225 protein-coding genes and 1 pseudogene (2 of these 226 running past the window's edge) are annotated in these 225,323 nt (G+C 65.5%); 123 read left to right on the plus strand and 103 right to left on the minus strand.

What is annotated here, in order from left to right:
- The 7 genes from A9973_RS01200 to flhF all read left to right on the plus strand — a co-directional run.
- A protein-coding gene (locus tag A9973_RS01200; protein ID WP_183011953.1) for a chemotaxis response regulator protein-glutamate methylesterase crosses the window boundary here: on the plus strand, positions 1-685 show its 3' portion. Its footprint begins 374 nt before the window's first position; only the last 685 of its 1,059 coding nucleotides appear in the window; its start codon lies off the left edge, out of view; its stop codon occupies positions 683-685.
- 49 nt (positions 686-734) lie between these two features.
- Positions 735-1,124: a chemotaxis response regulator CheY gene (gene cheY / locus A9973_RS01205; RefSeq protein ID WP_006224583.1), complete on the plus strand. Its 390-nt coding sequence runs from the start codon at positions 735-737 to the stop codon at positions 1,122-1,124.
- A gap of 8 nt (positions 1,125-1,132) precedes the next feature.
- A complete protein-coding gene (gene cheZ / locus A9973_RS01210; RefSeq protein ID WP_183011954.1) occupies positions 1,133-1,768 on the plus strand; it encodes a protein phosphatase CheZ in 636 nt (211 codons plus the stop codon).
- 227 nt (positions 1,769-1,995) lie between these two features.
- Positions 1,996-3,543 (plus strand): methyl-accepting chemotaxis protein, encoded by a 1,548-nt coding sequence (locus A9973_RS01215; RefSeq protein ID WP_370539422.1) that lies wholly within the window; start codon positions 1,996-1,998, stop codon positions 3,541-3,543.
- A gap of 185 nt (positions 3,544-3,728) precedes the next feature.
- A complete protein-coding gene (gene flhB, locus A9973_RS01220; protein WP_183011955.1) occupies positions 3,729-4,883 on the plus strand; it encodes a flagellar biosynthesis protein FlhB in 1,155 nt (384 codons plus the stop codon).
- Positions 4,884-4,886: 3 nt separating this feature from the next.
- Positions 4,887-7,007 carry a flagellar biosynthesis protein FlhA gene (gene flhA, locus A9973_RS01225; RefSeq protein WP_183011956.1) on the plus strand — a complete coding sequence of 707 codons (2,121 nt, stop codon included), beginning with the start codon at positions 4,887-4,889 and terminating at the stop codon, positions 7,005-7,007.
- The gene (flhF, locus tag A9973_RS01230; protein ID WP_183011957.1) at positions 7,004-9,814 is read left to right on the plus strand and encodes a flagellar biosynthesis protein FlhF; all 2,811 of its coding nucleotides are present in this window, start codon (positions 7,004-7,006) and stop codon (positions 9,812-9,814) included. Before flhA ends, flhF begins: the two co-directional genes overlap by 4 nt.
- Before the next feature lie 75 nt (positions 9,815-9,889).
- On the opposite strand, the gene A9973_RS01235 is transcribed toward flhF, so the two are convergent.
- The 3 genes from A9973_RS01235 to flgA all read right to left on the minus strand — a co-directional run bounded on the left by A9973_RS01235 (position 9,890) and on the right by flgA (position 11,542).
- Positions 9,890-10,366: a flagella synthesis protein FlgN gene (locus A9973_RS01235; protein WP_183011958.1), complete on the minus strand. Its 477-nt coding sequence runs from the start codon at positions 10,364-10,366 to the stop codon at positions 9,890-9,892.
- 38 nt (positions 10,367-10,404) lie between these two features.
- The gene (gene flgM, locus A9973_RS01240; RefSeq protein ID WP_006224590.1) at positions 10,405-10,698 is read right to left on the minus strand and encodes a flagellar biosynthesis anti-sigma factor FlgM; all 294 of its coding nucleotides are present in this window, start codon (positions 10,696-10,698) and stop codon (positions 10,405-10,407) included.
- Between the two features lie 127 nt (positions 10,699-10,825).
- A complete protein-coding gene (flgA, locus tag A9973_RS01245) occupies positions 10,826-11,542 on the minus strand; it encodes a flagellar basal body P-ring formation chaperone FlgA (protein WP_183011959.1) in 717 nt (238 codons plus the stop codon).
- A 177-nt stretch (positions 11,543-11,719) separates the two neighbouring features.
- Between flgA and flgB the strand changes: the two genes are divergently transcribed.
- The 16 genes from flgB to A9973_RS01325 all read left to right on the plus strand — a co-directional run bounded on the left by flgB (position 11,720) and on the right by A9973_RS01325 (position 30,728).
- The gene (gene flgB, locus A9973_RS01250; protein WP_183011960.1) at positions 11,720-12,127 is read left to right on the plus strand and encodes a flagellar basal body rod protein FlgB; all 408 of its coding nucleotides are present in this window, start codon (positions 11,720-11,722) and stop codon (positions 12,125-12,127) included.
- A gap of 22 nt (positions 12,128-12,149) precedes the next feature.
- Positions 12,150-12,569, plus strand: a complete 420-nt coding sequence (gene flgC / locus A9973_RS01255) for a flagellar basal body rod protein FlgC (protein ID WP_169274355.1) — start codon at positions 12,150-12,152, stop codon at positions 12,567-12,569.
- A 20-nt stretch (positions 12,570-12,589) separates the two neighbouring features.
- Complete coding sequence (locus A9973_RS01260; protein ID WP_183011961.1) at positions 12,590-13,288, plus strand: flagellar hook capping FlgD N-terminal domain-containing protein; 699 nt, start codon at positions 12,590-12,592, stop codon at positions 13,286-13,288.
- A 71-nt stretch (positions 13,289-13,359) separates the two neighbouring features.
- Positions 13,360-14,847, plus strand: coding sequence for a flagellar hook-basal body complex protein (locus tag A9973_RS01265; protein ID WP_183011962.1), 1,488 nt, complete (start codon positions 13,360-13,362; stop codon positions 14,845-14,847).
- Positions 14,848-14,885: 38 nt separating this feature from the next.
- The gene (locus tag A9973_RS01270) at positions 14,886-15,647 is read left to right on the plus strand and encodes a flagellar basal body rod protein FlgF (RefSeq protein WP_183011963.1); all 762 of its coding nucleotides are present in this window, start codon (positions 14,886-14,888) and stop codon (positions 15,645-15,647) included.
- A gap of 64 nt (positions 15,648-15,711) precedes the next feature.
- Positions 15,712-16,497 carry a flagellar basal-body rod protein FlgG gene (gene flgG, locus A9973_RS01275; RefSeq protein WP_183011964.1) on the plus strand — a complete coding sequence of 262 codons (786 nt, stop codon included), beginning with the start codon at positions 15,712-15,714 and terminating at the stop codon, positions 16,495-16,497.
- Positions 16,497-17,186: a flagellar basal body L-ring protein FlgH gene (locus A9973_RS01280; protein WP_183011965.1), complete on the plus strand. Its 690-nt coding sequence runs from the start codon at positions 16,497-16,499 to the stop codon at positions 17,184-17,186. Before flgG ends, A9973_RS01280 begins: the two co-directional genes overlap by 1 nt.
- A 2-nt stretch (positions 17,187-17,188) precedes the next feature.
- Positions 17,189-18,325, plus strand: a complete 1,137-nt coding sequence (locus A9973_RS01285) for a flagellar basal body P-ring protein FlgI (protein ID WP_183011966.1) — start codon at positions 17,189-17,191, stop codon at positions 18,323-18,325.
- A gap of 2 nt (positions 18,326-18,327) precedes the next feature.
- A complete protein-coding gene (flgJ, locus tag A9973_RS01290) occupies positions 18,328-19,305 on the plus strand; it encodes a flagellar assembly peptidoglycan hydrolase FlgJ (RefSeq protein WP_183011967.1) in 978 nt (325 codons plus the stop codon).
- Positions 19,306-19,378: 73 nt separating this feature from the next.
- The gene (gene flgK / locus A9973_RS01295; protein WP_183011968.1) at positions 19,379-21,052 is read left to right on the plus strand and encodes a flagellar hook-associated protein FlgK; all 1,674 of its coding nucleotides are present in this window, start codon (positions 19,379-19,381) and stop codon (positions 21,050-21,052) included.
- Between the two features lie 47 nt (positions 21,053-21,099).
- Positions 21,100-22,359: a flagellar hook-associated protein FlgL gene (gene flgL, locus A9973_RS01300; protein WP_183011969.1), complete on the plus strand. Its 1,260-nt coding sequence runs from the start codon at positions 21,100-21,102 to the stop codon at positions 22,357-22,359.
- A gap of 141 nt (positions 22,360-22,500) precedes the next feature.
- Entirely contained in the window at positions 22,501-24,453 is a 1,953-nt protein-coding gene (locus tag A9973_RS01305; protein ID WP_183011970.1) for a methyl-accepting chemotaxis protein, read from the plus strand.
- 110 nt (positions 24,454-24,563) lie between these two features.
- Entirely contained in the window at positions 24,564-26,438 is a 1,875-nt protein-coding gene (locus A9973_RS01310) for a methyl-accepting chemotaxis protein (RefSeq protein ID WP_183011971.1), read from the plus strand.
- Positions 26,439-26,467: 29 nt separating this feature from the next.
- Positions 26,468-26,938, plus strand: a complete 471-nt coding sequence (locus A9973_RS01315; protein WP_183011972.1) for a hypothetical protein — start codon at positions 26,468-26,470, stop codon at positions 26,936-26,938.
- A gap of 141 nt (positions 26,939-27,079) precedes the next feature.
- Entirely contained in the window at positions 27,080-28,810 is a 1,731-nt protein-coding gene (locus A9973_RS01320; protein WP_183011973.1) for a methyl-accepting chemotaxis protein, read from the plus strand.
- Between the two features lie 322 nt (positions 28,811-29,132).
- The gene (locus A9973_RS01325) at positions 29,133-30,728 is read left to right on the plus strand and encodes a PAS domain-containing methyl-accepting chemotaxis protein (RefSeq protein WP_183011974.1); all 1,596 of its coding nucleotides are present in this window, start codon (positions 29,133-29,135) and stop codon (positions 30,726-30,728) included.
- Between the two features lie 84 nt (positions 30,729-30,812).
- Here A9973_RS01325 and fliR read toward each other — a convergent pair whose 3' ends face one another.
- The 13 genes from fliR to fliF all read right to left on the minus strand — a co-directional run bounded on the left by fliR (position 30,813) and on the right by fliF (position 42,183).
- A complete protein-coding gene (fliR, locus tag A9973_RS01330; RefSeq protein WP_183011975.1) occupies positions 30,813-31,601 on the minus strand; it encodes a flagellar biosynthetic protein FliR in 789 nt (262 codons plus the stop codon).
- A 36-nt stretch (positions 31,602-31,637) separates the two neighbouring features.
- A complete protein-coding gene (gene fliQ, locus A9973_RS01335) occupies positions 31,638-31,907 on the minus strand; it encodes a flagellar biosynthesis protein FliQ (RefSeq protein ID WP_050450302.1) in 270 nt (89 codons plus the stop codon).
- Between the two features lie 19 nt (positions 31,908-31,926).
- The gene (gene fliP / locus A9973_RS01340; protein ID WP_183011976.1) at positions 31,927-32,718 is read right to left on the minus strand and encodes a flagellar type III secretion system pore protein FliP; all 792 of its coding nucleotides are present in this window, start codon (positions 32,716-32,718) and stop codon (positions 31,927-31,929) included.
- A 28-nt stretch (positions 32,719-32,746) separates the two neighbouring features.
- The gene (gene fliO, locus A9973_RS01345) at positions 32,747-33,070 is read right to left on the minus strand and encodes a flagellar biosynthetic protein FliO (RefSeq protein ID WP_169274532.1); all 324 of its coding nucleotides are present in this window, start codon (positions 33,068-33,070) and stop codon (positions 32,747-32,749) included.
- 13 nt (positions 33,071-33,083) lie between these two features.
- Entirely contained in the window at positions 33,084-33,635 is a 552-nt protein-coding gene (fliN, locus tag A9973_RS01350) for a flagellar motor switch protein FliN (RefSeq protein WP_183011977.1), read from the minus strand.
- Positions 33,628-34,635, minus strand: coding sequence for a flagellar motor switch protein FliM (fliM, locus tag A9973_RS01355; protein ID WP_183011978.1), 1,008 nt, complete (start codon positions 34,633-34,635; stop codon positions 33,628-33,630). The genes fliN and fliM overlap by 8 nt, the downstream gene beginning before the upstream one ends.
- A 2-nt stretch (positions 34,636-34,637) precedes the next feature.
- A complete protein-coding gene (gene fliL, locus A9973_RS01360; RefSeq protein ID WP_183011979.1) occupies positions 34,638-35,249 on the minus strand; it encodes a flagellar basal body-associated protein FliL in 612 nt (203 codons plus the stop codon).
- Between the two features lie 170 nt (positions 35,250-35,419).
- Positions 35,420-36,787, minus strand: coding sequence for a flagellar hook-length control protein FliK (locus A9973_RS01365; protein ID WP_183011980.1), 1,368 nt, complete (start codon positions 36,785-36,787; stop codon positions 35,420-35,422).
- A 24-nt stretch (positions 36,788-36,811) separates the two neighbouring features.
- The gene (fliJ, locus tag A9973_RS01370) at positions 36,812-37,261 is read right to left on the minus strand and encodes a flagellar export protein FliJ (RefSeq protein ID WP_183011981.1); all 450 of its coding nucleotides are present in this window, start codon (positions 37,259-37,261) and stop codon (positions 36,812-36,814) included.
- Entirely contained in the window at positions 37,254-38,687 is a 1,434-nt protein-coding gene (gene fliI, locus A9973_RS01375) for a flagellar protein export ATPase FliI (protein WP_183012277.1), read from the minus strand. The genes fliJ and fliI overlap by 8 nt, the downstream gene beginning before the upstream one ends.
- A 92-nt stretch (positions 38,688-38,779) precedes the next feature.
- Positions 38,780-39,523: a flagellar assembly protein FliH gene (fliH, locus tag A9973_RS01380; protein ID WP_183011982.1), complete on the minus strand. Its 744-nt coding sequence runs from the start codon at positions 39,521-39,523 to the stop codon at positions 38,780-38,782.
- On the minus strand, positions 39,516-40,526 hold the full coding sequence (gene fliG, locus A9973_RS01385; protein ID WP_088588349.1) for a flagellar motor switch protein FliG: 1,011 nt from the start codon (positions 40,524-40,526) through the stop codon (positions 39,516-39,518). The genes fliH and fliG overlap by 8 nt, the downstream gene beginning before the upstream one ends.
- Positions 40,516-42,183: a flagellar basal-body MS-ring/collar protein FliF gene (fliF, locus tag A9973_RS01390; RefSeq protein ID WP_183011983.1), complete on the minus strand. Its 1,668-nt coding sequence runs from the start codon at positions 42,181-42,183 to the stop codon at positions 40,516-40,518. The genes fliG and fliF overlap by 11 nt, the downstream gene beginning before the upstream one ends.
- A gap of 331 nt (positions 42,184-42,514) precedes the next feature.
- On the opposite strand from fliF, the gene fliE reads away from it, so the two are divergent.
- The gene (gene fliE, locus A9973_RS01395; protein ID WP_105560508.1) at positions 42,515-42,847 is read left to right on the plus strand and encodes a flagellar hook-basal body complex protein FliE; all 333 of its coding nucleotides are present in this window, start codon (positions 42,515-42,517) and stop codon (positions 42,845-42,847) included.
- An 86-nt stretch (positions 42,848-42,933) separates the two neighbouring features.
- Here the strand turns inward: fliE and A9973_RS01400 are convergent, their stop codons facing one another.
- The 7 genes from A9973_RS01400 to A9973_RS01430 form a co-directional block, all read right to left on the minus strand.
- On the minus strand, positions 42,934-43,734 hold the full coding sequence (locus A9973_RS01400) for a flagellar brake protein (RefSeq protein ID WP_183012278.1): 801 nt from the start codon (positions 43,732-43,734) through the stop codon (positions 42,934-42,936).
- Between the two features lie 27 nt (positions 43,735-43,761).
- Positions 43,762-44,079, minus strand: a complete 318-nt coding sequence (locus tag A9973_RS01405) for an EscU/YscU/HrcU family type III secretion system export apparatus switch protein (RefSeq protein ID WP_183011984.1) — start codon at positions 44,077-44,079, stop codon at positions 43,762-43,764.
- On the minus strand, positions 44,079-45,419 hold the full coding sequence (locus A9973_RS01410; protein WP_183011985.1) for a flagellar hook-length control protein FliK: 1,341 nt from the start codon (positions 45,417-45,419) through the stop codon (positions 44,079-44,081). Before A9973_RS01410 ends, A9973_RS01405 begins: the two co-directional genes overlap by 1 nt.
- The gene (locus A9973_RS01415; RefSeq protein WP_183011986.1) at positions 45,416-45,769 is read right to left on the minus strand and encodes a flagellar protein FliT; all 354 of its coding nucleotides are present in this window, start codon (positions 45,767-45,769) and stop codon (positions 45,416-45,418) included. Before A9973_RS01415 ends, A9973_RS01410 begins: the two co-directional genes overlap by 4 nt.
- Before the next feature lie 47 nt (positions 45,770-45,816).
- Positions 45,817-46,245 carry a flagellar export chaperone FliS gene (fliS, locus tag A9973_RS01420; protein WP_183011987.1) on the minus strand — a complete coding sequence of 143 codons (429 nt, stop codon included), beginning with the start codon at positions 46,243-46,245 and terminating at the stop codon, positions 45,817-45,819.
- Between the two features lie 19 nt (positions 46,246-46,264).
- Positions 46,265-47,653: a flagellar filament capping protein FliD gene (gene fliD, locus A9973_RS01425; protein ID WP_183011988.1), complete on the minus strand. Its 1,389-nt coding sequence runs from the start codon at positions 47,651-47,653 to the stop codon at positions 46,265-46,267.
- Positions 47,654-47,797: 144 nt separating this feature from the next.
- Entirely contained in the window at positions 47,798-48,175 is a 378-nt protein-coding gene (locus tag A9973_RS01430) for a flagellar protein FlaG (RefSeq protein ID WP_183011989.1), read from the minus strand.
- 142 nt (positions 48,176-48,317) lie between these two features.
- Here A9973_RS01430 and A9973_RS01435 point away from each other — a divergent pair, with 142 nt between their 5' ends.
- Positions 48,318-49,055 (plus strand): IclR family transcriptional regulator, encoded by a 738-nt coding sequence (locus tag A9973_RS01435; RefSeq protein WP_183011990.1) that lies wholly within the window; start codon positions 48,318-48,320, stop codon positions 49,053-49,055.
- 42 nt (positions 49,056-49,097) lie between these two features.
- Here the strand turns inward: A9973_RS01435 and A9973_RS01440 are convergent, their stop codons facing one another.
- The 4 genes from A9973_RS01440 to A9973_RS01455 form a co-directional block, all read right to left on the minus strand.
- A complete protein-coding gene (locus tag A9973_RS01440) occupies positions 49,098-50,264 on the minus strand; it encodes an acyl-CoA dehydrogenase family protein (RefSeq protein WP_183012279.1) in 1,167 nt (388 codons plus the stop codon).
- The gene (locus A9973_RS01445; protein ID WP_183011991.1) at positions 50,264-51,499 is read right to left on the minus strand and encodes a CaiB/BaiF CoA-transferase family protein; all 1,236 of its coding nucleotides are present in this window, start codon (positions 51,497-51,499) and stop codon (positions 50,264-50,266) included. Before A9973_RS01445 ends, A9973_RS01440 begins: the two co-directional genes overlap by 1 nt.
- Complete coding sequence (locus A9973_RS01450; protein ID WP_183011992.1) at positions 51,496-52,467, minus strand: tripartite tricarboxylate transporter substrate binding protein; 972 nt, start codon at positions 52,465-52,467, stop codon at positions 51,496-51,498. Before A9973_RS01450 ends, A9973_RS01445 begins: the two co-directional genes overlap by 4 nt.
- Before the next feature lie 64 nt (positions 52,468-52,531).
- Positions 52,532-52,948 carry a cupin domain-containing protein gene (locus tag A9973_RS01455; RefSeq protein ID WP_183011993.1) on the minus strand — a complete coding sequence of 139 codons (417 nt, stop codon included), beginning with the start codon at positions 52,946-52,948 and terminating at the stop codon, positions 52,532-52,534.
- Positions 52,949-53,112: 164 nt separating this feature from the next.
- Here A9973_RS01455 and folC point away from each other — a divergent pair, with 164 nt between their 5' ends.
- From folC to purF, 4 genes are all read left to right on the plus strand, one after another.
- Complete coding sequence (gene folC / locus A9973_RS01460) at positions 53,113-54,423, plus strand: bifunctional tetrahydrofolate synthase/dihydrofolate synthase (protein WP_183011994.1); 1,311 nt, start codon at positions 53,113-53,115, stop codon at positions 54,421-54,423.
- A 63-nt stretch (positions 54,424-54,486) separates the two neighbouring features.
- Positions 54,487-55,296, plus strand: a complete 810-nt coding sequence (locus A9973_RS01465; protein WP_183011995.1) for an SPOR domain-containing protein — start codon at positions 54,487-54,489, stop codon at positions 55,294-55,296.
- 3 nt (positions 55,297-55,299) lie between these two features.
- The gene (locus A9973_RS01470) at positions 55,300-55,788 is read left to right on the plus strand and encodes a CvpA family protein (RefSeq protein ID WP_088588337.1); all 489 of its coding nucleotides are present in this window, start codon (positions 55,300-55,302) and stop codon (positions 55,786-55,788) included.
- Positions 55,789-55,818: 30 nt separating this feature from the next.
- On the plus strand, positions 55,819-57,339 hold the full coding sequence (purF, locus tag A9973_RS01475; RefSeq protein WP_183011996.1) for an amidophosphoribosyltransferase: 1,521 nt from the start codon (positions 55,819-55,821) through the stop codon (positions 57,337-57,339).
- An 85-nt stretch (positions 57,340-57,424) separates the two neighbouring features.
- On the opposite strand, the gene A9973_RS01480 is transcribed toward purF, so the two are convergent.
- The 7 genes from A9973_RS01480 to map form a co-directional block, all read right to left on the minus strand.
- A complete protein-coding gene (locus A9973_RS01480) occupies positions 57,425-58,927 on the minus strand; it encodes a tripartite tricarboxylate transporter permease (RefSeq protein ID WP_183011997.1) in 1,503 nt (500 codons plus the stop codon).
- Positions 58,928-58,939: 12 nt separating this feature from the next.
- Positions 58,940-59,362, minus strand: coding sequence for a tripartite tricarboxylate transporter TctB family protein (locus tag A9973_RS01485; RefSeq protein WP_183012280.1), 423 nt, complete (start codon positions 59,360-59,362; stop codon positions 58,940-58,942).
- A 489-nt stretch (positions 59,363-59,851) separates the two neighbouring features.
- Entirely contained in the window at positions 59,852-60,385 is a 534-nt protein-coding gene (locus tag A9973_RS01490; RefSeq protein ID WP_183011998.1) for a YgjP-like metallopeptidase domain-containing protein, read from the minus strand.
- Between the two features lie 238 nt (positions 60,386-60,623).
- Positions 60,624-61,109, minus strand: a complete 486-nt coding sequence (locus A9973_RS01495) for a disulfide bond formation protein B (RefSeq protein WP_183011999.1) — start codon at positions 61,107-61,109, stop codon at positions 60,624-60,626.
- A gap of 53 nt (positions 61,110-61,162) precedes the next feature.
- Positions 61,163-61,876, minus strand: a complete 714-nt coding sequence (locus tag A9973_RS01500) for a MarC family protein (protein WP_183012000.1) — start codon at positions 61,874-61,876, stop codon at positions 61,163-61,165.
- A 78-nt stretch (positions 61,877-61,954) separates the two neighbouring features.
- Positions 61,955-64,561 carry a [protein-PII] uridylyltransferase gene (locus A9973_RS01505; RefSeq protein WP_183012001.1) on the minus strand — a complete coding sequence of 869 codons (2,607 nt, stop codon included), beginning with the start codon at positions 64,559-64,561 and terminating at the stop codon, positions 61,955-61,957.
- A 19-nt stretch (positions 64,562-64,580) separates the two neighbouring features.
- Complete coding sequence (gene map / locus A9973_RS01510) at positions 64,581-65,402, minus strand: type I methionyl aminopeptidase (RefSeq protein WP_183012002.1); 822 nt, start codon at positions 65,400-65,402, stop codon at positions 64,581-64,583.
- A gap of 786 nt (positions 65,403-66,188) precedes the next feature.
- On the opposite strand from map, the gene rpsB reads away from it, so the two are divergent.
- The 19 genes from rpsB to A9973_RS01605 all read left to right on the plus strand — a co-directional run bounded on the left by rpsB (position 66,189) and on the right by A9973_RS01605 (position 83,481).
- Positions 66,189-66,938, plus strand: coding sequence for a 30S ribosomal protein S2 (gene rpsB / locus A9973_RS01515; protein ID WP_105559721.1), 750 nt, complete (start codon positions 66,189-66,191; stop codon positions 66,936-66,938).
- Between the two features lie 180 nt (positions 66,939-67,118).
- Positions 67,119-67,997, plus strand: coding sequence for a translation elongation factor Ts (gene tsf, locus A9973_RS01520; RefSeq protein ID WP_183012003.1), 879 nt, complete (start codon positions 67,119-67,121; stop codon positions 67,995-67,997).
- A 117-nt stretch (positions 67,998-68,114) separates the two neighbouring features.
- The gene (gene pyrH / locus A9973_RS01525; RefSeq protein ID WP_006223440.1) at positions 68,115-68,831 is read left to right on the plus strand and encodes a UMP kinase; all 717 of its coding nucleotides are present in this window, start codon (positions 68,115-68,117) and stop codon (positions 68,829-68,831) included.
- Positions 68,832-68,846: 15 nt separating this feature from the next.
- Entirely contained in the window at positions 68,847-69,407 is a 561-nt protein-coding gene (frr, locus tag A9973_RS01530; protein ID WP_183012004.1) for a ribosome recycling factor, read from the plus strand.
- A gap of 177 nt (positions 69,408-69,584) precedes the next feature.
- Positions 69,585-70,349 carry a polyprenyl diphosphate synthase gene (gene uppS / locus A9973_RS01535; RefSeq protein WP_183012005.1) on the plus strand — a complete coding sequence of 255 codons (765 nt, stop codon included), beginning with the start codon at positions 69,585-69,587 and terminating at the stop codon, positions 70,347-70,349.
- 52 nt (positions 70,350-70,401) lie between these two features.
- Positions 70,402-71,259, plus strand: a complete 858-nt coding sequence (locus A9973_RS01540) for a phosphatidate cytidylyltransferase (RefSeq protein WP_183012006.1) — start codon at positions 70,402-70,404, stop codon at positions 71,257-71,259.
- Positions 71,256-72,455, plus strand: a complete 1,200-nt coding sequence (locus tag A9973_RS01545; protein ID WP_183012007.1) for a 1-deoxy-D-xylulose-5-phosphate reductoisomerase — start codon at positions 71,256-71,258, stop codon at positions 72,453-72,455. Before A9973_RS01540 ends, A9973_RS01545 begins: the two co-directional genes overlap by 4 nt.
- Before the next feature lie 44 nt (positions 72,456-72,499).
- The gene (gene rseP, locus A9973_RS01550) at positions 72,500-73,831 is read left to right on the plus strand and encodes an RIP metalloprotease RseP (RefSeq protein ID WP_183012008.1); all 1,332 of its coding nucleotides are present in this window, start codon (positions 72,500-72,502) and stop codon (positions 73,829-73,831) included.
- A 50-nt stretch (positions 73,832-73,881) separates the two neighbouring features.
- Positions 73,882-76,215 (plus strand): outer membrane protein assembly factor BamA, encoded by a 2,334-nt coding sequence (gene bamA / locus A9973_RS01555; protein WP_183012009.1) that lies wholly within the window; start codon positions 73,882-73,884, stop codon positions 76,213-76,215.
- Positions 76,216-76,324: 109 nt separating this feature from the next.
- Positions 76,325-76,885, plus strand: coding sequence for an OmpH family outer membrane protein (locus A9973_RS01560; RefSeq protein WP_088588327.1), 561 nt, complete (start codon positions 76,325-76,327; stop codon positions 76,883-76,885).
- 17 nt (positions 76,886-76,902) lie between these two features.
- Complete coding sequence (gene lpxD, locus A9973_RS01565) at positions 76,903-78,000, plus strand: UDP-3-O-(3-hydroxymyristoyl)glucosamine N-acyltransferase (RefSeq protein WP_183012010.1); 1,098 nt, start codon at positions 76,903-76,905, stop codon at positions 77,998-78,000.
- A gap of 67 nt (positions 78,001-78,067) precedes the next feature.
- On the plus strand, positions 78,068-78,523 hold the full coding sequence (fabZ, locus tag A9973_RS01570; protein WP_183012011.1) for a 3-hydroxyacyl-ACP dehydratase FabZ: 456 nt from the start codon (positions 78,068-78,070) through the stop codon (positions 78,521-78,523).
- Positions 78,524-79,318: an acyl-ACP--UDP-N-acetylglucosamine O-acyltransferase gene (gene lpxA / locus A9973_RS01575; RefSeq protein WP_183012012.1), complete on the plus strand. Its 795-nt coding sequence runs from the start codon at positions 78,524-78,526 to the stop codon at positions 79,316-79,318.
- Positions 79,315-80,511: a lipid-A-disaccharide synthase gene (gene lpxB / locus A9973_RS01580; RefSeq protein ID WP_183012013.1), complete on the plus strand. Its 1,197-nt coding sequence runs from the start codon at positions 79,315-79,317 to the stop codon at positions 80,509-80,511. Before lpxA ends, lpxB begins: the two co-directional genes overlap by 4 nt.
- Positions 80,498-81,106, plus strand: coding sequence for a ribonuclease HII (rnhB, locus tag A9973_RS01585; RefSeq protein WP_183012014.1), 609 nt, complete (start codon positions 80,498-80,500; stop codon positions 81,104-81,106). The genes lpxB and rnhB overlap by 14 nt, the downstream gene beginning before the upstream one ends.
- A complete protein-coding gene (locus A9973_RS01590) occupies positions 81,103-81,891 on the plus strand; it encodes an RNA methyltransferase (protein ID WP_183012015.1) in 789 nt (262 codons plus the stop codon). Before rnhB ends, A9973_RS01590 begins: the two co-directional genes overlap by 4 nt.
- A gap of 110 nt (positions 81,892-82,001) precedes the next feature.
- On the plus strand, positions 82,002-82,514 hold the full coding sequence (locus tag A9973_RS01595; RefSeq protein ID WP_183012016.1) for a DUF2846 domain-containing protein: 513 nt from the start codon (positions 82,002-82,004) through the stop codon (positions 82,512-82,514).
- A 131-nt stretch (positions 82,515-82,645) separates the two neighbouring features.
- Positions 82,646-83,014, plus strand: a complete 369-nt coding sequence (locus A9973_RS01600) for a hypothetical protein (protein ID WP_255468974.1) — start codon at positions 82,646-82,648, stop codon at positions 83,012-83,014.
- Positions 83,011-83,481, plus strand: coding sequence for a DUF2846 domain-containing protein (locus A9973_RS01605; RefSeq protein WP_183012018.1), 471 nt, complete (start codon positions 83,011-83,013; stop codon positions 83,479-83,481). The genes A9973_RS01600 and A9973_RS01605 overlap by 4 nt, the downstream gene beginning before the upstream one ends.
- A gap of 91 nt (positions 83,482-83,572) precedes the next feature.
- On the opposite strand, the gene A9973_RS01610 is transcribed toward A9973_RS01605, so the two are convergent.
- Complete coding sequence (locus A9973_RS01610) at positions 83,573-84,400, minus strand: pyruvate, water dikinase regulatory protein (protein ID WP_054425834.1); 828 nt, start codon at positions 84,398-84,400, stop codon at positions 83,573-83,575.
- Between the two features lie 181 nt (positions 84,401-84,581).
- Between A9973_RS01610 and ppsA the strand changes: the two genes are divergently transcribed.
- A complete protein-coding gene (gene ppsA, locus A9973_RS01615; protein WP_183012019.1) occupies positions 84,582-86,945 on the plus strand; it encodes a phosphoenolpyruvate synthase in 2,364 nt (787 codons plus the stop codon).
- 88 nt (positions 86,946-87,033) lie between these two features.
- On the opposite strand, the pseudogene A9973_RS31005 reads toward ppsA, so the two are convergent.
- The 3 genes and pseudogenes from A9973_RS31005 to A9973_RS01630 form a co-directional block, all read right to left on the minus strand.
- Positions 87,034-87,165, minus strand: a pseudogene (locus tag A9973_RS31005) (helix-turn-helix domain-containing protein); the annotation flags it as partial.
- 186 nt (positions 87,166-87,351) lie between these two features.
- A complete protein-coding gene (locus A9973_RS01625) occupies positions 87,352-88,197 on the minus strand; it encodes a bifunctional transcriptional activator/DNA repair enzyme AdaA (protein WP_183012021.1) in 846 nt (281 codons plus the stop codon).
- Positions 88,198-88,297: 100 nt separating this feature from the next.
- Positions 88,298-89,035 (minus strand): glutamine amidotransferase, encoded by a 738-nt coding sequence (locus A9973_RS01630; RefSeq protein ID WP_183012022.1) that lies wholly within the window; start codon positions 89,033-89,035, stop codon positions 88,298-88,300.
- Between the two features lie 168 nt (positions 89,036-89,203).
- Between A9973_RS01630 and A9973_RS01635 the strand changes: the two genes are divergently transcribed.
- The 3 genes from A9973_RS01635 (at position 89,204) to A9973_RS01645 (ending at position 91,871) form a co-directional block, all read left to right on the plus strand.
- Positions 89,204-89,641 carry an NfeD family protein gene (locus A9973_RS01635; RefSeq protein ID WP_183012023.1) on the plus strand — a complete coding sequence of 146 codons (438 nt, stop codon included), beginning with the start codon at positions 89,204-89,206 and terminating at the stop codon, positions 89,639-89,641.
- Between the two features lie 90 nt (positions 89,642-89,731).
- A complete protein-coding gene (locus tag A9973_RS01640; RefSeq protein WP_183012024.1) occupies positions 89,732-90,658 on the plus strand; it encodes an SPFH domain-containing protein in 927 nt (308 codons plus the stop codon).
- A gap of 25 nt (positions 90,659-90,683) precedes the next feature.
- Complete coding sequence (locus A9973_RS01645; protein WP_183012025.1) at positions 90,684-91,871, plus strand: GGDEF domain-containing protein; 1,188 nt, start codon at positions 90,684-90,686, stop codon at positions 91,869-91,871.
- 2 nt (positions 91,872-91,873) lie between these two features.
- On the opposite strand, the gene smpB is transcribed toward A9973_RS01645, so the two are convergent.
- Positions 91,874-92,347, minus strand: coding sequence for an SsrA-binding protein SmpB (gene smpB / locus A9973_RS01650; RefSeq protein ID WP_105559690.1), 474 nt, complete (start codon positions 92,345-92,347; stop codon positions 91,874-91,876).
- Positions 92,348-92,520: 173 nt separating this feature from the next.
- On the opposite strand from smpB, the gene A9973_RS01655 reads away from it, so the two are divergent.
- The 7 genes from A9973_RS01655 (at position 92,521) to A9973_RS01685 (ending at position 98,062) form a co-directional block, all read left to right on the plus strand.
- The gene (locus tag A9973_RS01655) at positions 92,521-92,955 is read left to right on the plus strand and encodes a type II toxin-antitoxin system RatA family toxin (protein ID WP_105559689.1); all 435 of its coding nucleotides are present in this window, start codon (positions 92,521-92,523) and stop codon (positions 92,953-92,955) included.
- Positions 92,945-93,292: an RnfH family protein gene (locus A9973_RS01660; RefSeq protein ID WP_183012026.1), complete on the plus strand. Its 348-nt coding sequence runs from the start codon at positions 92,945-92,947 to the stop codon at positions 93,290-93,292. Before A9973_RS01655 ends, A9973_RS01660 begins: the two co-directional genes overlap by 11 nt.
- Positions 93,293-93,536: 244 nt before the next feature.
- Complete coding sequence (locus A9973_RS01665) at positions 93,537-94,691, plus strand: acyl-CoA dehydrogenase family protein (RefSeq protein ID WP_183012027.1); 1,155 nt, start codon at positions 93,537-93,539, stop codon at positions 94,689-94,691.
- Positions 94,688-95,863, plus strand: a complete 1,176-nt coding sequence (locus A9973_RS01670; RefSeq protein ID WP_183012028.1) for an enoyl-CoA hydratase/isomerase family protein — start codon at positions 94,688-94,690, stop codon at positions 95,861-95,863. Before A9973_RS01665 ends, A9973_RS01670 begins: the two co-directional genes overlap by 4 nt.
- 103 nt (positions 95,864-95,966) lie before the next feature.
- Positions 95,967-96,857: a 3-hydroxyisobutyrate dehydrogenase gene (mmsB, locus tag A9973_RS01675; RefSeq protein WP_183012029.1), complete on the plus strand. Its 891-nt coding sequence runs from the start codon at positions 95,967-95,969 to the stop codon at positions 96,855-96,857.
- Between the two features lies 1 nt (position 96,858).
- The gene (locus A9973_RS01680) at positions 96,859-97,296 is read left to right on the plus strand and encodes a PaaI family thioesterase (RefSeq protein ID WP_183012030.1); all 438 of its coding nucleotides are present in this window, start codon (positions 96,859-96,861) and stop codon (positions 97,294-97,296) included.
- A gap of 76 nt (positions 97,297-97,372) precedes the next feature.
- Complete coding sequence (locus A9973_RS01685) at positions 97,373-98,062, plus strand: VIT1/CCC1 transporter family protein (protein ID WP_183012031.1); 690 nt, start codon at positions 97,373-97,375, stop codon at positions 98,060-98,062.
- Positions 98,063-98,085: 23 nt separating this feature from the next.
- On the opposite strand, the gene A9973_RS01690 is transcribed toward A9973_RS01685, so the two are convergent.
- Positions 98,086-99,084 (minus strand): folate-binding protein YgfZ, encoded by a 999-nt coding sequence (locus tag A9973_RS01690; protein ID WP_183012032.1) that lies wholly within the window; start codon positions 99,082-99,084, stop codon positions 98,086-98,088.
- A gap of 153 nt (positions 99,085-99,237) precedes the next feature.
- On the opposite strand from A9973_RS01690, the gene mltG reads away from it, so the two are divergent.
- The 5 genes from mltG (at position 99,238) to A9973_RS01715 (ending at position 103,848) form a co-directional block, all read left to right on the plus strand.
- Positions 99,238-100,416 (plus strand): endolytic transglycosylase MltG, encoded by a 1,179-nt coding sequence (gene mltG / locus A9973_RS01695; RefSeq protein ID WP_183012033.1) that lies wholly within the window; start codon positions 99,238-99,240, stop codon positions 100,414-100,416.
- Positions 100,413-101,036 (plus strand): dTMP kinase, encoded by a 624-nt coding sequence (gene tmk, locus A9973_RS01700; protein WP_183012034.1) that lies wholly within the window; start codon positions 100,413-100,415, stop codon positions 101,034-101,036. Before mltG ends, tmk begins: the two co-directional genes overlap by 4 nt.
- Positions 101,033-102,082, plus strand: a complete 1,050-nt coding sequence (gene holB, locus A9973_RS01705) for a DNA polymerase III subunit delta' (protein ID WP_183012035.1) — start codon at positions 101,033-101,035, stop codon at positions 102,080-102,082. The genes tmk and holB overlap by 4 nt, the downstream gene beginning before the upstream one ends.
- Positions 102,083-102,151: 69 nt before the next feature.
- Positions 102,152-102,922 (plus strand): TatD family hydrolase, encoded by a 771-nt coding sequence (locus A9973_RS01710; protein ID WP_183012036.1) that lies wholly within the window; start codon positions 102,152-102,154, stop codon positions 102,920-102,922.
- A 38-nt stretch (positions 102,923-102,960) separates the two neighbouring features.
- The gene (locus tag A9973_RS01715) at positions 102,961-103,848 is read left to right on the plus strand and encodes an ankyrin repeat domain-containing protein (protein WP_183012037.1); all 888 of its coding nucleotides are present in this window, start codon (positions 102,961-102,963) and stop codon (positions 103,846-103,848) included.
- A gap of 71 nt (positions 103,849-103,919) precedes the next feature.
- Here the strand turns inward: A9973_RS01715 and A9973_RS01720 are convergent, their stop codons facing one another.
- On the minus strand, positions 103,920-104,618 hold the full coding sequence (locus tag A9973_RS01720) for a GntR family transcriptional regulator (RefSeq protein ID WP_183012038.1): 699 nt from the start codon (positions 104,616-104,618) through the stop codon (positions 103,920-103,922).
- A gap of 165 nt (positions 104,619-104,783) precedes the next feature.
- On the opposite strand from A9973_RS01720, the gene gabT reads away from it, so the two are divergent.
- The 18 genes from gabT to A9973_RS01810 all read left to right on the plus strand — a co-directional run bounded on the left by gabT (position 104,784) and on the right by A9973_RS01810 (position 122,940).
- The gene (gabT, locus tag A9973_RS01725; RefSeq protein WP_183012039.1) at positions 104,784-106,142 is read left to right on the plus strand and encodes a 4-aminobutyrate--2-oxoglutarate transaminase; all 1,359 of its coding nucleotides are present in this window, start codon (positions 104,784-104,786) and stop codon (positions 106,140-106,142) included.
- 10 nt (positions 106,143-106,152) lie between these two features.
- On the plus strand, positions 106,153-107,133 hold the full coding sequence (locus A9973_RS01730) for an aminopeptidase (protein WP_183012040.1): 981 nt from the start codon (positions 106,153-106,155) through the stop codon (positions 107,131-107,133).
- Positions 107,130-107,903, plus strand: a complete 774-nt coding sequence (locus A9973_RS01735; RefSeq protein ID WP_183012041.1) for an enoyl-CoA hydratase/isomerase family protein — start codon at positions 107,130-107,132, stop codon at positions 107,901-107,903. Before A9973_RS01730 ends, A9973_RS01735 begins: the two co-directional genes overlap by 4 nt.
- A 28-nt stretch (positions 107,904-107,931) precedes the next feature.
- Positions 107,932-109,131 carry a CaiB/BaiF CoA-transferase family protein gene (locus tag A9973_RS01740; RefSeq protein ID WP_183012042.1) on the plus strand — a complete coding sequence of 400 codons (1,200 nt, stop codon included), beginning with the start codon at positions 107,932-107,934 and terminating at the stop codon, positions 109,129-109,131.
- Between the two features lie 134 nt (positions 109,132-109,265).
- On the plus strand, positions 109,266-110,507 hold the full coding sequence (locus A9973_RS01745; RefSeq protein WP_255468975.1) for an ABC transporter substrate-binding protein: 1,242 nt from the start codon (positions 109,266-109,268) through the stop codon (positions 110,505-110,507).
- Between the two features lie 24 nt (positions 110,508-110,531).
- Complete coding sequence (locus tag A9973_RS01750; protein WP_183012044.1) at positions 110,532-111,407, plus strand: branched-chain amino acid ABC transporter permease; 876 nt, start codon at positions 110,532-110,534, stop codon at positions 111,405-111,407.
- Between the two features lie 4 nt (positions 111,408-111,411).
- Positions 111,412-112,311: a branched-chain amino acid ABC transporter permease gene (locus A9973_RS01755; protein ID WP_183012045.1), complete on the plus strand. Its 900-nt coding sequence runs from the start codon at positions 111,412-111,414 to the stop codon at positions 112,309-112,311.
- Positions 112,308-113,069, plus strand: a complete 762-nt coding sequence (locus A9973_RS01760; protein WP_183012046.1) for an ABC transporter ATP-binding protein — start codon at positions 112,308-112,310, stop codon at positions 113,067-113,069. The genes A9973_RS01755 and A9973_RS01760 overlap by 4 nt, the downstream gene beginning before the upstream one ends.
- On the plus strand, positions 113,066-113,806 hold the full coding sequence (locus tag A9973_RS01765) for an ABC transporter ATP-binding protein (RefSeq protein WP_183012047.1): 741 nt from the start codon (positions 113,066-113,068) through the stop codon (positions 113,804-113,806). Before A9973_RS01760 ends, A9973_RS01765 begins: the two co-directional genes overlap by 4 nt.
- A gap of 51 nt (positions 113,807-113,857) precedes the next feature.
- Positions 113,858-115,210: an amidase gene (locus A9973_RS01770; protein WP_183012048.1), complete on the plus strand. Its 1,353-nt coding sequence runs from the start codon at positions 113,858-113,860 to the stop codon at positions 115,208-115,210.
- A 190-nt stretch (positions 115,211-115,400) separates the two neighbouring features.
- A complete protein-coding gene (locus tag A9973_RS01775) occupies positions 115,401-116,141 on the plus strand; it encodes an IclR family transcriptional regulator (protein WP_183012049.1) in 741 nt (246 codons plus the stop codon).
- A 111-nt stretch (positions 116,142-116,252) separates the two neighbouring features.
- Positions 116,253-116,996 (plus strand): transporter substrate-binding domain-containing protein, encoded by a 744-nt coding sequence (locus tag A9973_RS01780; RefSeq protein ID WP_183012050.1) that lies wholly within the window; start codon positions 116,253-116,255, stop codon positions 116,994-116,996.
- Complete coding sequence (locus tag A9973_RS01785; protein WP_169273640.1) at positions 116,993-117,661, plus strand: amino acid ABC transporter permease; 669 nt, start codon at positions 116,993-116,995, stop codon at positions 117,659-117,661. The genes A9973_RS01780 and A9973_RS01785 overlap by 4 nt, the downstream gene beginning before the upstream one ends.
- Positions 117,658-118,446 (plus strand): amino acid ABC transporter ATP-binding protein, encoded by a 789-nt coding sequence (locus A9973_RS01790; RefSeq protein WP_304503341.1) that lies wholly within the window; start codon positions 117,658-117,660, stop codon positions 118,444-118,446. Before A9973_RS01785 ends, A9973_RS01790 begins: the two co-directional genes overlap by 4 nt.
- Positions 118,443-119,390 (plus strand): formimidoylglutamase, encoded by a 948-nt coding sequence (gene hutG / locus A9973_RS01795; protein ID WP_183012051.1) that lies wholly within the window; start codon positions 118,443-118,445, stop codon positions 119,388-119,390. Before A9973_RS01790 ends, hutG begins: the two co-directional genes overlap by 4 nt.
- 277 nt (positions 119,391-119,667) lie before the next feature.
- Complete coding sequence (locus tag A9973_RS01800; RefSeq protein WP_183012052.1) at positions 119,668-120,957, plus strand: Glu/Leu/Phe/Val dehydrogenase; 1,290 nt, start codon at positions 119,668-119,670, stop codon at positions 120,955-120,957.
- 104 nt (positions 120,958-121,061) lie between these two features.
- On the plus strand, positions 121,062-121,541 hold the full coding sequence (locus A9973_RS01805) for a thioesterase family protein (protein ID WP_183012053.1): 480 nt from the start codon (positions 121,062-121,064) through the stop codon (positions 121,539-121,541).
- Between the two features lie 286 nt (positions 121,542-121,827).
- Complete coding sequence (locus A9973_RS01810; protein WP_183012054.1) at positions 121,828-122,940, plus strand: porin; 1,113 nt, start codon at positions 121,828-121,830, stop codon at positions 122,938-122,940.
- Between the two features lie 255 nt (positions 122,941-123,195).
- Here A9973_RS01810 and A9973_RS01815 read toward each other — a convergent pair whose 3' ends face one another.
- The 6 genes from A9973_RS01815 to A9973_RS01840 all read right to left on the minus strand — a co-directional run bounded on the left by A9973_RS01815 (position 123,196) and on the right by A9973_RS01840 (position 127,387).
- The gene (locus A9973_RS01815) at positions 123,196-124,005 is read right to left on the minus strand and encodes an RsiV family protein (RefSeq protein ID WP_183012055.1); all 810 of its coding nucleotides are present in this window, start codon (positions 124,003-124,005) and stop codon (positions 123,196-123,198) included.
- A gap of 48 nt (positions 124,006-124,053) precedes the next feature.
- Positions 124,054-124,830: a biotin/lipoate A/B protein ligase family protein gene (locus A9973_RS01820; RefSeq protein ID WP_183012056.1), complete on the minus strand. Its 777-nt coding sequence runs from the start codon at positions 124,828-124,830 to the stop codon at positions 124,054-124,056.
- Positions 124,827-125,102 carry a lipoate protein ligase C-terminal domain-containing protein gene (locus A9973_RS01825; protein ID WP_183012057.1) on the minus strand — a complete coding sequence of 92 codons (276 nt, stop codon included), beginning with the start codon at positions 125,100-125,102 and terminating at the stop codon, positions 124,827-124,829. Before A9973_RS01825 ends, A9973_RS01820 begins: the two co-directional genes overlap by 4 nt.
- Positions 125,103-125,132: 30 nt before the next feature.
- Positions 125,133-125,597: a GNAT family N-acetyltransferase gene (locus A9973_RS01830; RefSeq protein ID WP_183012058.1), complete on the minus strand. Its 465-nt coding sequence runs from the start codon at positions 125,595-125,597 to the stop codon at positions 125,133-125,135.
- 16 nt (positions 125,598-125,613) lie between these two features.
- A complete protein-coding gene (locus A9973_RS01835) occupies positions 125,614-126,315 on the minus strand; it encodes a glutathione S-transferase N-terminal domain-containing protein (protein WP_183012059.1) in 702 nt (233 codons plus the stop codon).
- A 163-nt stretch (positions 126,316-126,478) separates the two neighbouring features.
- Positions 126,479-127,387: a DMT family transporter gene (locus A9973_RS01840; RefSeq protein WP_183012060.1), complete on the minus strand. Its 909-nt coding sequence runs from the start codon at positions 127,385-127,387 to the stop codon at positions 126,479-126,481.
- Between the two features lie 121 nt (positions 127,388-127,508).
- Here A9973_RS01840 and A9973_RS01845 point away from each other — a divergent pair, with 121 nt between their 5' ends.
- Positions 127,509-127,976: an Lrp/AsnC family transcriptional regulator gene (locus tag A9973_RS01845; RefSeq protein WP_054425764.1), complete on the plus strand. Its 468-nt coding sequence runs from the start codon at positions 127,509-127,511 to the stop codon at positions 127,974-127,976.
- A gap of 14 nt (positions 127,977-127,990) precedes the next feature.
- On the opposite strand, the gene A9973_RS01850 is transcribed toward A9973_RS01845, so the two are convergent.
- The 3 genes from A9973_RS01850 to A9973_RS01860 form a co-directional block, all read right to left on the minus strand.
- Positions 127,991-128,482: a glutathione peroxidase gene (locus A9973_RS01850; protein WP_183012061.1), complete on the minus strand. Its 492-nt coding sequence runs from the start codon at positions 128,480-128,482 to the stop codon at positions 127,991-127,993.
- Between the two features lie 90 nt (positions 128,483-128,572).
- Positions 128,573-129,769, minus strand: a complete 1,197-nt coding sequence (locus A9973_RS01855) for a DUF1501 domain-containing protein (protein WP_183012062.1) — start codon at positions 129,767-129,769, stop codon at positions 128,573-128,575.
- A 9-nt stretch (positions 129,770-129,778) separates the two neighbouring features.
- Positions 129,779-131,317, minus strand: coding sequence for a DUF1800 domain-containing protein (locus tag A9973_RS01860; RefSeq protein WP_183012063.1), 1,539 nt, complete (start codon positions 131,315-131,317; stop codon positions 129,779-129,781).
- A 207-nt stretch (positions 131,318-131,524) separates the two neighbouring features.
- Between A9973_RS01860 and A9973_RS01865 the strand changes: the two genes are divergently transcribed.
- Positions 131,525-131,857, plus strand: a complete 333-nt coding sequence (locus A9973_RS01865) for a tetratricopeptide repeat protein (protein ID WP_183012064.1) — start codon at positions 131,525-131,527, stop codon at positions 131,855-131,857.
- Positions 131,858-131,892: 35 nt separating this feature from the next.
- Here A9973_RS01865 and A9973_RS01870 read toward each other — a convergent pair whose 3' ends face one another.
- Both A9973_RS01870 and phrB read right to left on the minus strand, forming a co-directional pair.
- A complete protein-coding gene (locus A9973_RS01870; RefSeq protein WP_183012065.1) occupies positions 131,893-133,578 on the minus strand; it encodes a PAS domain-containing methyl-accepting chemotaxis protein in 1,686 nt (561 codons plus the stop codon).
- Between the two features lie 128 nt (positions 133,579-133,706).
- On the minus strand, positions 133,707-135,125 hold the full coding sequence (gene phrB, locus A9973_RS01875; protein ID WP_183012066.1) for a deoxyribodipyrimidine photo-lyase: 1,419 nt from the start codon (positions 135,123-135,125) through the stop codon (positions 133,707-133,709).
- A 276-nt stretch (positions 135,126-135,401) separates the two neighbouring features.
- Here phrB and A9973_RS01880 point away from each other — a divergent pair, with 276 nt between their 5' ends.
- Complete coding sequence (locus tag A9973_RS01880; protein WP_183012067.1) at positions 135,402-136,850, plus strand: CoA transferase; 1,449 nt, start codon at positions 135,402-135,404, stop codon at positions 136,848-136,850.
- Between the two features lie 48 nt (positions 136,851-136,898).
- Here A9973_RS01880 and A9973_RS01885 read toward each other — a convergent pair whose 3' ends face one another.
- From A9973_RS01885 to A9973_RS01910, 6 genes are all read right to left on the minus strand, one after another.
- Positions 136,899-137,435 (minus strand): peroxiredoxin, encoded by a 537-nt coding sequence (locus tag A9973_RS01885; RefSeq protein WP_183012068.1) that lies wholly within the window; start codon positions 137,433-137,435, stop codon positions 136,899-136,901.
- 82 nt (positions 137,436-137,517) lie between these two features.
- Positions 137,518-138,840, minus strand: a complete 1,323-nt coding sequence (locus tag A9973_RS01890; protein WP_183012069.1) for an adenylate cyclase — start codon at positions 138,838-138,840, stop codon at positions 137,518-137,520.
- A 30-nt stretch (positions 138,841-138,870) separates the two neighbouring features.
- The gene (locus tag A9973_RS01895) at positions 138,871-139,035 is read right to left on the minus strand and encodes a hypothetical protein (RefSeq protein WP_183012070.1); all 165 of its coding nucleotides are present in this window, start codon (positions 139,033-139,035) and stop codon (positions 138,871-138,873) included.
- A 251-nt stretch (positions 139,036-139,286) separates the two neighbouring features.
- A complete protein-coding gene (locus A9973_RS01900) occupies positions 139,287-139,694 on the minus strand; it encodes a DoxX family protein (RefSeq protein WP_183012071.1) in 408 nt (135 codons plus the stop codon).
- Between the two features lie 204 nt (positions 139,695-139,898).
- Positions 139,899-141,287, minus strand: a complete 1,389-nt coding sequence (dbpA, locus tag A9973_RS01905) for an ATP-dependent RNA helicase DbpA (RefSeq protein ID WP_183012072.1) — start codon at positions 141,285-141,287, stop codon at positions 139,899-139,901.
- A gap of 72 nt (positions 141,288-141,359) precedes the next feature.
- Entirely contained in the window at positions 141,360-142,118 is a 759-nt protein-coding gene (locus A9973_RS01910; RefSeq protein WP_183012073.1) for an IclR family transcriptional regulator, read from the minus strand.
- 161 nt (positions 142,119-142,279) lie between these two features.
- Here A9973_RS01910 and xsc point away from each other — a divergent pair, with 161 nt between their 5' ends.
- From xsc to A9973_RS01965, 11 genes are all read left to right on the plus strand, one after another.
- Positions 142,280-144,091 carry a sulfoacetaldehyde acetyltransferase gene (gene xsc, locus A9973_RS01915; RefSeq protein ID WP_183012074.1) on the plus strand — a complete coding sequence of 604 codons (1,812 nt, stop codon included), beginning with the start codon at positions 142,280-142,282 and terminating at the stop codon, positions 144,089-144,091.
- An 81-nt stretch (positions 144,092-144,172) separates the two neighbouring features.
- Entirely contained in the window at positions 144,173-145,111 is a 939-nt protein-coding gene (locus A9973_RS01920) for a bifunctional enoyl-CoA hydratase/phosphate acetyltransferase (RefSeq protein ID WP_183012075.1), read from the plus strand.
- Positions 145,112-145,243: 132 nt separating this feature from the next.
- The gene (locus A9973_RS01925; RefSeq protein WP_183012076.1) at positions 145,244-146,821 is read left to right on the plus strand and encodes an ABC transporter substrate-binding protein; all 1,578 of its coding nucleotides are present in this window, start codon (positions 145,244-145,246) and stop codon (positions 146,819-146,821) included.
- A 12-nt stretch (positions 146,822-146,833) separates the two neighbouring features.
- Positions 146,834-147,802 (plus strand): ABC transporter permease, encoded by a 969-nt coding sequence (locus tag A9973_RS01930; RefSeq protein WP_183012077.1) that lies wholly within the window; start codon positions 146,834-146,836, stop codon positions 147,800-147,802.
- Positions 147,799-148,701, plus strand: a complete 903-nt coding sequence (locus A9973_RS01935; protein ID WP_183012078.1) for an ABC transporter permease — start codon at positions 147,799-147,801, stop codon at positions 148,699-148,701. Before A9973_RS01930 ends, A9973_RS01935 begins: the two co-directional genes overlap by 4 nt.
- On the plus strand, positions 148,698-149,696 hold the full coding sequence (locus tag A9973_RS01940) for an ABC transporter ATP-binding protein (protein ID WP_183012079.1): 999 nt from the start codon (positions 148,698-148,700) through the stop codon (positions 149,694-149,696). Before A9973_RS01935 ends, A9973_RS01940 begins: the two co-directional genes overlap by 4 nt.
- Positions 149,693-150,718 (plus strand): ABC transporter ATP-binding protein, encoded by a 1,026-nt coding sequence (locus A9973_RS01945; protein WP_183012080.1) that lies wholly within the window; start codon positions 149,693-149,695, stop codon positions 150,716-150,718. The genes A9973_RS01940 and A9973_RS01945 overlap by 4 nt, the downstream gene beginning before the upstream one ends.
- A 25-nt stretch (positions 150,719-150,743) precedes the next feature.
- Entirely contained in the window at positions 150,744-152,399 is a 1,656-nt protein-coding gene (locus tag A9973_RS01950; protein ID WP_183012081.1) for an amidohydrolase, read from the plus strand.
- A 1-nt stretch (position 152,400) separates the two neighbouring features.
- A complete protein-coding gene (locus tag A9973_RS01955) occupies positions 152,401-153,375 on the plus strand; it encodes a GTP-binding protein (protein WP_183012082.1) in 975 nt (324 codons plus the stop codon).
- A gap of 110 nt (positions 153,376-153,485) precedes the next feature.
- The gene (locus A9973_RS01960) at positions 153,486-153,878 is read left to right on the plus strand and encodes a nuclear transport factor 2 family protein (protein WP_183012083.1); all 393 of its coding nucleotides are present in this window, start codon (positions 153,486-153,488) and stop codon (positions 153,876-153,878) included.
- A 67-nt stretch (positions 153,879-153,945) separates the two neighbouring features.
- Positions 153,946-155,361, plus strand: coding sequence for an FAD-binding oxidoreductase (locus A9973_RS01965; protein WP_183012084.1), 1,416 nt, complete (start codon positions 153,946-153,948; stop codon positions 155,359-155,361).
- Positions 155,362-155,392: 31 nt separating this feature from the next.
- Here the strand turns inward: A9973_RS01965 and A9973_RS01970 are convergent, their stop codons facing one another.
- The 4 genes from A9973_RS01970 to tauA all read right to left on the minus strand — a co-directional run bounded on the left by A9973_RS01970 (position 155,393) and on the right by tauA (position 159,777).
- Entirely contained in the window at positions 155,393-156,931 is a 1,539-nt protein-coding gene (locus A9973_RS01970; RefSeq protein ID WP_183012085.1) for a PLP-dependent aminotransferase family protein, read from the minus strand.
- Between the two features lie 130 nt (positions 156,932-157,061).
- Positions 157,062-157,889 (minus strand): ABC transporter permease subunit, encoded by an 828-nt coding sequence (locus A9973_RS01975; protein ID WP_183012086.1) that lies wholly within the window; start codon positions 157,887-157,889, stop codon positions 157,062-157,064.
- Entirely contained in the window at positions 157,882-158,718 is an 837-nt protein-coding gene (locus tag A9973_RS01980) for a taurine ABC transporter ATP-binding protein (protein ID WP_183012087.1), read from the minus strand. The genes A9973_RS01975 and A9973_RS01980 overlap by 8 nt, the downstream gene beginning before the upstream one ends.
- Before the next feature lie 30 nt (positions 158,719-158,748).
- Positions 158,749-159,777 (minus strand): taurine ABC transporter substrate-binding protein, encoded by a 1,029-nt coding sequence (tauA, locus tag A9973_RS01985; protein WP_183012088.1) that lies wholly within the window; start codon positions 159,775-159,777, stop codon positions 158,749-158,751.
- A gap of 245 nt (positions 159,778-160,022) precedes the next feature.
- On the opposite strand from tauA, the gene A9973_RS31305 reads away from it, so the two are divergent.
- Together A9973_RS31305 and A9973_RS01995 are read left to right on the plus strand one after the other, a co-directional pair.
- Complete coding sequence (locus A9973_RS31305) at positions 160,023-161,663, plus strand: methyl-accepting chemotaxis protein (RefSeq protein ID WP_183012089.1); 1,641 nt, start codon at positions 160,023-160,025, stop codon at positions 161,661-161,663.
- Positions 161,656-162,972, plus strand: coding sequence for an amidohydrolase family protein (locus A9973_RS01995; protein ID WP_183012090.1), 1,317 nt, complete (start codon positions 161,656-161,658; stop codon positions 162,970-162,972). The genes A9973_RS31305 and A9973_RS01995 overlap by 8 nt, the downstream gene beginning before the upstream one ends.
- A gap of 78 nt (positions 162,973-163,050) precedes the next feature.
- Here A9973_RS01995 and folE read toward each other — a convergent pair whose 3' ends face one another.
- The 3 genes from folE to A9973_RS02010 form a co-directional block, all read right to left on the minus strand.
- Entirely contained in the window at positions 163,051-163,596 is a 546-nt protein-coding gene (gene folE / locus A9973_RS02000; RefSeq protein ID WP_183012091.1) for a GTP cyclohydrolase I FolE, read from the minus strand.
- Between the two features lie 131 nt (positions 163,597-163,727).
- On the minus strand, positions 163,728-164,384 hold the full coding sequence (locus tag A9973_RS02005) for a response regulator transcription factor (RefSeq protein ID WP_183012092.1): 657 nt from the start codon (positions 164,382-164,384) through the stop codon (positions 163,728-163,730).
- Positions 164,381-165,802 carry a cache domain-containing protein gene (locus tag A9973_RS02010; protein ID WP_183012093.1) on the minus strand — a complete coding sequence of 474 codons (1,422 nt, stop codon included), beginning with the start codon at positions 165,800-165,802 and terminating at the stop codon, positions 164,381-164,383. The genes A9973_RS02005 and A9973_RS02010 overlap by 4 nt, the downstream gene beginning before the upstream one ends.
- 314 nt (positions 165,803-166,116) lie before the next feature.
- Here A9973_RS02010 and A9973_RS02015 point away from each other — a divergent pair, with 314 nt between their 5' ends.
- Complete coding sequence (locus A9973_RS02015; protein ID WP_183012094.1) at positions 166,117-168,198, plus strand: carbon starvation CstA family protein; 2,082 nt, start codon at positions 166,117-166,119, stop codon at positions 168,196-168,198.
- An 18-nt stretch (positions 168,199-168,216) separates the two neighbouring features.
- Positions 168,217-168,429: a YbdD/YjiX family protein gene (locus A9973_RS02020; protein WP_085946884.1), complete on the plus strand. Its 213-nt coding sequence runs from the start codon at positions 168,217-168,219 to the stop codon at positions 168,427-168,429.
- 75 nt (positions 168,430-168,504) lie between these two features.
- On the opposite strand, the gene A9973_RS02025 is transcribed toward A9973_RS02020, so the two are convergent.
- The gene (locus A9973_RS02025; RefSeq protein WP_183012095.1) at positions 168,505-169,683 is read right to left on the minus strand and encodes an MFS transporter; all 1,179 of its coding nucleotides are present in this window, start codon (positions 169,681-169,683) and stop codon (positions 168,505-168,507) included.
- A gap of 171 nt (positions 169,684-169,854) precedes the next feature.
- On the opposite strand from A9973_RS02025, the gene A9973_RS02030 reads away from it, so the two are divergent.
- The 6 genes from A9973_RS02030 to A9973_RS02055 all read left to right on the plus strand — a co-directional run bounded on the left by A9973_RS02030 (position 169,855) and on the right by A9973_RS02055 (position 173,427).
- Positions 169,855-170,406 carry a Dps family protein gene (locus A9973_RS02030; protein WP_183012096.1) on the plus strand — a complete coding sequence of 184 codons (552 nt, stop codon included), beginning with the start codon at positions 169,855-169,857 and terminating at the stop codon, positions 170,404-170,406.
- Between the two features lie 154 nt (positions 170,407-170,560).
- A complete protein-coding gene (locus A9973_RS02035; RefSeq protein ID WP_183012097.1) occupies positions 170,561-170,998 on the plus strand; it encodes a GNAT family N-acetyltransferase in 438 nt (145 codons plus the stop codon).
- Between the two features lie 184 nt (positions 170,999-171,182).
- A complete protein-coding gene (locus A9973_RS02040) occupies positions 171,183-171,563 on the plus strand; it encodes a hypothetical protein (RefSeq protein WP_255468976.1) in 381 nt (126 codons plus the stop codon).
- 116 nt (positions 171,564-171,679) lie between these two features.
- Positions 171,680-172,417 carry a 3-oxoacyl-ACP reductase family protein gene (locus tag A9973_RS02045; protein WP_183012098.1) on the plus strand — a complete coding sequence of 246 codons (738 nt, stop codon included), beginning with the start codon at positions 171,680-171,682 and terminating at the stop codon, positions 172,415-172,417.
- A 66-nt stretch (positions 172,418-172,483) separates the two neighbouring features.
- Complete coding sequence (locus A9973_RS02050; RefSeq protein ID WP_183012099.1) at positions 172,484-172,801, plus strand: multidrug efflux SMR transporter; 318 nt, start codon at positions 172,484-172,486, stop codon at positions 172,799-172,801.
- A gap of 86 nt (positions 172,802-172,887) precedes the next feature.
- The gene (locus tag A9973_RS02055; protein ID WP_255468990.1) at positions 172,888-173,427 is read left to right on the plus strand and encodes a TetR/AcrR family transcriptional regulator; all 540 of its coding nucleotides are present in this window, start codon (positions 172,888-172,890) and stop codon (positions 173,425-173,427) included.
- Positions 173,428-173,445: 18 nt separating this feature from the next.
- On the opposite strand, the gene A9973_RS02060 is transcribed toward A9973_RS02055, so the two are convergent.
- Both A9973_RS02060 and A9973_RS02065 read right to left on the minus strand, forming a co-directional pair.
- On the minus strand, positions 173,446-173,706 hold the full coding sequence (locus tag A9973_RS02060) for a DUF2798 domain-containing protein (RefSeq protein WP_183012101.1): 261 nt from the start codon (positions 173,704-173,706) through the stop codon (positions 173,446-173,448).
- Between the two features lies 1 nt (position 173,707).
- Positions 173,708-174,604 (minus strand): NmrA/HSCARG family protein, encoded by an 897-nt coding sequence (locus A9973_RS02065; RefSeq protein ID WP_183012102.1) that lies wholly within the window; start codon positions 174,602-174,604, stop codon positions 173,708-173,710.
- A 114-nt stretch (positions 174,605-174,718) separates the two neighbouring features.
- Between A9973_RS02065 and A9973_RS02070 the strand changes: the two genes are divergently transcribed.
- A complete protein-coding gene (locus A9973_RS02070; protein ID WP_183012103.1) occupies positions 174,719-175,612 on the plus strand; it encodes a LysR family transcriptional regulator in 894 nt (297 codons plus the stop codon).
- 38 nt (positions 175,613-175,650) lie between these two features.
- On the opposite strand, the gene A9973_RS02075 is transcribed toward A9973_RS02070, so the two are convergent.
- Together A9973_RS02075 and A9973_RS02080 are read right to left on the minus strand one after the other, a co-directional pair.
- Positions 175,651-176,802 (minus strand): NADH:flavin oxidoreductase, encoded by a 1,152-nt coding sequence (locus tag A9973_RS02075; protein WP_183012104.1) that lies wholly within the window; start codon positions 176,800-176,802, stop codon positions 175,651-175,653.
- A gap of 1 nt (position 176,803) precedes the next feature.
- Positions 176,804-177,199, minus strand: a complete 396-nt coding sequence (locus tag A9973_RS02080) for a RidA family protein (protein ID WP_183012105.1) — start codon at positions 177,197-177,199, stop codon at positions 176,804-176,806.
- 150 nt (positions 177,200-177,349) lie between these two features.
- Here A9973_RS02080 and A9973_RS02085 point away from each other — a divergent pair, with 150 nt between their 5' ends.
- On the plus strand, positions 177,350-178,237 hold the full coding sequence (locus A9973_RS02085; RefSeq protein WP_183012106.1) for a LysR substrate-binding domain-containing protein: 888 nt from the start codon (positions 177,350-177,352) through the stop codon (positions 178,235-178,237).
- Positions 178,238-178,241: 4 nt separating this feature from the next.
- Here the strand turns inward: A9973_RS02085 and A9973_RS02090 are convergent, their stop codons facing one another.
- The 5 genes from A9973_RS02090 to A9973_RS02110 form a co-directional block, all read right to left on the minus strand.
- Entirely contained in the window at positions 178,242-178,571 is a 330-nt protein-coding gene (locus A9973_RS02090; RefSeq protein WP_183012107.1) for a YciI family protein, read from the minus strand.
- Positions 178,572-178,634: 63 nt separating this feature from the next.
- Positions 178,635-179,135 (minus strand): hypothetical protein, encoded by a 501-nt coding sequence (locus tag A9973_RS02095; protein ID WP_183012108.1) that lies wholly within the window; start codon positions 179,133-179,135, stop codon positions 178,635-178,637.
- Positions 179,136-179,286: 151 nt separating this feature from the next.
- Positions 179,287-179,817, minus strand: coding sequence for a hypothetical protein (locus A9973_RS02100; protein WP_183012109.1), 531 nt, complete (start codon positions 179,815-179,817; stop codon positions 179,287-179,289).
- A 320-nt stretch (positions 179,818-180,137) separates the two neighbouring features.
- Positions 180,138-181,067, minus strand: a complete 930-nt coding sequence (locus tag A9973_RS02105; RefSeq protein WP_220805323.1) for an alpha/beta hydrolase — start codon at positions 181,065-181,067, stop codon at positions 180,138-180,140.
- A gap of 44 nt (positions 181,068-181,111) precedes the next feature.
- Positions 181,112-182,005 (minus strand): AraC family transcriptional regulator, encoded by an 894-nt coding sequence (locus A9973_RS02110; RefSeq protein ID WP_183012284.1) that lies wholly within the window; start codon positions 182,003-182,005, stop codon positions 181,112-181,114.
- Between the two features lie 285 nt (positions 182,006-182,290).
- Between A9973_RS02110 and A9973_RS02115 the strand changes: the two genes are divergently transcribed.
- From A9973_RS02115 to A9973_RS31025, 3 genes are all read left to right on the plus strand, one after another.
- A complete protein-coding gene (locus tag A9973_RS02115; protein WP_183012110.1) occupies positions 182,291-183,031 on the plus strand; it encodes an SDR family oxidoreductase in 741 nt (246 codons plus the stop codon).
- A 76-nt stretch (positions 183,032-183,107) separates the two neighbouring features.
- Positions 183,108-183,956, plus strand: a complete 849-nt coding sequence (locus tag A9973_RS02120) for an SDR family NAD(P)-dependent oxidoreductase (protein WP_183012111.1) — start codon at positions 183,108-183,110, stop codon at positions 183,954-183,956.
- 106 nt (positions 183,957-184,062) lie between these two features.
- Positions 184,063-184,311 (plus strand): hypothetical protein, encoded by a 249-nt coding sequence (locus tag A9973_RS31025; RefSeq protein WP_255468977.1) that lies wholly within the window; start codon positions 184,063-184,065, stop codon positions 184,309-184,311.
- A gap of 40 nt (positions 184,312-184,351) precedes the next feature.
- Here A9973_RS31025 and A9973_RS02125 read toward each other — a convergent pair whose 3' ends face one another.
- The 4 genes from A9973_RS02125 to A9973_RS02140 all read right to left on the minus strand — a co-directional run bounded on the left by A9973_RS02125 (position 184,352) and on the right by A9973_RS02140 (position 187,795).
- The gene (locus tag A9973_RS02125; protein ID WP_183012112.1) at positions 184,352-184,903 is read right to left on the minus strand and encodes a DUF2501 domain-containing protein; all 552 of its coding nucleotides are present in this window, start codon (positions 184,901-184,903) and stop codon (positions 184,352-184,354) included.
- A 178-nt stretch (positions 184,904-185,081) separates the two neighbouring features.
- Positions 185,082-186,029, minus strand: a complete 948-nt coding sequence (locus A9973_RS02130; RefSeq protein WP_370539423.1) for an NAD(P)-dependent oxidoreductase — start codon at positions 186,027-186,029, stop codon at positions 185,082-185,084.
- Positions 186,026-186,709, minus strand: a complete 684-nt coding sequence (locus tag A9973_RS02135) for an RraA family protein (protein ID WP_183012114.1) — start codon at positions 186,707-186,709, stop codon at positions 186,026-186,028. The genes A9973_RS02130 and A9973_RS02135 overlap by 4 nt, the downstream gene beginning before the upstream one ends.
- A 117-nt stretch (positions 186,710-186,826) precedes the next feature.
- Positions 186,827-187,795, minus strand: a complete 969-nt coding sequence (locus A9973_RS02140) for a tripartite tricarboxylate transporter substrate binding protein (RefSeq protein WP_183012115.1) — start codon at positions 187,793-187,795, stop codon at positions 186,827-186,829.
- A gap of 95 nt (positions 187,796-187,890) precedes the next feature.
- On the opposite strand from A9973_RS02140, the gene A9973_RS02145 reads away from it, so the two are divergent.
- Positions 187,891-188,619: an IclR family transcriptional regulator gene (locus tag A9973_RS02145; RefSeq protein WP_255468978.1), complete on the plus strand. Its 729-nt coding sequence runs from the start codon at positions 187,891-187,893 to the stop codon at positions 188,617-188,619.
- 148 nt (positions 188,620-188,767) lie between these two features.
- On the opposite strand, the gene cysS is transcribed toward A9973_RS02145, so the two are convergent.
- The 13 genes from cysS to A9973_RS02210 all read right to left on the minus strand — a co-directional run bounded on the left by cysS (position 188,768) and on the right by A9973_RS02210 (position 199,351).
- Positions 188,768-190,171 (minus strand): cysteine--tRNA ligase, encoded by a 1,404-nt coding sequence (gene cysS, locus A9973_RS02150; RefSeq protein ID WP_183012117.1) that lies wholly within the window; start codon positions 190,169-190,171, stop codon positions 188,768-188,770.
- A gap of 418 nt (positions 190,172-190,589) precedes the next feature.
- Positions 190,590-190,829 (minus strand): hypothetical protein, encoded by a 240-nt coding sequence (locus A9973_RS02155; RefSeq protein ID WP_255468979.1) that lies wholly within the window; start codon positions 190,827-190,829, stop codon positions 190,590-190,592.
- 72 nt (positions 190,830-190,901) lie between these two features.
- Entirely contained in the window at positions 190,902-191,111 is a 210-nt protein-coding gene (locus A9973_RS02160; protein ID WP_183012118.1) for a DUF4287 domain-containing protein, read from the minus strand.
- A gap of 112 nt (positions 191,112-191,223) precedes the next feature.
- On the minus strand, positions 191,224-191,937 hold the full coding sequence (locus A9973_RS02165) for a phytanoyl-CoA dioxygenase family protein (protein WP_183012119.1): 714 nt from the start codon (positions 191,935-191,937) through the stop codon (positions 191,224-191,226).
- A gap of 199 nt (positions 191,938-192,136) precedes the next feature.
- Positions 192,137-193,768 (minus strand): EAL domain-containing protein, encoded by a 1,632-nt coding sequence (locus A9973_RS02170; RefSeq protein WP_183012120.1) that lies wholly within the window; start codon positions 193,766-193,768, stop codon positions 192,137-192,139.
- Positions 193,769-194,141: 373 nt separating this feature from the next.
- The gene (locus A9973_RS02175) at positions 194,142-194,459 is read right to left on the minus strand and encodes a DUF1634 domain-containing protein (protein WP_183012121.1); all 318 of its coding nucleotides are present in this window, start codon (positions 194,457-194,459) and stop codon (positions 194,142-194,144) included.
- Entirely contained in the window at positions 194,459-195,316 is an 858-nt protein-coding gene (locus A9973_RS02180; RefSeq protein ID WP_370539424.1) for a sulfite exporter TauE/SafE family protein, read from the minus strand. The genes A9973_RS02175 and A9973_RS02180 overlap by 1 nt, the downstream gene beginning before the upstream one ends.
- A 14-nt stretch (positions 195,317-195,330) precedes the next feature.
- Positions 195,331-196,083 carry a GntR family transcriptional regulator gene (locus A9973_RS02185; protein ID WP_370539425.1) on the minus strand — a complete coding sequence of 251 codons (753 nt, stop codon included), beginning with the start codon at positions 196,081-196,083 and terminating at the stop codon, positions 195,331-195,333.
- A 142-nt stretch (positions 196,084-196,225) separates the two neighbouring features.
- Positions 196,226-196,915 (minus strand): peptide-methionine (S)-S-oxide reductase MsrA, encoded by a 690-nt coding sequence (msrA, locus tag A9973_RS02190; protein ID WP_183012124.1) that lies wholly within the window; start codon positions 196,913-196,915, stop codon positions 196,226-196,228.
- Positions 196,916-196,946: 31 nt separating this feature from the next.
- Entirely contained in the window at positions 196,947-197,441 is a 495-nt protein-coding gene (gene msrB, locus A9973_RS02195) for a peptide-methionine (R)-S-oxide reductase MsrB (RefSeq protein ID WP_183012125.1), read from the minus strand.
- 79 nt (positions 197,442-197,520) lie between these two features.
- The gene (locus A9973_RS02200) at positions 197,521-197,862 is read right to left on the minus strand and encodes a pentapeptide MXKDX repeat protein (protein WP_183012126.1); all 342 of its coding nucleotides are present in this window, start codon (positions 197,860-197,862) and stop codon (positions 197,521-197,523) included.
- Between the two features lie 54 nt (positions 197,863-197,916).
- Positions 197,917-198,708, minus strand: a complete 792-nt coding sequence (locus A9973_RS02205) for a molybdopterin-dependent oxidoreductase (RefSeq protein ID WP_183012127.1) — start codon at positions 198,706-198,708, stop codon at positions 197,917-197,919.
- Positions 198,709-198,718: 10 nt separating this feature from the next.
- Positions 198,719-199,351 carry a cytochrome b/b6 domain-containing protein gene (locus A9973_RS02210; protein WP_183012128.1) on the minus strand — a complete coding sequence of 211 codons (633 nt, stop codon included), beginning with the start codon at positions 199,349-199,351 and terminating at the stop codon, positions 198,719-198,721.
- 144 nt (positions 199,352-199,495) lie between these two features.
- Here A9973_RS02210 and A9973_RS02215 point away from each other — a divergent pair, with 144 nt between their 5' ends.
- Positions 199,496-200,227: a response regulator transcription factor gene (locus A9973_RS02215; protein WP_183012129.1), complete on the plus strand. Its 732-nt coding sequence runs from the start codon at positions 199,496-199,498 to the stop codon at positions 200,225-200,227.
- A complete protein-coding gene (locus A9973_RS02220; RefSeq protein WP_183012130.1) occupies positions 200,224-201,696 on the plus strand; it encodes a HAMP domain-containing sensor histidine kinase in 1,473 nt (490 codons plus the stop codon). The genes A9973_RS02215 and A9973_RS02220 overlap by 4 nt, the downstream gene beginning before the upstream one ends.
- A 28-nt stretch (positions 201,697-201,724) precedes the next feature.
- Here A9973_RS02220 and A9973_RS02225 read toward each other — a convergent pair whose 3' ends face one another.
- Together A9973_RS02225 and A9973_RS02230 are read right to left on the minus strand one after the other, a co-directional pair.
- The gene (locus A9973_RS02225; protein WP_183012131.1) at positions 201,725-202,882 is read right to left on the minus strand and encodes a nitronate monooxygenase family protein; all 1,158 of its coding nucleotides are present in this window, start codon (positions 202,880-202,882) and stop codon (positions 201,725-201,727) included.
- Between the two features lie 116 nt (positions 202,883-202,998).
- Positions 202,999-203,727: an IclR family transcriptional regulator gene (locus A9973_RS02230; RefSeq protein ID WP_183012132.1), complete on the minus strand. Its 729-nt coding sequence runs from the start codon at positions 203,725-203,727 to the stop codon at positions 202,999-203,001.
- 187 nt (positions 203,728-203,914) lie between these two features.
- On the opposite strand from A9973_RS02230, the gene A9973_RS02235 reads away from it, so the two are divergent.
- The 3 genes from A9973_RS02235 to A9973_RS02245 are packed head-to-tail and all read left to right on the plus strand — an operon-like array spanning position 203,915 to position 207,065.
- Positions 203,915-204,865, plus strand: a complete 951-nt coding sequence (locus tag A9973_RS02235) for a hydroxymethylglutaryl-CoA lyase (RefSeq protein WP_183012133.1) — start codon at positions 203,915-203,917, stop codon at positions 204,863-204,865.
- A gap of 11 nt (positions 204,866-204,876) precedes the next feature.
- A complete protein-coding gene (locus A9973_RS02240; RefSeq protein ID WP_183012134.1) occupies positions 204,877-206,082 on the plus strand; it encodes a CaiB/BaiF CoA-transferase family protein in 1,206 nt (401 codons plus the stop codon).
- Positions 206,079-207,065 carry a tripartite tricarboxylate transporter substrate binding protein gene (locus A9973_RS02245; protein WP_183012135.1) on the plus strand — a complete coding sequence of 329 codons (987 nt, stop codon included), beginning with the start codon at positions 206,079-206,081 and terminating at the stop codon, positions 207,063-207,065. Before A9973_RS02240 ends, A9973_RS02245 begins: the two co-directional genes overlap by 4 nt.
- Positions 207,066-207,125: 60 nt before the next feature.
- On the opposite strand, the gene A9973_RS02250 is transcribed toward A9973_RS02245, so the two are convergent.
- From A9973_RS02250 to A9973_RS02260, 3 genes are all read right to left on the minus strand, one after another.
- Positions 207,126-208,514 (minus strand): tripartite tricarboxylate transporter permease, encoded by a 1,389-nt coding sequence (locus A9973_RS02250; RefSeq protein WP_183012136.1) that lies wholly within the window; start codon positions 208,512-208,514, stop codon positions 207,126-207,128.
- Entirely contained in the window at positions 208,511-208,999 is a 489-nt protein-coding gene (locus A9973_RS02255) for a hypothetical protein (RefSeq protein WP_183012137.1), read from the minus strand. Before A9973_RS02255 ends, A9973_RS02250 begins: the two co-directional genes overlap by 4 nt.
- 79 nt (positions 209,000-209,078) lie before the next feature.
- Positions 209,079-210,368: a hydroxymethylglutaryl-CoA reductase, degradative gene (locus tag A9973_RS02260; protein WP_183012285.1), complete on the minus strand. Its 1,290-nt coding sequence runs from the start codon at positions 210,366-210,368 to the stop codon at positions 209,079-209,081.
- Between the two features lie 131 nt (positions 210,369-210,499).
- On the opposite strand from A9973_RS02260, the gene A9973_RS02265 reads away from it, so the two are divergent.
- Positions 210,500-211,918 (plus strand): PLP-dependent aminotransferase family protein, encoded by a 1,419-nt coding sequence (locus A9973_RS02265; RefSeq protein WP_183012138.1) that lies wholly within the window; start codon positions 210,500-210,502, stop codon positions 211,916-211,918.
- Here the strand turns inward: A9973_RS02265 and A9973_RS02270 are convergent.
- The 5 genes from A9973_RS02270 to A9973_RS02290 form a co-directional block, all read right to left on the minus strand.
- Positions 211,909-212,703 (minus strand): anaerobic ribonucleoside-triphosphate reductase activating protein, encoded by a 795-nt coding sequence (locus tag A9973_RS02270; protein WP_183012139.1) that lies wholly within the window; start codon positions 212,701-212,703, stop codon positions 211,909-211,911. The two genes, A9973_RS02265 and A9973_RS02270, sit on opposite strands and share 10 nt — an antisense overlap.
- Positions 212,669-212,857 (minus strand): anaerobic ribonucleoside-triphosphate reductase, encoded by a 189-nt coding sequence (gene nrdD, locus A9973_RS02275; RefSeq protein WP_183012140.1) that lies wholly within the window; start codon positions 212,855-212,857, stop codon positions 212,669-212,671. Before nrdD ends, A9973_RS02270 begins: the two co-directional genes overlap by 35 nt.
- 51 nt (positions 212,858-212,908) lie before the next feature.
- Positions 212,909-214,903 (minus strand): ribonucleoside triphosphate reductase, encoded by a 1,995-nt coding sequence (locus tag A9973_RS02280; RefSeq protein ID WP_183012141.1) that lies wholly within the window; start codon positions 214,901-214,903, stop codon positions 212,909-212,911.
- Between the two features lie 138 nt (positions 214,904-215,041).
- A complete protein-coding gene (locus tag A9973_RS02285) occupies positions 215,042-215,392 on the minus strand; it encodes a DUF3325 domain-containing protein (protein ID WP_006223268.1) in 351 nt (116 codons plus the stop codon).
- Positions 215,389-216,999, minus strand: a complete 1,611-nt coding sequence (locus tag A9973_RS02290; protein WP_183012142.1) for a PepSY domain-containing protein — start codon at positions 216,997-216,999, stop codon at positions 215,389-215,391. The genes A9973_RS02285 and A9973_RS02290 overlap by 4 nt, the downstream gene beginning before the upstream one ends.
- Positions 217,000-217,262: 263 nt before the next feature.
- On the opposite strand from A9973_RS02290, the gene A9973_RS02295 reads away from it, so the two are divergent.
- The 5 genes from A9973_RS02295 to A9973_RS02315 all read left to right on the plus strand — a co-directional run bounded on the left by A9973_RS02295 (position 217,263) and on the right by A9973_RS02315 (position 224,448).
- Entirely contained in the window at positions 217,263-217,877 is a 615-nt protein-coding gene (locus A9973_RS02295) for a hypothetical protein (protein ID WP_183012143.1), read from the plus strand.
- Positions 217,878-217,887: 10 nt separating this feature from the next.
- On the plus strand, positions 217,888-220,314 hold the full coding sequence (locus A9973_RS02300) for a catalase (protein WP_183012144.1): 2,427 nt from the start codon (positions 217,888-217,890) through the stop codon (positions 220,312-220,314).
- Positions 220,315-220,415: 101 nt separating this feature from the next.
- A complete protein-coding gene (locus A9973_RS02305; protein ID WP_183012145.1) occupies positions 220,416-220,943 on the plus strand; it encodes a sigma-70 family RNA polymerase sigma factor in 528 nt (175 codons plus the stop codon).
- Positions 220,944-220,949: 6 nt separating this feature from the next.
- Positions 220,950-221,912, plus strand: coding sequence for a FecR domain-containing protein (locus A9973_RS02310; RefSeq protein ID WP_183012146.1), 963 nt, complete (start codon positions 220,950-220,952; stop codon positions 221,910-221,912).
- 88 nt (positions 221,913-222,000) lie between these two features.
- The gene (locus tag A9973_RS02315; RefSeq protein ID WP_183012147.1) at positions 222,001-224,448 is read left to right on the plus strand and encodes a TonB-dependent receptor; all 2,448 of its coding nucleotides are present in this window, start codon (positions 222,001-222,003) and stop codon (positions 224,446-224,448) included.
- Positions 224,449-224,503: 55 nt separating this feature from the next.
- Here the strand turns inward: A9973_RS02315 and A9973_RS02320 are convergent, their stop codons facing one another.
- Positions 224,504-225,323: the 3' portion of a tripartite tricarboxylate transporter substrate binding protein gene (locus A9973_RS02320; RefSeq protein WP_183012148.1), read on the minus strand. 161 nt of this gene lie beyond the right edge of the window; only the last 820 of its 981 coding nucleotides appear in the window; the start codon falls outside the window, past its right edge; the stop codon is at positions 224,504-224,506.

Raw genomic sequence — 225,323 nt, forward strand, 5'->3', positions numbered from 1 at the left:
CAAGATCCGCGCGGCCTCGCGGGCCAAGCTGCGCACGCCGGCGCCGCACGCGCCGCAAGCCGCGCCCGCGCCGATGCTGCGCCGGCCGCTGGCCAGCTCGGAAAAGCTGGTCATCGTGGGCGCGTCCACGGGCGGCACCGAAGCCATCCGCGAAGTCCTGCAGCCGTTGCCGCCGGACAGCCCGGCGATCCTGATCACGCAGCACATGCCTGCCGGCTTCACGCGGTCGTTCGCACAGCGCCTGGACGCGCTGTGCGCGGTGACGGTGCGCGAGGCGGTCCACGGGGACCGGGTGCTGCCCGGCCACGTATACCTGGCGCCGGGTGGCGACACGCACATGCGGCTGGGCCGCAGCGGCGCCAACTATGTGATCGAGCTTGACGCCAGCGAACCCGTCAACCGCCACCGCCCGTCGGTGGACGTGTTGTTCAATTCCGCCGCCGTTGCCGCCGGCAAGAACGCCATCGGTGTCATCTTGACCGGCATGGGCAAGGACGGCGCCGCCGGCATGCTGGCGATGCACCGGGCCGGCGCGCACACGATCGCGCAAGATGAAGCCAGCTGCGTGGTGTTCGGCATGCCCCGGGAGGCCATCGCCATTGGCGCCGCGGATGAAGTGGTAGCGCTGTCGGCGATTAGCGAACGCATTCTGACTCGCCTGGGCGACCGTGGGCACCGCGTTTGACGCGGATGCATCCACGATCGGTCTCAAGCAAATTTTTCTGGAGTGAAAGATGGTAGACAAGGGCCTGAAGATTCTGGTGGTGGATGACTTCCCCACGATGCGGCGGATCATCCGCAACCTGCTCAAAGAGCTGGGTTTCGAGAACGTGGATGAGGCCGAGGACGGCGCGATCGGGCTGGAGAAGCTGCGCAACGGCGGTTTCCAGTTCGTCGTGTCCGACTGGAATATGCCCAACCTCGATGGCCTGGAAATGCTCAAGCAGATCCGTGCCGATGCGGCCCTGGCATCGTTGCCGGTGCTGATGGTGACGGCCGAAGCCAAGAAGGAAAACATCGTGGCGGCGGCCCAGGCCGGCGCCAACGGGTACGTGGTCAAGCCTTTCACCGCGGCGACGCTGGAAGAAAAGCTTACCAAGATCTTCGAGAAAATTGCCGGTTGAGGTGTGCAATGAGCACAACGCAAAACGTTGAACCCGCCGCCGAGAATCCTGACCTGATCCACCGGATCGCCTCGCTGACCCGCATGTTGCGCGACAGCATGCGCGAGCTGGGCCTGGACCAGGCGATCAAGGACGCCGCCAATGCCATCCCGGATGCCCGCGATCGCCTGCGCTATGTGGCGCAGATGACCGAACAGGCCGCCAACCGCGTATTGAACGCGACCGAGCAGGCCGGCCCCATCCAGGACAGCATGTCGCGTTCGGCGCAGTCGCTGGATACGCGCTGGCAGCAATGGTATGACCAGCCGCTTGAAATGCCGGAGGCGCGCGAACTGGTCAAGGACACGCGCGCGTTCCTGGCCGACGTGCCCAAGCAGACGCAGCAGACCCAGTCCAAGCTGATGGAAATCATCATGGCGCAGGATTTCCAGGACCTGACGGGCCAGGTCATTATGCGCATGATGGATGTGGTGGGCGCGATCGAACGCGAGCTGCTGCAAGTGCTGCTGGACAACGTGCCGCAAGAGCGCCGCGACGAGGCCAACAGCCTGCTCAACGGCCCGCAGATCAGCCCGCAGGGCAAGACGGATGTCGTCACCAGCCAGGATCAGGTCGACGACCTGTTGGCCAGCCTGGGCTTCTGACCGTTTCCCCGTGCCGCCGGGCCTTGCCGCGGGCGGCACGCGGGGACCTTGCATCGCGGTTGCGCGCGCATGAACGTATTCCCTAAGGGCGCGAATACCGCCTGATCGATAGACTTTCCGCCATAAGAAAAAGCGGGGCCTTGCAGCGAAAGACACGGCGCGCGCCCTGCGCGCCAGGCAACGGATGCCCATAGAAGGCGATCCGGGCCAGCACAAGGAGGTCCATCTTGGCCAGATCCGTATTCCGCCTGGGCGGCATGTGGGGGTTGTTGCGTCGCCTCAACCGTGGCGACGCCATGCTGTCGGAGCGCACGCTTCCGATCAGCCCCGCCGTTTTTCCGCTGCACCGCTTTCTGGGGAAGATCCGCCGGCGGATCATGACCGTGCGGCAATCCAGCATTGAAATCGCGCTGAACGCGGCGCGCACGCAGTTCCAGGCGGGCCGCTGTTCGCTGTTGGCGCAGGAGCAGGCGCGCGCGGCGGGCGCGTTGGCAGACAGCGGGGCGCAGATCGCCGCGCTGTCCACGTCCACCTCCAGCCATGCCCGCGAGATCGCCCAGGTGTCGGGCCAGAACCTGCATGCGGCCGAGCAGGCGCTGGCCGAGCTGTCCGACGTGCGCGCGCGCGTGGACCGCATGACCCGTGAAATGGCCGCATTCACCGACGTGGTGGGGCAACTGACGGGGCGCGCGCGCTCGGTGGGCGACATCAGCAAAGTGATCAAGGACATTGCGTTGCAGACCCAGTTGCTGGCGCTGAACGCGGGGGTGGAGGCGGCCAGGGCCGGGGATGCCGGCCGGGGTTTCGCGGTGGTCGCCAGCGAGGTCGGCCGCCTGGCCGAGCGCGTGAATACCGCCACCGGCGATATCGGCCGGCATACGGCCGAGATGCTGGAACTGGTGGACACCACCCAGCGGCGGACCGGCACGCTGCGCGACGACGTGGATGCCTCCGGCGCGGTGCTGGACCGGACCTGCGCCGATTTCCAGCGGTTCGTCCGCGACTTCGAGAACATGAACCGCCAGGTGGGCGAAGTGGTGCTGGCGATCGGCGAGGTCGACGCCACCAACCACGGCATGAGCCAGGAAGTGGGGCGTATCGCGGCGCTGAGCGCCGACGTGCTGGAGCGCGTCGGCCACATGTCCGGCGAGATCGACCGCATCCGGCGCCAGACCGAAAGCGTGCAAGAGGTCCTGGCCGACATGCGCACCGGCAATACGGCGTTCGATGAACTGTCCGGCGCGGTCGACGACTTCCGGGCCGCCGCCGTCCATTTGCTGGAAGACGCCCGCCGCCGCGGGGTGGACGTGTTCGACCGGCATTACCAGCGCATTCCCGGCAGCGAGCCGGCGCGCTACCACACGCGTTATGACCGCGCGATCGACGAGCCGCTGACCCGGCTGCTGGACAGCGTGCTGGAGGCGGTGCCCGGCGGCATTTATACGATCCTGGTGGACGGCCGGGGCTATGCGCCGGCGCACAACAGCCGGTTTTCGCACGCGCCGACGGGAGACGCGGCGACCGATATCGTCCGGGTGCGGCACAAGCGGATCTTCGACGATCCGGTCGGCGCCCGGCTGGCCGCGAATACGGGGTCGATGCTGTTCCAGACCTACTCGCGGGATACCGGCGAAATCGTCAACGACATTTCCCTACCCCTGTATTTGGGGTCGGAACACTGGGGCGCCGTCCGGATCGGCCTGGACTACGTGCGCTTCCAGGCGGCGTTGGAAGGCGGGGCGCCATTGCAAACGGCCGTTCCCGCCGGGCGTTGACCGCGCTGGCGGGCGCCCGTGGCGGTGCGTCCGGCCGAGGGCGGGCGGCCGGGCCTGGCGCGCATCCGGGAATAGCGCCGCTTTCCCCCCGTTTCTTGGCTTATCGCCGAAGGCCGGGGCCTCCTAGAATCTCGGCGGGCAGCTCGTAATCCGAAAATCCGCGAGCCGCAACGACACCGCAGAGCATGGCCGAAGAAAGCGACCTCGAAAAATCCGAAGCCGCCTCTCCCAGGCGCCTGGAAAAGGCGCGCGAGGAGGGGCAGATTGCGCGTTCCCGGGAATTGGGCACGTTCATGATGCTGGCCGCCGGTGTCGCGGTGATCTGGATGGGCGGCGGCGCGCTTTATCAAGGCTTGAGCGGGGTGCTGCGCAATGGTTTGGCGTTCGATCAGCGCGTCGTGACGGACCCCGGCGTGATGGTGGAGCTGGCGGTCAGCGGCTTTGGCCACGCCTTGCTGGCGACCTTGCCGGTCTTCGGCGTGCTGGTGGTGGTGGCGGTCCTGTCCAGCGTGCTGCTGGGCGGCATCGTCATTTCGGGCAAGCCGCTGCAGGCGAACTTTTCGAAGCTCAGCTTCTTTGCCGGCCTGAAGCGGATGTTCTCGTCGCAGACCGTGGTGGAGCTGATCAAGGCGCTGGCCAAGGCCCTGCTGGTGGGCGGCGTGGCCGTCTGGGTCATCTGGCGCTACCACGACGACATGCTGAGCCTGATGCACGTGGCGCCGTCCGCGGCGCTGATCAAGGCGCTGTCGCTGGTGGCCATGTGTTGCGCGTTCATCGTGGCGTCGCTGCTGATCATCGTGATGCTGGACGTGCCGTGGCAGATCTGGAGCCATTTGAAGAAGTTGCGCATGTCCAAAGAGGATGTGCGCCAGGAACACAAGGAAAGCGAAGGCGACCCGCATGTGAAGGCACGCATCCGCCAGCAGCAGCGCCAGGCGGCGCGGCGCCGGATGATGTCGGAAGTGCCGAAGGCGGACGTCGTGGTGACCAACCCGACGCATTACGCCGTGGCGCTGAAGTATGACGAGGAAAAGAGCGGCGCGCCGCGCGTGGTGGCCAAAGGCACGGGGCTGATCGCGGCCAAGATCCGCGAACTGGCTGCCGAGAACCGCGTCCCGACATTGGAAGCGCCGCCGCTGGCGCGCGCATTGCATCAACACGTCGATCTGGGGAAAGAAATCCCAGGCGAGCTATATACCGCGGTGGCCGAAGTGCTGGCGTGGGTCTTCCAGCTGCGTTCATGGCGTTCGGGATGGGGAGTCGAACCGACGGCTCCGACCCGTTTGGCCGTGCCCGCCGAGCTGGACCCGCAGGCAAACACCGCAGCACAAGGAGTTTAAGGAATGAGCGCTTTGCTCACCATGTTGAAGAATAGCGGGGCCGGCCATGCGCGGCTCCTGGCGGGTCCGATCCTGATCGTGATGGTGCTGGGCATGATGGTGCTGCCCCTGCCCACGTTCCTGCTGGACCTGCTGTTCACCTTCAACATCGCGCTGTCCGTGATGATCCTGCTGGTGGCGATGTTCACGAAGAAGCCGCTGGATTTCGCCGCCTTCCCGGCCGTGCTGCTGTTCGCCACCTTGCTGCGGCTGTCGCTGAACGTGGCGTCTACCCGCGTCGTGCTGCTGAACGGGCACACGGGCCCGGACGCGGCGGGCAAGGTGATCGAGGCGTTCGGCCACTTCCTGGTGGGCGGCAATTTCGCCGTCGGGATCATCGTGTTCGTGATCCTGACCATCATCAACTTCATCGTCATCACCAAGGGTGCCGGCCGTATTGCGGAAGTGGGCGCGCGTTTCACGCTCGACGCCATGCCCGGCAAGCAGATGGCGATCGACGCCGACCTGAACGCGGGCCTGATCGGCGAAGACGAGGCACGCCGCCGCCGCGCGGAAGTCTCGCAGGAATCGGACTTCTTCGGTTCCATGGACGGCGCCAGCAAGTTCGTGCGGGGCGACGCCATCGCCGGTCTGCTGATCATGGCGATCAACATCATCGGCGGCCTGATCGTCGGCGTGGCGCAGCACGACATGTCGATGAGCGATTCGGCGCGCGTCTACACGCTGCTGACCATCGGCGACGGCCTGGTCGCGCAGATTCCGGCGCTGGTCATCTCGACGGCGGCCGGCGTGGTGGTGTCGCGCGTGTCGACCGACCAGGACATCGGCCAGCAGATCATCAGCCAGCTGTTCTCGAACCCGGCCGTGCTGTTCCTGACGGCCGGCATCATCGGTATCATGGGCCTGATCCCCAACATGCCGCACGTCGCCTTCCTGACGCTGGCCGGCGCGCTGGGCTGGGGTGGATGGACGCTGCACAAGCGGCGGCAGGCAGCGGCCCAGGCCGCCGAGCAGATTCCGCCACAGGCGGTCACGCAGGCGCAGGCCGCCGCCGCCGAGGCGAGTTGGGACGACGTGTCCATGGTGGACCAGCTGGGCCTGGAGGTGGGCTACCGGCTGATTCCGCTGGTGGACCATGCCCAGAACGGCGAACTGCTGCACCGCATTCGCAGCCTGCGCAAGAAGTTCGCGCAGGACGTCGGCTTCCTGCCGCCGGTCGTGCACATCCGCGACAACCTGGAGCTCAAGCCCAACGACTACCGCATCTTGCTGTCGGGCGTGGAAGTGGGGCATGGCGTGGCGATGCCGGGCCAGTGGCTGGCCATCGATCCGGGCGGCGTCACCATCCAGATCAAGGGCACGCCCACGACCGATCCCGCGTTCGGCCTGCCGGCCCTGTGGATCGATGGCGGCCTGCGCGACCAGGCGCAAGTGGCGGGCTACACCGTGGTGGATGCCGGGACGGTGGTGGCCACGCACTTGAACCACCTCATGCACCGCCACGGCTCGAACCTGCTGGGGCGCCAGGAAGTGCAGCAGCTGCTGGACCGCATCGGCCGCGACGCGCCCAAGCTGGTCGAGGACCTGGTGCCCAAGACGTTGTCGCTGACCGCGCTGCAGAAGGTGCTGCAAGGCCTGCTGTCCGAAGAGGTGCCGATCCGCGACATGCGGACCATCATCGATACGCTGTCCGAACACGGCCCGCGCCTGGCGGCGCAAGCGGCCGGCGCGGGCGGCCAGCCCGATATCAACGAATTGATCATGCTGACCCGCCGTTCGCTGGGCCGCGCGATCACCCAGCAGTGGTTCCCGGGCGAGGGCGAGCTGCGGGTCATCGGGCTGGACGTGAAGCTGGAGCGCGTGCTGTCGCAGGCGATGACCACCAGCGGCGGGCTGGAGCCCGGCCTGGCGGACACCTTGCTGCGCGAAACGCAGGCGGCGGTCGAGCGTCAGGAGTCGCAGGGCAATGCGCCAGTGCTGCTGGTGTCGCCTGTGTTGCGCGCGCCGCTGTCGCGGTTCTTGCGCCATCACCTGCCGCAGCTGGGCGTATTGTCGAATACTGAAATACCCGATGAGCGCATGGTCCGCGTGACCGCGCTGATCGGCGGGAGCAATGGGCAATGAAGATAAGCCGGTTTTTTGGCGTCAACAGCCGTGAAGTGATGCGCCAGGTGCGCCAGGTGTTGGGGCCGGATGCGCTGATCGTGTCGAACCGCAGCGTGGACGGCGGGGTGGAAGTGTTGGCTACGGTCGAGGGCGCGTTCGACGACGCGGCCGCAGAGACGCCGCAACGGGAAGCCGTTTCGTACGCGCCTCCGGCCGCTGAGTCCCGCCCGCAGCCACCGGCAAGCTCGCCCTTTGGCGCGCCGGCGCCGGCCGAACGGCCCCATGCCGCGCCGGCGCCCATGCCGCAGCCGAACTATGCCGCACCGTCGCGTTCGATCGCGGCCTATCAATCCGCCTACGCCTCGTCGGCGTCGCCGGAAGAGGATGCTGCGCCCGAAGATTCCGCCGGCGCCCTCGCCAAGCCGGCTGTGCCGTATCCGGCGGCGCTGCAACCCGCGTCGCCTCTGGCGGCCGCGTCGGCGACACGGGTCGAACTGCCCGCGTTACCGCCGGCCAGGCCGGCCAATGCAGCGGCCCCGGCGCCCGTCGGCATGCCGACGCTTCCGCCCGCGGCAGCGCCCGCAGCCCAGCCCGCCGCGGCATCCATGTCTGCGCCCGCCGCTGTTGCTGCGCCGTCCATGGCCCGGATGCCCGATGCGCCGTTGCGCCAAGGACCGGCCACGCCGGCCCCCGCGTTGCCGACCGATGCCGCTGCGGGGTTGCAGGATGCGATCAGCGCCTTGCGCGGCGCACTGGAAACCCGCATGGACGGCTTGCTGTGGGGCGGCCGCCCGGGCTCGGGCCGAGAGCCCGCCGCCGCTGCGCTGTTCCGCAGCCTGCTGGATGCGGGTTTCAGCACGAAGCTGGTTCGCGCGTTGGTCGAGCGTCTACCGTCAGGCATGACGGCGGACGCCGCCCAGGCATGGGCCCGCAACGAACTGATGACGCACTTGCCCGTCGTCGCGTCCGAAGACGAATTCCTGGCCGGTGGCGTGTACGCGCTGGTGGGCCCGACCGGCGTGGGCAAGACCACGACGCTGGCGAAATTGGCCGCCCGTTGCGTGGCCCGCGAAGGCCGAGACCAGGTCGCGATGCTGACGACCGACTTGTTCCGGATCGGCGCGCTGGAGCAATTGCAGATCTACGGCCGCCTGATGGGCGTGCCCGCGCACTCGGTGCGGGATGCCGCCGAGTTGCGCCGCATCCTGGCCGAGCTGGGCAACCGCAAGATCGTGCTGATCGACACCACCGGCATCAGCCAGCGCGACCGCCTGGTGGCCGAACAAGCCGCCATGCTGTGCAACGCCGGCAAGCCGGTCCGCCGCTTGCTGGTGTTGAACGCCGCCAGCCAGGGCGACACGCTGGATGAAGTCGCCCATGCCTACCGCAACGGCGTGGGCGAGGACGTGGCCGGCTGCATCATCACCAAACTTGACGAGGCCACGCGCTTGGGCGCGGCCCTGGACACGGCGATCCGTCACCGGCTGCCGATTCACTATATGTCGGTCGGGCAGAAGGTGCCTGAACATATGGAGCTGGCGCGCGCCGATGTGCTGATCGACCGCGCGTTCGCGATGGTCGAGCGCGCCCGCGCGCTGTACACGCCCAGCGAGGCGGACCTGGCGTCACTGGCGCCCGCCGCCCGCGACGCCGAGGCCGTGGACCCGGCGCGCCGCCGGCAGTTGCTGGCCTCCGCGATCCTGCGTCCACAGGGTGGTTCGGCCTCCATCACGGCTGCGCAGAACCTGGACGACACGATCGCCATGCTGGACAGCGATCCCGCCTGCGCGCAGGCGCGTGCGTCCTGGCGCGACTATGTGGGCGATGGCGCGGGCGCAAGCCTGGCCGCGCTGGGCGAAGAGCCGTTGGCGATGGTGCGCCGTGAATTCTCCGCCACCTGCCATCGCCACCTGCTGGCCATGCACGGCAAGGCCGCGATGAAGGGCGAGGGCCTGCCCGGCGGCACGCTGTTGGGATCTTTGCTGATGAGCGACCGCGGCGCCGCCTTGGCTGCGCCGGCGCAGCAACTGGCGTTGGCCCACGGCATGCTGACGTCGTTCGCGCCCTCGGCGTCTGGCCAGCCGGACGCCGGCCTGGCGCTGGAAGCGCGCGTGCGCTGGCTGGGCGAGCAGTTGCCGCGCCTGCCGCTGGTGCACATGCTGGAGTCCGGCACGTCCGGCCTGTGGCAGTCGTTGAGCGGGCAGGGCGCATCCTGGGTGGCGCGCTGCCCCGGCGGCATGCGGGTGATCCAGGACGAATGCCCGACCCATCTGAATGCGGTCGGCAAGAGCGTCGGCTATCTGCCGGTGGGCCAGCCGGGCGATATGCCGGGTCTGCTTGTCGACAAATCCGGCAAGCGGGTGCCGCTGGCGCTGTGGGCGTCGGGCACCGAAATCGCGTTGCCGGGCAAGAGCGGCGGCGGCGCCTTCATCCGCTTGGTGTGCGCCCGGCTGATCGATACGGACAGCGGCGAGATCGCCGCGCAACTGTTCGGCCTGACGAATCTGCCCGCGGCGCAAGCCGATGCCGCAACCGTGGCGCGCTGGCTGGTGCTGCAGGACGAGGCGCGCGCGGGCTTTCGCTACATGGTCAACGCCTGGCAGGCGCTGCCCGCCGTCGACGGCGCGCACACCCTGGCGCGCCAGTCGCTGATGGCGGGCCAGTTGGGCGCCGCCTGCTGGCAGATGGCGCATTCGCCGTCCGCGGACGTGGTGCGCGGGCCGCTGTCAGGCATTGTGGGTTCGGAGCGCAAGCTGTCGGGACGCATGCTGCCCGTGGCGATCCTGAAGATGTTCGCGATGCTGGAAATGACGGGCGGCGCGTAACGTCTGCCTGCGGGGCGGGGCAAACAAAAGGCGGCGCATTGCGCCGCCTTTTTCCATGCCCGGAGCGGGAAGGGCTCAGCCCGCCACGATCGGCCGGCGTCCCGGGGTGCCGCGCGCGCCGCGGCCTTGCGCGTCATACGTGGTGGCGACGCCCACGCCGTTGATGTTGCGCAGCGCATCCAGCGATTGCTGGGTATAGCGCAGATGCACGTCGATCAGGGCGCCGTTGCGCATATTGATTTCGTTGGCCGACGCGGACTTGGTCAGCAGCGCCTGCCAGATGCCGGACAGCTGCGGGTGCAGCACGGCGGCCTGTTCAGTACCGGCGTGCCCGTTGGACAGGCCGATTTCAGATAGCAGGCCGTCGCGGGTTTCGCTCAGGTCGACCAGCTGCTGGGCGATGCGCCCCTTGCGTTCGGTGATGGCCTGCAGCGCGCCGACGTTCCCGGGGCCCACCAGCACTTCGGTCTCTTCTTCCAGGACGGCGGAGAACTCGGTGATCAGGGCATCTTCCTGCCGCATGCAGGACTGGAGGGAATCGACGGGGTTCATGGTCATGCTTCGAAGGCGGTAGGGCGGTGAACGGAGAGTTACTTCAGCAGATCGCGGGCGCTGGCGATCAGGCTGTCGGCAATCTTGCCGGTATCGATCTTCAATTGGCCCGAGGCAATCGCGGCGCGAATGGCGGCCACGCGCTCGACGTTGATGTCGTTCGAGCCGTCTTGCAGGGCCAGCATCTTGCGCGACGCCGAGCTCAGCGCTACTTGCGAGCTGCTGGAGCCGCTGCCATTGCTGGCGCCATACGCCTGCGCCACCGCGGAATCCGGGCGTTGGGCAACGGCGTCGGCAGAAATGGGCCGGTTGGTGGTCGAATTGATTTTCAAGGTTTTCTCCGCAGGGCGTCCTGGGTCGGTTTGCGACGGATCCGCCTACTTATGTCTCTGTAACGGCAGGGCCGGAACGAACTTTAGGGCAGCCCGTCAGCGAGCGCAGCGCGATTTGTAACATTACCTACAGTTGTATTTCAACCAGCCCCGCGTTCCGGACCACGCCGCTGACCACCTGGCCGCTGGCCGTGCGCACCTGGACCATGGCGCCGGGCGCGCCGTTGTCCAGCGCCTGGCCTTCGCTGCTGACCACGAAGCCATTGCCGCGCGCATTGATCCGGACGTTGGTGCCGCGCATGACCGATTGCGCGTTGCGCAGCGACGAGCCCCGGACCGGTTGCCCGGCGTTGATGCGGTAGGCGGCCGTCATGCCGACGACGGTCTGCGGATCGGTGATGGCGCCGGGCGGCAGTGAAACCAGATCGCCGTCCCGGGGGGAAAGGTCGTCCGGCGTCAGCGCCTGGCCGGCCGAGATCATCCTTGAAGCGACGTAATAGTAGCCGGGGACGCTGACGGTGGCCTGCACGTACGTCGTCCAGGGCTTGGGCGCGTTGCAGCGCACGCCGACCGTCATGCGCGAACGCAGCTTCATGCCCGACGGCATAAATGGGGACATGGCGTCGCAGGGGGCCAGGCGTTCGGTGCGCGGCGGGTCGATGGCGACGGCGGGTTGTCCGGGCAGTCCGGCCAACTGGTCCAGCAGATAGCTTTGCGCCGCGACGGCGATTGCCTCGGGCGCCTGGCTGGCGGCGTCCTGCGCCTGGACGGTCCCGAGGGAGGCCAGGGCCAGGGCGGTCAGGCAGCCGGCGCGCGCGAGGAGATGTCGTGCGGAGATTTTCATGGTGGATGAATTGTAGGAGTCCGCGGCGTTCGGCAATACGTGAATTGGATGAGAAATGGCGGGTTATTTGGCTGATTGTGTTCTGCCGCCGACCCCTATGATGCCGTCATCCAATGGGATAACGGTGTGTCCGAAGTCCCTTGCTCTATCCGTATTGCAACGCACGAAGGCGCCACGATGCTAGACAGGCTCAACGAAGATTTCCGGTTCTACCAGCAGGCCTTGGGGCTGCGCGCGCAGCGGCAGGAAGTGCTGTCGTCGAACATCGCCAACGCCGACACGCCCAACTACAAGGCTCGCGACTTTGACTTCAAGGCCGCGATGCAGACCGCCATGGAAGGTTCCAAGCGTTTGCCGGACACGTCGCTTGCGCTGACGTCGGCGCGCCATATCCCGGCCAAGGCCGTGTCTCAGGGACCGACCGAGCTGCTGTACCGCCTGCCGTATCAGCCCAGCATGGACGGCAACACGGTGGACATGGATAGCGAGCGCGTGCAGTTCGCCGACAACACCTTGCACTACCAGAGCACGATGCAGATGATCTCCGGCCGAATCCGGACCATGCAGACGGCCATTCAGGATTGATCCATAAAGGGAGCGACAGGCAATGTCCTTGTTGAGCATTTTCGATATCGCCGGTTCGGCGCTCAGCGCGCAATCGCAGCGCATGAACGTGTCGGCCAGCAACATGGCCAACGCCGACAGCGTCGTGGGTCCCGACGGCCAGCCGTACCGCGCCCGCCAGGTCGTGTTCCAGGTCAATCCGGCTGCCGGCCAGGCGATGGGGCAGGAAATCGGCGGCGTCCGGGTGGCCGGCGTCATCCAGGATCCGTCGCCCTTGAAGCAGGTCTACGACCCCAAGCATCCGTTGGCCGACGCCCAGGGCTATATCAGCATGCCCAACGTCGATCCGGTGGCCGAGACGGTCAACATGATCGCGGCGTCGCGGTCGTACCAGGCGAACGTCGAGGTGCTCAACACCGCCAAGGCGTTGATGCAAAAGACGCTGACCATCGGTCAATCCTAATTTCTTGACAGAGTGAATCCATGACCACCGTCGACCAAAACACGAGCACCACCGGCCTGGGCCTGGCGCAAAGCGGCGCCAACGGCTCCAGCACGGCGCAAGGCTTGCAGGACCAGTTCCTGAAGCTGCTGGTGACGCAGCTGCAGAACCAGGATCCGCTGAACCCGATGCAGAACGCCGAGTTGACCTCGCAGCTGGCGCAGATCTCCACGGTGGAAGGCATCACCAATCTGAAGAACACCATGCTGGCCATCAGCGGCCAGATCGACGTGTCCCAGTCGATGAACGCCGTGGCGATGATCGGCAAGGGCGTGCTGATCCCGGGCGCCAAGGTCAAGGTCGGCGTGGACGGCGAGAACGCCGCCGAACGCGTGGTCACGCCTTATGGCCTGGACCTGCAAGGCGACGCGCAGAAGGTGCAGGTCCGCATTTCGGATTCGAACGGCGCGGTCGTGCGCACCATTGAAATGGGTGAGCAGAAGACTGGCGTCTACACCTTGAACTGGGATGGCAAGAACGACAGCGGCGTGGCGATGGAAGCCGGCGCGTACACCGTGTCCGTGCTGGCGACCGACGGCGATGGCAAGAAAGTGAATGCGGAAGTGCTGAGCTACGGCCAGGTCAAGAGCGTGGCGTATTCCACTAACGGCTTGCGTCTGGATCTGGGCCTGGACGGCCAGACCAGCATGCTGGACGTGCGTAAGGTTATCGGCGCCTGAACCGGGCGGATTTGAATCGGCGCCGGCGCATGCGCGGCGGCTTCACTAGATAAAGATTAGCGAGAGAAAACATGGGCTTCGGACAAGGATTGAGCGGCTTGAACGCCGCATCGCAGAACCTGGACGTAATCGGCAACAACATCGCCAACTCGGGCACCGTCGGCTTCAAGTCGTCGACCGCGTCGTTCGCTGACGTCTACGCCAGTTCGCGCGTGGGCCTGGGCGTCAAGGTCGCGGCGATCACTCAGCGCTTCACGGTCGGTGCCGTGAACGGCGGCGGCGGCGAATATGACATCGCCATCGACGGCGCGAAAGGCATGTTCCGCGTCACGGACCAGAGCGGCGCGGTGATGTACACCCGCAACGGCGAATTCCTGGTCGACAAGAACAACTTCATCGTGAATGCCCAGGGCTACCGCATGACGGGCTACCCGGCTGGCGCGATCGGCGCAAACCCGGTCGAGTTGCAGTTGCCTACCGCCAACGTCGCGCCCAAGGCGACCGGCACTGGCACGACGGTGGCCAACCTGGATGCGAACGCCAAGGTGGTGTACCTGACGGATACCGTGACGTCGCCCGCAGTGAACGGTTCGGTGACCATGACCGGCACGACGCCGCCTTCGCCGGCCACGCCTTATGAATTCACGCGCAATGCCACGGGCGGGATCGTCTGGGTGAACCAGCCGCCGGCGGGCACGTACGGCGCAGCGCCCAATCTGATCACCGTGGACGCCGCGGGCGTCGTCACCACGGGTGACATCACCCAGGTCGCGGGCTACAAGAACTACACGGCCGCCGTCACCGAGATTGGCCGCCCGTTCGACCCCACCATTTCCAGCAGCTACACGAACGCCTCGCCCATGACGGTGTTCGACTCCCTGGGCAATTCGCACCAGGTGATGCAGTACTTCGTCAAGCGCCCGGCGGATGCCGCCGGCAACAGCGTCTATGACGTGTATTACACGATGGACGGCCAGGCCATGGCGCCGACGACCCAGGGTGGCGGCACGTGGGGCAATCCCCAGCAGTTCACGTTCAACAAGGCCGGCGCGATGACCAGCGCACCGGTCGTGACGCTGAGCTTCGCGACGCCCGGCGGCACCACGACGCCCGCCGACCCGCTGAGCATCTCGATGAACTACACCGGCACCACGCAGTACGGCAGCGACTACAAGCTGGTCGCCAAGCCCGACGGCTACACGTCCGGTGAATTCAGCGGCATCAACATTGGCGGCGACGGCAGTCTGGTCGCCAGCTACACCAACGGCGAAACGCAAGTCGTCGGCACGATCGTGCTGGCCGATTTCTCCAATTTGCAAGGCCTGCAGCCGGTGGGCAACAACGCCTGGACCGAAACGGCCGCCTCCGGCCAGCCGATCCTGGGCCAGCCCGGCACCAACGGCCTGTCCAAGGTGGTGGGCCAGGCGACGGAAGCGTCCAACGTCGACATGAGCAAGGAGCTGGTGAACATGATCATCGCCCAGCGCACCTACCAGGCCAATTCGCAAACCATCAAGACCCAGGACGAAATCATGCAAGTCCTGATGAACCTGAAGTAAAGCCGGACTGGCTCGCGACGACACCGACGGAATAGGCAATGGACAGAATCATCTACACCGCCATGAATGGCGCAGCGCGTATCACTGAGCACCAGGCCGCGCTGGCCAACAACATGGCCAACGTGAACACGACGGGTTTCCGCGAGCAGATCGCGCTGTACCGTTCGGTTCCGATGACGGACGGGGTGAGTCTGCCTACGCGTGTTTCGACGGTGGCGTCCACGCCCGGCAACAGCTTCCAGATGGGCGTCATGCAGACCACGGGCCGGGACTTGGACGTGGCGCTGGCCAGCGAAAACGGCTGGATCGCGGTGCAGACTCCGCAGGGCGAGGCCTATACCCGCGGCGGCAGCCTGCAGGTCGGCATCAACGGCCTGCTGCAGACCTCGCTGGGCCAGCCCGTGCTGTCCGACCAGGGCGGCCCCATCGATGTGCCGGACCAGGCCGCGTTGACGATCACGTCGGACGGCACGATCACGGCGATCGGCGCGGGCGACGGTCCGAACAACATCCTGAACCTGGGCCGCATCAAACTGGCGAATCCCAATAATGCGCAACTGGTGCATGGCGACGACGGCGTGTTCCGCCTGGCGCCGGTGAACGGCCGGCCTGCGCCGCCCGCGCCCGCCGATCCCGGTCTGCGCGTGTTGTCCGGCGTGCTGGAAGGCAGCAACACCAATCCCATGAAGGTGATGGTGGGCATGATCGAGAACGCGCGCCGGTTCGAGCAACAGATGCAGGTGATCCAGCAGTCGGACCGCAATGCCGAGCGCGCCAACGGAATTCTGTCCGTTAGCTGATTCAACGGGCTGATTTAAACAATTTTCGCGTGCGGCCAGTCCGCCGCACCAGGAGTACTTCATCATGATGCGTTCGTTGTGGATTGCCAAGACGGGCCTGGAAGGTCAACAGACTTCCATGGACGTGATTTCCAACAACTTGGCCAACGTCTCCACCAACGGGTTCAAGCGCGGCCGCGCCGTGTTCCAGGACCTGATGTACCAGACGCTGCGCCAGCCCGGCGCCCAGGTGGGCGACGCCACGCAATTGCCGTCCGGCCTGCAACTGGGCACGGGCGCCCGCGTGGCCGCCACCGAGCGCATCCACACGGCAGGCAACCTGAACAACACGGGCGGCGAAATGGACATCGCCATCAACGGCCGCGGTTTCCTGCAGATCGAGCTGCCCGACGGCACCCAGGGGTATACGCGTGACGGCGCGCTGCAGCGCGACCAGAACGGCCAGCTGACGACTGTCAGCGGCTATGTGATCCAGCCGCCGATGAACGTGCCGGACAACGCGCTGTCGATCTCGATCGGCAAAGACGGCATCGTGTCGGTGACGCAGCCCGGCGCCGCCGGCGTGAACGTGCAGATCGGCCAATTGCAGATCGCCACCTTCATCAACCCGACCGGCCTGCAGAGCATCGGTGAAAACCTGTACCTGGAAACCGACGCGTCGGGTCCGGCCAACCTGCTGCAGCCCGGCGTGGACGGCGCGGGTTCGATCATGCAGAACTACGTGGAAACCTCCAACGTCAACGTTGCCGAAGAACTGGTCAACATGATCACCACGCAACGCGCCTATGAAATGAACAGCAAGGCCGTCAAGACCTCCGACGAGATGCTGGCCCGCCTGTCCCAACTGTGATGCCCATGTCTGTCCTGCGTCTGGTATTTGTTGCGGCACTGGCGTTGCTGGCGGCCGGTTGCGCCATGATCCCGCCCGAGCCCATCGTCACCGGGCCGACGACGGCGGCGCCGCCGCCGCCGCCGATGCCCATGGCGCAGCCTACGGGTTCGATTTATCAGCCGACCACCTACGGCAACTACCCCTTGTTCGAGGACCGCCGTCCGCGCAACGTGGGCGACATCGTCACCATCGTGCTGAACGAACGGACAAACGCCTCCAAGAACGTGGCGACGAACACCAACCGCACGGGATCGGCCTCGCTTGGCATCGCCGCGGCGCCGTCGTTCATGGACAGCTGGGCGAACGCGAACCTGAATACCGACGCCAAGGGCGGCAACGTGTCGCAGGGCAAGGGCGACAGCACGGCCAACAACGCGTTTACCGGCACCATCACCACGACGGTCGTCGGCGTGATGTCCAACGGCAATCTGCAAGTGGCCGGCGAAAAGCAGATCGCCATCAACCGCGGCAGCGAGTACGTGCGCTTCGCCGGGGTGGTGGATCCGCGTTCCATCACCGGAACGAACACCGTGTCGTCCACCCAGGTGGCCGACGCCCGCATCGAGTACCGCAGCAAGGGCGTCATGGACGAAGTCCAGACCATGGGCTGGCTGCAACGCTTCTTCCTGATCGCTTCGCCGTTCTGACTATGACACTACCGACTCCGATATCCGCCTTGCTGTCCCTGTTCGCCCGAGTCTGCGTGGCGGTCGGACTGGTGGCCGGCGCCGGCGCGGCCCAGGCCGAACGGCTCAAGGACCTGGCGACGATCCAGGGCGTGCGGGGCAACCAGCTGATCGGCTACGGGCTGGTCGTGGGGCTGGACGGCAGTGGCGACCAGGTGCGCCAGACGCCGTTCACGCAGCAAAGCCTGACCAACATGCTGTCGCAGCTGGGCATCACGGTGCCTGCCGGCAGCAACATGCAGTTGAAGAACGTGGCCGCCGTCATGGTCACGACCACGCTGCCGGCGTTCGCCCGGCCCGGCCAGACGCTGGACGTGGTGGTGTCGTCCATGGGCAACGCCAAGAGCCTGCGGGGCGGCACCTTGCTGATGACGCCCATGAAGGGCGCGGACAGCCAGGTCTACGCCATCGCCCAGGGCAACATCCTGGTGGGTGGCGCCGGCGCCTCCGCCGGCGGCTCCAGCGTGCAGATCAACCAGCTGAACGGCGGCCGCATCAGCGCGGGCGCGATCGTCGAACGCGGCGTGCCGACCACATTCTCGCGCGACGGCTACATCCATGTGGAACTGAACAACACGGACTTCGGCACGGCGCAGAATGTGGCCACGGCGCTGAACAAGAAGTTCGGCCAAGGTACGGCGACGGCGCTGGACGGCCGGGTGGTGCAGGTGCGCACGCCGATGGAGCAGGCGTCGCAAGCGCGCTTCCTGTCGCTGGTCGAAGACCTGCAAGTGGCGCGCGCCCCGACGGTGGCCAAGGTCATCATCAATGCGCGCACCGGCTCGGTCGTCATGAACCGCACGGTCATGATCGAAGAGGCGGCCGTGGCGCACGGCAACCTGTCGGTCATCATCAACCGCCAGAACCAGGTGTCGCAGCCGGATACGCCTTTCACGGAAGGCCAGACGGTGGTGGTGCCCAATACCCAGATCGAAGTGCGCCAGGACAATGGCTCGCTGCAGCGCGTGAGTACCAGCGCCAATCTGGCTGACGTCGTCAAGGGCCTGAACGCCCTGGGAGCGACACCGCAGGACCTGCTGGCCATCCTTCAGGCCATGAAGACGGCGGGCGCCTTGCGCGCCGAACTGGAAATCATCTGACGATGGCTGTCTCAAACGACGCGTCGCGCGGCGCCGCCCGGCAAGATTCGGTGTTCGACATGGGTCGCCTGTCGGACCTGAAGCGGGACGTCAAGAAAGACCCTGAGGGCACGGATCAGCAGAAGCAGGTCGCCAAGCAGTTCGAGGCCCTGTTCCTGCAGATGATGGTCAAGCGCATGCGCGAGGCGACGCCCAAGGAAGGGCTGTTCGACTCGCAGCAGACGCAGATGCTGCAATCCATGGCCGACGAGCAATTGGCCCTGCATCTGGCGACGCCGGGGATCGGGCTGTCGCAGTCCATCCTGGCGCAGATGCAGCAAGGCAAGCCGGCCGACGTGTCCGACGACGCCGTCCGGGCGATCGGGCAGGGCGGCGACCTGGATTTCCGCACGGGCGGATCGCGCGAAGTGTCGGCGCTGCTGAACGTGATGCGCAACAACCGCGCCAGCGACCGTGCGTTGGCCGCCGCCGAAGGCGCGCCGGAGCATGTCGTGGACTTCGTGTCGAAGATGTCGCGCGCGGCCAACCTGGCCTCGCAGCAAAGCGGGGTGCCCGCCCGCCTGATCATGGGCCAGGCGGCCCTGGAGTCCGGTTGGGGCCAGCGCGAAATCAAGCACGCCGACGGCACTACCAGCTACAACCTGTTCGGCATCAAGGCAGGCGCAAGCTGGAAGGGCAAGGTCGTCAACGTGCTGACCACGGAATACGAGGACGGTATCGCGAAAAAGGTGACGCAACCCTTCCGCGCCTATGCCTCCTACGAGGAATCGTTCGCGGACTACGCACGCCTGATCGGCAACAGCCCGCGCTACGAGGCGGTCACGCAGGCGCGCAACGAGGTCGACGCGGCGCGCAAGATCCAGGACGCCGGCTATGCGACCGACCCGCGCTATGCGCAGAAATTGATCGGCATCATGGGCCAGCTGCGCGGGGCGGCGTCCCGTGTGGAAAATTCTCGCCAGATGTTGGAAGGACTCTAAATTTGGACGACCTCCTGCCGTTAATGGAGTATCCAGAGATAACAGCTGCGGTTACATACGGGGCATTGTCAGCATGAATTTGTATAAAACGGCATTGGGCGGGCTGAACGCCGCACAGGCGGGTTTGGCCACCACCAGCCACAACATCAACAATGCCACCACGGTCGGCTATAACCGTCAGCGCGTCATGACGTCCACCGCGGGCGCGCAAGCCACCAGCAACGGTTACATCGGCCGCGGCGTCCAGGTCGACACCGTCGAGCGCAGCTACGACAGCTTCTTGTATAAGCAGCTGGTCGGCGCGCAAGGCAGCGGCGCCCAATTGCAGGCGCAGTTGGACCAGGTGTCTCAGGTCAACAACCTGTTTTCCGACCGCACGGTGGGTATCGCCCCGGGCCTGACCAACTTCTTCACCAGCATGAATACGGTGGCCAGCAAGCCCGCCGATCCCGCCGCACGTGCGGATTTGCTGGGCAAAGCCAATAGCCTGACCACGCAGATCCGTTCGGCCTATACCGAAATGCAGAATCTGCGCGAAGGCCTCAACTCGCAGATCACGACGACGGTTGAACAGGTCAATAGCTACCTGAGCCGGATCGACGATCTGAATTCGCAGATTTCGCTTGCTTCTGGCAAAGCGGGCGGCAGTCCCCCCAACGATCTGCTCGATCAACGCGATCAAGCCGTCATGGAGCTGAACCAGCTCGTCGGCATCACGACATACGAGCAGGGCGGCAAGATCAATGTCTCGCTTGCCAAGGGCGGTCAGGCGCTGCTGTCCGGCACGACGATTTATCCGCTGCAGGCCGTGCCTTCCACCAAGGACGCCGGCCGTACGGTGTTGGCCTACACGTTGCCGGCAGGTGCGGGCAAGACGGTAGCGGTGGAGATGCCTGACAACGACGTGACCGGCGGCAAGCTGGGCGGTCTGCTTCAGTTCCGCGCATCGTCGTTGGACGTCATGCAGAACCAGCTGGGCCAATTGGCTGTTGGCTTGGCGTTGTCCTTCAACGAGCAGCACAAGCAGGGCGTTGACCAAAGCGGCAACCCCGGGACTGATTTCTTCAGCATCGGTTCGCCTGAAGCCGTGCCCAATACGCAGAACAAGAGTAATGCGCAGATTTCGGGCCAGTTCTCAAATCTGGCGAATATCAACGCCAAAGACTACGAGATCTCGTTCGACGGCGCGAACTATCAAGTGACGCGCATGCCGGAGGGCACGCAAGTCTATAACGGCCCCGCAACGGGCACGCCGCCCAACGCCGTTTTGAACATGGATGCGGAAATGGGCGTGACGTTGACGATCGACGCCCCGCCGCAAGCGGGCGACAAGTGGTCCTTGTCGCCGACGCGCAATGCCGCCCGCGATATCAATGTCGTGATCACGGATCCGGACAAGATCGCCGCGGCCGACGCCGCAGGCGGTGACGCCAACGGCAAGAACGCGCTGAAGCTTGCCGCGCTCCAGAACGCCAAGCTGTTGGGCCACGGCACGATGAGCACTACCGACATGTTCGCCCAGGTCGTGAATACGGTCGGTGTGCAGACGGCGCAGATCAAGTCGGCCGCGACGGCGCAGGTCAATCTGATCAAACAGACGACCGCCGCCCAGCAAGCGGTGTCGGGCGTCAATCTGAATGAAGAATATGTGAGCCTGTCGCTTTATCAAGAGCAGTATCAAGCCAGTGCCCGCATCATCGATGTGGCGAGTACCGTCTTTGACACGCTGCTGGGACTGCGCGGCTGATCAGGCCGTTGAACTGTGATGATTAAAAAAATATCCGGAGTTGCACCATGCGCCTGAGCACCACCATGATGTACACGAACGGCCTGAGCGGCGTTCTCGCGCAGGAATCCGACATGAACCGCCTGGTCGAGCAGGTCGGGAGCGGTCGCAAGTTCTTGAGCCCGGCGGATGATCCGCTGGCTGCCTCCTTGTCGATCGGCGTGGCGCAGACGCAAAGCATGAATGCGACCTACGGGCTGAATCGCAATACGGCAAAGACCAATCTGGGGCAAGAAAGCAACGTGCTCGACGCGGTTACGACGGCATTGCAGGATGTTCGTACACGCGTCATTCAGGCGGGTAACGGCACCTTCGCCGACAGCGACCGCCAAGCGCTTTCGACGGCGTTGAAGAGCGCCCGCGACGCCCTGTTGGGCTTGGCGAACAGCACGGACGGCAACGGCCAATACCTGTTTTCGGGTTACCAGGGCGGCGTGATTCCTTATTCGCAGGACGCCAACGGCAAGATCGTCTACAGCGGCGCCACTGGCGAGCGTACGGTTCAGGTGGATCAGTCGCGTCAGCTTTCGACTGCTGATCTGGGCAATGACATTTTCGACCGCGCCAATCCGGGGTCTCAGGCTTATGTCGCCACCGCCGCATCGGCCAATCAGGGCACGGCCCAGTTCGGCACGGTGTCGGTCACGCCGGGCAGCCCCAATATCGGCAAGAACTTCAGCCTGCAGTTCGAAACCGACACGGCGACGGGCAATATGGGATACCGCGTGATCACGACGGATCCGAATGCGAATCCGCCCGTTCCTCCCGTTACCACGCCGGCGCCGCCGGCTAGCCCCACTGCCTATACGGCCGATTCTTCGATCGATTTCGGCGGCGTTGCAGTCGTGGTCAAGGGCACGCCCAAGAACGGCGACGTGATCGACGTGCAGAACATCCAGTCGGCCGACGTCGATATGTTCAATACCTTGGACGGCCTGATCAAGGTGCTTGACTCCCCCATCGCAGGCGATGAGGTGGCGCTGGCCAAGTTGAATAACGAGCTGGCGACTGCCAACAAGAAGCTGGCAAGCAACTATGACAACGTGTTGACCGTCGCGGCATCGGTTGGCGCACGCATGAACGAGCTGGAAGCGTTGGACGCTACCGGTACGCAAAAGGGGCTTTCTTACGCCAAGTCCTTGTCCGATCTGGAAGATCTGGACTATTACGCCGGCGCCAGCCAGCTTGCGCTGCGCCAAGTGGCGCTGCAAGCCGCATCGGCGGCATTCATGACCATTCAGGGGTCCAGCCTGTTCAGCCGCAAATAAAGCGGCGGGACTCCACAAGCCGCACCGGTCGCGTGCGCAGAGTTGCGCCCTTGCGGACGCTACTGGCCAGAGGCCAGGGCGTCCGTGGTTGCGTGCAGGGTAGGTAGTGTCGTTTCACGTTGCTTAACGCTCGGATATTTCATGCTTGTCAATTTGAAAGTTCGCACCTGTATCGTCCTGGTGTTGTTGCTCTTCACGGGCGCCATGTTCATATCCAATGGCGTGGCCTGGATGGGGTTGAACTCCAGCAACGATAAGCTGGAGCAGGTCAATGACGCCTATTCCAATCAAGGCACCCAGCTCAATCGCGCCAACGCGGCGCTGTTGCGCGGCCGGCTGTTGCTGGCGACGTCCCTGATGGACATGCAGCAAGGCAAGACCGAGCAGGCCAATGCCCAGACCCAGCGCGCCGATGTCCTCATGAAGGAAGGCGCCAAGTGGCTGGACGAGTTCCGCAAGGTGCCGAGCATGGCCGGTTCCGAGGCGCTGGTGGCCAAGCTGGAGACGGCCTACAAGCAGTTCGACGACGTCTACAAGCGCCAGGCCGCCGCACTGTCCAAGATGGCGGTGCAGGACTACCTGGATCTGAACGACGCGGGCAGCGCCGCCAACACGGCATTCCGGGAATCCGTGAATGCCGTGCTGGAATTCCTGGATAAGCGCACCGACGAACTGGTGGTTCAGGCGGAAGTCGACCACAACATTTCGCGTACTGTCACCATCGCGATGCTGGCGATCGCGCTGGCGCTGGCGCTGGGCTGCTGGATTTTCATCAACCGCACCGTGCTGCGCCCGTTGCACCAGGCGGGTGACCACTTCGACAAGATCGCCGGCGGGGACTTCACCGGCCGTATCGAGGTGCGCAGCACCAACGAGATCGGGCAACTGTTCGGCGCCATCAAGCGCATGCAGGAAAGCCTGACGCGCACGGTGGCGATGGTGCGCCGCGGCGTGGATGAAATCAACGTGGGCTCTCGCGAGATTTCCGCGGGCAACACGGACCTGTCCAGCCGTACCGAACAGCAGGCGGCCTCGCTTGAGGAAACCGCTGCGTCCATGGAGCAATTGGCGTCCACGGTGAAGCAGAACGCGGACAACGCGCGCCAGGCCAACCAGTTGGCGGCCAGCGCGTCGGACGTGGCCGAGCGCGGCGGTTCGGCGGTGTCTGAAGTGGTCAGCACGATGCAGGGCATTTCGGCCAGCTCGCGCAAGATCTCTGAAATCGTGTCGGTGATCGACGGCATCGCGTTCCAGACCAACATCCTGGCGTTGAACGCCGCCGTGGAAGCGGCGCGCGCGGGCGAGCAGGGCAAGGGCTTTGCGGTGGTGGCAGGCGAAGTGCGTTCGCTGGCGCAGCGCAGCGCGCAGGCGGCCAAGGAAATCAAGGGCCTGATCGAAGACTCGGTCACGAAGGTGGGCGCAGGTTCGCAGCAGGTCGAGCGTGCGGGCGCGACGATGCAAGAAATCGTGTCGTCGGTCAAGCGCGTGACGGACATCATGGGTGAGATCTCGGCGGCGTCCGAAGAGCAGTCCAGCGGCATCGACCAGGTGAACCGCGCGGTGTCGCAGATGGATGAAGTGACGCAGCAGAACGCGGCGTTGGTGGAAGAAGCGGCGGCTGCCGCCGGTTCCCTGCAAGAGCAGGCCCAGCGTCTGGCCGAAGCGGTCGCGGTGTTCAAGATCAATGCCGGCGAAGTGATCGAAGTGCCGGCGCATCAACTGGCGCAGCAGGCTGCCGCTCCGCGTATGCCGGCACCGCGCTCGGCCGCGCCGGCCTCCCGGCCGGCTGCGCCCGCCGCGCGTCTGGCCAAACCGGCCTCGGCGCAGCAAGGCGCGCAGCATGGCAGCCCGCAGGCCACCCCGGAATCTGCTCAGCCTTCCCAGGCGCCCGCGGATGACGGCGATGCGCCGGCCGCCAAGCCCGCGCCTCGCAAGACCCAGGTGGCCCGCCCCAAACCCGCGGCTACCCCGGCCACGGTGGCTCGTCCCCTGCGCCGTCCGGCCACCCGCGCCGACAGCGCCAGGGATACTGCGCCAGCCGCCTCCGCCAGCCGTCGGCCCCCGCCTGCGGATGATGATTGGGAGTCTTTCTGACCGGACGACCCGGTCGGCGCATTGAACAGGCAGTAGCCCACGCAGTACCCCCCTTTTACGGTCCGGCGGCCACAGCGCGCCACCGGGACGACTACCGGAACTATCCGAAAATGTTCAGCAATCTGAAGGTGCGCACGGGCTTGATGCTCGCTCAGTTGGCAGTCGCCCTGGCCGCACAGGTTGCCATTGCCTTGGGCTGGAACAGCATGCGTTCCAGCGCTGACACGATCAACGCCCTGGACTCCCTGAGCGTCCAGCAAAGCAATCTGATCAAGGACGCCTACACGCAGATGCTGCGCGCGACCATCCGCGCCGACATCACTGCCGCGCAGCGCGCTGCGGGCGATGCCAACGGCGCCGCCGAGAATTCGCGTACGGTGCAGCAACTGATCGCCGACGCCAAGAAAAAGATGGACAGCTTCAAGGCGATCCCCAAGGTGACCACCCTTGGCAGTTCCGCCGAAGGTGATCTGCTGACGTCGTTCAACACGTTCTCCGAGGCGCTGCAAGCCATGATGGGCGCGTTGGACAAGGGCGATGCGGCGGCTTATCTGTCGTTGAAGAACACGAAGGCGGGCGCGGCCAGTGGCGCGTTCTCCAAGCAGCTGACCGAATTCGCCAACGATATCAACACCTTCAGTGAGCAGCAGGTCCAGTCCGCTCGCGGCCAGGCTTCGACGATGGCCTATGTGTACCTTGCGCTGGCCGTGCTGATCCTGGTGGTGTCGATGGGCGCCTTCCTGTTCATGAACCGGGTGATCCTGCGCCCGTTGCGCGTTGTTGGCGACAGTTTCGACAAGATCGCGGGCGGCGACCTGACGGTGCGCGTGGACGTCAACTCGTCCAACGAGATCGGCCAACTGATGGCGGCCGTCAAGCGCATGCAGGAAAGCCTGGCCCGCACGGTGTCGACGGTGCGCCGCGGCGTGGATGAAATCAACGTGGGCTCGCGCGAGATTTCCGCGGGCAACACGGACCTGTCCAGCCGGACCGAACAGCAGGCGGCCTCGCTTGAGGAAACCGCTGCATCGATGGAGCAATTGGCGTCCACGGTGAAGCAGAACGCCGACAACGCGCGCCAGGCCAACCAGTTGGCGGCCAGCGCGTCGGACGTGGCGGAGCGCGGCGGTTCGGCGGTGTCTGAAGTGGTCAGCACGATGCAGGGCATTTCCGCCAGCTCACGCAAGATCTCGGAAATCGTGTCGGTGATCGACGGCATCGCGTTCCAGACGAACATCCTGGCGCTGAACGCCGCGGTGGAAGCGGCGCGCGCGGGCGAGCAGGGCAAGGGTTTCGCGGTGGTGGCGGGCGAAGTGCGTTCGCTGGCGCAACGCAGCGCGCAAGCGGCCAAGGAAATCAAGGGCCTGATCGAAGACTCGGTCACGAAGGTGGGCGCGGGTTCGCAGCAGGTGGAACGCGCAGGCGCGACGATGCAAGAGATCGTGGCGTCGGTCAAGCGCGTGACGGACATCATGGGTGAGATCTCGGCGGCATCCGACGAGCAGTCCAGCGGCATCGACCAGGTGAACCGCGCGGTGTCGCAGATGGACGAAGTGACGCAGCAGAACGCGGCGCTGGTGGAAGAAGCGGCCGCTGCCGCCGGTTCGTTGCAGGAACAGGCCGAACGCCTGGCGCAGGCCGTGGCGGTGTTCAAGGTCACGGCCGGTGAAGTGATTGAAGTGCCCGCCCGTCAACTGGCGCAGCAGCGCCCGGCGGCGCGTGTCGGCACCCGCGTGCCGGCGCCCGCTGCGTCGGCGCAAGCAGCGCCCGCCGTGGAGGGTGCGACAGCCAGATCCGCGCCGGCCGCACGCCTGACGCATGCGGCGCGCGCCAAGCCGCCGGCATCCGCTGTCGAGGGCGCCACGGCGGCGCGTCCGCTGCGCCGTCCGGCGCCCCGTGCAGCAACCGCCGCGAACGACGCCAAACCGGCACCGGCCGCAAGCCGTCGCCAGGCGCCGTCGGACGACGATTGGGAATCATTCTGATACCGGCGTTGCCGGTGAATGGGTAGGGTATGCGAGGCTATATACATCTTCTGGCGGCGGCCGCCATTGCGGTACTGCTGGCCGGCTGCGCGGCAACGGGTCATAACTTCGACCCGGGCAAGCTGTCGAGCCTGACACCGGGTCAAACGACGCTGGAAGACGCTTCGCGGGCGCTGACCGCGCCGCCCGACAAGCTTTACAAGCAGACCGACGGCACGCTCCTGGCCCTTTGGTCCTTCAAGATCACGTTTGTCGCCGACGGCTTGTACAGCCGCAAGGAAGCCCTGCTGCAATTTGGCCCGGACGGCCGTCTGATGCGGCTGGTCGATAGCACCAATATTCTGCTGGAACCCTGGGAACGCCAAAAGCTGTTGGGGCCTGCACCCGCGCCTGATCTGAATCAGGCCTGGACGCCGGCGCCCTCGGCCGAACCCGAGGTGCAAACCATCTACATACCCGGCCCGGGCGAACCGGCCGCGTTGGCGCCTGCGAACAAATAAGTCTTGTTGTAGTCCAGGCAGAGAGCATTGCGGCAGAAGCCGCAATGACCGTCGCCCTGAATGTACACCCCATGTAACAGGGCGTGTCGACAGGGTGGTTTTTCATTTGGTCAGAGCAGTTCCTGAGGGATGGGGGAAAATATGGAAGCGAGTCTCGAATCCGGCGCCAAGGCCGGCAAAGGCGGCAAGAAAAAGGCCGCGCGCGCGCCCAAGGTGAAGCGCAAGCTCCGGTTGCGCGATGCCCGCGTCGGTACGATGTTGCTGTGGGTCATGGCGTTCTTCGCGATCTTGATCGCGGCGGTAGGCGGCCTGGCGGCGTTTTTCCTGCAGCACAATTACGAATCCATCCGCGAAGTCAACGCGCTGACCGAGCGCGCCAAGCAAGTCGAAGTGATCAATAGCGACATGCTGCGCGCCCGCGTGAGCCTGATGGTGGCCGCACGCCACCTGCAGGAATCCGGTTGGGGCAGCGGCGAGAACTCGGCCCGCGACGCGGCCGCGGCCCTGAAGGGCGCGACCGACCTGTTGACCGGCGTGCGCGCCCGTTTCGCGGACTTCCAGAAGAACATGCTGCAGGACGATACGGGCCGCCAGCTGTCGATGAATCTCGTCCGCCGCTACCGTTCGTACATCGATGACGGCGTGGACACCATGGTGGAAGCCCTGCGCAGCGAAGACTATTCGACGTTCTACATGGTGAACAACGAATACGGCACGCCGCGCAGCGCGGCTTTCATCGAAGCCTTGAGCGACTTCGGCAAGTACATCGGCGCAGAGCAGCAAGCCACGATCGATCAGGCCGAGGCGAACTTCAACCGCGCCATGGTGGCCGTGGCCGTCGCGGTGGGCCTGGCGCTTCTGTTGATGGTGTTCTGCCGCATCCTGTTCGGCCGCCTGGTCGTGCGTCCGCTGGTGGAAGCCGGCCAGCACTTCGACAAGATCGCTGCTGGCGATCTGACCAGCCGCGTCGAAGTCCGTTCGCATAATGAAATCGGCCAACTAATGGCCGCTGTCAAGCGCATGCAGGAAAGCCTGACGCGCACGGTGGCGACGGTGCGCCGTGGCGTGGATGAGATCACGGTGGGCTCGCGGGAAATCGCCGCAGGCAACACGGACTTGTCCAGCCGCACCGAAGAGCAGGCCGCTTCCCTTGAGGAAACGGCGGCATCGATGGAAGAGCTGGCGTCCACGGTGAAGCAGAACGCGGACAACGCGCGCCAGGCCAACCAGCTGGCGGCCAGCGCGTCGGACGTGGCCGAGCGTGGCGGTTCGGCGGTGTCTGAAGTGGTCAGCACGATGCAGGGCATTTCTGCCAGCTCGCGCAAGATCTCGGAAATCGTGTCGGTGATCGACGGCATCGCGTTCCAGACGAACATCCTGGCGCTGAACGCCGCCGTGGAAGCGGCGCGCGCGGGCGAACAGGGCAAGGGCTTCGCGGTGGTGGCGGGCGAAGTGCGCTCGCTGGCGCAGCGCAGCGCGCAGGCGGCCAAGGAAATCAAAGGCCTGATCGAAGACTCGGTCACGAAGGTGGGCGCGGGTTCGCAGCAGGTGGAACGTGCGGGCGCGACGATGCAAGAGATCGTGGCGTCGGTCAAGCGCGTGACGGACATCATGGGCGAGATTTCGGCGGCGTCCGAAGAGCAGTCCAGCGGCATCGACCAGGTGAACCGCGCGGTGTCTCAGATGGACGAAGTGACGCAGCAGAACGCGGCCTTGGTGGAAGAAGCGGCCGCCGCCGCGGGTTCCCTGCAGGATCAGGCGCACCGTCTGGCCGAAGCCGTCGCGGTGTTCAAGATCAACGCCGGCGAAGTGATCGAAGTGCCAGCGCATCAACTCGGCGGCTATGCCGCGCCGACGTTGACGCAAGGCTGACCTTCCGCGCCTGCTCGGGCTGGCCGCGAACCGCGCGCCCGGCCTGACTGGTGGCGCAAGGCAAGGAATACGGCCGCGCCTGTGCGCGGCCGTATTCCTTGAGGCAGGCGTTCAAGGATGCCGCGTGCGATTCCTACGCACGTTAAGTTTTCGAAAATTCAGCCGTAAATAAAAATAGCGCCCGAAATGGGCGGTGAACAGCGTTTGACTGCGGCGTGCCCGCCAGACAAGCCACGGCGGGTACCGGTCGATGCGGGGCGTCGGGTCCGGTTTGCCCGCTGCGGTGCATTCGCTGCGCAATCGAGGTAATTGGAGACTAGCTGTGCGCGTAAACCTACCCGTCCATGATGTGGAAACCAAACTGCGTGAAGATCAATACCTGATCTCGCGCACCGATACCAAGGGCCGCATCGTCTACGCGAACCCGGCATTCGTCGAAGTCAGCGGATTCACTCGCGAAGAACTGATCGGCAAGCCGCACAACATCGTGCGCCATCCCGACATGCCGCCCGAAGCCTATGCGGATCTTTGGGATACGCTGGAAATGGGCGAATCGTGGTTGGGCCTGGTCAAGAACCGGCGCAAGGACGGCGGCTACTACTGGGTGCTGGCCAACGCCACGCCCATCGTGGAGAACGGCGAAGTCGTCGCGTATTCGTCGGTGCGCGTGCGTCCGTCGGACGAACAGATCGAGATGGCCGAGGACCTGTACGCGCGGATCCGCGAAGGCACGGCGCGTGGCGTGCGCATCCATCGCGGGCGGCCGGTGCGCGCCGGCTGGCGGCGGGGCCTGGATGTGGCGGCGTTTCCGTTCAAGCGCAGCGTGCGCAGCCGGATGTTGCGCCACGCCTTGCTGTCGGCCGGCATCGTGGCGGCCGCGGGCGCCTACGGCCTGCACGCCAATTGGGCCAATTTGGACACCCTGGGCGTCAGCCTCGGGTGCGGCGCGATCGCGCTGGGCGTGATCGCGATTTTCGGCATGGGATGGAGCCTCTCCCGGTCGCTGCTGGATCCGATGGTGGATGCCGCCAACATGGCGCGCCAGGTCGCCGCCGGCAACTTGACTACGCAGATCGTGGCGGACTCCGACGACGAAGTGGGCAGCCTGAAGTTCTCCCTGGAGGTCATGCGCAAGAGCCTGATCGGCATTGCGCAAGACGTCTATCGCGGCATCGAGGGCACGACCCATGCCGCCGTGCATATCGCGCGCGGCAACCAGGAACTGGCCGGCCGCACGGAAGGTCAGGCGGCCTCGTTGCAGCAGACGGCCGCCAGCATGGAGCAGCTGACGTCGACGGTACGGCAAAATGCCGACAACGCGCGCCAGGCCAATCAACTGGCCGCCAGCAGCATGGACGTGGCGCGCCGCGGCGGCGTGGCGGTGGGCCAGGTGGTAAGCACCATGCACGGCATTTCCGACAGCTCGCGCAAGATCGCGGATATCGTCAGCATCATCGAAGGCATCGCGTTCCAGACCAACATTCTGGCCCTGAACGCCGCCGTGGAAGCCGCGCGGGCGGGCGAGTCGGGCAAGGGCTTTGCCGTGGTCGCCGGCGAGGTGCGCAGCCTGGCGCAAAAGAGCGCCCAGGCGGCCAAGGAAATCAAGGGCCTGATCGAAGACTCCGTGGACCGCGTGTCGGAAGGCTCGGCACAGGCTGAACAGGCCGGCGCCACAATGGAAGAGATCGTCGCTGCCGTGCATCGCGTCACCGACATCATCGGCGAGATTTCGCAGGCTTCGCAAGAGCAGTCCAGCGGCATCGAGCAGGTGGATTCCGCGGTGTCGCAGATGGATGTGATGACGGTGCAGAACACGGCGCTGGTGCAGGAGCTGGGTGGTGCAGTGCTGCAGTTGGGCAACCAGTCCGGCGCGCTGCGGGAAACGATCCGCGTGTTCCGGCTGACCGGACAGCCCTGATTTTCCGGGCGGTTCCATGCAATGCGAAACGGCCACTGGAAAGTGGCCGTTTTTACGCGTGTGGCGGTTCCTGGGGTAGAGGAGCTATCGGCCCGCCAGGGCATCGACCACGCGGCTCATGGCGCCCAGGCCGGACTCGAACAGCGACTCCAGGAAGGGACCTGAATGCGGCAGCACCACGGTCAGCACCGTGACGCCAACGATCAGCGTGACCGGGAAGCCCACCGAAAAAACCGACAACTGCTGTGCCGCGCGGTTCAGGATGCCCATGGCGAGGTTGATGGTCAGCAGCGCGCAGATCAGCGGCAAAGCCAGCAGCAGGCCGGAAACGAACACCGTCTTGCCCCATTCCACGACCACGCCCCAGCCGTTCTGATGCAGTTGGACCATGGCGACGGGCAGGGTGTCGAAAGAGCGCACCAAGGCCGCCAGGACCAGCAGGTGTCCGTCCAACGCCAGGAAGGTCAGCATCGCGACGATGTTGAACAAGCGGGAAAGCACCGCCGTGTTGGCGCCGGAACTGGGATCGAAGAACGATGCGAACGACAAGCCCATCTGCAGGCCGACGAATTCGCCGGCTGTCTGTACGGCGGCGAACACGATTCGCATGGTGAAGCCCATGGCGATGCCGATCAGCACCTGCTGCATCACCATCCACAGGCCGGCGAACGACCCAGGCGCGATCGGCGGCATCGGGTCCAGCGCCGGGCTGATGGCCACCGACAGCACGAACGCCAGGCCGACCTTGACCTTGACCGGGATGATGGATTCCGAGAAGAGGGGCGCCGTGCCCACCAGCGCCAGGATGCGCACGAACGGCCAGAGGAACTGGCCGATCCAGCCGTTGAGCTGTTCGAGCGTGAAGGCGATCATGGGGGAGGCGTCCAGCGTCCAGCGGCGCGGGCGCGCTCAGGACACCAGCATGGGAATCTGGCCGATCAATAGCCGGATGTAGTCGACCATGACGCCGATCAGCCACGGGCCCAGCAGCACCAGTACGCCGCACATCGCCAGCAGCTTCGGAATGAACGACAGCGTCATTTCGTTGATCTGCGTGGCGGCCTGGAAAATGCTGATGACCAGGCCGACCACCAGCACCACCAGCAGCAGCGGGCCGGCCATCGCCAGGACGATTTTCATCGCCTGGTAGGCCATGGTCATGACGGTTTCGGCTGTCATGGCGACTCTGCTCCCGGCGTTATTGGTAGAAGCTCTGGGCCAGCGAGCCCATGAGCAGGTTCCAGCCGTCGGCCAGCACGAACAGCATCAGCTTGAAGGGCAGGGCCACGGTCACGGGCGGCACCATCATCATGCCCAGCGCCATCAGCACGCTGGCTACCACCAGATCGATGATCAGGAAGGGGATGAAAATGGTGAAACCGATCTGGAACGCCGTTTTGAGTTCACTGGTGATGAACGCCGGCACCAGGATGCGCAGCGGCACCTGCGAGGGGTCTTCCAGCGCCGGCTGCTTGGCCAGATTGGCGAACAGCGACAGATCGTTCTCGCGGGTCTGGTGCAGCATGAAGGTGCGCAGCGGGGCCGCCGCCCGTTCGACGGCGGTCTCGAACTGGATCGATCCTTCGGACAGCGGCTTGTAGGCGTCGGCGTATATCTTGTCGAACACCGGCGACATCGTATAGAAGGTCAGGAACAGCGCCAGCCCGATCAGCACATGGTTGGGCGGCGACATCGCCGTGCCCATCGCGCTGCGCAGCAGCCCCAGCACGATGATGATGCGGGTGAAGCCGGTCATCATCAGCAGCGCAGCTGGCAGGAACGACAGCGAGGTCATCAGCAGCAGCGTCTGCATGCTGAGTGAATAGGTCTCGGAGCCGTTGGGGCCAGGGGTGGTGGTCAGCGCCGGCAGCGTGGCCTGGGCGACGACGCCTGCGGGGAACATCGCCAGGCCCAGCACTGCGGCGGCAGCCAGCAGCGGCAGCGCGTTCTGGCGGGCGCGGGTGGAGGTCGTGCGGGTGAGCAAACTCATGGGTATCGCTTGGATCGCGCGCGGGGCGCTAGCGGCGCTTGAGCGCCTGGCCCAGCTTGGCCGCAAACGCTGCGGCGGGCAAGGGCGAACCCTCCGGCAACTGGCCGGCGGGCAGGGTATGCAGGGTGCTGATCTGGTTCGGGCCGACGCCCACCACCAGCCAGGTGTTGTCGATCTCGACGACGACGATGCTTTGGCGCGCGCCGACCGGCAGGCTGGCGACTTGCTTGAGCAGGTTGCCGCCGCCGCGCTGAGTCAACCCGGCGCGCTTGGCGAGCCATGCCGAAACCAGGATGGCGGCCACCACCAGCACAAGGCCGATGATGACGCGCAGCAGGGAGGACTCGGTCATGGCGCCGGTGCCGTCAACGGCGGTTGTTCAAGCGGTTGATCCGCTCGGACGGGGTGATGATGTCGGTCAGGCGAATGCCGTACTTGTCTTCGACGACGACGACTTCGCCCTGGGCGATCAGGTAGCCGTTGACGAAGATGTCCATCGGTTCGCCGGCAAGGCCGTCCAGCTCGACCACCGACCCCTGGCCCAGCTGGAGCAGGTTCTTGATGGTCAGGCGGGTGCGTCCCAGTTCGACCGTCAACTGGACGGGCACGTCCATGATCAGGTCGATGTCGGTGCCGGCGCCGGCGGTGGTGCCGGCCAGGGGCTTGAACACCGACTGCGACGCCGATTGGGCGGCGGGCTTCGCGGGAGCCGGCGCCGGTGCTGCCGCCGCGGGCGCAGGCGCTTCGGGTGTGGCGGGCGTGGCGGCGGATTGTTCAGCCATCGCGGCTGCCCAGTCGTCCTGCGGCTTCAGGCCATCGGCCTGGGTGGGCGGATTGGCGCGGGATTGTTCGGCGAGCGCGTCGGCCCAGTCGTCGGCCGGGGACGAGCCGGTGCCGGGCTCGTTCTTGTCAGTCATGGTCGGGGGCCTCGTGTGAATCGGTATCGTAGGTAAACATGTTCTGTACGCGAAGCGCGTACTGGCCGTTGAAGACGCCGTAGCCGCATTCCATCAGCGGCACGCCATCCACATTGGCGATGATGGTATCGGGCACGTCCACGGGAAGGACGTCGCCCACTTTCAGGCTCATCAGCTCGCGGATCGACGACGGGATGCGCGCGAATTCGGCGATCACGTCGATGTCGGCGCTGCGGACCTGGCGCGACAGCTGCTGCGACCAGCGCTGGTCCACTTCTTCCAGCGTGGTTTCCTGCAGCGGACGCGTCAGCAGATCGCGCACCGGCTCGATCATGGAGTAGGGCAGGCAGATGTTCAGGTCGCCGCCGGTCGCGCCGAATTCGATATGGAACGAGGTGACGACCACCACTTCATTGTTGCCGGTAATGCTGGCGAACTTGGTGTGCATCTCCGAGCGCACGTACTCGAATTCGATCGGATAGACGGGGTCCCAGGACTTGCCGTAGCTTTCCAGGGTCAGGTTGAGCAGGCGCCGGATGATGCGCTGTTCGGTCGTGGTGAAGTCCCGGCCTTCGACGCGCGTGTGGTAGCGGCCATCGCCGCCGAACAGGCTGTCGATGACCAGGAACACCAGGTTCGGGTCATACGTGAAGAGCGCCGTGCCGCGCAGGGGCTTCATCTGAATCATGTTCAGATTGCTCGGCACGGGCAGGTTGCGTTCGAAGTCCGCGTACTTCAGGATTTTGATCGAGCCGACCGTGATGTCCGCGCTGCGGCGCATGAAGTTCAGCAACACGTTGCGCATATGGCGCGCGAAACGTTCGTTGATCAGCTCCAGCGTCTGCATGCGGCGGCGCACGACACGCTCGGGCGAGCTCAGGTCATAGGCGCGCGCGCCGTCGTTGGGACTGGCCGCCGCGGTCTTGCTGTCGCTCTCGCCGGTGACGCCGGCAAGCAGCGCATCGACTTCGTCCTGTGAAAGGAATGCCTCGTAGGCCATGCTTATTGCACCACGAACGCCGTGAACAGCACGTCGGTGACATACTGGCCGTCCGGCAGGGGCGAGAACGGGCGGTTGACCGCCTGCTTGATCGCGGAAGCCATGTCGGTCTTGCCTTGCTGGGTCTGCACGCCAGTGGGCGATTGCGACGACAGCACCATCAGGATGCGGCTGCGCACTTCAGGCATGTATTTTTCCAGGCGGGTGCGGGTCTGTTCGTCGCTCACGCGCAGGGTCAGGCCGACGTGCATGATGCGTTCGGTGTCTGCGTTCTGCAACGTGACGGTGAATGCTTCGATCGGCACGAAGATCGGCGCGGGCACGGCGATAGGACCTGCCGGCGGCGCGACGAAGGTGGTCTGCGCCGCTTGCGGGCCTTGGCCGGGCTGGCCAGCCTGGCCAGGCTGGCCCCCAGGGACCTGGCCGACACCCAGCTGCACCGCTGCGCCGGCTTGCGGCTGCTGCATGCGTTGGCTGATGAACCAGGTTGCGCCGGCGCTGGCGGCGGCGACGATGAGCAGGACCAGTATGGCCAGGATCGGGCGAAGGATGCGGCCGGCGCCGCCTGCGTTCTTCGCGCCCGACGGCGCGGATATGGATTTGGAAGTCGCCATCTCGGTTTCGATGCGTATTGGGCCGCTGGTGAAAACGGATACTTAGTGGATGAAAGCATTCTGCCCCAGATCCCGCCTCGGCTTGGAGGCGAAAAACAGGGCGAAAGCCGCGTATCTCAAGCTATTGCTGCACTGCCCGCATCCATCGCTGGCTGCGGGCCGCCTGTTTGCTACGCGAAGGTATCGACCAAGGCGTTGGCATTGCGCGGAGTGGGCACGACGGGTGCGGTGTTGCCGGCCGCCGCATCGGCGACCGCCGATCCGCCGCCCGGCTGGCGCTGCGAGCCGTTGCCACCGTGCTGTTGCGCGAACTCCTGTTGCGCGGCCTGTTCGCCGACGCTGGTCTGGCCAAGCGAAATGCCGGCTTGCGCCAACGCTTGCTGCAACTGCGGAATGGCGGTTTCGATCGCCTGGCGCACGGATGCGTGGGCTGACACGAACGAGGCGGTGGCCACACCATCCGCCAGATTCAGGCTGACGCGCAGCGGGCCCAGATCCGGGGGATCCAGCCGCAGTTCGGCAGTCTGCATGCCCTGGCGGGCGTTGGTGCTCATCATCACGACTTGCTGGCCGAGCTCGGTGCCCCAATGGGTACCGCCCACGGGGGTGGCGACCTGCATCACGACAGGCACGGCTGGCGCGGCGACGGCGGCTTGGTTCAATACAGGCGCTGCCTGGCGCTGCGTGGCCGCGGCAAGGGCCTGCGCCAGGTGGTCCTGAGCCGAAGGGGCGCCGTGCTGCGGCGCCTGGAACTGTTGCGCGGTGCTGGTCAGCGCGGCCGTCAGCTCTTCTTCGGTATGGGCCGCTTGCGTCGTCGTGCGTTCGGCTTCCGGGCGAATATCGCGCGGGACGCGCGGCAGCGGAAGGTCGGCGGCCAGGCGCGGCGGTTCGGCCTTGACAGCCGGCTTCGGGTTGGCGGGCGCAGCTTCCAAAGGAGCCGTCACGGCGCCGCTCGGTTTGACGGCGGCCGTGACGACGGGCAACGCGGCCTGGGCGTCGCGGGCGCTGAGCGCGGCGGCCGCTTCAGCTTGCACGGCCGTTGCGGCGACGGGCGTACGCGGGGTGGCGGCGACGTCGGCGGCATTGAGCGTGGCGGCAAGCACGGCAGCGCCGGAACTCATCGCGGTCGCGGCGGCCTCGGCATTGCCGCGGGCAAGCTGCACCTGCTCGGCGGCCTGGGTGGCAATCTCAAGCGCTTGCTGCGGCAAGACCGGCATTGCCGGTTGTTGCGTGGCGGCGACGGCCAACGCGCCGGCTTCCGCAGCGACGGCCGTATTCACGGCATCGTCGATCGCGCCGGCGGCAGCGGCTTCAGCCTTGTTGGCGGAGTCGCTGGCGGTGGTGCTCTTGTCGGGCGTTTTGGCGCCGTTGTTCGCGGGACGCGAATCGGCGGACGGCTTCGGGCGCTGCTGGGCCAGAACGTCCGAGAAGCTCGGGCCTTTCTTGTTCGCGGATGCGGACTTCTTGGCGCCAAGCGCGTCGGCGATCGAAGTCGGCGCGACGGGGCTGATCGTGGGCAAGGGCAGGGGAGCGGTCATCTGGGGCTTCCTGTGAGGTATCGCTTAATGCAGGCCTGCCTGGCGTTGGACCAGGCGGGCGGAGTATTCATCGTTGGCGCGCTGTTCGCGGCGGGATTCCACGACGGCCTGCGCGCGCATTTCGCGCTGCGCCAGGGCGTCATAGGAATTGAGCTTGCGTTTTTCCTGCTGCCAGTACTGCCGGCCTTTGGCCAGATTGTCATCGGCCTGGCGCAGCACCGTCTGCTGTTGGCTGATCGCGTCGTCCAGGGTGCCGATGAAGCGCTGGTAGTTGTGGCAGTCGCTGGCCGACATTCCGGTCGTCATCGCCTGCTGCAGGCGTTCCAGGTAGTCCTGGCGGTAGTCGTTCAACATGCCCAGCTGGCGTTCGGCGTTGGTGCGCTCGGCGCTCAGGCGCCCCAGCAGGCGCGCGGCTTCATCCGTGCTTTCCTTGGCCAGGTTGATCAGCATGTCCAAGGGCAATTGGCTAGGCATAGGTATCCCTTAACTCGAAACTGGCACGCAACTGGTTGACGGCGTCGTCATAGCCGACGTTTTCGCCGATGTCCTGCTGCAAGAACGCTTCCAGACGGGGGTAGCGGGCAATGGCTTCGTCCAGTTGCGGATCGTTGCCGGCGGCGTAGGCGCCGACGGCGATCAGGTCGCGGTTGCGCTGGTAGCGCGACAGGTTCTGCTTGAAGCGGCGCACGACGGCGAATTGCTGCGGCGTGATCAGCGAAGTCATCGCGCGGGAGATCGACGCTTCGATGTCGATGGCGGGGTAGTGCCCGGCTTCGGCGAGATGGCGGGACAGCACGACGTGGCCGTCCAGGATCGCGCGCGCCGAATCGGCGATCGGATCCTGCTGGTCGTCGCCTTCGGCCAGCACGGTATAGAACGCGGTGATGGAGCCGGCCTTGCCCGAGGGGCCAGGCGCGCCCATCCCGGCGCGTTCGACCAGCATGGGAAGCTTGGCGAACACCGACGGCGGATAGCCTTTGGTGGCCGGCGGTTCGCCGATGGCCAGCGCGATTTCCCGTTGCGCCATCGCGTAGCGGGTCAGCGAATCCATGATCAGCAGCACGTCCAGGCCCTGGTCGCGGAAGTGCTCGGCCAAGCGCGTGGCATAGGCGGCGCCCTGCAGGCGCAGCAGGGCCGACACGTCGGCAGGAGCGGCCACCACGACCGAGCGCGCCAGGCCTTCGGGGCCCAGGTTGTGCTCGATGAATTCCTTGACTTCCCGGCCCCGTTCGCCGATCAGGCCCACGACGATCACGTCGGCCTTGGTGTAGCGAGCCATCATGCCCAACAACACCGACTTCCCCACGCCGGAGCCTGCGAACAGGCCCATGCGTTGGCCTCGGCCTACGGTCAGCAGCCCGTTGATGGCGCGCACGCCCGTGTCCAGCACGGTGTCGATCGGCGCGCGCGACAAGGGGTTGATGGGCAGGGCGGACAACGGCGCGAGTTCGGCGCCCGTCAAGGGCCCAAGCCCGTCCAGCGGGCGGCCGGCGCCGTCCAGCACGCGGCCCAGCAGGGCGTTGCCGACGGGCAGGTGGCGGCCCAGCTGGGGTTTGGCGTTGCCGTTCAGTTCGGCTTTTCGCGGCAGCGGGATCTGCCGTTGCACGGGCGGTTCGCCGGGCACCACGCGCGCGCCGGGCGGCAGGCCGGAAATGTCGGCCTGCGGCATCAGGTACAGCGTGTGGCCGTCGAAGCCCACGACTTCGGCATCGGCCCAATGGTCATGGCCGCGCGCGATCTCGATGCGCGCGGCGGCGCCGACCGGCAGACGCAGGCCGGTCGCGTGCAGCACCAGGCCGGTCGCGCGGGTGATCTTGCCGCTGACCAGCCACGGATCGGTCGAGGCGGCGCGGATCGAGCCGATCTCCAGCTGGGTCTTCCAGCGGTCGATGACCGGGATGGCGGGCGCCGGCGCGGCAGGCGTCAACGGGCCGGCGGCGGGCGCGGCCGTCTGGCCGGATTGCGCCGTTTGCGCCGAAGCCGGATGGCCGTTCACGCCGGCTCCTCCCACGAGACGTTGCGGCCTAGCGAGGCCGCGACCCGGCGCCAACGCGTCTGCAGTGTGGCGTCGATGTCGCCATAGGGCGTTTCGGCGCGGCAGCCGCCGCGCGCGATCGATTCATCGGCCAGCACGCGCCAATGGCCTTCTTTCAGTTCGTCCGCCAGGTGCAGACGGATCAGCTCGATGTCGTCGGGGTTGGCCCACAACCGCATCTGGCCGCCTGCCGACGGATTGATGTGCAGGACGTCGCGCACGGCGGCCGCCACGGTATCGGGCTGCTCGGCCAGCGTCGTGCGCACGACCTGCTGCGCGATGTCCAGGGCCAGCGTCAACAGGCTCTGGCCCATCTTTTCTTCCAGCGAGCCCAGCGACGTGGCGCAGGCTTCGACCAGCGCGTGCAGGCGCTGTGCTTCCGTGGCGCCTTGCTCGCGCGCCTGGGCCAGGCCCTCGGTGAAACCGGCTTCGCGGCCGGCAGCGAAGCCGGCGTCGTGGCCCGTCTGCTGGCCGGCTTCCATGCCGGCCGCATGGCCGTTCGCATAACCTTCCTCGCGGCCCTCGGCGATGGCTTGGGCGCGCAGCTGCGCCATCACCACGGCGGGGTCCGGACCCGGATCGGGTTCGGGCTCCGGCTCGATTTCGACGGTCGCCGGCTCGTCGAACGACAGCATCTGCCAGCGCCGCCAGGCGGCACTGCGCGAGATGAGCGTCGCCGCGCCGTTGTCCGCTTCAGACATACGCGTCGTCTCCGGAGTTGCCCAGCACGATCTGGCCGCTTTCGGCAAGGCGGCGGGCGATCTGCAGGATCTTCTTCTGTTCGGCTTCGACCTTCGACATGCGGATCGGGCCCTGGGCTTCCAGGTCCTCGCGCAGCATTTCGGCGGCACGGCTGGACATGTTGCGCAGGAACTTGGCACGCAGCTCTTCCTGCGCTCCCTTGAGCGCGACCATGAGCGTGTCGTTGTCGATTTCCTTGAGGATGAGCTGGATGGCGCGGTCCTCGACGTCCAGCAGGTTGTCGAAGACGAACATCTCGTCGATGATCTTCTGCGCCAGGTCGTTGTCGCGTTCGCGCAGGCTGGCCACGACGGTTTCCTCGTCCGAGGAGTTCATCATGTTCAGGATCTCGGCCGCCGTGCGCACGCCGCCCATCTTGCTGCGCTTGGCGCCTTGTCCTGCCAGCACGGAGTTCAGCACCTCGGTCAGTTCGGACAATGCCGCCGGCTGTACGCCGCCGAAGGTGGCGATGCGCAGCATGACGTCGTTGCGCAGGCGGTCGGTCAGCAGCGCCAGCACGCCCGCGGCGCGGTCGCGCTCCAGGTGGACGAGGATTGTCGCGATGATCTGCGGGTGCTCGTCGCCGATCAGCTCGGCCACGGTGTTGGGATCCAGCCAGTTCAGCGCATCGATGCCGCTGCCGCCGTCGCCGGCTTCCAGGATGTCTTCGATCAGGCCGGCGGCGCGGTCGCTGCCCAGCGCCTTGGTCAGCACGCTGCGGATGTAATCGTCGGAGCCCAGCGTGACGGCCATGAACTGGTCGGCTTCCTGGCGGAATTCTTCCAGGACGACGGCCACGTCATTGCGGGTGACCTGCTTCAAGCTGGCCATCGCCGCGCCGACCTGCTGCACTTCACGGGCGCTGAGGTACTTGAAGACCTCGGCCGCCGCGTCCTCGCCCAGCGACATCATCAGGACGGCGCTGCGCGTCATGCCGTCCATCGGGGTGGAATCATTTTTCATCTTTGCTCATCCAGGTGCGCAGAACCATCGCGACGGCACGCGGATCCTTATTGGCCATCGTGCGGGCGCGTTCCAGGTTGTCTTCGTAGCGGTTGACTTCCTTCGTGCGGGCCACGTCCTGGGCCTCGCGGGCGGCTTCGATGCGCTCGGCCTCGGCCATTTCCGGATCAACCGGCGGATACAAGTACTCGGTGACCGAACGGCGGACCTTGCGGTACAGCCACAAAGCAACCACCAGACCCACCAGCCATGCCAGGATGGTCTTGAACAGGGCGATCATTTCCGGGTCACGCCACATCGGCAGCGGCGGCGGGCCATCATTGAACTGGCTGTTCACCAGATTCAGGGAATCGCCGCGCGTTTCGGAATAGCCCATGGCTTCGCGGACCAGATTGGTCAGCTTGTTCAGCTCCTCGGGCGGCAGGGCCTGCGGCTCGCCGTCCTTGTCGCGGATGTAGTTCACCACCACAGCCACCGACAGGCGCTTCAGGTTGCCCACCGGCTGCTTGATGTGGCTGATGGTGCGGTCCACTTCATAGTTGGTGGTGGCGTCGCGGCGCTCGTTCAGATTGGTCGCGGCGGCCTGCGTGCCGGTCTGCTGTGGCTGCTGGGCGTTGGCCGGTTGCTGCGGCTGGCCCGGGCGCGGAGGTTGCGGCGCGGGCGGATTGGCGATGGGCGCTTGCGCGTTGGCTGGCGCCTGGTTCGACAGCGCGCCAGGCACGCCCTGGGCGGGGTTCACGCCGCGCTGGGTGGAGTCGCTGGTTTGCTGGCTGCGGATGGCGGATTGGCCCGGTTCCTGGTTCGGGCGATAGACTTCGGACGTCTCTTCGCGGCGGGCGAAGTCGACGTCGGCGCTGGCCTGGGCGTGGACGTTGCCGGGGCCGACCAGCGGATTCAGGATGGTCAGGATGCGTTCGACGGTGCGCTGTTCCGTTTCGCGCACAAAGCGCATCTGGTCGGCGTCCATGCCACGGCCTTCGCCCAGCGGCGCGGACAACAGGCGGCCGTTCTGGTCGACGATGGATACGCTTTCAGCGGTCAGCTCGGGCACGCTGGAGGCCACCAGCCACGAAATCGCGGACACCTGGGAGTCGCTCAGGCTGCGGCCCGGGTAGACGTTCAGCAGCACCGACGCGGTGGGCGCCTGGCGTTCGCGCACGAACAGCGACTGGCGCGGCATGGCCAGATGCACGCGGGCGTGCTGCACCGTGTGCATGGCTTCGATCGAACGGGCCAGCTCGCCTTCCAGACCGCGCTGGTAGTTGATCTGCTCGGCGAACTGGCTGGCGCCGAAGCGGGCGTTGTCCATCAGTTCGAAGCCCACGGAACCGCCGCGCGGCAGGCCCTGGGATGCCAGCTGCAACCGGGCGTCATACACGCGGTCGGCCGGAACCAGCAGGGCGGTGCCGGTCTCGTTGTAGCGGTAGGGCACGTTCATCGTGCCCAGGGCCGTTACGATGGCGCCGCCGTCGCGGTCGTCCAGGTTCGAGAACAGGACCTTGTATTTGGGTTCGCTGCCCCACATCACGGCGGCGACGATCAGCGCAACGACGGCAGCCGCCGCGCCAAGCAGGATAGGCTTGGGCAGCGCGCGTATCTTTTCCAGGGCGGGGAACTTCGCCAGCAGCGACGAGCTCAGAGTGGCCTGCTGATTCATCGATGGCTCCCGCTGGCTACGCGGAGCAGGGAAAAGGACTTCATGGCTGGGTAGGGCAGATTACACATGCAACGTGCTTCTGGTCTGGGGAGAGCCTGGATTATTGCTGTTGGTACGACAATCCCAATCGATGAAAACAGCCGGTTTTTGGCGTTACTTATCCTCTATGTCGACGGCAAGGCGGCAGCTGCGGCCACGGCGTCGGGTCCGGGTCGGGGCATTCGGGGAAATGTCGGGGTTTTTGGTGGTTTTTATCGGCTATGGCCACGCGCGATCGGCGTTACGCTCTGTGCAACATTGGCGTCATGCCCCACCAGCAAGGAATCAGGTAATGGCTGTATCAGGCTTGTCCGGCATCGAAAGCATGCTCCAGCAGATGCGCACCGTCGTGAGCAAGGCGGAAACCGGCAATCTTGCCGCAGGCGAAATGGTCGGCCAGCCCGACGGGTTCGCAGCCGAACTGCAGCGCTCGATCCGCCGCGTAACCGCGGCCCAGAACGCGTCGTCGGCCCAGGCGAAGGCCTTTGAAATGGGCGCGCCCGACATTTCGCTCAATGATGTGATCATCGACATGCAGAAAGCCAGCCTCGGCTTTCAAACCGCCGTGCAGGTGCGCAACAAGCTGGTTGCCGCCTACAAGGAAATCTCGTCGATGGCCGTCTAAGGCCATGTAGGGAAGCGGGGCCTCTCCAAAAGGGAAGGACCCCTACGCTGCGCATGCTTCGCATGCTTGCTGCCCGCTCGGGCAGATCAGTCGCGCTGCGCGCCTTTCTCAAGGCGCCACACCACTTTCTGCAGCCAGTTCTCCTGGCGCGCATCCAGATTCAGGAAGACGGCGCCCACGTGGCTCATCGGCGGTTCGCCGGTCAGGGACACGTGCCGGGGGGCTTCCCCTTCGGGCGTGCCGGGCTGCATCATCGGCTGACCCGAAATCGGGTAGACGTTGCGCACTTCCAGATTCGCGCTGAACGTGCCCAGCTCGCCGAAGTCCAGTTGCACGTCTTCCATCACCGTGCCGCGTTCGGGCAGCACCGGCACCGCCATTTCCACCCGCAGGCCTACGCCATCGACCGACAGGTCGCGCACGGTGAAGCTGTAGGGCTTCACTTTGGGTTCCGGCTGCCAGCTTGCCTGGCACAGGTTGGCGCTGCCGGCCAGCGAGGCGCGGAACATCTTGCGTCGCTGGATGCGGGCCAGGCGGTCGGGGAAGGGCGACATCAACGCCGCGCTGCCGTCGTCGAAGTGGATCACGTCGGGACGCTGGACGCGGAATCGGATCTGCACGCCGCCGTAGGCGGTGGCATGGAAATGGAACGTGGTGCCGCTCAAGAGGCCCATGCTGTCGGATTGTTCGAAGTCGGCGCCCGCGTAGTCGCGGGGCCGCCAGAAAAACTGGCGGGTCTGCTTGTCGGCCCCCAGGATAAGCACGGCCATCTCGCGGTCGGCCGCATCGCGCACGAGGATGTGGCTGTCCGGGTGCGTCAGTTCAAACAGGGCTGAGCGCATGTCTTCCGGCCGGGTCAGCAGGAATTCCGGGTCGCTGGCATCCAACACGATGGTGGTCCTTAGAGAGTGAGATCAGGCGGGTGGCGCGGGGTCGGGTAGCTCGCGCGATTCCAGGCGATAAAGCCAGGCCAGCAATTCTGCCACTGCTACGTACAGTTGGGGAGGAATATGTGCGTCCAGGTCCACTTGCATGAGCAAACCCACCAGTTCGCGGGACTCGTGCACGTACAAACCGTTCTCTTCGGCGGCGCGCACGATGGTGTCGGCCAACTGGCCGTAGCCTTTGGCGACGACGCGCGGGGCGCCGTCCTTGTCGTCATAGGAAATGGCGACGGCTGCGTTGCGGTTGGCGTTGGGGCCGTTGTCGTCGGCGTGGGGGGCGATGCTCATCAGAAGTCGTTCGGAATGACAGGGCGTGGATCCGTCACGCTGACCGCCAGATTGCTCAGGGTCAGGCCCGCGGCCAGCAGTCGTGACCGCAACTGGTCGGACGAATCATTGATCTCGGCAGCAGCCAGCGGCGCAACCAGTTGCAGGACGATCTGGTCGCCGGCAAGGTTCAGCCGGGCGTCCACCAGGCCAAGGCGGGGCAGATCCAGTTTCAGGCGCGTGGCCCAGGTGGGCGTCGCCGAATCGGGGTCGCCGCCGTAGGGATCGCGTTCCACTTCCCATTCCATCGGCGTGCCTGGCCAGGCTTCGCCTTGCCAGGCGAGCGACTGGTTGGCCAGCACATCCAGCTGCTGGCGCACCAGCACGGTCAGGTCCTGGTGGATGCCGGCGATCGGCGTGCCCGGCGCGGGCGTGGCCGACGGCCCACTGCCCGATGGCGCATCCGCGCCGCCGCCCGCGCGTCCGGCCGGGGACGTCTCCGGACGGCCGCGCGCCGGCGCGGTGTTCTGCGGGATATCGTCTTTGCTCAGCTTGGCCTGGGGTTCATTCTGCAGCGACGACGGGCTGGTCCGGCCGAACACCATGTTGGTCAGGTGCGATTCATAGAACAGGCCGCTGGTCTGCAGCGCTTGGCGCAACGCCTGTCCCAGCAGGCGGGCGGACGGTCCGTTGGTCGCCGTCGAGGCGTGCGCCAGAGCGTCGGCGCCGCGCGCGGCGTTGGCGTCGGCCTGCCCGGCGGGGCGGGCAAGCTTGGTCGTGGCGGCGGCATTCGCGGCGGCGGCAAGTCCGGCGGGCGTAGCGGGCAGGGCTGGCGCTGGCGTTGCCGCCGGCGGGAGTTGGCCAGCGCCCGGCGCGGTCTGGCCGGGGGCAGCTTGGCCTGCGGCAGCCTGGCCTGTTGCAGCCTGGCCGGCAGCTTGCCCAGCCGTGCCGTTGGCGCTCCACAGCGGGGCTCGCCCCTGCACGGCAGGCGCCGCTTCAGGGTACTGGGCCAACAGGGCCAGGATCGTCCGGGCGGTCGTGCCCAGCGTGGTCGGGGCGGAGGCCGTGGTGTCGTTGCTGGTGACGAGGCCGCGGGCGGCCAGCGCCAGGGCAGCGGCCGTTTTGGCATCGACGACAGTATTCTGGCGGTCGCCTCGGGCGCCGCCAGTCTGTATGCCTTGCCGGGGATCGCGGGTAGAACCGTCCGAGGAACCGGGCTTCTCCAGGCCCCCGGGCTGGCTGACAGCATCAGGCCGCGCACCGGAGACCTGGTTGGCGTTGGCGGCGGACATCGTCGTGCCAAGCACGGCGTCCAACCGCTGCACCAGGACGTTGCCGAGTGCGGCGGGGCCTACGCTCATTCTTCAGACGCCTGATAGCCGTAGGCCGAGAGCAGGGTCTGTTGCCGTTTCATGCGTCCCAGCAACTCGCCCAGGCGAGCCAATTGAGGAAGGGCCAGATCTCGGGTCAAGGCATCGTTTTCCAGGATGCGCACGAGCAGGTCGTACTTCATCGCGCGGGCGGCTTCATCCAGCGGAACCTTTTGTTCGGACTGGCGCAAACGTTCGACGCGTTCGCAATACTGTTGGCCATGGACCATCGCCATGTCCCAGTCGCCCGCCTTGGCGGCGGTCAGCATTTCATCCGTAATGGACGCGATTTCCTGGTAGTTTTCCAGGATGGGGGGAGGGGACTGGGTAAGGGACGTCATGGAAATCTCGGGCGTTCGCAGGCTGACTGCAGGCATGTTCTGGGCCATTACGGCTCCAAGCCGCCAGCCGGCCGGTCGATGGAAGTCTGCCAGGCGTCGGCCAAGTCGGCCAGCAGCCGGTCGGCAATATCGAGCTGCTCGACATCTGCCTTCAGGTTCGCAGTCAGCAGCGTGCGGATGATGTAGTCGTATAGAAGGGCAAGATTGGCGGCGATATCGCCGCCTGCTTCCATATTCAGACCGGTCTTCAGACCTTCATCGACAATCTTGATCGCTTTCGAGATGGCCGCGCCGCGTTCGGCGATCCGGCCTTCGTTCAAATGAATCCGGGCCTGCCCGATCGCTGCCCGGGCACCCAGGTAGAGCAATGTGATCAGCCGCTCCGGACTGGCGCCCAGGACTTGCGTTTCCAAGCCGATATCGGCATAGGAACGAACGGAATGAGACCCTGAGGGCCGTCGGGCGGCATACGTCATTTAATGCATCTTCTATAGGTTACTTGGCGGACTTGTTCAGTGCCTCGAACTGCTGGGTCAGATAATTTCCCGTGCTTTGCATCTTCATGTAGAACGAGTCGAGCGCCACGAACTGCGTGCGCATCCGTTCGATTTCCGCGTCGCTTGAAGCCTTTGCGCGCGCCTGCTGCGCGTCTAGCGCGCTGATCGTCTTGGCCAGGCCGTCCTGGCGCGTCTTCAACGAGCCTGTCGAGCCCAGCACGTCCTTCAGCGCCGCGTCGATATTCTTGGCCAAGCCGTTTTCGCCGGTCAGCAGCTTGGTGACATCGGCGGGATTATCGGTCAACGCCTTGGTCAGCTTGGTCGTGTCCAACTTCAATTCGCGGGCGGTGGCATCGGTCGTGATGCCCAGATCCGCCAGCGAGCGGAGCGTGCCGTTGCCCAATACGTTCTGCAATGCGCCAGCCAGTGCGGATTGGATCGAGCGGGTGGTGCCGTCGCCCGTCAGCGGCTGGTTGGTCGCTGCTTTTGCGTCGAACGACGTCAGGTTCTTGATCGTGGTTTGCAGCGTCTTGTACTTGGTGACGAAGTCCTGGATCGCCTTGGTGGCCACCGAAGCGTCGGCTTCCAGCTTCAGCGTGATGGGCTTGTCGGTTTCCGTCTTTTCGGTCAAGTTCAGCGTAATGCCGTCGATGGCGGTCGAAATATTGTTCGAACCGCTTTTGACTGAAATGCCGTTGATGATGACTTCAGCGTCTTGCGCCTTGGTGGCCGCCATGCCGGTCGTGTTGCCGCTGGCGTCCGTGCTGAAGCTCAGGATGTTCTGAAGCGACGCGTCGCCGTTCACGGTGATGGACTTTACCGACGCCTTTTCACCGGTGTCCCGCGCGGTGAGCATCAAATAGTTGTTGCCGTTGCCGTCGTTGATGACGGTGGCGCGCAAGCCGGTCTTGTCGTCGGCGTTGATCGCTTTGACGATGCCGTTCAGCGAGGTGTCGTTTTTCAGGTCGACCGTGCGCTTGGTGCCGTCCGCCAGTTCGATCTCGAACGTGCCCGTCGTGCCGTTCTGTGCGGTTCGATCAGCGACGGCTGACGATTGCAGGCTTTGGGCCCGCGCCAGGTTTTTCACTTCGATCGTATATTGGCCCGCGACGGCGCCCTCGGCTGCCACGGTGGCCGTCAAGGCTGAACCGCCCGTGACGCTACCCTTGATGGCGCCCATCGTTTCCGCCTTGCCCAATACGGCGGCCGACGACTGCAGCGCTTCCAGCGCGCTTTGCAGCTGCGAGTAAGCGTCAATGCGGGTCTGATAACTTTGCGCGCGCGTGGTGTAGACGGAGAGCTTTTTCGTCTCGGCGTCTTGCAGGTCAGACAGGATTTTTTCCAGCGGCAAGCCGGAAACTGAGCCGAGGTTAGTGATGGAAGCCATGTGAAATTCCTTTCTTGCGAAGCGATTCTGTCAAAAATACGGTGCCGGCGATTGGCCGGGTAAGGGCATAAGGCGGGCCTAATTCGGTGCTTCTCTCACTGATTGGCGCCAAAAAGGGCGATAAACGCCGTTTTAAGGGCCGCATTAGGCTGTTGTTTTGATGCCATTGCCTTGCATGTTCACGATCATTTTGGCGATTTTCAGCACGGTTTCGCTGGGGATGGTGCGAATGACGTCCCCCGATTCCGCGTCCACGACCGACACCACGACCTGGTGCACGTTGGGGTCGATTTCGAACTGGAGTTGCGTGGACCAAGCTTTCATCTGGTCGTTGATCTCGTCCAGCGCCTTGTCCAAAGGCAACTTCTGCGAGTCTGACTGGTCCGACGTGGCGCTGTCGGAAGCACCGCTATTGGTCGCTGCCGCGGCCGGCGTCACGCTAACGGCCGGTTCGGCCACGACGGGCGCCGGCGTGATCGCAGCGGGTGCGTACGTAGCGGGTGCTAAGGGGGTTACGGCCATGATCACTCCAGCGGCGATGTGGGCGTCTCGGAGGAACGCGCTGTTTTCAGGGAATTCTCAGCTACCATAACGGCATGCCCGCAGGGAACTTTAGCCCCCGGCGCGGCAGATGTTTCACGTGCTAAACAGTTCGGATCGGGCAATGAGTGTCAAGACGGCGCTGCGAGTCATCGAAATCATCGAAACCTTTGCCCGCGAAAAACGCGCGCTGCCCTTGTCGGAACTGGCCCGGCTGCTGGATGTCCCCGTTTCCAGTTGCCTGGCGCTCATCCGCACCTTGACTGGCCTGGGCTACCTGTATGAAACCGGGCGCCGCCAGGGCTATTACCCGACCGGCCGCCTGCTGGCCATGGCCCAGCGCATCGCGCGCGCCGACCCCGTCCTGGACCGGGTCTATCCCAGCCTGGTCGAATTAAGAGACGCCACCCGCGAAACCGTCGTGTTCGCCAAGCTGACCCAGGACGGGCGCGTGGTCTATCTGGATGTGCTGGATTCGCCGCATACCATCCGATACGCGCCCGTTGCAGGCGAGTTCAAGGACGTTCACGCCAATTCGTTGGGCAAGGCCCTGATGTCGCTGATGGCGGAGCCCGCCCGCACCGCGATGCTGTCGGGCTTGGCGATGACCCGCTACAACGAGCGTACGCTCGTCACCGCGCAGGCGCTCGAGGACGATATCCACCTGTCGCGCCAGCGGGGGTGGTTCATGAACAGCGGGGAATCCATTGCCGACGTCGGCGCCATCGCGTGGCCCGTCACCTTGTCGGGCGAGCACTACGCGATCTCCGTGGGTGGCCCGATCTACCGGATCGAGCCGCAGCAGGAAACGTACGCGCGCATCCTGCGCGCCGCCTGCACCGGGCTGGAACAGCAGGCCTGAGGCGGCCACCGCGCCGGGTCGCGCGGCGGCCGCCGGCCAGCCTCAGTACGATTTCGGCAGCCCTAGCACTTTTTCCGCGATGAAGCACATGATCAACTGCGGGCTGACAGGCGCAATGCGCGGGATGAAGCTCTCGCGCAGCAGGCGCTCGACGTGGTATTCCTTGGCGTAGCCCATGCCGCCCAGCGTCATCACGGCGGTCTGGCACGCGTTGTAGCCGGCTTCGGCCGCCAGGTACTTGGCGGAATTGGCGTAGGGTCCGCAGGGCTGGCCCGCGTCGTACAGGCTGGCGGCCTTGAACACCATCAGGTCCGCCGCTTCCAGCTGCATCCAGGCCTGCGCCAGCGGATGCTGGATGCCCTGGTTCTGCCCGATGGGCCGGCCGAACACGGTGCGCTCGCCGGCGTACTTCACGGCCCGGTCCAGCGCGGCGCGGCCGATGCCCACCGCTTCGGCGGCGATCAGGATGCGTTCCGGGTTCAGGCCATGCAGGATGTATTCAAAGCCGCGGCCTTCTTCGCCGATCCGGTCGGCCACCGGAATGCGCAGGCCATCGATGAACAGCATGTTCGAGTCCACGGCCTTGCGGCCCATTTTCTCGATTTCCCGTACTTCGATCTTCTCGCGGTCCAGGTCGGTATAGAACAGCGACAGCCCTTGCGTGGGCTTGTCCACCTCGGCCAACGGGGTGGTGCGCGCCAGCAGCAGCATCTTGTTGGCCACCTGCGCCGTCGAGATCCAGATCTTGCGGCCATGCACCACGTACTCGTCGCCCTGGCGCACGGCGCGCGTGGACAGCTTGGTCGTGTCCAGCCCGGCGTCGGGCTCGGTGACGGCGAAGCAGGCCTTCTCGCGGCCGGCGATCAGCGGCTCCAGCCAGCGCGCGCGCTGCTCGTCGCTGCCGAACACCACCACGGGGTTCAGGCCGAAGATGTTCATGTGGACCGCCGACGCGCCGGTGAACCCGGCGCCGGAGGCGGCGATCGTCTGCATCATCAGCGCGGCTTCCGTCATGCCCAGTCCGGCGCCGCCGTATTCCTGCGGCATGGCGATGCCCAGCCAGCCGTCGCGGGCCAGGTCGGCATGCAGCGGCTCGGGGAAACCGCCTTCGCGGTCGCGTTCCAGCCAGTATTCGTCGGGATAGCGGTCGCAGATGCGCGACACGGCGTCGCGCAGCGCCAATTGCTCGGGGGTGAAGGCAAAGTCCATCATTCGTTTCCGTCTTGGGTAATGCCGCGGTCGATCAGAGCGTCGATCCGGGCGGCGTCATAGCCGGCTTGCGCCAGCACTTCGCGGCTGTGTTCGCCCAGCCTGGGGGCCGGCCGGCGCAGGGACGTCGGCGTGCCCTGGTACCGGCCCAGCGGCGCGGTGGTGCGTATCCGGCCTTCCGAAGGGTGGTCCATTTCGCGGATGAACCCGGTGGCGGCCAGGTGCTCGTCCTGCAGCAGGCCGTCCACGGTGTACAGCTGGGACGCCGGGATGTCCGCGCGCGCCAGGTCGTCCAGCCATTCCTGGCTCGTGCGCGTGGCGATCACCTCCGCCACGAAGGCGTAGACCTCGCCGATGTGCGCGGCGCGCGCCCCGTGCGTGCAGAATCGCGGGTCCTTCTGGAGTTCAGGCCGGCCGATCAGGCCGAAGAAATTGCGCCAGTGCTTGTCGTTGTAGATCAACAGGCAGATATAGCCGTCGGCCGTCGCATAAGGCCGCCGATGCGGCGCCAGCAGGCGCGCGTAGCCGGTCGGGCCCAGCGGAGGCTCGAACGTGGCGCCGCCCAGGTGGTCGCCCAACACCAGGTGCGCCATGCCTTCGAACATCGGGATTTCCACTTGTTGCCCGTGGCCCGCGGCTTTGGCGTGCAGCACCGCCGACACCAGGGCAATGCCCACGTGCAGCCCGACGGCGCGGTCCGCCAGCGTCAACGGCGCGTAGCGCGGCACGTCGCCGCTTTGTTGCGCGGACAGCGCGGCGATCCCGGTCTGGCCCTGGATCAGGTCGTCGTAGGCGGGCCGCCCCGCATACGGGCCGGCCTCGCCGAAGCCATAGGCGCCCAGGTAGACGATGCGCGGATTGCGCGCGGCCACCGCCTCGTACGACAGTCCCAGGCGCGCCATGGCTTGCGGCCGGATGTTATAGAGCAGCGCGTCGCAGCTTTCGGCCAGTTTCAGGCAGGCGTCCAGGCCCTCGGGCGTCTTCAGGTCCAGCACGATGGATCGTTTGTTGCGGTTCAGGTGCAGGTACAGGTGGCCCATGCCGGGGTTGCGCATGGGGCCGACGGCGCGCATGTTGTCGCCCGAAGGGGGTTCCACCTTGATCACGTCGGCGCCCAGATCCGCCAGGATCTGCGTGGCGTAGGGGCCCATCACGACCGAACTCAGGTCCAGGATGCGCACGCCGGTCAGCGGGCCGGCGCCGGGTGTTGCGTCAGGCGCGTTCTGTTGCGTCATTGCTGCTCGATTCCCGCGTCGCGGATCAGCTTGCCCCACAGGTCGCGTTGTTCGCTGACGAACTGGGCGAACGCTTCGGGCGTGCTGGAAAAGGCGTCGAAGCCCAGGCCGGCCAGACGCTTCTTCACGTCGGGTTTCGCCACGACCTGATTGATCGCGGCGTTCAGTTTGGCCACGACTTCGGGCGGCAGCCCGGCCGGGCCGAAGTAGCCGTTCCACGAGTTCAGGTCGAAGTCCTTCACGCCAGCCTCCGCCATGGACGGCAGGTCCGGCACGATGGCGCTGCGTTCGGCGGTGGATACGGCCAGCGCGCGCAACTGGCCCGATTGCACGAAGGGCAGGCCGGAGGCCAGGTCGGTGAACATGAAGTCCACCTGTCCGCCGACCACGTCGGTCAGGCCTTGCGGCGTGCCCTTGTAGGGCACGTGCAAGATGTCGATCTTGGCACGGTCGGCCAGCGTGGCGCCGGCGACGATACCCGTGCTGTTGCCGCTGGCGTAAGTGATGCGGCCGGGGTTCTTCTTGGCGTCGGCCACCAGTTCGCCGACGTTTTTCCACGGGCGCTTCGGGTTCACGACCAGGATGAACGGCAGGTTGCCGCCGCGCGCGATGGGGGTGAAGTCCTTGACCGGGTCGTAGGGCACGTTCTTCATCAGCCAGGGCGCGGCCGAGTGCGACGTATTGGTGGTGACGAACAGGGTGTATCCGTCGGGTTTGGCGCGCGCCACGTAGCTGGCCGCGATGGTGGCGTTGGCGCCGGGCTTGTTCTCGACGACGATCTGCTGGCCCAGGATGGCGGACAGTTCGGATCCGAAAATCCGGCCGACGGCGTCCGTGCCCGAGCCGGCCGGGAAGGGCACGATCAGGGTGATGGGCTTGTTGGGATAGTCGGCGGCGTGCGCGGCAGGGGCGGCCATCACGGCCGCTCCGCTGATCAGCGCGGCGCCCAGCAGGCGTAGGTTTCGCATGGGTTGTCTCCAGTTTTTTGTAAGGTCAAGCGCGGCTCTACGTCCGCGGCTTGCCGCTGCGCCGTCAGGCGGCAGAGGGTGGCGCCGGGAAATCGCGGATCACGCGATCGGGGGATTCTTCGTAAGGCGGCGTGTAGATCACCAGCAGGCGGGCGGGCTCGTCGCTGGTGACGGTGAAGACGTGCGGGATGTCGGGCGGGAAATAGCAGCAATCGCCCGGGCCCATGTCGGCCCATTCGTCCTGCACCTGGGCGCGCGCCGTGCCCGAAATCAGGTAACAGACCTGTTCGATGCCGGGATGGGCGTGCGGCAAGGCCCCTTTGCCTTTGTCGATCACGCCCAGCAGCACTTCCACGCCGCGCGCGCCGACGGTGTCGGGACCGATCAGTCGGCGGTTGAGCGTGCCGGTGTGGTTGGCGGGGTGGTAGCCCGGAACGTCGGCCTCGCGGACCAGCCAGCCTGGGGTTTTCTGCTGCGTCATGTTCATCCGTTTAAATTTCCATACATAAATTTATTTTCACGTATGAGAAAAACATCGGCAAGCGCTTTTTCAGGCCAGATACCGTGCCGCGCCCTAGGGGATTAGGGAAAACACCGTGCGCGGACTGCTAAAATCCAAGGCTGATCTCACTTCGCGACCCCGCCATGTCCCTTGTTCGCCCGCCCGAGGCTTCGGCCACCCTGTCCGATTGGCTCCAGTACCTGGAATCAATCCACGCCACCGCGATCGACATGGGCCTGGACCGCGTCCGCGAAGTGGCCGCACGCATGGGGCTGGAGTTGTCCGGCGTCAAATTCGTCGTGGGCGGCACCAATGGCAAAGGGTCCACCTGTGCCATGCTGGAAGCCATCCTGCTGGCGGCGGGCTACAAGGTCGGGCTGTATACCTCCCCGCACCTGATCGATTTCAACGAGCGCGCCCGCGTCAACGGCCAGATCGCCTCGGATGACGCTCTGATTGCGCAGTTCCAGGCGGTCGAAGCGGCCCGCGGCGAAGTCTCGCTGACCTACTTCGAATTCACCACGCTGGCCATCCTGCGCCTGTTCTCACAGTCGCGCCTGGACGCCGTCGTGCTGGAAGTCGGCCTGGGCGGCCGACTGGACGCCGTGAACATCGTCGACGCCGACTGCTCCATCGTCACCAGCGTCGACCTGGACCACACCGACTGGCTGGGTGACACCCGCGAGAAGATCGGCTTCGAAAAGGCCCACATTTACCGCGCCGGCCGTCCCGCCATCTGCAGCGATCCGGTGCCCCCGCAATCGCTGCTGGACCACGTCGAGCAGATCGGCGCCGAATTGTGGCTGTTCGGGCGCGACTTCAACTATTCCGGCGACCGCCAGCAATGGGCGTACGGCGGGCGTGAACAACGCCGCAGCGCGCTGGCCTATCCGGCCTTGCGCGGCGCCAACCAGCTGCTGAACGCGTCGGCGGCCCTGGCCGCGCTGGAATCGGTGCGGGACCGCCTGCCGGTGCAGCAGCAGGCCGTTCGCCTGGGGCTGCTGCAGGCGTCGCTGCCGGGCCGCTTCCAGATCCTGCCGGGCCAGCCTTCGGTCATTCTGGACGTGGCGCACAACCCGCATGCGGCGGCCGTGCTGGCGCAGAATCTGGACAACATGGGCTTCCATCCGTACACGCACGCGGTGTTCGGCATGCTGAACGACAAGGATCTGGCGGGCGTGGTGGCCAAGATGGGCACCCGTATCGACCACTGGTACTGCGCGGGCCTGCCCGGGCCGCGCGGCACCTCCGGCGAGGCGTTGGCGGAACAGGTCGCCGCCGCCTTGCCGCCGTCGCCGGCGGGGGCCGAAAGCCCCAGCATCGCCGCCTACGCAGATCCCGCGCAGGCCTTTGCCGCAGCGCGCGAACGGGCGGTCGAGAATGATAGAATCGTCGTGTTCGGGTCGTTTCTCACCGTGGCCTCGGTTTTGCAGGCTCTGGGTCGCAAGGCATAGGCAATTCGGGACTTGGCGGCCCGCCGCCATATTGCCGCAAGGCGCCGCAAGGAATTCTCTTCCATGGGTTTTTTCAAACGCAAAGATCCTGCCGATCAGGCGCAGTCCTCCAAACGGGCGGCAGTGCCTAGCGAGGTGCAGGCTGCGGAGCTGCGCGGCCGCGCGCGGCGCAGGTTGGCAGGCGCCGTCGCCCTGGTGCTGGCGGCTGTCATCATCCTGCCCATGGTGCTCGATTCGCAGCCGGTGCCGGTTGCCGACAACATTCCGATTCGCGTGCCGGAACGCAATACGCCTTTCCAGCCGCAAGTCAGCGAGCCGCAGGCCACCGCGCCGGCCACGCCGGGTTCGGCTGTGCCGGGCACGGCGCCCACGGATCCCGCCGCCGTCCCGACGCCGCCGCCGGTCACGTCCGTGCCGCCCGTGGCCACCGCGCCCACGACGCCGCCCGCCACGCAGGTGACGCCGCCGGTCACGCCGCCCAAGCCCGACGTCAAGCCGAAGCCTGAGCCCAAACCCGAGCCGAAGCCGGCCACGCCCAAGCCCGACGCACGTTCCGACGATGGCGCGCGCGCGCTGGCGCTGCTGGAGGGCCGCTCCGCACCGCCCGCCGCCGCGCCCGCCCCGAAGCCCGCCGCCAAGGGCAACTTCGTGCTGCAGATCGCGGCTTACACGACGTCCGAAGACGCCCAGTCGCGCCGCGGCAAACTGCATCAGGCCGGCGTCACGAACGCCTTTGTGGAACAAGCCTCCATCGGAGGCAAACAGCAGTATCGTCTGCGCGTGGGGCCGTTCCCTTCGCGCGAGGCGGCGCAGGCGGCCCAGGCGCGTTTGCGCACCTTGGGCTATGACAATGGTTTCATTGCCGCGCAGTAAATAGTGACCGGCTTCGACTTCGTCGTGCTGGCCATCCTGGCGGTCTCGGGTGTGCTGGGCCTGGTGCGCGGCTTGCTCAAAGAGGTGCTGTCGCTGGTCGCCTATCTGCTGGCCTTCGTGGCCGCGATATGGTGGGGCCCCACGGTCTATACGTGGCTGGAGCCCTATATTGAAACGACGCTGCTGCGCATGGGAGTCTCATACGCCGTGGTGTTCATCCTTGTGCTGCTCGGTGTGGGTTTGGTCAACATGACGCTAGCCGCCTTGATCCGCAGTACCGGACTCAGCCCCGCCGATCACGGCCTGGGCGGGATGTTCGGACTGGCCCGTGGTCTGGTGATCGTCCTGGCGCTGGTCGCCGCCGCCGGCTATACGCCGCTGCCCCAAGAGCCGTGGTGGAAGGACGCCATGTTTTCGCATTCGGCCATCGAGGCCATCAAACATATCAAGACGTGGCTGCCGCCGTCTTTGGCGACATGGCTGCCGTATTGATTAGCTTCAAATCAACCAGGAAATCTCACCATGTGTGGAATCGTAGGGGTCATCGGGCGCGGGCCGGTCAACCAGCTGCTCTATGACAGCTTGCTGCTGTTGCAGCATCGCGGGCAGGACGCCGCGGGCATCGCGACGTCGCAAGGCAACCAATTCAATATGTACAAGGCTCACGGCCTGGTGCGCGACGTTTTCCGTACGCGCAACATGCGTTCGCTGCCGGGTACGTCTGGCGTCGGTCAGGTCCGCTATCCCACCGCGGGCTCCAGCGCCAGCGAGGAAGAGGCCCAGCCGTTCTACGTCAACGCCCCGTTCGGCATCATGTTCGCCCACAACGGCAACCTGACGAACTGGCGCGAACTGCGCGAATCGCTCTACCGGGTCGATCGCCGCCACATCAACACCAACTCGGATTCCGAAGTGTTGCTGAACGTGCTGGCGCACGAGCTGCAATCGTCGGCCAATGGCGTGTCGCTGGACGACGACGCCATCTTCCGCGCAGTGTCGGCCGTGCACAAGCGCGTGCGCGGCGCCTACGCGGTCGTGGCGCAGATTTCCGGTTATGGCCTGCTGGCGTTCCGCGACCCCAATGGCATCCGTCCGCTGTGTATCGGCCGCATGGAAACGGACGAAGGCACCGAATGGATGGTGGCGTCGGAGTCCGTGGCGCTGGAAGGCAGCGGTTTTGTCTTCGTGCGCGACGTCGATCCGGGTGAAGCCGTGTTCATCGACCTGGACGGCCGCTTCGTCAGCCGCCAGTGCGCCGACAACCCGCAGCTGGTGCCGTGCATTTTCGAATACGTGTACTTCGCGCGCCCGGATTCGCTGATCGACGGCGTGTCGGTCTACGATGCCCGCCTGCGCATGGGCGAATACCTGGCCGACAAGGTGGCGCGCAACATGCGCCTGGGCGACATCGACGTCGTCATGCCGATTCCGGATTCCTCGCGTCCGGCCGCCATGCAGCTGGCCGCCCGCCTGAACTTGGACTACCGCGAAGGGCTCATCAAGAATCGCTACGTGGGCCGTACGTTCATCATGCCGGGCCAAGCCGTGCGCCGTAAGTCCGTGCGCCAGAAACTCAATGCCATCGGCATGGAATTCAAGGGCAAGAACGTGCTGCTGGTCGATGACTCTATCGTGCGCGGCACCACCAGCCGCGAGATCGTCGACATGGCGCGCGCTGCCGGCGCCAACAAGGTGTACTTCGCCTCGGCCGCGCCTCCGGTCCGTTTCCCCAACGTCTACGGCATCGACATGCCGACGCAGTCGGAACTGATCGCCACCGGCCGCAACGACGAGGAAATCGCCCGCGCGATCGGCGCCGACTCGCTGATCTACCAGGACCTGGCGGACATGCAGCAATCGGTGCGCGACCTGAACCCCAAGATGTCGCGTTTCGAAGCGTCGTGCTTCGACGGCGAATACGTCACGGGCGACATCACCGCCGAATACCTGGCCCGCCTGGGCCAGTCGCGCGCGGAGCCGGGCCAGGACGAAGGCGCAAGCGGCCTGAAGTTCAACATGGGCTACGCCGCCAACGAGGCCTGACGGGGCCGCATGTCGACGCATGAAAAAGCCGTCCCGATCGGGACGGCTTTTTGTTGGGGGGAAGGCGGCGTGCCGCGCGTCGGTATCAGGAAGTGGCTTCAGCGAGTCGGGCCCGATGGGTGGCCCGGACGAATGTCACGAGTTTCCAGACGATGACCAGCGCGATCATGCCTAGCAGTGTGCCGCTGATCGGGCGCGTCACAAACACGTCGAAAGAGCCTCTGCTGAGCAGCATCGCCCGGCGGAAGTTCTCCTCCAGCATGGGGCCCAGAATGAAGCCCAGCATCAATGGCGCTGCCCCCATCCCCAGGCGCAGGAACGCGTAGCCCATCAGGCCGAACACCGCGGTAATGTAGATGTCATCCAGGCTGTTGTTGATGCTGAACGTGCCGATAATGCAGAAAAACAGAATCGACGGAAACAGCACGGTATAAGGAATCTTGAATACCGTGAGCCAATACCGCACCAAAGGCACATTAAGCAGCAGCAGAAAACAGTTGCCGATCCACATGCTGGCTACCAGGCCCCAGAACAGGTCCGGATGGTTTCCCAGCATATTGGGTCCGGGTTGTATTCCCTTGATAACAAAAGCCGCAAGCATCAAAGCCATGACGGCGTTTTCGGGAATGCCGATTGCCATCAATGGAATGAAGCTGGTGCGGGCGGCGGCCTCATCGGCGGCAGCTTGGCCGGCCACGCCTTCGATCGCGCCGGTGCCCATTTCGTGCCGGTACTTGCTGAAGCGCTTATCGGCCGCGTAGGCGGCAAACTGTGCGATCGTGGGCCCTCCGCCCGGCAGGATGCCAAGCACGGAACCAATCACGCTGCCCCGCAGCGCGCTGGGGATGATCCGCTTGAACTCCGCCCAGGTAGGCATGAGCTTGATCTTGCCGTTAAACGGCGTCAGCACATTGCGGTTGTCCAGGTTCTTCACGATTTCGGCAATGCCGAAACAACCCAGCGCAATGCTGATAAGACCGATCCCATCCTGCAGGAATACGAAATCCATCGTGAAGCGTGCTGTGCCGCTATTGACGTCCGTCCCGATGGAAGCCAGCAGAACGCCGACGACAGCCATCGCCAGTCCCGTCAACATGTTGCCGCCGCTGACAAAACTGACGCAGAAAAAACCCATCAACATGAGCGCGGCATAATCCGCGGGCCCAAAAAGGAAGGCCGCTTCGCCGAGTATCGGTGTCATGGTCGACAGCACCACGATGGCGACCGTCCCCCCGATGAAGCTGGAAACCCCCGCGGTAAACAGCGCCAGACCTGTTTTTCCGTTCAGGTTCATCTGGTATCCGTCGATACACGCGACGATACTGCTCGCGTGGGGGATCTTCATCGTGATGGCGCTTACGCTGTCGCCGTATTGTGCGCCGTAATAGATGCCGGCCAGCATGATCAGCGCGCCGCCGGTGGGAATGGAATAGGTCAGCGGCAGCAACAGGCTGATCGTGGAAAGCGGACCCAGGCCGGGCAGCAGGCCGACAAGCGTGCCGATGACGCATCCCATCGCGCAATAGAGCAGATTCTGCCAAGTCAATGCATGCTCGAATCCGAGCATCAGGTTATTCAGGATTTCCATCGCGGGCTCGGATTAGAGTAAAGGCAGGTTGAGGCCAAGAAACGTCTTGAATCCGAAGGCCACCGCAATCAGCCCTGCGGAGATCTTCACGTTGCGCACGGTCGAATAGGATGTGGCGGCAAGCGAAGAGCAGAAAACCAGGAATACGATTCCGGCGATCATATTGACAAGGCCGGATATCGCCGCGCAGCCTGTCAGGCTGAGCATGATGATCGATATGTTCTTGATGCTATGGCTCATCGGAACCGGCTTGGTGAAAATCGCGGTAATCACGGTAATCACGCCGATCGCGAAAAGAACCGAGCTTGCCATTAGCGGGAATAAACCCGGACCGCCTCTTGAAAAATGTCCGATGGGATATTTAAATGAAGATATTCCGAATAGCAGGGCGAATGCCATTATAAAAACGCCCTTGATGAAATTCTGGTTATTCATATGTCTATGAATACCCCCTCCGCCCTCGACGCTGCTCTTTCCGATCACAGTTTTCTCCTTGTTATCAACGGCATCCGTACGGGTGCTGACTTGTCAGCAACCTTACAAACGCCTGAGAAGTCTAATTACGGGGTCTTTCAATTGGCTTTCCTTTTTTGGTTGGCCAATCGATTTTTTATTATCGGTAACCCTAGCTGTCGGACCAATCTTGCTTACACGGAGATTTAATTCAGCATACGTTAAGAAAACAGTCAGAATATGGTCAGCTATGGTTCAGTGGTTCGTCAGCAATTATTCAGCAGGCGAAATGCAGGAGGCGGCCGCGGCGTGTCGCATTACCCAATGCGAGGGGCGGCGTTTGGCGGATTTTTATAATGCAGGGGGTGGAAGCCGTCGCGCTGCGCGGTGTGCGGCGGCGGCATGGGCGCGCGGAAGGGCGAATTTATTATTTATTATTTATCCGCGCCGGCCGACAGGTGTGGAACTGATTTATTTGGATTGAGGCGTTTGCGTATCCCACAGGGGGTCTTTGGTTGCCTCCAGATGTGTCATGTATAGCCGGAGATCAAATTCATACTGATGGTAATGGGGTTCCATCCGCAGGCACATGTTGTAGAAGGCCTTGTTGTGGTCCTTCTCTTTCATGTGCGCCAATTCATGCACCGTGATCATCTTCAGGAATTCGGCGGGTACCGTCTTGAATAGCGTTGCCACGCGGATCTCGTGCTTCGCCCGCAGCTTGCCGCCTTGCACGCGAGAGATGTACGTGTGTTGCCCCAGCGCATGCTGGATCACGTGGATCTTGCTGTCGTAGGCAACCTTGTTGATCAGGTCGCCATTGCGCATATAGGTGTTCTTCAGGTCCGTCACGTACTCGTACAGCGCGCGATCGGTCCGCACGGCGTGGGGGCCATCGGGGTAGCGAGACAGCAGCGCGGCGCCCAGCTTGCCTTGGTCGAGCAGTGTCTGGGCCTGGAGCAGCAGGGTTTCCGGGTAGCCGGTCAGGTATTTCAAAGGGGTCACGATCAGGGGAGGCTGGAAGGAGAATGATGCTCAGCTGCGGCCAGGTTTCAGCGTAGCGCTTGGCGGGTAGCCATGCAGAGGGTTCCAGGCGAGGGAGCGCACGACGCCGGCAGCAATGCAGCCGTCGGCGGGCCGTGATCGCGTGCCGCGCGTAGCCAGCGCATCAGGGGCGCATGCGCCAGGACCAAGGCACGCAGCGCGTCTGCGCGGACGTTTTCGGCCTGGGCCGGCGCGGCGCTTACTGGGGGCGGCTGCGCCGGAAAACGACGGGCAGCGCCATGAAGAACAGGATCACGAAAAGCGCCAGGCTCCACAGGGCGTACTCGATGCCCAGCACCGGCACCTTGGCGTCCATGCAGGTGGCGAAGATGCCGAACAGCCAGGGGACGGCGCTTTCCAGGCCGATGCCGGTCATGAAGCGATCGGCAAAGGTCTGGTCGCACGACAGCATGTTGGCGGCGACGCTGTACTGGTACCAGGCCGCGGCCACGCCGCTCAGGGACAGCAAGGCGGCCAGCGCGCCGGCCAGGCGCGTCAGCGCGCGCCCGCCGCCGAAGCCGCCGATCAGGGCGACGACGCCGATCACGAGGTAGATCAGGCGCTGCATCACGCACCAGGCGCAGGGCGCCATGTCGAAGGCATGCTGAGAGACGAGGGCCACGCCGACCGAGCCGAAGCAGAACAGGGCGATCAGGCGAAGCAGGCGTTCAGAACGAGTGGTCATTGTTGTCGCGGGGGTATCGGGTTGGTCGGGGCGGAATCCAGGTCCGGCGAGGCTTAGGCCTTGGGAATCGGAATTGGTTGCATGACTTGCGTCAACACGCCAAGCATCAGGTCGCGCGCGCCTTCCCAGAAGATCTGCACGCCCAGGCACAGCATGATGAACGCAGACAAGCGCATGAACACGGCGGTGCCGTTGTCGCCCAGGCGATGCAGCATCTGGGCGGCGAAGCGCAGGCATATATAGAGCGTCAGCGACACGGCGATGATGCCCGGAATCGAGCCGCCCAGCCGCACCAGGCTCAGCACGTGGTTCTGGTCGCGCAGCGAGACGCCCACGGTGATCGCGGCTGCGATCGAGCCCGGGCCGCAGCTGATCGGGAACGTCAGCGGGTAGAAGGCGCGGGCCTTGGCCATTTCAGGCGTGAAGGACTCGGCCATGCGCGCGACGCGTTCGGTATCGGCGTCGGGGGAGTTCACCAGGCGCCACGCGCTGGCGATCACCAGCATCCCGCCGCCGACCCGCACGATGGACAGCGAAATGCCGAAGAAGCTCAGCAGCACGTTGCCGGCAACCATGGCCACGACCAGCATCAGGCAGACGTTGATCGCCACCCGCTTGGCCAGCACCACCCGCGTGGACGATGACGCGCCTTCCGTCAACGACAGGAAGATGGGCGCGATGGCCGGCGGGTTCAGAAAGGGCAGTAGCGTGGCCAGCGCGAAGAAAAAGCTGCCACCGAAAACGCGCAAATAGTCATTGAGCTGCATGGGAGCGGGCATCGCCGGGCCGAAAACCCGGATTGTATGCGTTCCAGGGGTGGTCTGGCGATGCCGAAGGGGGGCGGATCAGGCGACGCGCTGCTGGGCTTCTTCGCCGGCCAGCGCGTCCAGGACGTCGCGTTCGAACTGCATCTGGCTGCGGGGGCGGGCCAACGTCGAGCCGTCCACGATGAACACGTCTTCCACGCGGTCGCCCAAGGTCATGATCTTGGCCATGAGCAGGTTGACCTCGTGCTGGGCGAAGACGCGGGCCAGGGCGTGCAGCAGCCCGGGGCGGTCGGTCGCGGTGACCGACAGGCGCCACGAGGTGCTGCGCTCGTCGGGCTGCAGTTCGGCTTGGGGCATGACGGGGAACACCCGCGACACCCGCGACTGCCGGTTGCGGCCGTAGTAGCCGCCGCGATTGGGCTGCGCCTGGGCGGCTGCGTGCGGATCCTTCAGGCGTTCGGCCAGTTCGTGTTCGACCAGCGTCGCCTGGGCGCGCAGGTCGCTGGCGCCTTCAGGCAGCAGCACGATGAAGCTGTCCAGCGCCCAGCCGTGCCGCGTGGTGTGGATGCGCGCGTCCTGAATGGACAGGTTCTTGGCGTCGAAGTAGCCGCAGATCGCCACGAACAGGTCGGGCGCGTCGCGGGTGTAGACCATGATCTGCAGGCCTTCGCCCTGTTCGGTGGGGCGGGCCCTGACGACCGCTTGGGCCGGCGCGACCTGGTGGTACAGGTGGCGCGTATGCCAGGCGATGTCCGAGGCGTCGTGGCGCAGGAAATAGGCCACGTCCAACTGGTTCCAGAAGGCCTCGCGGGCATCGTCGCGCAATCCGGCCAGCCGGGTCAGGCGGGCGGCTTCTTCCTTGCGTTCGGTCAGCACGGTGTGGGCGTCGGCGTGGGCGCCGCCCAGGGCCGCCAGCGTCAGCTTGTACAGGTCTTCCAGCAGCTTGCCCTTCCAGGCGTTCCAGACCTTGGGGCTGGTGCCGCGGATGTCGGCCACCGTCAGCAGGTAAAGGGCCGTCAGATGGCGTTCGTCTTTGACGGTGGCGGCGAATTCCTGCACCACGGCCGGGTCGGACAAATCGCGCTTTTGCGCGACGGCCGACATCAGCAGGTGCTGGCGCACCAGGAATTCCGCCAGCATGGCGTCTTCGGGGTCCATGCCGTGGTCATGCGCGAACTTGCGCACTTCGCGGGCGCCGAGTTCGGAGTGGTCGCCGCCGCGGCCCTTGGCGATGTCGTGGAACAACGCTGCCACGTACAGCACCCAGTGCCGGTCCAGGCCCGCGATCAGCTGGCTGGCCAGCGGATACTCCTGGGCGTGTTCGGGCATGGTGAAACGGCGCAGGTTGCGCACCACCGCCAGCGTGTGCTGATCCACCGTGTAGGCGTGGAACAGGTCGTGCTGCATCTGGCCGACGATGCGGCGGAACACCGGCAGGTAGCGCGGCAGGATGTTCAGCATCGTCATGCGCCGAAGTTCGTGCACGATGCCGCGCGGCTGTTGCAGGATCTGCAGGAACAGCTTGCGGTTGACCGGGTTGCGGCGGAATTGCGCGTCGATGCGGTGGCGCGAATGCCAGATGGCGCGCAACGTGCGCGCCGACATGCCGGTCAGTTCAGGGTGCTGCTGCATCACCAGGAAGGCGCGCAGCAGTAGCGTGGGATTGCGTTCGAAACCGTCGTCCCGGATGATGTCCAGGCGGTCGCGCAGGTTGCGGAAATCGTCGTCGATGTCTCGCGCATCGCTGTCCGGACGCGGGAACAGGCGCTCTTCGATGTTCTGCACCAGGATGCCGTTCAACTGTGTGACCAGCCGCGCCGCCCAGTAGTAGCGCTGCATCAGCAGTTCGCTGCCGCGCCGCGTGGCGGTCGCATGGATGCCGTAGACCTCGGCCAGCGCCGGTTGCAGGTCGAACAGCACGCGGTCTTCGCGGCGGTTCGACAGCAGGTGCAGTTCGATGCGCAGGCGCTTGAAGGCCTGCTCGGCCTTTCGCAGGTCGCGCGCTTCAGAAGAGGTCAGCAGTCCCGCCTGGGCCACCGAACGCCAACTGTTGCCGAACCCCGCCGCGCGCGCCATCCACAGGATGACCTGCAGGTCGCGCAGGCCCCCGGGCGATTCCTTGCAGTTTGGCTCCAGGGCGTAGGGCGTGTCGTGGTAGCGGGCGTGGCGCTGCTGCATTTCCACGCGCTTGGCGCGGAAAAAGGCGCGCGGGTCCAGCCGGGATTTCGTCGCGGCGTCGAACTTCTTCATCAGCGCCCGGCTGCCGGCCAGCCAACGCGATTCCAGCAGCGCCGTTTCCACCGTGATGTCGGCGTCGGCTTCGCGTTCGCAGTCTTCGATGGTGCGCACGCTGTGGCCGGGCTCCAGGCCCAGGTCCCACAACGACGCCACCAGCCGTTCGATGGCGGATTCGTCCTCGGGGGTCGGCGGGTGCGGCAGCAGGATCAGCAGATCGACGTCGGAATGGGGGTAGAGTTCGCCGCGGCCATAGCCGCCCACGGCGGCCAGCGTGGCGCCGGCCGGCAGGGGACAATGCTTGATCAGGTCGCGCAGCGCCGCATCCACGATGCGCCGCAGCTCGGACAGCAGCGTGTCGGGCCGTTCGTGCTCTCGGAACTGGGCCACCGCGGCCCGCCGGGATTGCTGGATGCGTTCACGCAGGGAGCTCAGGATTTCGGCGGTCATGGCGGCGGGCGGCAGGGCCTCAGACGGCGGGGATGACGATGGGCTCGGTGATGAAGGCCGGCGGCTGGGGCATGCCCGGCGACAGGGTCAGGACTTCGTAGCCGGTCTCGGTGACGCAGACAGCATGCTCCCATTGGGCCGACAGGCTGTGGTCGCGGGTGACAACCGTCCAGCCGTCGGACAACTGGCGGATCTCGCGACGGCCGGCGTTGATCATGGGTTCAATGGTAAAAAGCATACCCGTCACCAATTTCACGCCCGTGCCCGGCTTGCCGTAATGCAGCACCTGGGGGTCTTCATGGAAGCGCTGGCCGATGCCGTGCCCGCAGAATTCGCGGACCACCGAAAAACCGTTGGATTCGGCATGCTTCTGGATCGCGTGGCCCACATCGCCCAACGTGGCCCCGTTTTTCACCTGCTGGATGCCTTTCCACATGCACTCGAACGTGATGTCGGTCAGGCGCCGCGACAGGATGGATTGTTCGCCCACGGCGTACATGCGGCTCGTGTCGCCGAACCAGCCGTCCTTGATGATGGTGACGTCGATGTTCAGCGAATCGCCGTTCTTCAGCACCTTGTCACCCGGGATGCCGTGGCAGACCTGGTGGTTCACGGACGTGCAGATGGCGCCGGTGAAGGGCGGGTAGCCGGGCGGCGCGTAGCCGACGGTGGCGGACTTCACCTTCAGTTCGTCAGTCAGGTATTCCAGACAGAGGCGGTCAAGCTCACCGGTTGTTACACCCGGCTTCACGTGGGGGGTGATGAAATCGAGGACTTTGGCGGCGTCCTGGCAGGCGGCGCGCATCTTGGCCAGGTCGGCCGGGTTGGTAATTGTGCCCATGGAGTAACTTGACGATCTCTCGCTTGAATGTCTGCTTGAAAGAATAGTAGAATTATAGGCTTCCCTAAAATTTTGGGGAGCAATCGGGTTACGGCAAGAGTCGATTCCAGGTGGTGTGGCCAAAAACGGCCCAACACGGATCAGCCGGTACCGTCACAAGCTCGCCCGTCTCATGAGATCGGCGGCAGGTCCTGAAGTTTCACCGCAAGCGAAGGTTGTGGAGCGAAATCGGGCAGGCCGTCAGGTGCTGGGAGGGGTGTCGCGGGTAGGTGCCGGCAGGTGCGTGCGGGGAAGTTCGAGGCCAGCGAAGCTGGGGCACGGCGTGCTTGTAATCCCGGTCATGTTTTAGAGCGGCGATGCAGGTTCGGTATGGATGTCGGATTAAGTTCTTGAAAACGTTATTGTTTTCTTAAGAAATGCCCCGGCGGTCTGATGCGCAAGAGGGCTGTAAGGCCTGAGGTGGCAGCAATGCCTCCATGCGAAGAGCTGGATTTCGCTGCCAACAAAACAAGTCCGGGTGCGCTGAGCGGGAAACCGCCGGAAACTTCCAGGAAATTCCTGGAGTGTCTGGATCAGCGCAATGCAAGCGTGCAGTGCAAGGCTCTCGTCGTGGCGGCCGTCTGGGTTTATCGCGGAAGCAGTAGGTTTATTGCGGCAGTGATCGGTCGGCCCGGTTAAAATTTTGTCCATCCCGCGTGTTGCGGGAAATCGCGCGCAACACCACCCAGGGTGTCAGCCAGATGCTGATGCAGGTGCGGCGCAAGAAATCAACCCTTGGAGAATTACATGTCTTTGATGCGCGAAATGCTGGAAGCGGGTGTCCACTTTGGTCACCAGACCCGTTACTGGAACCCCAAGATGGCTCAGTACATCTTCGGCCACCGCAACAAGATTCACATCATCAACCTGGAAAAGACGGTTGATAAGTACCAGGAAGCCACCAAGTTCGTGAAGCAGCTGGCTGCTCGCGGCGGCAACATCCTGTTTGTCGGCACCAAGCGCGCTGCGCGCGATCTGGTCGCTTCCGAAGCCGCCCGTTGCGGCATGCCCTTCGTCGACGCCCGCTGGCTCGGCGGCATGCTGACCAACTTCAAGACGGTCAAGACCTCGGTCAAGCGCCTGAAGGACATGGAAGTCATCGTCGCCGACGGCGGCGCTGAGCGCATGATCAAGAAGGAAGGCCTGCTGTTCCAACGCGAACTGGACAAACTGAACAAGTCGATCGGCGGCATCAAGGACATGAACGGTCTGCCCGACGCCATGTTCGTCATCGACGTCGGCTACCACAAGATCGCCATCGCCGAAGCCAAGACGCTGGGCATCCCCGTGGTCGCCGTGGTTGACACCAACCACTCGCCCGACGGCATCGACTACGTCATCCCCGGCAACGACGACTCGGCCAAGGCCATCGCGCTGTACGCCAAGGGCATCGCCGACGCCGTGCTGGAAGGCCGCGAACAGAACCTGAACGGTCTGGTCGAAGAGCAGGGCGAAGGTCAGGAAGAGTTCGTCGAAGTGCAGGACAACCAGGCTTAAAGCCTGCTGTCATGTCCGGCGGTTAGTGTCTGGGAGCGGCTCTGAACAAGGTCCGCTCCCGCCTCGCCGGCGCTGCGAAGGTGGGCTCCCATCTTCCGAACCCGCGAAACGCGGGCGTCCCATCGAATCAAATCACTGCCCCGGCGAGCCGGGGCGTGTCTTAGCAAAATTGGAGCAAACATGGCTGAAATTACCGCTGCCCTGGTCAAGGAACTGCGCGAGAAGACCGACGCGCCCATGATGGAGTGCAAGAAGGCCCTGACGGAAGCCGAAGGCGACCTGGTTCGCGCCGAGGAAATCCTGCGCGTCAAGCTGGGCAACAAGGCCAGCAAGGCCGCTGCCCGCGTCACCGCCGAGGGCCTGATCGGTCTGTTCATCTCCGCCGACGCCAAGCAAGGCGCCGTGATCGAAATCAACTGCGAAACCGACTTCGTCGCCAAGAACGACGATTTCGTCGGCTTCGTGAACAAGCTGGCCGAACTGGTCGCCACGCAGAACCCGGCCGACGTGGCCGCTCTGTCGGCGCTGCCCTACGGCGACGGTACGGTTGAAACGACCCGCACCGCCCTGATCGGCAAGATCGGCGAGAACATCTCGATCCGCCGCTTCGAGCGCATCCAGACCCCGAATTCGCTGGCCAGCTACGTGCACGGCGGCAAGATCGGCGTGCTGGTGGAATACACCGGCGCCGAAGAAGTGGGCAAGGACCTGGCGATGCACATCGCCGCCACCAAGCCCAAGGCCCTGAACGCCGACGGTGTGAACCCGGCCGACATCGCCGCCGAGCGCTCGGTTGCCGAGCAGAAGGCCGCGGAATCGGGCAAGCCCGCCGAAATCGTCGCCAAGATGGTTGAAGGTTCGGTTGCCAAGTTCCTGAAGGAAGTGACGCTGTTGTCGCAACCGTTCGTCAAGAGCGACAAGCACACGGTCGAACAGCACCTGAAGGAAAAGGGCGCTTCGATCAGCAAGTTCGTGCTGTTCGTTGTCGGCGAAGGTATTGAGAAAAAGACCAGCGACTTCGCTGCTGAGGTTGCCGCAGCCGCCGCCGGCGCCGCCTGACCTCGGGGTAGTGCTTAAAGGCCGGCACTAGATTAAATTCTAGTCCGGCCTTTTTCGCCGCAGGGCTCCCCATTCTTGTCTTACACTTTCGTCGGATTGTTCTTCGGGATATCACCTATGAGCAGCAGAGCATACAAACGGGTTCTTCTCAAACTTTCCGGCGAGGCGCTGATGGGCGATGATGCATTTGGCATCAATCGCGCCACCATCGTCCGCATGACCGATGAGATCGCCGAAGTCGCCGCCACGGGCGTCGAACTGGCCATCGTCATCGGCGGAGGTAATATTTTCCGTGGCGTCGCCCCGGGTGCGCAGGGCATGGACCGCGCCACCGCAGACTACATGGGCATGATGGCCACCATCATGAACGCGCTGGCGCTGCAAGACGCGCTCAAGCACAAGGGCATCGACACCCGCGTACAATCCGCCCTGAACATCGATCAGGTCGTTGAGCCCTACATCCGCCCGAAGGCCTTGCGTTACCTCGAAGAGGGCAAGGTCGTCATTTTCGCCGCGGGCACGGGCAACCCCTTCTTCACCACCGATACCGCCGCCGCGCTCCGCGGTGCCGAAATCGGTGCTGAGATCGTGTTGAAGGCCACCAAAGTGGACGGCATCTATAGCGCGGATCCCAACAAGGATCCCACCGCTACGCGCTATGCGCGCATCAGCTTCGATGAAGCGATCGTGCGCCGTCTGGAAGTCATGGACGCCACCGCGTTCGCGCTGTGCCGTGACCAGAAACTGCCGATCAAAGTGTTTTCGATCAATAAGTCCGGCGCGCTCAAGCGAGTCGTCAGCGGCGAAGACGAAGGCACGTTGGTACACGTTTAAAGAAAAGGAAATTCCATGAGCGCCGCAGAAATTCGCAAATCCGCCGAAGACAGGATGTCCAAGTCGCTTGATACGCTCAAGATCAACCTGGGCAAGATCCGTACGGGCCGCGCCCATACCGGCATCCTGGATCACGTGCAGGTCGAGTATTACGGTTCGCCGGTACCGGTCGGCCAGGTCGCCAACGTGAATCTCGTGGACGCCCGCACCATCAGCGTGCAGCCCTACGAAAAGCACATGGCCGGCCCGATCGAAAAGGCCATCCGCGAATCGGACCTGGGCCTGAACCCCATCTCGATGGGCGACACCATCCGCGTGCCGATGCCGGCCCTGACGGAAGAGCGCCGCCGCGACCTCACCAAGGTCGTGCGCAGCGAAGGTGAAGATGCCAAGATCGCCGTGCGCAACCTGCGCCGTGAAGCGAACGAAGCATTGAAGAAGCTGGTCAAGGACAAAGAGATCTCCGAGGACGACGAACGTCGTTCGCAGGACGACGTCCAGAAGCTGACCGATCGCGCCGTGGCCGACATCGACAAGATGGTCGTCCAGAAAGAAGCGGAAATCATGACCGTATAATTCTGGATCGCCCTGGGGCGGACGGCTTGGCCGTTTCGCTCCGGCGTCAGGATTCCTTGCCTATGCGCCGTCCTTTCCATTGCCCCGCAGCACCTTCATGCAGCAGCGATGGAACGACGGCGCAGGTTTTTCTCCCGTATTTCTGATTTCGCCGGTTTTCCGCGCAGTCCCCAATCCATGGCAACCAGTTCGACCCAGGCGGTTCCCGATACTCGCGATATCCCCGAGCACGTCGCCATCATCATGGATGGCAATGGCCGGTGGGCAACGCGTCGGTTGCTGCCGCGCACGGCCGGGCACGCCAAGGGCGTGCAGGCAGTGCGCCGCGTCGTCGAGGCCTGCGGCCGCGCCGGCGTGCGCTACCTGACCCTGTTTGCGTTCAGTTCCGAGAATTGGCGCCGGCCCGCCGAAGAGGTGTCGCTGTTGATGCGCCTGTTCGTGCAGGCGCTGGAGCGCGAGATCGGCAAGCTGGACGAGCAGGGCGTGCGGCTGCACGTGATCGGCGACCTGAGCGCGTTCGAGCCCCGCTTGCAGGAGCTCATCTTCGCCGCTCAGGCGCGCACCGCGCACAACGACCGCCTGCACCTGACGGTGGCGGCCAATTACGGCGGCCGTTGGGACATCCTGCAGGCCACCCGCGCCATGCTGGCTGCGGAACCGGCGCTTGCCGCCCACCCTGAACAGGTGGATGAAGCGCGCCTGGCGCGGCACCTGTCCATGTCCTGGGCCCCCGAGCCCGACCTGTTCATCCGCACGGGCGGCGAACAGCGCATTTCCAATTTCCTGATCTGGCAGATGGCCTACGCGGAGTTCTACTTCACGGACCGCTATTGGCCGGATTTCGGCGCCGCGGAGCTGCAGGCGGCTTTTGACTGGTATCGCACCCGCGAACGGCGCTTTGGCCGCACCAGCGCGCAAGTCAGCGAAAACGGCGCGCAATAAGCAGACGGCGGCAAGCGCGTCTTTCCAAAGCAGCACCCGAGGAGACCGTCATATGTTGGGCCAGCGTATCGTTACCGCCGTCATCCTGTTGGCCATTCTGGCCGCAGCGATGATCAGCGCCAATCCCTGGTGGTTCGTCGCCTTGCTTGCCCTGGCTGCCGCGTGCGCCAATTGGGAATGGCTGCGCCTGACGCTGCCGCAACCCCCGTCCCCCCTGATCGCCGTCGGTGTCGCCGTGCTGTTGTTCGGCGGCATGCTGGCGCTGACGTCCGCGTGGCTGACCGGCGACGGGACCGGCGCGAGCGACCCCGCCTGGGTCCTGTACTACGTCGTGCCGGCCGTCGCCGCCGTGTGGCTGTTCGGCGGTGTGGCCGCAGTGGTGCGCGGACGCTCCGACGCGGCGCCAGCCAGCCTGGGCTGGTCGGTGTTTTCGGTTCCGGCGGCGTTCGCGGCCTGGGCGGTCCTGGCGCAGCTGTTCATGGCCCGCGGCGCGGGTTTCGTGGTGTCGCTGCTGGCGCTGGTCTGGGTCGCGGATATCGCCGCCTATTTCGCCGGGCGCGCCTTCGGCAAGCGTAAACTGGCTCCGCGCGTCAGCCCCGGCAAGACGATCGAAGGCGCCATCGCCGGCGTGTTGGGCGCCGTCGTCTGGATCGGCTTGTCCAGCTTGTGGGCGGGCTCGTTCGGCCATGCCCTGGTCGAGCGCTGGAGCTTCTGGCTGGCATTGCCGATCGCGGCGCTGCTGGGTGTGCTGTCCATCGTGGGCGATTTGTTCGAGTCGCTGCTCAAGCGCCGTGCGGGCCGCAAGGATTCCAGCACACTGCTGCCCGGCCACGGCGGCGTCTATGACCGCATCGACGCGATTCTTCCCGTCGCGCCGTTCGCGCTACTTTTGTCTGGAGTGTTGTTTTGAGGGCTTTTCAACGCGTCGTCGTGCTCGGGTCGACTGGTTCGATCGGTGAAAGCACGCTGGATGTGATTGCCCGCCACCCCGAGCGGCTGGCGGTTTATGCGCTGTCCGCGTACAGCCGCATGGAACGCCTGGCCGAGCAGGCCCAGGCCAGCCGCGCCGCCGTGGTGGTGGTGCCCGACGAGGCCGCCCGCAAGCGTTTTGCCGCCGCGTGGGGCGGCGCCCGGCCCATGCCCGAGATCCGGGTGGGCGCGCAAGCGCTGGCCGATACGGCCGCCGACCCGCAATGCGATTCGGTCATGGCCGCAATCGTGGGTGCGGCCGGCTTGCCGGCGGCGCTTGCTGCCGCCCGCAGCGGCAAACGCGTGCTGCTGGCCAATAAAGAGGCGTTGGTCGCCGCCGGCTCGCTTTTCATGCAGGCCATCCGCGACAACGGCGCCGAATTGCTGCCTATCGACAGCGAACATAACGCCATCTTCCAATGCATGCCGCACGGCGGGCGGGCGGGTGCGCCCGAGGCGCTGGCGCCCGGGGTTCGCCGACTGCTGCTGACCGCGTCGGGCGGCCCGTTCCGCAACCGCGACCTGGAAGACCTTGAGGACGTGACGCCGGACCAGGCCTGCGCCCATCCCAACTGGAGCATGGGCCGCAAGATTTCGGTGGATTCCGCGACCATGCTCAACAAGGGCCTGGAAGTGATCGAAGCGCACTGGCTCTTCGCCATGCCCGCCGACCGCATCGAGGTCGTGGTGCACCCCCAAAGCGTCGTGCATTCGATGGTCGAGTACGACGACGGCTCGATCCTGGCGCAGTTGGGCCAACCCGACATGCGTACCCCGATTGCCTACGGACTGGGGTTTCCCGAGCGGCTGGGCAGCGGGGTAGGCCCCTTGGACCTGACCCGCCTCGGCCGCCTGGATTTCGAAAAGCCCGATCTGGCTCGATTTCCGTGCCTGGCGCTGTCGTTTGCAGCGCTTCGGGCCGGGCAGGCCGCCTGCGTGGCGCTAAACGCCGCCAACGAAGTCGCCGTCGAGGCGTTTTTGGGCGGCCGGCTGTCCTATACCTGGATTCCGAGAGTGATCGAGGCTTCCCTGGAGTGGCAGGCGCGGCAAGCATCTGTTACGCTCGGCAGTCTTGACGACGTGCTCGCGCTGGATTCAGAGGCGCGCATCTTCGCAGGTAACCTGGGGCTGGCCTGATGGCTGGCCGCGCTTGCTTTCAGATTTTCTAGATCCCGATTCCGATGCTTTTCACCCTGCTGGCCTTTGCGGTAGCGCTTGGCTCCCTGATCATCTTCCATGAGCTGGGGCACTATTGGGTAGCCCGCCTGTGCGGGGTGAAAGTGCTGCGCTTTTCGGTAGGGTTCGGCAAGGTCATCCTGCGCCGCACGGATCGCCACGGCACCGAATGGGCCGTTTCCGCTTTGCCCCTGGGCGGCTACGTCAAGATGCAGGACGAACCGCCTCCCGGTGCGTCCGCCGCCGAGGCCGCCAGCGCGTTCAACAACAAGTCCGTCGGCAAGCGTATCGCTATCGTCGCCGCCGGCCCGATCTTCAACCTGATCCTCGCCGTCTTCCTGTATGCCGGGCTGAACATGGCCGGCACAGACGAGCCGCAAGCCATCATCGCCCAGCCAGCCGCCGAGACGCCGGCCTCGCAGGCCGGCCTGCTTGCGGGCGACCGCATCCTGGCGATCGACGGTCAGGAAGTCGGCTCCTGGTCCGACGCCCGTTGGCGCCTGATGGACGTCATGGCCACGGGTGGCCGCGCTCAGATCGAAGTCAGCACGCCCGCCGGCGCCGTCCAGCAGCGCGAACTGAACCTGCCCGCCAACGCGATGGACCCTTCCGGCGGCGATCCGCTGGCCGCGGCCGGCATCCGCCTGGCCCAGCCCAAGCCCGCCGTGCGCGCCGTCAACGACGGCGGGGAAGGGCAGGCGGCCGGTTTGCGCCAGGGCGACCTCGTCATCGCCGTGGACGGCCAGCCCACGCCGGACACCAGCGCGCTGGTCAAGCAGATCCAGGAAAGCGCCGGCAAGACGTTGGCGCTGACGCTGGTGCGCGATGGCGCCAATATCTCGCTGAATGTCACGCCCCGCCCGGAATTGGTCAACGGCCAGGAAATCGGCCGCCTGGGCGTGCAGCTTGGCGGCGATATCCCGATGGTCACCGTGCGCTACGGCATCTTCGAAAGCGTGTGGCGCGGTGCCGTGCGCACCTGGGACACCGCTTGGTTCTCGCTGCGCATGATGGGCCGCATGGTGACGGGCGACGTGTCCTGGCGCAATGTCAGCGGCCCCGTCACGATCGCGGATTACGCCGGCCAGACCGCAAGAATCGGCATTGTTGCGTACATCGCCTATATCGCCTTGATCAGTATCAGTCTGGGCGTACTAAATTTGCTTCCCATTCCTATGCTGGATGGTGGCCATCTGCTGTACTATCTCGTCGAAATTGTGCGGGGTAGCCCGCCGCCAGCGAGGTGGATCGATATCGGGCAACGCGCCGGCATAGGTTTATTGGCAGGCCTCATGGGGCTTGCGCTGTTCAACGATTTCACGCGTTTGTTCACTTGAACGCGATTTAGCATAAAATCCCCCGCCATTTGCACGACCGAGGATACTGGATGTCTTTTCGCCGGATGTTTCATCACAAAAAGGGTGTACTGCCGGGTCTGATCGCCGCATTGCTGCTGCCGGCCATGGCCCAAGCCTTCGACCCTTTTGTCGTGCGGGATATCCGCGTAGAGGGTATTCAACGGACTGACGCCGGCACGGTGTTCGGCTATCTGCCCGTCAAGGTCGGCGAAAAGTTCACGGAAGAAGAAGCGACCGAAGCGATCCGCCGCCTGTACGGCACGGGTTTCTTCACCGACGTGCAGATCCAGACGGACAATAACGTGGTCGTCGTGGTCGTGCAGGAACGCCCGACGATCGCCTCCGTCAACTTCAACGGCATGCGCGAATTCGATTCCAAGGCCATCACCACCTCGCTTGGGCAGGTGGGATTCGCCGAAGGCCGCATTTTCGACCGTTCGATGCTTGAGCGCGCCGAATACGAACTGAAGCAGCAATACCTGTCCAAGGGCAAGTACGGCGTCGAAGTGACGTCCACCGTGACCCCGCTGCCGCGCAACCGCGTCGGCGTGAGCTTCGACGTGTTCGAAGGTTCGGTCGCCCGCATCCAGGAAATCCGTTTCGTCGGCAACAAGGCCTTCTCCGAAAGCGACCTGCTTGACGAGTTCAAGCTGACGACGCCGGGCTGGCTGACCTGGTACACCGATACCGACAAGTACTCGCGCGAAAAGCTCGAAGGCGATCTGGAGCGTCTGCGCTCGTTCTACCTGGACCAGGGTTACCTGGAGTTCTCGGTCGAGCCCCCGCAGGTCACGATTTCACCCGACCGCAAAGACATCCGCATCACGATCACCGTTCACGAAGGCGAGCCCTACAAGGTGCGCAGCGTGAAACTGGCCGGCAACCTGCTCGGCCTGGACAAGGAAATCAACGCGCTGGTGCAGACCAAGCCGAACGAGACGTTCTCGGCCGCCAAGGCCAACGATTCGGCCAAAGCCATCACGGACTACCTGGGTGAACTGGGCTACGCGTTCGCCAACGTGAACCCGAACCCGCAGCTGGATCGCGCCAAGCACGAAGCCGACTTGACGTTCTACGTCGACCCGAGCCGCCGCGTCTACGTGCGCCGCATCCAGATCGGCGGCAACACCCGCACGCGCGACGAAGTCGTGCGCCGCGAAATGCGCCAGCAGGAAGCCGCCTGGTACGACGCCAAGGACATCAAGACCTCGCGCGACCGCGTCGATCGTCTGGGCTACTTCAGCGACGTCAACGTCAAGACTGATCCGGTTCCGGGTTCGCCCGACCAGGTCGACGTGAACGTCGACGTGAAGGAAAAGCCCACCGGCATGATCAACCTGGGCGTGGGCTACGGCTCGTCCGAAAAGGCGATTCTGTCGGCCGGCATCAGCGAAGACAACGTTTTCGGCAGCGGCACCAACCTGACGCTGCAGTTGAACACCAGCAAGACGAACCGCGCGATCGTGCTGTCGCACACCGATCCGTACTGGACCAAGGACGGCATCAGCCGCACGACGTCCGCGTACTACCGTGTGACCGAACCCTGGAACAACAACGACGGCGACTATCGCGTCAAGGCGCTCGGCCTGGGCATGAACTTCGGTATTCCGATTTCGGAATACGACCGGATCTTCCTGGGCGCGAACTTCGAACACAACCAGATCGACCTGTTCACGAATTCGCCGCAGGCCTACAGGGACTTCGTCGGCCAATACGGCGATTCGACGAACTCGGTGATCTTCAGCACGGGCTGGTCCAACGATACGCGCGACAGCGCGCTGGCCCCGACCAAGGGCTCGTACACCCGCCTGAAGGCCGACGTGTCCACGGTCGACCTGCAATACACCATGTTGACCGGCCAGCAGCAGTATTTCGTGCCGCTGGGCGGTTCCTACACCCTGGCCTTGAACGGCATGGTGGATTGGGGCCGCAGCTACGGCAGCAAGAACTACCCGATCATCAAGAACGTCTATGCCGGCGGTATCGGCACCGTTCGCGGCTACGAAGGGTCGTCGCTGGGTCCGCGCGATACGCTCACGGGCGATTATCTGGGCGGCACGCGCCGCATGATCGCCAACGCGCAGTTGTACCTGCCGTTCCCGGGCGCCTCGAAAGACCGCACGCTACGCTGGTTCATCTTCAGCGACGCGGGCCAGGTGGCGGCGGGCAGCGGCTTGAGCTGCACCCGCGGTCGTAACAACACCGAGGTCGACGATCCTTGCGGCTGGCGCTTCTCGGCCGGTGTCGGCCTGTCGTGGCAGTCGCCGATGGGTCCGCTGCAACTGTCTTACGCCCGTCCGCTCAACTCCAAGGCGGGTGACGACAAGCAAAGCTTCCAGTTCCAGATCGGGACGGGTTTCTAAGCAGGCCGTTACGCTTGAAAACAAGGGGGAGGCCCGCTGGACCGGCTCCCTTGCTGTTTAGTGGCACAATACACACTTTGGCTTTGCCTTACTGGAAGGTGAGATTTTCATGATGTCTGATTTCGCACTTAAATCATCGAATACGCCGGGCGCGAAGCGCCGTGGCAAGCTGGGCGGCTCCATTGCCCTGGTGGGTGCGCTCATTCTCGGTTCGGCTGCCGCGATTCCCGCGCAAGCTCAAAACACCAAGATCGGCTTCGTCAACACCGAGCGGATTTTGCGTGAATCGGGCCCGGCCAAGACGGCGCAAAGCAAGATCGAAGCTGAATTCAAGAAGCGTGACGACGAACTCCAGCGCCTGAACAACAGCCTGCGTTCGCAAGCCGAAAAGTTCGACAAGGACGCGCCTGTCCTGTCGGAGTCGGACCGCGTCAAGCGCCAGCGTGAACTGTCGAACCTGGACACCGACCTGCAACGCAAGCGTCGCGAATTCCAGGAAGACTTCAACCGCCGCCGCAATGAAGAGTTCTCGGGCATCGTGACGAAGGCCAACGAGGCCATCAAGCGTATCGCCGAGCAAGAAAGCTACGACCTGATCATCCAGGACGCCGTGACGGTCAACCCGCGCATCGATATCACCGACAAGGTGATTCAGAGCCTGGGCAAGTAAGCAGTACCCGTCGAGTTATGCCGGTTTTACTGGATCTTGCCCGCGCGCCGACACTTGAAGCACTGTTGAGCGCTGCCGACACCCAGGGAATGGACTGGCGTATCAGCACGGCTCCCGGCGCGGACCCCCTGCGGGTCTGCGGCATCGGGACCCTGTCTTCGGCAGGCAGCCAGGAACTCGCTTTCCTGGCCAATCCCCGCTACCAGAGCCAGCTTGGCACCACGCAGGCGGGGGCGGTCATCGTCTCGGCCGACGTTGCCGAAGCCCTGGAAGCCGAGGGGGCTGCCCGGCCGCCGTTCGCGCTGGTCGTCTGTAAACATCCCTATCTGCTTTACGCCCGCGTGGCGCAATGGTTCGATGCCGCCCGCCGGCCTGCGCAGCCTGCCGCCACGCATCCTTCGGCGGTGGTCGCGCCCGACGCGGTGATCGAGGAAGGCGTGCGTATCGGCCCCAATTGCGTCGTGGAAGCCGGTGCGCGCATCGGCCGGGATACCATCCTGGGGCCAGGCTGCGTCATCGGCGCGGGCTCGTCCGTCGGGGCGGGAAGCCGCCTGCACGCGCATGTCACGCTGTATGAAGGCGTGAAGGTCGGCGCCCGGGCGATCATCCACAGTGGCGCCGTGCTGGGCGCGGATGGATTCGGCTTTGCGCCGGATCCGACGCTGGGCAAGGGCGCCTGGGGCAAGATTCCCCAGTTGGGCGGCGTGACCGTCGGTGCCGATGTCGAAATCGGGGCCAACACCACGATTGACCGCGGTGCCCTGGACGACACCGTGGTGGCGGACGGCGTCAAGCTGGACAACCAGATCATGGTGGCGCACAACGTGCGCATCGGCGCACATACCGCCGTGGCGGCATGCGTCGGCATCGCGGGATCGACCTCGATCGGCGAACGCTGCACCATCGGCGGCGCGGCGATGCTGTCGGGCCACTTGAGCCTGACCGACGACGTACACATATCGGGCGGCACTGCGGTGACGTCCAGCATTTCGAAGCCTGGCCGCTATACCGGGGTGTTCCCGTATGCGGAGCATGGCGAATGGCAGCGCAACGCAGCCGTGATACAACAGTTGGCGCAACTGCGCCGCCGCGTGCGGACGCTGGAAAAAGACTAGGGCGCGCGGTTGCCGCCCTGGCGCGCACGCGCCAAAATTATTTCATATCGCAGGAAAGCATAGAAAAATGGAACTCGACATCAAGGGGATCATGGAGAGGCTGCCGCATCGTTATCCGATGCTGCTGATTGATCGCGTCGTTGAAATGGTGCCTGGCAAATCCATTGTCGCCATCAAGAATGTCTCGATCAACGAGCCGTTTTTCAACGGCCACTTTCCTCATCATCCGGTGATGCCGGGCGTGCTCATCGTCGAAGCCATGGCGCAAGCCTCGGCTCTGTTTTCGTTCACCGACGAAAATGGCGGGCTGAAGTGCGAAGGCACCAAGACGGCGTACTACCTGGTCGGCATCGATGGCGCGCGCTTCCGCCGCCCCGTCGTGCCGGGCGACCAGTTGCGCATCGAAGTCGAAGCCGAACGCCTGAGCCGCAGCATCTGTAAATATGCCGCGCGCGCAACAGTCGACGGACAGGAAGTGGCGTCCGCCAAGCTGATGTGCGCGATTCGCAGCCTGGAAGAGTAAATGGCAGGACATATCCATCCTACCGCTGTCGTGGATCCGGCGGCAAAAATCGACCCGACCGCCGTGATCGGACCGTTCGCGGTGGTGGGGCCTGATGTGACCATCGGCGCGGGCAGCGAAATCGGCCCGTACTGCATGGTCGACGGTGTCACGAGCATCGGGCGCAACAACCGCTTCTACCGCTACTGCTCCATCGGCGGCATGCCGCAGGACAAGAAGTACGCGGGCGAGAAGACGCGCCTGACGATCGGCGACGGCAACACGGTGCGCGAATTCGTCACGCTGAACACCGGAACGACGCAGGATGGCGGCGAGACGACGCTGGGCAATGACAACTGGATCATGGCTTATGTGCACGTCGCGCACGACTGCCACATCGGCAACCACACGATCCTGGCGAATTCCGTGCAGCTGGGCGGCCACGTCCACGTGGGCGACTGGGCGATCATCGGCGGCCTGACCGGCGTGCACCAGTTCTCGCGCGTGGGCGCGCACAGCATGACGGGCGGCAATAGTTCGCTGATGCAGGACTCGCCGCCGTTCGTGCTGGCCGCCGGCAACCCGTGCCGTCCGGTGGGCATCAACGTCGAAGGCCTGAAGCGCCGGGGCTTTACCCCGGTGATGATTTCCGCGCTGCGCGAAGCCTACAAGGTCATGTACCGCCGCGGTTTGCCGCTGGACGCGGCACGGGCTGAACTGCGCAAGCGCCAGCAAGAAGTCCCCGAGGCGGCCGAGCATCTGCAAACGCTGCTGGATTTCCTTGACGTCGCATCGCGCGGCATCATTCGTCCATGAGTACGCGGATCGGCATGGTGGCCGGCGAGCCTTCGGGCGACTTGCTGGCCGGGCGCATCATTGCCGGTCTGCAAGCGCGAGATGCGGACGTGCGCTGTGAAGGCATCGGCGGGCCGCAGATGCAGGCCCGCGATTTCGATGCGTGGCATCCCATGCATGCGCTGACCGTGTTCGGCTATGTCGACGCCTTGAAGCGGCTGCCCAGCCTGCTGGGCACGTATCGCGACGTCAAGCGCCGCTGGCTGGCCGAGCCGCCCGCTGTGTTCGTCGGCATCGATGCGCCCGATTTCAACCTGAGGCTGGAGCACCAGCTGCGCCTGGCGGGCACGCCCACGGTGCACTTCGTCGGCCCCTCCATTTGGGCGTGGCGCTACGAACGCATCCATAAGATCCGCGAATCGGTGTCGCACATGCTGGTGCTGTTCCCGTTCGAGGAAGAGATCTACCGCAAGGAAGGCATTCCGGTCACGTACGTGGGCCACCCGTTGGCCGGCGCCATTCCGATGGAACCCGACCGTGCCGCTGCACGCGAGCGGCTGGGCATCGACCAGGACGCGCGCGTGCTGGCGATCCTGCCGGGTAGCCGGTCGTCCGAGATCCGGCTGCTGGCGCCCCGTTTCCTGCAGGCTGCGCAACGGCTGCTGAAAAAGGACCCGGCCCTGCAATGCGTCGTGCCCATGGTCAACGACCAGCGGCGCGCGGAATTCCAGGCCATTCTGGCGGAACACCCGGTGCCCGGCTTGCGCTGCATCACGGCGGACGACCTGCACGGCGCGGGCGGCGACCGCAAGGCGCCGGTGGCATGGTCCGTCATGGAGGCTGCCAACGCGGTGCTGGTGGCCAGCGGCACCGCCACGCTGGAGACAGCGCTGTATAAGCGGCCCATGGTCATTTCGTACGTGCTGTCGCCCTGGATGCGCCGGATCATGTCCTGGAAGTCCGGCCAGCAGCGGCCTTACCTGCCTTGGGTGGGGTTGCCGAACGTGCTGTTGCGCGACTTCGCGGTGCCCGAGCTTCTGCAGGACGACGCCACGCCCGAAAAGCTGGCCGAGGCGACCTGGGCGTCGCTGACCGACGATGCGCTGATCGCGCGCGTCGAGGCCCGCTTTACCGCCATGCACCAGGAATTGCTGCGCGACACGCCAGCCCTGGCCGCACAGGCGATCCTGGAGGTCTCCGGTGGAGCAGCCTGACCTGTTCGCGGCGCCTGAGCAGCCCGCCCTGGTGACGGCCGGCGTCGACGAGGCGGGCCGCGGCCCGCTGGCGGGCGCCGTGTACGCGGCGGCGGTCATCCTGGACCCCGCCAGGCCCGTTGAGGGGCTGGCCGATTCAAAGGTGCTGAAGGCCGCTACGCGCGAAGCGCTGGCGTTGCTGATCCAGGAACGCGCGTTGGCCTGGTGCGTTGCCAGCGCCAGCGTGGGGGAGATCGATTCCTTGAATATCCTGCGCGCCACCATGCTGGCGATGCAGCGGGCCGTCCAGGGCCTGTCCGTGCCTGCGCAGCTGGCGTTGGTGGACGGCAACCAGGCGCCCAAGCTGACCTGCACGGTGCAGACCGTCATCAAGGGCGACGCCCTGGTGCCGGCGATCTCCGCCGCATCCATCCTGGCCAAGACCGCGCGCGACGCCGACCTGATGCGTCTGCACGCGCTGTATCCGCAATACGCGTTCGACCAGCACAAGGGATACGGCACGGCGCTGCATTTGCAGTTGCTGCGCGAACACGGCCCTTGCGCCGAGCATCGCCGCAGTTTCGCTCCCATCAAGGCTTTCGGCCTGGTCTCATGAAGCACATCAGTTCCCGCGACAATCCCGCGGTCAAGGCGCTGGCCAAGCTGGCAGGGGCGGCGGGCAAGCGCGGCGCGCCCGTGCTGCTGGACGGGGTGCACCTGTGCCAAGCCTGGCTGCAGCATCATGGCGTGCCTGACCAGGCCGTCTTCGACGTTGACCGACTTTCCCAGCCCGATATCGCCGCGCTGGCGGCCGCCGTGCCGGATGCGCGCTGCCTGGCGCTGGACGCTCGCCTGATGCAGGCGGTGGCCAGCGTGGAAAGCGGGCAGGGCGTCGCCTTCGTGGTGACACCGCCGGCGCCGGAGCTGCCGTCCGTCGTGGCCGAGAATTGCGTGCTGTTCGATCGCATCCAGGACCCCGGAAACGTCGGCACCTTGTTGCGCACCTGCGCGGCGGCGGGTGTGAAGCGCGTGTTCCTGGCGACGGGCACGGCGGCCGCCTGGTCGCCCAAGGTGGTGCGCAGCGGCCAGGGCGCGCATTTCGCGCTGGCGATCCATGAGCACGTAGACCTGGCCGGGTTGCTGCCGCATCTGCACGTGCCCTTGGTGGCTACTGCGCTGGACGGCGCCCAGGACCTGTACGAAGGCAGCCTGCCTGCGCAGTGCGCCTGGGTCTTCGGACACGAGGGCCAGGGGGTCGCGGCGGCATTGCTGGATGCGGCTCGCCTCAAGGTGCGCATCCCCCATGACATGGCGGCCGTCGAATCGCTGAATGTCGGGGCAGCGGCGGCTATCTGCCTGTTCGAGCAACGCCGTCAGGCGCTGCGGGGCCATCCCCGCTGACGCGGGAATTTCCGGCTGTTTTCGTGGACTGACCCCGTTTATACTGCGGCGATCACGAGCTTCAGCAGCGCGCAACGGGCGCCTGCAGCTTATCCACCTAAGGGCGAATCATGAAGAACTGGGCCAAGTTGATGCTTGCCGCGGCGGGCGCCGCGCTGCTGTTGGCGGGTTGCGCCGGTCCCCGTTATGCGGACGTGGCTGCGAAGATCCCGCCCTTGGAGCCCCAGAACGGCCGGCTCTATTTCTACCAGCTTGCCTCTGCCGCGGGCGAGGCCGCCGCCGAACCGGCCATCATGGTGGACGGGCGCAAGGTGGGCCGTTCCAAGCCTGCCCGGTTCTTCTTCTTGGACCGGCCGGCAGGCACGGTGTCGCTGGCGCTCGCGGAGCGAACCAGCCAGAGCGGGGCGCTGAGCGTGCCGCTGAGCGTGCCGCTGAGCGTGCCGCTGAGCGTGCCGCTGAGCGTGCCGCTGGCGGCGGGCCAGACGCGGTATGTGCGCGTGGAAATCGAAAACGGTAGGCAGGTCTTGCGCCAGGAAGCGTCGGAAGAGGTGGCGCTCCAGTCCATGGCCGACCTGAAGTACTGGGGCGCAGGGTGGCGCGACCGCGAAAAGCTGCGGTATTGACCGCGGTGAACATTTTGTAAAATTCAGTCGCCCTCATATACTTCACGCTTTATTTTCCCGAGGTGTCTATGGTGTCATCGCCGGTTCACAAGCTTGAGGGTCGTTTCACGCGGGCAAGCCGGGCGCTACTGATGGCTGCCGCCTGCGCCTTCGCGTTAGGGGCGTGCATGTCGGTCAGCACGCAAAAAATCGCCATGGTTCCTGTGGCGCCCGCGGATCCTGTCCATACGATCCAGCTGTCCCGGGTCGTGATCGCTCCGCTGCCCAATGACAGCAGCGTCACGCTGCCGTCGGGGTCGCAATGGCGCCGCGTGGGCGCCTTGCCGCAAGGCGATGTCTACCGCTCGCAAAGCGGCCTGTTCACGGTCCAGACCCGCCGCCAGGGCGAGGCCTATGTGGTCGCGACGTCCGGCAAAATGGTCGGTTTCTATCTTCCCGGAGAAAGCGCCTTCATGCCCCTGTCCCGTCCCGTGACGTTGCCTGTGGAGATGCGTCAATGAAAACGTGGTTGAAAATGTTGGCCGGCGCCGCCGTTGCCGTCGTGCTGGCGGGTTGCGCCGGGGGCAAGTACGAAGTGCTGGAGAACCGGATCCCCCCGATCGCCGAAGGCAAGGGGCGGATCTATTTTTACCAGCCGCAGCCGTCGAATTTTGCGTCGTCGCAGCAAAAGCTTCGGGTCAACAACGAAGTGGTCGGCCGCAACAAGCCGGCCAGCTTCTTCTATGTGGACCGCCCGGCGGGCAGCTATGTGGTGACCAATCTGTATTGGACGGGCGACGGCGTGAGCTTCATGCTGGATGCCGGCCAGACGCGCTATGTGCGCGTCATGGCGGAATCGTTGGGCAGCACGGGCGCCGTGGGCAAATTGTCGATGCAACTCGTCGACCCGGCCGAGCTGGCGGTGCATGAAATGCAGGGCCTGCGTTATTGGGGCGCGGCATCGCCTGAGCGGGTGCCTGGCCTGTAAGCCTGTCATTCCTGCCAAGCCCGTCCCGGACGGGTTCGGCGGAAGTAGCAAGGGCGCGCCAATGGCGCGCCCTTGTCGTTTCAGCGCCGAATCAGCCGCGGTCCAGCCCCACTTCCTGCAGCACCGTCGTCGCGATTTCTTCGATCGACTTGGTGGTGCTGGACAGCCAGGAAATGCCTTCGCGGCGCATCATGCGCTCGGCTTCGGCGACCTCGTAGCGGCATTGCTCCAGCTGCGAGTAGCGGCTGTTCGGGCGGCGCTCGTTGCGGACTTCCGCCAGGCGTTCGGGCTGGATGGACAGGCCGAACAGCTTGGCGCGATGAGGCGCGATGGTCGAGGGCAGGGTGCCGCGCTCGAAATCGTCGGGCGTCAGCGGGAAGTTGGCGGCCTTGATCGCGTACTGCATCGCCAGGTACAGGCTGGTGGGCGTCTTGCCGCAGCGGGACACGCCCACCAGGATCACGTCGGCCTGGTCCAGCTGGTTCACGAACTGGCCGTCGTCGTGCGCCAGGCTGAAGTTGATGGCGTCAATCCGGTTGCGGTATTTTTCGGAATTGGCCTGCATGTGCGAGCGGCCGATGGAATGGCTGGACTTCAGGCCCAGCGCCTGTTCGATGTGGCTCACGAAGGTGCCGAACAGGTCCATGAAAATCCCGTTCGCCTGGCGAACACGGGCCAGGATCTCGGGGTTGACCAAGGTGCTGAACACGATGGGGGGCACACCGGCTTCCAGGGCGCTGCGGTCGATGCGCATCGCGACCTCGGCCGCTTTCTCCAGCGTGTCGACAAAAGGCAGGCGGATCGGCTTGAAATCGACCTCTTCGAACTGGGAAAGCACCGACTGGCTGAACGTCTCAGCGGTGATGCCGGTACTGTCGGAAACGATGTATACCGTGCGTACGATCGGGGTAGATGTCATGTGTAAAAAATTCCAACCAGTCAGATAGCCGAAGGTACTCCACCGAGTACAATCAGGCCCCTATAAGTCACCCCAAGGGCGGTCCAAGGCCAGTTTGGTCAGCGTTTGGAAATGCGGGTTTTTTCCGCTTATCCATGCATTGACCAAACTCGCTTTCATTCCATTGTAAAAGGTGACTTCAATGTCGTACGTTGTTTTGTTCGAGCAGCTCCGCATGACGGACGTGGACTCGGTAGGAGGCAAGAACGCATCACTGGGCGAAATGATCAGCCAGCTGTCTGGCGCGGGTGTCCGCGTGCCGGGCGGCTTTGCCACGACCGCTGACGCCTTCCGCGACTTCCTGAAGGCGTCGGGCCTGGACAAGCGCATCGCTGAACGTCTGACCACGCTGAACCCGGAAGACGTGCGCGAGCTGGCCAACGCCGGCGCGCAAATTCGCCAATGGCTGGTCGAAGCCCCTTTCTCGGCCGAATTCGAAGCCCAGATCCGCGAAGCCTTCGCCAAGCTCGACGCTGACGGCAAGGGCTCGTTCGCCGTGCGCTCGTCCGCCACGGCCGAAGACCTGCCCGACGCCTCGTTCGCCGGCCAGCAGGAAACCTTCCTGAACGTGGTCGGCATCGACGACGTGCTGGACAAGATCCGCCACGTGTTCGCCTCGCTGTACAACGATCGCGCCATCTCCTATCGCGTGCACAAGGGCTATGCCCACGCCGATGTCGCCTTGTCGGCCGGCATCCAGCGCATGGTGCGTTCCGACAAGGGCAGCGCCGGCGTCATGTTCACCATCGACACCGAATCGGGCTTCGAAGACGTCGTGTTCATCACGTCGTCGTACGGCCTGGGCGAAACCGTGGTGCAAGGCGCGGTCAACCCCGACGAGTTCTACGTCTTCAAGCCGACGCTGGCCCAAGGCCACTTCCCGATCGTTGGCCGCCGCATCGGCTCCAAGCTGATCAAGATGGAATTCGATCCCGAGCGTCCCGAAGGCCGTGCCGTGCGCACCGTCGACGTGCCGGTGTCCGAACGCAACCGCTACTCGCTGACCGACGACGAAGTCAACGAACTGGCCCGCTACGCCGTCATCATCGAAAAGCACTACCAGCGCCCGATGGACATCGAGTGGGGCCGCGACGGCGTCGACGGCAAGATCTACATCCTGCAGGCGCGTCCGGAAACGGTGAAGTCCCAGCAGGGCGTGAACGACGTCCAGCAGCGCTACCGCCTGAAGGCGACCGGCCAGGTCCTGATCACCGGCCGCGCGATCGGCCAGAAGATCGGCGCCGGCCCCGTGCGCGTCGTGGGTGACATCTCGGACATGGACAAGGTCCAGCCGGGCGACGTGCTGGTCACCGACATGACGGACCCCAACTGGGAGCCCGTAATGAAGCGTGCCGCGGCCATCGTCACGAACCGTGGCGGCCGTACCTGCCACGCGGCGATCATCGCGCGCGAACTGGGCATTCCGGCTGTCGTGGGTTGCGGCAACGCCACCGATCTGCTGAAGGAAGGCCAGGCCGTGACCGTGTCTTGCGCGGAAGGCGACGAAGGCCGCATCTATGACGGCCTGATCGAAACCGAAGTGGAAGAAGTCCGCCGCGGCGACATGCCCGCCATCGATCTGAAGATCATGATGAACGTGGGCAATCCGCAACTGGCGTTCGATTTCGCGCAGATCCCGAACAGCGGCGTGGGCCTGGCCCGCCTGGAATTCATCATCAACAACAACATCGGCATCCACCCGAAGGCGGTCCTGGACTACCCGAATGTGGACGGCGAACTGAAGAAGGCCGTGGAATCGGCGGCCCGCGGACACGCCAGCCCGCGCGCGTTCTTCGTCGAGAAGATGGCCGAAGGCGTGGCGACGATCGCTGCCGCTTTCTACCCGAAGCCCGTGATTGTGCGCATGTCGGACTTCAAGTCCAACGAGTACCGCAAACTCGTCGGCGGTTCGCGCTACGAGCCCGAGGAAGAGAACCCCATGCTGGGCTTCCGCGGCGCGTCGCGCTACATCGCCGAGGACTTCGCCGAGTGCTTCCGCATGGAATGCGAAGCGCTGAAGAAGGTGCGCGACGACATGGGCTTGACCAACGTCGAGATCATGGTGCCGTTCGTGCGTACCGTGGGCCAGGCGGAAAAGGTCGTCAACCTGCTGGCCAAGCATGGCCTGGCGCGTGGTGAAAACGGCCTGAAGCTGATCATGATGTGCGAAGTGCCGTCCAACGCCATTCTGGCCGACGAATTCCTGCAGTACTTCGACGGCTTCTCGATCGGTTCGAACGACATGACCCAGCTGACGCTGGGCCTGGACCGCGATTCGGGCATGGAACTGCTGGCCGCCGACTTCGACGAGCGCGACGAGGCCGTGAAGTTCATGCTGCGCCGCGCGATCAAGGCTTGCCTGGCCGCCAACAAGTACGTGGGCATTTGCGGCCAAGGCCCCAGCGACCACCCGGACTTCGCGCAATGGCTGAAGGACGAGGGCATCCTGTCGATGTCGCTCAATCCGGACACCGTTGTCGACACCTGGCAACGCCTGGCCAAGTAACGACTGGCTGGCTGATCAAAAAAACCCTGCATCGGAAACGATGCGGGGTTTTTTTCGCGTCGGCCGTTTGGATGAGGCCACTGCGCCGTCACGCTGTCCGGTGCGCTTCCAGGTATCGCGTCGGCGTGTCGCCCAGGGTCTGGCGGAACGCGGATGCGAATGCGGCAGGACTCGCATAGCCGAGGTCCATTGCCACCCGGGTCACGGCCTGCGCGCTGGCGCTGGCCGACGAACTCGGCTTCCACACCTTCGGCCTGACCAGACCGATCATCGCAGGACCATCATCGACCGCAGCAGTCTTGAGGTGCGGCCGGCGGCCGGCCATTATCCGATGAACGAGACGCCGTTGGCCCTGGCAGCGGCGATCGAGTCGTTCCTGGCGGAAGCGACCGAAGCTGTCTAGGCATCAGGCCGCTTGTGCTTCCCGGGCCAGCAAAACGCGTTTGCGGTCGATGCCCCAACGGTAGCCGGCCAGCGATCCGTCGGTGCGCACGACGCGATGGCAGGGGATCGCAAGCGCGATGTGGTTGGTCGCGCAGGCGCGCGCCACCGCGCGCACGGCGCGCGGGGAGCCGATGCGTTCGGCGATGTCGGTGTAGGTGGCGGTCGTGCCGGCGGGAATGTCCCGCAGGGCTTCCCAGACGCGGCGCTGGAATGCGGTGCCGCGCACGTCCAGCGGCAGGTCCAGCCCGCGGGAGGGGTCTTCGACGAAGCCCACCACGGCGGCCACCCACGCCTCGAAGGCGGTGTCCGCCCCGATCAGCCGGGCGGCCTTGAAGCGGTCTTGCAGGTTGCGGACCAATTGTTCGGGATCCGCGTCCAGGGCGATTTCGCAGATGCCGGTGCTGCTGGCCGCGACCAATAGGGCGCCCAGCGAGCATTGGGCCACGGCGAAACGGATATCCACGCCTTCGCCGTCCCGGCGGAAAGCGGTGGGCGTCATGCCCAGGATGGCCGGAGCGGATTCATAGAAGCGGCCGCTGGAGTTGAAACCGGCCTCGTACATGGCGTCCGTGACGCTGGCGCTTTGCTTGAGCTGATGGCGCGCGCGGCTGGCGCGCAGGGCATTGGCGTAGGCTTTGGGCGTGATGCCCGTGGCTGCCTTGAAGACGCGGTGGAAGTGGAAGCGGCTCATGCCCGCCTGCTCGGCCAGGGTGGACAGGTCGGGCGGCTGCTCGGCTTCCAGGGCGCGGCAGGCGCGCTCGACGGCGGCGGCGTGCTGTTTGCTCAAGGGGGCTGCGGCTGGGCTCATACGGGACTCCTGTCGTGCGCATGGTCGGATGCGCGATACCCCATGGTCTCAAAGCCGTCCGGACGCCGCACTCCGGATGTTGCGTGCGGGCGGGGGCGGGTCAGGCCGGCGCGTAGACATCCAGGAACCGGCGCAGCAATCCGCCCGCCACGGGCGTGGCGCGGACGTTGGCCGACAGATCGGGGATGTCCAGGTTTTCGGCGGCGTAGCGGCGGCTGTAGCGTTCCAGGTGGGCGCGGACGAAGTCCGGGCCGAATTCGGGGTGGAACTGAGTGGAAAAGACGTTACGGCCGATGCGGATCATCTGGTGCTCGTCCAGGTCCGAGCGCGCCAGCACGGAGGCGCCGGGCGGCGGCTGCAGCACGGTCTGGGCGTGCAACATCTGCGCAGGGAAGGTGGGCGGCAGGCCGGCCAGCAGCTTGTCGCCCGCGGCGGGCGGCAGTAGTTCCACGGTTTGCGTGCCCACTTCGCGGCCGGCGGGGTTGTAGCCCACCTTGCCGCCCAGCGCGTGCGCCAGCAACTGGTGGCCGTAGCAGACGCCGAACATGGGCAGACCTGCGGCCGCGGCATCGCGCAGCCAGGCTGCGGCATCTTCGCTCCAGGGTTCCTTGTCCGTGACCATGGCGGGCGAACCGGTGATCAACGCGGCGCGGTAGCGGGCGGGGGCCTGCGGGCGCTGGCCCTCGTGTACGGCGACGACTTCGACGGCGCTGGCCGTCAGGCCGGCAGCTTGCGCCAATTGTTCGGCATAGCCGCCGAACTGGCTTTTGAGCGTGTCCTCGGGATCACCGGTGTGCAGGATCAGGACGGGTAGGGCAGAAGGGATTGCAGCGGTCATGGAAGCTTGTGCGTGGATAGGCAGACGCCAGCAATCCGGACGGGATCCCGACATCTACGCACATCATAATCCAGTGCGAAATTTCACGAGGATGGCATCCCGCCCCGCTGCGTCCCGGAAATACGTACAATCCGCTCACGACTCATCCTTTCAGGCGACCTTAAGACTATGTGGATCTGGCTGGGACTGGCCGCGCTGGCCCTTATCGGGGAACTGGCGACGGGTACCTTCTATTTACTGCTGGTGGCCTTGGGGTTGGCGGCCGCGGGCGTTGCCGCATGGCTGGGCGCCGGCCTGGAATGGCAGCTTGTGGCCTGCGGCGTAGTGCTGCTGCTGGGCCTGCTGCTACTGCGCAAGACGCGCGTCCTGAAAAAGCGCGAGGTCAATTCGGCCCGCAACGCCGACGTCAATCTGGACATCGGGCAGACGGTGGCGGTGGAAGCCTGGTCCGACCAGGGCACCGCGCGCGTCTGGTACCGCGGCGCCCATTGGCAGGCCGAGCTGGCCCACGGCCAGACCCCGCGGGCCGGCGAACACATCATTACCGAACTGCGTGGTTCGATCCTGGTGCTGACCCCCCGGGGCACGCCGGGCTCGGCACAGTAGAACCGGCTTGCGCCAGGCGCAGCCCGCAGCAGGCGCCGTTGCCGACAGGCGAAGGCGCCCTCGCACTTACTCCAGGAGAGGCTTTACATCATGATCGATACTTCCACTATCGTCCTGCTCGTCGTCGTCGCGCTGGCGATCCTGATCGTCATCAAATCGATCGCCATCGTGCCCCAGCAGCACGCCTGGGTGGTTGAACGCCTGGGCAAGTTCGACCGCGTCCTGTCTCCGGGCGCGGGCTTCGTCATCCCGTTCATCGAACGCGTGTCGTACAAGCATTCGCTGAAGGAAATCCCGCTGGATGTGCCCAGCCAGGTTTGCATCACGCGCGACAACACCCAATTGCAGGTCGACGGCGTGCTGTACTTCCAGGTGACGGACCCGATGCGCGCGTCCTATGGTTCGTCGAACTACATCTCGGCGATCACGCAGTTGTCGCAGACCACCTTGCGTTCGGTCATCGGCAAGATGGAACTGGACCGCACCTTCGAAGAACGCGATTCGATCAACAGCAATATCGTGTCGTCGCTGGACGAGGCCGCGCTGAACTGGGGCGTGAAGGTCCTGCGCTACGAGATCAAGGATTTGACGCCGCCCAACGAGATCCTGCGTTCGATGCAGGCGCAGATCACCGCAGAGCGGGAAAAGCGCGCGCTGATCGCGGCGTCCGAAGGCCGCCGCCAGGAACAGATCAACATCGCCACCGGTGAGCGCGAAGCCGCCATCGCCCGTTCGGAAGGCGAAAAGCAGGCGCAGATCAACCAGGCGCAGGGCGAGGCCGCCGCCGTGCTGGCGATTGCCGAAGCCACCGCCAAGGCCATCACGCAAGTCGCCGACGCGGTGCGCCAGCCGGGCGGCATGGAGGCCGTGAACCTGAAGGTGGCCGAGCGCTACGTCGAGGCGTTCGCCAATGTGGCCAAGGAAGGCAATACGCTGATCCTGCCGGCCAACATGTCGGACGTGGGCGGCATGATCGCTTCCGCCATGACCATTGTGAAGTCCACGCGCAACACTTGATACCGCGCCTTGCGGCGCCCCGGCCATGATCGCTCCCGTGAATTTGCTTTTGATAGCAGGGCTGGCGGGAGTGCTGTCCTTGTGTGTGCTGGGGTCCCTGGCGCGCAGCGGCATGGCCGGTATCCGCGAAACCATACGCGCCAACTTGCTCACGCTGTTGGCGTTTTTTACGTTTGGTCTGCAAAGCACGGCGGCGCCCTTGTGGCTGTCCGTCGTGGTGCCAAATTCGGCCATCGCGCTGGCGCTGTGCTCGTACTACGCGGGCGTGCGGCGGCTGATGGGGCTGGACGTGCCGCGGCACCTGATGACGCTCGGTTGCCTTGTGGCCCTGGTGGTGCTGCTGGGCTACACCTACGTGGATTGGCAGGTCGGGCCGCGCATCGTGGCGATGTCGCTGCTGCAGATGGGGTTTCTGCTGGCGGTGGCCATCACCGTGCAGCGCAACATGCCGACGCACCGCTCGCGTTACAGCTACCGTTTCGTGTGGTCGGTGGCGATGGCGTCGGCCGCGGTCAGCGGCGCGCGGGCCGGCGCCCACCTGCTGGACCTGGTGCCGCCGCAGACGTTGCTGGAACCCAGCATCTGGAACATCGCCTATCTGACGTTGGGCGTGTTGGTGATGCCCTGCCTGACGCTGGGCACCATCATGGTCATCCACGACCGCATGCTGGCCGACCGCGAGAACGAGGCCAACACCGATTTCCTGACAGGGCTGATGTCCCGCAAGGCCTGGTGGATGCAGGCGGAGCGCTATTGCGCGCAAGCATTGCGCACGCGCCGGCCATTGACCTTGCTGTTGCTGGATATCGACCACTTCAAGACGATCAACGACACGCACGGCCACGTGGCGGGCGACGCGGTCCTGCGCCATTTCGGCTTGCTGGCGACGGCTACGCTGCGCACGGGAGACCACGTGGGCCGCGTGGGCGGCGAGGAATTCGGCGTGCTGTTCCCCGACATGCGCGGCGACGCGGTCATGGAGGTGGCGGCCCGCCTGCTGGATTCCGTGCACCGCACGCCTTGCTCGCACGGCGGCAGCACCATTTCATACACGTTCAGCGCGGGCATCGCGGAATGGATGCCCGGCGAGAATCTGCAGGTGTTCTTCGAAAGGGCCGACCGCAAACTCTATGCGGCCAAGTCGGCCGGCCGCAACCGCATCGTGGGGCCGGGCGGCCAGGCCGAGCCTGCGGCGTTGCAGGCCGTGGCCTGAACTCAGTCTGCCTTGTCTTTGCGCGGGGCCCGCGTGTCGTGCTTCATGATGCGTTCTTTCTCGCGCTGCCAGTCCTTTTCGCGCGCCGTGTCGCGCTTGTCGAACATCTTCTTGCCGCGGCCCAGGGCGAAGTCCAGTTTGATGCGCCCGTTCTTGTAGTGCAGGTTCAGCGGCACCAGCGTATAGCCGCGCTGCTCGACCTTGCCGATGAGCTTGCTGATTTCCTCGGCCTTGAGCAGCAGCTTGCGCGTGCGCATGGCATCGGGGTGGATATGGGTGGACGCCGTCGGCAACGGGCTGACGTGCATGCCCAGCAGGTACAGTTCGCCATCGCGTACGATGACGTAGCTTTCCTTGAGCTGCACGCGGCCATCGCGGATCGCCTTGACTTCCCAGCCTTGCAGGACAAGGCCGGCTTCGTAGCGGTCTTCGATGAAATAGTCGTGCGTGGCCTTGCGATTGTCGATAATGCTCATAACGCCTTTTTTGCCTGGGGGCTTTGCGGGTCTTTTAGGGGGGCTGACGGGCGGGGCCGGGTTGGACGTGCCGAAGGCGCAGTCCAGCATGCCGCGCTGTGCTTTCCCCGTTATTAGGCCCAGGTCGTGCGGTGCCGGTAAAATCTTGCCATTCTAGCCATTTGCGATAGTCGATGCACAAAGTACAACGATCCGTCCTGGTGCCTTACAGCGCCGCCCAGATGTTCGATCTGGTCGCCGACGTGGAAAAGTACCCCGAGTTCATGCCGTGGTGTGGCGGCGCCGAGGTGCAGACCCGCGACGAGCACGGCATGCAGGCCTCTATCCTGATCAGTTTCGCGGGGATGAAGCAGCGCTTCACCACGCGCAATACCCACGTCTATCCCGACCGGATCGACCTGGAGCTGGTGGATGGCCCGTTCTCGAGCCTGATCGGGCATTGGGAATTCCAGCCGCTGGCCGAAGACGCCTGCAAGGTGCTGTTCACCATGGAATACGCGTTTTCCAACCGCGCCTTGGAAATGGTGGTGGGGCCTGTGTTCAACCGCATCGCCACCAGCTTCATCGATTCCTTCACCAAGCGGGCGCAGGCCAAGTATGGGGAATGAAGCCGCCGGCGCGGCGCTGCTGAACATCAGCGTCTGCTATGCCTTGCCGGGCCATGTGTGGCTGCGCGACATCCAGTTGCCCGACGGGGCGACGGTGGCCGATGCGTTGGCCGCCAGCGGTTTTGCACGGGCCTTTCCCGTTGTCCAGCCCTGGGAGCGCGGCGTGGGCATTTTCGGGCGCGCGACCGAGCCGCAGGCGCGGCTGACTGACGGCGACCGCGTGGAGATCTACCGCGGGCTGAGTTTCGACCCCAAGGAATCGCGCCGCCGCCGCGCGGAGCACCGCCGTTCCAAAACGGCCAGGAACGGCAGAGTGCGTCCGGCGGGCCTGCTGTAGGGGCAGCTGGCGGACCGCGAGCGCCGGGGCGTCCTCCGGGCGTTCTTCGCCCCGTCCGCCTGTCCACATTGTCATCAATAAGACAAATCGCGCCGCGGCATCCGGCGTAACATAAACACGGTATCGCACTTACGTTTACGTTAACGTCATGTCAAAATCGGCTGGCTGACGAGCATAAGGGGCTGACGTTCATAAGGCGGCAGCAACCCCGACAGACAATACCGATGACAACAGGAGACAGGCTGTGGACTTGGAACTGACCGACGAGCAGCGCGCGTTCGCGCAGGCCGCCCGTGATTACGCCGAGGGCGAACTGGCGCCGCATGCCGCGCGCTGGGACGCCGAAGGCATATTCCCGCGCGAGGCGTTCGCCCGGGCGGGCGAGATGGGCTTTTGCGCCATCTATGCGAGCGAAGAGATCGGCGGCCTGGGCCTGCCGCGCCTGGACGCCACGCTGGTGTTCGAGGAAATGGCGGCGGTGGACCCGTCGACGACCGCGTTCCTGACGATCCACAACATGGCCACCTGGATGGTCGGCAAATGGGGGCAGCCTGGATTGCGCGAGGCCTGGGGCCCGTTGCTGGCCAGCGGCCAGAAGCTGGCCTCGTACTGCCTGACCGAGCCGGGTGCCGGCTCCGACGCCGCGTCTTTGTCGACGCGAGCGCAGCGCGACGGCGACGACTATGTGCTGAACGGCGCGAAGGCCTTCATTTCGGGCGGCGGCGATACCGACCTGCTGGTGGTGATGGCGCGTACTGGAGGCGAGGGCGCGGGCGGCATCAGCGCGTTCGCGGTGCCCGCCGACGCGCCGGGCATCAGCTATGGCCGCAAGGAAGAGAAGATGGGCTGGAACAGTCAGTCCACGCGCCCCATTACGTTCGAGAACGTGCGCGTGCCGGCAGGCAACCTGCTGGGTCAGGAAGGCGAGGGCTTCAAGATCGCCATGAAGGGCCTGGACGGCGGCCGGATCAATATCGGCACCTGCTCGGTGGGCGCGGCCCAGGGCGCGCTGGACGCTGCCCGCCGCTACATGGACGAGCGCCGCCAGTTCAACCGCCGCCTGGCGGAATTCCAGGCCCTGCAGTTCAAGCTGGCCGACATGGCCACGCATCTGGTCGCGGCGCGCCAGATGGTGCGGCTGGCCGCCTGCAAGCTGGACGCGGGCGACGCGGACGCGGCGACCTACTGCGCCATGGCCAAGCGCTTCGCGACGGACATGGGTTTCCAGATTTGCCTGGACGCGCAACAGATTCATGGCGGCTATGGATACTTGCGGGACTATCCCTTGGAGCGTCTGGTGCGCGATACTCGCGTTCATCAGATTCTGGAGGGCACCAACGAGATCATGCGCGTGATCATTGCCCGCCAATTGTTGGAAAAAGGAGCCGACATAAGATGAATGCACCGGTGTTGTTCGAAGAAAGAAATGCGGCGAACGGCATGCGGTTCGGGATCGCGACGCTGAATGCGCCGCAGACCCTGAACGGCCTGTCGCTGGAAATGGTGGACTTGCTGGCGGCGCGCCTGGACGAATGGGCGCGCGACCCGGGCGTGGCCCTGGTGGTGTTGCAAGGCGCGGGCGAGAAGGCGTTTTGCGCCGGCGGCGACCTGCACGGCCTGTACCGCAGCATGGGCGAGAATCAGGGCAAGAGCGGTTGGAGCAACGCCTATGCGCGCCGCTTCTTCGAGCACGAGTACCGGCTGGACTACCGCATCCACACCTATCCGAAGCCCGTGCTGTGTTGGGGCCACGGCATTGTCATGGGCGGCGGCATCGGCCTGATGATGGGCGCCAGCCACCGCGTGGTCAGCGAGGCCTCGCGGCTGGCGATGCCGGAAGTGTCCATCGGCCTGTTCCCCGACGTGGGCGGCAGCTGGCTGCTGAACCGCATGCCGGGCCGCATCGGCCTGTTCCTGGCCCTGACGGGCGCCCAGATGAACACCGCCGACGCGTTCTTCGCGGGCTTGGCCGACTTCCGCCTGAACCACGCGGACTGGCCGAAGCTGCTGGCGTCGCTGGAAGAGCAGCCTTGGGCCGGCCAGGCGGCAAGCGCGCCTGAGACGTCCATGGCGCCGCGATCGTTGAACGACGGCCTGCTGCGCCGCGCGCTGACCGCGCTGGAGCCGCAGACGCCGCTGGACGCGGGCCATCTGCGCCAGCACTCGTTCCTGATCAACAACCTGTGCAACGGCAACCGGCTGGACGAGATCTACGAAGAGCTGGCGCTGTTGAAGGACCACGCCGATCCGTGGCTGGCGCGCGCGGCGACGACGATGCTGGCGGGCTCGCCGGGTTCGGTGCGCCTGGCTTTCGCCTTGCAGCAGCGCACGCGCCTGCGTTCGCTGGACGATGTGTTCCGCGCCGAGTACATCGCGGCGCTGGCGTGTACCGCGCACGGCGATTTCGCCGAGGGCATCCGCGCCTTGCTGGTCGACAAGGACAAGAAACCGCGCTGGAATCCGGCCGTCATGGACATGGCGACCGATGCCTGGGTGCAGAAGTTCTTCGAAGAGCCGTGGCCCGAAGGCGAGCCGCATCCCCTGGCCGACCTGGGCCAGGAAGGGCGCTGACGCGCCGGCCGGTTCGCCTGGCGGGCCGGCCAATCCCAGATTTCCGTCATGCAGGTCACGATGAATCCATACCTACAGCAATAGCAACAGGAGACAAGACATCATGAGCAGTATCGCGTTTATCGGTTTGGGCAACATGGGCGCGCCCATGGCATTGAATCTGGTCAAGGCCGGCCACAGCCTGACGGTGTTCGACCTGGTGCCGGCCGCCGTCAAGCTGCTGACCGACGCCGGCGCCCGTGCGGCGGCGTCCGCATCCGAAGCGGTCAAGGGCGCCGAGGTGGTGATCTCGATGCTGCCGGCCAGCAAGCATGTGGAAGGCCTGTATCTGGGCGAAGACCTGCTGGGCAAGATCCCGTCCAGCGCGCTGGTCATCGAGTGCAGCACCATCGCGCCGGATTCGGCGCGCAAGGTGGCGCAGGCGGCCGACGTGCGCGGCATCGCGATGATTGACGCCCCGGTGTCGGGCGGCACCGGCGGCGCGGCCGCCGGCACGCTGACGTTCATCGTGGGCGGGCAGGACGCCGCGTTGGAGCGTGCGCGTCCCGTGCTGGAGAAAATGGGCAAGAACATTTTCCATGCCGGCCCCGCGGGCGCCGGCCAAGTGGCCAAGATCTGCAACAACATGCTGTTGGGCATCCTGATGGCGGGCACGTCCGAGGCGCTGGCGCTGGGCGTGGCCAACGGCCTGGATCCCAAGGTGCTGTCCGACATCATCGCCAAGAGCTCCGGCCGCAACTGGGCCACCGAGCTCTACAACCCCTGGCCGGGCGTCATGGACCATGCGCCGGCCTCCAAGGGCTATGCGGGCGGCTTCGGCGTCGATCTGATGCTCAAGGACCTGGGCCTGGCGGCCGAGGCGGCGCTGTCGGCGCGCGCGTCGATCCCGTTGGGCGAACTGGCGCGCAACCTGTATTCGCTGCACAGTTCGGGCGGATCGGGCAAGCTGGACTTCTCCAGCATCGTCAATCTGGTCAAGCGCGAGCAGGACTGACATGACGGGGCACCATTCACCGTCCGACCCGGCCGCCCGGGTCAAGGCCAGTTTCGACCAGCAAAGCATCATGCGGCTGCTGGGCGCCGGGCTGGACGTGGTGGAACCGGGCAGGGTGGACATCGTGCTGCCCTACCGCGCCGACCTGTGCCAGCAGAACGGCTTTCTGCATGCGGGCATTTCGACGACGATCGCGGACAGCGCGGGCGGCTATGCGGCCTACACGCTGTTCGGGCCCGGCGAGGACGTCCTGACGTCGGAGTTCAAGATGAACTTCCTGGCGCCGGCCAAGGGCGACCGCTTCGTGGCCAGCGGCCGGGTGGTGAAGCCGGGCAAGCGCCTGTCGATCTGCCAGGTCGAAGTGCATGCGTACGATGGCGAGCAGGTCACGATGTGCGTGATAGGCTTGCTTACCGCGGTACGCGTGACGCCGCGATGAATCGGGCGCGGTGCGCGTCTGGCCTTCCGGGCCGGACGCACGCCGCGTTTGTCACGCGCCGCATGGGTGCCGCGCAATGCCTTCAAAAGAACATCATCGGATTTTCCGCAGCAATTGGCTGCGTGCCGCCGTGCTGGGCGCCAACGACGGCATCGTCTCGACGGCCAGCCTGATCACCGGCGTGGCGGCGGCGCAGGCCACGCATGGCGCCATCCTGACCTCGGGGCTGGCCGGCCTGGTGGCGGGGGCCTTGTCGATGGCGGCCGGTGAATACGTATCGGTGCGGTCCCAGGCCGACACCGAGGCCGCGGACCTGCGCATGGAGCAGCGTTCGCTGAAAGGCAATTCGGCAGAAGAACTGGCCGAGCTGATCGACATCTACGTGGGGCGCGGGCTGACCCCCGACCTGGCGGCACAGGTGGCCCGCCAACTGACCAGCCATGATGCCCTGGACGCCCACGCGCGCGATGAATTGGGCATATCCGTCCATAACCGGGCGCAGCCCGTGCAGGCCGCGGTGGCCTCCGCGGCCTCGTTCGCCGGCGGCGCCGCCTTGCCGCTGGCGGTGGCCGTGGCGGCGCCGTTGCCGCAACTGATCATCTGGGTGATCGGCGCGTCGGTGGTCTGTCTGGCGGTGCTGGGCGCGCTGGCGGCCGGAGCCGGGGGCGCGCCCAAGGCGCCCGCGGCGATGCGCGTGACGGTGCTGGGTGCCTTGGCGATGGCGGCGACCGCCGCCGTCGGCGCGCTGTTCGGCGTGGCCGTCTAAGGCCGGCGCCAGGCGAAATAAGCTTAAGGCGTGATCGAGTACGGCAGCGGCGCCGCGGCGATGCGGGGGCCGTCCGCCGCACCCAGGCGCAGATCGCCTTCGGGCAGGGCGGCCAGTGTGGTTTCGAACAGGACGGACGCCACGCCGGCTTCGCTGGCGGCATCCACGACGCGGCCGATGGGCTCGCCCGGCTGGGTGGCGTCGAACACGTCCACGCCGGCCAATGCCGCGCCTTGCAGGCTGGCGTCGGTGATGGTGCCGTAGGCCATGCGGCGTTTGACGGTGCCGCGGTAGTGGCTGCGTGCCACCACTTCCTGGCCGGGATAACAGCCCTTGGTGAAGCTCACGCCCTGGATCAGTTCCAGGTTGACGGTCTGCGGGATGAAGACGTCTTGCGTGGCCGTGGCGATCCAGGGGATGCCGGCGGCCAGGTCGGCCACCTGCCATTGCGAGGCGGGAGCCAGGCCCAGTACCGCAGCCAGCGGGGCGGCCTGGTCCAGTTGCTGGTCGGACGCGATCCACCACCAGCGCAGGCGGCCGTCGGCCGACGGCGCGGCGATCCAGGTGCCGGACGGCAGGTCGGCGCGCTGCCAGGCGCCGCGCGGCAATGCGCCGGTCACGGCTTCCAGCGCGGCGGCGTCTTCGGCCGATGCCTGGACGCCGGTGACGTTCAGCGGCGTGGCGGCCAGCTTGACCTTGGCGCGCAGCACGAACATCGACAAGCGCTTGAGCAGGGCTTGCGACAGATCCTGGCGCACCAGGCCATAGAGTTGGGGGGCGTCGTCGGCGCCGGGGGCGGCGCGCCACATCACCAGCGTGGCCAGCAGGCGGCCCTTCGCGGTGCAATAGCCCGCCAGGCGGGCGGCGTCGGCGGGCAGGCCGGTGACGTCCTGCGTCAGTTGGCCGTGCAGGAAGGTCAGGGCATCGGCGCCGGCGGCGCTGAAGACCACAAAATCTTCCAGCGGCGCGCATTGCGCGCAACCTTCTGCGCGGACGGGGATCGAACTGTAGAAAGCATGCATGGCGGCGGTGTTATCGCAACATCAAAGAGCAGATGATAGCCGTCTTCCCTTGGCGAAAGGCCAGTGCCCCCGACGGGCGCAGGGCTGTGCCGCGCGCCCCGGCCCCACTTTTGCCGCGACAGGTCCGCCTGATCCATTAAACTTCTGGGACTTATGAAGAAGCGACTCCGTTTTTACGTCTTGTGGTCATTCCTGCTCATCGTGATTGCCGCCGCGGCAGCCGTGGGCGCCGCATGGAGCTGGATGCACCGGCCCATGCAGTTGCCGGCCGACAGGATCGATTTTGTGGTGGACCCGGGCAGTAGCCCGCGCACGGTCGCGCGCGCGCTCAATGCGGTCGGCGTGCCGATGTGGGAGCCGGGTTTTGTCTGGATGGCGCGCCTGACCGAGCAGGACAAGCTGATGAAGGCCGGCGGCTACCAGGCCATCAATGGCGATACGCCGTGGCTGCTGCTGGAGCGGCTGGCGAGGGGTGACATGACCCAACGCCAGATCACCTTCCTGGAAGGCTGGACCTTCCGCCAGATCCGCCAGGCGCTGCGCGAGAACCCGGACGTCAAGCAGACGTTGGGCGACACCAGCGATGAAGCGCTGATGGAGCGCCTGGGCTCGGACATCAAGCATCCAGAGGGGCTGTTCTTCCCGGACACCTATATCTTCACGCCCGGCAGCACCGATTACGACCTGCTGCGCCGCGCCTATCAGGAAGGCCAGCGCATCCTGCAGGACACCTGGGCCAAGCGCCAGTCCGACCTGCCGGTGGCGACGCCCTACGAAGCGCTGGTGCTGGCGTCGATCATCGAAAAAGAAACGGGCCACGGCCCGGACCGCCGCCGCGTGTCGGGCGTGTTCACCAACCGGCTGAAGATCGGCATGCTGCTGCAGACCGATCCCACTGTCATCTACGGGATGGGCGAGAACTATCAGGGCCGGATCCGCAAGCGCGACTTGCAGACCGATACGCCGTGGAACACCTATACGCGCCCAGGCCTGCCGCCTACGCCGATCGCGGCCGCGGGCCGCGCGGCGCTGCTGGCCGCGGTGCAGCCTGAACAGCACAAGTACCTGTTCTTCGTGTCGCGGGGCAACGGCACCAGCGAATTCGCCGAGAACCTGTCGGGGCACAACCGCAACGTCTCCCGCTACATCCTGGGCCAGGGGCAGACCGTGCGCCCGGCCGCGGTGCCGACGCCCGCAGGCGCACCCGCTCCAGCGGGGGCGCCGACTGCGCCTGCCGCTGCGCCCGCCGATTCCGGCCCGGCTGATTCGGGTCCGGCCGCCGGCGCCCCTCCCGATACCGATTCCGATACACCAAAAGGACAAGATCAATGACCTCACGCGGACGCTTCATTACGCTGGAGGGCGTGGACGGCGCGGGCAAGAGCACGCACACCGTCTGGATCGCGGACTTTTTGCGGGGCCAGGGCGTGGACGTGGTGTCCACGCGTGAACCCGGCGGCACGCCGCTGGGCGAGAAGCTGCGCGCCCTGGTGTTGACCGACACGATGGGGCTGGACACCGAAACCCTGCTGATGTTTGCGGCCCGTTGCGAACATGCCCGCCAAGTGATCGAACCGGCGCTGGCGCGCGGCGCATGGGTCGTATGCGACCGCTATACCGACGCGACTTACGCCTATCAGGGCGGCGGGCGCGGCTTGGGGGCTGCGCGCATCGCGGTGCTGGAAGCCTGGATGCAGGCGGGCCAGCCCGACCGCACCTGGCTCTTCGATGTGCCGCTGGAGGTCGCGCGGGCCCGGTTGGCCGACGCGCGCGAACCCGACCGCTTCGAGCGCGAGGGCGCCGAGTTCTTCGAACGCACCCGCGAGGCCTATCACGACCGCGCGAAGGCCGATCCCGGCCGCATCCATATCGTGGACTCGACGCAGTCCATCGAGCGGATTCGCACGGAACTGGAAGGCGGCCTGCGCGAACTGCTGGCTGCCCAGGCATGAGCGCGCCCCAATTCCTGCCTTGGCAGATGGACACGGCGCGCGCCTGGCTGGGCAATCGCGACCGCTTTGCCCATGCCTGGCTGGTGCACGGCCTGGCCGGCATCGGCAAGCTGGACTTCGCGATCGCGGCGGCGGCCAGCCTGCTGTGCGAAACGCCCGAGAACGGCCTGGCCTGCGGCCATTGTGCCGCCTGTGCCTGGTTCGCCAGCGGCAACCACCCCGACTTGCGCCGCATCCGGCCCGAAGCCGTGGCCGTGGAAGAGGGGGCGGACGCCGCCGAGCCCGCTGAAGACGCCGAGCCCGCTGCCGGTCCCGCCAAGCGGGCGCCGTCCAAGGAAATCCGCATCGACCAGATCCGTTCGCTGGAGTCGTGGTTCAACACGGCGACGCACCGGGGCGGTTGGCGCGTGGCGCTGCTGTACCCGGCGCACGCGCTGAACGTGGTGTCGTCCAACGCCTTGCTCAAAGTGCTGGAAGAACCGCCTCCGCATACGGTTTTCCTGCTGGTGGCCGACGCGCCGGACCGCTTGCTGCCGACCCTGGTGTCGCGCTGTCGGCGTTTGCCGCTGCCGGCCCCGGACCCGGATACCGCGCTGCAATGGCTGCGCGGTCAGAACGTGGAGCCCGCACGCGAATGGCTGGCGGCCGCCGGCGGCGCGCCGCTGGCCGCGCTGCGCCTGGCGCAGGCCGGCGATACCGCCTGCCCGCCGTGGCTATCGCAATTGATCGGCCCGCTTGCCCAGGGGCAGCCGCCTGATGTCGGCACGTTGGCCGAATCGCTGGAAAAGGTGCCCGCCAGCGAATGGATCGATGCGCTGCAACGCGTGTACACCGACCTGATGCTGGCCAGCGCGGGCGCGCCGGTGCGGTACTTTCCGGCCTTGGCGGCGGGCGTTGTCCAGGTCGCCGCACGCATGGACCGCGCACGCGTGTCCGAGGCCGCGCGCTGGCTGACGCGGCAACGCGCCCTGGCCACCCATCCGCTGAACGCCAAGCTTTTCGCGCACGCCACCCTGCAACGCGTGGTGCTATCCTGCCAGGCGTAAGTCCCTGATCCAGTGGCGTTTCTCCCGGCAACGGGATGAGGGGCCACGGCCTTTTTACGTAGTCAAAACATGTACGTCGATTCCCACTGTCATTTGAATTTTCCGGAGCTGGCCGCCGATCTGCCGGCCATCCTTGAGCGGATGGCCGCCAACCAGGTGACCCACGCGCTGGTCGTCAGCGTCAATATGCCCGAATGGCCGGGCCTGATGGCGCTGGTCGAGCCGCAGCCCAATTTGTGGGCCTCGGTGGGCGTGCATCCCGACTACGAGGACACGCCGGACCCATCGCCGGAAGAGCTGGTCCGGCTGTCCGAACACCCGAAGGTCGTGGCCATTGGCGAGACCGGCCTGGACTACTACCGCCTGTCGGAACCGCTGGACTGGCAGCGCGAGCGCTTCCGCCGCCACATCCGCGCCGCCCGCGATACGGGCCTGCCGCTGATCGTCCATACGCGCTCCTCCGCCGAAGACACCGTGCGCATGCTGCAGGAAGAACGCGCGTCGGAAGTGGGCGGGGTCATGCACTGCTTCACCGAGAATTGGGACATGGCGCAAGCCGCGCTGGACCAGAATTTCTACATTTCGCTGTCGGGCATCGTCACCTTCAAGAATGCCCAGGTCGTGCATGAAGTGGCCGCCAAGGTCCCGCTTGACCGCCTGCTGATCGAGACCGACTCTCCGTATCTGGCACCCGTGCCGTACCGGGGCAAGCTCAATGACCCGTCCAAGGTGATCCACGTGGCCGAGAAGATCGCCGACCTGAGAGGCATTACGGTGGCCGAGGTGGCGCAAGCCTCAACAGATAATTTCTTCCGTCTTTTCAATAAGATAAAGAAATAAGTTAAACCTGATTATTTAATGTGATTTCTAGGATAGCCATGACCGCCCACGCTTCGACTGCCCGTCACGTCCTGTTGTCGCATTGCCGGGGGGCGCTGCTGGCGCTGGCCATCGGACTGGCGGCGCCGGTGGCGCATGCCGCCAATCCTGGCGACTGGTGGGTCTACGTCGCCAATGACTATCCCGACGACATCAAAGACCTGCTGGCCCACGGATCGGATCCCAACGTGCGCTACAAGAACGGCCAGCCGGCGCTGATGCGCGCGGTGGTGGATGGCGCCTGGAAGGTGTTCGACGTGATCGCCGCCGACAAGCGCACCGACGTGAATGCCGAGAATCCGGCGGGCGAGACGCCGCTGATGTACCTGGCGATCGCCGGCCAGACCGAGCGGGCGAAAAAGCTGATCGCGCGTGGAGCGCAGGTCAACCGGCTGGGGTGGACGCCGTTGCACTACGCGGCCTCGAAAGGGCAGATGGAGATGGCGCGTCTGTTGCTGTCGAAGAAGGCCATCGTCAATGCTCCGGCACCCGGCGGCGAAACGCCGCTGATGATGGCGGCGCTGGGCGGCAATAAAGAGATGGTGGACCTGCTGCTGAAATCAGGCGCCGATGTGACGACCCGCGACCTGAAAGGGCAGAGCGCGGCCGACTGGGCCCGCAACGGCAAGTCGGCCTCGTTGGCGACCGAACTGACCGCCATGGTCGCCAGCGCCGACGACGCCAAGCGCGCCCGCCGAGCGGCCAATCCGGCGCCTGAAGGGGCAGAAGCGGCGTCGGCCCCCGTGCCGGAAGCGGTCGCCCCGGCGGCGGCGCCCCAGGGGCAACCTGCTCCGGCGGCGGCCGCGCCTGCGCCCGCGGCAACCCCCAATGTGGGCGGCGTGTCGGGGGTCCGGCTGAACAATTACGACACGCCGGCCTCGCCCTGAGGCGGCAGCCGTGGCGGGGGCTGCCAGCCAAGGCGCTGGCCGGCCCGCCGCCGCGCCTGTCGCCTGGTCGCTTAGATTACGTAGTTCTTGTAGCGCTCGATGTATTCGCGGGCGCTGGCGTTCAGCTCGCGCACGCAGCGCTCGGCTTCATCGGCGTCGCCCCGAACCATCGCGTCCAGCAGGGCGCGGTATTGCTTGATTCCCATCTCTGAACGGCCCGGCAGCAGCGCCACCCGACGCATCGACACGCGGGTGCGGTCGTAGATGCGCTCGATCATGTCGCTAAGCACGGGGTTGCCCGCCAGCGCTTTGACGTGATTGCGGAACTGTTCGATCGTGGCCACGTGGGCTTCGATGTCGCCGTTCTTCAGGCTTTGTTCGAAGGGCTCGCCCAGCAGGGCCTGCATGGCCTCCCAATCGGCGGGCGTCGCGTTGGCGATCGCCAGCCGCACCGCCAGCCCGTCCAGCGCCTCTCGCACCTGATACAGGCGGTACGTGGTTTCCATATCCACCAGCGCGACGACGGCGCCCTTATTGGGCACCCGCTCCACCAGCGCGCGGTCTTCCAGCGTGGCCAGCACTTCACGCGCCTTGGCGCGCGGGATGTCATAGGCGCGGGCCAGATCCTCTTCGGGGACGCGGGTTCCCGGCAGCAAGGCTTGCGAGGCGATGCGTTCGCGCAGATCAAGAATGACGTCGTGGGTCGAGGCCGCCTTGCGCTGTTCTGTCGTGACGGCGTCAGAGGGGGGATTGGCGCGTTTCGTGGGCATGTAGGCACCTGGGATGAGTCGCGGCAAGCATAGCATTATTTTGAACTCAAGATTGTGCACAATCAAGAATGCGAAATTGTAAATTGCCGTTGACACAATAAAACGCACAAGAATATAGTGACTTCACTTCGTCGGCCTACCCACGCATCCAAGGAGCCCAGGGCAATGAAAGACGCCGTGCAGTCATCTCAACTTCCTGGCCCGCAATGCGCGGCCTACCTGCAGCGGCGCAATGCCGCCGTGGCGTCGGGCGTGGCCAACGGCCCGCCGGTCTTTGCGGAACGCGCTTCGGGCGCGACGCTGACGGACCTGGACGGCAATGCCTACATCGACTTCGCCGGCGGCATCGGCACCCTGAACGTGGGGCATGCCCATCCCGACGTGGTTGCGGCGGTTCAGGCGCAGGCCGAACGCTATCTGCACACCTGCTTCAACATCGTCATGTACCCGGGCTACATCGAGTTGGCCGAAGCGCTGATCGATCTGGTTCCGGGCGACTGGCCCAAGAAGGCCATGTTGCAGACGACAGGCGCGGAAGCCGTGGAAAACGCCATCAAGGTGGCGCGGCGCGCCACGGGCCGGCAAGCGGTGGTGGCCTTCGAGAATGCCTTCCATGGCCGCACCTACATGGCGCTGTCCCTGACGGCCAAGGCGCCCGCCTACAAAAGCGGCTTCGGCCCCTTCGCCGCCGAGGTCTACCGCGCGCCGTTCCCCGTGCGCTACCGCTCGGGGGTGAGCGACGCTGAATGCGCCCAAGCGGCGTTCGACGCATTCCGCCGGTTGGTCGAAACCGAGATCACGCCTGAGCAAGTGGCTGCCGTGATCATCGAACCGATCCAGGGCGAGGGCGGCTTCCATGACGCGCCGCCGGCGTTCCTGCAAGCGTTGCGGGCGTACTGCACGCAACACGGCATCGTGCTGATCGCCGACGAGATCCAGTCGGGCTTTTGCCGCACCGGCGAATGGTTCGCCACCGCGCATGCCGGCATCGAAGCCGACCTGTACACCTTGGCCAAGTCCATGGGCGGCGGCCTGCCCATCGCCGCGCTGGTGGGCCGGGCCGACTTGATGGACGCACCCAAGGTGGGTGGATTGGGCGGGACCTATGGCGGCAACCCGCTGGCATGCGCCGCCGCGCTGGCGACGATCGCAGTCATGCGGCGCGAAGACTACCCGGCCCGCGCCCGCGACGTCGGCGCGCGGGTGCGCGAACGTTTCTCCGCCTGGGCCGGGCGCTTCGGCATCGTGGGCGACGTGCGCGGCCTGGGCGCCATGGTGGCGTTCGAAGTGGTCAAGAACAACGCGGGACACGAGCCGGCCAGCGACCTGGCGGCGCAGATCGTGCAGGCGGCGTATCAGGGCGGGCTGATCCTGGTGAAAGCGGGCTTTCATGGCAACGTCATCCGCTTCCTGGCGCCCCTGTGCATCACGGACGACGAACTGGCCCGCGGGCTGGACGTGCTTGAGCGTGCGGTAGCCGATGTCCAGCAAACGGCCGATGCCCGTGCACGGCGCGCGGCGTAAGGGGAATTCCATGCATACGCTGTTGAAACTGAAGAACGCCCGCAAAGTCGTCAGCCAACTGGGCGCCGCCCGGCCCGGCATGGAAGTGCTGGTGCTGTACGACCTGTACACCGGCCACAACGTCGAGCCGTTGGCCATCGCCGTGGACGAGGCGGGCGCGGGGTTGAACCTGTTGCAGATCGCCGGGTCCACGCGCCACGGCCGGCAGTTTTCGCCCGTGGTGGCGCAAGCCATGCAGGGCGCGGACCTGGTGATCGCGCTGACCCGCGCCAATGCCGCGCACACGGATGCGCGCCAGCAAGCGACCCGGGCCGGCGTGGGCGTCATCGTCCTGCCGGAATCGCATCAGGCCGACTTCTTCCTGGCTGAAGGCTGGGAGGCTGATTTCGACGCCTTGCGTCCGCAGATCGAAGGCCTGGCGGATGCCCTGACGCGGGCGGACACCGCCCGGGTGACGACAGCGCTGGGCACCGACGTCACGATGAGCATCGCCGGCCGCCGGGGCAGGGCGCTGCACGGTTTCGCCAATACGACCGATATCTCGGCCGGGTATTGCCTGGAATCCAGCCTGGCGCCAGTGGAGGGCACGGCCGAGGGCGTGATCGTGGTGAACGCCAGCATTCCCGGCGTGTCGCTGATCCGGGACGAGCCGGTGCGTATCCATATCGAAAAAGGGATGGCCGTGGCGATCGAGGGGGGCGAGGTGGCCCGCCGGTTCCGCGACCTGCTGGCCAGCTTCAACGACCCGCTGGTCTACAACCTGGGCGAACTGGGCGTGGGCATGAATCCGCGCTGCCAGCTGGACGGCACCATGCTGTCGGACGAATCCGTCTACGGCTCGATCCAGCTGGCGCTGGGCACCAGCGCCTACATCGGCGGCACGGTCAAGGCGGCGGCGCACTACGACACCATCGTCACGGACGCCACGCTGACCCTGGACGGCCGCGTGGTGCTGCAAGGCACCGAGCTGCGGCTGGAGGATGCGGCATGAGCATCGACCTGAGCCGCGAGCCCGACGGCGTGGCGACCGTGCTGATGAACCGCCCGGCCAAACGCAATGCCTTCACGCTGGACATGTACCGGGATTTCGGCCGGATCATGGGCGAACTGGATGCCGACGACGCCGTGCGCTGCGTGGTGCTGCGCGGCGCGGGCGGCGCCTTTTGCGCCGGCAGCGACATCGCGGGTTTTGGAGACGACCGCGACGGCGCGGAGCAGGCTGCTGACTATGCCGCCTTCACGCTGTCGATGACGGACAGGCTGAAGTTCCTGCGGCACCCGACGCTGGCCTGCATCGAAGGCGTATGCGTGGGGGGCGGCCTGGAGCTGGCGGCGCTTTGCGACATCCGCATCGCCGGGCGAAGCAGCCGTTACGGCATTCCCGTCAATCGGATCGGCCTGACCGTCGACCACCAGGAACTGGCGGACCTGATCGCGGTCATCGGCGCCACGCACGCGCTGGAGATCCTGCTCGAAGGCCATGTCTTCGGCGCCGAGGAGGCCATGTCCAAAGGCCTGCTGAGCCGCGTGGTAGACGACGAACACGTCGTCGCGCAGGCCTATGCCGCGGCAGCCCGCATCGCCGCAGCCGCGCCGCTGGTGAACCGTTGGCACAAGCGCTTCGCCAGCCAGTTGCGCGCGGGCCGCCCGCTGACCGACGCCGAACGCCGCGAAGCCTACGCCTGCTTCGGCACGGAAGACTATCGGCGCGGACGCGAGGCGTTCGCCCGCAAGCAGGTTCCTGAATTCACCGGCCGCTGACCGGCCACCGACCCGAGACGGACCCGACATGACTCAAACTGCATCCCCCCTGGCCGGCATCAAGATCCTGGATCTGTCCCAGATCATGGCCGGCCCGTATTGCACGATGGTGCTGGCCGACCTGGGCGCCGAGGTCATCAAGGTCGAGAAGACCGGTGCGGGCGACGACTCCCGCGAGATGGGCCCCTATGTGAACGGGGAATCCACCTGCTTTGCGCAGATCAACCGCAACAAGCAGGGCATCGCGCTGAACTTGAAAGATCCCGAGGCGCGGGACGTGCTGTATGAACTGGCGCGCTGGGCCGACGTGGTGGTGGAAAACTATCGCGTGGGCGTGACCCGGTCGCTGGGCGTGGACTACGAGACGCTTTCGAGGATCAATCCGCGCCTGGTGTATTGCTCGATTTCCGGCTACGGCCAGTCCGGGCCGTATGCGGGCAAGGGCGGTTTCGACCTGGTGGCGCAAGGCATGAGCGGCATCATGAGCATGACGGGCGAGCCGGGCGGGCGGCCGCTCAAGTCCGGCATCGCCATCTATGACGTGGGCGCGGGGCTGACGGCGGTTTACGCCATCCTGGCCGCCTGCATCCATCAGATGAAGACGGGCGAAGGCCAGCACATCGATATCGCCCTGGCCGAATGCGGCCTGCCGTGGTTCGTGTGGGAGGCCGCCGCCTATTTCGCGGACGGCACCGTGCCCGAGGGCACGGGCAGCCGGCACCGGGTGTCCGCGCCGTACCAGGCATTCGGCACCCGCATGGGTTTCATCATGATCGGGGCCGCCAACCAGCGCACCTGGGAGCGCCTGTGCGCCGATGTGCTGGAGCGCCCCGAACTGATCTCCGATCCGCGCTTCGTGACCAACTCCGACCGGCTGGCGAATATCAGCGAGCTGGAGCCGATCCTTGAGGCCGAGTTCGCGCGCGCCGACGCCGCGGAATGGATCGCGCGCTGCGAACGGGCCTCGGTGCCTTGCGGGCCCATCAACGACTTCGGCCAGGCGATGCAAGACCCGCACTATCTGGCGCGCGGCATGGTGCAGGAGCTGAACCACCCCGTGCTGGGCGCGATGAAGACCATCGGCATTCCCACCAAATTCTCGCGGACGCCGGGCGCCTTGCGCACGGCGGCGCCGCTGATGGGCCAGCACACCGACGATGTGCTGCGGCGCTTCGGCGTGGCCGAAGACAGGATCGCGGGCATGCGCGCGCGGGGAGTGATCGCGTAGTCCGGACACCGGCGGTAGGCAGTAGGCAAGTAGGCAGTACCGAAGTCGCATCCAAGCTACAGGGGACGCCGGCGTGGCACGCGCCGGCGGCTATTCGAAGTTGAACAACGATGTTCACGCCGCAAGGAACCTTCATGACGCAGCCCACTCATCTTTCCCGACGCGATTTCCTCGCCGCCAGCGCCACGCTGGCGGCCGCAGGCGCGATGCCCGGCCTGGCCTGGGCGCAGGCGCAAGCCGCCCCGCCGTTCCGGCTGGGCGCGCTCAATTCCATCACCGGTGTCGGCGGGCCGTACGGCCCCGCCATGCTGGAGGCCATCAAGATCGCCATCGCGGAAGTCAACGCCGCCGGCGGCGCGGCGGGCAGGCAGATACAGCTGTACGCCGAAGACGACCAGACCAAGCCCGATGCGGCCGTGCTGGCCGTGAAAAAACTGATCGAGATCAACAAGGCTGAAGCGGTGGTGGGCATCTGGCCGTCGTCGGTGGGGCTGGCCGCCATGCCGATCACCAACGCGGCGGGCCTCATCACCATGAACACCTGCGGCGCGCCCGAGATGCTGACCGAGAACAAGCAGGGGCTGGCGTGGATGTTCCAGGCGTCCAATGCCGTGTTCGGCCGCGCGTTCGCCGAAGTGGCGCGCCAGCGCGGCTTCAAGCGGCCGGCGGTGATGGCCTTCAATAACTCCACGTTTGTCGGGCAGGCCAACTACTTTCGGGACGCGTGGCGCGAGAAGGGCGGCGACGTCAGCGCGTTCACCGTCTACGAGCCGAACCAGACCACCTACCGCACCGAGCTGAACAAGGTGCTGGCGTCCAAGCCGGATGTGATTTCGCTCAGCGCCTACCGGCCCGACGCCACCATCATCCTCAAGGAATGGTTCCAGACCGGCCAGGACTGCAAGTTCATCATGCCGGGCTGGACCGCCAATGAAGACCTGGTCAAGGCGCTGGGCAAAGAGGCGACGGAAGGCATCATTTCGATTTCGAACGTTGCGGCGCACGAGCACGAGGCGTACAAGCGCTTCGCCGCCGAGTTCCGCAAGCGCACGAAGCGTGAACCCGACATCTTCGCGTCCCAGTCCTACGACATGGTGATCACGCTGGCGCTGGCCATCGAGGCGGCGGGCGCGCGGGCGGACGTGGCGGCCATCAACGGCAAGATCCGCGCGGTGACGGCGGAAGGCGGCGGCGAGAAGGTCAGCAGCTTCGCCCAGGGGCAGGCGCTGCTGCGTGCCGGCAAGCCGGTGGACTACGACGGCGCCTCGTCGCGGCTGGACTTCGGCAAGCAGGGCGAGACGGTGCCGGATTTCGGCGTATTCGACATCCGCGACGGCAAGCTGGTGCTTAACGAAGTCATTGCCGGCAAGGTCTGACGGCCATACCAAGGGGAACATAAGATGGATGCAATCACCGTCATCAACGCCGGGATCAACGGCGTTGTGATCGGGATGCTGCTGGCGTTGCCGGCATTGGCGATTACGCTGGTGTTCGGCATTGCCCGCTTTCCCAACGCCGCTAGCGGCGACTACATGACGCTGGGGGCCTATGTGGCCGTTTTCACCCAGGCGGTGACAGGCGGGTCCATGCTGGCGGGCGGCCTGGCGGCCGTCGCGGCGACCATCGCCGTCAGCCTCTTCTTCTACGCCTGGGTGTTCCGGCCGCTGGAATCCCGCACCAACGTGTCGCGCCTGATCGCCTCGATCGGCGTGGCGTTCGCCTTGCGCAGCACGATCACCTTTTTCGCCGGGCAAGACCAATACACCTTCGACCTTCCGCTGACGCGGGCATGGAACTTCGGCGGCGTGCGGATCCTGCCCACCGATGTGGCCATCGTGGGCATCGCCGTTGCGGCGCTGGCGCTGGTCTTCGCCCTGATGCACATGACGCCGACGGGACGGCGCATGCGGGCCGTGGCCGACAACCCCGAACTGGCGGCGGCCAGCGGCATCCGCGGGCGGCGCGTCATGGTCACGCTGTGGAGCATCGCCGGGGCCTACTGCGGGCTGGGCGGCGTGCTGCTGGGCGTCAAGGCGGTGGTGATCCCCGAGCTGGGCTGGGAACTGCTGATGCCCATGTTCGCGGCGGTGATCCTGGGCGGCATCGGCAACCCGGTGGGCGCCATCGCCGGGATCATGGTGTTCAGCATCGCGCAGGAGGTCGCCAGCCTGGTGGTGGGGCCGGCCTACAAGATCGTTTTCGCGTTCGCGGTGCTGCTGTGCGTGCTGCTGCTGCGTCCCCAGGGAATTTTCGGCCGGCCGATGGCGGCGAGGTGACATCATGGAAGCCTATCTGATTGCAATCGCCATCGGGATCCTGATCTACATGCTGCTGGCGTTCGGCCTGTCGCTGCATTACGGGTTCACCGGACTGATCAACTTCGGCCACGTGGGTTTCTTCGCGATCGGCGCGTACACATCGGCCTTGTTGTCGCTGAAAGGCGTGCCGGTGCCGGTGTCCATGGCGGCGGCCGCCGCGTTCGCGGCCTTGGCGGCCTACCCGCTGGGCATGATCGCGTTGCGGCTGGGCAGCGACTACCTGGCTATCGTGACGCTGGGGTTCTCGGAATCCGTGCGCATGGTCCTGCAGACCGAGGAATGGCTGACGCGCGGGATGCACGGCCTGCCAGGCATCCCGCGGCTGTTCGCGGGCTGGGCGTCGCCGCAGACGGTGGACCTCTGGATCATGCTGTTGCTGCTGGCCGTCAACGCCGGCGCGCTGCTGCTGATCCAGCTGGTGATCCGCAGCCCCTTCGGGCGCGTCATCGAAGCGGTGCGCGACAACGAGGTCGCCGTGCGCGCGCTGGGCAAGGACCCGGCCAAGTTCAAGACGCGGTCGCTGATGCTGGGGGCGGGGCTGGCCGGGTTGGCCGGCGCGTTCCAGGCGCACTACCTGACCTTCATCAGCCCCGAGCAGTTCGTGCCGCTGATCACCTTCTACATATGGATCGCCATCATCCTGGGCGGCGTCGGGCGCTTGAGCGGGGTCGTGGCCGGAACGGTGTTGCTGGTCGGATTCCTGGAAGGGTCGCGCTTCGTGCGGGACTTCGTGGGGGGAATCTCCGAAGTGCAGATGGCCAGCGTACGGATCGGCATCATCGGCATCGCGCTCATCTGCGTGGTGCTGTATCGGCCGCAGGGCCTGTTCGGCAACACCTCGACACGCAGGAGAAAGGCATGACGCTGCTTTCCATCACCGGGCTGAGCGCCAGCTTCGGCGGCTTCAAGGCGCTGGACGACGTGACGGTCGAAGTCCGCAAGGGCGAACTGCTCGGGGTGATCGGCACCAACGGCGCGGGCAAGAGCACGCTGTTCTCCGTCGTCACCGGGTACATTGCGCCCACTTCAGGGTGCGTGCGGTTCGCCGGCGAGGACATCACTGGCGTGGCGGTCCATCAACGCGTGCGCCGCGGCCTGGCGCGCACCTTCCAGGTGCCGCGCGAATTCAGCCAGTTGACCGTCTTCGACAACATGATGGCGGCGGCGCCCGACCAGCGCGGCGAGAAGCTGGCGGCACTGGTGTTCGCGCGCCGCGAGGTGGCTCGCGAAGAGGCGCGCCTTGCCGAACGCGTGCACGAACTGCTGGCCTTCCTGAACCTGTCGCGGGTGGCGGACGAGCCGGCCGGCAAACTGTCGGGCGGCCAGAAGAAGCTGCTGGAACTGGGCCGGCTGCTGATGCTGGAGCCGCGCTGCATCCTGCTGGACGAGCCCTTCGCCGGCGTCAATCCGGTGCTGATCGAGGAACTGTCGGCGCGCATCGTGGAATTGAACCAGCGTGGCCTGACGGTGGCGATCATCGAACACAACCTGGACGAACTGGCGCGGATCGTGCCGCGCATGTATGTGATGGACCGGGGGCGGGTCATCGCCGAGGGCGCGCCCGATGCCGTGCTGGCCAACGAGCGCGTGCGCGAAGCCTATATGGGAGGGGTGATATGAGTCTGCTCGTCATGCGGGGTTTGTCCGGCGGCTATGCCGAAGTCGACATCGTCAGCGGGATCGACATGACGGTGGCGGCCAACGAGATCGTCACCATCGCCGGCACCAACGGCGCGGGCAAGTCCACGCTGGTCAAGGCGGTGATGGGGCTGCTGCCGCGCATCGGGGGCACGATGGCGTTTGACGGCCGGGACCTGCTGGCCCTGCCGGTGGAGGAGCGCGTGCGCATCGGGATTTCATACGTGCCTCAGGTGCGCAACGTGTTCGGCGCGTTGACCGTGCTGGAGAACCTTCAGGTGGTCGAGCACGTGCAGGGGCGCGACCAGCGCATCCGGGACATGTTCGACCTGTTCCCGGCGCTGGCCGGACGCCGCAAGACGCATGCCGAAAACCTGTCCGGCGGCGAGCGCCAGCAACTGGCGTTTGCGCGGGCGCTGATGTCTTCGCCACGCCTGATGGTGCTGGACGAGCCGTCGGCCGCCTTGTCGCCCGCGCTGACCGAACAGGTGTTCGCGGAAGTGCGCCGCTTGCCGCAGATCGGCGTGGCCGTGCTGATGGTGGAGCAGCGCGCGCGCCAGGCGCTGGCTTTCAGCGACCGGGGCTACATCCTGGACTCGGGCCGGATCGTGCTGACCGACACCGGGCAGGCGCTGCTGGCCAATCAGCACATGAGCGATCTGTACATCGGGCGGGGCGGCCATGCGTCCGATGCGTCCAATGCCCGGCCGTCGGCCTGAGGCGGCATCGTCCTCGCCCGCAACCCTTCGTATTCATCCAGGAGCCGTATCTTGCCTACTACCGACACGATCGACCGCCCGGCGTCCGCCGTCCGGCGTCCCGCACCCACCGCCACCGCCGCCTTGACCGCCACCGAGGGGCTGGCGGCGCTTGAGCAAGGCCGCCTGACCTGCGAGGCCTGGGCGCGGGCCTGCCTGGAGCGGATAGAAGAACGCAACGCCGGCGTCAAGGCCTGGGTGCGCGTGGATGCCGACGGCGCGCTGGCGCGGGCGCGGGAATGGGACCGCCACGGCCGGCGGCGCTTGCTGGACGGGGTGCCGCTGGGCATCAAGGACACCATCGATACCGCCGGCATGCCGACGGAGCTGGGCGATCCCGAGATCTTCCCCGGACGCCAGCCCGAGGCAGACGCGCCGGTCGTGACACAGGCGCACGAGCTGGGCTTGAACGTATTGGGCAAGAACACGGTGTCGCGGCACGCCATCATGCTGCCCGGGCCGGCACGCAATCCGCACGACCTGAGCCGCACGCCCGCCGCCTCGTCCGCGGGCTCGGCCGCCGCCGTCGCAGACTTCATGACGCCGCTGTCCATCGGCACGCAGACGGCGGGTTCCATCCTGCGGCCGTCCGCCTTTTGCGGCGCGGTGGGGTTCAAGCCCACGCTGGACGCCATTCCCTACGTGGGCATCCGCCGCTACTCGCGGGTCCTGGACGTGATCGGCCCGATCTCCCGCAGCGTGGACGATGCGGCGCTCTTCATGCGCGCCTTCACGGGCGACCCGCGCTTTGATCCGAGCCTGGCGCTGCGCAACGATTTCCGGGCGGGCGTCTGGCGTCCCAAGGACTGGGCCGGCACCGAGCCCTGCATGCGCGAGAGCTTCGAGGCGAACCTGCGCGCCTTGTCCGCAGCCGGCGTGACGGTGACAGAGCTTGTCATGCCGGCCGCGTTCGACACGATGGGCGAGGCGCAGGACGTGATCATGGCCTATGACCTGGCCCGCGAGTACGCAGCGCTCAAGCGTGATCATGCCGCGCTGTGCGATCCGGGGCTGATCGACTACCTGACCATGGGCGAGGGGCTGTCGGCGGTCGAGTACGCCAGCGCGCTGGACGCGGCCGACGCCTGCCGTCGTGCCTTCTACGACGTGGCGCGCGACGTCGACGCCGTGCTCATGCCGTCCACGCTGGGCGAGGCTCCGCCCGCCAGCAGCACCGGCAGCTCGGCGTTCATCCGCATCTGGTCGCTGTTGCACAACCCGTCGATCACGCTGCCGGTGGCGCGCGGGCCCAACGGCCTGCCGCTGGGATTCCAGATGGTGGGCTTCGTCAAGGAAGACGCCCGGTTGCTGTACTGGGCCCGTTGCGCCGAGCGCATCCTGGGGTCGACCGCGCAACAGCCCTGAGTCCGACGCAAGAACCGGGATTGTCCGACGCCGTTCGCCGGCAATGTCGGGCGGTTTGGCGCCTTCGGGCGCCTTTTTTTATCTCCGAATTCGGGGTTTTCCCTGTTATTTCTCAGTATTCGGGAATCAAAAGCCAGTATTTAGCCGGAAATTGATAATCTCAGCGCCATATTGCTTGGAGTTGAGATTGATGTCGGATCCCTCGGTAGGGGCAGGCGCGGATCGCGTCCTCTATGTGCTGGCTACGTTGGCCCGGCACGATGGCACCCTGACCATCGCCGCGCTGGCCGAGAAGACCGGCTTGGCTCAAAGCACGCTGTACCGTCAGGTGGCGTTGCTGAAGCGTTGGGGGTTCGTGGCCGAGCACGAAGGCGAATACGGTCCAGGGCCGCTGTGCGTACAACTGGCCTGGGGCTTTGACCAGTCTTCCTTCCTGATCCATGAAGCGCAGCCCGACATGGCCGCGCTGGCTGCCGCGTCCGGAGAAACCATCGGCTTGCTGGTGGCCGTCAAGGATCAGGCCGTCTGCCTGGACATGGTGGAAAGCCAGCACCCGCTGCGCTGTTCCTTCACGAAGGGGCGCGGCCTGCCGCTGGCGCGCGGCGCCTCCGCGAAATCCCTGCTGGCTTTCATGCCGCAGGCGCGCCTGCAGACCGCGCTGGCCTATCTGGCCGCCGAAGCCGGCGTCGATGCCGGCCGTCTGGCCGATGAACTGGAAATGATCCGGGCCCAAGGCTATGCCGTGACCGACAGCGAGGTCGACGCCGGTGTCTGGGGCGTCAGCGTGCCGATCTTCCAACGGCCGAACCAGGCCGTGGCCTCGATCACGCTGATGGCGCCTTCCACCCGCGCCGCCCAGCGTCCACAGGCGCTGATCGACCTGACCGTCGGCGCCGCCCGGCGCATTTCCGAACGTTTGAAGGTGCACTGACCCGCCGTTTTCCAGGCTTGCGCCGCCCGCTTGCATTGCACGCTGACCCACCGCTGTCGCCGTACCCACCCGCCGTATTCATCGCCGTACCCCTTTCCCATAGGACTGACCATGACCACTCGCCGCACATTGCTGACCGCCGCCCTGACGCTGGGCCTGGCCTGGAGCGCCGGCCCCGCGCACGCCCAGGAAACCATCCGCGCCGTCACCGACGCCACCTTCCCGCCGATGGAGTTCGTCAAAGACGGCAAGCGCACGGGTTTCGACATCGAATTGGTCGAAGCCCTGGCAGGCGCCATGGGCAAGAAGGTCGAGTGGATCGACATCGACTTCAAAGGCCTGATCCCCGCCTTGCAGGCCGGCCGCGCCGACATCGCCGTGTCCGCCATCTACATCACGCCCGAACGCAGCAAGGTCGTGGACTTCACCGACCCGTACTACGCGGGCGGCCTGGTCGTGCTGACCAAGACGGACAGCCCCATCAAGACACTGAAGGATCTGGACGGCCGCAAGGTGTCGGTGCAGGTCGGCACGAAGTCGGTCAACTACCTGAAGGACCACTTCCCGAACGTGCAGCGCGTGGAAGTCGAAAAGAACCAGGAAATGTTCAACCTGGTGCAGATCGGCCGCGCCGACGCCGCCGTGACGGGCAAGCCTGCCGCCAAGCTGTTCGCCCAAAGCACGACCGGCCTGACGGTGCTGAACGATCAGGTCACGACCGAGGACTACGGCATTGCCGTGCCCAAGAACAAGCCCGAGCTGACCCGTGATCTGAACGCCGCGCTGCAGAAGTTGAAGAGCGACGGCAGCTATCAGGCCATCGTCACCAAGTGGTTCGAGGCGCCCGCGAAATGAACCTGGATTTCTCCCCCGTCTTCGCCGACTTCGACGCGCTGCTGCGCGGCGCGTTGGTCACCGTCGAGGTGACCGCCGGCGCCTTGCTGCTGGGCTGCGTCATCGGCCTGCTGGTCGGCGTCGGCCGGCTCAACCCGCAGCGCCGCATCGTCTACCACCTGTGCAGCACCTACCTGCTGTTCTTCCGCGGCACGCCGCTGCTGGTGCAGCTGTTCATCTGGTTCTTCGGCTTGCCGCAGTTCGGCGTGACGCTGCCCGCGTTCGCTTGCGGCGTGCTGGGCCTGGGCATGTATTCCGGCGCCTACGTGTCGGAAATCGTGCGGGGCGCGATCCAGTCGGTCGACCGCGGCCAGACGGAAGCGGCGCGGTCGCTGGGGATGTCCTCCGGGCAGGCCATGCGCATCATCATTCTGCCGCAGGCGGTGGTGCGGATGATCCCGCCGCTGGGCAACGAATTCATCGCATTGATCAAGAATTCGGCGCTGGTGTCGCTGTTGACCATTCACGATCTGATGCACGAAGGGCAGAAGATCATCAGCGTGTCGTATCGCTCGCTGGAAACGTATCTGGTGGTGGCCTTGATCTATCTGGTCCTGACGACCGCCGCCATGGTTATTTTGCGCAAGGTGGAGCATCGCCTGCGCGCCGGAGGGATGGTGCAATGAACCAGGTCGGCAATCGGCAGGAAATGATCCGCATCCGCGGCCTGCATAAGTCTTATGGCGACCACGCCGTGCTGCGCGGGATCGATTTCGACGTGCTGCCGTCGCAGGTGGTGGTCGTGATCGGGCCCAGCGGTTCGGGCAAAAGCACGTTGCTGCGCTGCTGCAACGGGCTGGAGGTGGCGCAGGCGGGCACCGTGGACATCTGCGGCCAGACCTTGCTGGACGACGGCGTGCTGCTGCCGGAAGCGCAACTGAACCAGTTGCGCATGCAGGTCGGCATGGTGTTCCAGGGCTTCAACCTGTTTCCCCACCTGTCGGTGCTGGAGAACGTGACGGTCGGGCCGCGCAAGCTGCGCGGCATGGGTCGCGAAGAAGCCAATGCGCTGGCCGAAGACCTGCTGAAGAAGGTGGGCCTGTCGCAGAAGATGGCGGCCATGCCGGCCAGCCTCTCGGGCGGGCAGAAGCAGCGCGTGGCCATCGCCCGGGCGCTGGCCATGCAACCCAAGGTGATGCTGTTCGACGAGCCGACCTCGGCGCTGGATCCGGAGCTGGTGGGCGAAGTGCTGCAAGTGATGAAGCTGCTGGCCCGCGAAGGCATGACGATGATGGTCGTGACGCATGAAATGGGCTTTGCACGCGACGTGGCCGACGTCGTGGCCGTGATGGACGGCGGGGTGATCCTGGAATCCGGCACGCCGGAGGTGATCTTCAGCCAGCCGCGCGAACCGCGCACCCGGGAATTCCTGCAGGCCGTCTTGAACGCGGGGCAGGGGGCGGCGGCATGAGCGCCCTGCCATTGGACAAAAGCCTGTGGAAGGCCCGCGACGACAGCGCCGAACAAGGCGACACGCGCCGCCTGGCGCATATCGTCGAAGCCGCCGCCGGCCAGGTCGAAAAGGGCGAGCCGGTGCTGCTGGGCTTTGCCTGCGACGCGGGCGTGGCGCGCAACCAGGGGCGCATCGGCGCGGCCGAAGGCCCCACTGGCATCCGCAAGTTCATGGCGGGCCTGCCTGCGCATGGCTTGACGCGCTTGCTGGACGCGGGCGATGTGGTGTGCGTGGGCGACCAATTGGAAGACGCCCAGGAACGCTTGGGCCTGCGCGTGGCGGAACTGCTGGAGCAGGGCGCCCGCCCGCTGGTGCTGGGCGGCGGCCACGAGATCGCCTGGGGCAGTTTCCAGGGCCTGGCCCGTTGGCTGGAAGCCCGCGGCGACACGGATCCCGTGCTGGTGCTGAACCTGGATGCTCACTTCGACCTGCGCACCGGGCGTCCGGGCAGTTCGGGCACGCCGTTCGACCAGATCGCCCGCTACTGCGAAACGCGCGGCCAGGCGCTGCAATACGCCTGTCTTGGCGTGTCGCGGCTGGCCAATACGCCGGCCCTTTACGCCCGGGCCGCCGAAATCGGCGCCGTCTGGGTCGAGGACCACGACATGCAGGAGCGCCATCTGGAGGCGCGCCTGGCCAACGTGGACGCCTTGCTGGCCCGGGTGCGCCACGTGTACCTGACGATCGACCTGGACGTGTTGCCCGCGGCAGTCATGCCCGGGGTGTCGGCGCCCGCGCCTTACGGGGTGCCGATGTCCGTGATCGAAGAAATCGTGCTGCGCGTCAAGGCCAGCGGCAAGCTGCGGCTGGCCGACATGGCCGAGTACAGTCCGCGCTTCGACGTGGATGGGCACGGGGCCCGGGCGGCGGCCCGCTTGGCGTGGCAACTGCTATCGGCCTGAAGACGGACGCGGACGGCTCTCGGGGCGGTTTCCTTCACGGAGACCGCCCCTTTTTTCATCACCATGCAGACCGGGCCGCGCCGCCTCGGAGGGCGGCCGGGCAGGCTGGACGCTTCCGGATTGGGGGCTTAGGATAGGGGCAGTTTTCAGGCCGGGCTTGTGACCCGTACGGTATCCGCAACAGCAATGCGTCCCCATTAAAAATATTTATCGTTTAAATGGGGACGCTATGACTTTCGTGGATAAAATGGCGCAACTTTGTCAGGAGATCATGCTCATGTCTCAAACGCCCACTCATGCCTTGCCGTCTTATCTGAATGCCGATGACCTCGGCCCCTGGGGTAATTACCTGCAACAAGTTGACCGGGTCACCCCGTACCTTGGCACGCTGAGCCGGTGGGTCGAGACGTTGAAGCGCCCGAAGCGCGCGCTGATCGTCGACGTGCCGATCGAACTGGACAATGGCACGATCGCCCACTTCGAGGGCTATCGCGTGCAGCACAACGTGTCGCGCGGCCCGGGCAAGGGCGGCGTGCGTTTCCACCAGGACGTGACCCTGTCGGAAGTGATGGCGCTCGCTGCCTGGATGTCGGTCAAGAACGCCGCGGTGAACCTGCCGTACGGTGGCGCCAAGGGCGGTATCCGGGTTGATCCGCGCAACCTGTCGCAATCGGAACTCGAGCGCATGACGCGCCGCTACACCAGCGAAATCGGTGTGATCGTGGGTCCGTCCAAGGACATCCCCGCGCCTGACGTGGGCACCAACGCCCAGACCATGGCCTGGATGATGGACACGTATTCCATGAACGAAGGCGCCACCGCCACGGGCGTGGTGACCGGCAAGCCGATCGCGCTGGGCGGCAGCCTGGGCCGCGTCGAAGCAACGGGCCGCGGCGTGTTCGTCGTGGCGTGCGAAGCCGCCCGCGACCTGAACATCGACGTCTCCAAGTCCCGCGTGGTCGTGCAGGGCTTCGGCAACGTGGGCGGCACCGCCGCCCGCCTGTTTCATGAAGCCGGCGCCAAGGTCATTGCCGCGCAGGACCATACTGGCACGGTGCACAACGCCGAAGGGCTGGACGTTCACAAGCTGCTGTCGCACGTGTCGCAACACGGCGGCGTGGGTGGTTTCTCGGGTGGCCAGGCCTTCGACAAGGACGAATTCTGGACGCTGGAAACCGAATTCCTGATCCCGGCGGCCCTGGAAAGCCAGATCACGGCCAAGAACGCCGCCAAGGTGCGGGCCAAGGTCGTGGTGGAAGGCGCCAACGGCCCGACCACCCCGGAAGCGGACGATATCCTGGCTGAACACGGCGTCTACGTGGTGCCGGACGTGCTGGCCAATGCCGGCGGCGTAACGGTGTCCTATTTTGAATGGGTGCAGGACTTCTCCAGTTTCTTCTGGAGCGAAGAAGAGATCAACCAGCGCCTGGAACGCATCATGCGCGAGGCCTACGGCGCCGTGTCGCAAGTGGCCAAGGAACACAAGGTCACGCTGCGCACCGCCGCGTTCATCGTGGCTTGCACGCGGATCCTTCAAGCGCGCCAGGTGCGCGGCCTGTATCCTTGACGACTGAATCGGCGATGCGTTCTTGAACGACTCGCCGAGGAGGCAAAGGGAGACAAAAACAGAAATCGCCCCGCAAGGGGCGATTTCCATTTCAGGAGACACCGATGACGCAAGAACTGCCGTCCACGACGCTGGCCGTGGATCCCGCCTGGATCGACGCATACGGGCATCTGAACGCCGCCCACTATGTCGGCATCTTCGACCGGGTCGGATTCGAACTGCTCAGCCAGGTCGGCGTGGGGCTGGACTACACCGAGGCGACGCGCTGCGGCATCTATACGATGAACGTGCACGTGGCCTATCTGCGCGAAGTGCTGGCGGGGGATCCGCTGATGCTGCGGGTCCGCCTGCTGGAATCGGACAACAAGCGGTTGCTGTGTCTGATGGAGCTGATGCAGACCCGCGACGGCTATCTGGCGGCCACGATGGAGCAGTTGTCGTTGCATGTGGACCTGAATACACGGCGGGCCACGCCGTTTCCGGAGGAGCTGGCGGCACGGCTGGCGCGTACCGCGACCGAGCACGCCGGGGAACCGCTGCCCAAAGGTTATCGGCGGCTGCTGCCGCTGAAAGGGGCCCGATGATCGGTCCGTACTAGTACGCACATCCTGCCCGCGCATCCGGAAAAGGGCGGAATGTTGCTTCTTAGCACACCCTCATGACAGGCTTGCGACCGAGCCGTACACTGGCTCCGGGTGTGGAGCTCAGGCCACAAGTAGGCGTTTTTTTCGAGATCTTGGACGGGTTTTCCTTGCGTCTAGAAAACTGACACATTGCGTCCCTAGAATTCGTTCCTGCCATGCGCCGCACGCCGTTTGCAATGCAAACCCAGCCACCTGCGCATGTATGTTCAATCAAAGGGATTACGCAATGAAAAAGACTCTGCTCTTCACCGCGCTGTTCGCCGCCCTGTCCGGCGTGGCCCAAGCCGAAACGTCGGTGACGCTGTACGGCCTGATCGATACTGGTATCGGCTTCCAGCAAATCAAGGGCAATAACGACTACAAAGAATCGAAGTTCGGCATGGTCAATGGCGTGTCGAGCGGTTCGCGTTGGGGCCTGCGTGGCGCCGAAGACCTGGGCGACGGCCTGAGCGCCGTCTTCACGCTGGAAAGCGGCTTCAACTCGGGCAACGGCCAATCGGGCCAAAGCAGCCGCCTGTTCGGCCGCCAAGCCACCGTCGGCCTGAAGGCCGATTCGTGGGGCCTGCTGGAATTCGGCCGTCAGACCAACATCGCCTCGAAGTACCTCGCTGCGATCGATCCGTTCGCCGGCAGCTACGGCCAGGCTAACGTCGGCGTGGCCTTCAGCGCCGCCAACACGGTCCGCTACGACAACATGGTGCAGTACTCGACCCCGTCGTTCAGCGGCTTCCAGTTCGGCGCCGGCTACTCGTTCAACGCGGCTGACACCACCGCTGCGCAAACCGGCTTCAAGACGGCCGACAACACCCGCGCGATCACGACCGGCCTGCGCTATGTCAATGGCCCGGTGAACGTCGCGCTGACGTATGACCAGCTGAACCCCGCCAGCCAGTTGAACAACGACGCCACGCCCAAGTCCTGGACCGTTGCCGGCGCCTACGACTTCGAAGTGGTGAAGCTGGCGTTGGGCTTCGGCCAGACGCGCGACGGCTGGTTCACCGGCCAAAGCATCAACTCGTTCGGCAGCGGCACGCCGACGGCCACCAGCTTCGGCACGAACGTCGCGGTCTCGGGCTTCAAGGCCAACTCGTACCTGGTCGGCCTGACCGTGCCGTTGGGCGCCAGCAGCATCCTGGCTTCGTGGCAGCGTGCTGACCCCAACGGCAATCCGTTGACGGCTGGCAACGATTCGACGATGAACGTCTACAGCATCGGCTACACGTACAACCTGTCCAAGCGCACCAATCTGTACGCGCTGGGTTCGTACTCGACGGACTTCGCGTTCGTCGACGGCCTGAAGAGCTCGGTCGGTATCGTCGGTATCCGTCACCGCTTCTAAGCGCCTGACGTGAACCGGCGGCGGGGGCGCGCAAGCGGCGCGCCGCCGGTTCCTTCAGGCCGCGGTTGCATTGAGCGGACTGGGCGTCTTACCCGGCCACAGACGCGAAAAAAGCGGCCACCTCCCTAGCTCCACCCTCAGTCCGCTCACCCGAACCCCGGTCTCGAAGAGACCTTGCGCGCCACGGCGCGCGCGAACGCCGGCAACAGGCCCGATGCCTGTTGCCGGCGTTCGCATGATGGGCGGCGCCTACGGCTACGACTGCGGCAGCAACTCCGGTTTCAGGATGCCGCGCAGATCCGCGTACGGGATGGCGAGCTCCGGCTCGCCGTGCGAGTAGGGCGCGATCGAGTAGGCGTCGTACTTCACGACGATGCCGTCGCGCGTCAGCGCGAAGTTGTCGCTTTCCTGGAAGGGCCACATCTTGTTGTAGGCCGAGGGGTCCCGTTTGGCGTCCGGATTTCCTGTCAGCCACTTGGTGTGGGCGCGCTGCAGCGCCGCGACATACTCGGCGCGGCGCCCGGGGATCAGCGCTTCGTCCAGGCTCATGACGCGTTCGCGGCTGCGTTCCCAGTTCAGATACTGCGTGGCCGGGATACCGTGCGCGGCGCCGGTCAGGAACTGTTCGGTGTGCAGTTCGATCGACACGATGTCGCCGACGGTGTCTTTGACGCTGGCCTTGAAATAGGTGGCGTCGCGCGGCCGCGCGGTCGACCAGAAATACTGCGTGTATTCCGACAGGGTGCTGTAGGGGCCGCGGCGGTTGGCGTCGGTGCCGGTCATGTAGGCCAGCACGTGGTCCACCAGCGCCGTCAGTTTAGGGATGCCGGGGAACGCCACGCTGTCGATTTCGATATGCGGGCAATCGCCTTCGCAGCCGGGCTTGTTGGATGCCCACTTGATGCGTTCCGTGGACAGGTCGCCCACCTTCTCCGGCGTGGAAGAGGCGGGGCTGGCCAAGGTGATGTTCGCCGGCGGCGCACTGCCGCAGCCGGCAAGCGCCAACAGGGCGGCGCCCAGGATCAGACCGCTTATCGCGCCTTGCGGCGTGAACGTGCGACGCATTGAACTCCCTCCAAAAAATCAAAGCTTGACGGCAACAGTCGCTGGCCGTCAGGGCACCACGCCCGTCCATTCGGGTGTCGAGAACTTTTCATCGGCCTGCTGCTGGGCGCGCGCCAGCGTATCGCTGCCGATCTGCCCGGGGGTCAGACGGTGCAGGCCGGCAAAAGTTTCCAGCATGCGGTCGATGATGACCTCGCGCGCCAGGCCGGTCTGCGTACGCAGCGGGTCGACGCGCTTCTTCGCGCTGGTGGTGCCTTTGTCGGACAGTTTTTCGCGGCCGATCCGCAAGACCTCGACCATTTTATCGGCGTCGATGTCATAGGACATGGTCACGTGGTGCAGCACGGCGCCGGCGCGGCGGGCTTGCGCCGCGCCGCCGATCTTGCCGATGTCGGAGGCGATGTCGTTCAGCGGCTGGTACCAGGCCTTGATGCCCAGGCCTTGCAACGCGGTCAGGACCCACGCGTCCAGGAAGGCGTAGGACTCCTGGAAACTCATGCCGTGTACCAGCGCTTGCGGCGCGCTGAGCGAATAGGTGATGGAGTTGCCGGGTTCGATGAACATCGCGCCGCCGCCGCTCACGCGGCGCACGACCTCGATGCCATGGCGCTTGGCGCCGTCCGGATCGACTTCATTCTTCAGGGATTGGAAACGGCCGATCACGACGGCGGGCGCGGACCATTCCCAGATGCGCAAGGTGGGCGGGCGTTGGCCGGCACCGACTTCATCGGTGATGACCGCGTCCAGCGCCATGTGCAGCGACGGCGCCTGCGGGCCTTCGTGGATCAGTTGCCAGTCGTAGTCGTTCCAGTCGGTGCGCGTCATGCCAGCGCCCTCCGCAGGACGACGGCCACGGCCTCGGCGGAAAAGCCGAACAGTTCTGCGTCGGCGGGCAGGGCGGACTGGACGGCCACGGCCAGTTCCAGTTCACCGGAATCGGCGGGCATGCCATTCAGGCTGTCGTTGATGGCTTCAAGCGCTTCGGGCGGTTCAAGGAAAAAATCGCCGCTGATGCGCACATCGGCCAGTCGGCCGTCTCTCACTTCCAGATCCGCCACGACAAGCTTGCCGCCGGGGACTTTATATTCGCCATGCATGGGCGCTCCTTGCAAAATCATCTACTAGCACTACAGGCTGAGCTTCATGCCGTCGTGGCTGGCCGTGAAACCCAGGCTTTCATAGAACCGGCGCGCGTCCGGACGCGCGCGGTCGGTGGTCAGCTGGACCAGGCCGCATCCCTGGATGCGGCACTGTTCGATCGCCCATTCGAACATGGCGCGTCCCAGGCCCTGGCCGCGCGACGACGAGGCGATGCGCACGCTCTCGATCTGTCCGCGCCATTGGCCCTGACGCGACAGGCCGGGTATGAACGATAACTGTAAACAGCCGACCAGGTGCGAATCGCGCTCAACCACTGCCAGGAATTGATTCGAATCCTGGTTGATCGCCGCGAACGCGGCGACATAGCGCGGATTGGGCGGAACGGACGGGTCTTCGCGCGTGGCGCCCAGCTCGTCGTCGGCCAGCATGCCGACGATATGCGGCAGGTCTTCGGCGCGGGCGCGGCGGAACGCCAGTTTCGGTTCTGTCATGGGCGGTCTCCGGGGATCAGCGGGCGACTTGCTGTGCGGTCTGGCCGAACAGGATGCGGCGGGATTCCTCGTCGCTGATCGACGGCGCGGTGTTGATGGTGTCGGCCAGCGCGTAGGCGCGCTGCGTGGCGGGGCGCGCGGCAATCGCGTTGAACCAGCGCTGCAGGTGCGGGAAGTCGTTCAGGTCCTGGCCTTGCTTGGCATGCGGCACGATCCAGGGGTAGGCGGCCATGTCCGCGATGGAGTAGTCGCCCGCGACGAATTCGCGGTCGGCCAGGCGCTTGTTCAAGACGCCGTACAGGCGGTTCGTTTCCTTGACATAACGGTCGATGGCGTAGGTGATGCGTTCTTGCGCGTAGCCCGAGAAGTGGTGGTTCTGGCCCGCCATGGGGCCCAGGCCGCCCATCTGCCAGAAGAGCCATTGCGAGACCTCGGCGCGTCCGCGCACGTCGGCGGGCAGGAAGCGGCCGGTCTTCTCGGCCAGGTACTGCAGGATGGCGCCGGATTCGAACAGCGAGATCGGCGCGCCGCCGTCGGCGGGCGCCTGGTCGACGATGGCCGGGATGCGGTTGTTCGGCGCGATGGCCAGGAATTCGGGTTTGAACTGATCGCCGCGGCTGATGTTCACCGGGTGGATCTTGTAGGGCAGGCCGGTTTCTTCAAGGAACAGCGTGATCTTGTGGCCGTTGGGGGTGGTCCAGTAGTAGAGATCGATCATGGGAGGCGTCCTGGGAATCTTGGCGCCGCCGGCTTTGGCCGGCGGATGGAAAAGCCATGATAGCGGGGACGGCTTGGCGGGGGCCTGAATAACCGGGGCCGAGGTGCGGGTTTCCCTTGGGCTTTCCGCAAGCTTCCTGCGAGTTTCCTTTCCGTGGCCGCTATCAGGCCGCGCCCGCGCCGGGCCGCGTGCTGCCCGGCAAGCGCCAGGTCCAATTCAGGCTGACGCCCGCGGCGGCCAGGAAAATCATCGCCACGCCCACGATCTGCGAGGCATCCATGCGGTGGCCGTAGACCGCGAAATCCAGCATGATGGCCACGGCGGGATAGATGAAACTGAGCGCGGCGGTGGAGGTGGTGGGCAGCTTCTGGATGGCCGAGTACATCAGGATGTACATCAGGCAGGTGTGGATCAGGCCCAGCGCCACCAGATAGCCCCACTGCAAGGGCGCAGCCGGCAGGGCGTTGAAATCCGCCATGGGCAGCAGCATGAGGGCGCCAAGCGCGACTTGCACCAGCGCCAGCACTTGTGGCGGGATGCCCGTCAGCCGCTTGACGATGATGGCGGTGACGCCATAGAGCGCTGCGGCGCCCAGCCCCAGCATCAGCCCCGTCAGATAACCGCCGCCTGCGGCACCCGTGTCCGACAGGCGCAGCACCAGCAGCAGCCCGGCGAAGGCCACCACCGACCAGGCCAGCTTGCCGCGCGAGGGACGTTCGCCCAGGAACAGCACGCCCAGGCCGATCAGGAAAAAAGGCTGCACGTTATAGACTGCGGTGGCCAGCGAGATCGATGCCAGCCGGTAGGCCGAGAACAGCAGCACCCAATTCAGCACCAGCGCGGCGCCGGCCGCCAGCGCCAGGGCCAGCGTCCTGGCCGTGAACAGGCCAGGCTTGAGCAGCCCGCGCGCCCAGCAATACAGGAACAGCGACAAGGCGCCGAAGACGCAGCGGAAGAAGACCACGTTCCACGCGCTCTGGCCGGATTCGATGACGAAGACGCCAAGCGTGCCGGACAGGGTCATGGCGGCGGCCATTTGCGCCAGGCCGAGGCGTTCTGATGCGGAATTCATGTGGGTTCTCCGGGCGGGCGATCCGCGATGTGCGATGGAGAAATTATCCCAGGCAGATAAACGTGGTTATATGATGTTCTTGTGGTGCTTTTAACGTCATACCTTCTTTTAGGTGGAATTTATGCAAAACGACCTAAAAAATGAAAACCCGGTTCTGGATGGCATCGACCGCCGCCTGGTCGAGACCCTGTCGGCCAACGCGCGCACCACCACGGCCGACCTGGCCCGGCAGGTGGGCATGTCGGCGCCCAGCGTGGCGGACCGCCTGCGGCGCCTCGAAGAATCGGGGGTCATCCGCGCCTACACGCTGGATGTGGATCCGGTGGCGCTGGGCTACACGCTGGAGGCCATCGTGCGCATCCGCCCCTTGCCCGGGCAACTGCGGCATGTGGAGGGATTGATCCAGGAGATCCCGGAATTCGTGGAATGCGACAAAGTCACGGGCGACGATTGCTTCATCGCCCGCGTGGTGCTGCGGTCGATTTCGCACCTGGACGGCATTCTTGAGCGCGTGACGGAATTCGCCGAAACCAACACCGCCATCGTCAAGGCTCACACGGTGCGCCGCCGCCTGCCGCCGTTGCGGTAAGCGGGCCCGGAGCCTCAGACGGGGGCGGACAGCGCCTGGACGATGTCGTCCTTCAGGCCCGACGGCGTGTCGGTGGGCGCGTAGCGCTTGATGACCTGGCCGTCGCGGCCGACCAGGAACTTGGTGAAGTTCCACTTGATGCCCTCGGTGCCGAAGACGCCGGGCTTTTCGCCCTTCAGCCAGCGGTACAGCGGGTGCGCGTTGGCGCCGTTGACGTCGATCTTGGCGTACAGCGGGAACGTGATGTCGTACTGCGTCGAGCAGAAGTTGCGGATCTCGGCTTCGTCGCCGGGCTCCTGGTGGCCGAACTGGTCGCACGGAAAACCCAGCACGGTCAGTCCGTCGTCGCGCAGCGACCGGTAAAGCTCTTCCAGGCCCGCGTATTGCGGCGTGAAGCCGCACTTCGAGGCGACGTTCACGACCAGCAGCACGCGGCCGCGGTGGATGTCCAGGGACTGGTCCTGCCCGTTGATGTCGCGGACGGTGAAATCGTAGATCTTGCTCATGCGGGCTCCTGTGTCAGGCGTCTGGACGCGAGGGCGCCAGTGCGCTGCCTGCCGTCGAGTGTAGCGCCTGGACGCGCGCGCGAGGGGGCCTCAGACCAGCTTCAAGTCCAGCGGAGCCACGCCCGGGAATACTTGCGCCAGGCGCGCCTTGTCCAGCCCGTACAGCCGCGAAAACAAACCGGCGAACACGGCCCGGTATTCGTTCAGCACGGGATAGTCGCGGTCCTGGAACAGGGTGTCGCGCTTGACCGCCACCTGCCGGCCCGCGATGCGTCCGCCTTGCACGTTGCCGCCCATCACCCAATACACCGTGCCGTGCCCGTGGTCGGTGCCCTTGTTGCCGTTTTCGCGGAAGGTGCGGCCGAATTCGCTGATCACGACGACGGTAGTCTGCCGCCAGGCGGGGCCCATCGCGTCGGCGTAGGCGGCAAGGGCGCGGCCTAGCTGGCCCAAGCGGTTGGCCAGGGCGCCGTTGGCAGCGCCTTGCCCCACATGCGTATCCCAGCCGCCGACGTCGACGAAGCCCAGGTTGTAGCGGTCGGTCATGAAGCGGGCGATGCGGCGGATCTCCAGCTCAAGCTTGTCGGTGGATACGGCATTGCCGTTGGCCGCCTGCATTTCGGCGTCGATCTCCGAGCGTGCGGCTCCCATGACGCGTTGCCCTTCGGTGACGGCCGCATGCAGGTCGGTGCCTTCATAGAGCGAAGCAATGACGCGGGCGTTCTCGTCGCTCAGGCGGGATTTCCTGCCAGCGTCCAGCAGGTCGATGTTGGGAACGCGGGTGTCGCCCCGGAAGATCTGCGGCACGTCGGAGGTGAAGGCGGCGGGCTGGGACCGATTCGCATTCAATACCGTGGTCAGACGATTGAGGAACCCCGACCGGTAGTTGCCGCTATTGCCTGTGTCCAGCCCGCGCTCGATGCTGTTCTGCGTTTCGAAATGGCTGCGGCTGAGGTCGTCGGTGCCGGCGAACGGTACGAAGGCCAATTGGCGCTTTTCATAGAAAGGCAGAAGGCTTTCGGCTAACGCCGGGTGCAATGCCCAGCCGTCGGTCAGCGGCGAGGCCGACCCCGGCCCGCCGCCGGGGCGGCCAATGGCGATGGTGGGCCGGGATTCGTAGTAGAAGTCGCTGCCGGCGGGAACCAGCAAGCTGGCGGCGTCGTAGGCGCCGCGCATGAAGACCACCAGCAGGCGGTTGCCCGAAGCGGCGGGTGCGGCATAGACGCGGCTGCCGCCCAGCACTAGCGGAGCGGCGGTCATCAATTGGAGAAGTCGGCGTCGATCCATGGGGGGCTCCTAGCGGCGCATGAACTCTGGCGAAGCCAGCAGGTAGGTGTTGGCGAGCGCTGTCGATTTGGCTTGTTCGATCGCCTTGCGGGTACGGGGCGACAGGGATGAGAACAGGCCGTTCGCGTCGTCGGCTTGCAGCAGGTTCCGTGGTTGAGGCAGAGTCGGCGGACGTTCCCCGGCGCTCTCGCGATAGAAGGCTTGCGGGGCCCCGGCAATAACACCGGCGATCTCGAAGCGTGTCGTCATCTGCCCTGATCCGGACCAGTCGGATTGGGACAAGGGATAGCCGTCCGGGGTCACACGTTGGTTCAACGGCTGGCCGAGCCGTTTGAGCAGGCCGACACCCGCCTTGCTGTTGATGATGGGCGGCATGCCGTCATAGGTCAGCCGCAGCGACGAGTAGACATAATGCACCGGGTCCTTGAAGACGCCGGCCTTGAGCGACGCGGCGAATTCGGGCGACGCGAACAGTGTCTGGAGCGTGGCAGTGATATCGCCGTCCTTGTCCCGGAAGGTTCGGCTCATTTTGTGTATCAGCGACGCGGGGGGCGCGTCGCCCACGAAGTACGTGGCCAGCTTACTGCTGATGAACGTCGCGGTGGCGGGTTGGCGGGCAAGCAGGTCGGCTGCCTGTTCCACTTCCTGCATGCCTGTGCCGGCGATGGCGTGTCCCAGAAAGACCTTGTTGCCGTAATCGTGTCGGGCCGGGTGGAAAAGGAAATAGCCCCGCTGCACGACCTGTCCGCGCAGCGCAGGCCTGACCTTGGGCGGTTCCAGGCTATTGCCGATGCCCAGTCCGGTGAGGATGCGGGCAAGCTCCTGCACATCGTTCTGAGAGTAACCGCCGTCCACGCCCAGCGTATGCAGCTCCATGAGTTCGCGCGCATAGTTCTCGTTGATCTTGCCTGCCACGTTCCGGGAGTTGTCCAGATAGATCAGCATCGACGGCGAGCGCATCGTGGCCAGCAACAAGTCGCGGAACTTGCCCAGCGCATGCGGGCGGATCGCGCGGTCTTCATATTGGGAAAGAAAAATGCCGACGTCGCCTTTTTGAAAGTCGACGTTGAAATGATTCATCCAGAACCAGGTCATCTGGTCCTGCAACTGATTGCCGGCATACACCGCGCGCCACAAGGCGCGTTCATTCACTTCACGGCCGCGTTGAAGCGCCAGTTGGCGCGCTTCTCGATTAGCCTTCTGTTTATCGGCCTGTGGCAGCGCTTTGGCCTGTTGCCGCATATTGACCTGGATCGCGCGCGCGTCTTCGTCCGATTGCCGCGAAATCGACAAGGCGTCGATCCGTTGCTGCACCTCGGCCGGCAGCGTGTCCGGCGTCGACGGATGCAATTGCGCGTGCAGGTAGCGGTCGATTCCCATGTCGCGGGCACGCGCCAATTCGGTGGGCGTGGCGCCCCAGGTCACCCGGTTGACCACGGCGGCATCACGCGGCTGCGGATCGGGTCCGTGCTGCGCGAACGCGCCAACGGCCAGCGGCAGCAACAATAAGGGCGCAAAGCGCAAGAGCCAGGGTGTCAACCGTGCCATGAACAGGTTTCCTTCAATAAGGAGGCAGAGCGTCAGACAGAGTATTCACCGAAGCGATTCCGGCGGGATCGGTCTTGAAACGCAAGGAAACGGATCGTTTGTGATTGACGGGCCTATCCCCGAGTGCGCGAGGGGCCATTCGGGCGGCTGGCGGGCCACCGTCCTATCATGTCGCAACGATATTCAAGCGCCAGCAGGAGAGCCGCGATGGAAGGAATGATTGAACGCCTGGAGGCCATGCTGGCCAAGGGCACCGACAACATGCTGCTGCGGTTTTCGCTGGGCAAGGCCTATGCCGAGCAAGACTGCTTTCGCGAAGCTGAACCGCACTTGCGGGCGGCGCTGGCGTTCGACCCCGCCTACTCGGTCGCATGGAAGTGGCTGGGCAAGGCGTGCCAGGGGCAGGGCGACCTGGACGGCGCCCGGGCGGCGTGGACCTCTGGCCTGGAGGCCGCCCAGGCGCGTGGGGACAAGCAGGTGGAAAAGGAACTGCAGGTGTTCATCAAGCGGCTGGACAAGCCGGCCGCGGCCGGCGCCTGAGCCGGCCGTTTCTGTCACGGCGGCACCTGCAGGGATCAGGCCTGGCGTTCCAGCAGCGGCCGGTCGCCGGTTGCCGCAACCCGTCCCACCGGCACGGGCGCGGGAGCGCGCTTGGGCAGCACGGTCTGGCCTGCTCCCACGCGGAATACTTCGATGGCGTGGCGCAGTTGCGCGCCGCGGGTGCGCAGATTGTCCACGGCCACCGCCGCTTGCTCGACGCGCACCGCGTTGCGCTGAGCTGCGGTATCCGTCTCAGAGATGGTGCGGCTGACGTTGTCGATGCCGGTATGCTGCTCGGTCGACGTGGCGGCGATCTCGTTCATGATCCGCGTGACCTGCTGCACGGAATCCACGATGTCCCGCATGGCGTCGCCGGCGCGTTCCACATGCCGCACGCCGTCGTTGACGCGCTCATTGGATGTCTCGATCAACGCTTTGATTTCGCGGGCGGCGGTGGCGCTTTTCTGCGCCAGGCTGCGCACTTCGGTCGCCACCACCGCAAAGCCTTTGCCGGACTCGCCGGCACGCGCCGCTTCGACCGCGGCGTTCAGCGCCAGGATGTTGGTCTGGAACGCGATGCCGTCGATGATGCCGACCACTTCAGCGATGCGCGAGGAGCTGTCGACGATCCCGTGCATGGCGGCCACGGCGTCGCTTACGACCTGGCCTGCGCGCCGCGCCACGTCCGAGGCCTGGCTGGCCATGCGGTCCGCGCCCTGCGCGTTCGACGCGTTCTGCTTCACCGTGGCGGCCAGTTGCTCCATGCTGGCCGCGGCTTCTTCCAGTGACGCGGCCTGGTGTTGCGTATGCGCGGACAGGTCTTCGTTGCCGTCGGCGATTTCCGAGGCGGAATGCAATGCGCTTTCGATGCCGTCATGCACGTCTCGCGTGATGCTGACCAGGCTCTTGCGCATGACCTCCAGCGAGAACTTCAGGGCGCCGATCTCGTCGCGCAAACTGGCCGGGGGAAGGGGCGTGCTGAGGTTGCCCGCGGCGATCTGCCGGGTGAAGTCGGTGGCCGTCGCCAGCAGCCCCGAGATGCTGCGCGCGAACCCCCAGCCCGAGGCGAAGATCACGACCACGCCGGCCGCCAGCAGCGCGGCGGCGATGGCCAGCTCTTCGGGCCGCAGGCGGTCGAACATGCCGTATAGCGCGACGCCGGCAGCGCCCAGGAACAAGGTGGACGCCAGCATCGCCCACGCCAGCATGCGTGAACGCACGCCGGTCAGGTGCCATAGCTTCAGTCGCGCCAGCAGGCCTGCGGCGCCGGTCCGTTGCGGCTGGCCGCGCACCAGCCGCACGCTGCGCGCCGTGCCGTCTCGCAGTCCCGCATAGAGTGTGGCGGCTGCGTCGATCTGCGCGCTTGTCGGCTTGACGCGCACGGATGCATAACAGACGGTTTCCCCGCGTTCGATGATGGGGGTGACGTTGGCCAGCACCCAGTAGTAGCCGCCGTCCTTGCGGCGGTTCTTGACCACGCCGGTCCAGGACTCGCCGCGCTGGATGGTGCGCCACAGGTCCTCGAAAGCGGCTTCGGGCATATCGGGGTGGCGCACGATGTTGTGGGCGGCGCCCACGAGTTCCTCGCGCGAGAAGCCGCTGACTTCCACGAACGCGGGATTGGCATAGATGATGCGGCCGCGGGCGTCGGTGCGGGAAATCAGGTACTGCTCGTCGTGAAGCGTGTATTCCTTGTCGTATACCGGCTGATTGTTGCGCATGCGTCTGTCGTCCTGTGATGGGCGGGGCGTGGTGCAGCCCGGGATCATCGGGGAGGGGGACGTGCGGGGGGTTGATTTATATCAAGATATTTGGATGTTATGCAAAACGTAAATTCGAATGGCCGGACTCAAACGGCAGGCAGATTGCCGAACGCCTCCAAGGCGCGCAGCCGGCTTTGCGCCAGGTCGACAATCGGCAGCGGATAGCCCGCGGCCGCGCGTTCCATCGGGCTGGGGTCGTGGATGGCCTGATCGTCCAGGTGCGCCAGTTCGGGCAGCCATTCGCGAAGGAAAGCCCCGTTCGGATCGAACCGGCGGGATTGCGACAAGGGGTTGAAGACGCGGAAGTAGGGCACCGCGTCTGCCCCGGTGGACGCGCTCCATTGCCAGCCGCCGTTGTTGGCGGCCAGATCGCCATCGACCAACTGCGCCATGAACCAGGCTTCGCCCAGCCGCCAATCGATCAGCAGGTTCTTCGACAGGAACATGGCCGTCACCATGCGCAGCCGGTTGTGCATCCAACCCAGCGCCAGCAGCTGGCGCATGGCGGCGTCGACGATAGGGATGCCCGTCTGGCCGCGCTGCCAGGCGCACAGGTCCGCAGGCGCGTTGCGCCACGGCACGGCGGCGGTTTCGGGTTTCATGGGTTGGTGCATGGACAACGACGGGTAGGCGGCCAGCAGGTGCTGGTAGAACTCGCGCCATAGCAGTTCGTTGATCCAGGTGGCGGCGCCGGCCTTGCCGCTGTCCAGCTCGCCGTGATTGGCGGCCAAGGCCGCGCGCAGCGCCTGGCCGGGCGACAGCACGCCGGCCGCCAGATAGGGCGACAGGCAACTGGTGCCGGGCAGCGACGGGAAGTCGCGCTCGTCCTTGTAGGCGTCGATGACGCCGTCGGCAAAGGCGGCCAGGCGGTCGCTGGCCGCCGCTTCTCCGGCGGGCCACAGGGCGCGCACGGCATCGCTTGCGGGCGGGAAACCGTCGAATGCACCGGGCAGGGGATCAGCGGTCCAGGCGGGCGCGGCCTGAGCACGAGGGGCGGGCACGGGGCGGATCGGCGCCGTGCGCAGCCGTTCCCGGCAGGTGCGCGCATAGGGCGTGTAGACGCGGTAGCACTCGCCTTTACCCGTCAGCACCGTGCCGGGGCGCAGCAGCGAGGCGCCGTGATGCAGCGTCCAATCCACGCCATTCGCCGCCAACGCTTCCGCGACTGCCGCATCGCGGCGGCGCTCGTTGATGGCCCATTCGGTGTTCGCATGGACTTGCGTGATCCCGTGCGCCTGGCAGAACCCGGCGATGGCGCTGGGGGCATCGGTCCAGTCGGCAACCGTCAACAGTTTGAGGGGAATGCCCAGCTTGCCGAGGTCGCCCGACAGCGCGCGCAGGTTGCGGAGCCAGAAATCCACCTTCGCCGGGGCGTCGCCATGCCGGCGCCACTGTCCAGGCGAAGCCAGGAACAGCGCGGTGACCGTGCCGTTTTCGGCGGCGGCGGCCAGCGCGGGGTTGTCGTGCAGGCGCAGATCGGTGCGCAGCCAGAGCAGCGTATTCATCCAGGGCGGTCCAGGGCAAGATCGGCGGCCAGGCGGGGCCTGGCCACATAGAGGGTGGGATTCTAGCTTGCAGGCGAGCGCATGGAAGACGATGTAAAAACTAAGAGTAGATGTGACGGGGGATTCGTGCCGGCGCGCGCAGGGTACTGGGCCAACGCCGCGCTTATGCCGTCCCGCCGCGGTCAAACCATGAAACACGCTGGGACTGCGTACGTATTGACGCGCTTGCCCCCGCGCCATGTAATCGTATTAACGACGAGAGCAAAGTTGAACGCTATGGGAAATCTGATGGACCTCCGCCCGTCCTTTCTGAGGGGACGCACCTCCGCCGGCAAGACGTCCCGCGACGCCCTTCAAGCGCTCTGGCGTTCACTCGACCTTCCCGACGAGTCGCTCGAGCACGTGCTGCTGACCGGCGCGGATCCGGTGCTGCCCTCGTCCTTCGCCGTCGGCACGGCAGCGCAAGCCAGCATGGCCGCCGCCGCCCTGGCCGCGGCCGAGCTCTGGCACTTGCGGGGCGGCGCACGCCAGCAGGTCAGCGTCGACATGCTGCATGCCGCCCAGGAGTGCCGCAGCCATTTCAAGATCAACGGCGTGACGCCCAACCCATGGGATCCGATCAGCGGCCTGTATCGCTGCGGGGATGGGGGCTGGGTGCGTATCCATGCCAATTTCGCGCACCATCGCGACGGCGCGCTCGCGTTGCTGGGCTGTCCCACCGGCGAGGGCACCACGCGTGAAACCGTGGAGCGCGCTTTGAGCCGTTGGAAGGCGCTGGACTTCGAACAGGTCGCCGCCGACGCCGGCATGGTGGTGGCCGCCATGCGCAGCTTCGACGAATGGGACCGGCATGCACCGGGCCAGGCGATCGCCTCGCAACCCTTGATGACGATCGAACGCATCGGCGAAGCCGATCCACGGCCCTTGCCCAAGTACGGCCATGATGCGCGGCCGCTTGCGGACATCCGCGTGCTGGACCTGACCCGCATCATCGCAGGGCCGGTCTGTGGCCGGGCGCTGGCGGCTTACGGCGCCGACGTGATGCTTGTGAATTCGCCGCAGTTGCCCAATATCGACAACATCATCGACACCAGCCGCGGCAAGTTGTCCGTGCTGGCGGACCTGGACACGGCGGACGGCCGCATTGCGCTGGGCAACCTGCTGCGCAGCGCGCACGTGCTCGTTCAGGGATACCGGCCGGGTGGCTTGGCCGCGCTGGGCTTCGGTCCGCAGGACGCGGCGCGTATCCGGCCGGGCATCGTCTACGTGTCGCTGTCGGCCTACGGCAACGTCGGCCCCTGGGCGAATCGGCGGGGCTTCGATTCCCTGGTGCAGACCGCCACCGGCTTCAACCACGCCGAGGCGCAGGCCGCCGGCCAGGAAGCGCCGAAGCCGCTGCCCGTGCAGATCCTGGATCATGCGTCGGGATACCTGATGGCGTTTGGCGCGCAAGCCGCGCTGGCGCGGCAGGCCACCGAAGGCGGCAGCTGGCATGTGCGCGTGTCGCTGGCGCAGACCGCGCATTGGCTGCGCAGCCTGGGCCGGGTGGATGGCGGGCTTGCCTGTCAGATGCCAGGGTTCGACGGTTTGCTGGAAACCGAACCGTCGGGCTTCGGCGAACTGTTGGCCGTGCGCCATGCCGCGCGGTTTTCCGACACGCCGGCCCGCTGGACGCGTCCGTCCAGCCCGCCGGGCACGCATCCGCCAGTCTGGCCCTTCAACTAGGCTGTTGGGGTTCCCAGCCCGGGCGTCGGCCCGGGCCGAGCTTGCCCGCTATTGCTTGGCCTTCCAGTCGCGCAACGCGCGCATGGTGTTGGCCACGTGCGAATCGGGGTTCATGTCCGTGAATTCATACAGGATCTTGCCCTGCGGCGAGATCACGTAGGACACCCGTTGCGCGTATTCGGGACGCTTGTCATGCACGGCGTCATAGGCCTTCATGATCTTGCCGTCGCCATCGGCCGCCACCGCGAATTTGCTGCGGCACTCGCTGACCGAGAATTTGTTCAGCGTGTCGATATCGTCCGTCGACACCCCAATGACCGTGGCGCCCAACGTCTTGTATTCATCCGTGGCTTCGGCGAAGTTGTGCGCTTCGATCGTGCAGCCCTTGGAGAACGCCGCCGGGAAGAAATACAGCACGACCGGGCCTTGCTTCAGCGCCTCGGTCAGCTTGAACGTGAAGACGTTGCCGCCCAGCGACGCCTGGGTGCTGAAGTCGGGCGCGGGCGCGCCCACGTTCAAGGCGGCCTGGGCCGACGTGGCGGCCAGCAGGCCGCAGAGCATCAAACGGGAGACTAGGCGATTCATGGGAAGCTCCGATATCCAGTCGCCGCGCGGCGGGAGCGCGGCAAAGTGCCTACTGTAGTCCCGCCGCCAGCCAGGGTCCAGTTCAGTCGCGGTTAGGCCCGCCGCGTCCTTCGCCGCGTTGCGCATCCCGGTCCCGGCCGCCGCCTCCGCCTTGCTGCGGCGGGTGGCCTTCTGGCCGGGCCGAGGCTTGCTGGCGCGCCTGCTGCTGGGCTTGTTGCTGCGTTTGCTGGCGTTGTTGATGCTGCTGTTCCCGCGCTTGTTGTTGCGAATCGCGGGCCTGCTGCTGACGCCCCTGTTGCTGACTCGCCTGCTGCTGGTCCCGCGCCTGCTGCGGCGCCGGCGATTGCGGACGCGCCGTGCTTGTGACGGTTTGCCCCGGGTTCGGTTGCGGGCCGCGCGGCGGGGGGGCGTCGCCGGGCCGGGCGCCCGATCCAGGCCGCCCGTTCGGATTGCCGTTCTGGCCGGCATGCTGCCCCGGGTTGGGGCCGCCGGTCAGGTTCGCGGCGGGCGCGCCGCCTGGCGCACCGGCTCCGGGCTCCGGACGGTTGTCTCGCCCTGGGTCCCGTCCGTTGCCGGGCGCGTTCCCCGGCCGCCCGTCGCCGCCGGGGCGCTGCATGCCGGGGGGCCGGCCGTTGTTGCCGGGATGGTCGACGAACGCCTGGGGCGGGCGGCCCTTGTTGTGGTCGTAGAACTGCGCGCGGTTGTTGCCCGCGTCGCGCACGAAGCCGCGCTGCATGTCGGTGGGCGGCGCGTGACGGTCGTTGCGGGCGGCAATTTCACGGGGATCGGCGTTGCGGCGGATGCCGTCGGGGCCTCCGTTATAGCTGACGCGCCGGTTGTCCACGTTGTTGACGATGACGGTGTGGTTGTAGACATTGGTGACGCGCGTGACGTTCACGTTCGTCACGGACCGGTTGTAGTAGAAGCGGTCGCGGTTCCAGTAGCCCCCGACGTACCCGATTCCGACGTAGCCGAAGCCGTAATTGATCCCGCCATAGAAGCCCACATGGGGGCCCCAGTAGCCGCCGTTCCAGACATACAGGCCGTTCACGAAGCCCCAGTACCCCGGCGTCCAGAGCGCGCCGTTGTAGGGCGCCATCACCCATGCGCCGGGCACCCAGAAAAAGCCGTAGCGGTTGCGGCTCCAGTAGCCGGGCACCCACATGTAGCCGTCCGCCGGCGCAGGCGGTTGCACATAGACGGGCAGGGGCGGCGGCGGCTCCGGGCTGCGGTCCACCTGCGCCAGGTTGGCGTTGGCGGGGTCGCCGTTGTCATAGGCCGGGGCCGCGGGCGCAGGCGGCGCAGGGGGCGGGGCGTAGGTCTGCGCGGCGGCGCTGGCGCATGCCGCCAGCAGGGCCGCGGTGGCCAGGGGCCGCAAACGGGAAATCCGGACGGAGGGTGTCATGGCTGTTCCTGATCGCCTCGGGTGCGAGGGTCAATATCCGCGGTAGTAGTAATGCGGGGCGGGGTACGCCGGGTAATAGTAGTGCGGCGTGTAATAGACGGGCGCCGGGCGGTAGTAGGCCGGGCGGGCCGGCACTACGACGCAACCGGTCAACGAACTGGCTATGGCCAGCATCAGCAGCAGACGCTTCTTCATTTCAATCACTCCCAACCAGCGCCAGGGGTGTGATTGACTCCCTGATGCGCTGATAAGGATTAGGCCATACCCTCAGGCGCGAGTTCGCGCCTGTAATCGTTCCGAAACAGCTTTCGGGTGACGGATGTTTGCGCCTGCGTGACGTCTCATGTCGTTCGTATCAATCTCTGCCGAGAAAACAAACGGGGCCGCCTGAGCGACCCCGTTTTTCGTGCGCCGCGCCGTCAACCGGCGCGATGCGATCCTGCCTATCAGTTCCAGCGGCCGCCGTTGCCGGCCAAGCTGAAACGGCCGGCGCCCATGAAGGCGATGGCCAGGGCGGAGAACAGGAACATGCCTTGCAGTTCCAGGGCCCAGCCGCCGCTGTTGGTGATGGTGCCCAACTGGCCGGTGTGGGCCAGCAGGATCGCAACCACCATGTTGATGGCGATCACCAGGCCGCCCAGGCGCGTGTAGACGCCGATGATGAGCAGCACCGGAGCGACGATCTCGCCGATATAGACGCCATAGGCCAGAAAGCCCGGCAGCCCGTGCGACGACAGCATGCCGCTGATGCCGGTGACGCCGCCGCCCATCAATTTGGACAGGCCATGGAGCAGAATCAGAATGCCGAGGGTCAGGCGCAGGATCAGCTTGCCGGTATCGTCGGACTTGATCATGGTGAGTTTCTCTTGTGATGGTTAAGGGGGCAGCGGCTCGTTGGAGCATGCCGTTGACCTTTGGTTCCGCGTCCGGCGCGCCGCGATTGAAGCGGAAACGCCGGGCCGGGCGGGGCCATTATGGCAAAACCCGAGCAAAATCATCAAGCTTTCATCGCGGTCTTTCGGCCGCTTCACCGTAAAAAAAACCTGTCCCGGCAGCAATCAAAATTCTTCGAGGAACCGCATGCGGAACCGGCGGCCCTTGATGTTGCTGTTGGACACGCGCGAGAACACCTGCTTGGCGATCTGGCGGTCCAGCGCTACGTAGGAATTGAACTCGGTGATGTTGATCTTGCCGACCTGTTCGAAAGTCAGCCCGCCGTCGCCGGTCAGGGCGCCCAGCAAGTCGCCCGGGCGCAGCTTGTCTTTCTTGCCGCCCTGGATGCACAACGTGACCATCGGCGCGCGCAGGGGGCGGTCGGCCTTGGGTTTCAGGGACTTGATGTCGCCCCATTTCAGCGGCGAGCCCTGGTATTGCTCGACCAGGTTGGCCCAGCGCATTTCGTCAGGCGAGCACAGGCTGAGCGCCAGGCCCTTCTGGTCGCCCCGGCCGCTGCGGCCGATGCGGTGGACGTGGACTTCGGTGTCCTTGGTCACGTCCACGTTGATGACGGCGCCCAGGTTCTGGATGTCGAGTCCGCGGGCGGCGACGTCGGTGGCGACCAGCACGGCGCAGCTCTGGTTGGCGAACTGGATCAGGATCTCGTCGCGCTCGCGCTGTTCCAGGTCGCCGTTCAAGGCTTGGGCGCTGATGCCGTCGGCCTGCAGCCGTTCGACCAGGTCATGGCTGCGGACCTTGGTATTGCAGAAGGCCAGCGTGGAGACGGGGCGGAAATGCGCCAGCAGGCGCGCCACGGCGTCCAGGCGGTCTTTGCCGTCGATTTCGTAGAAGATCTGTTCGATGCGGCTGGCGTCGTGCTGCGCTTCCACCTTGACCTCGGCGGGGTTGCGCAGGAAGCGGGCGCTGAGCTTGCGGATGTTGTCCGGGTAGGTGGCCGAAAACAGCAGCGTCTGGCGCTTGGCCGGGCAGTGCGAGGCGATGGCGACGATGTCGTCGTAGAAGCCCATGTCGACCATGCGGTCGGCTTCGTCCAGCACCAGCGTGGTCAGGCCGGACAGGTCCAGGCTGCCGCGCGTCAGGTGGTCCTGGATGCGGCCGGGCGTGCCGACGACAAGGTGGGCGCCGCGCGCCAGCGATTCGGCCTGGGGGCGGGCGGCCGCGCCGCCGCACAGGGTCAGGATCTTGACGTTGGGGATCAGGCGCGCCAGCCGGCGCAGTTCCTGCGCCACCTGGTCGGCCAGTTCGCGGGTGGGACAGACCAGCAGCGCCTGGGGCGTCAACCGGTTCGTGTCCAGCTTCTGCAGCACGCCCAGGCCGAACGCCGCGGTCTTGCCGCTGCCGGTCTTGGCCTGCGCGATGATGTCGCGGCCTTCCAGGATAAGCGGCAGGCTTTGCGCCTGGATGGGCGTCATTTGCTCGAACCCCAGGCTTTGCAGGTTGTCGAGCAGGGCGGGCAAGAGGGGCAGGGAGGTGAAAGGCGTGTCGGTCACAATAGGGGGATCGCAAAAAAGCGCGAAAAGCGGAGTCGACCGACAGTGTAAGCCCTGGGCAGTCCTTTGCCGTTATGGCTGGGGCGCATAGGTGCCGGCCAGCGCGCCGGCCGCTTCCTGCATGCGCGGCAGCCAGGCCCGCGCGCCGTCGATCGACAACCGGGCGACCGGCGCGTGCAGGGCCACGGCCGCGATGACGCGGGACCCGTGCAGGATGGGCACGGCCATGCAGACGATGCCCAGCAGGAACTCTTCGCGGTCGAAGCTGGCGCCTTCCTTCTTGATGGCGCGCAATTCCTGCTCTAGCGAGGCCACGTCGCACAAGGTATTGGGCGTATAGCGCGGCAGCGGGGCGGCGGCCAGCAGGCGCGCGCGCGGTTCGCGCCGCATGTGGGCCAGGAACAGCTTGCCGCTGGCCGAACAGTGCAGCGGCACCCGCGAACCGGTCTGCAGGTTCACCCGCAGCGGCCAGGCGGTTTCCACGCGATCCAGATAGATGACTTCGTCGCCGTCCAGCATGGTGCAGTTGCAGGTTTCGCCGATTTCGTCGACCAGGCTGTCCAGGATGCGGTGGCGTTCGCCGCGCAACGGGGAATTCAGCAGCGTCTCGCGGGCCAGCGCGCTCAGGCGCGGGCCGCTGACATAGCTTTTGCCGGCGGGTTCGCGCAGCAGCATGCCGGCGTCGACCAGTCGCGTCAGGATGCGCAGCACGGACGGCTTGGGCAGGCCGGTGGCGTCGGTCAGGGTGGCCAAGGACACGGGGGTTTCAGAGCGGGCGACCTGTTCCAGCAAGGTCAGCGCGCGCAAAGCGGCGGAGGATTCGTCTTTCATCTTTCAATATTTGAAGATTCGGCGGCCAACGGCCTATCGTCGCACGGATTTTGCAGAAAATGAAACGCCATGGGGTGGGACGCGCGGGTTTTCTCCGGCAGTATCGATTCACCCCGGCCACGATGCAACCACACAAGCGCCGGCCTGCCAGGAGAGAGACCATGAGCAGCAAGCAACACATGACCCCCAGCGAAGCGTTTGTCGAAACGCTGGTCGCGCAGGGCGTCAAAGACGTATTCGGCATTGTGGGTTCGGCCTTCATGGACGCGCTGGACCTGTTTCCCGCCGCGGGCATTCGCTTCGTGCCCACGGTGCACGAGCAGGGCGCCGCGCACATGGCGGACGGCTATTCCCGCGTGACGGGTCGCCACGGCGTCTGCATCGCGCAGAACGGCCCCGGCATCACCAACTTCGTGACCGGCGTGGCCGCGGCGTATTGGGCGCACAGCCCGGTGGTGGCGATCACGCCCGAGACCGGCACCGCCGGCATGGGGCTGGGCGGCTTCCAGGAAACCGAACAACTGCCCATTTTTTCCCGCATCACCAAGTACCAGGCGCACGTGAACCGTCCTGACCGCATGGCGGAATTCACGGCCAAGGCCTTCGACAACGCGATGGCAGAGCGCGGCCCCACGCAGCTGAACATCCCACGCGACTACTTCTATGGCGAAATTGACGTGGCCATCCCCGAGGCGCGCCGCATCCGCCGGGGGCCGGGTTCGGAAGAGGACCTGGAAGCGGCGGCCCGCCTGTTGGCCGAGGCCAAGTTCCCGGTCATCGTGGCCGGCGGCGGCGTGCTGTTCTCGGAAGGCCAGGCCGAATGCGTGGCCCTGGCCGAATTGCTGGGCGCGCCGGTCGTCACCAGCTATCTGCACAACGACGCGTTCCCCGCCAGCCATCCGCTGTGGTGCGGGCCGCTGGGCTACCAAGGCGCCAAGGCCGGCATGAAACTGCTGTCGCAGGCCGACGTGGTGCTGGCGCTGGGCACGCGGCTGGGGCCCTTCGGCACCTTGCCGCAGCACGGCCTGGACTATTGGCCGCAAGGCGCGCGCATCATCCAGGTGGATGCCGACCACCGCATGCTGGGCCTGGTGCGCCCCGTGTCGGTGGGCATCTGCGGCGATGCGCGCCCCGCCGCGGCCGCGCTGACCGCCAAGCTGACGGACCGCGAGGTGGCCTGCATCCGCACCAAGGCGGCGCGCGGCGACCAGATCGCCTCGCAGAAAGCCGAATGGGAGAAGGAACTGGACGGCTGGTCGCATGAACGCGACGACTGGAGCCTGGACATCATCGAACAGGGCGGCGGCCGCATGCATCCGCGCCGCATGCTGCGCGAGCTGGAACGCGCGATGCCCAAGCACGTGATGGTGTCCACCGACATCGGCAACATCTGCTCGGTATCCAACAGTTACCTGCGTTTCGACGAGCCGAACTCCATGCTGGCCGCGATGAGCTTCGGCAACTGCGGTTACGCGCTGCCGGCGCTGATCGGCGCCAAGCTGGGGCGCCCCGACCGGCCCGCCGTGGCCTATGTGGGCGACGGCGCCTGGTGCATGAGCTTCCAGGAATTGCTGACTTGCGTGCGCGAAAAGATCCCGGTGACCGCCGTGGTCTTCCACAACGGGCAGTGGGGGGCGGAAAAGAAGAACCAGGTGGACTTCTACGGACGCCGCTTCGTGGGCAGCAACCTGATCAACCCGAACTTTTCCGAGCTGGCGCGCGCGATGGGCGCCGAGGGCATCCGGGTCGAGCACGCCGATCAGGTGGGCGCCGCGTTGCAGGCGGCGTGCAAGGCGCAGTCGGAAGGCAAGACGACGGTGCTGGAGATGATGGTCAGCCAGGAATTGGGCGACCCCTTCCGGCGCGACGCGCTCAAGCAGCCGCTGCGCCTGCTGGACAAGTACAAGCAGTACGTGAACCAGCCGTTCCATTCGGGCGAAGTGCCGCTGTCGATCGAACCCGTCAAGGGTTGACCGAAGCGTGCGGCGCGGCAGGCGCCGCGCCGCACGCCTCCCATTTGACCTTGCGGACATCCGCGGCAGGAGCACGTATCCATGGCAATCGACCGGTTGTTCGAACCCCTGCGCGATGCAGCGCTTTCGGCCGGGCGGCAGCGCACTGCGGTGGCCTACCCGCTGTGTCCGTCGAGCCTGGGCGCGGCGATCCAGGCCCGGGACGCCGGCTACATCGAGCCCGTGCTGGTGGGGCCGGCGCGCCGCATCGCGGCCTTGCTGGCCGAGCTGGGCGTGAGCCCCGGCGGGCTGGAGATCGTGGACACCCCGGACGACGAGAAGCTGGCTGCGCGCACCGCCGCCGCCTTGGCGCGCGATGGTGCAGCCAGCATGTTGATGAAAGGCAGCCTGCACACGGACCACTTCATGTCGGCCGTGGTGGCGCGCGAATCCGGGCTGCGCACCGGACGCCGCATCAGCCACGCTTTCGTCATGGCGGTGGCTGCGTATCCCAAGCTGTTCATCCTGACGGACGCGGCCGTCAACATCGCGCCTACCCTGCAGGAAAAGGCGGACATCGCCCAGAACGCCATTGATCTGGCGCGGGCGCTGGGCGTGCCGCGTCCGAAGCTCGCCGTGCTGTGCGCCACCGAATCCGTCAATCCGGCGATGCCGGCCACGCTGGACGCCGCCGCGCTGTCGAAGATGGCCGACCGCCAGCAGATCCGCGGCGGTGACATCGACGGGCCGCTGGCGTTCGACAACGCGATCTCGCGCGACGCGGCGGCGCAGAAGGGCATTGTGTCGCGCGTGGCCGGCGATGCGGACATCCTGCTGGTGCCGGACATCGAAGCGGGCAACATGCTCTACAAGGAACTGACCTGGCTGGCGGGGGCGGGCACGGCGGGGCTGGTGCTGGGCACCCGCGTGCCGGTGCTGCTGACCAGCCGGTCGGATTCCATGGACGCGCGGGTCAACAGCTGCGCGGTCGCCGTGCTGCTTGCGCGCGCGTCGGCCGCGGACCCGGTCAGCCTGCCTTGATTTTTCCCGCTCCGGCGCTGGCACCAAAGACTCCGGCTGTTTGGTACTAAGGCCTGGTCCATGGGATGGCTACGCTAGTGCGAAAGCCATCCCATGAATGGCTCGGGTAGCAAACACATCAAGGGAAAAATCATGCGCAGCGCACGACAAGGCATTGCAACGATTCTGGCGGTGATGGCGATGGCGGGCGGGGCCGTGGCCGCGGACGCGCCCAAACCCGGCGGCACGCTGGTGGTGGGATCGACGCAGGTGCCGCGGCACCTGAACGGCGCGGTGCAATCGGGCACCGCGACCGCGTTGCCCAGCGCCCAGCTCTTCGCCAGTCCGCTGCGCTACGACGCCGACTGGAAGCCGCAACCCTATCTGGCCGAGTCGTGGGAGCTGGCCCCTGACGGCAAATCCCTGACGCTGCATTTGCGCAAGGACGCCTTGTTCCATGACGGCAAGCCCGTCACGTCCGCGGACGTCGCCTTTTCCGTCATGACGGTCAAGAACAACCACCCGTTCCAGACCATGTTCGCGCCCGTGCAGTCGGTCGAAACCCCCGACCCCTACACGGCCATTCTGCGGATGAGCCAGCCGCACCCGGCGATTCTTCTCGCCTTGTCTCCGGCCCTGATGCCGGTGTTGCCCAAGCACATCTACGACGACGGGCAGGACATCAAGAGCCATCCGCGGAATTCGGCCGATGTGGTCGGGTCCGGCCCGTTCAAGTTCAAGGAATTCAAGCCCGGGCAGGAGATCGTGCTGGAACGCTTCGACAAGTTCTTCCTGCCGGGCAAGCCGTATCTTGACCGGATCGTGGTGAAGATCAATCCGGACGCCACCAACCTGCTGATCGGGCTTGAGCGCGGGGACATCGGGGCGCTGCCCTTCATGACCGAGCCGACCATCCTGCGCCGCGCCAAGGACAACCCCGCCATCGCCATGACCAACCGCGGCTACGAGGGCATCGGCGCGCTGAGCTGGCTGGCCTTCAACACGGCGCGCAAACCGTTGAACGATGTGCGCGTGCGCCAGGCGATCGCGTACGCGACCGACAAGGGCTTCATCACGAAGGCGTTGAACGCCGGCTTCGCGAAGCCGGCCGACGGCCCCATCGTCGGCACCAGCCCCTTCGCGACGCCCGACGTGAAGAAGTACCCGCTGGACCTGAAGAAATCCGAGCAGTTGCTGGACGAGGCGGGCTTCAAGAAGGACGCCAAGGGCGAACGCATGACGCTGACCGTCGATTACATGCCCGGCTCGGACGTGCAGGGCAAGAACGTGGCGGAATATCTGCGCAGCCAGCTGAAGAAAGTGGGCATCGCGGTGCAGGTCCGCGCTTCGCCCGATTTCCCGACCTGGGCCAAGCGCATCGCCAGCCATGATTTCGACATGACGACGGACATCGTCTTCAACTGGGGCGACCCGGTGATCGGCGTGCACCGCACCTATTTGTCCAGCAACATCCGCGACATCATCTGGACCAACACGCAGTCCTATTCCAACCCGAAGGTCGACGCGTTGCTGGCGCAGGCGGGCATGGAGACCGACACGGAAAAGCGCCGCGCGCAGTACGCCGAGTTCCAGCGCCTGGTGACCGAGGACGTGCCGATCGATTTCCTGACGGTCATCCCGTACCACACTCTGACGTCGAAGAAGGTGCATGGCATGCCCGCTGGGATCTGGGGCATGCTGTCGCCGCTGGACGACGTCTACCTGCAATAAGGCGGAGCCGCCATGCTGCGTTTTCTCTTGCGCCGTCTTGCCTACGCGGGGTTGCTGCTGTTGGCCGTGGTGACGCTGAATTTCCTGCTGATCCACATCTCGCCGGGCGATCCCGTCGAGACCATCGCCGGCTCCATGGGCGGCATCAGCGAAGAACTGCGTGCGCAGCTGCGCACGCAGTACGGGCTGGACAAGCCCTTCCTGGTGCAGCTGGGCCTGTACCTGTCGCAAGTGCTGCGCGGGGACCTGGGCTATTCGTATTTCTTCAACGTGCCGGTCGCGCAACTGATCTGGGAGCGCGTGCCCGCCACGCTGCTGCTGGTGGTGACGTCGGTGTTCAGCGCCTTCGTCACGGGCACGCTGCTGGGCACGCTGGCCGCCAGGAAGCCGAACGGGCCGCTGTCGCAGGGCATCACGCTGCTGTCGGTGGTGGGCTATTCGGCACCGGTGTTCTGGACGGGCATCATCCTGATCATCCTGTTCGCCTCCGCGTTGCCGATCTTTCCGGTGTCCGACATGCGGTCGGCGGGCGGCCCGCAGGACGGCTGGCCGGGCGTGCTGGACGTGCTGCACCACCTGGTGCTGCCGGCGTTCACGTTGGCGTTCGTCTACCTGGCGCAGTACAGCCGCCTGGCGCGCGCCAGCGTCATGGAAGCGTTGTCGGCCGATTACATCCGCACGGCGCGCGCCAAAGGGCTGCCCGAACGGACGGTCCTGTACAAGCACGCCTTGCGCAACGGCGTGCTGCCGGTGGTGACGATGCTGGGCCTGCAATTCGGCAACGTGCTGGCCGGCGCCATCCTGGTCGAGACGGTCTTCAATTGGCCCGGGCTGGGGCGGCTGGCGTTCGACTCAGTGCTGCGGCGCGACTACCCGACACTGCTGGGCATCCTCCTGTTCGCCTCGTTGCTGGTCGTGGTGATGAACCAGCTAACCGATCTGGCCTACCGCCTGATCGATCCCAGGATCAAGACATCATGAGCCAAGCGCCTTCCGCGATTCCCCTTGCCGCCGTGGCGGCCACGGCCTCGCGCGCCCCGGCGCGGCAGTCGTACGAGGCCTTGCGGGTGTTCGCCCGCAATCCGTCGGCGGTCTTCGGCGTGCTGCTGTTGACCGCCATTCTGGCGGTGACGATCTTCGGCCCGATGCTGATGCAGGCGGACCCGTTTGAAATCGTCAGCGCGCCCATGGAGCCGCCCGGCGGCGACATGCTGCTGGGAACCGACTATCTGGGCCGCGACGTGCTGACCGGCATGGTCTATGGCGGCCGCGCGACCCTGCGGGTAGGCGTGGTGGCGGCGGTGCTGTCCATGGCTATCGGCCTGACGGTTGGCGCGTTGGCCGGCTACTACGGCGGCTGGGTCGACGAGACCCTGATGCGCATCACCGAATTCTTCCAGGTGCTGCCCACCTTGCTCTTCGCGATGGTGCTGGTGACGCTGTTCACGCCGTCGCTCGCGACCATCGCGGTGGCGATCGGCGTGGTCAGCTGGACCGGCACCGCGCGGCTGGCGCGGGGCGAATTCCTGCGTTTGAAACGGCGCGAGTACGTGCTGGCCGAACGCGTGATCGGCGCGGGCGACGCGCGCATCATCTGGCGGGTGATCCTGCCCAATGCGCTGGCGCCGCTGATCGTGTCGGCCACGTTGGCCATCGGCACGGCGATCCTGTTCGAGGCCGGCCTGTCGTTCCTCGGGCTGGGCGATCCCAACATCATGAGCTGGGGCCTGATGATCGGCAGCAACCGCCCGTACATCCTGACGGCATGGTGGGCCGTGACGCTGCCCGGCGCGGCCATCTTCCTGACCGTGCTGGCCGTCAGCCTGATCGGCGACGGGCTGAACGACGCGTTGAATCCGACGTCGCGGGGCCGGTCATGAACGACCGCCTGCAAGTCCCCGTCCTGGAAGTCGAGTCGCTCAGCCTGGAGTTCCGCTCCCGCGGCCGCGTGGCCGAAGTACTGAGCGAAGTCAGTTTCGAACTGCGCGCCGGCGAGACTCTGTGCCTGGTTGGCGAGTCCGGTTGCGGCAAGAGCATGACGGCGCTTGCCGTCATGCGGCTGATCCCGGCGCTGGGCCGGATCGGCGCCGGCCGCGTCCGCCTGTCGGGCGTGGATCTGGCGCTGCACGACGACGAGGCCATGCGGCGGGTGCGCGGCAACAAGATCTCGATGATCTTCCAGGAACCCATGACCGCCTTGAACCCCGTGTATACGGTCGGGGACCAGATCGCGGAGCCTCTGCGGCTGCACCAGGGGCTTGGCAAGTCGCAAGCCCGGGCGCGCGCCATCGACATGTTGAAGTCGGTGGGCATCCCGGTGCCCGAGCGACGCGTGGACGACTATCCGCATCAGATGTCCGGCGGCATGCGCCAACGGGTGATGATCGCCATCGCGCTGGCGTGCGACCCGGACGTGCTGATCGCCGACGAGCCGACGACCGCGCTGGACGTCACCGTGCAGGCGCAGATATTCGACCTGCTGCGCGAGCAGCAGGCGCGGCGCGGCACGGCGGTGCTGCTCATCACGCACGACATGGGCGCGGTGTCCGAAATGGCCGATCGCGTCGTCGTGATGTATGGCGGAAGGGTGGTGGAGCAGGGCGGCGTGCGGCAGATCCTGTCGCATCCCCGCCATCCCTACACGCAGGGGCTGATCGCCTGCCTGCCCGAACTGGACCGCGAGCCCGACGATATCCGCCCCGACTTGCCCGAGATCCCCGGTGTGGTGCCGTCGGTGTGGGACCGTGGCGCGGGATGCCCCTTTCTGGACCGCTGCAGTCAGTCGCTTGCGCGGTGCCGCAGCGAATTTCCGCCGTTGGCGCACGTGGCCGAAGGCCAGGACGTGGCCTGTTGGCTCTATCAGGAGGCCGCATGATGGCGCAGCCGCACACGCCCGCATTGCTGTCGGTCCGGGATCTGGCCGTGCATTTCCCCGTGGGCGGCAAGGGCCGCGACGGCAAACCGGTGGTGGTCAAGGCGGTCGACGGCGTGTCGTTCGATCTGGCCCGTGGGCGCACGCTGGCGATCGTCGGCGAATCCGGCTCCGGCAAGACCACCACGGCGCTGTCGGTGCTGCGGCTGGCGGACCCGACGTCGGGCTCCATCCATTTCGACGGCACGGACCTGACCGCCTTGGGCGGATCGTCGTTGCGGCAAATGCGGCGTCGGCTGCAACTGGTGTTCCAGGATCCGTACTCGTCGCTGAATCCGCGCCAGCGCGCCGAAGACATCGTGCGGGCGCCGCTGGACCTGATGCGCATCGATCCGCCCGGCGGGCGCGAGGCGCGCGTGGCGAAAATGTTTGAACTGGTCGGCCTGCGGCCCGAACAGCGCCAGCTGTTTCCGCACCAGTTTTCCGGCGGCCAGCGGCAGCGCTTGAACGTGGCGCGGGCGCTGGCCAGCGCACCCGACCTGATCGTGTGCGACGAACCGGTATCGGCGCTGGACATCGCCATCCGTGCGCAGATCCTGAACCTGCTTCGAAAGATCCAGCGCGAACAGGGGCAATCGTTCCTGTTCATTTCGCACGACATGGCCGTGGTCGAGCACATCTGCGACGACATCGCCGTGATGTACCTGGGCAAGATCATTGAACAGGCGTCGCGCCGCGCCTTTTTCACACGCCCCTTGCATCCGTACAGCGTGGCGCTGATGTCGGCGGTGCCGACGGTCAAGGGCGGACGCGAATCGGCCGCCCGCCGCGTGCGGCTGTTGGGTGACCCGCCCAGCCCGGTGAACCCGCCGCCGGGATGCCGCTTCGCCGGACGCTGTCCGGCCGCGCAGCCCGCCTGTTCCACGCGCGAACCCGAATTGCGCGAAGTCGTGCCCGGCCATCGCGTGGCCTGCCATTTCGTAGAGGTCCGTGACGGCGCCCTGGTGGCGCCGCTTGTGGGCTGATCCCAACCGTCATGAGGAACCATCGATGACCCGGCCTGAAGGCAAGACGACGATCTACGCCGCCCGCAGCATCCTGACCATGAATCCGGCCCAGCCCCGCGCCACCCACGTGGCGGTGCGCGACGGCCGCATCCTCGGCGTGGGCAGCAGGGAAGACCTGGCCGGCTGGGGCCCGGCCGACGTGGACGACCGGTACGCGGACAAGGTGCTGATGCCCGGTCTGGTGGAAGGGCACTGCCATCTGCCCGAAGGGGGCATGTGGAAATTCGTGTACGTGGGCTTCTACGACCGCCGCGGGCCGGATGGCCGCTTGTGGAGCGGGCTGAAAAGCTTTGAGGACGTCGCCGGCCGGTTGCGCGAGGCTGAGCGCAGTCTGCCGGCGGGCGAAACCCTGATCGGCTGGGGCTTTGATCCGATCTTCTTCGACGGCCAGCGCATGCGCGTCCAGGACCTGGACCGCGTATCGCCCGAGCGCCCCATCGTCGTCATGCATGCCAGCATGCACTTGATGAACGTGAACACGCCGATGCTCGCGCGCGCCGGCATCGACCGCGATACCGATATCGAAGGCGTGACGCGAATGGAAGACGGCCGGCCCAGCGGCGAGCTTTGCGAATTCGCCGCCATGTTCCCGGTCATGCGCCTGATCGGCAGCCCGTTCCGCACCGTTGGGCTGTCCGAAGACGGATTGCGCATGTTCGGCAAGGTGGCGCAATGGGCGGGCGTGACCACTGCGACGGACCTGGTCAATGAACTGGGCGACGAGGGCATCGCGACCCTGGCGCGCATTACGGCCGAACCCGACTACCCCGTGCGCATCGTGCCCGCCGCGTCGGCGCTGACCTACGCAGGCGATCCCGCGCGCTGCCTGGAAAAGCTGGCGGCGGCCAAGAAGTTGAATCACGACAAATTGCATCTGGGCATGGTCAAGCTGGTGGTCGACGGATCGATCCAGGGCTTCACCGCCCGGGTGCGCTGGCCGGGCTATTACAACGGCGCGCCCAACGGCATCTGGGTCATCGCGCCGGCCGAACTGGACGCGACCGTCCAGGCCTATCACGACGCCGGCGTGCAACTGCACATCCATACCAACGGCGACGAAGCCACGCAGCGCGCGATCGAGGCCGTGGACCTGGCCTTGCGCCGCACGCCGCGCCGCGACCACCGGCACACGCTGCAGCATTGCCAGATGGCCGACGCGGCGCAGTTCCGGCGGATGGCCAGCCTGGGCATGTGCGCCAACCTGTTCGCCAACCACATCTATTACTGGGGCGACGCCCACTATGCGCTGACGATGGGGCCGGACCGCGCCAACCGCATGGACGCCTGCGCGTCGGCGGCGCGGGCGGGCGTGCCGTTTTCAATCCATTCCGACGCCCCGATCACGCCGCTTGGGCCCTTGTTCACGGCTTGGTGCGCGGTCAATCGCCAAACCGCGTCGGGCCGCGTCCTGGGCGAGTCCGAGCGGATCAGCGTGGACGCGGCGCTGCACGCCGTCACGCTGGGCGCGGCCTATACCTTGCACATGGACCATCTGGTGGGTTCGATTGAAGTGGGCAAATACGCCGACTTCTGCGTGCTGAAAGACGATCCTGCGACGGTGCCCGCCGACCGGTTGAAAGACGTCGCCGTGCTGGGCACCGTCGTCGGTGGACGGCCGCTGGCCCTGGAAGGCGCCTGAAATGGCCGGCACCAGCGCGGCGCGCATCCCGCTGACGGTCGTAGGCGGCTTTCTGGGCGCGGGCAAGACGACCTTGCTGAACCATGTGCTGAGCGCCAGCCGCCGCCGGGCGGCGGTGCTTGTCAACGACTTCGGGCCCATCGACATCGATGCCGGCCTGATCGCGCAGCGCGCGGACGAGGTGATCCGGCTGGCCAACGGCTGCGTCTGCTGTTCGATGGCGGGCGGCTTGGACGATGCGCTGGCGCGCGTGCTGGCGCTGGATCCGCCGCCGGAATGGATCGTGATCGAAGCCAGCGGCGTGTCGGATCCCGGCCGCATCGCGCAGGTCGGCATGTGCGACCCGCTGCTGCAGTTGGAAGGCGTGGTGGTGCTGGTGGACGCGGCGAACGTGCAGGCGCTGGCTGCGGACCCCTTGCTGAGCGATACGGTGGCACGGCAACTGCGGGCGGCCGATCTGCTGGTGTTGAACAAGACCGACCTTGCGACGCCGGAAGCGCTGGCGCAGGTCAGCGCGTGGCTGCGGGACGTGACGCAAGGCGCGGCCATGGTCGAGGCCCGGGAAGGGCGCGTCGATCTGCGCTGCCTGTCTGGCGAGGCCATGCCGGGCGCGTCCGCCCACCGTTGCGCGCATGCGGGTTGCGGCCACGCGTCGCATGCTGTGGCGATGTCGGATCCGGAGCCCGACCACCCGTTCCAAAGCTGGCTTTGGGAGGCGCCCGGCATGCTGGACGCGGACCGGCTGACGGGGCAACTCCGGCAAATGCCCCGGCATCTGCTGAGGGCGAAGGGGTGGGTCCGCACCGACCGGCACGGTCTGGTGCTGGTGCAATGGGCGGGCCGCCGCGTGCGCTACGACACGCAGGCGGCGCCACCGGAGGGCCTGGGCGCGGCGGGCCTGGTGTTCATCGGTTTGCGCGACGCCATCGATCCGCGGCAAGTGTCCGCGCTGCTTGCGCCCGCCACGGCTGCGTGACTGGTGCAAGCGATTTCCCTTTTCTGGTTCTAGACCCTGCCGGACCGCTCTCGTACCTTGGACCTTGTACGCAGGCGCATGCCGCGCCGGCGTCTATTGGAGGGTAGGCAATGCACAAGACCGTCACCGTGGACATGCTGGCCGAATTCGCGGCCGCCTGGAACCGCCACGATATCGATGCCTTGATGAGCTTCATGAGCGAGGACTGCGTGTTCGAGACCGTGGGCGGCCCGGATGCCTGCGGCAGCCGGCACACGGGGACCGAAGCGGTCCGCGCGGCCTTCGCGGCGGCCTGGAAGAACTTTCCCGATGCGCAATGGAACAACGGCCAGCATTGGATCGCAGGCGACCGGGGCGTGTCCGAATGCACGTTCACGGGCACCGCTGCGGACGGCTCGCGGGTCGAAGCGGACATGGTCGACGTCTTTACGTTCCAGGACGGCAAGATCCGCGTGAAGAATGCATTCCGCAAGCAGCGCCCGGCATTGCCGGCCCGAGCCTGACGCCCGCCTCGGGCCTCGGAAGCACGCCGGAAGCTCTCCGGAAACACCCAGGACACGGATTCGAAGCATGGATACCCAAATGCCCTTCGACACCTCCCGCCCGCCGCGCGCGGCCACCCCGGGCGCCAACGCCTACAACCCGACCTATGACCCCCTGGTGTCGCCGCCCGGGCGGGGGCAGGACTATGCGCCCACCTACTGGGTCGCCAGCGCTGGCGATCCGCCCGAGGATGACGGGCCCATCCAGGGCGACGTCGATGCCGACATGGTGATCGTCGGGTCGGGCTTCACAGGCCTGTCGGCCGCGTTGACGCTGGCGCGCGATTTCGGCGTGCGCGCAGTGGTGCTGGAGGCCAACCGCGTCGTGTGGGGTTGCACCAGCCGCAACGGCGGCCAGGGGCAGAACGCATCGGGGCGCCTGTACCGGTCGCAATGGATCGAACGCTGGGGGCTGGATACCGCCCGCCGCCTGGACGCGGAAATCCGCGAGGGCTTCGAATACTGGAAGAGCCTGGTCGCGCAAGTGGATTGCGACGCGCAGCCGGGCGGGCATCTGTACACGGCGCACCGCCAGAAGAAGATGGCGTTCCTGGAGAACGAGGCCCGCGTGATGCGCGAGGTGTTCGGCTACGACGCCAGGATGCTCGGCAAGGACGAACTGCGCGAGCGCTACGTGGACGACCACGAAGCGGTCGGCGCCATGCACGAGCCCGATGGCGTGGGCGTGCACCCGTTGAAGCTGGCCTATGGCTATCTGCGCCAGGCGCGGGCGCTGGGGGTGCGCGTGCACCCGTCCAGCCCCGTGCTGGGCTGGCGCGTGGAAAACGGCGTCATCCTGCTGGAGACGCCGGGCGGCGTGGTGCGGGCGCGTCGGGTGGCGTTCGCCACCGGCGGCTATACCGCGCAGGGCGTGAACCCGTTGCTGGACAACCGCATCATGCCCGTGCTGTCGAATTCGCTGGTGACGCGGGTGCTGTCGCCGGCCGAACGCGAGGCGGCGGGCTTGAAGAGCACCGTATTCATCACAGATACCCGCACCTTGCGCTTCTACTACCGTCTGCTGCCGGATGGCCGGATGCAGATCGGCAGCCGCAGTGCGTTGCGCGGCGCGGACGCGCAGCATCCCCGCCATCTGGCGCTGCTGCGCGAAGGCCTGGCGCGCAAGTTCCCGTCGCTGCGCGGCGTGGACGTCGCGTATTCCTGGTGGGGCTGGGTGGACGTCAGCCACGACATGATGCCGCGCGTAACGCAGCCCGATCCGGCACTGCCGGTGTACTACGCGTTCGGCTATGGCGGCAATGGCGTGGCATTCTCGGCACACGCGGGCAAGCGGCTGGCCGAACGGATGATGGGCAAGGACGGGCTGGCCTGGGACTTGCCCATCTATGATTCGCCGCTGCCCGGGCACTTGTTCGCGCCGTTCCGCCGGATCGGCCAGGGCTTGCTGTACCGCTGGTACCACCTGCGCGACGAGCACCTCTAGCGCAAACGGGCGCGGGGCGTCGGGCGCGGGCCTACGCCGCCGTGCGCAAGCGGTAGCGGTGCACCACCTGCGCCAGCTTTTCGATTCCCGGCCCGATATGCTCGGGCCGGATCGACGTGAAACCCACCCGCAGGTAGTTGCGCGGCGCGTCGGCGCCGTTCATGAAGAACACGTTCCCCGGTTCGACCACGACGCCTTCGGCCAGCGCGGCCTCGGACAGTTCGGCGGCGTCCAGCCAAGGCGGTCCGGCCAGCCAGCAGGACGACGAGCCCGTGATGGGGATCGCCTTGAAATCGGGCAGGTGCCGGGCCAGCGCCTGGGCCAGCTCGGCGCCGCGCTTCTGATATGCCTGCGACTGTTTGCGCAGCAGCGAATGGTGGTGGCCCAGCGAGATGAACAGCGAGAAGGCGCGCTGGATATACGCGGAGGGATGGCGCAGCATCAGCCGGCGCAGGGCCCGCAGTTCGCTGGTGAGTTCGCGCGGCGCGACGATGTAGCCGATGCGCAGGCCCGGCGCGAACGATTTGGCCAGGCTGCCGACGTAGATGACGCGGCCGTCGCGGTCCAGGCTTTTCAGCGCCGGGATCGCCCCTTCTCCCCAACGGCTTTCGCTTTCGAAATCGTCTTCGATGATCATGCTGTCGGCCTGGCGCGCCAACGCCAACAGATTTTCCCGGCGTTCCATCGCCAGCGTGACCGTGGTGGGGCACTGATGGCCGGGCGTGACGAAGACATAGTCGCAGCCGAGCAGGTGCGTGCCCGTGCACAGGCCGCGCTCGTCCACGGGCAGCGGCAGCAGGTTGCGGGTGTGGCTGGCGAAGATGTTGCGGGCATCGGGGTAGCCGGGGTCTTCCATGCCGACGACCGTGTCGTCGTTCACCAGCAGGTCGGCCAGCAGGTACAGGGCGTGCTGCGCGCCGACGGTGATGACGATTTCCTCGGCGTCGGCCCAGACGCCCCGGCGCGGCAGGACCTGGGTGCGGATCTGCTCGATCAGCGTGGGGTCGTCGTGCGTGATGAGGTCTGGCGCCCAGCTGCGGATGTCCAGCACGGACAGCGCCTTGATGCAGCATTCGCGCCATTCGGCGGTGGGGAACAGGTCGGGGTCGAACTGGCCGTAGACGAAGGGGTAGGGCTGCTTCTGCCAGTCTTGCGGTTTGGTGATATTGCGCTGCCGTGAAGGACGGAAGCGCAGCCGTTCCTCCCATCGCACGCGCCGCGGGTCCGGCGCCTCGTCCTGGGGCGCGGCATGGGCGACGTCTGAGGCCGAACCGGAATGTCCCTGCATGACGGAATCGCAGACGAAGTGGCCGCTGCGCTCGCGCGACACCAGATACCCTTCGCTGACCAGTTGCTGGTACGCGAAGACGACCGTGTTGCGGGCGATGTGCAACTGGTCGGCCAGTTGCCGGCTGGAGGGCACCGGCATGCCGGGCGGCAGGTGGCCGCTGAGGATGGCCGACACCAGCATCTGGCGCACGCGGCCCTGCAGGCTGAGATTGGGTGCGCTTTCCCTTTCAAACAGGCGTTCCCACAACACAGGCTTGAGCATCGAGGCCTGGCTGGACATGACGGCTCCTTGTGAAGGCGATGCGGGACCCCGGCGCAGGGCGCGGGCGGGGTCGGGTTCCGGATCTGAGCCTCAGGATAGAGGAGCCGCCAGGGCGAAGAAATGGGGGATTGCCCTGTTGGAAACCGTCTTAGATGCGTCCCTTCCAGGGGATGGCGAATTTCTCCAGGTAGCGCACCAGCAGGTCGAAGGCGAAGGCGAACACGCCGATCACGATGATGCCCATGATGACGGTATCGCTGGCCAGGAACTGGGCGGCGTTCAGCACCATGAATCCCAGGCCCCGGTCGGCGGCCACCATTTCGGCGGCGACCAGCGTGGTCCATCCGACCCCGATCCCGATGCGCATCCCCGTGAAGATCTCGGGCATGGCCGCCTTCAGGATCACGTGCCAGACGATCTGCATCCGCGTGCCGCCCATCGCATAGGCGGCATGGATCTGCTCTATCGAGACCGAGCGCACGCCCGCGCGGGCGGCGATCGCCATGGGCGCGAAGATGGCCAGGTAGATCAGCAGGATCTTCGGAAACTCGCCGATGCCGAACCAGATAATGATCAGCGGCAGATAGGCCAGGGGCGGCAGCGGGCGGTAGAACTCGATGGGCGGATCGAAGATGCCGCGCGCAAAGCGGTTCACGCCCATCAGGATGCCCACTGGAATGGCGGTGAGGCAGGCCAGGAGGAACGCGCCGAAGACGCGCGTCAAGCTGGCCAGCGCATGCTCGGCCAGGGTGGAATTGGCGACGCCGTCCGTCATGGCCGAGACGAACTTGTCATACACGGCGATCGGAGACGGCAGGAACAGCGGCCGCACCCAGCCCGCGCTGGTCACCAGGAACCACAGGGCGATCACCGCCAGGCTGGTGATCAGGCTGATGTGCCCGCTGTAGCCGGCGCCCGGCGCGCCGTAGACCATTCCCGGCGTCGCGGGCTTGTGCCCTGACCGGTTCCTAGCCATGGACGGCTTCGGGCGAGGCGGCGGCGCGCTCGTCGCCGTAGATGATGCCAAGGACTTGTTCGCGCATGGCGATGAAGTCGGGACTGGATTTGATGCCACGGCCATCGCGGGTCTCCAGGTAGCGCCGGTTGAAGTCCGGCGTGAAGGTGTGCGTGATGCGGCCCGGGCGAGGCGACATGACGATCAGCCGCGACCCCAGGAAGAGCGCCTCTTCAACGCTATGGGTGATGAAGAAGAACATCTTGCTGGTCTGCCGCCAGATGTCCAGCAGCAGCTCCTGGATGGTTTCGCGCGTCAACGCGTCCAGCGCCGCCATCGGCTCGTCCATCAGCAGCATGGCGGGGTCGCAGGTCAGTGCGCGCGCGATGCCCACGCGTTGCTGCATGCCGCCGGACAGCTGGTAGATCATGTGGCGGTGGAAGTCCTGCAAACCCACCAGTTCCAGGTTGCGGCGCGCGCGGGCGCGTCGCGTTGCCTTGTCCACGCCTTGCAGTTTCAGCCCGAATTCCGTGTTCTCCAGCACGTTCAGCCAGGGCAGCAGGGCGTGCTTCTGGAAAACGACGCCGCGGTCGGCGCCGGGGCCCACGATGGGCCGGCCGCCCAGCGTGATTTCCCCCTCTGTCGGGGACAGGAACCCCGCCAGCAGGCTGAGCAAGGTGGTCTTGCCGCAGCCCGAGGCGCCCAGCGCCACGACGAATTCGCCGGGCTGGATGGTCAGGTTGACGTTCTGCAGCGCGATCACCGGCCCGCTGTCGTGCAGGCCAGGATAGGTGACGCTGACTTGTTCCGCGCAAAGCCGCTGCGCGGCGGAGGTGGACGGCATGGTCATGCGGGCTCCCCTTGTGGCGCGCCAGGCCGCTTACTTGGCCGCGGCTTTCGCGTACTGGTCCGTGACGTGCGGGCTGTAGTCGGCCAGAGCCTTGTCAATCTGCTTCTGGTCTTTCAGGAACGTGGCGCTGGCGGCGAAGGCCCGCGCCGCGCCCGATTCCTTGCCGCCGCCCAGCCATTCGTTCGACGCCTGTTCCTGCGCGGTGGGGAACACCAGCAGGCCCAGCGCCTCGACGACGTCATCGGGCTTGCCGCCGATCAGGCGCACGATGCCCTTGACCTGCGGCGACTCGGCGGTCCACTTGGCGCCGTTGGCGCGGTAATCGGCGTAGGACTTGGCCAGCACGCCGGTGAAGGCGGCCATGAATTTCGGGTTCTTGGCGGCCCAGGCGCGGTCCACCACGATGCCGTCGAAGGTGGGCACGCTGGCGGCGCCGATCTGCTGGGAGTCGGCGATGATCTTGCCGCTCTTGGCGATCTCCGTCAGCGCGGGCGGCCAGACATAGGCGGCGTCGATATCGCCGCGCTGCCAGGCGGCCACGATTTGCGGCGGCTGCATGTTCAGGATGCGCACGTCGCGCGGCGAGATCTTCCATACCTGCTCCAACCCCACCAGCAGGTGGAAGTGGGAGGTCGATACGAACGGCGTGGCGACGCGCTTGCCTTTCAGGTCGGCGGTGCTGTTGATGCCGGAGCCGTTGCGGGCGACCAGCGCTTCGGATTTCCCGATGTTGTCCAGGATCCAGAACAGCTGCATGTCCACGCCGCGGGTGGAGGCCGAGGTGATGCCGGTGGAGCCCAGCACGCCGACAGGCACGTTGCCGGAGGCCAGCGCGGTGGAGATGTCGCCGCCGGAGGTGAACTGCCGCCAGTCGACCTGGTAGCCGGCCTCTTTCAGCGCGGAATCGAAACTGCCGTCCGCGATGGCGGACAGGAACGGGCCCACGATCAACTGGTAGCCCACGACCAGCTTGGTCTGGGCATAAGCCGGCGCGGCCAGCAGCGCGGCGGCCAGGCCGGCAAGGGTGCAGCGGCGGATGTGGCGGAATATCGCGTTCATGGTGGTCTCCGAGAGAGAGCGGCCGCGCCCCGGCGCAACCGGCTTGCTGAGTGCCAGTTTGCCCGGATCGGACCAGAACGCTAGGGCCAGATTCTCGGTTCCTTAGGATCCAACCGGATCAGACCAATTGTTATGCATTTGTTAACAATCTGACGAGTTGTTGCGGATAAATTTGAGCGATTCCGATCTGCGGCAGATCGCTCTTTCAGACGGCCCGAGACGTAGGCGAAAAGTGGGGGGAAATTATGTTGAAGAATTTAAAGGTGCGCCATTGCCTGGCGCTGGTGCTTGCGGCATTCATGGCCGCCATGATCGCGGCAAACGGCGCGTCATGGATGGGGTTGCGGTCCAGCAATGAAAAACTGACCGACCTCAATGCGACGATGTCGAAACAAGTGATGCCGGCCTACGGGGCTTTCACGCTGATGTTGCGCGCACGCCTGATGATGGACAGGGCGTGGGCACATTCGCAGGCGCAACGAGAGGCCGAAGCGGCGGTGGCAATACAGCGTGCGGACGAGTTCTGGAAGGCGGGTTTGGCGAGTTTTCGGAAGTTCGCGGAAGCGCCCAAGTCGGCGGACGTGCAGGAGAAGGCCGAACCGGTGCTGAGGGAGTTCAAGCAATATGGCGAGCTGATGCAAGCGTATTTCAAGCAGCTGCGGCAGCCGGAAAATGCCGAATCCGCGGCGTTGAGCCGTTCGTTCCAGGCGGCCACGACCGAGTTCGACACCGTCATGTCGGATTTCCTGCGCTATGTCGACTTGAAGACGGATCAGTATGTCCTGGAGAGCGAGGAAGCCTACGTCGACGCGATTATCGTCATCGTGGTGCTGCTGGCGGGCTCGGCGCTGCTTGGCATAGGGGCCGCCTACTTCGTCAGCCGCGCCGTGCTTCGGCCATTGACGCTGGCTGGAGACCATTTTCAGCGTATCGCCGGCGGTGACTTGACTGGCGACATCACGGTGCATTCCACGAACGAGCTGGGTCAGCTGTTTTCTGCGTTGCAGCGGATGCAGGCCAGTCTGGCGTACACCGTCGGGGAGGTCGGCCGGGGAGTGCGAGAGATCGGTTCGGGTACCCAGGAAATCGCTGATGGGAACCTGGACCTGTCCGCGCGCACGGAGCAGCAAGCGGCCTCGTTGGAAGAGACGGCGGCATCGATGGAGCAGCTGGCGGCCACGGTGAAGCAGAATGCCGACAATGCCAGGCAAGCCAATCAACTGGCCGAGGGAGCGTCTCAGGTGGCGAACCGGGGAGGCCAGGCGGTAGCCGAAGTCGTGCGGACCATGGAAGAGATTTCGACGAGTTCGTCGAGGATCTCCGAGATCGTCTCGGTCATTGACGGGATCGCATTTCAGACGAACATTCTGGCGCTCAATGCCGCGGTGGAGGCGGCGCGCGCGGGTGGGCAAGGCAAGGGGTTTGCCGTCGTGGCGGCCGAGGTCCGGGCATTGGCGCAGCGCAGCGCAATCGCCGCGAAAGAGGTCAAGGAATTGATTGTGGAGTCCTCGGCGCGAGTCAGCGCAGGCACCCAGCAAGTGGGGTTGGCGGGCGAAACCATGCAGGAGATTGTCGCGGCTGTCAGCCGGGTGACGGAGATCATGGCACAGATTGCGGCGGCATCGATCCAGCAGTCCGCAGGTATCGAGCAGGTCAATCGTGCAGTCGTCCAAATGGACCAGGTGACCCAGCAGAACGCGGCGCTGGTCGAGCAGGCGGCGGCGGCCGCGCAGTCGTTGCGTGAACAAACCCAGGGACTGGCGGCGACGGTGTCGGTGTTTACCGTCGCCGAAGCGATCGGGGCTGTGCATGTCCTGGCCGCGCCCAGCCGGCATGCCTTGCAGCAGCCATTTGCCGCACTGACGTCGGATGCCCGGTATGGGTGATTTCGACATGGTCGTCCGTGGCGACTTTGTCACCTCGGCGGGCACCTACAAGAATAGATGGTTGGCCGTGCTTGACGGCAAAATTGCGGCTTTGGGCAAGTACAGGCCGCCGCGTGCGCGCGAACTGGTCGACGCTCGGGGGAACTGGGTCATGCCGGGCGTTGTGGATGGCCGTATCCGCGCTAGCGGAATGCCTGGGGGCGCGGGGTTGGAGATTGCTTCGCGCGCGGCGGCGGCGGGTGGCGCCACGGTTGTCGTGGATATGCATTTCGAGCATGCTCAACCCGTTGTCTGTCGCATGCGCCTGGAGGCGGTGGCGGCCGATATCGCACGTCGGGGGCATGTGGACGTGGCCGTGGCTGGCACGCTGGACGCCGAACATGGCCTGATGGCGGCCATGGAACTGATGGAAGGCGGAATCTGCGCTATCTCGATTCCCGCGTTCGAGGCCGGCCGCGATCCGCTGGTTCGCTTCGAGGACGATCTGTATGCGACGTTCCGCGCACTGGCGCCATTGGGCCTGGCATGTGGCATGCACTATCAGGTGGATGGGGCGGCCAGCCGGGCCTCCAGACGGCTGCTTGGCATGGGGGGGAGACGCTGGGACGCGTTGCGGCGTCGGCACACGCAACTTATTGAAGGGCTGGCGACGCGGTTGTTGTGCCGGATCAGCGCGGTGACGGGAGCGCGCACGCACGTCGCCGACGTGTCGACGCCCAGAGGTTTCGATCTATGCGCTGGATACCGGCAGGCAGGATTTCCGGTCAGTGTCGAAACGGGCATACGCAGTTTGGTGGCGGGCGGCGATATGGACCCGGCTGGCGACGGGTCTGCCGAGGCTCGCGACGACGTGGAGCACGTATGGCGTCGCCTGGCCAATGACGAGTGCACCTTTGTTTCGTCAGGGTTCATGGTGGGCGGGCAGCCGGATGGCTACGGCCCCGACGTGCTGTTGCCCGCCTTATGGACGGGGTGCGCACAGCGCGGCATTGAACCGGCTATGGTGGTCAGACTGCTTTGCCACAACCCGGCCTGTCACTTCTTCTTGAACCACGCCAAAGGGTCGTTCGATATTGGAAAGGACGCGGACCTTGTGATCCTGGCACCTCAGCGTTCTGTCCCTTCGATGCTGAACCGCGAATCCGGCGACCGGATTTCAGCGGCTGATCCGCGGGCGTTTTCAGTGCGTGTAGCGGGAACGTGGTGCCGCGGCCGGCAGGTTTTCGACGGACGACGCGTTACCAGCGCGCCCGGCTATGGACGCTATCTGCGCGCCAACGGCGGTGATGACGCTCTGGCGTGGCGGTAGTCCATGAGGTAGCGGCGTCTCCATGCCGCATGCGGCATTCGGCCGGAAAGCGGCGCTGGCCTTCGGCCGCAATCGGGATCAGCGGATGAGGCTCAGGAATTCAGCCCGGGTCGACGGGTTTTCGTGGAATTCGCCCAGCATCACGGACGTGACCATGGACGAGTTCTGCTTTTCCACGCCGCGCATCATCATGCACATGTGCTGGGCTTCGATGACCACGGCCACGCCTGCCGCGCCGGTGACCGTCTGGACGGCTTCGGCGATCTGGCGGCTGAGGTTCTCCTGGATCTGCAGGCGGCGGGCGTACATCTCGACGATGCGGGCGACCTTGGACAGGCCCAGCACGCGGCCGGCCGGCAGGTAGGCCACGTGGGCCTTGCCGATGAAGGGCAGCATGTGGTGTTCGCACAGCGAGTAGAGCTCGATGTTCTTGACCAGCACGATTTCGCGCGTGTCCGAGGTGAACAGCGCGCCGTTGACGATTTCGTCCAGGTTCTGGCCATAGCCGCGGCACAGGTGGCGCATGGCCTTGGCCGCGCGGGCGGGCGTGTCAGCCAGCCCTTCGCGGGACGGGTCTTCCCCTAGTGCTTCGAGAATGGCGGTGTAGTTCTTTTCCAATGACATGGGGGGACTCCTGGGGGCAGCGCGCTCGTCGTGGCGTTGTGTCGTGTCGTCTGGCGTCGGGGACGCCGCAATGGAGGCAAGTCTACCGCAGCGCGGGCGGCGGGTCAGGCGGCCGTTTCGGACCCGGCGGGTCAGACGCCCCGGTTCTCGACGGCGTACTTGATCAGTTCGGCCTGCCCGTCGATGCCCAGCTTGCGCTTGATGTTCAGCCGGTGCGTCTCGACCGTGCGCACGGACAGGCCCAGCGCCAGGGCGATCTGCTTGTTGGCCTGGCCGCCGGCGATGTGGCGCAGCACGTCGCGTTCGCGCTGCGTCAAAAGGGTCGCGGGAGCGCTGGCCTGGGACAGCCGCACGGCCACCGCCGCGCTGAAATAGCTGCGGCCCGCGACCACCGCACCGATCGCGGTGACGATCTCTTCGGCGGGTTCGTCCTTCAACAGATAGCCGCGGGCGCCGGCCTTCACCGCCTGCACCATGTATTCGGGGTTGTCGTGCATGGACAGCACCAGCACGGCGATCTGCGGGTAGCGTTCGTGCAATTGCGCCGTCAGCTCCAGTCCGCCCACGCCGGGCATGTTCAGGTCCATCAGCACCAGATGGGGCAGGGTGCCGCCCTGGGGATCCTCGGCCACGCAGTCCGCCAGGAACATCAGCGCCGCCTGCGCGTTGCCGGCTTCGCCCACCACGCGCAGGCGCGGCACGGTCTCCAGGCGCAGGCGCAGCCCGTCGCGCACCAGGGGGTGGTCGTCGACCAGCAGAAGTCGGATGGCGTCGTGGGGTTCGGTCATGCTTGGGTCGTCGCGGTAGGGGCGGCCGGGGCCGGCAGGGGCAGCCACGCCTGCAAGGTCGTGCCTTGGGCGTTGGTGTGGAAACTGAGGTTACCGGATAGCGCGGTCATGCGTTCTCGCATGTTGCGCAGCCCGATGCCGCGCCGGGGATCCTGCTGGACCTCCGCGTAGTCGAAGCCGCGGCCGTCGTCCGAAATCGTCAGGCGCAGATCGTGCGCGCTGTAGGCCAGCGTCATGTCGGCCCGGGTGGCGCCGGCGTGGCGCATCACGTTGGTCAGCGCTTCCTGGGTGACGCGGAACAGCGCGGTGGCATAGGCGTCCGGCAGTTGGACCGGGCGCCCGGCGGTGCGCAGGCGGACGGCCAGCGGCGGCGCCCCGTCCGCGCTGGGGATGGCGAACTCGCGGCCCAGGTGCTCAAGCGCGGCGGGCAAGCCCAGGTCGTCCAGCAGGGTGGGGCGCAGGTTGTGCGAAATGCGCCGTACCTCGCCTACGGCGCTGTTCAGGCGGTCCAGCGCGCCGCCCAGTGGCCGGTCGATATGGGCCAGGGCCTGCGGCTGCTCCGGCAGCGATTGCCGCAACCGTTCGCGCGCGGCCTCCAGCGACAATTTGATGGACACCAGCACCTGGCTGATGCCGTCGTGCAATTCCCGCGACAGGCGGGCGCGCTCGTCTTCCTGCGAGCGCACCAGCTGCTGGGCCATCAGCCGCAGCTTGGCGTCGGACTGCCGGTGGTCGCTGATGTTCAGCGCCAGGCCGCAAGCCGCCACCCCCAGGATGGACACGGCGGCGATGCCCGCGACCCAGGCGAACATGTTGCGGATGTTGGCCTGCGCGGCGGCGTCGATGCTCACCAGCGCCTGCTCCACATCGTCCAGGTAGATGCCGGTGCCCAGCATCCAGCCCCAACGGTCCAGCACCACCACATAGCCCAGCTTTTCGACGGTCAGGTGGGTGGAAGGCTTCTCCCACAGGTAGTGCACCACTTCGCCCTGCTGGCCGCCGCGGCGGGCGGCCGTCAGCAGGTTCTGGATGACGGCCTGGCCGCGCGTGTCGCGCAGGTTCCAGAGGTCTTGCCCGACCAGTTCGGGCTGGCGCGGGTGCATCAGGTTCTTGCCGTTCAGGTCGTAGACGAAAAAGTAGCCGTCGTGGCCGAATTCCATCTGCGCCAGCAGTTCCAGCGCCTGCTGGCGCGAGGCCTCGTCGTCGCCCGCCGCCTGCAAAGGGGCGACGGCGCTGTAGGCCAGGCTGACGTAGTGGCGCAGTTCGTTTTCCTTGCTGGCCAGCCAGGCGCTTTCCACGACCTGCTTTTCGCGCTGGGCCAGTTGCAGGCCCTGCACATAGACGGCCACGGTGATGGCGGCGACCGCCACCAGCAGGGGCACGGCGGCAAGCAGCAGGATTTTCAGGCGCAGCTTCATATTGTGGGGGGGCGGCCCCGGTTGGGATTGGTGCAATGCATCACGACGATTTCCCCTTGAGGGGTGTCGGTCGACGCGCCGGATTTTACGATTCCCACCGGTTTATGTTGCGGCGCATTGCGTAGTAACACGTACCCGGCGTGCGTAGTTCCGCGCTTGTTGGCAGGGGGGCAAAACGAAATACTAACGCCCGCGTCCCAAGGACGCAGTGCGGACGCCTGCGCGCCCGCCACCCCACAACAATGAGTCTGCCTTCCGCGGGACGAAAAAAGCGTTTCACGCCACAAGCATGGCGGGAGGCAAGAGGAGCACTTATGCAAACCAGCAGTAAGGGACTGGGTCAACACCTGGTCTGGCTGGCGGTTGCGGTACTGGGCGCGTTCGCGCTGGGCACCGTGGCGCTGGCCAGAGGGGAGACCATCAACGCGCTGTGGGTGGTGATCGCCGCCGTATGCGTTTATTTGATCGCATACCGCTACTACAGCCGTTTCATCGCCAAGAACGTCTTCCAGCTGGATGCTTCGCGCATGACGCCGGCCTGGAAGCACAACGACGGCCTGGACTATGTGCCGACCAACAAGCACGTGCTGTTCGGCCACCACTTCGCCGCCATCGCCGGCGCCGGCCCCCTGGTGGGCCCGGTGCTTGCGGCGCAGATGGGGTATCTGCCGGGCATGCTGTGGATCCTGGCGGGCGTGGTGTTCGCCGGTGCCGTGCAGGACTTCACCATCCTCTTCATCTCGACCCGCCGCGATGGCCGGTCGCTGGGCGATCTGGTCAAGTCCGAACTGGGCAAGATCCCCGGCGTGATCGCGCTGTTCGGCGCCTTCATGATCATGGTGATCATCCTGGCCGTGCTGGCCCTGATCGTGGTGAAGGCGCTGACGCACTCGCCGTGGGGCACTTTCACCGTCGCGGCCACCATTCCCATCGCGCTGTTCATGGGCGTGTACCTGCGATACATCCGTCCAGGCAAGATCGGCGAAGTCTCCATCATCGGCTTCGTCGGCCTGATGGCGGCCATCACCTTCGGCCAGGACGTGGCCGCGCATCCGGTCCTGGGCCCGATGTTCGACTTCGACGGCAAGGGCCTGACCTGGATCCTGATCGTCTACGGGTTCATCGCCGCGGTGCTGCCCGTGTGGCTGCTGCTGGCGCCGCGCGACTACCTGTCGACCTTCCTGAAGATCGGCACCATCCTCGGCCTGGCGATCGGCATCGTGGTCGTGGCGCCGGAACTGAAGATGCCCGCGCTGACGCAGTTCGTGGACGGCACCGGCCCGGTCTGGTCCGGCAACCTGTTCCCGTTCCTGTTCATCACCATCGCCTGCGGCGCCGTGTCGGGCTTCCATGCCCTGATCGCGTCGGGCACCACGCCCAAGCTGATCGAAAACGAAACCCAGGCCCGCTATATCGGCTATGGCGGCATGCTGATGGAATCGTTCGTGGCCATCATGGCGCTGGTGGCGGCTTGCGTGATCGAGCCGGGCATCTACTACGCCATGAACAGCCCGGCCGCGGTCATCGGCACCACGCCGGACCAGGTGGCCCAGGTCGTGTCCAGCTGGGGCTTCGTGGTGACGCCGCAAGACCTGATCCAGACGGCCAAGGATGTCGGCGAAAGCACGATCATCTCGCGCGCGGGCGGCGCCCCGACGCTGGCGGTCGGCATGGCGCACATCCTGCACCAGGCCATCGGCGGCCCGGGCATGATGGCCTTCTGGTACCACTTCGCCATCCTGTTCGAAGCGCTCTTCATCCTGACCGCGGTGGACGCGGGCACGCGCGCCGGCCGCTTCATGTTGCAAGACCTGCTGGGCACATTCGCCCCGTCGCTCAAGCGCACGGATTCGCTGCCTGCCAACCTGATCGCCACCGCCTTGTGCGTGGCGGCCTGGGGCTACTTCCTGTATCAGGGCGTCGTGGATCCCCTGGGCGGCATCAACACCTTGTGGCCGCTGTTCGGCATCGCCAACCAGATGCTGGCCGCGATTGCGTTGACGCTGGGCACCGTCGTGCTGTTCAAGATGAAGCGCGACCGCTACGCGTGGGTCACGATCCTGCCCACGCTGTGGCTGCTGGCTTGCACGCTGACGGCTGGCTGGCAGAAGCTGTTCGACGCCGACCCCCGCGTAAGCTTCCTGGCCCACGCCGCGAAGTACAACGCGGCCATCGCCGAAGGCAAAGTCCTGGCTCCGGCCAAGTCGCTGGGCGAGATGTCGCGCGTGGTCATGAACGACTACATCAACGCCGGCCTGTGCGCGATCTTCATGTTCGTGGTGGTGAGCATCGTGGTGTTCGGCCTGAAATCGGTGCAGCGCGCCCGCGCCGAGAACAAGCCGACCTCGCGCGAGACGCCGTACGAAACGCTGCCGGTCGCGGCCGGCGCCGACTGACCGCCAAGGAGGCGCCGCATGCTGTTTGGCAACATGAGTTCAGCCGCCGGCGCCGCCGGCCGTTACCTGGGGCAGACGCTTCGGCTGATGGTCGGCGTGCCGGACTACGAGACGTATGTGGAACACATGCGGCGTACCCACCCCGACCAGGAGCCGATGACCTACGAAGCCTTCTTCCGCGAGCGCCAGGACGCGCGCTATGGCGGAAAGAAGCGGATCGGCTGCTGCTGACAGTAAAAAGGCCTTGCAACCCGCAAGGCCTTTTTTTAATCCGCGCCGCCTGCATTGCTCCCTGCATTGCTCTCTTTATTGCGCCGCCGTCCGCCGCCATTTCTCGGATGCCCATATCAGCGGCACCGCGCCTAGCGCGCAGATGGCCATCACCATGAAGCCGCCGGGCGCGTAGCTGCGGTACAGCGCGCCGCCCAGCTGGATGCTGGCGAACATGAATACGCCACCCGACAGCAGCGCGTACAGCGCGATCGCCGACGTCTTGCAGGCGGCGGGAACGTGGCGCGTGATGTACCACATGATGGCGGCGTTGTTGCCGGCCAGTGTGAAGCACTGCAGCAGCTGCAGCCCGGCGATCAGCACCGGGTCGGTCGTGGCGGACAGCCCCGCCCAGCGGATCGCCGACATCACCGCCGAGGCCAGGATCAGCCATTGCGCGCCGGTCCGCGCCAGCACTTTGGGCGCCAGGAAGAAGAACAGCACTTCGCTGCCGACGCCCACCACCCACAGCAGCGAAATCAGCGAGGTCGACAGGCCGCTTGCAGTCCAATAGAGCGTGGAATACGAATAGAGGAAACCGTTGCTGGCCTGGACCAGCGACGCTGCCGCAATGCACATCACGAGCGGCCGGTCGCGCAGCACCGCCAGCATGGGCAGGCGCACGCGTTCGACGGGCGCCTCGTCGGCGGTGGGGCGCGCGGCCTGCGGCAGCAGCCGCACGCAGGCCAGGCAGGCGATGATCAGCAGAATCGACAGCCACATCACCCAATCGGTATCGAAGGTCTTGATCAGGTAGCCGCCGAGGACGGTGATGGTCGCAAAACCGAGCGACCCGCAGGCCCGCATGATCGTGTAGGAATTTCCCTGCCGCCGGCCGCTGGCGATCGCCATGCGGTCCATCAGCGGCAGCACGGCGGGAAATACCGCGTTCAGGAGCAGGGTGATTGCCAGCATCCAGCCTGGCGTCTGCGAAAACGGATAGCAGATGAACAGCACAAGGGACGCCGCCAGCGCCGAGGCGATCAGCGCGTGCGCGCGGCCGCTTTGGTCGGCCAGGTGCGCCACCACCGGCGTGGAGAATATCTTGGGCAGGAAGGAGGTGGCGACGATCAGCCCGATGACGGCGGGATCCACGCCGCGGCTGGCGAACCACAAGGGCAGGAAAGGGATGCTGACGCCCTGCAGGCCGTAATACAGGAAGTAGAACCCGTGCAACGCGATGGCGCCTTGCCTGGCGTCGGGATTGCCGCGCATAGCGATGGTGTGAATCTGGCTGAGACGAAGGCGCGTAGCATACTCCTTCCCGATAGGCCCGGGATGCCCGCCATTGGCAAAGCCTCTTTGCGGGATTACCCTTGGGTATCGCGCACGGCATTGTCCGTGCCGCGACTGCGTACTTTCTATCATTCCTAGGAGCGGCATTTCATGGCCAAGAAACTGAATGAGAAGACCACCAAGACGCTGAAAGAGCGGCGCAAACTTCCGCTGGCAACGCCTACCGACCTGGCGGCGGCGGCCACTCGCGACATCTCCGCCGCGCTGAACCAGCTACTGGCCGACGTGTTCGCGCTGTATCTGAAAACCAAGAATTTCCACTGGCACGTAAGCGGGCCGCACTTCCGCGATTACCACCTGCTGCTGGATGAGCAAGGCGATCAGCTGTTCGCCATGACCGACCCCATCGCGGAACGCATCCGCAAGATCGGCGGCACGACGCTGCGTTCGATCGGGCACATTTCGCGCACGCAGCGGATCTCGGACAACGACGCCGACTACGTGCAACCGCTGGACATGCTGGCCGAGCTGCGTGAAGACAACAAGGTGCTGGCGGCGGCGCTGCGCGAAGCCCACAACATCACCGACGAACACCGCGACATCGCCAGCTCCAGCCTGATCGAGAACTGGATCGACGAAACCGAGCGGCGCACCTGGTTCCTGTTCGAAGCCAGCCGCCAGGGCGATTCGACGGGGCATTGATTCCGGTGCTATCCCGGCGGGAATGAAAAAACCGCCCAGGCCACGGCGGCTTGGGCGGTGTTGCATAGGCGAGGTTGGAAGGCTCAGAAATTCTCCAATCCCGATGCGCGGCTCATGCACAATCTGGATCTTTCGCATCCGGATATTGGAAACCATGACCACACAAGCCCACGGCAAACTGGAAATCAGACGCTTGTCCCCGGCGGAATGGAGCGGCGCCTATCCCGTCATTGCTCAACTCCGATCGCTTGGCGAGGCGGAGTTCCTGGAGCGGGTGCGCCGGCAATCGCATTCTGGCTACGAGCTTGTTGCCGCCTTCCGGGATGGGACGATTATCGGCGTGCTGGGCATGCGGCCCGTCCACACGTTGGCGCGCGGGGCGCACCTGCATGTCGATGACCTGGTCGTAGACGCGTCGGTGCGGGGCAGTGGCGCGGGTCGTGCCCTGATGGATTATGCCGAACGCGATGCGCGCGCTCGCGGCATGACCGCCGTGTTTCTTGACGCGCGGCCGGATGCCGTTCCCTTCTATGAGCGAGAGAACTATCTGCTGCATCCCGCGCCATCAATGAAAAAGGTCCTGGCGCCATAGCGGAGAGCCGGCGAGGTCTTGGCCGTGGCCTCGCGTGGCCGATGCATGTGCTTACATAGATTCATCAGCGGCTAACAGTGAGTAGGGCATATTGCCTGCGCTGCGTAGGCGGCACGATCGCCGCGCGGCCCTTGCGGCAGGGCGGCGCGTAAACCTGATCCCTTTATTGCATTGGAGACCTGAATTGCCGATTTTCAATCAAGCTAACGCCATCGTTTCCCGTCGCCGCAATGCCGTCCTGGTGGCTGCCGCCTTGACGTTGAGCAGCAGCGCCGCCTTCGCGCAGCAGGCCGCGCCGGGGCAGATGCCGAGCATGGCGACGCTGAGCGGCCAGATGCACGCCGCCGCCGAGTATTGCAATGCCTACACGGCGGCGCAGCTCGATCAGATGAAGCAACAGCAAAAGACCGCGGCAAGCGCCCATGGCATGACGCCCGCGGATTTCGACACCGCCTTCTCGCAGTCGTACACCAAGACCAAAGGGCAGTTGGGCGCGCTGAGCGCGGCCGACAAGGAAAAGACCTGCGCGCAACTCAAGGCCATGTCGGCGGCCGGGGCGAAGTAACGGGGGGCAGGGTGACTACCTCGGAGTGAGGGGCACCCGTCGTTCAACAATCCTTGACGTGGAATGCCAGTTCTCGTACGATTTTTTAACCGATCGGTATAAAAGGAACTGTCGATATGGAATTCCAAGGCAAGGCTGCCCTCGTAACCGGGGGCACGCGTGGTATTGGCGCGGCCATCGTCCGGCGGCTGGCCCAACAGGGGGCTGATGTTGCATTCACCTATGCGAAATCGGATCAGGCGGCAAAAGACCTCGTCCACGAACTGGCTGCAACCGGTGGCAAGGTCCTGGCCATCAAGGCGGATAGCCGCGACCTGGCCGCCGTCCGGGCGGCGGTAGCGCAGACCGCCACGGAACTGGGCAGACTGGACATACTCGTCAATAGCGCCGGTGTGTTCCCCGCCGGCCCGATCGAGGACACCACGCTCCAAGAAATCAACGATACCTTGGCGATCCACGCGGGGGCGGTCTTCGTGGCATCGCAGGCCGCGCTTTCCTACATGGGTTCCGGCGGCCGCATCATCTCCATCGGCTCCTGCTTTGCTCAGCGGGTGCCGTATGGGGGGGTGACACTTTATGCGATGAGCAAATCAGCACTTATCGGGTTCACCAAGGGTCTCGCGCGCGAGGTTGGCGAGCGTGGCATCACGGTCAACATTGTCGATCCGGGATCGACCGACACGGATATGAATCCCGCCGATGGCCCGACCGTATCCGCGGAATTGGAGCTGATGGCGATCAAGCGCTATGCGCAGGCAGAGGAAATCGCGGCCGCGGTCGGGTATCTGGCGGGACCAGAGAGCCGATTCGTCACCGGCGCATCGCTCGCCATCGATGGCGGCTTCACGGCGTAGCGTCGCCATCAGGGGCCGTGAGCCGCGATTGACACCATCGCAGTTAAAAGTGAGAGGGGATTCCAGATGGCGTGGGCACTGTTGGTTCTGGCTGGCGCACTTGAAGTCGTTTGGGCATTGGCGCTTAAACAGGCAGACGGATTGACGAGGTTTTGGCCGAGCTTGATCGGTATCAGTGTTGCCATGCTGAGCCTTGTTCTGCTCGGGTTGGCGCTGAAGGATCTGCCGGTGGGCACCGCGTATGCAATTTGGGTGGGGATCGGCGCGTTCGGCGTGGCGGTCTTCGGAACGCTGGTGCTTGGCGAGCACATGTCATCGGCCAAGCTATTGTTTCTAGGGCTGATTGGGGTTGGCGTGGCGGGTCTGCGGATGATCGAATCGTGAATGCCGGCAGCAAACCCAAAGCAGAGCCTGCCCCGAAAATCGGGCGTCCAAGGGCATTTGACAGGGACTCGGCATTGCTTGCCGCCATGCGAACCTTCTGGGCGCAGGGTTATGAGGGCACATCGATCCAGGATCTCGTCGGCGCCATGGGCGTCAACAAGCCTAGCCTCTATTCGACCTTTGGCTGCAAGGAGGAGATTTTCCGGGAGGCGGTCGAACTCTACGACCGCGTCGAGGGGCAAGCAACGTCACGAAGTCTCAGCGAAGCCCGCACGTCCCGCGAGGCAGTCGAGACCATGCTGCGATCGAACGCACGAGGCTATGCCGTCGACGAGGGGCCGCGCGGTTGCATGATCGTGTTGTCGTCGCTGCTTGGCGCGCCCGAGAACGAGGGCGTGCGTGCGTTCCTTGCCGACAACCGGTTGGACGGAGAAGCGATGCTGAGAGACCGCCTTGCGCAAGGCATTGCAGAAGGGGACCTGCCGTCTTCCGCCGACGTCGATCAGCTTGCCGCCTTTTACACCACCGTTCTTGAAGGGCTCTCCATCCAGGCCCGCGACGGCGCTTCCGAGCAGAAGCTCAACATGATCATCGATGCCGCCATGCTCGCCTGGCCGGCCGGTTAACGTCCGGCTGCGCGGCGGCTATGGTTGCACGACCATCCAAGCGACGATCCGGCGCACGACGGGCAGCAAGAGAAGCAGGCTTGGAAATGCCACGATCCAGGAGGCCGCCCAGGCGTTGGGCCAATGGCCGACAAAATCAGGGCCCAAGCCGACGCTTGTGGCCGTTGCCACCGCCGAAACGATGGCCGACATGAAAACTGAAAGCACCAGCGGCATCAAGAACCGCGTATAGCCCTGAGGCAGTTTTCTCAGGATCGATGCGGGTGGGTTTTTAGGCATTTCAATCTTCCTTGCTGGCATTGGCTGATTGTTTTTCGGCGATCAGATCCTTGACGTATTGGCGGAGCGAGCGCGGTTCCCGTCCAAGCGCGGCCCTTAGCGCAAGACTATTTCCCCCGAGCCCGTACGCCTGGTAGTGGTCGAGGACTTTTGACAGCAGAAGCAGCTGATGGCCGCTGTATGGGAGGCGCGCATTCGCCACCCATTCGCTGAAATCAGGCTGCTGCGCCGCGATCGGAGATCCCAGCGCTTCCGACAAGGCCGCCACGATGTCCATCCGGCTGAACATGCCGGCGCACAGCTCCAACGTAGCGAAGGCCAGCCTGTCTTCGGTCAATGCCATTGCGGCAATTTCCGCGACATCCCGATAGTCCACGCGAGCGACTCTCGTGTCGTTGGGAAAGGGCTCGCCGAAGCAGGCGTGGTCCCGAATTGACGGCCAGGCCAGACCAATGTTCTGCATGAAGTTGGCAGGGTGCAGGATCGTGTATTCCAGGCGGGACGAGTAAAGGGCCTCCTCTACCGGAATCTTGCTGGCGTGATTGGCCAGACGCGTGTTTGTTGGCTGGATGACCGATGAGAAGACGAATTTCCTTACGCCGTTCCGCTCCGCCGCTTCGACCAGGGCGACACCCATTGCCGCCTCGTCGGAGGCGAATGCGGGGCCGATATGGAAGACGCCGTCCACACGCTCCGTTGCCCTGGCAAGACTGTCGATATCACGGAGGTCTCCGATGGCGACCTCCGTCACGCCGAGGGAGCGGGCGACCGTAGCACGTGCCTCGTCACGCACCAGCGCCCGGACGGCGACGTTGCGGCGCTGCAATTCAGGGATTACCAAGCGCGCGAATTTGCCGGTGGCTCCTACGACTAGAACAATGGGTTGAGGGGATTGCACTGGCTTCTCCTTGGTGTCGAGGCACGAATGAGAGCAGTGTAAATTCTCACTATTAGTGAAACAATCCATTAAGAATCATATTCTGAATCACGATATACGATATACGAGATAAAGATGAGTCGGCTCGAAGATCTTGAAGCATTCATCCATATTGCTGAAACGGGAAGTCTGACGAAGGCTGCCCGCCGCCTTGAGCGCACGCTGCAGGCCGTCAGCCGTTCCCTTGCGGCGCTGGAAGAGGATGTGGGCGTTCAGCTTGTCCACCGCACCACGCGGCATTCCGCGCTTAGTGAAGCCGGCGAGACCTTCTTTCGTCGGGTGAAGCCGGCGCTGGAGGAAATAGGCGAGGCCCGGCTGGAGGTCGCCGACCGCCGTACGGCGCCGTCAGGCACCTTGCGCGTAGGGGCGCCGATACTGTTCGGTCCCGACTACCTGGTGCCCGTCATCGCGGAATACATGCGGGCGTATCCGCAGGTTGAAGTCGATCTGCAACTGACAGATTCTTTTGTCGACCTCTCCGGCGAAGGCCTTGACCTGGTCGTGCGGATCGCAGACCTGCCAGATTCCGGCCTGCAAGGGAAGCGGCTGGGGGCGCTGCGCAGGGTCGTATTCGGCGCGCCGTCCTACTTTGAACGACATGGCCGCCCCGCGCATCCTTCGGAATTGCGCCGGCACGCCTGCATCGTCAGGACGATCGACCAGCGTCCGAGTCAGTGGGCGTTTCAGATTGCCGGAAAGCCGCGCAATGTCGGGGTCCGCGGGGCGTTCCGCACCAATACGATGGCGGCGATTTACTCCGCCGTCAGCGCCGGACTCGGTATCGGCTATTCGCCAATGTGGCAGATCAGGCACCTTTTGGAGTCGGGGCAGGTAGAAACCATTCTTGAGGATTTCGAGCCCAAGCCCGTGCCTATCCACGCACTCTGGCGGGAGAACAGGCTTCCGCCCGCCAAGGTGCGTGCTTTCGTCGATTGCCTGGCGACACGGTTAAAGCTCGATCACCTCTAATCCTCGCGTTTCAGCGGTCCGCTGCCGGCCGGCTTCCATTAGAGATTCCGCTCCGCGCGGTGACGGACCGCGTTGGCCAGATCGGCGATCGGTGCCAGCAATCCTCGATCGAACACCTCAGGTTCGTCACCCGCGCGTAGTCTTGCGGGCCAGTCGGCATGCGTGAGCGCGCCGCGGCCCAGCGAAACGAAGTCCGCTTCCTGCCTTGCCAGCATCCCGTCGGCCTGCATCGCATCATGCAGCGAACCGTTCGCCAGCACGGGCACCGAAACGTGTTGCCGCGCCAAGGCGGCAAGACTCGGGCCGGACGCGCCGAAGGCGGGGCGCCAGGCTTCGAATTCGGTCGTGTGCAGGTAGTCGATGGGCAGCGCGCCGAGCGTGCCGAATATCTGCGCGGCATCGGCGTGGCCGCCCGCCCACTTGTGCGTGAAGTCGTTGACCTTGCCTTGCGAGCTGCGCACGCCCACGATGAAATTCGCCGGCGTCGCCCGCCGGACGGCGTGGATGACTTCCGCCGTCAGGCGCAGGCGATTGTCCAGGCTGCCGCCGTAGCGGTCGTTGCGCAGGTTGGTGTGGGCAGTCAGGAACTGGTCCAGCAGGTACCCGTTGGCGCCGTGTATTTCGACGCCGTCGAATCCCGCCTCCTGCGCTCTGCGCGCGGCTTGCGCGAAACCTTCGATCGCTTCGGAGATGTCGTCGGCCGACATGGCTTCGGGCATCCGGTACGGACCTTCACCGCGATAGAAGACCATTTGTCGGCCGGCGGGCAATACGGCCGACGGGCCCTTCGTCACGAGGCGATAGGGGTTCCCCTGCGACAGCGCGCCAGCGTGCATGAGTTGCGCGACGATGCGGCCGCCACGCGCATGCACCCGGTCCACCACGGCCCGCCACGCATCGCGCTGCGCGTCGTCGGCCAGGCCGGGCTGGAACAGGTAGCCCTGCGAAAAAGCCTTGTCCGTATAGATGCCTTCGGTGACCACCAGGCCGAAGCCGCCCGCCGCGAAGGCTTCGTAGTAGTCGGCCATCTGCGTCGTGGCGTGGCCATCCGCCGTGGCGCTGACGCGGGTCATGGGCGCCACGGCCAGGCGGTTGGACAGGGCAAGTCCGTGGCCCAGCCGTAGCGGCGTGAATAGCGTGGCGCGCGCCGTTTGCACGTCGCCTGCCGGACGATCAGCCAGCGTGTTCATGTCAGCGGCCCTCCGGTTGGCGGACGGCCGCGATGGCTTCGATTTCGATCATGGCGGCGGGGTCGTACAACGCCTTGATTTCCGCAATCGTGTCGGCCGGGTAGGGGGCCGAGAAGAAGCGGCGGCGCAGCGCCACCACGTCGTCGAAATGCCCCATGTCGGTCACGAAGATGGTGACCTTGATCACGTCCTTCAGGCTGGAGCCCCCGGCTTCCAGCGCACGGCGCAGATTGGAGAAGGCTTGCTCGCCTTGGGCAAGAAAACCGCCTTCGACGATCTTTCCGTCGTCGCTGGCGCCCGCTTGGCCAGAGATGAAGAGCAGGTCGTTGAACCGGATGCCCTGCGAGAGCAGGAAGGGCGCGTAATTGTCGGGCTGGGTGATGACACGTTGCAGCATGGTGCGAATTCCTTCACTTATGGTGGGTAGGAGGATCAGGCGATGAATGGCCGATCCGTACCGCTACTGTAGGAATTCGCGTTGCCTGTGACAAAGGTTCAATTGTCAGCTATAAGAAGAGAATTTCTCACCTATAGGCCACTGAGATTCATGCAACGCCGATATCTTCCGCTCTCTGCGCTTCGGGCTTTCGAGGCCGCTGCGCGCCTGGGCAGCTTCAAGGCCGCCGCCACGGAACTGGCGGTCACGCCAACTGCCGTCAGCCATCAGATCCGTGCGCTTGAGGCGCAGACCGGACTGGTGCTGTTCGACCGCCAAGTGCGCAAGGTGTCGCTAAGCGACGCCGGGACGCAGCTGTACCCGGTGCTGCGTGACGGGTTCGACGCGTTCGAGGCGACGCTGGCGCGGTTGACGCAACAGCGCACGCGGAGCCAGGTGAGTATTTCCGCAACGAATGCGTTCACCGTGAAGTGGCTGGTGCCGCGCATGAGCGATTTCCGGGCACGGCATCCCGGCGTCGACTTGCAGTTGCAGGCCAGCGACGATCTCGTCGACCTGCGGTCGGCGGCGGTCGATATCGCGATCCGCTATGGCAAAGGACCGTATCCCGGTCTTGTGACCGAACCCCTGTTCAACGACCGGTTTGCTCCCGTGGCCAATCCGCGATTGGGCGTCGTGTCGGCGGACGACCTGGGGCGCGTGCCGTTGATCCGTTTCGACTGGAAACGGCCTCAGCCGGATAACCCGACCTGGGAGCGCTGGTTCAAGGTCGCGCAGCGCCCGCCGCCGCCCGAAGCGGGCCAGCTACGGTTTTCCGACGAGGGCCACGCCATCCAGGCGGCCGTCGCCGGCCATGGCATCGCATTGGTCAGTTTGGCGTTGATCGCCGATGAGCTGGAAGCCGGCCATCTTGTGCAGCCCTTCGGGCCTGTGATCGATGGGCACACCTTTCACCTGGCCATGTACGCCGACCGGCCGCCCTCGGCGCCAGTCCAGGCGGTGGCGCAATGGTTGCGCATGCAGGCGGCGGCAGCCTGACCCGCTACGGCTGTTCCAGCGGCCAGACCTCGACCACGCCGTGCGCAACCGCGCAGGGGGTACGCGACACCATGTCTATGGCCTCGGCCAGGTCGGCCGCCTCGATGATGGCGAAGCCAGCCACCGGCAAGGACGATCTCAGGTAGGGCTCGCTCGTCGTTTCAACCCCGGCGGCTTCGGGATTGCGCACTTGCACGGGGCGGCCTGCGATGCCCATCAATGCGCCGCCTTTTCGCAAGGTGGCGTCATGTGCATGGGCGGCGTCGCGCATGGCCGCCGGGGTGCGATCGTAACCCGCTTGGTCCCCATATCCGATCGTTACGAACTTAGGCATGGTCGCTCTCCTTCAGAAGGTCAAAAAACCCGCCGCCGGCTGCGCCCCGCTTTTTCTGCCGGATCAGCCGTGCTTGCCGAAACCGCCGGCAGCCCAGTCCGATGCGCGCTGCACGTTCAGCTTGTACGTCGGCGCCACGTGGGTCTGGGCCAGTTGTTCGCCAAATTCATCGTAGGCGCTCAGCACGGCGTAGGGCTCGTCCTCGTCGGGAACGATATCCAGCTTGATGGTCAGGCGGCCGGCGGCGGCGTCGATCTTCACGCTTTTGTGCAGCGTCGCATGCAATTGCTGTTCGTGGCGGCGCAGGACTTCGTTGGCGGTCTTGACCAGGGTGGAAAACGCGGAGGAGTCGAGCGGCTTGGGGTTCTTCTTGTCGCGGCCCATGGTCCAGGGGCCGACCAGGGCCGGCTCGGCCTGGCCGTCCAGCGTCATTTCCACGGCCCAGCCGTCGTCGTCTTCGTTCTTGATGATCCGGGCGGTCCAGCCGTCGTCACGCCAAAGCCTGGGTTCCTGTTCCTTCCGGTCTTCTGCGAACCCTGTGTCCGGATTGCGGGTGTCATTCACTGCGGTAATTCTCCTGAATTCGTTGGCTGGCCGGCCCTCGGCGACGGGGCATCCACCTTTGCACTGTAGCCCGGCGCCGGCGGGAGCCTCGGGCGCGCGGGGTACTTGAAGGACAATTTTGGCACAACCGCATGAGGCCGGCCGGTCGCGGCTACAGCTCGTCCAGGCGCCGGGGGTCGAATTCCCATCGATGCGTGGCGTCTTTCGTGCATTGCATGACGGTCTTGACGTAGCGCTTGGGGCCGACATCCTTGAGCTTGACCTCGCCGTCGCACACCGGGCAGTCCCCGCTGAGCGTGGTGAGATAGACCCGCCCCGACTTGTCCGCTTCGAAATTGATCAGGCCCGCAACCCGGATAAACCGCTTTTGAATCAAGCGATAGCCGATAAAGAACGCGAATCCGCTTGGAACCACCAGCCAGAACCACCAGACGCCCCATCTGAAAACCGTGTCGCAGATCGTGGCGATCAGGCCGGCGGCACCCACCCCCACGAGCCAACCGCGCTTGAGGAAATGGCCGCCAAGCGCAATGGGGATGACGTCGGTCCGAAGGAGCTTCGGCCCGCTCCAGCCGCCTTCGTCGGGGGGCGGAGTTTGACGCGCAGGCGCCTTGACGTCCTGATCGGTATTGAATTCGCCGGCGGGTGCCGGGGCCGTCTTCGGGCCGGAAAGGCCGGACAAGGTTTTTTGGCATTCGTCGCAAAGACGGCCGCGGCCGCGATGCGCTGCCCCACAAGTTTGGCAATGCACGTGCGCTCCCTCGCGAATGATTGCAACGGCCGAAAGAATACAACTATTGAAGGCCCGGGGCTTGCTGCTGGATTACGCGATGCAATTCAGTGCAAAGTCGGAGCCGCCTGCCCCCAAGGACCGCACGCGGGGGCGGGCGTGGATTCGCGGCATCAGCACATCGGCCGAAACGACCTGCGACATGCGGTCGGTGGATCTGGTTGACTAAGCCGCGAACAGAATTGAGCGGAAAGGGGCCTGCCAGCTAGCGGTCAGCGCGCCGGCAGCAGATACTTCAGGCCCTGCGTGAAGCCGCGCGGCGCGACGCTGAGATGGTCCTCGTCGTTCAAGACCTCTGACTTCAACGTCAAGCCCGGATACTTTCGGCTCTGCAGGGTCGTCTCCAAAGCCCGATTGTCGGCGACCATGTCCACCGTCTGGTTGTAGCGCCGGTCCCCTTTGCGCAGGGCTTCGAAGGCGCCGACATACAGATAGACCTTCGCCGGCAGGTCCTGATTCTGCTGGGCATAGCGCGCTTCGACCTTGAAGGCGTGGCGTTTGTCGTACCAGAGAGACGGGCTGCCGAGAATATAGCCGTTGAACAGGCCCGGTTCGGTGAAGAGGATCTGTGTTCCAAGCAGGGCGCCGTAGGAATGGCCGAGGAAGAGGGCTCTGGCAGGATCGGCCCGATAGCGGCCGGTGATGAAGGGCTTGACCTGATCGCGCAGATACTTTTGATAGGCGCGCGATTGTCCATGGATCGCACCGGCTGGCGCGGTGCTGGGGCCGTTCTGTGTCGGCGTGTAGTCACGCTGGCGGCTGACCCCGCCGTCCTCGCCTTTTCCATAAGACAGGCCGACAAGGATGAATTCTTCGATCCGCGGGCCTTCAACATTCAGGCGGCGTCCCAATTGCCGGATGATCGGAAAAGCGTAGTCGGCGTCGGTCACGTAAAGCACGGGGTAGCGCCGCTGCGGTTGCTTCGCATAGGACGCCGGCAAAGCAACGAAGACCTGGTAGCCGCGCCCTGAAACCGGGTCGGGCACGTCCCAGACCTCGCTGTCGGCGACCTCGTAGGGGCGCCCCTCGCCAGCTTGCACCTTTGGCGTCGATGGGGTCTGGGCGCGTGCCAGGCCGCCAGACATGCCGATACTGACGACGAGTGCGATCGTCAGCAGGGAATTGGGAAAACGTTGTCGCATGGGGAGTCTTCGGGTTAGGAGTCTACGGATGTGGGGAAAGGGGATCAGGCGCCGAAGCGGACTGCCGGCGAAAGGGTAAAAGATTCCCGCATGTCGCGGACCTCATCCAGGGGCGTCCGTCCGAACAGCCGCTTGAACTCGCGGCTGAACTGAGGCGCGCTTTCGTATCCGACGCGGGCTGCTGCGGCCGCCGCGGTCACGCCGTCGCGGATCATCATCAGGCGCGCCTGATGCAGGCGGGTCGACTTGATGTATTGGATCGGGGATGTCTGCGTCACCGCGCGAAAGTTGGCGTGGAACGCGGGCACGCTCATGCCGGCCTCCTCGGCTAAACGAGTGACATTCAGCGGCTGCGCATAATCCGTATGGACACGCTTGAGCGCCCGCGCGACGCGCCCGAATCGCCCGTGATGCGCAAGCGCCGCACGCATCGCTCCGCCTTGATCGCCCGTGAGGACCCGATAGCAGATCTCGCGCACGATATCCGGTCCCAGCACCTGCGCATCCAGAGGATCCGTCAGGGCTTCCAGCAACCGCAGCGTGGCCTGCGCCAGGTGCCCCTCCAGCCGCGTCGACGCCATGCCGGCGGGCGGCGCCTCGGCATGTTTTCCGGCCGAGCCGATCTGTGTGATCAGGTCGCTGAGTTCGAGCAGGTCCAGGCGGATCGACACCGCAAGCATGGGTTCTTCTGCCGAGGCCTGCGTTTCGGTGGAGAACGGCAGCGGCACGGACAGCACAAGGTAGTGCTGCGAGTCGTAGGTATACACCTCGTTGCCCAGGAACCCGAGTTTTCGACCCTGGCAAACAATCACGATGCTGGGTTCATAAAGCACGGGCGTACGTCCGAGCGGACGGTCCGACCGCATCAGCCGCACGCTGTCGAGCGCCGACTGGGTGTATCCCTCGCTGGGCGCCAGTTTCTGCAACAGGCGAACCATTTCCATCGAACCGGAATTGCGGACGTTGGACACCGCCTTCTCCTTCTTGACGCGATAGGCGCCATTCTAGCGCCGTGCTTCTGGCGGCATCACCCGAAATGATAGGAATAGGCAATAACGGGATCGGACCAGGTATTCGCCTCGGGCCCGCGTTTTCCTACCATTCTTCTACCGGCCGATGCATGAATTCCACCTTTAGGCTGGCCGAAACCTGTCAGGCGCATCTCGCGGCAAGACCAGGGGAAGACTCCGGTCAATTCTGATCGATGAATAGGAGTATGCAAGATGGCAACCCCCACCCCGAAATCGAAAGTCATCCTGATCACCGGTGCCAGCAGCGGCATCGGCGAGGGTGCCGCCCGTTTGCTCGCCGCGCAAGGGCATCGGCTTGTCATCGGCGCCCGCCGCACCGAGCGGCTCGCCGAATTGACGACGTCGCTGCAGGAAGCAGGGGGCATCGTCCGGTACCGCAAGCTTGACGTCACGTCGGCAGAGGACGTCGCGGCGTTTGCGCGCTTTGCGCTCGACGCGTTCGGCAGCATCGATGTGCTGATCAACAACGCCGGCGTGATGCCGCTTTCGCCCCTGAACGCGCTGAAGGTGAACGAATGGGACCGGATGATCGATGTGAACATCCGCGGCGTGCTGCACGGTATCGCCGCTGTCCTGCCGACGATGGAGCAGCAAGGGCACGGCCAGGTCATCAACATGTCTTCGATCGGCGGCCTGTCCGTGTCGCCGACTGCCGCGGTCTATTGCGCCACGAAGTTCGCCGTTCGCGCCATTTCCGACGGGCTGCGCCAGGAGACCGACAAGATCCGCGTCACGGTGATCTGCCCGGGCGTCGTGGAGTCGGAACTTGCCGACTCCATCTCGGACGATACCGCGCGCTTGGCCATGCAGGCGTTTCGCCGCGTCGCCATCACCCCCGATGCCATCGCTCGTGCAATCGCCTATGCCGTGGAGCAGCCGGCCGATGTCGATGTCAGCGAAATCGTCGTGCGCCCCACCGCCAGCCCGTTCTGAGCGCCGGGCAGGGCACCGGCGCGCCACAACACAACAAATCCCATCAACGACACACACTCAATCCTGGATCGTCATCATGAAAACACCATCCCGTATCTGGCTCATTACCGGCGCATCGAAGGGCGTCGGCCAAAAACTCGCCAAGCACCTGCTTGAACAAGGCCATCGTGTGGCCGCTACATCGCGCACTTGCGCTTCGCTGACGAACGTGTTCGGACAGGCGTCGGACGCCTTCCTGCCGCTGGAAGTGGATTTGACCGACGATCGAAGCGTCGAAAAGGCGGTCGCGCAGGCCGTGCGGACTTTTGGGGGCATCGATGTGGTCGTCAACAACGCCGGCTATGCGCAGCAGGGCACCGTCGAGGCCTTGTCCGATGAAGAAATCCGCCAGAACTTCGAGGTCAATTTTTTCGCGCCGGTGGCCGTGCTGCGCCACGCGCTTGCAACGCTTCGTGCGCAGCGTCATGGGCACATCATCAATATCGCGTCCATCGTCGGCTATCAGGGGGGATACGCGGGCTGGGGCAGCTACGCGGCAAGCAAGTTCGCGCTGGCCGGGTTGACCGAATCGCTGGCCGCGGAAGTGGCGGAGTTCGGCATCCACGCCACGGTGGTCTACCCCGGCCCCGTCCGCACCGATTTTCTGTCCAGCGGCGCGCTGGCCGTGGCCAAGCGCCAGATCGATGATTATTCCGAAGCCAAAGCCTCGCTTGACCTGCATCTGGGCACGCTGCACGGGCATCAGGCCGGCGACCCGGACAGGCTGGCGATGCTGATCATCCAGGCCGCCAGCGTCGAGAAACCGCCGCTGCATCTGTTTGCCGGAAAAATCGCCAATGAACTTGCCGTGGCCAAATCCATGTCCGTCGCGAAGGACCTGGGCGCATGGAAAGGCTCATCGGAAGCCACCGATTTCATGGATTGACGAAAAAGGGAGATCTGGGAAATTAAGGAATTGCGAGTAAGGTACGGCGTAGAGGCCTTGTTTGTCCGGCACGCCGGCCTGTGCCACCAGCGGGAACCCAAATATCATGAAGATTCTTCGTTTAGCGCTGCGGCCCGTCCTTGCCGTGGCCGTATGCGCGTCGATCGCCGCCTGCGCGGACAGTCCGCCCCGGCAAACCGATATGGACTATCGGAGCCGGACCTCTTCCACGGCGAAGGCGAACAGCGCCCCGGGGTCTACGGACCAGCGTTTGACCATACAGTCCGGCGAAGGGGAAAGATTGAATCTTCCCTGGTTTGTCCGGGATACGCAGGACTGGGTCAACAGCAACTGATGCCTGCCGGCCTCTGAAGGCGCGCTGCGGGCGTCCGGCCTTACAAGAGCGACGCGCCGTGCTTGAGGACTTGATCGCACGCCTTGCGGGTGATTTCTTCCTTCAGCCCGCCGCCGCTCAGGTCGACCGACTTGCCGTCACTGCCGTTGAGCATGCCCTGCACGCCCGCCAGATACCCGGAGTCGGATTTCGCCTTGGCCGGTTCACCGGATACCTTGCCCATCAGCTTGTCCTTCATGGCCTGCGCGTCGCCGCCGCTCAAGTAGTTGTTCTTCATGCAATATTCGAGCACGCCGGCCGCATTGCCCGCAGTGGCCGGACTGAGCGACGACGAGGGCAAGCTGTCGCCCATCTGGCCTTTCACGGCGTCAAGCCACTGCGCGTGGGCAGAAACCGCGAAACACTGCGCCGCGACGAGGGTTGCCGCGGTAACGGCATGGCGGAGATTGATTTTCATGATGTGCTCCTGATGCTGAAGATGACTGCGGTCATCGTAGCGCCGCGCGGCGGCCGGCCGCGAGCAGGCGGAAGGGCCAATGCGACAAATCATGTGCGCTTGGCCACGCTGCCAGGGGAGCTGTAGCAATTGCATTCGTAACGTCACGGGTTTGATACGTGGCCCGCGCTGCAGGCCACGCGCCCGGAAGATCCATGTCGGGCGGGTCAGTGCAGGTCTGGTTTGGCCAGCATCAGCCTGGGGTGAAGCGCCTGCGCGTAAAGGATCGTGCCGGCGGGCGCGTGCTTCCATCGTTGAGGCATGGCGCGGCCCATCAGGCGTGCGCTTGGGCGCGCGTCAGCCCATCGAGCACGTTGCTCGCCGCGGCCACGCCCATGTTGACGTAGGCCGCGCTGGTGACGCCGCCGATGTGGGGGCTGAGGACAATGCGCGGCTCCTGCTGGAACGGATGGCCGGCCGTCATGGGTTCCACGGCGAAACTGTCCAGGCCCGCAGCCAGCACATGGCCTGAGCGCACGGCCTGCAACAGCGCGTCTTCGTCGACCAGGCCGCCGCGCGCGGTATTCACCACGATCACGCCCTGTTTGCACTGCGCCAGCGTCGCCGCGTTGATCATGCCGCGGTTCTCGTCGGTCAGCGGGCAGTGCAGCGACACGACATCGGCCTCGCGCCAGATCGCGTCCAACGGCACGCTCTCGATGCCGCCCGGCAAGTGCTTGGCGTATGGATCGAAGCCGATCACCCGCATGTTCAGGCCGTGGGCCATGACCGCCATGCGCTGACCGATCGCGCCCAAGCCGATCAGGCCGATGGTCTTGCCACCGAGTTCAAGGCTCTTGTGGGTGGACTTGTCCCAGTAGCCCGCGCGCATGCGCTCGTCCAGCCCGACGACCGATTTGGCGCAGGCCAGAAGCAGCGCCAGCGCCTGTTCCGCCACGGCGGCGGCGTTCACGCCGACTGCCGCGACGACCTGGATGCCGCGTTCGGCGGCTGCCGTCTTGTCGATGGTATCGGTGCCGCTGCCATGCTTGGAGATCACGCGCAAGGCGGGGGCGGCGTCCATCGCCGCAGCGCCGACCTTGCTGTAGCGCACGATGATGGCGACCGGGTTGTGTTCGCGGCATAGCGCGACGATGTCGTTCTCCGTGGGTGTTTTGCCAGCGAAAGCCAGCTCGAAATCCTGCAGCAGCGCAAGCGCCTCGGGCGCCAGGTCGGCGGCGGTCACGACGATGGCGGGCTTGCCCGTCGCGGCGGTATTCACAGCGATTCCCCTTCTTTCAGGACGCCCGCGGCGCGCAGGGCCGCGCTCAGCCATTTGGCTTCGGTGTCGCCTGCCTGAATGGCGGCGATGCGCGCCGCTTCATCGCGCACTTTCTTTTCGGCGGCGGGCAACAGGCCTTCGATCTTCTCGCGCTCGACTACGACCACGCCGTCGGCATCGCCGATGATGAAGTCGCCGGCATTGACCGTCACGCCGCCCACCGACACGGGATGGCCGATGCGGCCGGGGACGTTCTTCGTCGGGCCATTGGGATTCGTGCCGGCGGCGAACACCGGGTAGTCCATCTCGATGATCTCGACCGTGTCGCGCGCGGCGCCGTCCATCACCACGCCTGCGATGCCGAGCTTGCGGCAGGCATTCATCATGATGGTGCCCATCAGAGCCGAGTTGAGGTCGCCTTTGCCGTCGATCACCAGAACGTCGCCCGGCTTGGCCAGGGAGATCGCGGCGTGAATCATGAGGTTGTCGCCGGGACGCACTTCGACCGTCAGCGCCGTGCCGGCAAGCTTCATGCCGGGATGCAGCGGACGGATGCGGCCGTTGAGGGCGCCGCGCCGGCCGGCCACGTCGGCCAGGATGGCCGGTTGCAGGTCGGCGGCGCGACGCACGACATCGGCGCTGACGCGGGGAAATTCCTTGATGATGTCTTGATTGGCCATGAGTATTCCTGTTTGGAGAAGAGGGTGATGCAGAGAGTGATCAGGCAGGCTTGATGCCGGCGTCGCCAATGACCGTGCCCCATTTGTCGAAGCCCGCCTTGCGGCCTGCATGGCCAATCACTCGACCTTCGCGCCCGATTCGTCGACGATCTTGCCCCAGCGGATGCGGTCGTCGTGGATCAGCTTGGCGAATCCCTCGGGCGTGCTGGTAAGCACGCGAGCGCCCTGTTCCTGGTACTTCACGCGCAGGTCGTTCGCCTGCAGGGCCTTGTTGAACTCGGCGTTCAGGCGCTGCACGATGTCCTTGGGGGTGCCGGCCGGCGCGGCCAGGCCAAACCAGGTCACGGCTTCAAAGCCCGGAAAGCCGCGTTCGGCAATGGTGGGCACGTCGGGCATGTCGGGCACACGCTGCGCCGAAGTCACCGCCAGCGCCCGCATCTTGCCGTTGCGCACGTGGCCGATCAGCGTGGGCACCGATGACAGGTACATGTCGATCTGACCGCCGATCAGGTCATTGGACGCTTGCGCCGCGCCCTTGTAGGGGACGTGCGTGAGCTTGATGCCCGCGGCATTCTGCAATTGCACCGCAGCCAAGTGGGCCACGGTGCCGTTGCCCGAGCTGGCGAAGTTCAGGGACTCCGGCTTGGCCTTGGCGGCGGCGATCATGTCGTCGAAAGTCTTCAGCGGCGAGTTGGCGGGCACCACAATCACCAGCGGCGCGTCCGCGACCAGGCCGATAGCGGTCAGGTCCTTTTCGGGGTCATAGGGCAGCTTGGCGAAGAGCGTGGGATTGATCGCCAGGTTGCTGGTTTGGCCCAGCACCAGCGAGTAACCGTCCGGCGCCGACTTGGCCACCGTATCCACGCCGATGTTGCCGCCCGATCCAGGCCGGTTTTCCGTGACGATGTTCCAGCCGGTATTGCCAGCCACCTTGATCGCGGCCTCTCTGGCCAGCACATCGGTGCCGCCACCGGGCGGGAAAGGGACGATCAGGCGAATGGGTTTGTTGGGGTAGCCCTGAGCGGCGGCAAGGCCGCTCACGTACACCAGGGCCAGCCCCGAAAGCACACGCGCGATCTGCTTCATGGTTTGTCTCCGATATTTGTTTTTGGTGAGAGCATTGTGAATCCCTGTTCCGCTGAATACAATGCAAGTCCGTACAGCGAAACATGTTCCGCATAATGAACGAAGACATACTTCAGGATTCTGACCAGGCCCCGGCGGAAGACGGCGTGGTGGCCGTGCGCCGGGCGATGAGCATCCTTGCGGCGTTCGGCGTGGACGACACCCATTTGCCGCTGGCTGAACTGAGCCGGCGTACCGGCTTTCACCGGTCCACCGTATTGCGCTTGGCGCGCACGCTGGCGATGGATGACTATCTGGCGCAACGGCCAGACGGCACATGGCGCCTGGCGCGCGCGGCCGGTTGGCTTGGCGCCTGCTACCAGGCCACGTTCAACATTGTGGAAATCGTGCAGCCGGTACTGAGGGATCTATCGGCGGCAACAGGAGAAAGCGCCACGTTCTATGTGCGCGAGGGCAAACAGCGCATCTGCATGGCGCGGGTCGAAGGGCCCAAATCGATCCGCCATCATGTGCGGGTCGGCGCGGCGCTGCCGCTTGCATTGGGTTCCCCGGGACGGGTACTGCTCGCGTTTTCCGGAGAGCCGGGCGAGCCTTACGAATCGGTGCGCCGCGCGGGCTACATGATGTCCCTGGGCGAACGCGATGCCGAGGTTTCCAGCATTTCCGCCCCGGTCTACGGCATCAACTGGACGTTGCAGGGCGCGATCTGCATCTCGGGGCCGATTTCGCGCCTGACGGAAAGCGTGCTGCTCGAACTGAAAGAGCCCATTCTCGCCGCAGCCAGCCGGTTATCGAGGTCGATGATGGGCGTGCGGCAAGGGTAGGGGGCGGGACGTTTGGATGGAGGTTGCGATTGTTCGATTGTTCTTTGGTGCGCAGCGTCCTGGATGTCTGCTTTCGACTGCACAACCCACAACGGTCAATCGAGCCTGTGCCAACCGGACATTCAGTTCGGCGCCCATGCTGTTTCCACTAGCTTCCGATATCTGTGGGGGGCGTGGAGATTTCAGTCAGGCGTTGCCCGTCGTTGCCATCCTCGACTCTCCAGCCTCGGGTGTTTAACATCTTCCGTATTTCATCGGCTTTTGCCCAGTTCTTTGCCTCTCGGGCTTGAGCGCGTTCACCGAGCAGCACCCGGATACTTTCCGGAATGTCAGACGTAACTGGGTTCCAATCGCGTAACCCGAGGCCCAGTACGAAATCAAAGCTGTCCACGGTCGCTTTCAAGGTCGCAGGTGGGAGCTCGCTCTTGACGAGTTCCCATAGCACGGCCAATGCCCTCGGCAGATTCAGGTCATCATTCAATTCGGCGTTGAAGCGTGCGGCGAAATCCGGATCGATGCGGCCCCCGTCCGACCAACCGGAATAGAGATGCCGCAGCCGGTTCAAGGCTGTCTGCGCTGCACCAAGAGACGCCCAACTGAAATGCAGCTTGCTCCGGTAATGAGCTGTCATGCACAGGTAACGATAGGCAAGGGGATCGATGTTCCGACTGCGCAAGGTCTGCAAGCGAACAAAATCCCCACTCGACTTCGACATCTTGCTGTCGGCATTGAGTGTTAGAAAATGTCCGTGTATCCAGAAATTCGCAAGACGAGTGCCGTAGGCCGCCTGTGTTTGCGCAATTTCGTTGCTGTGATGCACGGCGATATGGTCTTCTCCGCCACAGTGGATGTCGAACCAGATGCCGAGGTGTTTCGCCGACATGGCCGAGCACTCAATATGCCAGCCCGGAAATCCACGCCCCCATGGGCTATCCCATTCCATCTGCCGTGCTACGCCCTCCGGACTGAACTTCCATAACGCAAAATCCGTGATGTTCCGCTTCGCGCCAAGTGCTACGCGCTTGCCCGCCTGCAGGCCGGCACGGTCGAGCCGGGCCAGAAAGCCGTAGTCATCCTGTTTGCTTGTGTCGAAATAGAGACCGTCGTTGGTCCTATACACATAGCCGGACCGGTCCAACTCGCCGATAAAGGCGATCTGTTCGGCGATGTGATCGGTCGCGCGGCACCATACCGTCGGCTCCAGCAAGTTGAGGGCATGCCAATCCGCGAAGAACGCCTCGGTGTAGCGCTGAGCAATAGCATAGGCGGACTCCCCGGTCCGTCTGCTACCTTTTTCCATCTTGTCTTCGCCTTCGTCGGCATCCGAAGTCAGATGACCGACGTCGGTGATATTAACGACGTGACGGACCTCGTAGCCGTTACGAATGAGTACCCGGCGCAGAATGTCTTCAAACACATACGTCCTTAGATTGCCAATATGCGCATGGTCGTAGACGGTGGGTCCGCAGCAATACATGCCGACGTGGCCGGCGTGGATTGGCGTGAACGAGCGCACGGTACGCGACCAGGTGTCATACAACGCAAGTGGCATCAACTCTCTCCGTATCGAAGGGCGCAGGCAAAACAAAAAAGCCGCCGGTTTTGCAACGGGCGGCCAGAGGCGATGGATTTAGCGTGTAGCTAATTGCTAGACGCAGTTTCCCCCGGCACGTTCTGACAACATGCACGGACCAGCGAAAAGAGGGATATGGAGCGAGTAGTCATGCCTACAATCCTAGCGGCGTTTGGCTGTGCAGGTCAATACTGGCGAATGACCTGAGCGTCGCCTTCGTGCGCCGCATCGAATGGGTTCCGTACGTTCTGAACGCTGGGGCAATGATCAATGCCGACCACAACACGGTCGTCGTTCGCGGTCACAAACCATTCTTGTGTGTGCATGCAGACAAGGCCAGATGACGTCCGACCCGCGACGCGCGATCGCGCGCCTCGGGCTGCCTGTTGGACGATGATCAACTCTCAAGTTTCGGCAGCTTGTATGCACCTTCAACCACGGACGCGCCCGGCATGTAGATGCGCGTGCAAGTCCAGAAAGGCGCGGTAGGAATGATCAGTTCGTTGGCGTGTTTGCCCTTGCCATACTCGCTCTCCGGCACGAAATAGATGTCGAATGTTTTCCCGTCCGGATTCAACTTGATGTCGCTGTTGCTGATTGTGGAAACCGCCATTGACGCCCGGCGCTCTCGACCCATTGCTACCGTTCAAACTTCGTCGAGCAACGTTCGATTTGTAGCGGATGATTCTGCGGCATGTCTTTTGACGCGCTACTTTTTCGCAAGAAACGCCGCCACTAAGGCGTTTGCGTGACCGTGACCGATCTGGTGCTGCGTCTTTAGGCAGTTGACGAGTTCCATGTGTTTTAGCGGACCCGCATTCTGAAGAATATCCATCCAATGCGTTATTGGTTTTTCGTAAGTCTTTTCGATGGAAGGAAAGTAGGAGGCAGGTCCTTTTACCTTGGATGTCTCAACCATGGAAGGCTCCGTCAAAGGGTGGAAGTGGGGTTCGAGAAGGATAAAGGTGTGAGACTACAATTTCTCCAGCCATATGCCGCGAATTTGTAGTCTGACATCTTTTATTGATTGCTCATCTGCTAGTACGCAGATCGAAACGAGTCGTGGCCATCATCCTGATACGGCTGGTCGAATTGACGGAGGGGGTGTGCAGCACGCGCATATCCATCAAAAAAACATCGCCAGCCCGTCCCGACATCTCGATGATCTCAGTGTCGGTTGTGCTGAGAACAGCTTCGAGATCAACTGGCGTTTTCAACGAACTACGAAGCCTCCCAGCCGTTTCACCCGCCACGCGATGAGAACGGGCCAACGCTAAAGTCGCGCCTCCGTGTTCAATAACGTCGTCGATCAGATAGAACACCTGGATGCCGGGGATCTCAGCGCCGGATTTCGCAGCTAGGTCAACGTGCCAGTTCAGGCGGCCCAGAGACCATGGCCCTTGATGAGACAGGGACAGCAAAGGCTGCGTGCCTTGGCTGGATTGCGGGGCTCTGCCGGTCAGGTCTGCGATTGCGTTGCGAATTTCCGCCGTGTTCAGCGTTTCATCCAGATCCGCAATCTTCACCATCGAGGATAGCTTTGCGATCTGCTGAAACGGCGACAAATTGTTCAGTGAACTGCCAAGACTTTTGCCGCCGGCCCAGACCTTGAGCCGCGATAGCTCTCCCAGAATGCACTCCCGAAGCGGCTTCAGACACCGCTTGGAATGTACATGGCTCAATCGTAAGTACCCTTCTCTACGGAAAAAGTCGAGCTCTGATTGATTGAACGTTTTGCCTGTCATGTTCGAGACTTTCGTATAACGGCTTCTGTTCGGAAGTCGTAAAGGTCATTTAATCCGTAGGTTGCTGGTTTCGGTAGTTTACAGATTCCAACTCGCTGAACGTCTGAAACTGGCCGGAGGCAACCCCTCGTCGAAGTCCGCCGCTGACCCGAAGCAGCCTTTGGTCGGAACGGTGGGAGACTGCGCTATGCTTTCGGCGCTATGCAACCGACCGTCGTCGCAGAAACTCTACAAAGGCCTCTGAGCTCAACGGGCGGCTAACCAGATAACCCTGGATGGAGTCGCAACCGGCGTCCTTCAACTCATCGGCCTGATGCTGATGCTCGACCCCTTCGGCGACAGTTTTCATGCCCAGCGAACGAGCAAGACCAACGATGCCTCGAATTACCGCCGAGGCCTTGTCTGACACCGCCAGCCCGCGGACAAAGGATTTGTCGATCTTGAGAGTGTCCACAGGCAGTCGGACCAGATAGCTCAAACTTGAGTAACCCGCACCGAAGTCGTCCAGCGACGTGCATAGCCCGGCTTGTTTCAGCGTGGCGAGAACTGAAGTCGCCATGTCGATATCGCTCACCAGGCAGTCTTCCGTAATTTCCACATCGAGCATGGCGGCGGAGATGCCGTGTTTCCCGACGACATGGCGAATTCGATCTGCGAGCTCCATGTCGAGTAGTTGCCGAGCCGATAGATTCAGGCTGATTCGCGGTACGGTGACGCCCATCCGTTGCCATGCGGCGATATGCAGGCAAACCGTATTGAGCAGCCATTCGACTAGTGTGCTTTCATAGGGGGACTCAAGCAGCAGAGCCAGGAACGCGTCAGGAGTCAGCAAGCCCCGGTCGGGATGACGCCAGCGAAGAAGCGCCTCAGCACCGATCAGTGAGGCGTCAGCAAGTGATATCTGAGGCTGAAAATGAAGCTCGAACTGGTTCTCGGAAAATGCCGCACGGAGATCGGAGCGCAGCGCGACACGGTTGCGCACGCCCCGGTCCAGTATCACGTCATACGTGCGGACTTGAAGCCCGCCGGCCGACTTGGCTGCGTACATGGCCGTATCGGCCTGACTCAGCAATGTCTCGGCGGTTTCCGGGTTTTCTCCCATTACCGCGATACCAATGCTGGCGGACAGAGAGATCATTCGACCGCCTATTTCGAACGGCATCGCAAGCGAGCTGAGTACCGAAAATGCGCACGCTTCTGCTGCGCTTTTTGTGGTGTTGCGTAACAGGAGAACAAACTCGTCGCCGCCTACGCGCGCAGCAAAAAAGGCCGGTCCGAGGCTGGCAGTAAGCCTTACCGAAAAATTACGTAGCAATTCATCACCGGCAGCATGTCCGAGCGCGTCGTTGACTTCCTTGAGATGGTCCAAGTCAATAAATAGCACCGCGACAGAGACGCCATTCGGTGCGCGTGGCACGGCTGCGTCCGCGACTGCACGAGATAGCGCTTCCATGCAACTGCGTCGATTGGCCAAGCCCGTCAGATAATCGTGGCTCGCTTCAAATTCCAACTGGGCAGCGTGCTCGTGTTCGCGCGTGACGTCGCGAAAAAGCACCGTAATGCCTTCATCGTGGCGAAATGAGCGCGCTTCAAACCAAGTACGAAGTGGGGCGTAATAGCCAGTGTGACAGCCGGGAAGTCCTGTAGCCGCTGTCTGCTGGTAGATTCGGTAGTAGCCGGAGTGCACCAAGTCCGGGTAGCACTGCCAGATTCCGCGTCCGAGGAGGTTTTGCCGGTCCTGCTGCAAATATCGCTCGGCGGTATCGTTGAGGTACGTGAAGCGCCAAGACTTGTCTATCGACATGAATCCGTCGCTAAGGCTATCAAGCATTTCCGCCAGATGAGCCGGCGCAGGCTGGTTGGCCCCCGCCGATGGATGGTGCGTATGTCGTGCCATTTTTCGGACCTATGTTTGCCTGGAACTTAAGAGCCATTGTTGGCCCGCAAACCGTGTGTCCGAATATTCTAACGGCCTGTGCTGATCCATGTCAGACAAGGGGCAGGCCTTACAAATCTCAAATTTTCACATTGTCGAAATCGCCAGCCCGGACCGGGACCGTCCAATGGATGGGCCGAGTCATCTTCACCCCCAAGCAAAATGCGCATGCGAAGAGGTATAGATGAGCCTGAGGGAAATTGATTCTTGCATTCCTGCTGAACGGCATGACTACGTCCGTTGAATAACGGGCATTGGCGCCTGCTTCTCACAGCGCGAGCAGAACCCCAACCCCAATGACCGCCAGCACAAAGGACGATAGCCCCGCAAAGACGTAATCGCGTTCGCGGAGGAACATGCAGGACAACAGCGCCACGCGTGCCACTGGCAGCAAGATGAAGACTACGACGCCAGCCTTGACGAGCCAGAATCCCCCTTTCAGAATCGGCACGGCATAGCCGAATTGACAGAATGCCATCATGGTCATGCCCACCGCGATCATTGCCGACGCAATCCAGGTGCCATACCAAAGCAGGCCGGCGATCAGCCTGTCGTTCTTTTCGATTGCATTGATGGGCTGTTTCATCAGTGGCCGCTCGGAATGGCGGTATCAAAGGCGCTCAGCAGCATCTGCACGGCCAGAAGGACCAGCACGATCACAAAAAAGATGCGCAGCTTGTCGGCCGGCAGCCGCATCAGCATGCGCGCGCCGGCAAGGGCGCCGACCACCGAACCGAGCGCGACTGGGCCGGCGATGCCTATGTCGATGTCGCCACGCACCAGGTACGCGCCCGCGCTGGCAGCGGCCGTGACGCCGATCATGAAGTTGGAGGTCGCCGATGAAACCTTGATAGGCAGCCGCAAGGCCGTGTCCATCGCCGGAATTTTCAGTGCGCCGGAGCCGATGCCCAGCAGCGCGGAAATCAGGCCGGCGCCATACATCAGGGAAAGGCCTAACGGCAGCCGGCCAACCTGATAGGCCACGTCCTGGCCAAGCGCGCGATCCGGAAACTCGGAGTGCAAGCGCAGCCTCGTGGCCCAGCTGCGCGCATCCGGCGCGCGCGTGTTGAGCGCCTCCCGGCGGCGGGCCAGCATCTGCTGCGCGGACAGGACGAGGATGGCGGCGAACAGGAAATACAGGAACTGCGTCGGAATGATGCCGATGAGCAGAACGCCCGTCAGCGCGCCGACTGTCGTGGCGGTTTCCAGAACGATGGCGAGCCGCACATTGGTCAGTCGCGCCTTGAGAAACGGGGCTGCGCTGCCGCAGGAGCATGCGATCACGGAAACGATGCTGGCGCCGATGGCCACATGGATATCGACCCCAAACAGCAGGGTAAGGATCGGGACGATAAAGATCCCGCTCGCCATGCCGAGCACGCCGCCCAGGGCGCTTGCGCCAAAGGCGGCGGCAAATAGCCAAAGGGTCGTGGACAAGGCCACGGAAGGGAACTCCATCATTTCCCTGCCCGGCGCAGCAGCCTCGTGGAGAACCGGATCAGGTCTCCCCGGTAGAACAGTTTTTCGTAGTCTATCGGCTTGCCGCCCTCGGTAAATGAGGTTCGCACGATAAGAAAAATCGGTGCCCCGACGTTCACGCCCAGCGCGGCAGCAACGTGGCCGTCGGCCGTTACCGACTCCAGCTGATACCGTGCCTCGATCAGCGGCACCAGGTATTTCTTTTCAAGCAGGTCAAAGATCGGCTCAACGTCCAGATCATTGCTGACGATTTTCTCGCCGATATCCAGCGGCAAATAGGTTTCATCGAACGACATGGCGATGCCATCGGCCAGCCGCAAGCGGTCGATCCGGTATACCTTGGTGCCGACCGCCAGGTTGAGCTGTTGAGCAACCTCTCCGTCGGCCTCCACGATCCGCTTGTCCAGCAACTGCGCCGTGGGGTCCTTGCCCAGGACGATCATGTCCTCCGCAAAGCCCGTCAGTTCGGTCAATTCCTGCGTGAGCCGGGGTTGCGTGACAAAAGTCCCTTTGCCGCGCCGTATTTCAACCAGCCCGCGAGCGACCAAATTCTCTATAGCCTTGCGCAGCGTAGTCCGGCTGACGCCGAATCTCTGAATTAAGTGCTCTTCTGGCGGAAGTTGGCTTCCAGTGGGGAGAACTCTGGAAGCGATCTCCGAGGCCAGTGCCGATTCGACCTGCGCGTATAGGGGGATCCCATGTAAGAAGGCGGTGTTCATAGGAGCCATCATGACATCATGATGTCATGATGTCAAAGACCCCGTTTGGGGTGGCGTCGTAACGAAGCGGCCTTCCACATGGGCAAACCGCACAATTGCCCAGTTGAGTGAACTTTTTGGGAATTTGGACTTCGACCGGCTTTATTTCCTGCTTTCAGTTCACCAGCACCGGCTTGTCGCGATACCGGTCGGGGAAGGCCTTGGCCAGGTTCTCGACCTTGGGGATGTCGTTCACCATGATGTACATGCTGTACGGATGGCGAACGAGATAGTCCTGGTGATAGCTTTCGGCGGGGTAGAACGCCTGCAACGGTTCGATCGTGGTTGCCAGCGTCTTGGGATACACGCCCGTCTTGTTCAACTGCGCGATGTAGGCTTCGGCCACCTTGCGCTGGCCGTCATCGGTGGGGAAGACGGTTGAGCGGTACTGCGTGCCGCTGTCGGGGCCCTGGCGGTTCAATTGCGTCGGGTCGTGGGCCACCGAGAAGTAGATCTGCAGCAGTTGGCCGTAGCTGACCTGCTTGGGGTCGTAGGTGATCTCGACGGCCTCGGCGTGGCCTGTGCGGCCGCTGCTGACGGCGTCGTAGTCGGCGGTGTTCGCCTTGCCGCCGGCGTAGCCGGAGACGGCATTGGTCACGCCTTTCACGTGCTGGAATACGGCTTGCACGCCCCAGAAGCAGCCGCCGGCGATGACGGCTTTTTCTTGCGTGGCCACGTCTTTCGCCTGATCGACGGCGGGCGGGGGGATGATGAAGGCGGATTCGGCGGCCTGGGCAGCGCCCGAGCCCAGCAGGCCGACGGCGGCGGCAAGGCTGGCGCAGTGTTTGCGGAACGGGATGTTCATGGTGTGGGGTCCTGATAGGGGCTGGCTGGAGTCAGGCTTGGGGGGCGAAGGTCATGGCCACCCCGTTCATGCAATAGCGCAGGCCGGTCGGGCGGGGGCCGTCGTCGAAGACGTGGCCCAGGTGGCCGCCGCAATTGGCGCAGTAGACCGCCGTGCGGACCATGCCGAAACTGCTGTCCCGGGTTTCGCCGACGGCGGCGTCCAGGGGTTGCCAGAAACTGGGCCAGCCGGTGCGGCTGTCGAATTTGGTGCTTGAAGAAAACAGCCGCTGCTCGCAACCCGCGCAGGAAAACGTGCCTTTGCGATGTTCGTCGTTCAGCGGGCTGGTGTAGGGGCGTTCGGTGCCCTCGCGGCGCAGCACGTCGAACTGCGCGGGCGTCAGGCGGGCGCGCCATTGCGCGTCGGTCAAGGCATAGGGGAACGAGGCCGCGGGGGAGGCGCCGCGCGCGGCCAGCAACGGGGCCAGGCCGGCGGCCAAGGCAGCAACGCCGCCCAGGCTCAGGAAATGTCTGCGATTCAATGTCATGGCGTGGCTCCGTCAGGGCAATAGGGGCGGCCGGCCCCGCATACCGGCCAAGGGATGGCGGGGCAGGCGGCCGCGGGGCTTACTTCTTCATGCTGTCGTTGGCCATGCCGCCCTTGGACATGCCGTCCTTCGACATCCCGTCTTTGGACATGCCGTCCTTGGCCATGCCGTCCTTCTTCATCCCGTCATGCGACATGCCGTCCTTGGCCATGCCGTCTTTGGACATCCCGTCCTTGGCCATGCCGTCCTTCGCCATGCCATCCTTGGCCATGCCGCCCTTGGACATGCCGTCTTTCGACATGCTGTCCTTGGACATCGAGTCCTTGGCCATGTTGTCCTTGCCCATGGTGTCGGCGGCGTGGGCTGCCACGGCGCCAAAGGCCAGGCACAGGGAGAAAGCGGCGGTGGTGAGAGTCTTCATGATGCGTTCCTTTGATGGAGGGGGGGGTAAAAAGAGCATGGAATAAATCTCCACCTAGCTTCCGCCGAACCAGTTGTAGCCCTGGTCCTCCCAGTAACCGCCTGGGTAGGTGTTGGTGACGAAAATCGCCCGGATGTGCTTGGGGTTCTTGTAGCCAAGCTTGGTGGGCATGCGCAGCTTCATGGGGAAGCCGTATTCGGGCGGCAAGGTCTTGCCGTCATAGGTCAGCGCCAGGATGGTCTGCGGGTGCAGCGCCGTCGGCATGTCGATGCTGGTGTAGTAGTCGTCCGAGCACTTGAATCCCACGTACTTCGCGGTCAGGTCGGCGCCCACGCGCTTCAAGAACGTCGAAAACGGCACGCCGCCCCATTTGCCGATGGCGCTCCAGCCTTCCACGCAGATATGCCGCGTGACCTGGTCGATCTGGGCCATGGCGCGCAGTTCCTCCAGCCGCCATTGGCGCTTGTCGGCCACCATGCCGGTGACTTCCAGCCGGAACGATTCCTCTTCGACGTGGCGGACCTCGTCGATGCCGTAGTAGGCGTTGAACGGGAACGGCCGCGTGATCATCGATTCCGGGTAGGTCGGCGCCAGCTTGTTGGGGTCGAAGATCCAGCCTTGCACCCGGTCGTTGAACCGGGACACGGAAGACAGCGCTTTCTCCACGTTGTCGTCGTCGGACAGCGTGCAGCCCGACATCATCGCCAGCCCGCCCAGCGTCAGGCTGTTGCGCAGGAACGTGCGGCGGGACGGCTGCTCGATCCGCTTGGCCAACAGGTTCTTGGCCTCTTTGAGAATGGCCGAGCCATCCAGGCCCAGCAGCGACAAGCGTCTTTTCTGGCTCACGAAGGGCTCCTTATTTGCCGCGGATCATGGCGAGCAGGCTGCGCGGAACCAGCGCGACCATCACCAGATGGACCGCCACGAACGCCACCAGCAGCGCCATGGCGAAGAAATGGATGCGGCGCGCGAATTCGTAGCCGCCCATCAGTTCGCGCAGCAGATCGAATTGCACGGACTTCCACAGCACCAGTCCGGACAGCACCAGCACGACGATGTCGACCATGACGAACAGGTAGGCCAGCTTCTGCACCTGGTTGTAGTGGCGCAGATCATTGTGGGACAGCTTGCCGCGCAGGGCGGCGCCCAGGTCGGCGGCCACGCCGCGAGGGCTGACCGGGAAAAATTTGTGCCGGAGGCGGCCCGTCGCCACGTTCAGCGCCAGATAGAGCAGGCCGTTGGCGAACAGCAGCCACATGCCGGCAAAGTGCCATTGCAGGGCGCCGCCCAGCCAGCCGCCCAGCGTGATGTCCTTGGGAAAAGTGAAGTCGAAGAACGGCGCGGCGTTATAGACGCGCCAGCCGCTCATCACCATGACCACCACGGCCAGCGCGTTGATCCAATGCATCACCCGCAGCCATCCGGGATGGATGACGCCGGCCGGGCGGGGGGCGGCCGGTGTATCGTGACTTGCGGGGCTTGCCATCATGGCGGGTCTCCGGGGCGTTCTGTTGTTGACGCCATTCTTCACCGGAGCCGATATCGGAGTCCTCACGCAGATTTAAAATAATTGTGATAACTCCCCGCCAGCGGATTGGCGACAATGGCGGTACTGAATTGGCCCGAGCTCCCCATGGAAACGCCCCGACGCGTGCTGATAGTTGAAGACGACGCCCACATCGCCGAATTGCTGCGCCTGCACCTGCGCGACGAAGGCTATGCGGTGGAACATGCCGCCGACGGCAATGAAGGCATGCGGCGGCTGGAAGAGGGCAGTTGGGACGCGCTGGTGCTGGACTTGATGCTGCCCGGCATCGACGGCCTGGAGATCTGCAAGCGGGCGCGCGCCATGGCCCGCTACACCCCCATCATCATCACCAGCGCGCGGTCCAGCGAAGTGCATCGCATCCTGGGCCTGGAACTGGGCGCGGACGACTATCTGGCCAAGCCGTTCTCCATGCTGGAACTGGTGGCGCGCGTGCGGGCGCTGCTGCGCCGAAGCGACGCGGTGGAGCGCAATGCGCGCATCGATGCCGGCAGCCTGGCCGTGCATGGGGTGTCCATCGACCCGATCGCGCGAACGGTGGATGTCGACGAGCGCCGGCTGGACCTGACGCCGCGTGAATTCGACCTGCTGCATTTCTTCGCGCGCCATCCCGACAAGGTCTTCTCGCGGATGGATCTGCTGAACCACGTCTGGGGGTATCAGCACGAAGGCTACGAACACACCGTGAACACGCATATCAACCGGCTGCGCACCAAGATCGAAGCCGACCCCTCCAACCCGCAGCGCATCCTGACCGTGTGGGGCAGGGGCTACAAGTTCGCGGCAGCGCCGGGCGGCGGCACCGGAGCCGCATCATGAAACGTTTCAGCTTGACCCAACGCCTGTCCGGCGTATTCGCGCTGCTGCTGCTGGCCAGTTGCGGCGCATCGGCCTGGCTGCAGATCGCGGCCAATTCGCGCTACGAACAGGAAGTGGTGCAGCGGCTGTCCAGCGGGCTGGCGCAGCATATCGCCGGCACGACGGAACTGATGGACACCAACGGATGGAAGCCGGACGCCGTGCGTTCGCTGTTCGACATGCTGATGGTGGTCAACCCTGCAGTCGAGGTTTACCTGTTGTCCAACGATGGCCGCATCGTGGGCGATGCGGCTCCTGCAGGCCAGATCAAGCGGGACCACGTGGACCTGGCGCCGGTCAAGCGGCTGCTGCAGGGCGGGATGCTGCCTATCGTGGGCGACGACCCGCGCAATGTGGACGCGAAAAAAGTATTCAGCGCCGCGCCGGTGCGGGTGGCGGGGCAGGAAAAAGGCTATGTCTACGTGGTGCTGCAAGGGCAGGCGCATGACGCGCTGGCGATGTCCGTGGCACGCAGTTCGGTGCTGCGCACGACGCTGTGGTCGATCGCGCTGGTGGCCCTGCTGGGGCTGGTGGCCGGCTTGACGGCATTTGCGTTGATCACGCGGCCGTTGCGCGGCCTGACCCGCGCGGTGCGGGCCTTTGACGGCGACGACGGCCAGGCGCTGGCCGCACTGGAGCGCCCGGGCGACGCGTCGGATAAGGATGGCGACGAGATATCGGTGCTGCGTCGCAGTTTCGTGCAGATGGGCCGTCGGATTTCCGACCAATGGCGCGAGTTGACACGGCAGGACCAGCAGCGGCGCGACCTGGTCGCCAATATCTCGCACGATCTGCGCACGCCTCTGACCTCGCTGCATGGCTATCTGGAAACCCTGCGCCTGAAGGACGACACGCTGGATGCTGGCGAACGCCGCCGCTACCTGGACATCGCGCTGGCGCAAAGCCGCAAGGTGGGACGGCTGGCGCAGGAACTGTTTGAACTGGCGCGGCTGGAATCCGGCCTGGTGCGGCTGGAGCCCGAGACGTTCTCGCTGCCGGAACTGGTGCAGGACGTGTTGCAGAAATTCGAGCTGGCCGCCGAAGCGCGCCAGCAGCAACTGACGACCGACATCCCGCAGGCCCTGCCGCTGGTGCGCGCGGACCTGGGCTTGATCGAACGCGTGCTGACGAACCTGCTGGACAACGCCATCCGCCACAGCCCGCCGGGCGGCCGGATCGAATTGCAGCTGGGCGTGGCGCAGAGCCGGGTGCAGGTGCAGGTCAGCGATTCGGGCAAGGGCATTCCGGCGGAACTCCGCGCGGGGCTGTTCACGCGCGCGTCGGCGCTTAGCCGCGGGCCGCGCGACAGCGGCGGCCTGGGGCTGGTGATCGTGCAGCGCATCCTGCAGCTGCACCAGAGCGAGATCCGGCTGGTGGAACGCGCCGAGCGCGGCGCGGTGTTCCAGTTCGAACTGTCGGCGGCGCGCTAGCGCAACAGGCGCCATGGCCGCCGTCGCATCAGGCTGTGGCAGGCATCCGCCCATGCAGCAGGTAGTCCATCAATTCGCGCACCGAGCGCATGGCGCCGCCAAACGGCAGCTTGGACGCCCCGCGGAAGAACAGACCGCGGCTGACTTCGCCGCGCAGGGCGGCGGCCAGCTTCAAGTCGATGCAGAACTGGCCGAAGCGCGACAGGCCGTCGCGCAAGCCGCATTGCGTCAGGCAGTCCATGCGCTGGCTGCAACGCCTGGGATCGGCGCGCGTGCAGGCTTGAAGCGTCTTTTCCTGGCGTAGATAGCGGGTCAGCCAAGGCGTTGCCACCGCGCGTGCCGGCAAACCGGCGACGCTGGTGAATTCGGCCAGTTCGGCCGGGTCCGCATCCATCAGCACGCGCTTGAAGTTCTCGTGCGCGTCGCCCTCATGGGTGACGGCGAACGCAGTGCCCACCTGGACGCCGTCCGCGCCGTTGGCCAGCCAATGGCGCACCTGGTCATGGCTGCCGACGCCGCCCGCGACGATCAGGCGCGGGGCATCCTGGCCCAGTTGCAGCTCGTCGAACAGGGCGTGGCATTCGCTCAGCACGCGCTGGAAATCGAAGCGTTCGTTGTGGATGTCGTCCAGGCGCGCCGCGCCCAGGTGGCCGCCCGCGTGGCCGGGGTGTTCAATGACCACGGCGTCGGCAAGCTTGCCTTTCTTCATCCATTTTTTCAGCACGACTGCCACGCCGCGCGCTTCCGACAGGATCGGCACCAGCGCGACCTTCGGGAAATCGGCCGTCATTTCCGGCAGGTCCATCGGCAGGCCTGCGCCCATCACGATGGCTTGCGCGCCGCTTTCGCAGGCCTGGCGCACCAGCGCGGGATGGCCGCGCACGGCCTTCATGACGTTCACCGCGATCAGGCCGCGGCCTTGCGCGGTGTCCAGCGCAGCGCGCACTTCGCGGTCCAGCGCTTGCAGGTTGGCGCTGTCGATGGCGTCGCGGTCATTGCATTTGTCGGTCTTTTCGAGCAGATCCGGGTGGTGATGGCGCAAATCGATGCTGGCGATGGTGCCTACCGCGTTCTGGCTGGCAACCGCGCCGGCCAGGCGGTGAGCGGACACGCCGACGCCCATGCCGCCCTGAACGATGGGCAGCAAGTCGCGTCCGGCGAGGTTGAGTGATTTGAACCACGTCATGTTGAGTCTTTCCTCTGGTCTAGTGGACAGAGGCTAGAACAAGGGATGACGGGTCGCCTTGCGCGGGATCAAGCGGGCGGGCAATGGCGGGGCCGGAGCAGGGCCAGCCGCTGCGGTCAGCCGACCCGGCCCGTCAGCCGGCGGGCGGCCTGCAGCACGGACGCCAGGTGGTCCGGGTGGTAACGATGCGCGGGCGCCGTCAGCGTCACCGCCGCCGCGATGCCGCCCGACAGCAGGAAAACGGGGGCGGAAATGCCCGCCACCTCGCTCAGGCGGTCGCCCAGCGCGGCGAAATGGCCGTCCTGGCGGATCCGCGCGTACAGCGCCTGATCCGGGCCCGGCGCGTGCCCCAGGACGTCGTCATAGGCCGTGAGCACCCGTCCGCCGCTGCCGCGCTCCAGCGGCAGCAGGTCCCCCGCCCGGATATGGTCGCGCACCGGATGCGGGGAATCGACGCGGTACAGGCACAGCCGCGCATCGCCCTGGCGCACATGGTAGGCCGCGCTTTCGCCGGTGGCGGCCACCAGCTCCCGCAGCACGGGCATGACCACGTGCTCCAGCGAAAACGATGCCGAATAGATGCTGTGCAGGCGGGCCACTTCGGGGCCCAGCGCATAGCGGCCGTCATCCAGGCGGCGGATCCACTGCGCGTGTTCCAGCGACGCCAGCAGGCGAAGCGCGGTGCTTTTGTAGAGACGGGTGCGTTCCGCCAGTTCGCCCAGCGATAGCGTCCGATCGGCGGGGGTGAACACCGCCATCAGGCTCATCGCCCGGTCGACCGCGGCGACTCCGCCTTCAGCGGCATCGGCATCCGCCACGGATTCGGTGACGGCTTTACGAGGCATGGCCAGCCCTGGCAGCGCAGCGGACTTCGATCGGCATATTCCATCCTTTAGAACGATAGGGGCCATTGTAGGCACAGGCCGGGCGGGGATCCGGGCCAGACCCGGCTTGACAGCGATTTTGCGTTCGCATTTAATTCTATTCTAAAGAACAACATTCTATTAGATAGAATTAACGGGAGACGCAAACATGGCGAATGACATCCGGGCCCAGACGGACGTCCTGATCAGCGAAGTCGGGCCGCGCGACGGGCTGCAATCGGTGAAGGCCACCATGCCGACCGCGGACAAGTTCCGCTGGATTGATGCGCTGGTCGCGGCAGGCGTGCGTGAAATCGAGGTGGCCTCGTTCGTGCCGGCGCGCTTGCTGCCGCAGATGGCGGATGCGGCCGAAGTCGTCGCCTACGCAGCCCGCCAGCCGGGGGTGACCGTGATGGCGCTGGTGCCGAACCTGCGGGGCGCCGAGGCCGCATTGCGCGCCGGGGCCCACAAGCTGACTTTGCCCGTTTCCGCCAGCCGCGCCCATTCGCTGGCCAACGTGCGCAAGACGCCGGAAGACATGGTGGAAGAAGTCCGCGCCATCGCGGCGCTGCGCGACGGCATCGCGCCGGGCGTCAAGCTTGAGGCCGGCATTTCGACGGCCTTCGGCTGCACCTTGCAGGGCCTGGTGCCGGAAGACGATGTGATCCGGCTGGCGGCGATGTGCGTGGCGGCCGGCGCGGACGAATCCGGTCTGTCCGACACCGTGGGCTATGCCAACCCCGCGCAGGTGCGCCGCCTGTTCCGCCGGTTGCGCAGTGAAATCGGAACCCGTGCCGGTGCGGCGCACATGCACAACACCCGGGGCCTGGGGTTGGCCAATTGCCTGGCGGCCTGGGACGAGGGCGTGCGCACGTTCGACAGTTCGCTGGGCGGGTTGGGCGGGTGCCCCTACGCGCCCGGCGCGTCGGGCAATGTCGTCACCGAAGACCTGGTGTTCATGTTCGAGGCGATGGGCGTGCGCACCGGGATCTCGCTGGAAAAAATCATCGCGGCGCGCTTGCCGCTAGCCGCCGGCCTGCCGGGCGAGCCGCTGTACGGCATGACGCCGGATGCGGGATTGCCCAAGGGCTTTTCGCCGTCCCGACCTGTTTCCCAATGAAGGTGCCTGACATGTCCAGCCGTTCCCCGTCCCGTCTTCCGTACGAAGGCATCCGCGTCGTGGAGTTCACCCACATGGTGATGGGGCCCACGTGCGGCATGCTGCTGGCGGATCTGGGCGCCGAAGTCATCAAGGTGGAACCGGTCGGCGGCGATTCGACGCGCCGCCTGCTGGGATCCGGCGCGGGCTTCTTCCCCATGTTCAACCGCAACAAGAAAAGCATCGCGCTGGATCTGAAGCAGCCCGAAGGCATCGAGGCGGCGCGGCGCCTGATCGATACCGCCGACGTGGTCAGCGAAAACTTCAAGTCCGGCGTGATGGACAAGCTGGGCTTGGGGTACGCCGCGCTGAAGGCGCGCAACCCCCGGCTTGTGTATGTCAGCCACAAGGGCTTTCTGCCGGGCCCGTACGAGAACCGGACCGCGCTGGATGAAGTGGTGCAGATGATGGGCGGGCTGGCCTACATGACGGGCCGCCCGGGCGACCCGCTGCGCGCGGGCGCCAGTGTCAACGACATCATGGGCGGCCTGTTCGGCGCGCTGGGCGCGATGGCGGCGCTGGCGCAGCGGGAGCACACCGGCGTGGGCATGGAAGTGCAGGCCTCGCTGTTCGAGAACAACGTCTTCCTGGTGGGCCAGCACATGATGCAACACGCCATGACGGGCAATGCGCCGGCGCCGATGCCCAGCCGCATCTCCGCGTGGGCCGTGTACGACGTCTTTACCGTGCGGGACGGCGAACAAGTGTTCCTGGCCGTCGTCAGCGACAAGCAGTGGGACATCTTCTGCCGCGCGTTCGGCCTGGCGGATTGGCTGGCGGACCCGCGCCTGAAGACGAACAACGACCGGGTATTGGCTCGCGATTGGCTGATGCCGCAGCTGCGCTCGCATCTGGCGGGCTACCGCGCATCCGAACTGGCCGCGCGGTTTGAACAGGAAGGACTGCCGTTCGCGCCCATCACGCGGCCGGAGCAGCTGTTCGACGATCCGCACCTGAAGGCCACGGGCGGGCTTGCGCCGGTCACGCTGCCGGACGGCCGGCAAACACGGGTGCCGCTGGCCCCGCTGACATTGGACGGCGTCCAGCCGCCCATCCGCCTGCAGCCACCGGCCGTGGGCGAACACACCGACGAGCTCTTGCGGGCCGCCGGCTATCGCGACGACGAAATCGCGGCCTTGAAGGCAAGGCACATTACACAAGGAGACAAACCCTCATGATCGCTCTATCCCGACGCTCGTTCCTGGGCGCAGCCCTTTGCGCGGCCGCATGGCCGTTGCGGGCACAGACTGCCGCCGGCTATCCCGACGGCCGCCCGATCCGCCTGATCGTCCCGTATACGCCGGGCGGCGGCACGGATTCCGTCGCCCGGGCCATCGCGGCCAAGATCACGGGCGCGGCCGGCTGGTCCGTCGTGGTCGAGAACCGCCCGGGCGCGGGCGGCAACATCGGGCTGGACTACGTCGCCAAGACCAAGCCCGACGGCTTCATGCTGGGCTTGGGGCAGACCGCCAACCTGGCCATCAACCCGGCGTTGATGCCGAAAATGCCGTTCGACGCCGGCAAGGATTTCGCCGCGGTCGCGCTGATCGCGTCGTTGCCGGTGGTGCTGGTGGTGAAGGCCAACGCGCGCTGGAACACCCTGGCGGATCTGGTGCGCGACGCGCGCGCCGCGCCCGGCTCCATCAAGCAGGCGTTGGCGGGGTCGGGCACCGTGGGCCATCTGGCGGGCGAACTGCTGGCGTACCAGGCGAAGTTCGAAGTGCTGAACGTGCCTTACCGCGGCGCGGCGCCGGCCCTGAACGACTTGCTGGGCGAAAACACCGACTACATGTTCGCCACGCCGCAGGCCGCGCAGGAAATGCTGAAGGGCAAAGTGCTGCGCCCCTTGGCCGTCACGGCGCGGGCGCGGCTGCCGATCCTGCCGGATGTCCCCACCGTGGCCGAGTCCGGCTTCGAGGGGTTCGAGGCGTTGGACTGGAAGGCGCTGGTGGCGCCCGCCGGGACGCCCAGAGACGTGATCCAGGCGGTCAATGCCGTGGTGGAAAAAGTGCTGGCGGATCCGGCCACGGTGGCGCTCTTCACGGCCGAAGGCAGTACGGCGATGGGCGGCACGCCCGAGGCGGCGCAGCAATACATCCTGCAGGAACAGAAAAAGTGGGCCCGCCTGATCCGCGAAGCCAACATCCAGACCGCCGCTTGAAGCGGCCGGCGGGTCCGGCAACGGCGCGATTCCGTGCGCGCCGCTGCCGGGCTAAGCCGCCTAGGCCATCAGCTTGACGATGGCCGGCACCGACAGCACGGCGGTGTAGTAGCCCATGAACTGCACACCGGTATTGAAGCCGAACCGGCGCGACAGCAGGCCGCCGAAGAGACCCATCGTCAGGATTACGAGCAGGCCCAGGAACTGGCCTTCCCAGATGCTGATGACGATGATCAGGCCCACGAACGTGGCGATGATGGCCTCGTGGCTGACCTTGCGCGACACGAACAGCGCGGCGCGGCGCGCGAAGTTCATCGCGAAGGGGTAGGACACCAGCGCCGCCAGCAGCACCGCCAGCATGCCGTAGCCCAGGAACTCCCAGTGGTTCAGCAGGTTGTGCAGGTTGTGCGTCTGGCCCGTGGCGGCATCCACCGTGAAGCGCGGCGGCGCGTTGAACAGCGGCGCGGCGGGGCCGGCGGCCACGGGGCTGAGCGGCAGGCCGAACGCGATCAGCGGAATCAGCGCTTCGGCGATGTAGGTCGCTTCGGTGACGCCGTTGCGCGCCGACAGGACCGTCGTCAGGCGGTGGTAGGCGTGCTTGATGCGCGAACCGACCAGTTCGCCCAGCACCACGGTCATGGCGACGGGGCTGAATACGAAGGTCGCGCTGGAGATCGCGGCCGTGGCCAGCGTCCAGCGGGTCTGCGTGCGGTCCATCACCTTCAACGGGTTGGGAAAGTAGCCCGACCAGCCCTTGACGTCCGGCGCCAGCGAGAACGTGCGCACCTTGTCGCGCATCATCTGCGAGCGGCCCATCGGCGAGATGACGGTGAACAGGTCCGCGATCAGCGGGCCGATGGCGATGCCCAGGAAGTAGCTGATGCTGAGCTTGACGCCATATTTGGCCGTCAGGCTTTGCAGCGCGATGATGACCACCACGAAGGGCACCAGCAGCGCCACCGCGGCCCAGCGGCCGGCCGAGAAATACGCGATCAGCACGGCTGCCGCCAGGAAGATCCATGGCGCGGATTGGGTGATGGCCGCGCCGAACGGCGCCAGCAGCACGGCGAACAGCACGGCCAGCGGCACTGCGACAAAGGCGGCTACGATGGCGCCGGACACCATCTTGCGCAGCGCGATATGCGGCACGCCCAGCTTGCGCAGCATGTTCGCGTCCTGCAGCAGCGGGGTGGCCAGCGTGTCGCCGGGGATGCCGAGCAGCGCCGTGGGCACCGCGTGCGTCATGTGCTTGGCGACCGCGCCGGCCAGGAAAAAGGTGAACACGCCTGCGGGCGGCACGCCCAGCAGCACCACCAGCAAGGTCAGCGGCGCCAGCGTCGTGGTTTCGTCGGTTCCCGACACCAGGCCGATCGCGGCGAACACCACCGCGCCCAGCAGCCCCATCGCGGCGGCCACCATGATTTGTTCAAGCAGGGCGGGATCGCTCATGCCAGCGCCTCCTTGGATGCGCCCTGGGGGCGGGCGGACGACGCCGGCGCCGCGGCGGGCGCGGCAGCAGGCGGTTCGGTGAACAGGTCGTACAGGCCCAGTTCCTTCAGTTCGCGCACGACCGCCTCGGGCAGGTCGTCCAGGGTGCCCAGGCCGCCGGGCTGCTCGGCCAGTTCGGCCAGCACTTCGGCGCGCCAGGCCGGGTCATGGGTAGAGGTGTGTTCGATGACTTCGCGTTTGGGCGGGAACAGGCGCGCGCAGATCACGCCCGCGATCACGCAGCCGGCCAGGCCGGCCAGCATGGCGTAGGCGTGCGCCAGTTCGGGGGACGCGACCATGCCGCGCAGCCAGCGGCTGGCGGCGAAGAAGCCCGCCACGCTGATGGTGATGCCGATGCCGATGGCCCACGCCAGTTGGCGCAGGTCCACGGTGTCGCTCCATACCTCGGCCAGGCGCCAGGGCGGCGCGGGGGATTTTGCTTCCATGTCTCTCTCCGTTGTGTCCGGGCGGCGCCGGCGTTGCCGTGCGCCGCCTCTGTTCTTGTATGGCCTGAACCGGCCGGGCTTATCGGGACTGCCGCAGTTCCTCCAGCAAGGCCAGCGCGCGGTCGGTGCGGACGTCCTGCTCCGCCGCCATGCGCTTGGCGATGGTATCGATCTCGGCGCCCGAGGCGCCGGCCACCAACGCGATATTGCGGGCGTGCAGCGCCATATGGCCGCGCTGAATGCCTTCGGTCGCCAGCGCGCGCAACGCGCCCAGATTCTGCGCCAGGCCCACGGCAACGGCCACTTCGCCCAGTTCCTGCGCCGAGCCCACGTCCATGATCTTCAACGCCAGGCGGGCCAGCGGATGCGTCTTGGTCGCGCCGCCCACCAGGCCCACGGGCATCGGCATTTCAATCGTGCCGACCAGCGCGCCGGACGTGTCTTTTTCCCATTGCGTCAGCGACGTGTAGCGGCCCGAGCGGGCCGCGTAGGCGTGCGCGCCGGCCTCGACCGCGCGCCAGTCGTTGCCGGTCGCCACGATGACGGGGTCGATGCCGTTCATGATGCCCTTGTTGTGCGTCGCGGCACGGTAGGGATCGACGGCGGCGAAGGTGTAGGCGTCCAGCACGCCTTCGATGATTTCGGCGCCGCTGCGGTCTTTGGTGTCGAGCGCCTGCGGCGTCAGGCGCACGCGGGCCCGCGCCAGCCGCAGGTCGGCCAGATTGGACAGGATGCGCAGGCGCACCGATCCGCCCGTGATCGATTCCACCAGCGGCGCCACGGCCTCGGCCATGGTGTTGACGGTGTTGGCGCCCATCGCGTCGCGCACGTCCACGATCAGGTGCAGCACGATCATCGGGCCGCGCGGCGTGTCGGCGAAGACATGCACTTCAAGGTCCTGGCAGCCGCCGCCCAGCCCGATCAGCACCTTGTCGCGGCTATTGGCCAACGCCAAGACGCGTTCGCGTTCGCGCAGCAGCGCCAGCCGCGCGCCGTGCGGGTCGGTCAGGCCCAGCACCTGGACCTGGGCGCGCATCAGCGGACGGCTGCTGGACGTTTCGAAGCCGCCGCATTCGCGCGCGATCTTGGCCATGTAAGACGCCGCCGCCACGACGGACGGTTCCTCCACGGCCATCGGTACCAGCACGTCGCGGCCATTGACCAGGAAGTTGCCGGCCACCCCCAGCGGCAGCTCGAACGCGCCGATGACGTTTTCGATCATGCCGTCGGCACGGTCCAGGCCGAGCGCGCCGGGGCGGGCCAGCAACTGCTGTTCTTCGGGGGTGAGCGAGGCTTTATCCGCGATGGCGGCCAGGCGTTGCGCAGGCGTCAGCGCGCGGAAGTTGGGCAAGCGTGAATCGGCCACGATGGCAGGTCTCCGTATAGGTATCAAGTGGCCTGATTCTAGGTAAACTGTACCGCTATTGAGAGGTACAGTTTTGGCAAACAGTACCATCGCACTGCACCAATTTTGGCCGCGAATCACACGGTGGACGAGGCATGGAAGACGCAATCAGACCGGGCAGGCGGCCGCGCGCCGCGCCCATCGCCGAAAGCCTGGCCAAGCTGATCGGGCAGCAGATCGCCGACGGCGTGTACCGCCCGGGCGACAAGCTGCCGTCCTTGCGCGAACTGTCGCAACTGCACCGCTACGCCAAGAACACCGTCGTCGTGGCCTTTGAGATGCTGGTGGCCCAGGGGCTGGTGGAACCGCGCCGGGGCGCCGGCTTCTATGTGCTGGACGGCGACTTCGCGCGCAAGGCGGCGGACGAGGAACCGGGGCAATTGAGCCGGGCAATGGACATCGTCTGGCTGATGCGCGAACAGCTCAAGACGCAGCCGGACGCGGTGCAGGCCGGGGATGGTTTCCCGCCGGTGGAATGGCTGGCCGACATGCGCATGGACCGCTATCACCAGAAAGTGGTGCGCACGGGGCTGGGCGCCTTGTTCCGCTATGGCAGCCGCTTCGGCTATGCGCCGCTGCGCGAAAGCCTGGTGCGCAAACTGGGCGATGTGGGCGTGAATGTGGCGCCGCGTCAGCTGGTGCTGACGCATGGCGCGAACGAGGCCATGGATCTGGTGATCCGCTATTTTGTGCCGCCGGGCGCGACGGTGCTGGTCGACAACCCCGGGTACTACCCCTTGTTCGGCAAGTTGAAGCTGGCGGGCGTGCGCATGCTGGGCGTGCCGCGCTTGTCCGACGGCCCGGACGTGGTGGCGCTGGAAGCCTTGCTGCAACGCGAAAAGCCGCGGCTGTTCTTCACGCAGTCGCTGGCGCACAACCCGACCGGTTCCGACATTTCGCTGGCCAAGGCCTATAAGGTCCTGCAACTGTCCGAACGCCACAACCTGATGGTGGTCGAAAACGATTCGCTGGCCGACTTCAAGCCCACGTCGGCCGTCCGCCTGTCGGCGCTGGACCAGTTGGAACGGACGATCTACATCGGCAGTTTCTCTAAGTCGTTTTCAGCCGCGCTGCGGGTGGGTTTCATCGCCTGCAATGCGGCGCTGGCCAGCGATCTGGCCGACCTGAAGGCGCTGGTGCATGTCAGCAGTTCGGAATATTGCGAACGCATGGTGGACGTGATGTTGCGCGACGGGCACTACGAGCGCCATCTGGTCCGGCTGCGGCAACGCCTGGAGGCCGCGACCGGCCATGCGCTGCAGGTGCTGGATTCGCTGGGGGCCGAAGTCTTTGCGCGGCCTGGCAGTTCGCTCTACCTGTGGTCGGCCTTTCCGGGCGTGTCCGATTCATTGACGCTGGCCGCGGACCTGATGCCCGAAAAGGTCATCATGGCGCCGGGCCGCGTGTTCAGCGTGGACCCGACCGCCACGTCGCCATGGTCGCGCTGCAATGTCGGCGCGATCGGGTCTCCGCGCTTTCATGCGACGTTGGCGGCGGCGCTGGCTCAGCGGTAGGCGAATTCCGCGAACCACTGCGATAGCATGGCCTGCGCCTGGGTGCCCAGTGCGCGGCCGGGCGGCGCGCCGGGCGAACTGCGCGCGCCTTGCACGGCGAAGCGCCTCACGCCGCGGCGGGCCAGCTCGCGGGCCAGGGCCAGCAACCGCGTTTCGTCCAACCAGTCGGGATGCCAGGTGATGCGGCATTCGAAATCGGTGCCGGCAGCCAGCAGCTGCGTCAGGCAGGCCAGCGCGGGGCGCTGGGAATCGCGGCGGCCGGTGATGTCGTCGTAGCCCTGGGTGTCGGCCTTGATGTCCAGCCCCACCCAGTCCAGATGGCGCAGCACGTCGGCCAGGCGCAAGGGGTAGATGCCCGCCGTGTGCAGGCCCACGCGGTATCCCATGCGCCGCACGTCGCGGATCAGGGACGGCAACCGGGGTTCGCTCAAGGGCTCTCCGCCCGAGAACACCACGGCATCCAGCAGGCCGGTGCGCGTTTCCAGAAAGGCGCGCGTTTCACGCCAGTCGTACCGGGCGGCGCGGGTTTGCAGTTCGGTGTTGTGGCAGTAATGGCACCGCCAGGGGCAGCCCGAAATGAAGACCACGGCGGCCAGTTTGCCCGGCCAGTCCACCGTGGAAAAGGGCACCAGGCCGCCGATCGCGGGCGAATGCCGCGGCAGCGGTTGGGCGACGGGTTGGGGCGGCGTCGCGCAGGCTGGCCTTGCGGCCAGCCTGCGGGTACCGGGTTCAGCGTGTTGAGGTGCGCCTTCAGGCGCGTTGCTCGACGAAGAAGCGGCGTTCATTGAATTCGCCTTGTTTGCCGGTGTTGAAGGATGAGACGGGACGGTGGTAGCCCATCACTCGGGTCCAGATTTCGCAGCGCACGCGCTGGCTGTCGTCCCGTTGCAAGACGGGCAGAGCGACGGCGGCGGGGGCGGGAACGGTCAAGGTTTGCATCGAGGACTCCTTGGGGTGAATGCCGGCGTTGTGCCGGCGGGGTGTCGCGCGCTAGGCGGGTGCGCAGCACGCGGATTGCTTGGCCAGCAGTTCGGCGTCGCATTTGGGGCAGAACTCGTGATGCCCGGCCAGATACCCATGGTGGGGGCAGATGGAAAACGTGGGCGTGACCGTGATGTAGGGCAGCCGGAAGTTCGACAGCGCGCGGCGCACCAGCTGCTTGCAGGCCTCGGCGGACGACACCGCTTCGTTCATGTACAGGTGCAGCACGGTGCCGCCGGTGTATTTGCCTTGCAGCGTTTCCTGAAGCTGCAGCGCGTGGAAGGGATCGTCGGTGTGGCCCACGGGCAACTGGCTTGAATTCGTGTAGTACGGCTGGGTTTCGGAGCCCGCTTGCAGGATGCCGGGATAGCGTTTCCTGTCTTCGCGGGCAAAGCGGTAGGTCGTGCCTTCGGCGGGCGTGGCCTCCAGGTTGTAGAGGTGGCCCGTCTGCTCCTGGAATTCGGTCATGCGGTCGCGCACGCGGTCCAGCAGGCGCACGGCCAGCGCGTGGCCCGCGGCGGTGGTGACGTCGTCCGCCCCGTTCGAGAAGTTGCGGATCATCTCGTTGATGCCGTTCACGCCCAGCGTGCTGAAGTGGTTGCGCAGCGTGCCCAGGTAGCGCCGGGTGTAGGGGTACAGGCCTTGGTCGATGTAGCGCTGCACCACCTTGCGCTTGGTCTCCAGCACGTCGCGCCCCAGGCCCAGCAGGGTGTCCAGCCGTGCCATCAATTGCGCTTCGTCGCCTTGGCACGTGTAGCCCAGGCGCGCGCAGTTCACCGTCACCACGCCCACCGACCCCGTCTGCTCCGCCGACCCGAACAGGCCGTTGCCGCGCTTGAGCAGTTCGCGCAGATCCAGTTGCAGCCGGCAGCACATGGACCGCACCATGTGGGGTTCCAGGTCTGAATTCAGGAAGTTCTGGAAGTAGGGCAGCCCGTAGCGCGCCGTCATTTCGAACAGGCGGTCGGTGTTGGCGTGGTTCCAGTCGAAGTCGGGGGTGATGTTGTAGGTGGGGATCGGAAAGGTGAACACGCGCCCCTTGGCGTCGCCGGCCATCATCACTTCGATGTAGGCGCGGTTGATCATGTCCATTTCGGCTTGCAGGTCGCCATACTGGAAAGGCATTTCCTGGCCGCCCACGTAAGGCACCTGTTCCTTCAGGTCGGCCGGGCAGGTCCAGTCGAACGTCAGGTTGGTGAAGGGCGTCTGCGTGCCCCAGCGGCTGGGCACGTTCAGGTTGAAGATCAGTTCCTGCATCGATTGCTTCACCTCGGCGTATGTCATCGCGTCGCGGCGGATGAAGGGCGCCATGTAGGTGTCGAATGAACTGAAGGCCTGCGCGCCCGCCCATTCGTTCTGCAGCGTGCCCAGGAAGTTGACGATCTGGCCGATGGCGGCCGACATGTGCTTGGGTGGCGTGGATTCCACCTTGCCCGGGATGCCGTTGAAGCCTTCGGTCAGCAACTGGCGCAGCGACCAGCCGGCGCAATAGCCGCTGAGCATGTCCAGGTCATGGATATGGATGTCGCCGTCGCGGTGGGCCTGGCCCGCTTCGGGCGTGAAGACGTTGGACAGCCAGTAGTTGGCGGTGACTTTGCCCGCGACGTTCAGGATCAGGCCGCCCAGGCTATAGCCCTGGTTGGCGTTGGCGTTGACGCGCCAGTCGCGCTGGTCCAGGTATTCCTCCATGGCGCTTTCCACGTCCACCAAGGTGTGGCGCAGCGCGCGCAGCCGGGCGTGCTGTTCGCGGTGCACGATGTAGGCGCGGGCGGTGCGCCAGTGGCCCGCCTGCACCAGGGCTTCCTCGACGCGGTTCTGGATGGTTTCGACGCCGGGGCAGGGCTGGTCTGCTAGCGCGCCGATGACGATATCGGTCAGGGCCTGCGCGCCCGCCAGGTCCAACTCTCCGGTGCTGGTTCCGGCCGCCGCCATGGCGTGTGCGATCTTGTCGCGATCAAAGGCCGCGACGCGGCCGTCGCGCTTGAGGATGTGTTGGATAGGCATTATCGACACCATATGTAGTGGAGTGAGGAAACTCTACCACCACATATGGTGCTATCGGCGCGGCATTGGCGCGGGATATCAGCCTGGGTTGATGCGGGTCAAATGCGGTCAGACGGCCAGCGGAATGCGCAATGCGCGTCAGAAGCCGATGCCGATGCCCGCCAGCGAAATGGCCACCGCCAGTGCGGCGGTGCTGGCGGCCGGACGGGGCGCCCAGGACAGCATGCCGACCCACAGCAGCGCGCCGGCCGACAGCCAGCCCAGCCAGGCGACCACGCCCACGGTGTTGCCCCACAGGCCCACGCAGGGCAGCAGGGCCAGCGCCAGCAGCAGCACGCCGGCACCGCGCAGCACGCGCGTGTGGCCGGCCGACGGATCGCGGCCCCAGACCTGGTCGTAATGGCGCGGCATGGCCAGGCTCAGGCAGGCCATGCCGGAGTAGGTCAGCAGCAGGGCCATCACAATGGCGAATACGTCGTTCATGTTCATGCCGGCGCCTCTTGGTTCGCGCGGGATTTGCGCTGATTGGGCGCGGACAGGGGCTTTTTCCAAATACGGAATGCCGCCCAGGCGGATAGTACGCCAAAGGCGACGGCGGTCAGTTCAAGCCCCGCGCTTTCCCAATCGCCGCGCCCGACCTGCGCGAACAGGTGATCGCCCAGCGTCGCGAACGACATCAGCGGCAGTAGCAGGCACAGCGCGGCCAGCAGGCTCAGTTGCAGGATCCAGGCGCGGCGCGGACGGCACAGCCAGGCCAGCGCCAGCATCAGCGCCCAGATGCCGAAGAAGCAGCGCAGTTCCCACAGCACGCGGTTCTCCAACGCGACGGGCAGCAGGCGGTTGGCCCAGAAGTAGCTGATGCACGCCACCGCCAGGCCGGCCAGCGCGGCCACGTTCAGGCCTTCGAACAGGCGGTACATGCGCGCGGTGGCGCCGCCGAATTCATTGCCCAGCTTGGCGCGCCGCTTCACCATGAACAGCACCGCGCCCGTGCCAATCATGGCGGCGCCCGCCAGGCCGCAGACGAAATACAGCCAATGGATGGCCAGGCCGCCGAAGCGCGCCATGTGCAGGTCGCTCATCACCTGGCGCGCCAGCGCCGGCGTGCCGCCGTTGACGCCACCCGCGGGCCGCGTGCGCAGCAGTTCGCCCGTGGCGCCCGAGAATTCGGCCATGCCGGTCGTGGCGCTGATGTTGTGGAAGGTGTCGCGGTCTTCGTTCCAGCCGTAGACGGCGATCCGCATGGAGCTGTCTTCGGGGTTGTTGATGACGATGGCACGCGCGGTCTGGCCGATCAGCGCTTCGGCCTGGGCCACGATGGGTTCCAGCTTAGGCATCGCAAGCGCCGCGCCGGTGTGCAGCGGTTTGACTTCGCCCTGCATCTCGGCCAAGTACAGCCGGGTGCCTTCCATTCCGGCGCCGTAGTGGGCGGCGACCGGCGCCGGCATCAGCTCGGCGCTGGAAATGACGATGCCGGTATACGCGATCATGAACTGGAAGGGCAGGGTCAGCACCGCGACGGCGTTGTGCGCGTCCAGCCACGAACGCTGGCCCTTCTTCGCGCGGAACGTGAAGAAGTCCTTGAAGATGCGCTTGTGCGTGACCACGCCGGACACCAGCGCGACCAGCATCGCCATGCTGGCGAACGCCACGATCCACAGGCCATAGCGGCTTTCGTGCAGCATGTAGTGGAAGTTCACGAAGTGCGTGCCGCCCATCGTGGCGCGGCCTTCCTCGTCGTGGTGGTCGTCCAGTTCGGCGCCGGTGTCCGGGTCCAGTTCGGCGTCGGCGTATTGGCCGTTCTGATCGAACCAGTAAACGGACAGGCTGTTCTCGTGCGAACGGTTGACGGGCCAGATCTCCCACATTTCAGCGCCGGCGTGCTTTTTCGACATGTAGTCGATCGCCAGGTCCAGGCGGCGGGCGCGGTCCACGGGGGCGCTTTCCTGCTGCGCGGCCAGGGCCTCGGCCGCATGGTGCTCGGGCGTCATCCAGTGGGTGATGGGCTCGGTAAACACGGCCAGTGACCCTGTCAGGAACACCGCGAACAGCAGCCACGAAAACCACAGGCCGACCCAGGTGTGCAACCAGGCCATGGATAGGCGGAAACCGGATTTCAGAACGAGCCTCTTATTCGTTGTCGCCGCCGCGAGCCGACGGATTTTGGTTTTATTGAGAATGGTTCCAATTCTAAGCGAATTGGGGCCGGAGTTGCGATGCCAGGCATTCCGGGGCTTTCCGTTTTTCGGGCAGGCGCGGTGCCACCAGGCATGGCGATTGCTGAAGGGGCGCCTCATCCCGCTCGACTGTCCGCCCTGGTCGGTCCGGCCGCAGATGCCATTGAACGAGGAGCCCCCTGATGAAAAACAAAGCCGGAAGCGCCCAGCAGATCAACGAACTGCTGTATCAGGCGCTGGAGACCGAGATCGGCGGCTTGTCCGTCTACGAGACCGCGGTGTCCTGCGCTATTAACGAAGACCTGAAGAAAGAATGGAAGGAATACCTGGAGGAGACGCGCACGCACCACCGCGTCCTTTTGACCGTGTTTGAACAACTGGGACTCGATCCCGAGGCGCAGTCGCCAGGCCGGGCAGTGGTCCGCCACCTGGGCGAGTCGCTGGTCAAGGCCATGAAGATGGCGGCCAGCGCGGGGGACCCGGATGCCGCGCAACTGGTGGCGACCGAATGCGTGGTGCTGGCCGAAACGAAGGATCACGCGAATTGGTCGTTGATCGGCGTGATCGCCGACCAGCACGCGGGCCGCGAGGCCAAGATCCTGAAACAGGCCTATGACGCCGTGGCCACCGACGAAGACCACCACCTGTATCACACGCAGGGCTGGTCGCGGGAATTGTGGATCGAATCGCTGGGCTTTCCCGCCGTGCTGCCGCCGCCCGAAGAGGTCAAGCAGGTGGAGTCCGCCATTGGCGCATCGCGGGCCGAACAGGCGCGCGACAAGATGCTCAAACACTAGGAGACCGGCCATGGCAACGAAGAAATCCCCAGGCAAAACGCCAGCAGGAAAGCCCCCCGCCGGCAACTCTGCCGGCGGCAAGGGCGGTGCGCTGGATACCGCCTATATGAATACCGATAGCGGCCCGGCCGCCGGCCCAGGCGGCAAGCCCGGCCACCCGGCGCTGAAGCGGGCCGCCGCGGTGGGCGACACGGCGGCCGCCATTCCCCACAACGCCGGCAAGGCGGCGGAGTACGGCGCGGATGCCGCGCGTTGCCCCGTCGCGGGTGCGCATGTGCCCCTTGCGGATCCGTCCGTGGGCGCCAGCACCTTGTCGGAAAGCGAGGCGTCGGACAAGACCGTCGACGCGGCCGCCCCGGGCGTGAATGCCGTGGACGGCCGGTTGGCGCGCGTGCGTTCGGACGCCAGCGACCAGATGCTGACGACGAACCAGGGCGTGCGCGTGGGCGACAACCAGCATTCGCTCAAGGCCGGATTGCGCGGCCCGGCCTTGCTGAAAGACTTCATCCTGCGCGAGAAGATCACCCATTTCGACCACGAGCGCATTCCGGAACGCATCGTGCACGCGCGGGGTTCGGCGGCGCACGGCTACTTCGAATGCTACAAGCCCCTGACAGACCTGACGGCCGCGTCGCTATTCGCCGAGAAGGGCAAGCGCACGCCTGTGTTCGTGCGGTTTTCGACGGTGGCGGGCGAACGCGGCTCCAAGGACACGGCGCGCGACGTGCGCGGCTTTGCGGTGAAGTTCTACACCGATGAAGGCAATTGGGACTTGGTGGGCAACAACATCCCGGTCTTCTTCATCCAGGACGCGATGAAGTTCCCGGACCTGGTGCATGCGGTGAAAGCCGAACCGCACCACGGCATGCCGCAGGCTGCGTCCGCCCATGACACGTTCTGGGATTTCGTCTCGCTGATGCCGGAATCCACGCACATGCTGATGTGGGTGATGTCCGACCGGGGCATCCCGCGCAGCTACCGCATGATGCAGGGCTTCGGCGTGCATACGTTCCGCTTCGTCAACGCCCAGGGCGAATCGCGGCTGGTGAAGTTCCATTGGAATCCCGTGCTGGGCACGCATTCCCAGGTGTGGGACGAAGCGGTCAAAGTGTCGGGCGCCGATCCCGACTTCCACCGGCGCGATCTGTGGGAAGCCATCGACGCCGGCAACGGCCCTGAATGGGAACTGGGCGTGCAGGTCTTCACGGAAGAACAGGCGGAGCGCTTCAGTTTCGACGTGCTGGACGCCACCAAGATCGTGCCCGAAGAACTAGTGCCGGTTACGCCCATCGGCCGGATGGTGCTGGACCGCAATCCCGACAACTTCTTCGCCGAGACCGAGCAGGTCGCCTTCTGTACGGCGCATGTCGTGCCAGGCGTGGACTTCACCAACGACCCGCTGCTGGCCGGGCGCATCCATTCGTACGTGGACACGCAGATCTCGCGCCTGGGCGGCCCGAATTTCCACGAGATCCCCATCAACGCGCCGCTGGCGCCGGTGCACAACAACCAGCGCGACGGCATGCACCGCCAGGCCATCCACCGGGGGCGCGTGGCGTATGAACCGAATTCGCTGGCGGGTGGCTGCCCGTTCCAGGCCGGGATGGACGGTTTTGTGCCGTTCCCGGAACCGGTGACGGGCGACGAGCTGCGCGGGCATCCCGAAAAGTTCGCCGAACACTACAACCAGGCCACGCTGTTCTTCGATAGTCAGACAGACTGGGAGCAGCAGCACATCATCAACGCCTTCGCCTTTGAACTGAGCAAGCTGACGGTGCCGGCGATCCGGCAGCGCATGGTGGCGTCGCTGCGCAATGTGTCGGACGAGCTGGCTCTGGCCGTGGCCGACCAGCTGGGCATGGCCTTGCCCGAGCCCTTGCCGCGCGCCATCGCCGAGCCGCCCAAGCCCGAGGTGGCGGTGTCGCCGGCGCTGTCGCTGACCGCCAGGCCGGGTGACGGCGGGGTCGCTACGCGCAAGGTCGCCATCCTGGTGGCCGAAGGCGTGGACGGCGCGGCCGTGTCGGCCGTGGCGGATGCGCTGATCAAGGCGGGCGTGGTGGTGCGGCTGGTGGGCCAGCGGATCGGCCCCGTGCAGGCGGATGACGGCAGCACGCTGGATGCGGACGCGTCGTTGGACAACCACCCCTCGGGGCTGTTCGACGGGGCCGTCGTCCCGGGCGGCGAGGGCGCCGTGGGGCGGCTGCAGACGGATGGGCGGGCGCTGGAATTCCTGCGCGACGCCTTCCGCCACGGCAAGACGCTGCTCGCATTGGGACGGGGCGGGCAGTTGTTCGGAGCGGCGGGCATTGCGCCTGACGAATCGGACGGGGGCCTGGTGATGGGCGGCGGAGCGCCGGCGAAAAGCGGGGCCCAGTTCATCGAGGCGCTGGCCAAGCACCGGCATCCCGAGCGCGAAACGGTGCCGCCGATGGTATAGAAGCGGGCAGGCGCCGGGAAGATGGCGGGCGATTGCCCGCCATCATCAATAATGATTACAATTCCCATTCTTAAAAATCAGGAAGCGGTCGCGCTACGGCCATGTCGTCCTCGGAATCTCTGGAGCACCGCGAGCTAGGCTTGCTCTATCGCGATCATCATGGCTGGCTGCGCGGGTGGCTGCTGCGGCGGCTGAGCGTGCCCGCCGAAGCCGCCGACCTGGCGCAAGACACCTTCCTGCGCCTGTTGGCCTCGCCGGCGTCCATGGCGCAATTGCAGGGCGTGCTGCAGCCGCGCAGCTTTCTGGCCACCGTGGCGCAGCGCACGCTGGTGGACCACATCCGCCGCCAGGTGCTGGAGCGCGCCTGGCTGGAAACGCTGGCGCAGCAGCCCGAGGCCCATGCGATCTCTCCCGAAACACAGGCCATCCTGCTGGAAACCATCCGCGAGATCGACGCCATGCTGCACGGGCTGGGCGACAAGGTGCGGCGCGCCTTTCTGATGTCGCAGCTTGAAGGCAACAGCTACGCCGACATTGCGGCCAAGCTGGGCGTGACGGTCAGTTCGGTCAAGAAATATATGGCGCGCGCGACCGAGCACTGCCTGGTGTACGCCTTGGAACGGCAGTAGGCGGCGATGGCGGACAAAACGATTTCCGCGGCGGCGCAATGGTATGCGCGGCTATGCGCCGATGACGCCGACGCGGCCGATGTGGCGGCGCACGGCCGCTGGCTGGCCGCCGATCCCGAACATGCCCGTGTCTGGCGGCAGGTCGAGCGCCTGCGCGGCACATTGGGCGCAGCGCCCGCAAGGCTGGCCGCCGATACCTTGAGCCGCGCAGACCGCCACTTCGAGCGCCGGCGCGCCGCGCTGCGCAACGGACTGGGGGCGATGGCCCTGCTCGGCGCGGGCGGCGTGCTGGCCTGGCGCACCTTGCCGGTCGAGCAAATGGCGGCCAGCTATCTGGCCGACTACCACATGGGCACGGGCGAACGCCGCGAACTGCGGCTGGCGGACGGCACCTTGCTATGGCTGGATAGTGCCAGCGCGGTCGACGTCTCCATGGACGCGCGCGGCCGCCAGGTTACCGTTCATGCCGGCGAGATCCTGATCGACACGGAACATGCCGCGCCGGGCTTGCCGCCCTTGCGCGTGACGACGCTGCACGGCACGGTGCGGCCGCTGGGCACGCGCTTCACCGTCAACCGGCAGGATGCGCGCACGCGCGTCGCGGTGCTGCGGCATGCGGTCGAGCTGCTGCCCGCCGACGGCGCCGCGCCGCTGGTGCTGAACGCGGGCGAACAGGGCGTGCTGGAAGCGTCGGGCGCCCGGCCCGAGGGCGTCATCCTGGGCGAACCCGACGCCTGGACCCGCGGCCTGCTGATCGTGGACGGGATGCGGCTGGGCGCTTTCATCGCGCAACTGGACCGATACCGTCCCGGCCGCCTCAGCTGCGAGGAATCCGTGGCGTCGCTGCGCGTGTCGGGCGCGTTTCCGATCGACGACACGGATCGCGCCTTGGCGGCCGTGGAACGCGCGCTGCCCGTGCGCGTGTCGCGTTTCACCCGCTACTACACCCGGGTAGTCGCCCGCGCCTGATTTATTTTCAATCGGCATTGTCCTTTTTCCGCGCTCGTCCGACTTAGCAGGGATTACGTCGGATTTGATTCACGGAAAACCTGAGCTTATGCCTTTCAATATGTCCTTCCACCGCCATACCGGCCCGCTGGCGCCGATCGCGCGCGCCGTCTTTGTCGCCTTGATGGCGCTGGCTTGCGCGCCGCCCGCGCTGGCGCAGGCGGCGCCGTCCGCCGATGCGGCCCGCCGCTACGATGTTCCCGCCGGCCCGCTGGGGCTGGCGCTCGGCCGCTTTGCGGCCCAGGCGGGCGTGGTGCTGTCTTTCGATGCCCAATTGACGCAAGGCAAGCAAAGCGCCGGCCTGCAAGGCGAATACGGCGTCGCCTCGGGGTTGGCGGCGATGCTGTCGGGCACCGGGCTGGAAGCCGTCAGCCAAGGCGGCAACAATTACGGCTTGCGCATCGCCGGCGCGCAGACGCTCGCGCCCGTGGAAGTGCTGGGCTCGCGTGAACCTTCGCCCAGCGAGGGGTCGGATTCGTACACGGTGGGCTTGTCCACCACCGCGACCAAGCTGCCGATGACGCTGCGCGAGACGCCGCAATCGGTATCGGTGATGACGCGCCAGCGCCTGTCGGACCAGGGGCTCAATACGCTGGAGGACGCCATCGTCAACACGCCGGGGCTGACCTTCAAGAAAAAAGGGTCGGCCGACGACAACGAAAAGGGACTGTATGCGCGCGGCATGGAGGTCACCAACATGCAGGTGGACGGCGTGCCCACGCATAAGGATTTCAATGCGCTGGGGCTGGATACCGCGCTGTATGACCGGATCGAGGTCGTGCGCGGTTCCACCGGCCTGTTGAACGGCGCCGGCAATCCCGCGGCGTCGATCAACCTGGTGCGCAAGCGGCCGACGCGCGAATTCGAGGCGGGCGTGGGGGTGGCTGTCGGCTCCTGGGACTACAAGCGCACGGAATTCGATCTGGGCAGCCCGCTGGACGAATCCGGCAAACTGCGCGGCCGGCTGGTCGGGGCGTGGCAGGAAGGCGGCTCGTTCATCGACCGCGTCAAGCAGGATTCGCAACTGCTGTACGGCGTGGTCGAGGCCGACCTGGCCGAACGCACCATGCTGACCCTCGGCGCGGAGTATCAGCGCAAGAAGTGCACGGCGTGCTCATATTTCGGCTTTCCCGCCGCCTATGCCGACGGCACGAAAACCGATTTCCCGCAGCGCTTCAATTCCGCTACCGACTGGAGCCGCCAGGAACGCACGCGCTACAACGTGTTCGCGACGCTGGACCACGAATTCTCGCCGTTGTGGAAGGGCTCGGTGACCGTGTCCCGCACGGGTGACGACAACGACCGCACGTACGGCTGGTTCAGCAGCAACGGCTGGGCCAACCCGACGACGGGCCAGGGCGCGTCGGTGTGGGTGGCCAAATGGCCCATTCCGAAAACCCAGAACGCAGTCGACGCAAGCCTGAGCGGCGCGTTCGACGCCTTCGGACGCCAGCATGACCTGGTGGTGGGCGCCAGCGCATCGCGCACCCGGGGCGACTACGACACGTATCCGCTGTGGACCGCGCCGGGCTACAACCCCAAGATTCCCGATATCCGAGAATGGAACGGCGATATGCCCGAACCCGACTGGCAATCGACCGGCAAGCGCTATTACACCGAGAAGCAGGCGTCGATCTACGGCGCGGTGCGCCTGCGTCCGACCGACGGGCTGTCGCTGGTGCTGGGGTCGCGCGTGACGTGGTGGGACCAGCAAGCGTCCTACAACTATACCGATGGCTCGTCCTATCCGGACAACATGCGGGAGCAGGGCGTCTACACGCCTTACGCCGGCGTGGTCTATGACCTGACCAGCACCGTGTCCGCCTACGCCAGCTACACCAGCATCTTCCAGCCGCAACAGGCGCAGACCGTGACGGGCAGCGCGTTGGATCCCATCAAGGGCAACACCTACGAGATCGGCCTGAAGTCGGCGTTCCTGGATGGTCGCCTGAACGGGTCGGTGGCCTTGTTCCGGACTCGCCAGGACAACTACGCCATGCTGGACGGCGACCGTCTGGCGCCGAACGGCGACAGCGCGTTTGTCGCCGCCGACGGGGCGGTGATGCGGGGCGTGGAAGCCGAAATCACCGGCGAGCTGACGCCCGGCTGGCAGATGCAGCTGTCGTATGCCTACGTGGACCGCCGCCTGCCGCAAGGATTCGTCACGCAAGTCGGCCTGCCGCGCCACATCGCCAAGCTGTACACGACGTATCGCCTGCCGGGCGACCTGAGCGCCTTGACCGTGGGCGGCGGCGTGCGCTGGGAAAGCGGAAGCGAGTATTCCAGCCGCGGCCCGGGCGGCAAGCCGTTCGAATCGTCGCAAAGCGGCTATGCGCTGGTGGACTTGATGGCGCGCTACCAAGTCAACCGCCAGTGGTCGGCCACCTTGAACCTGAACAACGTCTTCGACAAGAAGTACTACGCCAGCACCAACGTCTACAGCAACTACTATGGCGCGCCGTTCAGCGCCATGCTGGGCGTGAACTACAAGTATTGATCCGCCTGGCGGCCGGCCTTGGCGCATGCCCACGCGCCGAGGCCGGCCAACCGTGTCAGTCCAGCGTGATGTTCGCGCGCTTTGCCACGTCGCCAAACGTGCGCAGCTCGCGGGCGATCTGGTCGTGGAACGCCTGGCCCGGCAGGTACACGGGTTCCAGCGCCAGGTCCGACACGGCTTTGCGCACTTGCGGGTCTTCCATGATCTTGGCGACGGCGCGGTTCAGCGTGTCGATGACCGGGGCGGGCGTGCGGGCCGGGGCGGCCAGCGCGTACCAGCCGACAAACGATACCTGCGGGATGCCGGCTTCGGTGAAGGTGGGCACGTCAGGCAGCTGCGGCACGCGGTGTTCGCCCGTGACGGCCAGCGCGCGGACCTTTCCGGCGCGCACTTGCGGCGCCGCTGACGACACCGTGTCCACGCCCAGCGCGACCTCGCCGCCGATCATGGCGGTGATCAGTTGGGCGCTGCCCTTGTAGGGCACGGGCAGCATCTTGGCGCCCACGGCTTCGGCGAACATCTCGCCGGCCAAGTGCGGGGCGGAGCCGGGGCCGAAGGTGCCGTACATCAGGCCGCCCTTGTCGCTTTGGCGTTTGGCCAGCGCCGCCGCTTCCTGCACCGTGCTGATAGACAGCCCGTTCTGCGCCAGCAGCACGACCGGGGCCATCGCGACGATGGCGATCGGTTCGTAGCTGTGGATCGGGTCATAGGGCAACGAGGATTTCAGCGCCGGCAAGACCGTATAGGTGGTGCTGCCCGACAGCAGCAGCGTATAGCCGTCGGGTTGCGCGCGCGCCACGGCATCCGCGCCGATCACGGTGGACGCGCCGGGGCGGTTCTCCACGATGACGGATTGCCCCAGGCTGCCCGACAGC

The organism is Achromobacter sp. UMC46 (genome assembly GCF_014170335.1).
GTDB lineage: Bacteria > Pseudomonadota > Gammaproteobacteria > Burkholderiales > Burkholderiaceae_B > Achromobacter.

Coding starts and splice junctions, on each gene's coding strand:
- A9973_RS01955 (WP_183012082.1), top strand. CDS start 152,401: ATGGCCGGCACCAGCGCGGCGCGCATCCCGCTGACGGTCGTAGGCGGC.
- fliO (WP_169274532.1), bottom strand. CDS start 33,070: ATGACCGAGTCCTCCCTGCTGCGCGTCATCATCGGCCTTGTGCTGGTG.
- A9973_RS01995 (WP_183012090.1), top strand. CDS start 161,656: ATGGGTGATTTCGACATGGTCGTCCGTGGCGACTTTGTCACCTCGGCG.
- A9973_RS01365 (WP_183011980.1), bottom strand. CDS start 36,787: ATGACCGCTCCCCTGCCCTTGCCCACGATCAGCCCCGTCGCGCCGACT.
- A9973_RS01670 (WP_183012028.1), top strand. CDS start 94,688: ATGAATGCACCGGTGTTGTTCGAAGAAAGAAATGCGGCGAACGGCATG.
- A9973_RS01280 (WP_183011965.1), top strand. CDS start 16,497: ATGCCCATGTCTGTCCTGCGTCTGGTATTTGTTGCGGCACTGGCGTTG.
- msrB (WP_183012125.1), bottom strand. CDS start 197,441: ATGACATTGAATCGCAGACATTTCCTGAGCCTGGGCGGCGTTGCTGCC.
- A9973_RS01920 (WP_183012075.1), top strand. CDS start 144,173: ATGGCAATCGACCGGTTGTTCGAACCCCTGCGCGATGCAGCGCTTTCG.
- A9973_RS01320 (WP_183011973.1), top strand. CDS start 27,080: ATGGAAGCGAGTCTCGAATCCGGCGCCAAGGCCGGCAAAGGCGGCAAG.
- A9973_RS01270 (WP_183011963.1), top strand. CDS start 14,886: ATGGACAGAATCATCTACACCGCCATGAATGGCGCAGCGCGTATCACT.
- A9973_RS02245 (WP_183012135.1), top strand. CDS start 206,079: ATGATCGCTCTATCCCGACGCTCGTTCCTGGGCGCAGCCCTTTGCGCG.
- flgC (WP_169274355.1), top strand. CDS start 12,150: ATGTCCTTGTTGAGCATTTTCGATATCGCCGGTTCGGCGCTCAGCGCG.
- A9973_RS01435 (WP_183011990.1), top strand. CDS start 48,318: ATGAGTGTCAAGACGGCGCTGCGAGTCATCGAAATCATCGAAACCTTT.
- A9973_RS01895 (WP_183012070.1), bottom strand. CDS start 139,035: ATGAAGAAGCGTCTGCTGCTGATGCTGGCCATAGCCAGTTCGTTGACC.
- gabT (WP_183012039.1), top strand. CDS start 104,784: ATGAAAGACGCCGTGCAGTCATCTCAACTTCCTGGCCCGCAATGCGCG.
- A9973_RS02185 (WP_370539425.1), bottom strand. CDS start 196,083: ATGATGGCTCCTATGAACACCGCCTTCTTACATGGGATCCCCCTATAC.
- flgK (WP_183011968.1), top strand. CDS start 19,379: ATGAATTTGTATAAAACGGCATTGGGCGGGCTGAACGCCGCACAGGCG.
- A9973_RS02045 (WP_183012098.1), top strand. CDS start 171,680: ATGGAATTCCAAGGCAAGGCTGCCCTCGTAACCGGGGGCACGCGTGGT.
- cysS (WP_183012117.1), bottom strand. CDS start 190,171: ATGCCACTTGCGTTGTATGACACCTGGTCGCGTACCGTGCGCTCGTTC.
- A9973_RS02215 (WP_183012129.1), top strand. CDS start 199,496: ATGGAAACGCCCCGACGCGTGCTGATAGTTGAAGACGACGCCCACATC.
- A9973_RS01980 (WP_183012087.1), bottom strand. CDS start 158,718: ATGACCATGCCGTCCACCTCCGCCGCGCAGCGGCTTTGCGCGGAACAA.
- A9973_RS02120 (WP_183012111.1), top strand. CDS start 183,108: ATGAAAACACCATCCCGTATCTGGCTCATTACCGGCGCATCGAAGGGC.
- A9973_RS01950 (WP_183012081.1), top strand. CDS start 150,744: ATGACCCGGCCTGAAGGCAAGACGACGATCTACGCCGCCCGCAGCATC.
- A9973_RS02035 (WP_183012097.1), top strand. CDS start 170,561: ATGACCACACAAGCCCACGGCAAACTGGAAATCAGACGCTTGTCCCCG.
- A9973_RS01775 (WP_183012049.1), top strand. CDS start 115,401: ATGTCGGATCCCTCGGTAGGGGCAGGCGCGGATCGCGTCCTCTATGTG.
- A9973_RS01610 (WP_054425834.1), bottom strand. CDS start 84,400: ATGACATCTACCCCGATCGTACGCACGGTATACATCGTTTCCGACAGT.
- rseP (WP_183012008.1), top strand. CDS start 72,500: ATGCTTTTCACCCTGCTGGCCTTTGCGGTAGCGCTTGGCTCCCTGATC.
- A9973_RS02125 (WP_183012112.1), bottom strand. CDS start 184,903: ATGCAATTGCTACAGCTCCCCTGGCAGCGTGGCCAAGCGCACATGATT.
- A9973_RS01645 (WP_183012025.1), top strand. CDS start 90,684: ATGATCGCTCCCGTGAATTTGCTTTTGATAGCAGGGCTGGCGGGAGTG.
- xsc (WP_183012074.1), top strand. CDS start 142,280: ATGAGCAGCAAGCAACACATGACCCCCAGCGAAGCGTTTGTCGAAACG.
- A9973_RS02160 (WP_183012118.1), bottom strand. CDS start 191,111: ATGGTTGAGACATCCAAGGTAAAAGGACCTGCCTCCTACTTTCCTTCC.
- tsf (WP_183012003.1), top strand. CDS start 67,119: ATGGCTGAAATTACCGCTGCCCTGGTCAAGGAACTGCGCGAGAAGACC.
- A9973_RS02295 (WP_183012143.1), top strand. CDS start 217,263: ATGAAAAACAAAGCCGGAAGCGCCCAGCAGATCAACGAACTGCTGTAT.
- fliE (WP_105560508.1), top strand. CDS start 42,515: ATGGCTGTATCAGGCTTGTCCGGCATCGAAAGCATGCTCCAGCAGATG.
- A9973_RS01415 (WP_183011986.1), bottom strand. CDS start 45,769: ATGACGTCCCTTACCCAGTCCCCTCCCCCCATCCTGGAAAACTACCAG.
- A9973_RS02210 (WP_183012128.1), bottom strand. CDS start 199,351: ATGATGGCAAGCCCCGCAAGTCACGATACACCGGCCGCCCCCCGCCCG.
- fliQ (WP_050450302.1), bottom strand. CDS start 31,907: ATGACAGCCGAAACCGTCATGACCATGGCCTACCAGGCGATGAAAATC.
- A9973_RS02075 (WP_183012104.1), bottom strand. CDS start 176,802: ATGAACACGCTGGCTGATCGTCCGGCAGGCGACGTGCAAACGGCGCGC.
- A9973_RS01760 (WP_183012046.1), top strand. CDS start 112,308: ATGACGCTGCTTTCCATCACCGGGCTGAGCGCCAGCTTCGGCGGCTTC.
- A9973_RS01540 (WP_183012006.1), top strand. CDS start 70,402: ATGTTGGGCCAGCGTATCGTTACCGCCGTCATCCTGTTGGCCATTCTG.
- A9973_RS01940 (WP_183012079.1), top strand. CDS start 148,698: ATGAACGACCGCCTGCAAGTCCCCGTCCTGGAAGTCGAGTCGCTCAGC.
- fliH (WP_183011982.1), bottom strand. CDS start 39,523: ATGTCTGAAGCGGACAACGGCGCGGCGACGCTCATCTCGCGCAGTGCC.
- A9973_RS02200 (WP_183012126.1), bottom strand. CDS start 197,862: ATGAAGACTCTCACCACCGCCGCTTTCTCCCTGTGCCTGGCCTTTGGC.
- A9973_RS02110 (WP_183012284.1), bottom strand. CDS start 182,005: ATGGTTCGCCTGTTGCAGAAACTGGCGCCCAGCGAGGGATACACCCAG.
- A9973_RS01785 (WP_169273640.1), top strand. CDS start 116,993: ATGAACCTGGATTTCTCCCCCGTCTTCGCCGACTTCGACGCGCTGCTG.
- A9973_RS01930 (WP_183012077.1), top strand. CDS start 146,834: ATGCTGCGTTTTCTCTTGCGCCGTCTTGCCTACGCGGGGTTGCTGCTG.
- flhA (WP_183011956.1), top strand. CDS start 4,887: ATGAGCGCTTTGCTCACCATGTTGAAGAATAGCGGGGCCGGCCATGCG.
- A9973_RS01880 (WP_183012067.1), top strand. CDS start 135,402: ATGGGAAATCTGATGGACCTCCGCCCGTCCTTTCTGAGGGGACGCACC.
- A9973_RS01680 (WP_183012030.1), top strand. CDS start 96,859: ATGACGGGGCACCATTCACCGTCCGACCCGGCCGCCCGGGTCAAGGCC.
- uppS (WP_183012005.1), top strand. CDS start 69,585: ATGGCAACCAGTTCGACCCAGGCGGTTCCCGATACTCGCGATATCCCC.
- A9973_RS02080 (WP_183012105.1), bottom strand. CDS start 177,199: ATGCTGCAACGTGTCATCACCCAGCCCGACAATTACGCGCCCTTCCTG.
- A9973_RS01465 (WP_183011995.1), top strand. CDS start 54,487: ATGGGTTTTTTCAAACGCAAAGATCCTGCCGATCAGGCGCAGTCCTCC.
- fabZ (WP_183012011.1), top strand. CDS start 78,068: ATGGAACTCGACATCAAGGGGATCATGGAGAGGCTGCCGCATCGTTAT.
- pyrH (WP_006223440.1), top strand. CDS start 68,115: ATGAGCAGCAGAGCATACAAACGGGTTCTTCTCAAACTTTCCGGCGAG.
- A9973_RS02010 (WP_183012093.1), bottom strand. CDS start 165,802: ATGAAGCTGCGCCTGAAAATCCTGCTGCTTGCCGCCGTGCCCCTGCTG.
- A9973_RS02115 (WP_183012110.1), top strand. CDS start 182,291: ATGGCAACCCCCACCCCGAAATCGAAAGTCATCCTGATCACCGGTGCC.
- flhF (WP_183011957.1), top strand. CDS start 7,004: ATGAAGATAAGCCGGTTTTTTGGCGTCAACAGCCGTGAAGTGATGCGC.
- A9973_RS01495 (WP_183011999.1), bottom strand. CDS start 61,109: ATGACCACTCGTTCTGAACGCCTGCTTCGCCTGATCGCCCTGTTCTGC.
- A9973_RS02030 (WP_183012096.1), top strand. CDS start 169,855: ATGGCCAAGAAACTGAATGAGAAGACCACCAAGACGCTGAAAGAGCGG.
- folC (WP_183011994.1), top strand. CDS start 53,113: ATGTCCCTTGTTCGCCCGCCCGAGGCTTCGGCCACCCTGTCCGATTGG.
- A9973_RS01780 (WP_183012050.1), top strand. CDS start 116,253: ATGACCACTCGCCGCACATTGCTGACCGCCGCCCTGACGCTGGGCCTG.
- A9973_RS01445 (WP_183011991.1), bottom strand. CDS start 51,499: ATGACGCAACAGAACGCGCCTGACGCAACACCCGGCGCCGGCCCGCTG.
- A9973_RS31305 (WP_183012089.1), top strand. CDS start 160,023: ATGTTGAAGAATTTAAAGGTGCGCCATTGCCTGGCGCTGGTGCTTGCG.
- A9973_RS01850 (WP_183012061.1), bottom strand. CDS start 128,482: ATGAGCAAGATCTACGATTTCACCGTCCGCGACATCAACGGGCAGGAC.
- A9973_RS02070 (WP_183012103.1), top strand. CDS start 174,719: ATGAGTCGGCTCGAAGATCTTGAAGCATTCATCCATATTGCTGAAACG.
- A9973_RS01745 (WP_255468975.1), top strand. CDS start 109,266: ATGACGCAGCCCACTCATCTTTCCCGACGCGATTTCCTCGCCGCCAGC.
- nrdD (WP_183012140.1), bottom strand. CDS start 212,857: ATGCAAACCTTGACCGTTCCCGCCCCCGCCGCCGTCGCTCTGCCCGTC.
- A9973_RS01600 (WP_255468974.1), top strand. CDS start 82,646: ATGGCTGCCGCCTGCGCCTTCGCGTTAGGGGCGTGCATGTCGGTCAGC.
- A9973_RS02020 (WP_085946884.1), top strand. CDS start 168,217: ATGCTGTTTGGCAACATGAGTTCAGCCGCCGGCGCCGCCGGCCGTTAC.
- cheZ (WP_183011954.1), top strand. CDS start 1,133: ATGAGCACAACGCAAAACGTTGAACCCGCCGCCGAGAATCCTGACCTG.
- A9973_RS02090 (WP_183012107.1), bottom strand. CDS start 178,571: ATGCCTAAGTTCGTAACGATCGGATATGGGGACCAAGCGGGTTACGAT.
- A9973_RS01755 (WP_183012045.1), top strand. CDS start 111,412: ATGGAAGCCTATCTGATTGCAATCGCCATCGGGATCCTGATCTACATG.
- fliR (WP_183011975.1), bottom strand. CDS start 31,601: ATGATCGCCTTCACGCTCGAACAGCTCAACGGCTGGATCGGCCAGTTC.
- A9973_RS01310 (WP_183011971.1), top strand. CDS start 24,564: ATGTTCAGCAATCTGAAGGTGCGCACGGGCTTGATGCTCGCTCAGTTG.
- hutG (WP_183012051.1), top strand. CDS start 118,443: ATGAGCGCCCTGCCATTGGACAAAAGCCTGTGGAAGGCCCGCGACGAC.
- A9973_RS01655 (WP_105559689.1), top strand. CDS start 92,521: ATGCACAAAGTACAACGATCCGTCCTGGTGCCTTACAGCGCCGCCCAG.
- flgB (WP_183011960.1), top strand. CDS start 11,720: ATGCTAGACAGGCTCAACGAAGATTTCCGGTTCTACCAGCAGGCCTTG.
- A9973_RS01910 (WP_183012073.1), bottom strand. CDS start 142,118: ATGAAAGACGAATCCTCCGCCGCTTTGCGCGCGCTGACCTTGCTGGAA.
- A9973_RS01505 (WP_183012001.1), bottom strand. CDS start 64,561: ATGACCGCCGAAATCCTGAGCTCCCTGCGTGAACGCATCCAGCAATCC.
- A9973_RS01450 (WP_183011992.1), bottom strand. CDS start 52,467: ATGCGAAACCTACGCCTGCTGGGCGCCGCGCTGATCAGCGGAGCGGCC.
- A9973_RS02060 (WP_183012101.1), bottom strand. CDS start 173,706: ATGCCTAAAAACCCACCCGCATCGATCCTGAGAAAACTGCCTCAGGGC.
- A9973_RS02270 (WP_183012139.1), bottom strand. CDS start 212,703: ATGAACGCCGCTTCTTCGTCGAGCAACGCGCCTGAAGGCGCACCTCAA.
- ppsA (WP_183012019.1), top strand. CDS start 84,582: ATGTCGTACGTTGTTTTGTTCGAGCAGCTCCGCATGACGGACGTGGAC.
- A9973_RS01765 (WP_183012047.1), top strand. CDS start 113,066: ATGAGTCTGCTCGTCATGCGGGGTTTGTCCGGCGGCTATGCCGAAGTC.
- A9973_RS02280 (WP_183012141.1), bottom strand. CDS start 214,903: ATGCCTATCCAACACATCCTCAAGCGCGACGGCCGCGTCGCGGCCTTT.
- flhB (WP_183011955.1), top strand. CDS start 3,729: ATGGCCGAAGAAAGCGACCTCGAAAAATCCGAAGCCGCCTCTCCCAGG.
- A9973_RS02230 (WP_183012132.1), bottom strand. CDS start 203,727: ATGCCTCGTAAAGCCGTCACCGAATCCGTGGCGGATGCCGATGCCGCT.
- A9973_RS01500 (WP_183012000.1), bottom strand. CDS start 61,876: ATGCAGCTCAATGACTATTTGCGCGTTTTCGGTGGCAGCTTTTTCTTC.
- fliF (WP_183011983.1), bottom strand. CDS start 42,183: ATGAATCAGCAGGCCACTCTGAGCTCGTCGCTGCTGGCGAAGTTCCCC.
- flgG (WP_183011964.1), top strand. CDS start 15,712: ATGATGCGTTCGTTGTGGATTGCCAAGACGGGCCTGGAAGGTCAACAG.
- A9973_RS01590 (WP_183012015.1), top strand. CDS start 81,103: ATGAAGCACATCAGTTCCCGCGACAATCCCGCGGTCAAGGCGCTGGCC.
- fliL (WP_183011979.1), bottom strand. CDS start 35,249: ATGGCGACTTCCAAATCCATATCCGCGCCGTCGGGCGCGAAGAACGCA.
- mmsB (WP_183012029.1), top strand. CDS start 95,967: ATGAGCAGTATCGCGTTTATCGGTTTGGGCAACATGGGCGCGCCCATG.
- A9973_RS01800 (WP_183012052.1), top strand. CDS start 119,668: ATGTCTCAAACGCCCACTCATGCCTTGCCGTCTTATCTGAATGCCGAT.
- A9973_RS01810 (WP_183012054.1), top strand. CDS start 121,828: ATGAAAAAGACTCTGCTCTTCACCGCGCTGTTCGCCGCCCTGTCCGGC.
- A9973_RS01640 (WP_183012024.1), top strand. CDS start 89,732: ATGATCGATACTTCCACTATCGTCCTGCTCGTCGTCGTCGCGCTGGCG.
- A9973_RS01860 (WP_183012063.1), bottom strand. CDS start 131,317: ATGGCACGGTTGACACCCTGGCTCTTGCGCTTTGCGCCCTTATTGTTG.
- fliJ (WP_183011981.1), bottom strand. CDS start 37,261: ATGCCTAGCCAATTGCCCTTGGACATGCTGATCAACCTGGCCAAGGAA.
- A9973_RS02285 (WP_006223268.1), bottom strand. CDS start 215,392: ATGAACATGAACGACGTATTCGCCATTGTGATGGCCCTGCTGCTGACC.
- A9973_RS02300 (WP_183012144.1), top strand. CDS start 217,888: ATGGCAACGAAGAAATCCCCAGGCAAAACGCCAGCAGGAAAGCCCCCC.
- A9973_RS02140 (WP_183012115.1), bottom strand. CDS start 187,795: ATGAAGCAGATCGCGCGTGTGCTTTCGGGGCTGGCCCTGGTGTACGTG.
- A9973_RS01710 (WP_183012036.1), top strand. CDS start 102,152: ATGTACGTCGATTCCCACTGTCATTTGAATTTTCCGGAGCTGGCCGCC.
- A9973_RS01900 (WP_183012071.1), bottom strand. CDS start 139,694: ATGATCAAGTCCGACGATACCGGCAAGCTGATCCTGCGCCTGACCCTC.
- A9973_RS01840 (WP_183012060.1), bottom strand. CDS start 127,387: ATGAATTCCGCATCAGAACGCCTCGGCCTGGCGCAAATGGCCGCCGCC.
- A9973_RS01405 (WP_183011984.1), bottom strand. CDS start 44,079: ATGAGCATCGCCCCCCACGCCGACGACAACGGCCCCAACGCCAACCGC.
- A9973_RS02005 (WP_183012092.1), bottom strand. CDS start 164,384: ATGACCGAACCCCACGACGCCATCCGACTTCTGCTGGTCGACGACCAC.
- frr (WP_183012004.1), top strand. CDS start 68,847: ATGAGCGCCGCAGAAATTCGCAAATCCGCCGAAGACAGGATGTCCAAG.
- A9973_RS01740 (WP_183012042.1), top strand. CDS start 107,932: ATGACTCAAACTGCATCCCCCCTGGCCGGCATCAAGATCCTGGATCTG.
- A9973_RS01890 (WP_183012069.1), bottom strand. CDS start 138,840: ATGACACCCTCCGTCCGGATTTCCCGTTTGCGGCCCCTGGCCACCGCG.
- A9973_RS02250 (WP_183012136.1), bottom strand. CDS start 208,514: ATGAGCGATCCCGCCCTGCTTGAACAAATCATGGTGGCCGCCGCGATG.
- A9973_RS02175 (WP_183012121.1), bottom strand. CDS start 194,459: ATGAAACAGCCCATCAATGCAATCGAAAAGAACGACAGGCTGATCGCC.
- bamA (WP_183012009.1), top strand. CDS start 73,882: ATGTCTTTTCGCCGGATGTTTCATCACAAAAAGGGTGTACTGCCGGGT.
- tmk (WP_183012034.1), top strand. CDS start 100,413: ATGACCTCACGCGGACGCTTCATTACGCTGGAGGGCGTGGACGGCGCG.
- folE (WP_183012091.1), bottom strand. CDS start 163,596: ATGTCATTGGAAAAGAACTACACCGCCATTCTCGAAGCACTAGGGGAA.
- A9973_RS01480 (WP_183011997.1), bottom strand. CDS start 58,927: ATGGAAATCCTGAATAACCTGATGCTCGGATTCGAGCATGCATTGACT.
- map (WP_183012002.1), bottom strand. CDS start 65,402: ATGGGCACAATTACCAACCCGGCCGACCTGGCCAAGATGCGCGCCGCC.
- A9973_RS01315 (WP_183011972.1), top strand. CDS start 26,468: ATGCGAGGCTATATACATCTTCTGGCGGCGGCCGCCATTGCGGTACTG.
- A9973_RS01975 (WP_183012086.1), bottom strand. CDS start 157,889: ATGGCTAGGAACCGGTCAGGGCACAAGCCCGCGACGCCGGGAATGGTC.
- A9973_RS01410 (WP_183011985.1), bottom strand. CDS start 45,419: ATGAGCGTAGGCCCCGCCGCACTCGGCAACGTCCTGGTGCAGCGGTTG.
- fliG (WP_088588349.1), bottom strand. CDS start 40,526: ATGAAAAATGATTCCACCCCGATGGACGGCATGACGCGCAGCGCCGTC.
- mltG (WP_183012033.1), top strand. CDS start 99,238: ATGAAGAAGCGACTCCGTTTTTACGTCTTGTGGTCATTCCTGCTCATC.
- A9973_RS01855 (WP_183012062.1), bottom strand. CDS start 129,769: ATGGATCGACGCCGACTTCTCCAATTGATGACCGCCGCTCCGCTAGTG.
- A9973_RS01715 (WP_183012037.1), top strand. CDS start 102,961: ATGACCGCCCACGCTTCGACTGCCCGTCACGTCCTGTTGTCGCATTGC.
- fliN (WP_183011977.1), bottom strand. CDS start 33,635: ATGACTGACAAGAACGAGCCCGGCACCGGCTCGTCCCCGGCCGACGAC.
- A9973_RS01485 (WP_183012280.1), bottom strand. CDS start 59,362: ATGAATAACCAGAATTTCATCAAGGGCGTTTTTATAATGGCATTCGCC.
- A9973_RS01820 (WP_183012056.1), bottom strand. CDS start 124,830: ATGACGCGCACCGACTGGAACGACTACGACTGGCAACTGATCCACGAA.
- A9973_RS02220 (WP_183012130.1), top strand. CDS start 200,224: ATGAAACGTTTCAGCTTGACCCAACGCCTGTCCGGCGTATTCGCGCTG.
- A9973_RS01560 (WP_088588327.1), top strand. CDS start 76,325: ATGATGTCTGATTTCGCACTTAAATCATCGAATACGCCGGGCGCGAAG.
- A9973_RS01660 (WP_183012026.1), top strand. CDS start 92,945: ATGGGGAATGAAGCCGCCGGCGCGGCGCTGCTGAACATCAGCGTCTGC.
- lpxB (WP_183012013.1), top strand. CDS start 79,315: ATGAGTACGCGGATCGGCATGGTGGCCGGCGAGCCTTCGGGCGACTTG.
- holB (WP_183012035.1), top strand. CDS start 101,033: ATGAGCGCGCCCCAATTCCTGCCTTGGCAGATGGACACGGCGCGCGCC.
- A9973_RS02145 (WP_255468978.1), top strand. CDS start 187,891: ATGAACGAAGACATACTTCAGGATTCTGACCAGGCCCCGGCGGAAGAC.
- A9973_RS01825 (WP_183012057.1), bottom strand. CDS start 125,102: ATGCATGGCGAATATAAAGTCCCCGGCGGCAAGCTTGTCGTGGCGGAT.
- A9973_RS01845 (WP_054425764.1), top strand. CDS start 127,509: ATGCAAAACGACCTAAAAAATGAAAACCCGGTTCTGGATGGCATCGAC.
- A9973_RS01830 (WP_183012058.1), bottom strand. CDS start 125,597: ATGACAGAACCGAAACTGGCGTTCCGCCGCGCCCGCGCCGAAGACCTG.
- lpxA (WP_183012012.1), top strand. CDS start 78,524: ATGGCAGGACATATCCATCCTACCGCTGTCGTGGATCCGGCGGCAAAA.
- A9973_RS01595 (WP_183012016.1), top strand. CDS start 82,002: ATGAAGAACTGGGCCAAGTTGATGCTTGCCGCGGCGGGCGCCGCGCTG.
- A9973_RS02135 (WP_183012114.1), bottom strand. CDS start 186,709: ATGGCCAATCAAGACATCATCAAGGAATTTCCCCGCGTCAGCGCCGAT.
- A9973_RS01815 (WP_183012055.1), bottom strand. CDS start 124,005: ATGCGTCGCACGTTCACGCCGCAAGGCGCGATAAGCGGTCTGATCCTG.
- A9973_RS01735 (WP_183012041.1), top strand. CDS start 107,130: ATGAGCATCGACCTGAGCCGCGAGCCCGACGGCGTGGCGACCGTGCTG.
- A9973_RS02025 (WP_183012095.1), bottom strand. CDS start 169,683: ATGCGCGGCAATCCCGACGCCAGGCAAGGCGCCATCGCGTTGCACGGG.
- A9973_RS01430 (WP_183011989.1), bottom strand. CDS start 48,175: ATGGCCGTAACCCCCTTAGCACCCGCTACGTACGCACCCGCTGCGATC.
- A9973_RS01305 (WP_183011970.1), top strand. CDS start 22,501: ATGCTTGTCAATTTGAAAGTTCGCACCTGTATCGTCCTGGTGTTGTTG.
- A9973_RS01970 (WP_183012085.1), bottom strand. CDS start 156,931: ATGTCCAGCCAGGCCTCGATGCTCAAGCCTGTGTTGTGGGAACGCCTG.
- A9973_RS02315 (WP_183012147.1), top strand. CDS start 222,001: ATGCCTTTCAATATGTCCTTCCACCGCCATACCGGCCCGCTGGCGCCG.
- A9973_RS02055 (WP_255468990.1), top strand. CDS start 172,888: ATGCGAACCTTCTGGGCGCAGGGTTATGAGGGCACATCGATCCAGGAT.
- msrA (WP_183012124.1), bottom strand. CDS start 196,915: ATGAACATCCCGTTCCGCAAACACTGCGCCAGCCTTGCCGCCGCCGTC.
- A9973_RS01265 (WP_183011962.1), top strand. CDS start 13,360: ATGGGCTTCGGACAAGGATTGAGCGGCTTGAACGCCGCATCGCAGAAC.
- A9973_RS01865 (WP_183012064.1), top strand. CDS start 131,525: ATGGAAGGAATGATTGAACGCCTGGAGGCCATGCTGGCCAAGGGCACC.
- A9973_RS01965 (WP_183012084.1), top strand. CDS start 153,946: ATGGATACCCAAATGCCCTTCGACACCTCCCGCCCGCCGCGCGCGGCC.
- A9973_RS01440 (WP_183012279.1), bottom strand. CDS start 50,264: ATGGACTTTGCCTTCACCCCCGAGCAATTGGCGCTGCGCGACGCCGTG.
- A9973_RS01805 (WP_183012053.1), top strand. CDS start 121,062: ATGACGCAAGAACTGCCGTCCACGACGCTGGCCGTGGATCCCGCCTGG.
- A9973_RS01870 (WP_183012065.1), bottom strand. CDS start 133,578: ATGCGCAACAATCAGCCGGTATACGACAAGGAATACACGCTTCACGAC.
- A9973_RS01455 (WP_183011993.1), bottom strand. CDS start 52,948: ATGACGCAGCAGAAAACCCCAGGCTGGCTGGTCCGCGAGGCCGACGTT.
- A9973_RS02310 (WP_183012146.1), top strand. CDS start 220,950: ATGGCGGACAAAACGATTTCCGCGGCGGCGCAATGGTATGCGCGGCTA.
- A9973_RS01690 (WP_183012032.1), bottom strand. CDS start 99,084: ATGCATGCTTTCTACAGTTCGATCCCCGTCCGCGCAGAAGGTTGCGCG.
- A9973_RS02165 (WP_183012119.1), bottom strand. CDS start 191,937: ATGACAGGCAAAACGTTCAATCAATCAGAGCTCGACTTTTTCCGTAGA.
- A9973_RS01730 (WP_183012040.1), top strand. CDS start 106,153: ATGCATACGCTGTTGAAACTGAAGAACGCCCGCAAAGTCGTCAGCCAA.
- A9973_RS01750 (WP_183012044.1), top strand. CDS start 110,532: ATGGATGCAATCACCGTCATCAACGCCGGGATCAACGGCGTTGTGATC.
- A9973_RS02240 (WP_183012134.1), top strand. CDS start 204,877: ATGTCCAGCCGTTCCCCGTCCCGTCTTCCGTACGAAGGCATCCGCGTC.
- flgA (WP_183011959.1), bottom strand. CDS start 11,542: ATGAAAATCTCCGCACGACATCTCCTCGCGCGCGCCGGCTGCCTGACC.
- A9973_RS02105 (WP_220805323.1), bottom strand. CDS start 181,067: ATGCGACAACGTTTTCCCAATTCCCTGCTGACGATCGCACTCGTCGTC.
- A9973_RS01235 (WP_183011958.1), bottom strand. CDS start 10,366: ATGAACCCCGTCGATTCCCTCCAGTCCTGCATGCGGCAGGAAGATGCC.
- A9973_RS02155 (WP_255468979.1), bottom strand. CDS start 190,829: ATGGGTCGAGAGCGCCGGGCGTCAATGGCGGTTTCCACAATCAGCAAC.
- A9973_RS02235 (WP_183012133.1), top strand. CDS start 203,915: ATGGCGAATGACATCCGGGCCCAGACGGACGTCCTGATCAGCGAAGTC.
- A9973_RS01720 (WP_183012038.1), bottom strand. CDS start 104,618: ATGCCCACGAAACGCGCCAATCCCCCCTCTGACGCCGTCACGACAGAA.
- flgJ (WP_183011967.1), top strand. CDS start 18,328: ATGGCTGTCTCAAACGACGCGTCGCGCGGCGCCGCCCGGCAAGATTCG.
- A9973_RS01635 (WP_183012023.1), top strand. CDS start 89,204: ATGTGGATCTGGCTGGGACTGGCCGCGCTGGCCCTTATCGGGGAACTG.
- rpsB (WP_105559721.1), top strand. CDS start 66,189: ATGTCTTTGATGCGCGAAATGCTGGAAGCGGGTGTCCACTTTGGTCAC.
- A9973_RS31025 (WP_255468977.1), top strand. CDS start 184,063: ATGAAGATTCTTCGTTTAGCGCTGCGGCCCGTCCTTGCCGTGGCCGTA.
- A9973_RS02085 (WP_183012106.1), top strand. CDS start 177,350: ATGCAACGCCGATATCTTCCGCTCTCTGCGCTTCGGGCTTTCGAGGCC.
- smpB (WP_105559690.1), bottom strand. CDS start 92,347: ATGAGCATTATCGACAATCGCAAGGCCACGCACGACTATTTCATCGAA.
- A9973_RS02305 (WP_183012145.1), top strand. CDS start 220,416: ATGTCGTCCTCGGAATCTCTGGAGCACCGCGAGCTAGGCTTGCTCTAT.
- tauA (WP_183012088.1), bottom strand. CDS start 159,777: ATGAACGCGATATTCCGCCACATCCGCCGCTGCACCCTTGCCGGCCTG.
- lpxD (WP_183012010.1), top strand. CDS start 76,903: ATGCCGGTTTTACTGGATCTTGCCCGCGCGCCGACACTTGAAGCACTG.
- A9973_RS02015 (WP_183012094.1), top strand. CDS start 166,117: ATGCAAACCAGCAGTAAGGGACTGGGTCAACACCTGGTCTGGCTGGCG.
- fliM (WP_183011978.1), bottom strand. CDS start 34,635: ATGGCCTACGAGGCATTCCTTTCACAGGACGAAGTCGATGCGCTGCTT.
- A9973_RS02255 (WP_183012137.1), bottom strand. CDS start 208,999: ATGGAAGCAAAATCCCCCGCGCCGCCCTGGCGCCTGGCCGAGGTATGG.
- cheY (WP_006224583.1), top strand. CDS start 735: ATGGTAGACAAGGGCCTGAAGATTCTGGTGGTGGATGACTTCCCCACG.
- A9973_RS01285 (WP_183011966.1), top strand. CDS start 17,189: ATGACACTACCGACTCCGATATCCGCCTTGCTGTCCCTGTTCGCCCGA.
- fliS (WP_183011987.1), bottom strand. CDS start 46,245: ATGACGTATGCCGCCCGACGGCCCTCAGGGTCTCATTCCGTTCGTTCC.
- fliD (WP_183011988.1), bottom strand. CDS start 47,653: ATGGCTTCCATCACTAACCTCGGCTCAGTTTCCGGCTTGCCGCTGGAA.
- A9973_RS01260 (WP_183011961.1), top strand. CDS start 12,590: ATGACCACCGTCGACCAAAACACGAGCACCACCGGCCTGGGCCTGGCG.
- A9973_RS01625 (WP_183012021.1), bottom strand. CDS start 88,197: ATGAGCCCAGCCGCAGCCCCCTTGAGCAAACAGCACGCCGCCGCCGTC.
- purF (WP_183011996.1), top strand. CDS start 55,819: ATGTGTGGAATCGTAGGGGTCATCGGGCGCGGGCCGGTCAACCAGCTG.
- A9973_RS01835 (WP_183012059.1), bottom strand. CDS start 126,315: ATGATCGATCTCTACTACTGGACCACCCCCAACGGCCACAAGATCACG.
- A9973_RS02265 (WP_183012138.1), top strand. CDS start 210,500: ATGGAAGACGCAATCAGACCGGGCAGGCGGCCGCGCGCCGCGCCCATC.
- A9973_RS02290 (WP_183012142.1), bottom strand. CDS start 216,999: ATGGCCTGGTTGCACACCTGGGTCGGCCTGTGGTTTTCGTGGCTGCTG.
- A9973_RS01925 (WP_183012076.1), top strand. CDS start 145,244: ATGCGCAGCGCACGACAAGGCATTGCAACGATTCTGGCGGTGATGGCG.
- A9973_RS01935 (WP_183012078.1), top strand. CDS start 147,799: ATGAGCCAAGCGCCTTCCGCGATTCCCCTTGCCGCCGTGGCGGCCACG.
- A9973_RS02225 (WP_183012131.1), bottom strand. CDS start 202,882: ATGACGTGGTTCAAATCACTCAACCTCGCCGGACGCGACTTGCTGCCC.
- A9973_RS01630 (WP_183012022.1), bottom strand. CDS start 89,035: ATGACCGCTGCAATCCCTTCTGCCCTACCCGTCCTGATCCTGCACACC.
- fliP (WP_183011976.1), bottom strand. CDS start 32,718: ATGAGTTTGCTCACCCGCACGACCTCCACCCGCGCCCGCCAGAACGCG.
- A9973_RS01960 (WP_183012083.1), top strand. CDS start 153,486: ATGCACAAGACCGTCACCGTGGACATGCTGGCCGAATTCGCGGCCGCC.
- flgL (WP_183011969.1), top strand. CDS start 21,100: ATGCGCCTGAGCACCACCATGATGTACACGAACGGCCTGAGCGGCGTT.
- A9973_RS01685 (WP_183012031.1), top strand. CDS start 97,373: ATGCCTTCAAAAGAACATCATCGGATTTTCCGCAGCAATTGGCTGCGT.
- A9973_RS01945 (WP_183012080.1), top strand. CDS start 149,693: ATGATGGCGCAGCCGCACACGCCCGCATTGCTGTCGGTCCGGGATCTG.
- A9973_RS01605 (WP_183012018.1), top strand. CDS start 83,011: ATGAAAACGTGGTTGAAAATGTTGGCCGGCGCCGCCGTTGCCGTCGTG.
- A9973_RS01790 (WP_304503341.1), top strand. CDS start 117,658: ATGAACCAGGTCGGCAATCGGCAGGAAATGATCCGCATCCGCGGCCTG.
- A9973_RS01885 (WP_183012068.1), bottom strand. CDS start 137,435: ATGAATCGCCTAGTCTCCCGTTTGATGCTCTGCGGCCTGCTGGCCGCC.
- A9973_RS02170 (WP_183012120.1), bottom strand. CDS start 193,768: ATGCTTGATAGCCTTAGCGACGGATTCATGTCGATAGACAAGTCTTGG.
- phrB (WP_183012066.1), bottom strand. CDS start 135,125: ATGAATACGCTGCTCTGGCTGCGCACCGATCTGCGCCTGCACGACAAC.
- A9973_RS02050 (WP_183012099.1), top strand. CDS start 172,484: ATGGCGTGGGCACTGTTGGTTCTGGCTGGCGCACTTGAAGTCGTTTGG.